Below are 230686 nucleotides of genomic sequence, written 5' to 3' on the forward strand. Positions count from 1 at the left end.
GGGGACGATGCGCTTATCTGGGCGAGACTCGCGCGGCCGCCATCCGGACGCAAGCCTCGAATGCGGCGAGATCGTGCCAGACGTCGGCCGGCATTGTGGCCGGGGTCACCAGCGGCCCCCCACGCAGCTCCACCGCATGGATCATCATGAGGTTGTCCACCAGCCCGAAATCCTCGACCGTGAGTCCCTGTGCGTCGACCAGGCGGCCGTCTGCGGAGGTGACGTCCGCGAAACGCCTGACACGATCGGCATAGACGGCAGGGTCGTTGGAATAAGCGAGACAGAATTTGCCGCGCCCGGCCATGTAACCGAGTTCGTAGACGGTGCCTGGATCGGCGCCGGCCCCGCGAAACGGCGTGAGGTTGGCGATGATGGCCGCGGCCTCGTCCATCATCGCCTCGTTGCTGGCAAAGATCTGCCGCGACGCATCGGGCGCGGTCAGATCGATCTCGTTGTCGAGGGGATAGAGGCCGACGAGCCCGTAGAAAGCACAAATCGCCGCCTTGCGCCGGCCGATCTCAATCGCATCCGGCAGGAACACGTCCGGGCCCGCCAGATAGATTTTCATGAAAGCCAAGGCCGAATTAATCTGGATCGAGGTGCAGGAGCCGCGCCGCTTGCTTCAATCCTTCTCCCGCATGCGGGAGAAGGTCGGGGCGGGAGCCCCTGCAGGCGGCTCTCCCTACGAGGAGAGAGCGTTCATCTGAACAGCGTTCGCGGATCGGACCTCTCCCGTGCGAGCAGGAGAGGTGAGCAGAGCTCAGGCGAGCTTGACCGTCTCGGTCTTGACGTCCTTGCCGAGCGCCTCGAACACCTTTGCGACGATGCCCTTGGCGTCGAGACCGGCGCGGGCGTACATCGCGTTCGGCGTATCGTGGTCCTGGAAGACGTCGGGCAGCACCATCGAGCGGAACTTGACCATGCCGCTGTCGAGCACACCCTGATCGGTCAGGAACTGCGCCACGTGCGAGCCGAAACCGCCGATCGAGCCTTCCTCGACCGTGATCAGGACGTCGTGGTCGCGAGCGAGCTTGAGCACCAGCTCGGTATCGAGCGGCTTCATGAAGCGCGCATCCGCGATCGAGGTAGAGAGGCCGTGTGCCGCAAGCTCGTCGGCTGCCTTCTCGCATTCGGCCAGACGGGTGCCGAAGGAGAGCAGGGCGATCTTGTTGCCCTGGCGGATCATGCGGCCCTTGCCGACCTCGAGGGGAACGCCGACGTCGGGCATCTCGATGCCGCGGCCTTCACCGCGCGGATAACGCAGCGAGCTCGGGCGATCGTTGATCGCGACCTGCGTCGCCACCATGTGCACGAGCTCGGCTTCGTCGGCCGCGGCCATGATCACCATGTTCGGCAGACAGCCGAGATAGGCATTGTCGAACGAGCCGGCGTGGGTCGCGCCGTCGGCGCCGACGAGGCCGGCGCGGTCGATGGCGAAGCGGACGGGCAGATTCTGGATCGCGACGTCGTGCACGATCTGGTCGTAGCCGCGTTGCAGGAAGGTCGAGTAGATCGCGCAGAACGGCTTGTAGCCTTCGGTCGCAAGACCGGCGGCGAAGGTCACCGCGTGCTGCTCGGCGATGCCGACGTCGAAGGTGCGATCCGGGAACGCCTTGTTGAAGATGTCGACGCCGGTACCCGACGGCATCGCCGCGGTGATGGCGACGATCTTGTCGTCCTTCTGCGCTTCCTTGACGAGGCTCTGGCCGAACACGTTCTGGTAGGCCGGTGCGTTCGGCTTGGCCTTGGCCTGGGTGCCGGTCGCGACGTCGAACTTGACGACGGCGTGGTACTTGTCGGCCGAAGCTTCCGCCGGACCGTAGCCCTTGCCCTTTTGCGTCACGACGTGGACCAGGATCGGGCCGGTCTCCATGTCGCGCACGTTCTTCAGCACGGGCAGGAGATGGTCGAGGTTGTGGCCGTCGATCGGGCCGACGTAATAGAAGCCGAGCTCCTCGAACAGCGTGCCGCCGTCCATCATGAAGCCGCGGGAGTATTCCTCGACGCGGTTGGCGCGGTTGGCGATGATCTTGGGCAGGCGCTTGTTGATCTGCTTGGCCGCATCGCGCAGCGTGCGGTAGGTCTTGCCCGAGTAGAGCCGCGACAGATAGGCGCTCATGGCGCCGACCGGAGGCGCGATCGACATGTCGTTGTCGTTGAGGATGACGATCAGGCGGGAGTTCATGGCACCCGCATTGTTCATGGCCTCATAGGCCATGCCCGCCGACATCGCGCCGTCACCGATCACTGCTATGACGTTGTTGGTGCCGCCGGAAAGGTCGCGCGCCACGGCCATGCCGAGACCGGCGGAGATCGAGGTCGAGGAATGCGCGGCGCCGAACGGATCGTAATCGCTCTCGCTGCGCTTGGTGAAGCCGGAGAGGCCGCCACCGGTACGCAGCGTGCGGATGCGGTCACGCCGGCCGGTGAGGATCTTGTGCGGATAGGCCTGGTGGCCGACGTCCCAGATCAGCCGGTCCCGCGGCGTATCGAAGATGTAGTGGATCGCGGTGGTGAGCTCGACCACGCCGAGACCCGCGCCGAAGTGACCGCCGGTCACCGAGACGGCATCAATGGTCTCCTGACGCAGCTCATCGGCGACCTGGCGAACCTGCTCGATCTTGAGCTTGCGCAGGTCGTCCGGAGTCCGGATGGTGTCGAGAAGCGGCGTTTTACTATATGCGTTCACGGCGATTTCCAATTTGTCAGCGCCGGAAGTTCATTCCGGTGCGCGATGGGTTTGCACAATATCGGCGCAGCGCGAGTCCCTAACCGTCGGAGCCACCTGCGCGGGGCAAAGCCCCGTCTTCAAGCTTAGGTGAGCTTAAGTGTGCTCCGGTTCAGTCTCTGTGATCCCTGTCACGTAAGATCGGCTTCGTCCGTCCCAGCCAATTTCATCAGCGATTTGAAGCTCTTGCTATCGGCAATCAATGCCCGGGCAAAGCTTACAAAAAGCCACACTCCGCGCAGCTTTACACCAAAGCTTAGACCAAAGCCAACCCGCCGGACCGATGAGGGGTATGCGGATGCAACCGGCGGGCCGAATTGGTTAACCACGGCCCCGACGAGCAGGTTCCGGCTTCATCTGGTTCCTTGGCAGGTTTTTTGGGAAAGTGAGGCCTTTCTGGGCGGATTTGCCGGATCGGAACCCTTTTGCGGCGCTAATCTGACCCTGCCTCCTGATAGTCACCTGTTCCAGATATGGAACGAGCCTACCCGACCATGAGAAAGTTTCAGACCGCTACTGCCGGAAATGGATGGCCTGACGGCTCCTATTGCACGTCGAGCGGAGCGGTGCCGGCAGCCTGGCCGCTTGCATCGGTGGTGATCTTGTCGACGCGCGCCTCGGCCTGGCGCAGAAGTTCCTCGCAGCGACGCTTCAAGGCCTCGCCGCGCTCGTAGATCGTCACGGACTCCTCGAGCGGGACCTTGCCGTCTTCGAGCCGCTTCACGATCGTCTCGAGCTCCTCGATGGCGCGTTCGAAGGTGAGTCTGGAGACGTCGACTTGGGTATTTTCGGCCATATCCGTTTCCGATTGCCCGATTCGGCTTCCCTGCAGGAAAGCAGAATTTTGCGGGTGTAATGTGGCGTGCCGTTCAGGCACCCATGAGGGCGCCGACATGCGCCGTAACAGATTCTTTCAGTCCTTGCAGGTCATAGCCGCCCTCGAGGACCGAGACAATTCGGCCACCGGCGGTCTTGTCGGCAAGGTCCATCAGCTTGCGCGTCACCCAGGAATAGTCTTCCGCGCGCAGGTTCAGCGAAGCCAGGGGATCGCGATAATGTGCGTCGAAGCCCGCGGAGATGACGATCAACTCGGGGCTGAACGTCGCCAGCTGCGGCAGGATCAGGTTCTCGAACGCGGCACGGAATTCGGGGCCGCCGTCTTCCGAGGCGAGCGGCGCATTGACGATGGTATCGTGGTCTCCGCGCTCGCTACGCGCGCCGGTGCCGGGAAACAGCGGCATCTGATGCGTCGAGCAGTACATCACGGTCGGGTCCGACCAGAAGATATCCTGTGTGCCGTTGCCGTGATGGACGTCGAAATCGACGATCGCCGCGCGTTTGATCCCGTATTTGCGCTGCGCGTGGCGCGCGGCGATCGCGACGTTGTCGAAGAAACAGAAGCCCATCGGCTTGCCGATCTCGGCGTGATGGCCGGGCGGGCGCACCGCCACGAAGGCATTGCGATGCTCGCCTGCCATCACCGCTTCGGTCGCGGCAACCGCGCCGCCGACGCCGCGCATCACCGCTTCCCAAGTGCCCGGCGACATCGAGGTGTCGCTGTCGATATAGATCTGGCCGCTGGTCGGCGCGATGTGGCGCAGCTCGGTGACATAGTGCTCGTTGTGGCAGAGCGTGACGAGATCGAGATCACCCTCCGGCGCCTGGTCGCGCACCAGGTACTGGAAGCGCTCATGCGACAACGCTTCCTCCACCGCACGCAAGCGGTCGGGCCTTTCGGGATGTCCCGGCGGCGTGACGTGGTCGAGGCAGGCCTTGTGGGACAGGAGAAGCGTGCTCATCGGGGCGGGCTCACGGGGGTACGGGCTCTTGACTCGCTTGGCGCATCCGGCGCCAAAACGCAATGTAAGAGTTTGGCGGGCAATGGCAAAGGGTGGTCCCGTTCCGGTCCGTTTGATCCGGATCAATTCACGCGAAGGATGCGGATCGGCGGTAGTGGGCCGATCGGTCCGTGTGCCCTGAAGAATGCAAACAGCGCGTCGGCATCGTAACCGCCATACTGGGGCGATGCGCCCAGTTTCGCGACCGTAAAGCCGTCACCGCCGACGGCGAGATAGTCATTGAGGGCGATGCGGTAGCCGGACGCCGGCTCGATCGGCTTGCCGTTCAGCGTCATCTTGTCTGACATGACGCGCTCGCCGAATGGCTTTGACGCGTCCCAAGTATAGCTGAAACCGATTGAAACCTGCAGGATCCGCGGCCGCTTCGGATCGAGCCATTGTTGCTCGAGCAGATCCTTGAGCTGGCCGCCGGTGAGCGTCATGGTGACGAGACGATTGCGGAACGGCTGGCTCGCGAACAAATCTCCGAAGGACACTGCGCCGTTTTCCTTCGGCACGATATCGGTGCGGATGCCGCCGGGATTGGTCAGCGCGATGACCGCACCGCCGTCCTTGATGTCCTTTGTCGCGGCAAGCTGCGCGTCCGCAATGATGTCGCCGAGCGCGCTCTCGCCGGCCTCATTCGGAATACGGGACAGCGTTTGCGTCGCCGATCCGGCCGGGCGATTGGCGATCGGAGCGGCGAGCTTGTCATAGGCGTCGATCAGCGCGGTCTGCTCGGGATCCTTGGCGAGCGAGGCGTTGGCGACGATGACGTTCTCGGCCTTGGCGCTGACGATGTCGCGGGTCGCCGGATCGAGCTTGAGGTCGATGGCGGTGACCAGCGTGCCGTATTTGTCGCCGCTCGTGACCAGGCGCCCGTCGATGTTGCAGACATAGGCGCGGTGGGTGTGGCCGCTCACGACGACATCGACGGCGCGATCGAACTTTTTCACGATATCGACGATGGGGCCGGTAATACCGGGGCATTCATTGTAGTCGCCGGTCGGCTCGCCGCCCTGGTGGATCAACACCACGATCGCCTCGACGCCGCGCGCTTTCAACTGGGGCACAAGCGCGTTCACCGTCTCGGCTTCGTCGCGGAATTCGAGGCCGGCAATGCCGGCGGGGGAGACGATGCCCGCGGTCTCCTTCAAGGTCAGCCCGATGAAGGCGACGGGGATGCCGTCGAACTCCCTGATCTCATAGGGCGGCAGCACGCTCTTGCCGGTCGCGGTCTCGATGGTGGATGCCGCGAGATAGTGGAATTTGGCACCGGCGAAGGGGTGCGGGCCCTGGCAGCCGTCGACCGGATGGCAGCCGCCGTTCTGCATCCGCAGCAGCTCGGCCTTGCCCTCGTCGAACTCGTGATTGCCGACCGAGGTGATCGCAAGGCCCATCATCGATAGCGATTCGATCGACGGCTCGTCATGGAACATCGCCGACAGAAACGGACTGGCGCCGATCAGATCGCCGGCTGCGACGAAGATCGTATTCTTGTGGCCCTCGCGCAATTGCTTGACGAGCGTCGCCATGTACTCGGCGCCGCCGGCCGCCACCATCACCTTCTTGCTCTTGTCCTCGGGATCGCTGATGCGGATGCCGCCCGGCGGCGGGCGGAGATTGCCGTGAAAATCGTTGATCGCGAGGATACGCAGCTCGACCGGCGCAGCGGTCTGGGCGGAGGCGGGGAGGGCGGAGAGCGCCAATATGAGGGCGGTCAGGCGGAGCAGGTGTCGCATGGAAGAAGATTAGTCGTTCAGCGCGAAGATTTCACGAAGGTTATCGCCGCACCCATCATTCCGGGGGCCATTGGTTGTCCTCCGGGGATGACGGCGATGAATCGCCTTACCGCTTCTTCCTGTTCGCAAAGGCGTCGAACGCGGCGACGGCCTCGTTCGATTTCAGCCGTTCGCCGAACAGATGTCCTTCCTGGTCGATGCGGCGGGTGAGTTCTTCCGGCGGCGGCCGCAGCAATTTGCGTGAGGTCGCGACCGCCTCGGCCGGCAGCCGGCAGATCTCGCGTGCGACCTTGCGGGCCTCGACTTCGGTATGTCCCGGCGAGACGATCGTGTTGACGAACCCGGCCGCCTGAGCCTCCGCGGCGGAGAAGGTTCGCCCCATCGCCAGCATGGCAAACGCGCGCTGGTAGCCCATCGTGTGCGGCATCAGCAGGCTGGACGCCCCGACCGGAACCAGGCCGAGATGGATGTAGGGCGCGGAAAAGGTCGCGGCCGTTGACGCGAGCACGTAGTCGCAATGGAACAGCAGCACGGTGCCCATGCCGATGGACGCGCCATCCACGGCCGCGATCATCGGCTTGACGTTGAGCGCGAGCGAATAGAGAAACTTGGCGCCGTCCGAAAGCGTTTCGGGGCGTGATGTATCGGCTTTCAGGAAGTCGTCGATGTCGTCGCCGGCGGTGAACACCCCGGAGCCGCCCGTGATGATCATGCAGCGGATGTCGGGATTGTTCTGCGCGGTGTCGATCGCGTGGCTCATCTCGCGATACATGTCCTGCGTGATCGCATTCTTCTTGCTTGGACGGCGCAGGGTGATCACGCGCGTTGCGCGCTCCTCCGTCACGATGATATTGCCGTTCGGCATGAACGCCCCCCGCGGCCGCTGCGGCACGTGCCGCAGGCGAGTCTCGCTGGCCTCAGCCTACATGATCCCGTAGGCGTGCCAATCCTGCTGCTCAAGCTTTCGGCAGCGATCCCCGTGAGCCCGGTGCATGACGCCTCCATGGCTGCGTTCGTTTTGTGGAACTGTGCACGCCGGATCGCGAGGGCTCGATGCGATCAAGGGCACTTTCGCGTTGCAACAAATGGCTACAATGTTTCATTTGAAAAACCATGGGTTGTGGGTCACGATCACAGCGTCTTTCCACCTGGCCGATTGTCTGACCGATGATTTCAGCAACGGGCATCGACGAATCCTCGCTGCGCTATCGCGGCTGGCGCGTCGTGCTGGCCTGTTTCCTCATGGCCTTCTTCATGTTCGGCTTCGGCCTCTACGGCCAGGGCGTCTATCTTTCCGAGTTGCAACGCGCCCATGGTTGGCCTGGAACGCTGGTCTCCGCCGCCAGCACCTTTTCGTTTCTCCTGACGTCCGTTCTGGTCATCTTCACCGATGATCTGCTCGTCCGCATCGGATTGAGGCCCTTGATTCTCTGCGGGTTGTCCGCGCTCGTCGCATCGACGCTCCTGCTGGCGCTGATGCAGGCGCGCTGGCAGCTCTATCTTGCCTATGCGCTGATGTCGGTCGGCTGGGCCGGCATGGGCACCGTGGTGATCGCGACCGTGCTGAATGCCTGGTTCGAGCGGCGTTGCGGACTCGCGCTCAGCCTCGCGTTCAATGGCGCGACCTGCGGCGGAATTATCCTCATTCCGACGCTCCTTGCATTGACCAGCAGCATCGGTTTCCGCTCAGCCATGCTGGCAGCCACGATGGCGATGGTGGTGCTGGTACTGCCCGTGGTGGCGATCTTCATCGGCTGGCCCGACGGGGTGGCATCGGGTCGACAGCCGTCCCGGGGGGAGCCGGCGGCGCCGTCCCAATCGCGCAAGGCATTGCTTGCCAACGCAGCGTTCTGGACTATGGTGCTGCCGATCGCGATCGCGCTTCTGGCTCAGATGGGATTCATCATCCACCAGGTGACGTTTCTCGAGCCGTTGATCGGGCGGGCCAGCGCCGGCCTCGCGGTGACCCTCATGGCCGCGATGGCTGTGGTCGGTCGCCTCTCGCTCGGCCTGTTTGTCGACCGCCTCGATCCGCGGCTCGCCTGCGCGGCGTCGATGACCAGTCAAGCCGGAGCATTGTTCGTTCTCGTGCAGGCCACGAGCCCGGCGGTGCTGCTGGCATGCTGTGCCGTCTATGGCTTCTCGATCGGCAACATGATCACGTTCCCTCCCTTGATCATCCAGCGCGAGATCGGCAGCACGGCCTTCGCTGCCGCGATGGGATTGGGCACGTCCATCAGCGGCGTCGTCAGTGCCTTCGGCCCCGGCATCGTCGGCCTCGTGCACAGCCTGACCGGCCACTACACGGCGGCATTTGCACTCTGCGTCGTGCTCGATCTCGTGGCAGCGGGGCTCGTGCTGTGGCGGCCGGGAAGGCGAGCGAAGCTCGCGCCGTCCTAGTCGGCGCTGCGTCGCTTACCCCAGCAACACGGCATCTGCCGCGGCGACCGATTCCGCGCTCTCCGTCACGGTTTGCTCCAGCGCTCCGGCCTGGACCGTGATGTTCTCGGCGAAGAAGCGGGCCAGGGAAACGTAGCGGGCGGCGTCGGGATTGCCGTCGGCCTTTGCGGCAAGCGCCTCGGAAGCCAGCATGCAGCCGCCGAGCGTGGCGCCGAACTGCTCAAGATAGGGCGTGGCGCCGGCAAGGGCCTCGTTGGGCGCGGAAGCGATCCGCTCCAGCAGCCATTTGCTGGTGCGCGTCAGCGCCTCCAGGGCCTCATGCAGCTTTGCGCCGGTGGTGCCGAAGGCGGGATCGTTGGAGGCTGCGACCTGCTTGACGATCGCCGAGAGCTCCGACAGCAGGGCCCAAACCGAAGCGCCGCCGTTCGCCGCAAGCTTGCGCGTGACGAGGTCGATCGCCTGGATGCCGTTGGTGCCTTCGTAGATCGCGGTGATGCGGGCATCGCGATAATGCTGCGCGGCGCCGGTCTCCTCGATGAATCCCATGCCGCCATGCACCTGCACGCCGAGATAGGCGACCTCGTTCCCGATATCGGTGGAATAGGCCTTCGCCATCGGCGTCAGAAGCGCGGCGCGCGCGGCGGCGTCGGCGCGGACCTTGGGATCCTTGGCCCGCATCGAGACGTCGAGCGCCACCGCGGTTGCGTAGCAGATGGTGCGCGCGGCGGCGGTCTGCGCCCGCATCCGCATCAGCATGCGCTTGACGTCGGGGTGGACGAAAATGGCGTCGGAGCCATCGCTCTTGCTGCCGACGGCACGGCCCTGCTTGCGCTCCTGCGCATAGGCAAGCGCCTGCTGATAGGCGCGATCGGCAACGCCGACACCCTCGAGCCCGACGCTGAGGCGGGCCTGATTCATCATCGTGAACATGCAGCGCATGCCCTGGTTCTCTTCGCCGACCAGAAATCCGATCGCGCCGCCATGGTCGCCCATGGTCATGGTGCAGGTCGGGGAGGCGTGCATGCCGAGCTTGTGCTCGACGCCGGAAGCAAAGATGTCGTTGCGCGCGCCGAGCGTGCCGTCGGCATTGACCATGAATTTGGGGACCAGGAAGAGCGAAATTCCCTTGGTCCCGTTCGGCGCGTCCGGCAGGCGCGCAAGCACGAAATGCACGATGTTGTCGGTCATGTCGTGCTCGCCATAGGTGATGAAGATCTTCGTCCCCTTGATGCGATAGGTGCCGTCGGCGTGCCGCTCCGCGCGGGTGCGCAGCGCGCCGACGTCCGAGCCGGCCTGCGGCTCGGTGAGCTGCATCGTGCCGGTCCATTCGCCGGAGACGAGTTTCTCGAGATAGATCTTCTTCAACGCGTCGCTGCCATGCGCGTCCAGTGCCTCGATCGCCGATGCCGTGAGCAGCGGGCAGAGGCCGAAGGCGACGTTCGAGGCGCTCCAGATTTCGGTGCAGGCCGCGTTGATCGCGAGCGGCAAGCCCTGTCCGCCGAAATCTTCGGGGCCGGAGACTGCGTTCCAGCCGCCTTCGGTCCAGCGCTTGTAGGCGTCAGGCCAGCCCGGAGCGGTCGTGACCTTGCCTTCGGCGAGCTTGATGCCGTGCTCGTCGCCGACGCGGTTCAGCGGTGCCAGCACGTCGGTCGCGAACTTGCCGGCTTCCTCCAGCACCGCCGCCACGATATCGGCGTCGAAATCGCCGTAATGGCCGGCTTCCACGGCGGCCTTGAGGCCAGCACCATGGTTGAGCGACAGCAGCATGTCGTTGATCGGGGCGCGGTAGGTCATGGCTCACTCCGGAGGACGGGTCTTGGCGCCGTATTCCCATGAAACGCCGGAGGTCTCAACTGCCGGGAGGGGCCGGACCGCAGGTTTGGCCCGGGAACGGGGCGATCGAAGGTCTTATTAATGGAGTATGGCCTCGACCTGTGGTCGCCCGTGCTATTTTGCCCCTTCAGGCGGTTGAAATGCCGGGCCTCTCCCTATAGACCGGCTCAACCTGAGAGAATCCGGCGGCAGCAAGTTCTTCCGCCGTTCCCGTGACCGCCTGTTGGGGCGTAGCCAAGCGGTAAGGCAGCGGATTTTGATTCCGCCATTCGGAGGTTCGATCCCTCCCGCCCCAGCCACCCAGTCCTGCAATCTGCCACGCCCCACAACTTGCGACGCATAGGCCCGGAAATCCGGGCTTTTCGCTCACTCAAGTTGGTCTCCAGGCTCCCGGCTTCCGCTGATCGGGGCGACAATCGCGGAAAGTCTCCGGCCGTATTCCGAGATATTCCCGTTTCGCGGAGACGATTGGCGGAGACTAGTGCGATCACGACTGCCGCCCGAAGGCGCCATCACCACCGTTATTCTAGGCTGGACGGCGTCGTGCCCCATCCAGACTGTCACTTCGTACGGATGCAGCGCTCGAGCCACCCTCGCGAAAGCGTCGTAGCTCGCATTGGGCGTTTTGATGGGAACATCCGCAAGGGGAAGCTCGTCGCTGATGAGGTCCTCTATCTCATCGCCAAATACGAGTGGAAGACCCACCAAGCAGAGAATCAAAAGAAAGATCGTGCAGCTCAGACTCGACCACTTATGAATCCAAATCCATCGTCGAAGGTTCTTGCTTTTCATGACCGCCAACAAATGAGGGGCCGCAGCCCCCCATTACCCACGTAGCGCTGGTTAGAAATTGAACGTGGTTGAAACCAAATACGTCCTGGGCGTTCCAAGCACCAGACCATAGTTTTCCGACGTTCCAGCCCAATAGTTCTTGCCAGTTATGTTGCGGATGTCGGCTCTTATGACAATCGGCTTACCATTCCACCCTGTGAAGGTGTAACGAGCGCCCAGGTCAAAGGTCACCCACGACGGAAGCTGCTGTGTGTTCGCGAGATCGGCATACTGCGTTGAGGTGTAGACTGTGCGTCCGGTGAGTGTGAGCCCGCGAGCAAAAGGCGTGTCCCATTCCGCACCCATGTTGAGCTGGACATGCGGCACGCCCGGCGCATCCTTGCCCCGCGTCAAGGCCGAGGCAGTATCGACAAGCTTGCCATCAATGAAGGATACTCCGCCGAGGAGACGAACTCCGGCGCTGACTTCACCGAAGGTGTTCAATTCGATGCCTCGATTGCGTTGATTGCCGTAGGCGCCATAGATCAATGTCGTGGGATCGGTAAAGGCGCTCGGCTTCTCGATCTGGAAGGCTGCAACCGTCGCGGTGATGCGGCCGAAATCAACCTTCACGCCGCCTTCAACCTGATTGGTTTTATACGGCGCAAGCACTTGCCCAACGTTCGTCGATCCGACTGGAGCCGTCGAGCCGGGCTGGAGGCCCTCGATGTAGTTGGCGTAGAGCGACACGTTCTCTACGGGCTTCACGACTAGACCGACAGCCGGGCTAAGCGCCTCTTTGTCATATTGCGAAGTGACGACTTGCGTAACCCTATTCCAGTTGGTGACATCGACCCATTGTTGCCGGACGCCGAGCGTCAGAAGCACCCGCTCATTCAGCACCGACATCGTATCAGCGAAAGCTACTCCAGATAGCGTCGTGTTGGAGACTCGATACGTTGCATCGGACGTTGTCGCAAAAGCAGGCTCCGCACCCCAATCGGCTCCGTAAAGATTCGTCGTCTTCGCTGCGGATGCAAGAACGAGGTTGTTGTCGACCCCCTGGTTGTAGGTGCTTCCAATCAGTGACACCGAGTGCCGGATCGGACCCATGTCGAACTTGCCGCGTATGCCGCCTTGCACGGAGTACGAGTTATATTCCGCCGGGAAGAGGTATGCCGTGTTGCTCATCGTGCCCGACAAGCTGTTGATCGACGGCTGATTTGCGAGAACGTTCGCTTTATTGTAGCGGGCCCCGCCACCCGCAAAAACCGTCCAATCGTTATTTATGTCATACTCCGCCCGCGCGGCCCCCCAAAGATTTTCGCTCTTCCACCAGGACCAAGGTGCGAAGACCGACTTCGAGAGATCGGGAGCGGCCGGAACTGACGTGAGAGTCGATGCGAGATACACGGGCTGATTGGGTTGATCGACCTTATTGTCTTGATATCCGACATCTGCCGACGCGCGGAACCTATCACCACGATAGTCAAGCCCCAAGGCGGCCGCACCGAAGTTTTGCGATTGCCCCTCTACCGCGGTTTCTCCACCGCGAGCGGTGCCGTTGAAGCGAACGCCCCATTCCTTCTTATCGCCATAACGTCTGCCAACGTCGATATTGGTGCCGAAGCTGGAGATCGAGTTGTAGAAGAGGGTGGCCTGCGTGATCGGATCATCCGTCGCTCGCTTCGGCACCACGTTGATCTGGCCGCCAACCGAAGAGTTCGGGGAGAGACCGTTTAGCAATGCGGAAGGCCCTAGAAGGACCTCAACGCGCTCGGCGAAGAATGGATTGATGTATTCGCGTGGCAGCACGCCATAGATGCCTCCGAGCGTCGTGTCGTCGGTAAATACCGGAAAGCCGCGAATGTAAAAGAGATCGGTGTAGCTGCCTTGCGGAAAGATACTCCGCACCGACGGATTATTATTGGTGACGGACGAAAGGCTGGTTGCTTGCTGATCCTGAATAGTTTGTGCCGTATACGCCGTGATGTTGAACGGCGCGTTCATCACGTTGGTATTGCCAAGGAGGCCGAGTTGCGCACCGCGCGCGACCTGGCCACCAGCATATGGAGCGGGAGGCGCGGCCAAGGTGCTAGTTGATGGTGGCAGATAGGGCACCGGGGCCGCTGTCTCCTGGGCCTGCCGAGCCGCAGCGGCACGTCGAGTTTGGGCGGGTCGCCCGCCTGTCCTGCCTGCGTTTGGTTTCGCGCGTTGGGCAGATGGCGCATCGACCGTGACCGCCGGAAGATTGGACGACTGCGCGTTGGCAGCCCCCTCGAAGTTGCTCACTGATAGAAGAGCGATACCGCTTGCTGCCCCCAGCCACGCGGCCTTCCTGAAAGTCTTACTGGACATCCGAAATCCCATTCCAACCGACAGCGATTAGTGCTGCCCCTTGGAACTGTTTGCCGCGGCGCGACTGGGATTACATCGGAGGTGCGGCTTGAACGTATCTAAATTAGTGACGGAAAACCAAGGTGTTGCACGTGATCAACAAAATTGGCCCAGTCTCGATAGCTGCGGGCCGGGTCGCGTAAGTCGCTGCCGATGGGCATGCTGCCCCAAGGAAAAAAATGTCGGACGGACTATCAAAATATTTTTCCACGGCCGAGAGACGATCAGAGACCGACACTTTACCGAACGAAGCAGCCTATCGACCGCCGTCTGTGATGTAGTCTTGCTTGCATGCGCACGGGCCGTGTGCAAAGTCGTGCCTTCTTCAAACTAGGACAAACCAACCGCGATGCGTTTCGTCGCCATCGTTGGATCAGTTATTATCTGGATAGGCCGGTGGTTCGAGGAGTTGATATTCGCAGAGTAGACCACACGCGCCGGTCGGTCATTGCATTTGGCGACAAATTTCTGAATGGGTGTGTGATCGAGCCGCATCACCATAGGCGCGGGCAATTGATCTGTGGAGCGACGGGTTTAATCGTGCTTTCGACTTCTGGGGGGACGTGGGTGATGCCCCCGCAGCGAGGCATGTGGATTCCGCCCGGTGTCATTCACCAAGTTCGGATGGTGGGAGACGTCTTTCTGCTCAGCCTTTATATTGAGCCCGATGCAATCGAAGGGATGCCGAACGATTGCCAGGTTGTGACCATCTCTCCCTTTTTGCGCAGCCTCATGAGCGAGGCAATTGAACTGCCTCTCGAATATAATCTTACGGGGCGCTCGGGAGCCTTAATGGAGCTGGTTCAGCATGAGATGCGCCAATGTCCTGCACTGCCGCTGTCGCTGCATTTCCCAGCGGAAGGACGCCTTTCGGTTCTTTGCCGTCAGTTCGTTGAGCGACCAAACATTCACGAGACGGTAGATTCATGGGCTGACGCGCTTGGCATGAGTCGGCGATCTTTCACTCGAATGTTCAGGCGCGAGCTCGGAATGAGCTTTATCGCTTGGCGCCAGCAGGCCTGCTTAATGTGCGCGATGCCACGCTTGGCCGCGGGGCAGCCCGTTTCCACGGTTGCATTTGAGCTTGGTTATGAAAGTCCGGCGGCCTTTACACTAATGTTTCGGCGGGCTTTCGGCAATCCACCGCTCGTTTATTTGGGCCTTCGCTGATCGGCTTGGTTGAGGCACTGGCTTGGCGCATAGGCGCTGATTTGCCCGCGGGCTAATCTCCTCTGCGGACGACGGTCATCGCGACATATTACGCTGTCGCCCGCAGTCGGTCGTTATGCGGGAAAAGCAGACAGTGCTTTACAGGACAATCACCATTGAACGGAAAATAGATGCCGAGAAGCGGCGATGCAGCAGAGCATTGCCGTCTCAAAGGTTGTGCTGAATTGCCGATGATCGCTGCCATCGGACTGGCGTGAATGCTTGCGACGGGGCCCTAAGGAACTGTGGAAATCGCCGCCCGCCCGCCGAGACTTCCAAAGATCACGGGCTTGCCTGCGCTGAGCACAATACCCTGAGCGAAAGCGCTTAGGCCGAAGGCAGAGTTAAAGAGCGAGGTGGCGCTCCCGTCAGTGCCCAGGTTGAGAACGGAGAACTCAAGCAATTCATCACCGGCATCGCCCCATCGCTTGGTTTTTACGCCGGGCGCGCCCGTATTGAGGCGTCGCACGCCAATCGGCCGTTGCCGTTTGACCGTAAATACGGTTTGGTCACCGGATGTTGCCAGTGACTGAACACTCGATGGGAATGCATCGTCATCTTTCCAGAGCGTCGTCGATGTCAGTTCCGGGGTCACGCTGACAAGAAGCCCCTTGCCGCCTTCCTCGCATGGTCCGTGCACTTGACCTGCGATCCTGAGTTGGCTCTCGCCGGCCTCCGCGGCAAAGACTTGCAAATCCGGAAGCGTGGATGTGCTCTTCACATCCAAGGTTGCAGCATCCAGCCGATAGATTGTTGCTTGCTGCGGGCCCTGGCACAATGTCGGCAGACCGAATAAAGCCTCGCTTGAGCCGAAATTGCCAAACTGCCGTGAATTGATGATCAGCGCGAGATTCGGACCGATCTTCGACAAGAGCGCCCATCGGCCGATGATGAACGCAGACTGCCCAACCTTGATGTCCCTGCGCGCCATCTCGTTGCCGTCGCGATCGAAGCGGACGATGTGCGCAATGCGCTCGTCCGTCGACGACTGGCTGGATCCCGACAGCATCACGATGTCGTTGCCGGACGTTACTGAACCGTAGGATGTATTATTCGCTAGATCAGGCCATTCCTTCTTCCAGACCTCCACTCCATCCGGGGTAAATCGTCTGACGATCGGGTAAGGGTGTTCTGACGTCTTGTAGCCAAAGGCATAGACTTGCGATTGATCGATAAGGAGGTTGCCGGCGGCGATTTCATGGGACGTAGGAAAGGACGACGACGACTTCGGTTCCGCCTCCCTGATGACGCTTGCCATCGACTTTCCGTCCCAGTCGCCCATGACTGAGAGCAGCAGCCGACCGGCAAGCGGCTTCGCATCGAAAACCTCACCGACGTCGTCGCCACTTAGGTGCGTATAATCGAAGGTCAGAGCGCTGGGAGGATCACCCTGTTCGGCCAAACTTGCCCCATAGCCGAATACGATGAAGGGCGCCCAGAACCGCGGATGGTGATGAGCTCTATCGGCCTTGGCGAGATAGTGCTCGATGCCCTCAAAAAGCGCTAAGGACGCGCTCTTGTGCTGCTGCGCATTCCAGGACTGAAAGAACTCGAGCATCAGATCATGGGTCGCGTTGGTTTCAACTGTCCAAAGGGAGGCGAGCAAGGTTGGCGTACCCGCCACCGAGAAGGCTGCCGCAAGATCGGTGATGCCGAGATTGGCGGCGGAGGTATCGATGCGCGCTGTATTGCAGGCCGACAGCACAACCAGCCGCGCATCGAGCGGGAGCCGGGTAATTTCGGACGCCGTCAGCAGACCATCGTCGAAACTGTCAGAAACGTCATTCGGCGTCAGAACAAGGGATGGCTCGTTCAGGCCCGGCAGATCATTTCGCAACAATCCGTGGGTCGCAAAATGGATCACGTCGTATTTACCGAGATCCTTGCTGCGGACATCTTCCTCGGACGCACCGGCGCCGAGTAGAACATCCTGTTTCCGCGCCTTCAGCAGCTTCGCGACATTGAGGATCTCATCTTCGGTTTCCGGCAGCGATCCAAGTTCGGTCAGGGCGCCGCGGAGGGAGTTATTCGTGGCGGCACCGCGGGTAAGGCTCGCCTGGGCGGCGACGCTCGCGAGTGAGGGGTTGCCAATCCCCAAATAGGGGAGCGGTGCGTGTTGATTGGTGACGGACGCCCGCATACCGAGGAAGTGACGCGCCGAAATGGTTGTGGCGAAGCGGTATGACTTGCCGAGCCAGCGCGCCGCCGCGAGATCATAGCCATCGCCCATCCGGGGAGGCGCTTCCTCCAGCAACGCCGCAAATGGAATGCCCGCGAGCTCATCAGGAGGTGCGACATTGACCAACGCGCCGGGTCTTATGCAATCCTCAAGGCCCTTGAACATGAGATCCTTCAGCCGTACGGCCGCCTCGACCGGGTATTGACCGTCGAGCACGTCGTCGGCCGCGCGCTCCTGCGTCAAAGCCAGACGCAATAGCTTCGCATCCCGGATCGCTTGCTGCGGGGCGACATCCGATACCGAATAGAGCGCGGTCGATCCGGAGATGCAGAGCCGCCCCATGCCCTTGAGCGTCAGAAAATAGGTCAAGAAGACCTCGTTGGGCTGCAGGACCGACTGAATCTGCGTTACACGTGGATAACCGATTGTCTTAGCGTAATCCTCACCCTTTGCGATTGCGTCACCAAGCTGCGTGACCGTCTCTGTCAGATGTGCGTAGGTCGTGATCAGATACCCGGCCTCTTTCTTGCCGCCGGCCATGAGAAGCTTGATCTGATCGAGCTCCCATTGCCGCTTTTGCTGAAGTAGGATGTAATAGGAACGCACCGCTGCGCGGGCCCGCTCGGTCTTTTGCGCGCCGATCAGCACGGCAAAGTCGCTGGTCCGGTGTCGTAGCGTGCGGGCCAGCATCTCACCCCCCTTCAGCGCTAGATCGGCGGCATCCGCGGGCGGATACTCAGCCAGCGTTGTGAGGGCCGACTGGATCACGAGCAAATCGACGAGGGTCGGGAGCTGAAACCCCTCGTAGCGTTGCTTCAGAAGCGTCTCGAAAATCTCAAGCCGTTCCCGGGCCGCCGTTTGCACGAGCGGCGCCGCTTCGGCCTTGGAGCCTTCGGCAGCAATGAGTCCAAGCGCGAAATGACGGTATGACTCGATGTCTTCTTCAATCAGGCCGGTCAAGCGCCACGCCTCAGGGAGCGAACCAAAGAGAGGCTTCCAGGCCTGCATGCGCCCGCGATCCTTGAAACTATCGATCAGTAGATCTGATAGAGCGAAGTAAAATTCTTGCAGGTTATCAAAGTGACCGCGCGCGATGATGGCGTCTCGCTGCGCTTGCAGCGGGTGACGCGCGTGTATGGCCGCGGCTTCGTCAGGTGTACCCTCAAAGAGGGTCGACAGCGAAGCCAGACTGTTGCTCGTCGATGTCCGGTACAGCTTCACGTTCTCATTAATATCGAGGCGCTCGTTCAGCCGAATCCCTTCCTCGAGAAATCCCGCGACCTGTTTCGAGCGCGTAGTCATGGCGTACAGCTTCGTAACGATTATCATGTAGTTGGCGAAGATCGGCCCTTCATGATTGAGGTTGGCGAACATGTAGGGGTCAATAAGACGTGCAAGCGTTTGTGCGCTCGCAATGTCCTGCTGCGTGACGAGAGATTCGAGCAGCTCAGCGAGTATCTTACAGATGCTGTATTTGTCCTTCGGATCGATCAACAAAAGACTGATGACAGCGCTTGAGTAGGCCTTTTCGACAAGCCGCATATCGTTCGCGCGGAGAAAATAAATGACGGCGGCCAGGTTGGCGGATGCTGCCGGGTAGGGGGTCGCTGCCGGATTGAACGCGACTTTGTTGTCTTTGAAAATGCCTTTCAGGATTTCAGGATTGTTGGCCCAGACCTGCGCGCGCACGAAATAGGCGTAAAGATCTGAAAAGAGCGGATTGAGCGACTTGTCGTCCTTGACGATCTCATAGGCTGCGACTTCGGACTCTAGGGCGCAACCGAGTTCGTAAGCCGTCGAGCAGATCTCCGTCAGATCGCGAAGCAGATAGGCCTTCGCGCGCTTGTCTGTCTCCTGCTTGGCAAGCTCCGCAATTTCCCGCGCCGCCTCGCGCACCTTTCCCTGATGAAATTTCTGGTAGGCCGCTTGTTTTCGACTTTCCAAATCCGGTGCGGACTGTGAAAATGCTCGTGAGACGGGAATAAGCTGGAAAATTGTGCAGAGCAGTATCGCTGCCAGCACCGACATCAGGGCAGGGGGGCCCTTTCGTATGAAGCGCGCCGCATTGTCAGCCATCATTGCCGTCGTTCTCGCGGATTCTGCCTTGGCTCAGGAAAGCCTGATTGGCGCGGCTCTTCCTGCGTCTCCTGACAACGCTAGCATGATCTCGGTCGAGAGCAGCCCCGAACTTTACGATCTGGGCGGCCTCTCAGCCAAGTCCGTCACCAAATATGCGGGGACCAAGCTGGGTGACGCGCCTTACAACGGACGCGGCCGCCATGAGTCCGAGATCTACCGCGCTCTCTCGCCGTCCGTCGTCATCGTTGCTACCAACGACGGCATCGGTTCAGGCTCCTTTATTGGGAGCGGCGACAGTGTGCTGACTAACTGGCACGTTGTGAAAGGCTTCAAAAAGGTTGGTCTGGTTTTTAAGCCTCTAGCCGAAGGCAGCAAGCCGTCCGAGGCCGACATCGAAATCGCCGACGTCATCAAGATCGATCCAGGCCGCGACCTGGCTCTCTTGCGCGTCGTGGCCTTACCGCGCGATGTTAAGCCAATCATGCTGGGGGCGGAGTCCGACATTCAGGTCGGCGCCGATGTGCACGCTATCGGGCATCCAACCGGCGAAGCCTGGACTTACACCAAAGGCTTCATCAGCCAATATCGCAAGGATTACGAATGGCGGGACGAAGAAGGATCCCACAAAGCCAGCGTGATCCAGACCCAGACGCCCATCAACCCTGGAAATTCTGGAGGGCCGCTGCTCTCCGATGAAGGCAAACTCATCGGCGTCAATGCATTCAAAGCGAAAGGCGAGGCGCTCAACTTCGCCATCTCGATTGCCGATGTGCAGGCCTTTCTGGCCAAGGCTGGGCAGCAGATCCCCGCCAAGCCACCCGCGACCTGCAAGTCTGTGAAGCTCTATGAGGGAAGGGACCAGCAGGACACTGCGACACTTGTCCAGTACGACACGAACTGTGACGGCAAACCGGACTATTCCTTTGTCACGCCCGACGACCGGACCAAACCGTTCTCGGCGCATCTCGATACGAATTTTGATGGCAAGACTGATATCTCCGTCGAGGACCGCAACCGCGACCAGAAGTGGGACATCTCTTTTCACGACGTTGACTTCGACGGCAAGATCGATCTCGTCGGCTATCATCCCGACGGCAAGTTGACACCCTCCCGCCTGGAGAAATACGTCCCCGGTACCCGCTATTGAGGATCCGCGTTGCGCGCACAACGAAGCTTCATCCTGGCCGCACTCGTGCTGCTCGCCGTCTATCTGCTGCCGTCCTATGGCGAGACGGTCGACGTCAAATATCGCGGCCCGGTCGATCTAAAGACCTTTGCCTGCAATGATATCAGTCGTAGCAGCTTCATCACACGTATCTGCTACGACCGCGCCAAGCAGTATATGATCATCCGTCTCAATACGACCTACTACCATTATTGCGAATTGCCCCCCGCCACATTCAACGCGTTCCTCGACGCGCCATCGATGGGCAGCTTTTATAATCAGCATCTCAAGGGAACGGGTCGCGATGGCCCCTTCGATTGCCGCACGCACCCGGTGCCCGCATATTGATTTTATCGCGCCGTGCGGACGAAGGAGGGCTGGATGTCCGCCTGGTACTATGTCGATGAGAACCGACAGACCATCGGTCCACTGCCGCGCGACCGCCTGATCGCCCTCTTGCGAGAGATGCCTCGGCCCGGCGATGTCTTCGTTTGGCAGGCCGGGTTTGATACCTGGAAGAAGGTCTCGCAGGTCGAGGAACTGCTCCCGCCGCCTCCTGTCCTACCTTTGCTGCCATGGGAGCTCCAGCTCCGGCCCGTTCTGCCACTGAGTGCCGTCTCCGTGGGGTCAACCAAGTCGATCGGCTGGGTCGCTACAAAGGAAGGGCAATTGGCTGATAAGCTTGGTCGAAAACGGAGTCAGTTCGCCAACTGATAAGGTTTCTAACAGAACGGAGTCAGTTGATGACTGACAAGGAAAAGCGACAAAGCTTATCAGTCTACCGCGAACGCCATTTCACAAACCGTTATCAACGGCCGGCTTGAGACCGCGCATTCTTGTTCGCCGGCGATCCATCAGGACAATCTGCTAGTCATTTCCGGACAGACCGGCTCGCATTCGGTCTCAATAGATGCAAGCCGACGCCCGTCTAATGAAAACCGGGCCATATTCGGATATACCGAAAATTGCATTTGCCCTGTCGGGCAAAACAGTAGTTTATATGGCGCTGGCTCTAACCATCAAGAGGTCAGCGCTATGGCTGACGAACTCGAAATATCTTGTGATCTGTTCAAGATTGCTAAGCTCAATGGTGATTTCCGAAAAAACTACGGACCGCTGCTTGGAGCGTTCCTGTATCTGAGATCCATCAGTGCCGCGCGGGGTCGGACTTGGCTGTGGCCCGGCGTGGCCTCGGTGGCCGGCTCGCTCTTGCTCAGCTGGATCACTAGACATGGACCAGCTTGGTTTCCGCGCTGGTTAGGCTAAATTTGGCTTCGCCAACGGCTGGAGCGTTCCATGGGAAATGCGCTCACTGTTCATCATGCCAAGTTGCCCCGGCCTCGGGATCAAACGCGTCGGGCGGCCCAATACATCCGGATGTCGACGGATCGGCAGGAATACTCGGTGGCAAATCAGAAGGCCCTGATTGCGCACTACGCAGCGCAGCATCGGCTGGAGATTGTGCATACGTATCTCGACGAAGGCATTAGCGGGTTGAGGATAAAGAACCGGCTGGGGCTTATCGATCTGCTCAGCGATATTCAATCGGGAAAGGCTGACTTTGCCAATGTTCTGGTGAGGGATGTGAGTCGCTGGGGACGATTTCAAGACACGGACGAGAGCGCATATTACGAGTTCATCTGCAAGCTGGCTGGCGTGAAAGTCATCTATTGCGCCGAAGTGTTCGAAAACGACGGAAGCCCGATGTCGGGTCTCTGGAAGAATGTCAAACGGCTGATGGCGGCCGAAACCAGCCGCGATCAGTCTGCGAAGGTTTTTGCAGGGCAGAGCCGGATCGCGGGTCTCGGTTTCTGGGTGGGTGGACGGCCAGGTTATGCGCTTCGCCGAGAGCTCGTGGACGCGAAAGGCAATTCGAGAGGGCTGCTCGAAGACGGCGAACAGAAGGTGCTGCAGACCCATCGCGTGTTGCTGCGCGCAGGGCCGTCCGATGAAGTGGCGATCGTGCGATGGATCTTTGAAAGCTTCGTGGGCGGGAGAAGGGAGGCGGCCATCGCTCGCGAACTCAATGCGCGTGGTGTTGCCAATCACCGCGGAGTTCAGTGGAACCTGCAGATGATCGGCCGCATCCTTCGGAACGAGAATTATGTCGGCAATACCGTCTACTTTCGAACATCGAACTATCTGCGCGGGCGTCGTGTCGTCAACGGTCGGGCCAAATGGATTCGAGGCGAGGGCGCCCTCGATCGGATCGTGCCGCAGACCGTCTTCGACGAAGCCCAGCGGATCATCGAGCGGAGATCACGGCAACGCAGGATCTCGTCGGAAGAGTTGCTCAAGCGTTTGAGAGTTCTCCACCTGCGACGCGGCGCACTGTCGCGCGCCGTCATCGACGGCGAGAAGGGAATGCCGAAGGCATATGTCTACGAACGGCGCTTTGGGAGTCTGCGCAAGGCTTATGCCTTGATCGGATACATCCCCGATGCCGACTATAGCTATCTGGAGACACGCTGCAGCCGGATCGACCTCATCAAGGGGCTTGCCGCGGAGATCGGCGCCGCCGTGCCGCGGACAAATCCCAGTCTCCTCGCTGAACGGGCAGGCGGCTATCTGGCTGTCGAAAGCGGGGCCTTCATTTCGCTGCGTGTGGTTCGATGTTGGCAGCATTCCCAGCGGCGCTGCCTGGCCTGGACACTGCGCCGCGGCTCAAAGTTTCGCCCAGGACCCGTTGTCCTGGTCAGGTTGGATGCGGAGAACAGGCAGCCGCTGGATTTCATTCTGACGTCCATGACGAGGCTTCCGGAGCGGCCGCTGATCGTCACTGAGGCGGGTGTGCGGCGTAGATTCCGCTCAAGGTTCAAGTGTCCTGGCGATTTGGTCCGTGCCTTGAAGCGGCGGCTGACGTCATGAGCTGCGCCGATGGCCCGCACGGTGGGGCTCACGGGCGACGTCCGGCGCGCGAGCTACCTAGCGTCGCGGGTCTGGCACACAGGGGCAGCGTTGGGTGCCCACGTTGAGGCGGGAGCGACCGAGGCTCGGATCCGCCGATAAAGTACGGAAGGGATCGTCGAACCGATCGCCGACTCCGGGAAGAAGAGAAAGTCTCGATGTCCGCCCAGCCCGAATTTCGCATGCGGAAGCTGCCAGCCGGCCTGATACGGCTGATATTGGCCATCGAGATACATCGTGCCGAGGTAGCCAAGCTGCTCGAAGAAGTTGAACAGCTTATCAGCGTTTTCGGAAAGGCTCTCGAATTGCACCACGGGACGACATGTCTCGATCAGACGCCGAGCCCCATTAAAGGCGTTCAGCTCGAAGCCTTCGACGTCGCATTTGATGAACTTGACATCCCGCAGTTCGAAGTCATCGAGTTTTGCGAGAGGCACTGAGATGGATTCATCGGTTGCTTTCCCGCGCTCCAAGCACAATGACGCGCTTCCGTCGCCAACGTGTTGGCGGGTCAATTGAGCCGAGCCGCGATGATCGGAAAGCGCAGTTTGAACTGTCTCGACATTGTGCAGAGCGAGGCGGCGCTTTCGCTCGGAGATGTAGCGGATCATTTCAGGTTGAGGTTCAAATGCGAGAACCTTGCCGGACGGACCGACCGCCCGCGCGAGCCAAAAGCAGTAGATGCCCTTGTTGGCGCCGATATCGACAACCGTCGCTCCCTCGAGATCGAGGAGCATCAGTGTCTTCAAAGGAAGTTTCTCGGTACGGTAGCGATAACGCAGACACCGCACGAGAAAATGAGCGTCTTCAAAATTGATCAAATGCAACCCCTCGGGAAAGGATACCCCTCAGGTTTCTGGACAGCAACATTCCAGTTTTAGTTGCACTGCAGCATCTGAAGGCGCGTTCCACCTAGCCCCGGACCGAGAAACGATCGAAGGCTGTTAGGGCCTGCAGGCGCGGTTCCACATCGTGAAGATATATCTCGGTCCTGAGAAACGTAATTTCCGCGTCGAGCTGGCTTTCCGCCACGTCGATGAACCAGGACCGGGGCCGACCGTCATGTCCGTCGCTCCATCGATATCCCCGCCGCTTGAGAGCGTCTTTGAGGTCATAGGGCGATTGCTCGGCCCAGACCCGCATCGTCCTCTTGCGAGCCTGTTCGAGCAGCACAGCCAAGGCAGGTGATCCGGTCGGCAGTTCGAACGCGAGGATTTCAAGCAGGGCGTGGCAGTCATCGACGGCTCTGTGGGCCTGGTGAAAATAGCCGGCGCCGTTCAGCAGGTAGCCCAGCCGCGACCCCTCAAATCCATGCTTGCGCCACTCGACCTCCGTTGCAGAGCAACCCCAGGCCTTGCGCTGAAAGATCGGCCAGTAGCGTTCCGCGAACTTGCGATCGAAGCCGCTGTTGTGTGCGATGACGATGACGGCGCCATCGACGAACGTGGTCACGGCCGCATCTTCGATCCTGTGGCCGGCCACCATGTCATCGGTAATGCCGGTGAGCGCCGTCACTTCCGCAGGAATCGGGACGCTCGGCTGGCTGAACGCGGCGAACGTCTCGCGGACGCCCACAATGCGGCCATCCGGCAAGTAATCGAACTTGACCATGCCGAGTTCGATAATCTCGTCCTTGGCGTGATCGAGGCCGGTCGTCTCGGTGTCCAGCAGGATCCCGACCTTCGTTTCCGTATCAAGAGCCCGAAGGGACGGCTGTCGCGGCACGAGCCGTCGCAACACCCGGAAGTCCGGCGATCGGTCCAGGGCTTCCGCCATGGCGGAGAGGTCCTGCGGCATTTGAAGCATGGAGGCTCGATAAGTTGGATCCGGTTCAGCCGGTGTCGCATAATCCAGCACCGCGAGGTAGCCGGGATTCATACGATTCACGGCGTTTTCGGGGCGATGGTGGTCCGGTTCGAGCGACAGCCGTATCGACGAGCCGTTGTGTTTTCCTCCATGATCTCAACCGGACGCTCGGGCACTTTGCTCGAGTCTGGCTGCGGGAGCAAACGGAGCGGCGATGTTGCGCCAAATTCTCAAATGGTTCTTTCGCAATCGCGAAACAGGCGCCATCACGATCGCTCAGTGGCCAAACCTGATCCTGTGGATCGTGATTGCAGCGGCTATCCTGCGTCGGCTTTGGCCCTCGGCAGGGAAGGCCGGAGTCGTCCTCACCGTAGCTGTTAAAGGTGGGCTTCTCGTCTGGGCCGCAGACGAGACATTCAGAGGCGCGAACCCATGGCGACGCTGTCTCGGCACCGCCGTGGCTGTGTACGTGATCGCGACCCTTCTGCCATAACGACGGAGGATGATCCCGTGGCGATCTGTCCTATGCGATCGATGCTCCGAGAGATGAGTGCGAGTGTGAGCGAAGGAACGTCGGATGACTTGGTCACGCGCTCTTCCGCTCCGATCATCTCGTTGTCTCAGTTGGACCCTCACCATCGCCCGCGGGCAACACAACGACCTTCGCTCCCTTCGGCACGCGTCGATACAGATCGATTACGTCTTGATTCATCATTCTGATGCATCCGGACGACATAGCCTGACCGATGGACCAAGGTTCGTTCGTGCCGTGGATCCGGTAGAGGGTGTCTCTACCGTTCCTGAACAGGTATAGCGCGCGCGCGCCGAGCGGATTCGAGGCGCCGCCATCCATTCCCTTCTGCCACCTCTTGTATTTGCCTGGCTCGCGCGCGATCATGGCGGGCGTCGGCGTCCAGTACGGCCACTCGCGCTTCATCGCGACGTCTGCGGTGCCGGACCAGGCCGCTCCGGCCTTGCCAACGCCAACGCCGTAGCGGAGTGCCTTGCCGCCTTCCTGGACCAAGTAAAGGAAGCGGTTCTTCGGGTCGACCACGACCGTACCCGGCGGCTCGCCGGTCGGGTCGTCAACGAGCTGGCGCATGTATTGCTGCTTGAGATCTCCAGAGGGGACTGCCGGCACCGTGAAGCCGCTATCGGAGACTGCGGCATACCTCGCGTCCGTCGAGCGGGTGTAAGAAGACGCCATCGCGGTCGGCATCATACCGGTATCGGTGACGCAACCGCCGAGCGTGGCCGCCGCGAGCATCGTGGCCGCGAGCAATGGTCCGCGCTTGGCCACGTTCATGACGCGCCCTCCGGCGCCGACTGTCGCCGTGCATTGGCGATCGCGGCGCTAAATCCACCAAAGTCCAGCGTGTTGTAGAGGCGGCGTCCGATCAGATAGCTCGGCGTGCCCTTGAGCTCTAGCTTGCGCGCCTGTGCGTCGTTGCGGGCGAGAAGCGCGTCGATCTCGGCGGCGTGGGCATGAAGATCGTCCAGCAGACGGTCCGAGTCGACGTCTGCGGCCCGGATGGCCGCGAGCATCTGCTCCTGTGGAATTCTTACGCCGGGGACCGACATCAGCGCTTCGTGGACGGCGTCGTAGCGGTCTTGATACCTAGCCGCGAGCGCCAGCCGCGCGCCGTAAAGCGAGGCGTCCGTCAGGATCGGCCAGTCCTTGCGGACGATCCCGACCTTGCCGTCCTCGCGAACAAGCCGCTTCAGATCGCTTTCCGCCGCCTTGCAGAACGGGCAATTGTAATCCGAGAAGGACGCCAGAACGACGTCACGATCGGGCCCTCCCGTGAGCGGCGCGTCCGGATCGCGCAGGATGGCGTCGATGTCGACGTCCTCAGCAATTGCCTCACCGGACTGTCTCGACATCATTTTCGGCAGCACGACCATACCGGCAGCCAGAACAAGAAAGACTCTCCGCTCCATGCGCGGTTGCTCCTTACTTCTTTGCCGCGCGGGCGCGGGCATCGGCGGCGACGCGCTTGAAGCCGTCGTAGTTCAACGCCGAAGTCACCCGGTAATCGCCGACGATGTAGGCCGGCGTGCCCTGCAACCCGAGCGAATCCGCCTGAGCGAGATTACGGCGTAGAAGCTTGGTAATCTCGTCGCCGTGAGCCTGCAGATCGGCGTCGAGACGGTCCATGTCGACGCCGGACTTGGCAATCGCCTCGCGCATACGTTCGGCGGGAATCCTGGGACCCGGTATACCCATCATCGCGAAGTGGGCGTGGTCGTAGCGGTCCTGGTACTTGGCCGCCAGCGCCCACTGCGCGCCCTTGATCGAGTCCGGCGTCAGGATGGGCCAATCCTTGTAAACCAGACGGATCTTGCCGTCGGCCTTGACCAATTTCTCGAGGGCCGGCTCCGACTGCTTGCAGTATGGACAATTGTAGTCAAAGAACACGACGATCGTGAGATCGCCCTTGGGATTGCCGCTCGAAGGTGTCGCGGGATCGCGGAGGATCATCTCCTTGGACACATCCGTCTCGGTCGGACCATCGTCCGCGCGCGACGGTGCGATGACGTACTGGGCGGCGGCCAGGGCAAGCACCTGGGTGACGGAGCGGCGGGTCAATTTCTTGATCATGATGATTTCCTTTGGTTCGATCGAGGTTCAGTCGGCAGATGCGACGATCGATAGCTTGGCGAGGAGCGCGTCGGCATCGACGGCGCCGACGATCTTTGTGACAGGATCCGCGTCCCCTTGGGCGCCGAACAGCAGGATCGTGGGAGGTCCTACGATCTCGAAGCGCTGCATCAGGGCGCGGCTCGCATCGTTGACCGCGGTCACGTCCGCGCGGACCATTCTGAAGTCCTGCAGCCGTTCGCGGACGGCGGGGTTTCGCAGCACCGCGTCCATTGCCCGGCACTCAACGCACCACTCGGCAGAGAAATCGAGCATGACAGGCCTGTTGTCGCGCCGCGCGGCGGCGAGCTCACCCTCGAGCGCCTGGATCGAACGCACTGTCCTGACGTCGCCATCCGTCGTGGATTCTAGCGGTACGAAGCGGGCAAGGATGCGTGTCGCGTTGAGACTATCGTCGCCTGCCGATCCAATCAGGAGCAGCGAACCGACCAGCAGGGCGACGGTCGCAAGGCCCATTGGGACCAACCTCCATCGCGTATGTCCCGTCAGGAACTGGGTGCCGAAGTAGACGGCGACGCCCGTGGCCAGCGCGCCCCAGAGCTGCAGAGCGGTCTGTTGCGACAACACGCGCGAGACGATGGAAATCGAGACGCCAAGCAGGGCGAAGCCGAAGACGTGCCGGACCCGAACGAGCCAGGGGCCAGGCTTCGGGAGAAAGCGTGGTCCGAGCGCGCCGAACACCAGCAGCGGTAGGCCGAGACCTACGCCGAACGAAAACAGAGATGCCATGCCGCGACCCATGTTGCCGGTTCGCGCGACGTAGATGAGCGCGCTCGCGAGAGGCGGTGTCACGCAGGGGCCGGCGATCAGCGCGGACGCAAAGCCGAGAATCGCGGCCGCCGTAAGCGGGCCCCGACCTCCGCTCGATGCCGCCCCGGTCACCCGAGTGACGAAGGCCGTCGGCAACTGGATCTCGAACAGGCCGAACATGGACACCGCGAGCAGGACCAGAACAGCGCTCATGAGCCCAAGCGCGATCGGCGTCTGCAGCAGAATTTGCAGGTTCTCTCCGGAGCCGGACCAGCCGGCGAAGGCGCCGAGTGACGAATAAGCCGATGCGGATGCGACGACGAACACCGCCGCCAGGCCGAGGCCGCGACTGAGCGACATTTGCTGCGAGCCCGCCATCAGGCCGAAGAAGATCGGAACCATCGGCAGCGTGCACGGCGACAGCGAGAGCAACGCGCCGAAGCCGAAGAACGATGCCAGCATGCCGCCCAAGGTCACCCAGTAGGAGAGATCCCAGTGAGCTGCCTCGCCCTTCGAGACGCCGTCCCCGGGGCCGCCGGCGGCGTCCTGAGGAGCATCCATGAACGACGGAGGGGATCCGGAGCGTGCCATCCCGGCATCGTCACGGTCCCGGATCGCCAGGGTTTGCAGGTCGAGCGTCTTGAAGACCGGCGGGTAGCAGATCTGGTACTGTTCCGCGCAGCCTTGGTAAGTCAGCACGATCTCTTGCAGGCCCTTCAAGTCGGCCTCAGTGATCAGGGCCTTCGCGGTCCTGCGGTAGACTTCCTGTGGCCCGAAGTCCGGGTCATCTTTGGGTTCGCCCTGTTCCGTGCGGACCGCAACGGCGGCTCCAGGCGGCAGCGCGTTCTTGGCGCCGATCATCGCCCGGTAGAGATAGCTGCCGCCAACGATAGACCAGACAAGCTGCAGACCCGAGCCGTCGCGGGAGACCTTTAGGCGGAAGGCCTGGTCGACGGAAGGCGGCATGCCTGCGCTCACAGCCGTAAGGGTCGACAACAGAACCAGAAAAGCGATGGGTAGTCGTTGAAAGCCCAGCATTTTGCACGGCGCTCCTGTGTTTTGTGAGCGGATGCCGCGACTTGGATGGGCTACCTTAAGCCAGCCTTAAGGCAGGCGGCCGAGAGGAGCCGTCGGAGGTAAAGATGCGCATTCTCGTGGTCGAAGATGACCCGATCCTGTCCGACGGCCTGCGGGCCGGGCTTTCGCTGTCAGGCGCGACCGTTGATGCGGTCTCGACGTGTGGGGACGCCGACGCTGCGTTGGCGGCATCGCGCTATTCGGCCGTTGTGCTCGACATCATGCTGCCGGACGGGAGCGGTCTAGATGTGCTGCGGAAGCTCCGGTGCCGCAACGATGGGACGCCGGTGCTTCTCCTCACCGCACGCGACAGCGTTGGAGACAAGGTTTCTGGCCTGGATTCTGGCGCGGATGACTATCTCGCTAAGCCGTTCGATCTTGACGAACTCGCCGCGCGCCTGCGCGCTATCGTTCGACGGGAAGGCGGCCGCGCGGCGCCGACGCTGACGTTCGGTACCATCGTGCTATCGCCGGCGGATCTTTCGGCGACTGTCGCCGGCGAGCCCGTTAACCTTTCCCGCCGCGAGTTCGCGATTCTCTCCGCGTTGATGGAGCGTCCGGAGCAGGTCCGCTCGCGCTCCGAGCTTGAGGAACGCTTGTACGGCTGGCAGGAGGATGTCGAAAGCAACGCGGTCGAGGTACACATCCACAATCTCCGCAACAAGATCGGCAAGGACGCGATCCAGACGCTGCGGGGCGTTGGATATCGCATGGGAGCTGCCCGATGAAGTCCCTGAGGCTTAGACTTTTCGCGATCCTCATCGCGGCGACCGGAATCGTCTGGTTGGCGGGGGTGGTTTGGATCTTCGCCGGGAGCCGCGCCGAGGTAGAGCAGGTACTCGACACGCGCCTGCAGGAAGCGGCGCGCATGGTGGCTTCACTCGCATCGGGCTTCGAGAGCCTGCCTGGAAAGTCTGCGCCTGCAGCCATCGCTCAACTAGGCAGCTATGAGCGCCAACTGTCATGTCAGATCTGGTCGCTCGATGGTCGCATGGTCGCGAAGTCGAGCGGAGCGCCAGATCAGCAGCTTTCGTCCACGGCCGACGGATTCTCCGATCGGACGATCGACGGTGAGACTTGGCGCGTCTTCACCGTCGAAGATGCCAGCCACAATCTCCGAGTTATGGTGGGCGACAGGCTGTCGCTGCGCGAACGGCTGGTTGCCGATCTCATCAAGGGTCTGATGTTGCCGGCGCTGTTGATTGCACCGCTGCTCGGTGCCGCGATCTGGGCGAGCGTAGGCCAGGGCCTACGCCCTCTGCGGCGTATGGCGCAGGATCTCGGGGCGCGCGAACCGGACGACATGCGGCACGTCGAGACTGATCGGGAGCCTGTCGAGGTCCGACCTTTGGCTATGGCCCTCAACGGTCTGCTCACTCGCGTTGAGGCCGCCCGCCGGCACGAGCGCGAAGTGACAGCCTTCGCCGCGCATGAACTGCGGACGCCGCTGGCTGGTCTAAAGACTCAAGCCCAAGTGGCGCTTGCCGCCGAAGATCCGAAGGTGGTACGAGGCGCGCTTGAACAGATCGTTGCCGCAGTGGACAGAAGCACTCGGCTTGTTCGCCAACTGCTCACCATAGCGAAGCTCGATGCCGACTTGGCGGATGCGCCGCGCAGCCGCGTGGAAGTGGGGCCACTTCTATCCGAGATCGTTGAGGGAACACCGAAGAATGCGGGGACGATCGTTACGATCGAGGCAAGTGCTCGCGACTTGGTGGTCGACACGAACGCCGACTGTCTCCAGCTGGCATTACGCAATCTTCACGAAAACGCGGTCCAACACACGCGCGAAGGCCACATAGTCTGGACGGCCCATTCTAATCGGCTATTAGTTGAGGACGAGGGGCCGGGGATTGCCCCGGATGAAATCGATAAGCTTGGCAATCGCTTCTTCCGGGGCCGCTCGAGGAGTCCAATTGGCAGCGGTCTGGGACTGGCGATCGTCAAGCTGGCGCTGGCGAAGATCGGCGCGGAATTCACGATCTCGAACCGGACGGGCCGCAGCGGGGCAAAGTCTGAGCTGACGTTTCCAGTCCGTACCTAGTCGTTTTGGACGGGCGCGACCAAGCGCTTTGATCCGCCTCGGGCCGAAAGATTATACATGAAAGTGCAATCGATTCTAACTTGTCCTGTGTGCCGCCATCAGGCGACTGAGACTATGCCGATCGATGCATGTCAGTTTTTCTACGATTTCACGGAGCGCGGCACCCGACTTAAGCCAAAGCCGGGCGACTGCTGTGTGTTCTGCTCTTATGGAAGCGTACCCTGTCCACCGGTCCAAGAAAACAGACCGGGATGCTGCGGCTAAGGGCAGCCAGATATTTACGCCCTACGGTCGTTGTCCACCGAGAATTATTGCGAGGTATCCGACTTCCGAATGTATGCGTGAGGACTGGATCCCATTTCAGTTCGGAAGGCGAAGATGAACGCCGACGCGGAGCCGTATCCGAGTTGCAGGGCCGTCTCGGTTATTCCAGTCCCCCTTCTTAGCAGCTCGATCGAGCGAAGCAGCCGTACCTGCCGCCTCCAAGATCTAAGGCTCAGACCCATCTCCGCTTCGAACTGTCGCGTGAGCGTTCGGGACGACGTGCCAAGCGCCTTGGCCCAATCATCCAATCCGCGTTCGTCGGCGGGATCGACATAGAGGGTCTCGCAAAGACGTAACAGGCGCTCGCTGCGCGGCCACGGCAATCCAGCAGTCAGGGCCGGGGCTCTGGCGAGTTGGTCGAGAATGAGCGTCGTGACGCGGTCCGTGTATCCATCGCTGTCCTTCCGCGCCTCTATGGCGGCAGCCTCGACAATCAATTGTTTCAACAGCGGTGAGACGGCCAGCACCGTCGGAGCCATGGGAAGACCTCGTCCGGAATCGACGGAGATCCACAGGCTGCGGAATTCAGCACCGAGCAGCGAGCCGACCCGGTGGCGGATGCCGCTCGGCAACCAAACCGCTTGTTCAGGCGAGATGACGAAAGACCGGTTCTCGGCGATCGCCATGAGCATTCCGTCGACGGCATAGACGACCTGATGCCAGTCGTGCGCGTGCTCGGGGAATTCGTGCCGCGGTGGAATGGATTGGGCCCGCATCGTGATCGGTCGCGGGGGAAGCGCGTCCGGCGGGGCTGATATCGCAGTCCAGGACATACCGTCTCCGATTGGCGTATATTCTACAGAAATTGGCAAAGCGTCGAAAGACAGCCTCATATCGCTCTGGTAGCGGTCGAAATCAAGAGGCTGCCAGTCGGCGGCCTGACCGCTGCAGGAGGCGAGCATGGCCGAGGTCGACAGTCGCGGCCTTCCGATTTCGACGAACTCGACGCAAGCGGCGGCGGGTTACCGCACGGGCGTTGACCTTCTCCTGTCGGCTTGGCCGGGCGCGGGGGAGGCGCTGCGGCAGGCTATCGATCTGGATCCGGAATTCGCCCTAGCGCACGCCGCTCTCGCGCGTTTGCAGGCGATCCATGGCCAGTCCGCAGATGCCCGTGCGAGTATCGCCAGAGCGCAGGAGATCGTTGTTCGAAGCCGCTCACCGCGAGAGATCAGTCATGTGCAGACCCTCTCGCTTGCTGTCACCGGGCAAGCGGCCAAGGCTTTGGAGAGCGCGCTCGCGCATCTCGACCAATGGCCCCGCGATGTCCTGATCCTCTCGTTGCCGCTGGGCGCCTTCGGTCTATTTGCTTTCTCGGGAATGGCGGATCACGATCAGGCGCGGGTCGATCTGTGCGAGAAGGTCGCGGATCGATACGACGCGGACGATTGGTGGTTCCTGACCTACCGCGGATGGTCCCATGCCGAAAATGGTGCGGTCACGAAGGGCCGGGACCTGGCGCAGCGCGGGCTCGACCGCCGGCGCGCCAACGCCAATGCGGCTCATGCTGTCGCGCACGCCATGTTCGAGCAGGGCGCGGCGCAGGAAGCAGAGACGCTGATCGAAGCCTGGCTGCCGGAATACGACCGGGCGGGCATGCTGCACGGGCACCTGTCTTGGCACGCCGCATTGTCTGCTCTGGAGCGCGACGATCCGCAGCATGCCCTGGCGATCTATTCGAAGCATGTGCGCCCTTCAGTCTCGCTGGGACTCCCAATCAACGTCGTGAGCGATGCTGTTTCACTGCTGTGGCGGCTGCAGGCGTATGGCCATTCAGTCCCGACCAGCCTGTGGGACGAAGCCGAACAGTACGCTGGCTCCAGGTATGCGAACCCCGGGCTTGCGTTCGTCGAGGTCCACATGGGTCTGCTATCAGCCGCAACCGGTCGGCAGGTGGCCGCGATCGATCGCATCGATGCGAACTCGCGTCGCGTTGTGGACGGCGCGCTTCCTGCCGGCCCCGTCGTCGCCGCAGTGGGTTCGGCGGCGCTCGCGTTTGCTAATGCCGACTACGCCGAGTGCACGAGGATTCTAGAACCGATGACGGGAGACTTCGCTCGGGTCGGTGGAAGCGGCGCTCAGCGAGAAATTCTCGAGGACATGCTGCTGCTGGCGCTGATGCGGAGCGGCCAATCACCCAAGGCGCGAGACCTGCTTGATCGCCGTCTGCATCGACGTCCTTCGCAGCGCGACACGCGCTGGAGCCACCAAATCGAGGTCTGAATGTCCCAAGTCGTGATGGAAGATTTGGCGGACGCCGCGCCGACGACACGGTTCGAACGTTCCAACGTGATCAGATTGGCGATCGCACAGGCGCTGGCCGGCGCGAACTCGACCGTCATCTATGCCACCGGCGCGGTGATCGGAGACATGCTGGCGCCGACAAAGGCGCTCGCGACACTTCCGATCTCGATCTTCGTCGTCGGAATGGCCGCTTGTACGTTGCCGGCTGGTGCGATCGCCCAGCGGCACGGTCGCCGGGCGGCCTTCATGATCGGAACCGGCTGCGGCGTCGTGGGCGGTCTGATTGGAACGCTGGCTGTGCTGCAGGCCTCGTTCTGGCTGTTCTGTCTCGCAACGTTCTTCGGCGGCGTCTATGCCGCAGTCGTGCTTTCCTTTCGCTTTGCCGCGGCCGACTGCGCCGTGCCTGAACGGCGACCGCGGGCGCTGTCGGCCGTTATGGCGGGAGGGGTGTTCGCCGGCGTGATCGGGCCGCAGCTCGTCACCTACACGATGGACCTCTGGCAGCCGTACCTGTTCGCCGCGACTTATCTCGGGCAAGCCGCTGTTGCTGCAATCTCCCTGTTCGTTCTTGCCGGCGTGCGCTTGCCGGTGCCGACGGCAGCAGATGCCGGTAAGGGGCGTCCCTTGGCAATCATTGCGCGGCAGCCGCGGTTCATCGGCGCGGTCGTGTGCGGCGTGGTTTCGTACCTTCTGATGAATTTCCTCATGACGGCTGCGCCGCTCGCGATGAAGTTCTGCAACCTACCTCAGCAATCCGCGAACCTCGGCCTGCAGTGGCACGTCATCGCCATGTACGGGCCGAGCTTCTGGACCGGGCGTCTGATCACCCGGTTCGGCGCATCGAAGGTGGTTGCGACAGGGCTGCTGCTGACCGCTGCCTCGTCCGCGGTCGGACTCCTCGGCATCCAGGTCGCACACTTCTGGGCGACGCTGATTCTATTGGGCGTCGGCTGGAATTTCGGCTTCGTTGGTGCTTCCGCGATGGTTCTCGAATGCCACAGGCCGGAAGAGAAGGCTCGAGTCCAGTCGCTCAACGACTTCGTCGTGTTCGGAACGATGACCTTTGGCTCCTTTCTCTCGGGTGGGCTGCTCTCGGCCTACGGCTGGGACACCGTGCTCTGGCTCTCGTTTCCGCCTCTGCTGTTTGCTGTGGCCGCGCTCTTCGTGGCGTCGCCTGTGCGATCCGGAGAAGGCGCGGCGGCCTGACGCCGGGACGTCGATTGGTTTGGATTTTCGCCGGCGGACCATTCTTACGCCTGCGACCCCGAAACAGGCATGGGGCGCGTCGGATCGACGGATCCGCTGCGGCAAGCTTGGCCATCCTGTGAAACATGTTCGCAAGGAGTAAGCATGAAGAGTAGATCGCGCGTCGAGACGACGAAGTCGTCGACGCGAAGACAGTTTCTGGCCGCCGGTTCGCTCGCGGTAGGAGGAGCAGCAGCGCTGGTCGCATCCGGCGAGGCTTTGGCGGCCGAACCGGCTGCCGGCGCAGAAAACCTGCCACCGAACGTCCCGGAATGGATGAAGCAGCCCGGTGCCGACACCGGCAGTGAGCCCTACGGGCAGCCCTCGAAGTTCGAGAAGGGCATCGTCCGCGTGCTGCGCAAGGATATCGAGCAGCAGACCTCGTCGCAGAGCCAGACGCCGCTTCAGGACATCGACGGCATCATCGTCCCCAATGGTCTCTTCTACGAGCGCCACCACGGCGGCATTCCCGAGATCGATCCCGCGCAGCATCGTCTGATGATCCATGGCCTGGTTGAGCGGCCGACCATTTTCACGATGGACGACATCAAGCGGTATCCGTCGGAGAGCCGCATCCACTTCCTGGAATGCTCCGGCAATCCGCCCTACACGAAGATCTCGGCGAAGACCGCAGGTGAGCTGGTGGGATTGGCGAGCTGCTGCGAATGGACCGGCGTTCCGCTGAAGACCGTGCTCGAGGACATCGGGCTGAAGCCTGAGGCCAAATGGGTCATCGCCGAGGGCGCGGACGCTGCCGCGCTCACGCGCAGCATTCCGATCGAGAAGTGCCTTGAGGACGCGATGCTGGTTTACAGCCAGAACGGCGAGCGGTTGCGTCCGGCACAAGGCTATCCGTTGCGCGTGCTGCTCCCGGGCTTCGAGGGCAACATGAACGTCAAATGGCTTCGACGTCTTCATGTGACCAATGAGCCGATCTATTCGCGCGAGGAAACGTCGCGCTACACCGATCTCATGCCGGACGGGACCGCGCGGAAGTTCACGTTCATGATGGAGGCGAAGTCGATCATCACGCGCCCGTCGGGTACCCACAAGATCCAGCCCGGTTTCAACGAAATCACGGGTCTGGCGTGGACGGGGCGGGGCAAGGTCGCGAAAGTCGACGTCTCGACGGACGGCGGCAAGACATGGCAGGCGGCAAGATTGCAGGAACCCGTTCTCACGCGCGCGTTCACGCGCTTCCGACTTGCGTGGACCTGGGATGGCAAGCCGACGACAATCATCAGCCGCGTGACCGACGAGTCCGGCTACGTGCAGCCAAGCTTCGAGCAACTGAGGGACGTTCGTGGCGTAAACGGCCAGTACCACAACAACGCGACCTGGCCGTGGAAGGTCGCCGAGAGCGGGGAGGTCACCAATGCCCATGCCAAGGCTTAGTCTCGTTGGTGCGGCCGTCGTCCTGATTGCCACGACGACGTTCAGTTATGGTCAGTCGAAGTTCGGCTTCGGCAAGAAGGCGACTGACGCGGAAATAGCGGGTTGGAGCATCGACGTCGACAGGGACGGCAAATATCTCCCACCCGGGCACGGCACGGTGAGCCAGGGCCGCGAGCTGTTCGAGAACCAATGCTCCGCTTGTCACGGAGAGAAGGGCGAGGGCGGCATCGGCGACAAGCTGGTCGGCGGAAAGGGCACGCTGGCGACGGCGAAGCCCGTCAAGACCGTCGGCAGCTACTGGCCATACGCTCCGACGCTGTTCGACTACATCCGTCGAGCCATGCCTCTGAATGCGCCGGAGTCGCTCACGAACGACGAGGTGTACGCCTTGTCCGGCTACATCTTGAATATGAACGGCATCGTGCCGGCAGATGCGACGATGGATGCGAAGTCGCTGAGTGCGGTCAAGATGCCGAACCGCGACGGCTTCGTCGATGATCCGAGACCTGACGTGAAATGATCGCGACGACCGAAGCGGGAGGCGGCAGACATGTCTGCGTCACGCTTCGGTCTCGCCCACAAGCGAAGCAATCGCATGAAGTCGCCGGTTCATCTCAATGCGTTGCGGGCCTTCGAGGCAAGCGCACGGCACGGCAGCTTCTCCGGAGCGGCAGAGGAGCTGCACGTCACCGCTGCCGCGGTCGGGCAACTCGTCCGGACCCTCGAAGAGTGGCTCGGTGCCCCCCTCTTCAATCGTGCCATCACCGGGCGCTCCCGCCTGATCGCGACCGAGACGGCGCTGCGGGCGTTGCCAGACATCAAAGCCGGGCTGGATCGCCTCAGTCTTGGTCTGGAGACGCTGAAGGTCGGCGGCATCCGCGCGACCCTGACCGTGACTGTCAGCCCGGCCTTCGCCGCCAAGTGGCTTCTGCCGCGCATCCATCGATTTCAGGCGCGAAGTCCCGACATGGACGTTCGTCTCGATACCAATCTCAAGCTTTCCGACTTCGTTGCGCAAGGCATCGATGTCGGTGTCCGATACGGCGCCGGCGACTGGCCCGGCCTCGCGGCGGAGAAGCTGATGGACGAAGAGGTCTATCCAGTCTGCTCCCCCGACCTGGCAAAAGGCTTCGGTAGCCCGCGGGACCTCCTGGGGGAAACGCTGATCCACGATCTGTCGGTCGATCGGCACGCAGGGTTTATCACGTGGGATCAGTGGCTCGCCAGGGCCGGCGCGGCAGACGTGAGCGCGTCGAAGCGCGGACTCCACATCAACAATTCTGCGGCCGTGTTGCAGGCGGCAATGGAGGGGCAGGGCGTCGCTCTCGCCAGAAGCATCATGGCGCGTGACGACATCGCGTCGGGGCGCCTCGTCCGCCTGTTCCCGGGGAACACGCTGCCATCATCGCTTTCCTATTACGTGGTCTATCGTCCCGAGAGCGCCGCGTTGCCGCGACTGCTCGCGTTTCGCGATTGGCTCTTTGAGGAGGCGTCTGCGAACGTCGTAGACGAGCGAGAAGAGTGATGCAGCCGATCCCGCGCAAGTTTTCCTTCGCCGGATCCCAAGATCTTCGCGTTTGTGAAAGTGCACCGGGCGTCTCAACGTCTTCCCATGACACGCGGTATCGGACCTGCCGCTGCGTCGCTGTCTCGAAACAGGAAGGGAAAAATGATGGCCTATCTGGAAATCACGTTGAAGGTCGAAGAGCACAATCGGGCCAAAGCCGCCGAGGTCTACGGTCGCTTCAAGGATCCATTCCTCAAGAAAGTATCCGGTGCCAGGTCGAAGGAGCTGCTGGTGCGCGACGAGGACGTCCAAGTTCTCCACGGGTTCGACACGGTGGAGAATGCCGTGGCCTATACCAAGAGCCAGTTATTCCAGGACGACGTCGTCGTTGCCTTGAAGCCTTTGCTTGCGGCAGTTCCGGAGATCCGGTTCTACCAGGTCGCGTGACCGCGTGTTCAGGCGTCCGGTCGACGGCCGGGCGCCTGCTCGCTGCCTGGCGAAAGGGGAAGTGGCCCCGACGAACGGTACGTCCGCATGGCGAAGCTCGTCCGGATGTCCCGCAATTCGGGCAGCGACAGCAAACGGTTCAACACCGTCGCTTCGTAGGTCACCATGTCGCGCACGACGACCTCGATGAGGAAATCGATGTCGCCGGAGACCAGATGGCAGGCGATCACTTCGGGCATCGCCAGCAGCAACCTGATGAAGTTCTCCTTGCCTTCGGCCGAATGACGCCCGACGCGAATCCCGGCGAATACAGTCAAGCCAAGCCCGACCGAAGAACGATTCACGATCGTGCGGTAGCCTTCGATCGCGCCCGTCTCTTCCAGCAGTCTGACCCTCCGCGAGCACGGAGAAGGGGAAAGGCCGACCCGCTCGGCGAGCACGTTGTTCGGCAAACGGGCATCGGCCTGCAGCTCTCGGAGAATCTTGAGATCAATTGCATCGAAATTGGCGGTATTGGCAGGAATGGTCATGAGATGCCCGTGTGACGCGATTTCGTGCCAAAATCTCAATCCGACGTGCTTGTCTTTGGCAAGTACGAATCCGCACGGCGAGTATGCTGGCGGCATGAAAAACTTCGAATTGGGTTTCTCCACCCGGGCGATCCATGAAGGGTACGACCCGCTCGACTATCACGGGGCATTGAACCCGCCTGTGTTTCTGACGTCGACCTATGCGTTCGAACGCTCCGAGACGGGCAGCGAGCGGTTCGCCGGCGCAGCGGATGGCTACATCTACGGCCGGGTCGGCAACCCGACCGTCGCCGTTCTGGAGAAGCGAATGGCTTCGCTGGAGGGCGGCGAGGCCGCCTTGGCCACATCGTCCGGTATGGGGGCCCTGACCTCCGTACTCTGGAGCTTGCTGAAGGCCGGTGATGAGATCGTGGCCGACAAGACCCTGTATGGCTGCACATTCTCGCTGCTCCATCATCAACTCGCACGCTTCGGCATCAAGACGAAATTCGTTGATCTGACCGATCCTGCCAATCTATCGGACGCACTCACGTCGCGGTGCCGGATGGTCATCGCGGAGACACCCTCCAATCCGAACATGCGGCTGGTCGATATCGCCGCGCTCGCTGAAGTCTGCAGAAGGAGGAACGTGCTTCTTCTGATCGACAACACGTTCTGTACGCCCTATCTGCAGAAGCCGCTCGCGCTCGGTGCCGACATCGTGGTTCATTCGGCGACCAAGTACCTCGGCGGGCACGGTGATCTGCTTGCTGGCATTGTTGTCTCGCGAAAGGAACTGATCGATCAATTCCGCTACATCGGGATCAAGGAGATGAACGGCGCCTGCATCTCCGCTTTCGATGCGTTTCTCGTCCTCAGAGGGCTGAAGACGCTCAGCATCCGAATGGATCGACATGGCGAGAACGCCTCCAAACTGGCGCATGCGCTTGCAGCGCACCCCGCGGTAGATGTGGTCTATTTCCCTGGGTTGACGTCTCATCCGCAACATCAACTCGCGCTGCGCCAAATGAAGAACATGGGCGGCATGATTGCCCTTGAGCTCAGAGGCGGGCTTGGTGCCGGCCGCGCCTTCATGGACAATGTCGGGCTCGCAACCCGAGCAGTCAGCCTTGGTGACGCCGAGACCCTGATCCAGCATCCGGCAAGCATGACTCACGCGACCTACTCGCCGGAGGAACGAGCCGCGCATGGATTCACCGATGGTCTGATCCGGATTTCGGTCGGCCTCGAGGACTACGACGATCTGCGGGACGATCTTTTGGGATCGCTCGATCGCTTGAAATGACAATGCGCCCGGCGATCGATCGGGCCTGACACGGGAGTGGGACGATGACTGAATTCGTGTCGCCGGAAGCGATGGCCGCGATGATACCGTCGGGCGTCAAACTCGGCCTGGCCCCGGATGGTTCGGGATCCTGTCCCGCGATGATCCGGCTCTTGATCGAGCGCGGCGTCCGCGACCTTCACGTCGTCTGCGCGCCCATCGGTGGCATGCAGATCGACATGCTGATCGGCGCCGGCGCGGTCTCCGTGCTCGAGACCAGCGCGGTAAGCCTGGGCGAAGCAGGCGGGGCGCCATGCTTCACCCGTGCGGTCCGCAACGGCGACATTCGCGTGCTCGATGCCACATGCCCGGCTGTGTTTGCTGGTCTGAGCGCGGCGGAGAAGGGCGTTCCGTTCATGCCCATTCGCGGCATCATCGGCAGTGACGTTCTTGAAAACCATCCGAACTGGAAGGTCACGACCAACCCGTTCGACGAGTCTGAGAAGATCGTGGTGGTCTCGGCCATCCAGCCGGACATCACGCTGATCCATGCGCCTGAGGCTGATCGCTTGGGCAACGTTCGCCTAGGCCGGCGCCGCGAGGTCATGCTTCTCGCGCACGCCTCGAAAAAGACCTTCGTCACCGTCGAGTGCATCTCCGAGACCTCGCTGCTTGACGACGAGAAGCTCGCTGCCGGCGTGCTCCCGGCGATGTACGTGTCCGCTGTCGCCGAATACAAAAATGCGGCCTGGCCGACCGGCCTTTACGCCGAGTACGAACTCGACGCCCGCGAGGTCGAAGCCTACGCCCGCGCGGCGCGCACCCCAGAGGGATTCCAGGCCTACATCACCGGCACCAGGAGCGCGGCGTGAGGACCAAGTGCACAAACCGCGAGCTGTTGATCTACACGATCTCTCGCCTTCTTGACGGGGTGCAGCATGTTGCTGTCGGTATGTCGTCGCCGATGCCGGCAGCCGGTGCGATGCTGTTGCGGGCCCTGAACAGGAAGCAGGGGCTCGGCGATGTGCAGGTGTCTATCCTCGGCTCGGTCAAGCACAACTCCTTCACCAGCGGATCCGAAGAGCTGTTCGATTGCGCGGCTCAGGGCCGCATCGGCGCGTTCTTCCTGGGCGGTGGCCAGATCGACGGCAAAGGCAACGTGAATCTGGTTGGCGCCGGAGGCTATCCGAACTCGCCCGTCAGATGGCCCGGATCTTACGGCTCAGCCTATCTGTATTTCCTGGTTCCGCGGGTGATCCTCTTTCGCGAAGAGCACAGCCCGCGCGTGCTGGTCGATCAGGTCGATTTCATCTCTGCACCAGGGTCAACCGAAGAGGGGATCTATCGGCGAGGCGGCCCGCATGCCCTGCTGACGAATGCTGCACTGTTCAGCTTTCAGCGGGATACCGGTCGCTTCCGGCTCGAGAGCGTGCATCCGGGCCGCGGCGCGGCCGACATCCGCGAGATTACCGGCTTCTCCTTCGACAATGACGCTTGCGAGATCGAGACCCCCGGACCCGACGCCGAGACCCTGGCGCTGATGAGAGGCCAGATCAGGACCGAACTCGCCGAGACCTATCCGCAATTTGCGGCATCTCTGCCCGAGGCCGCCTGAAGGCGTCGGACGTGCGCCAAAGATTTTCTTTGGCGGCCGCCAAGATCATCCCGTTTGAAGGAGCGCCCGAGGGCGAGCATGTTCCACGGGTGACCACTTTTCGAGATTCTGTCGTGTCGAATTCCGATCGTCCAGTCATCATCGTCGGGGGAGGCGTCGCCGGCTTGACCGCGGCGCTGCGGATCCACCGTGCGGGTATCGCTTTCCGACTGCTGGAAGCGCGATCTCGGTTGGGCGGTCGTGTCTGGTCGGTGGACGAGACCGGTAACGCCTCGCACGACGGGTTCGATCTCGGGCCCTCTTGGTTCTGGCCTGAGATGCAGCCGGCATTCGGTAGGCTGATCGACGATTTCGGGCTCACCAGATTTGCGCAGCATGACGAAGGTGACGTCGTCCTTCAGCGCATGCCGAACGGGCCGCCGCAGCGCTACGGCGGATTGACCCAGGCGCCGCCGTCGATGCGGCTCGCGGGCGGCACAGCTTCCGTTGTGTCTGCACTCTCCGATGCGCTTCCGGGAGGCGGTATCGAACTCGGCGCCCGCGCAACGGGCGCAAGGCTTGACGGTGAGGACGTCGAGCTTTCTTTCGTGGACGCCGCGGGCGCAGTTCAGATCTGCCGTGCCGCCCTTGTCGTTTTCGCGCTTCCGCCACGGCTCCTCGAGGCGACCGTCGCATTCTCACCTGCAATCGACCCCGCGTCGGCAAGTCGCTGGCGGGCGACGCCGACATGGATGGCTCCTCATGCGAAGTTTTTCGCAGTCTATGATCGGCCGTTCTGGCGAGAGCAGGGGTTGTCGGGCACGGCGCAGAGCATGGTCGGTCCGCTCGTTGAAATACACGATGCCACGATAGCCAGCGGGAAAGCGGCCCTCTTCGGCTTCCTCGGCATCTCCGCGGAGGATCGCATTGCAGTGGGAGAGTCCGCGATCGTATCGGCGTGTGTCCGGCAACTGGCGAACTTGTTTGGTCCCGAGGCGGCAAAGCCGCGCGCGACGCTCTTCAAGGATTGGGCGGCCGACCCACTGACGGCGACGGGAGGGGACAGGATCGCGACCGGCCATCCGATGTCCGATCGGCGCCCTTGGGTTGGTCAGGAGTGGCGGGATCACGTCGTGCTGGCGGGCAGCGAGACGAGTGTGAGAGACCCCGGTTATCTCGCCGGTGCCGTCGACGCGGCGGAGCGCGCCGCGGCATTCGTGATCTCGCGCTTGCAAAAGCCTGCATAGCGCAATCCGCTGTCGTCGGCAACGAGCGGCTAAAACGAAACTATCGGAGGCAACGGAAATGAGGCGCTCCCATCGCGTCGCGCAGGTCTCGAAGCCCGGCGAACTCGAAATCGCCGAGCGTGAGACTCCGTCACCCGGCCCGGGAGAAGTTCTGATCGCGGTCGAGGCCTGCGGGATCTGCGGTGCCGATGCAGGCGATATCGACCGCGCTGATCCTAAGATGCGCCCCGCTCGCGTGCCCGGGCACGAGGTCGTCGGCAGCATTGTGGCCCTCGGTGCCGGCGTGCCGTCGATCTGGAAGATTGGCCAGAGGGCGGGAATCGGAAGGCTCGGCGGGCACTGCAACGACTGCGCCCAGTGTCGCCGCGGCGAGTTTCAGCTCTGCATGAATCAGGCATTCGTCGGATCGACGTGCGACGGCGGCTACGCCGAAATGATGATCGCCCGTGCTACTGGGCTGGTCTCGATTCCCGGCGAGCTGAAATCGGAGGAGGCGGCCCCTCTTCTCTGCGCAGGCATCGCGACCTTCAATGCGATGAAGAAATGTGGTGCGGAAGCCGGCGACACCGTCGTCGTGCACGGCATCGGCGGACTGGGCCACCTCGCACTTCAGTACGCGAGGCGGATGGGGTTCCGTGTCGTCGCCGTGGGGCGCGGGAGTGATATTGCGGACGATGCTGCGTTGCTGGGCGCCCATGTCTACATCGATTCAAAAAAGGAAGACCCTGTCACGCGGTTGCAAAGCCTCGGTGGTGCCAAGGCCATCATCACAACCATCGGCGACGTCCAAGCTGTTGCCGCGCTGATGGGCGCACTCTCGCCGCAGGGAAGGCTTGTCCTCTTGGGAGCCGGAAAGGATCCTTTGCCGGTCTCCGCAGGACACCTCGTCGTCGGCGAACGCAGCGTCCTTGGATCGATCACCGGCACGCCCTTTGAGAACGAGAAGACGTTGGATTTCTGCGTGCTCGCCGGAGTGCGGCCTCGCATTGAAGTCATGCCGCTCGAAAAGGCGTGCGAGGCGGTTGCGCGGATGAGGTCCGGCCAGGCGAATTTCAGGATGGTGCTCACCATGAAGGAGGGAAGCCATGCGCATCAATGACGATCTGACCATCCCCGTGATCATCCAAGCCTCGGAGCTTCCATGGGTGGCGAGCCCAGCTGCCGGAGTGGACCGACGCATGCTGTTCCGAGTCGGCGACGAGCTCGCGCGCGCCACTTCGATCGTGCGTTACGCACCTCGCAGTGCGTTCCCCCGGCACACCCACGGTGGCGGCGAGGAGATAGTCGTTCTGGAAGGCGTCTTCCAAGACGAGCACGGCGACTATCCCGCCGGTAGCTACTTTCGCAATCCGCCTGGCACATCGCACGTTCCGGCATCTCTTGAGGGCTGCACGATCTTCGTGCGGCTCTGGCAGTTCCGGCAAGGCGACGATCAGCAGATCGTCTGGCGTCCTTCCGGAGCTGAGGCAATATCGGGCACGATTGAACTCTTTGATGACGGGTCGGAAAACGTAAGAATCGAAACCCTCGCTGCAGGCACCGCGACGACGATCGGAAACCGACGCGGACTTGAGGCACTCCTTCTCGACGGTGATTTGACGATCGGTGATCGGATACTAGCGACGCAAGGCTGGATACGCTTGCCGGCTGGTGACGCGTTGCGAGCGGTCGCTGGCCCGCAAGGAGCCAAGCTCTGGCTGAGGGACGGAGCATTAATCCATCCTGACGTCCTCCAGATGCCTTGATCTCGATCAGCTAATTCAGGTCGCTGCCGTTGCGGGATCCTGTTCTTCGGTCTCGATACTGAATGCAATGTCGCTCCGATCGTCACCGTCTTCATACATGGACGATGGTCGGGGCTCCCAATGTTGAGCGAAACTCGCTTGTCGCGCAGTCGATCAGCGATCTTGGTCGTAGTGCGAATTCGGAATTAGCGAGAAAAGGAGCCTGCGCGCTGGGGCATCAAAACTTCAGAGAAGCCAGCTCTGTGTGGTACTTAGGACCGACATTTCAAGAAAAGTAATGTTCCTAGCGGGATGGAAGGTGCTGCCAAACAGGATTGAACTGTGACTGCTGGCGGCCTTCATACTGAAACTATTGAGGATTTTTGCCTCGCCGTTCTCGTTTGTGTATCAGTGCTGAGAGCAGTTGTCACTGCTGATCTGGGGTAGCGCCGAGTGCAAGCCGCCCCCCAATGCTCCGCTCGGGCTTGCTTCGATACCCCGCGGCGGTGCCGAACCCGGACCAAAGGATGATGAGTGGGGCCATTTGCCTTATCGGAACCCTACGATAGAAATGTCAACTTCAAGTCGAGCGATTTGTCCATGCACGCTTCTGTCCTGTTTAGCGGTGGAATTGATTCAACCTCCTGTGTCCATTTCTTCAAGAAGGGAGGACACGAGGTACGCGGCATTTTCGTCGACTTCGGACAGGCGGCGGCGCGGCGCGAGGAGGCGGCTGTTGATGTTCTGAGTGGGAAGCTCTCAATCCCGGTAGTCAAGCTTAGGGCGTCCTCGCCGACCAAGTTTGGCGCGGGAGAGCTTGTCGGTCGCAACCTATTTTTGATCGCAAGTGCGCTTCTGTTGGGGAGGTGTCACGATGGGCTGTTGGCGTTTGGGATTCATTCTGGGACCAACTACTACGACTGCTCTCGCTCCTTTTTGTCTCGTGTTGAAGTGCTGGCACAGGAGTGCTCCGACGGGCGCGTGTCCGTCGTTGCCCCCTTCGTCGATTGGTCGAAGGACGACATCTTTAGTTATTTCAAGGCGGCAGCGTTGCCGCTCAATGATACTTACAGCTGCGAAGCAGGTGCCGTCCCGACGTGCGGTATCTGCGCTTCGTGCAGAGATCGTGTGAGGCTCGATGCTGGCTAGTCGTCGATTTCTTCGAATAGGCAACGCGCCGTCAATAAAGACCCCGCTTTTGCTGCCGTCCTTTTCAAGCAAGGGCTTTCCCAACGTCGCCAAAATTTTGCAGACGATGGAGGAGTATATTTCGGACGAAGTCCTCGTCAGCGCCTACGACATCTACAACAATCACATAAAGCCACCATTTGATTTTGCGTCAGCTATCTTTTTGGATAGCGGTGGCTACGAGGCATCCAAGGAGACTGAGCTATCTGACACCTACGAGAGGGAGTATTCTGGAAAGGAGTGGTCTCTCGACAAGCATCAACAGGTCCTGGCCGAATGGAAGTCCAATTCGCCGACGGTTTGTGTCAGCTATGACCATCCTAATGATCGCGTGCCAACAGCACAGCAAATTGAACGAGCAAAGGCGATGGTATTGCCGCCGGGAAACAGCGCTCGTGCGTTGCTGATAAAGCCCGAGAGTGAGGCTTCAAAGCGTCTGCACTTAGAGAACATACTCCCGACCGTGAAGCAAATGACGGGGTTTGCGGTGGTGGGTGTCACAGAAAAGGAAATTGGTAATTCCACGTTGAATCGAATGATCAATGTCGCAAAGCTTAGGAAGGAATTGGACGCGCATCATCCCGGCCTCCCAATTCACGTCTTCGGCAGTCTCGATACTATTTCGACATTCTTATATTTCTTGGCGGGGGCGGACATTTTCGACGGCCTGACGTGGCTCCGCTATGCCTTTTCCAATGGCGATACCGTGTACCGGCATCACTTTGGAGCGCTCTCGCTGCCAATTACGACCAACTCTGACATCGTCGAAGGTCGGTGCTGGACGAACAACTACCAGTCCATGCAAGAGATGAGGCTCAGCATGATCAAGTTCGCTGCCGATGGCCGCTTCGATCATTTTGGTAAGCATCATGAGAGTTTGAAGAAGGCCTATGACGCAATGATTGCCGAGTTGGGAGGAGCCTAATATGGGGGGTGGTGGAGGTGGTGGCCCATTCTTGAATAGGACGCCCGAGCAGCTTCGTCAGCAGGTGCGCGAAACCGAAGATCAGACTGCCATTAAGGTGTTCGAGACCGAACTCGGCGGTCTTCTCGGCGAGCTTCTTGCGTCGGCAAACAGTAGAGATGTTGAAAAGGTCAGGGATCGTCTCGATGAGATAAAGGACGCTTTGGAAGGGCCGCTCGAAGCAACGGTCGACTCCCTGTTTGGCGGTTCGGTAGCGAAGCATACCTATGTTGACGGACTAAGCGATGTCGATTCCTTGCTCGTCCTGGACGATCCAGACCTACAAAATTCAAGACCGTCGGAAGCGATTAAATCCGTTGCGGATATACTGTCGAGCGAACTCGGAGGCGGCGCAAAGGTGAGTTCGGGTAAGCTTGCCGTTACAGTTGCATATCCGGATGGACAAGAAATTCAGCTGCTACCCGCATTCAAGACGGCCGAGGGCTTGAAGGTCCCTTCCTTTATGAGAGACGGGTGGTCAGGCATATCGCCTGAGAAATTCCAGGCCGCGCTAACGGCCAGAAATGAGCAATGTGCAGGGAAGCTTGTTCCGATGATCAAGTTAGCCAAGGCGGCCATTGGCACCTTGCCGGAGCAACAACGACTGTCCGGCTATCACGTCGAGAGTTTAGCGATTGCTGCCTTCCGGAACTACGAGGGCCCCAAGACGACCGCTGCGATGCTCCCTGTCTTCTTCGAGAAAGCGCGTGAATTGGTGGCATCGCCTATTCGGGATAGTACGGGGCAATCCGTCCATGTGGATGCCTATTTGGGCGATGCCGGCAGCCCCGAGAGGGTCGCCGCAGCGCATGTTTTGGGACGCATCGCAAAGCGCATGCGAAATGCGAGTGCCCATATGTCGCGAGAACAATGGGAGGCACTATTCAGCACCAATGACAATTGAAGCAAATATCGGTTCACGAGAAGAAATCGAACGAATACGGCGGGTTTCAGATCAGCTCTGCACCGCGCATGCTGCGTTGTCCGACAGGTTCAGCGGGCGAGCGCTTCTGCTGGACATTGTTGTTTTGGTTCTGTCGGCTCTGGTGACTGCGCTGGCGTTTGTCGACCCAAAGCTCCTCCACCATGCCATGCCTGAGTCTGTCGATCCCGCAATCGTGGTAGGCATTTTTGGTCTCGTGGTATTTTGTCTTACGTTGGTTCAGTCGAAGACCGATTGGCGCGGGCGCGGAGAGGCCCATAAACGCAGCTTCACGATGTACGCGGAAGTAAAGAGAGAAGCCGGCTATTTGCTTGCATCCGCCGGCGACATTCCTCCTCGTGAATTCCAGCGCCTTGCTGCTCGGTACGATATGGCGAGTGACGTTGGTAGCGGCGTGCCGGAATCCGAGTTTCTTCGTCTAAAGCAAAAGCATCTCACCAAGGTAGAGATCAGCAAATTGCTCGACAAAAAGCCGGGAGCGAGTATTTGGTTAACAAAATTGAAGCTGTTGATTCGCGATAATTGGCCATGGTCAACATAGAAGCCCGACAATCTGAGCTCGTGGACTATTACCTCGAAGCGAAGTGTTGGGTTGAAGGTTCACCGTTTGTACAAGAGGTCGAGAGTCAGAAGCGTGTCGTAAGCGAGCACTCGATCACCGAGACGGCCTTCCTTCGTGAGTACGCTTGGGTAGTCCTGAATTCAGGGTTTCGTGAGGCCGTAGTCAGGAAGCATTTCGACTACATCTCGCTCAGCTTCTGCGACTGGGAGTCGGCGGAAGAGATTGCCGAGAACCGAGACGTTTGCGTCCGATGCGCCTCTTCGGTGTTTGGCCATCGAGGCAAGCTTCAGGCTATCGCCGAGACCGCTAGCTTGATCGCGAAAAATGGTTTCAGGTGGCTTGAGGAATGTCTTGAGGTGGATGCGTTGTCCACCTTAGAGTCGCTGCGGTTCATAGGTGGCGTTACGAAGTGGCATTTGGCGAAGAACATCGGATTGGATGTTGCCAAGCCGGATCGACATTTGGTTCGATTGGCAAGTCGGTTCGGTTACCCCGACGTCCACGTCATGTGCCGAGACATTCACGAGCAGTGCGGCGATTTGGTTTCCGTTGCAGACTTGATTCTTTGGCGCTTCGAGGAACGCACCTCTGCTTTGAAGTCTCGAAAGCAAGATATTCGCAATTGATCCGAGCGTTCTCGGCGGTGTGAGTCCAGGAAGCTCTGCGAGTGAGGGGGATTGGCTTGTTGGGGCATCGCGCCAAGCGAGGCTTTTCCAAAGCAATATGTGGATAGAACTGGTTGTATGGTTGCTTGGCCGCACAACCTATGATGTCTAATACGCGGCTTGCGGACAGATTTTTCTATCATGTTTCGTGATAGTTGAAACCAACGCCGGCAAGACTGCCTCGGCAGATCTCAACGCTCAAGACGATGCTCGACGAGCGCATAAGAGTGTCCGCAAGCCACCATTCTTTGAAACATGGCGCATCTAACAAAGCTAAAGTCGGCTGCCACTCTAAACGATGTGGCCCTGCTTCTCGGCGTACAGCCTGCAAGCCTAGCTTTCATACTTTATAAAATCCCTGAGCATCAAAAGTACACGAAGTTCCCCGTTCCCAAGAAGAGTGGCGGTGAACGAATTATCTCTGCGCCCGATCCGCGTCTGAAAATGGTTCAGAAGCGGCTTGCGAAATTGCTCAAGAATTGCCAGCTCGAAGTTGAGGCGATCCTTAAGGTCAAGTCGCAATGCGTCCTTGCCCACGGGTTTAAGCCCGGCCTTTCAATACAGACCAACGCGGCGAACCATCGCGGGCAGCGCTGGGTGCTGAACGCGGACCTGCAAGACTTCTTTCCCAGCATTAACTTCGGGCGGGTTTATGGGTTCTTTATCAAGAACCATCACTACATGCTGAACAAGAAGGTTGCGACGATTATCAGTCAGATAGCGTGTCATGAGAATACGTTGCCCCAAGGGAGCCCGTGCTCGCCAGTGCTTTCAAACATGATCGCGCACATGTTGGATATCAGGCTCAACGAGCTGGCATCCAGCAATCGCTGCACTTACACCCGCTATGCCGATGACCTCACGTTCTCAACAAGTGAACGGGTGTTTCCATCGAGAATTGCCAAACGCGATCCGTCGAGCCTGCACAAATGGGTGGCCGGAGCTGGCCTATCGAAGCGAGTTGAAAAGGCTGGCTTCGCGATAAACGGTAAGAAGACCAGGCTCCAGTATCGGGATTCCCGCCAAGATGCGACGGGCCTCGTGGTCAACGAAAAGGTCAACGTCAAATCCGAATACTACAAGCTGGCACGGGCTATGTGCTGGCACCTTATGACAAAGGGAAGCGCGCATCTGAAGGTCGGTAGTATTCCAGTGCCCGTTGATGCAAAGAAGGTCAGGGGTATGCTGGCTTTCATCTATCACGTTAAGCGCTGGGATGACGATCGAACCAAAGTGCCTAAGGAGGAGATAGAGAAGCGCGCCTACTATCGCGTTTACGCCGATTTCTTGAACTATATATCGTTCTTCGGCCAGCCGCACATGACCATTGTTTGCGAGGGCAAGACTGACAACGTCTATCTCAGGTGTGCCGTGCGCTCTCTCGCCGCTCTCTATCCAAGCCTGATCCAGGTGAAAGGTAAGAAGAGAAATTTCCTTTTGCAGCTCTTCAAATTCACGAAAACGGCCGATGCTGTGCAGCACTTGTCTGGGGGTGCCAGCCAACTATCCAACTTGCTCAGCGAATATCGTAAGAGGATCAAGAACTGTAAGGGGACGCCGCAACATCCGACGGTTATTGTCGTCGATAATGATTCCGGGCCCGAGAAACTCTTCAAGCATCTTTCGAGCCTCCTAAAGAAAGATGTCGATGGCAGCGATCCATTCTACTTTGTCTACGAGAACCTTTACGTCGTGCCCGTCCCCAAGATCGGTGGGGCATTTACGGCGATGGAGCAGCTGTTCGAATCGCACGTGCTAAAGGAGAAGCTGAATGGGAGGATTCTCGATCTGACGAACAAGGAGCCCGATGGAACGAAGTTCTACTCAAAGAATGAGTTTTCGGTCGAGATCATCCAGAAGAAGCAGGCCTCTATCAAATTCGACGGCTTCAAGCCGCTTCTCAACGCATTGGTCGCCGTCCAAAACGACTATGCTGGCAAGATTTCGGCAAAGAAGGCTGCAATACCTGCACCGGCACCTGCACCTGCGCCCGCCGCTCCGTAGGGCAAAAACACTGATATAGGCGCATGAAAATGAATATGCGCAACGCCGAGTTCTTCAACGAGCCGCTATAGTCGGGCCACCGTTCGGGCCACTTGCACGGCGGACCAATCTGTCGAACCGCGTGGGGTGGGGACGCGTCGCTCCGAAAGCACTCTTGCTATACCGCTGAGTGAGGTTACGCCGCTGGATTGAAGCTCCCGAATGATGTGGGCAAGGTCCGCAGCCCGCTCATTCGCACGGGTCATCTGCGCTTCTCTGCCAGCCTTCCTTGCAGCGCGGGAAAGCCGAGCCCCTCTATCACCGCCCAGCGCGACACCGCGCCTCTTGGCAGCTGCGAGGGCCGCTTTGGTGCGGTCTGAGATCGCTCTGCGTTCTTCGTCGGCGACCATGGCCATGATGCCAACCGTCAGTCGGTTCGCATGCGGCATGTCTGCAGCAACGAAGTCCACTCCAGCCTTCTCCAACCCGAGCAGGAAGTGCGCGTCGCGAGATAACCGGTCGAGTTTGGCGATGACGAGCTTGGCACCATAGACGCGGCACGTCTGCAACGCCTTGGCGAGCTGAGGACGGTCGTCATCCCGCTTGCCACTCTCCACTTCGGTGAACGCATCTGCGAGGGACCATTGACCGCCGTTGAGATAGTTGCGCACGGCTTCCCGCTGGGCGTCCAATCCGAGACCCGATCTCCCTTGTCCCTTCGTTGAGACCCGATAGTACGCGACGAACACACCCTCAGCCATTCCATTACATCCCAATCAACGAACGTTGACTAAGTTGTAATGGGCTCGGTGCGAGTAAATCAAGCGAGGCGAGAGGCATGATCCTGAGTCACGCTGACGCAGAACGCATCAATAATGAGAGTGCTGCCACTGCTGTGATTGCAGTGGAGCGTATGCGCCTCTGAGCAAGGCGAAGACGCGGACGAGGGGACGGAAAGCGCGGCGTGCTGGGCAGGGAAGGTCCCGCCACCGAAACGATTTTGGGGCGAGCCCTACCCCAGGGGGAAGAAGCTGGCCGCTACCCCCTCAAACCCCGCTTCACAAATTTGCGCAGACTATCCGGAACCCGATTATGCGGCGGCGGTGATTTGAGGCTCGGCATTCAGTTCACCTCTGAGTGCCTTGAAGAGCAGCGTTCGGGCCAGCGGGTCGCGTGCCGCCTTGGCTGACACGACGATGATGTTGCCTTTCACGTAACCCAGCTTCGGTTCGATCCGTACGATGGAGGGCGACGCTTCGGCAGCAACGCCATTCGAACGCTCCAGCGGAATGTCAAAGGCCGGACATCGGGCCGGGATCACGATGTCGTCTACTGTGATGTTGATGGAAACGCCAAAGCGGCGGGCCGCTCGCTGAGCATTCTGCAGCATCGCCTTCCGAGGGTTAGTCTGAAGCGTGCGCCAGTAGTGCGCTTTGGTGGCCTTGCGTATGCTCTCACGTCGGCGCTCACGCATTTCCGCCTTTGCGGCGGTGATCGCTAAGGCGATGTGGGAGGCAGCGGGGATGGTGTTCATGGTCTTCCTTACGAGGATGGATTGATGAATGTGTCAGGCAAGAGGTCTGGACCGTGGTCGCTGATGCTGCGCTTCGCCATGGAGCGGACGATGAGCTTGATGTTGCTGCGATGGTAGCCGGGAGGTAACTTCCCGGCTCCCTTCAGCACAGCGTCAACAAGCCAGTCGAGGTGGTCCGCCAGAGGCTCCGGCAGTTGGGGCAGTGGCATCCGCTTCGCTGGCTTACTCATTGCTCTATCAGCCTGGAGTGATCAGGCGTTGCTTCACTGCGGCCGACCACGACATGGCCTTGGGCCAGCCGGGAGCTTTGACGAGGGTGTCCCCGCTCTTGCATCGGGTGATCTGGACGTCATGCCAGTCGGCCGTCATGGCCTCGAACAGAGCCGGGTCATTGGGCAGCTTCGTCAGTCTATCCATGGCCTTATTGCCGAGGTCTCGCAGCTCCCGATCATTGCCCCTGTAGGTGGCAAGACGAGCAGCCCGGAGTTCACTCTCATTGAGCATGTCATTGAGGAGCGATACGGATGCACCGGTCTCGGAGAGCACCGCGTTGGCCTGAGCTTCGAAGCCGACGATCACGGCCGACATCTGCTCAGCGCTGATGCCACGGGGCGGTGCGGTCGGAATGTCTCCCGACACGACGGCGTCTTCAAGCAAAGACGACACAGCGAAATTGCCGATGGCCTCATTGGCTTGTTCAAGTGCAGCGGTCGAGGCATTGATTGCCTTCGCCTGTTCTGCCGTGGCCTTGATCGTGTTGTCGTCGGTGGCCTGAGGCTGCTGCTGGGGCCGCTGTTGCTGTGATTGAACCTGAGGCTGCTGCTGATGGGACTGAGGGGCAGCGGCGACCCCAGCGTTAAAACCCGGCTGGTAGTCCTGTGAGATCAGTCCGGCAGCCTTGGCGGCTTCCACGGTCGTGGTCATGCCGTTGACGGTGACCATGCCCGGACGGGGCGAGGACACGGCAGTGGCACGGTGCGAGCCCCCGGAGACGATGGTGGCCCTGCCCTGCGACATGGTGATGGTGGCGTTGCTTGCCGTGTTGGTCCGCATCAGTGACGACGAGGACGAGCGAGCGGCTTCCTCGGATGCCCGCTTGGCAACGGCTAGGTCCTTCAAGGACTGCTGATGGGCTTCAAGAGCATCGAGCGTGGCCCGTTCACGGGACGCCGGAGTGCCTTGGGAGCCGTTGAAGGTGGAGATGGAGGCTTGGAATTCGGCGCGGTCTTCAGAAATGGACATTGTGGTCTTTGGTCTTTCAGTTGGACTTGGTTGGACTAGGGTCGAGTGGTCACAGCGCTGGCAACAGCGGCAGTGCCGATAGTGTGATGATCAGGATCAACACCGCGAGGTGCTCTGCCATGGCGATCACTCCGGGATAACCTCGGTGATGATCTGCACCTCTCCGTCAGGCTGATCGACGGAGACAAAGCGCTTGGTCGGGATTTCATCGTCGGTGGTGAGTTTGCCGGTGCCATCAGTGACGGCCGGCTCGATGAAGATTGGGGTGATTTGGATTTCGTCAGGGTTCATGGGTCTGCTTTCAAGTTTGGTCGAGGTGGTTCGGAGGGGCCGGGACGTTCGGAACCGGCCGAGCCTTCGCATTGCGAGCGATGTTGATCTGCTTTGCCCGCAGCGTGGTGAACTTAGAGACGAGCTGGGGAGTGACGCCGAGGATGTCCGCGATGTGGCGATGGAGCAGGCGCGGATGGTGATCGCACAGCCAGCACACGGCCTCCTGCGTGGTCATCTCCCGACGGCGGGTCGCACGGAAGGTATCGAGCGCAGCCTTCGCACGATCCATCGTCGGGGCGGCTTCATTATCGAGAGCGGCAACTGTGTCATCCCACGCTTCAGCGATCAGCGCTTGGCACTTGGGAGACAGAACATCGAACGGGTGTCCCGATCTCGGCTTGTCGTGTCGGATGCCAAGGCCAGTATCAACGAACGCTCGGGGCAGTCGATAGCGCCGCCCTTCGGCAGCGAGAACACCCATATGGTGAAGGATCGTGCGGACACGGTGTGGACCAACTCCGTATTTGTCACCAAGTTCAGTGACGGTCATGTATTCGCCGAGGATGTTGGTCGCGAGTAGTCCGGTCTGGCGGTCGAGAGTTTCTTGGACGTAGAGCATCGGTAGGTGTGGTCCTATCTGGTCTTTCGAGAAGTTGAACTCTGAGGTGGCTGGTCTTGGGGCATCGAGGTGCATGTGAAGGGGGGCAGCCTCTGGGGCTCGGCAGCTCCGCGCGGGGTGGACCAAGCATTACCCAAGACCTAAACACCCCAAAAATGAATGGAGGTGGTCTATCTGCAACTTGAAGTGTTGAGTGGTGCCGATCCGGCCAAACCCTTCATGATGGTGATGTGTCTCGGGAAGCATGTCGTTGCCTGCTCTGTGTCCCTCCCGGTGCAATGGGAGTTTCTGGGAACATGCTTGGCGTGCCGCTTGAGGTGTCGTGAAGGGCTTGGCGGGATTGGTAGAGGGAAGGGCGCTCCCACTGAGGATGTCGTCAGCCCGGCAGACCAGTCAGGTCGAGAGCTTTCCTCAGTAGGAGCCGCCACACCGTCACCCTCACGCGGTGATGTCGATCAGCCCGGAGACCACGCCGGGCCGAGAGCTGTCATCTGCTGGAGGGAGGGGCGTTTGGTAGAGGGAGTGGACAACCTATTCGATCAGCGTCGAAGAGGGCGTGTCCTATGTGGAGATGGCCAACCTATCGATCAGCCCCGGAGGCGCGTCTGTATCGCTGACATGCAACCCTACGCCAACAGCCCGAAGAGGGCGTTCCTATGGGCAGTGGGGCAAGCTATTCGATCAGCCCGAAAGCGCGTTCTGTTGCCCGATGGCGCAACCCAATCGACCTGCCCACGAACGACGTTCCTATTGGGTTGGAGGACAACCTATTCGATGGGCGACGATAGCAGCCACCCGTCCTAACAGAGGTCCCTCCTAAACGAGCCGAAGGGCTGCCCTCCAGATGATTCAGGGAGGGCCACTGAGGCGCCTTTGGAGTGCCCGGGTGCTACCCTCAGTTTCTCCAGCGAACGCGCCAGTGACTCTATAATTCAATCCTAGAGCCAATCAGGGGATGGCGTAGAACATCGCGAGACGCCACGCCGGAAAAGCCATGGACTGCCCGCCATCCGACGCTGAGCGATAGGCGATGCCGTTCCTCTGGCACAATTCGTCCAGGCGGCGCTCGTCATCCCGGAACGTGGCCTCCGGGTCGGCCAACATGCAACGGGCTCGTCCATCTCATGCCACCATTCGCGTATGGTCATGAGCCGTGAGGGATCACGCGCGACGCGACCAAGGCATGTCGGGGTGCCGATGAGGTTGGCTGAGGATGTGGTGAAGGTGTTCATGGTGATGCTCCGTGTCGGTGATTGCCATCCGTAGTCAGTCTACGAATGGCAGGGGAGCATTGCCTCGCACGTAGTATCAACACGGTGGGTTGATCGCAACTCCACGACGTAGGTCATTCCGCCGCATGTTCGATTGCCACTGCTTTTGCCGATGGGGCAGTATCGCATAGACACGCTTGTGGACGCCATGCGGGGAAAGCGCTGAGTCAATTGGCACGGCAGACAACGAGACATGCAGCTGGACCGTATCCAGAATAGGCCAAACAAACACACATGACCGCGTTGGGCCCATAAGCCGATCTCGGTGCGGGTGTTAGCTATGTCCCCTGGGGGCCAGGAGCGGACTTCCTCATGATCGGACGTTGCGTTGCCGCTGTGCGTATTCGGCACCCCAGCCAAGCCCAAGCGTGACCGAGATCAGCGAACCGAGTAGCACACCGAACTTTGCGGCATCGAGCAGTTTCTCATCGGTGAACGCGAGCATGGCAATGAAGATGGACATGGTGAAGCCGATCCCGGCCAGAAGTCCGATGAGACAGATGCCGGGCCAGGTCACGCCTTCAGCCAATCGGCATCCGCCCAGCCGCACAGCTATCCATGTCGCCCCGATGACGCCGACTGGCTTTCCCGCGCAAAGAGCAAGTCCAATGCCGAGCGCGACAAACTGCGTTCCGCCATCAAACTCGATGCTCCTCAGATCGACGCCCGCGTTCGCGAACGCGAATAGAGGCATGATGGCATAGGCAACCCAAGGATGCAGAGCTGCCTCGACCCGAACGACCGGCGGCTCTGTCTCTGCACCAGCCGTCCGTGCTGGAGTGATCAGGCCCAGTACCACGCCCGCAAGAGTTGGATGTACACCAGCGACAAGGAATCCAGCCCAGACAATAAGGGCTGGTACAACGTAGATCAGAGCGGTGCGGAAACCCAACCGCTGCAGGCCGAGTGCCGTGATAATTCCGGCAGCAGCGACGATGAAGCCGCTTGGCTGGAGTCCGTCGCTATAGAACAGGGCAATTATCAAGACCGCGATGATGTCGTCGATAATGGCGAGCGCCAGCAGAAAGACCCTCACGTTGGACGGGATTGACCGGCCCAGCAGTGCGAGCACGCCAACAGCAAAGGCGATGTCTGTCGCAGTCGGGACCGCCCAACCATGGCCTCTGCCCGCCGTGTTGTTGAAGCTTAAATAGACCAATGCCGGCACGATGACCCCACCGCACGCCGCCAACACAGGTAAAAGCGCCTGATCGAACCGACTGAGCGCGCCTTCGTGAATTTCGCGGCGTATCTCCATGCCGACGACGAGAAAGAACACGGTCATCAGCGCGTCGTTGATCCAGAAATGCACCGATCTGACGAAGGCGAACTCGCTTAAGCGAAGCGGCAACAGCAGGTTCCAAAGGTCGTGATAGGAATGGGACGCAGGCGAGTTCGCCCAAATCAATGCAACGGCTGCGGCGAATAGCAGCACCACCCCGCTGATGGCCTCGACATGCAGGAACTGCTGGAGGGTTGCGAGCGCCCGCTGAATTGCTGAGTGGCTTGTGTTCGGCCGCTGGTTTTTCAAGGGCGCACGGGCTCCGCGTGGCGGCCCGACCATCGCTTAACCTGTCACTACCCGTTTGCAGTGAGCACCCGTGAGTTTCTTCTACACGACAGGCCCGCGAAGGCAACCGTTGGTCTGCTTCGGGTCACAATCAGAATCGGGAGCACCTCTGAGCTTGGTCTGCTACCATCTCGAAAGCTGCCATCGCTACGTGAGATGATTTGCGAGGGGAAATGACGGCGGGCGCTATGATGCGCCGCTCCGGCTATTCCGCCGCATCTTCCATGGCCACGGCTCCGTTGCCTTTGCCGAGAGCATAGCGAGGAAACTTTCTCATGGCATTCGAACGAGTCTTCAGGGTGACCTTGGTGTACATCTCGCCTTGGGTCTTTGCGGCATGGTTTGAAATGGCGTCTAACGTCAACGCCTCAATCCCCGCCTCCAGCCCGTAGGATTTGAAGGTGTACCGCCAAGCATGGTTCGGTTGGCGCATCTCTCTCGGTACAAGCTCGCGCACCATTTCATAGACGCGTTTGTAGACGCCCTCAGCGGGACCTTCGATGGAGCCGCCCTTGCCGGGATCACAGAACAGATGCCCCGCCTTGGCGCTGTTGACGAAATCGATGAAGCCGGTCGCGATCAAGTGTTCATGCACCGGCACGTCACAGAATTTGTTGTTCTTGATGCTGCCTGCCTCCGGTGTCAGCCGAATGATCCAGCCATGACCCGGGTCCTTACGAACGTCCTGCTTCCGTAGCTGGATCATCTCAGCGACGCGAGCGCCGGAGTATGCACAGAGCCACGGTACCCATCGCTTTGCCGCGGTGGTCTTCGGGTCCTCCCGCTTTGATCCAACAATGGCGGCGGCGTGTTGCAGTATCGCGGCAGCTTCGTCGGGTAGGAAGAATTTCTCCCGCACCTCTGCCTTCTTTCGCTTCGACTTGATCCGTGTTCCGTCCGTGGGGTTTGAGGTCAGCCATTCGCGCTCAACGCCCCAGTTGAACACGTTGCTGAACGAGGCGATGTCGGTGTCGTTGATCGACTTGACTGCGATCTTGTCGGCTAGACGTTTGTCCTTCCAGCGGACGATGTCTTGCTTCGTCACGCGGCTGGCGTCATCGTGCCCAAGGAACTCGATCAACACCTCAAAGCGTCGCTTCGTGCGATCAGCATCGCGCTTTGTAACGCCACGGTCCAGCGCGGCCTTGTGCCACGCCACGGCGAGGGCGTTGAGGGACCGGCCAGTGGCCTTTGACGGTGCACGCTCGAATGGCTGAAAGCGCTTGGCGTAGTCATCGGGTGAGAAGTCGCCATCTGCATTCCGAGAAAGTTTCCGGGCTGCTTCTGACAGATCGCGAGAGGTCCATTCGATCAACTTCCAGCGGCTCTCAAGATCGGTGACGATGCCGCGACGGGTGAGGAAAATGTCGGCCATCTTGCCGAACCGCTCTTCCATGGATGCGCGGCGACGGTCACCCGGGGATCGATGGACGCCCAATCGCGCGACCGCACCATACTCACCCCGGCGAGCTTGCTCATTTAGCTCTGCCACGCGAAGCCATTGCTCAGTGGTGAGGGCGGGACTGTCTTCAAGGCCCTCCGCAAATGCTTTGTACAACTCGCCGGAGAGAGCGCTGATCTGCTTATCGGTGAGCGGTTGGGGACCGACGCGGAGCGCAGCCATCGTGCGCTCAACCTCAGCGGCGATCTCGGGGCACTTGGCCTTCGCAGCCGCTCGGTCGGCTGTCTTCAACGAAATGCTGACGTGGTCCTTGAACCAGTTTGGCGGACGTTGATCCTTCGGCAACTTTGCCAAGATCGTTTGAACATCAGCAGGGATACGCTTGCGGTAGTACCAGTTGTCGGAACCGCGGCGCTTAGTAGGGCAGGCCATTCGCAAAACCATCGTGTAGCACCCGTGTGTATCAGGCGCAGCGCGAAAAGCTCAACGATCTCAGTAAGTCCTTGATGTCGCAGGACAACGAATGGTGCTGCCAGACAGGATTGAACTATCCAAAATTTATCGTCAGTTCCATAACGCGCGATTATCGAGTTCAGTCGAAGAGTTCGCCCTGCCGGCGCCAGGACAAGGGCAGGAGTTTCGCGATTTCCTTTAGTTGAAACGTTGCTCGTTGCTCTAGAACCGCCTTCATCAGCTCCGGCGCCAGAAATGCGAGCCGCAATCCCTGCCGAACGATCTTCGGGTGGATATGCGCTACGGTCGCGAGAGCTTCAACGGATTCGTGGCGACCGCTCGATAGATCGTCAAGCCAAGCATGAGCTCGGATAGCGGATTTTAGAACCCGTTGGTCGGTGGTTGTGTCTGAAGACGTCGTCCAGATCTGCGTGGCTCTTTTCGGCCTTGGACTCCAAGGAATATTTATCAGGCTACCCTTTCCTTTTAGACGCTTTAACGTCAATCGGAGATAACCGGTTGAGACGATAATTTTGTCAACGTAGTCGCGCATTTCATCTTTTGACGCGTGAAATCGTTCACTGAGCGCGGCCTCAACGATTGCTTCGACCTCCGGCGCCGAAATTCGTGCGACCGACCCGGCATCTTTTTTGCGTCCTCGAAGCGCCGTGCTGATGTAGAATCGGTAGCGCACGCCATTCTTGCTGGAAAAGCTTGGGCTCATCCTGTTGCCTTTGTCATCGAAGATCTTTCCCTGGAGCGGAGCGCAATTTGCGGAGAATTTGATCTTGCGTTTGATGGTATTCGACTTCAGGAGGTCCTGCACATGATCGAAAGTCGCGCGGTCCAAGATCGCTTCATGCTCTCCCTTGAACCACTTGCCGCCGTAGTGGATCTCTCCAACGTAGATTCTGTTTTTGAGAAAATAGGCGAGAGGACCGTAAGTGAAAGGGATGCCGCCCTGATACTTCGGCGCTTTGGTCGCGCGACGTTTGGTGACAATCTTGCGCCGATCTAGTTCCGCCACAAGCTTACCAAAGGATCCTAGCTCGAGGTAAAGATCAAAGATCGTTCGAACCGTTTTGGCCTCGGATTCGTTGAGGGCGAGCTTCTTGTCCTTAGCGTCGTAGCCGAGAGGGACGGTGCCGCCGGTCCACTTGCCCTTGCGTCGACTGGCCGCAACTTTGTCCCGCACCCGCTCGGCTGACAGTTCGCGCTCGAATTGGGCAAAGGAAAGCAGGACATTCAAGGTCAGGCGTCCCATCGAGGTGGTCGTATTGAACTGCTGGGTGACAGCGACAAACGAGACGGTTCGAGCATCGAAAGTCTCGACGAGCCTTGCGAAGTCGGCTAGGGAACGGGTCAGGCGGTCGATTTTGTAAACCACGACCACGTCGACCTTGCCACTCTCGATGTCGGCCAGAAGTCTCTTGAGCGCCGGCCGGTCAAGATTTCCGCCGGAGTAGGCAGGGTCGTCGTAATGCTGGGGAAGAGCCTTCCACCCCTGAAATGCCTGGCTTTTGATATAGGCCTCGCAAGCTTCTCGTTGGGCATCCAGTGAGTTGAATTCCTGCTCCAGCCCGTGCTCCGTCGACTTGCGGGTGTAGATCGCGCACCGAGTGGCCTTGGGGTCACTTGCCATCAGTCGCCTCCTGATGCGCCACAGAGCGCAGCCCGAAGAAGCGAGGGCCGTTCCATTTCGTGCCGGTGATGGCGAGAGCGATTTCGGAGAGGTTGGTGTAGGTCTTATGGTTGTGAGTGAAGCCATCAGAGGTCACGGTGACGCGATAGGTCTTGCCATTCCAGGTCCGGACCAACTCAGATCCTGGTTTGATCCGTCGAGGCAACTCCAAAGGCCCGTTGGGTTTGGCTAAAGCGGCCCTTACCAGTTGGTCGAGTAGTCTCTTGGTTGCTGCGGGAAGGCCCCCATAGGCCTTCTCCTGAATTCTGTGGGCAATGCTGCGGCGCAGAAGGTCCGGGCCGAAGGCCTTTGGCGGTTCAGCCCGGAACAGTTGGGAGTAGCGTTTCCGTAGCTTAGCTATGGGCATCGTCGGCAACCGATCCAGCTCGGCCTCGACGGCCGGAGCGGCTTTTGTGGTCATCAACGTTGCCTTCACGACGCGGCACCCGGTTTCGCGATCCGGTATATTCGCGTGCCGTTCACCTTCTCGGACGTAAGGTTCAGCTTTAGCTTCTTCTTGACAACACCGGCGAAGAATCCGCGCACGGAATGCTGTTGCCAGTCCGTCGAGGTCATGATCGCGGCGATAGTGACGCCCTTGGGTTGACGCAACAGGCCGAGTACGATCTCTTGTTTCGTCGAGCCAGCTGGCGTCTCCAAGGTCCGGGCGACGGCCTTCTTGGCCGGCACTGAGATTTTGATGAGTGCCCTCTTCTTAGCGATTGATTGTTTTGCTCGGGACAGTGACGATTGTGATTTGGTCTTTGGTTTGCTGCTTGCCATCTGGCTCTCCATCGCTGCAACGACAGCATCGGGTACTGCCACTGACGTGAGCCCAGCCTTGAGGGCCAGGCGATAGAGCGCCGTTATTGCATCTATCAGTCGCGCGAGAGCCTGCTTAGTAGTGAAGCAGCATCGCGAAGCCTGCCGGCTTCATAGATCAGCTACTCGATGTCCATCGAGATTATGACGGCCTCTAATGCTCCCGGTATCTGCACATGCTTGTGCCGCCTTCGGGGTCCGAGCCGCCTCAGATAGCCTGGCGTGAATTTCGCTAAGGCAGGCGATGACAGCATCGTGGAAAACTGGTCTGCCCATTCATTGTCTCCTATTATCGGGGACAGTGACGCTCCGGTGGCCTCAGAAGTCGAGCAAATTCAGAGCAATCTTATTGCTCGTGCGTAGCCTTCCCGCCCTCCTGAGAGCGGTCTTAGCCCGCGCTACGGGCACGTGTCGGCCTGACCAGCTTACCGGCGGCAAACTCTCTAAACAGCTTGACCGGATCAGCGCCCAAAGCCGAAGCGATCTCGATGAATTCAATGACGTCAATGCGGCGTTCGCCGCCCTCATACTTAGCAACGAAAGACTGGGGCCTGCCAAGCTTCTCAGCTAAGGCCTGTTGGCGAATACCAGCCTCCTTCCGCGCTGCGACAAGAGCCGCTATGAGCCGGGCATAATCTGCTGATTTAAGGGACTTCTGCATGCACCGCCAAGCCAAGGATTCGGCGGCAGGCAATTTGATCCCGAAAAAGGATTATCCCAAAACTGGATATTTCCTGAATTGCGAGCTATCCTGCGAGCCAGTTGGCAGGAGGGGGATTGCGAAATGAACAGTCATAGGAATCGAATAGGAAGTAAGCGCAGTGCGATATGTTTCTCCAACAAAGGAGCTGGTCCGCTGTTGATCTGTTTGGTGCTCGCAATAGCTCTTGCGCCGTCGGCAGGACGATGTAGCGACAACCGGCAAGCCAATCAGCAGGATGCAGCGCAGTCCGAAGGATTTGTGAGATGCGACCGCCAGGCTGAGGCAGAGACGGCCGAAGCCTCCAAGCTTACGCCGGTTGCGCCGACGTCCATACTCAACCCAATTTTGCTGCTGAATGACCTGCACCGGCGCAAACAGGAAGAAGAGAACCAGCCGAGAGCTCTGGAGCAGATCGAACTGAAGAGGCAGCAATGCCGCAGGAATGTAGTTGCTGCCGCGGCGTCCAGAGCGCAGGAAGCTCTCGATCAAGAGACAGATGCCATGCGCGGATATCGACGCACTACATTTGAAACGTTCGCTCTCGACGCCCTAACCCTAGCGGCCTCGCAGGCTCGGATCTCAATGAGAGGAGCTTATCTGCCTGACGGCAATCTTGAATGGCTCTTCCCGAGCCAAGTCGAGGCTATTCAAGCGCGAAGTAATCCGGCCGGCATGCGCAATATCAGCAGGATACCCTTGGCGACCGATCATGCGTCTCGCGAATTCAGAAAGACTCTTTTGAGGTGCAAGTCTACGCCAGGTTCGGACCAGATCGGTTGCCCTGCGGTTATCGTAGGTCACGTGAGCATCTGCACGATATCCACACCTCTTGGGGCAAACAACGACATTCCATGCATCGTGGTCGAAAACGGCCGGGAGATTAGATGATCATGCAGAAGAATTTATTGACCTTAGGGGCAGTGGCGTGGCTCACAACATTTGGTGCGACTTCTCAGGCAGATGATGCGCGTTGTGCCGTACCTCCATACGGGGCGCCGGTTCAGTCATTTCGGGCGTTTGTCAAAAACTTCGGATCGCTCGTCCCGCCCGCAAAGTTCCTGCCGAGCATTTGCCAGATCAAGTATGGTGGTGCCGAGCGAACACCTCTATACAATCTGGGCTTCACCGACAGCGATATCGACGGAAAGCCGCTGGAGGATCTCTGGGTTGAAGTGCTCGATGCGGTGCGGCGACTTGCTATTCAAACAAAATAGTCCAAGTGGGAAACAGCGCCGCTCTGCTAGAATCCTTCACTATTTCCTAGTCCGATCGAAATGCCGTAGCAGAACGTATCTAGCAGGTCGTCCTCTCGGCCGTTGTCCTTGTCGCCGATGCGAAAGCTCTCCACTTGATCAAGCAGATGGTTGCGCGACTTGCGCTTGTAGAGTGAGAGCTTGTTGAATGCGTAGTCGGAGTATTTGACCTCTCCTCGATGAACGTAACCCGATACTGATATGGCACGCTCATCCTTTCCCATAGCTGTCAGCTTTGTATTGATGGACTGTGCCGCCATTCCGCGTCGCTGAGCTTGCTGCAGCAGTATCGTACCAGAGTTCTTATCCTCGATCCATGCGCCCAGATGCCCGTTCCGGGCCCCGCAAATCCTTGCGAGCCCCTCCAGTCGGGCGAAGATCGATGGCAGCCAAGTTTCCAGAGTTGCGCCTTCAATCTGAGCGATATCCCAATCTAGGATTATAAGTGGAGAATTGGGTCCATGCCGGTCAATCGCGAAGTACGTTACCGCTGTTGCATCGTGCTCGGTGCCGGTTTTTGAAGCGGTATCAATGACGGCGTACACCGCGTCGCATCTTCTGGGGTATGCGACGGGCTGGCCGTCATCTAGAAGCTTATCCCTGCTGAAGAAAGCCACGCCTGACCAGTCAACGAACTCGGCCTCATACTCTTGAGCATAGACCAGTGGATCATTATCCCTGACGAGTTCCTGCAGCAAGCGGGCACGTCTTGCGGTCCAAGTAACGACGTCTTCGTTTGCAAGCATCTTGGGTAAGAGTGGATTGTCCGCCGTCCTGGCGTGGTACTCGACGAAGCCGTATTGAGGGTCGGTGCAGATATTGTAGAAGAAGTTGTCGGGATTTTTTCCGGCCGAATTTGAGCATACGAGCGCCTCGCCGTTGAAGTCATAGAGGGTCGGCTTGATTGCTTTTTCGAAGATGCTCATCATTGAGCCATCGACTTTATTGTCGCCGTCTTTTGCAAACGCGGCCTCGTCAATGACTACGCGGTGGTATCGCCTGCCGCGGCCAGCGATCGGGTTCTCCAAACTCCAAAAATCGAGGCGTGCGCCGGTTTTAAAACGAATGACGGCGCTTTGCTTTGAGGCCCTCTCGATGATTGGATCTAGACCGTTCGTTAACTCAGAAAAGACCTCAGCCCAAGTCCGATGCTGGGGTGAGAACCAGGCGCACTCCCAGCCACGAAGGATGCCATCTGTAATCCAGAGCTTGGCAAAATCGGTTTTACCAAAGCGTCGACCGCAACGAAGCGCCTTGAAGCGATGCTCTTGGAGCGCCAAATGTGCGGCTTCTTGTCCGGCGTGGAGCCGGGGGAGTGATAGCCGCGACTTCGATGAAGAGGGGGAGCGTACTTGTGATCTGGACATCTTGGATCGAAGGCTAGCGGGAATCTTTTGGCCGCGCCGGGTCAATAGCCGAGGTGGCGGCCACATCTCTCGTCTTTTGCTCGGCGGTCTGACCTGGATAGTCCTGGAGCCAGCCGTCGATTTCGATGAACTCGCCACGCGAAGGGCCGGCTCGGAGTGCCTCAGCGCGGAGTTTGAGAACTAGATCCGCTGCATCAATGTCTCCCTTGACCGCTCTATCTACGATCACCTTCAGCCTCAGTTCTGAACGAGTTGTCGTTCGCGTGAGTCCATTTTCGCTATATTGGATCGGGGCGTTAAGAGCTGTGTTGATGGCGTCAGACAGAGCAGTCGGCGGGCGCTTTGGCCGCCCTTTGGGATTGCCAGAACGACCAGGTTTGAATTGAAACTGCTTGGGCGGGCGGCCGTACCCGACAGTATCGTCAGTCATGGCCGTTCCCCCCAGTACCGTTGCCCCCAGCGTCGCGGGCATCGTCGCCCGTAAATCTCAGCTCAATGTGCCGGGGCCGATCATCGTGCTCCTTGGCGAGGCGCTGGTACTTCAACAGCGTGCGGGATGCCTTGCAGTTGCCTGAGAGCTCTTTCCGTTGCAGCTGCGAAATAATAGCTGCCAGAGCAGAGACACGTGTTGGCACCCCGTTGAGGCTGATCGTCACATAGGACAGCAGGAGCCGATCAAGTTGCTCAATCTCGCTCTTTGGTTGCCGCAGCTTCTTGCGAGGATTGCCACTTTGGCCCTTTTTCCATCTCGTACGAAGAGGGGGGCGGCCGTATCCGACCTTAGATTTGTCTGACGGACTACTCATTGGTGGGGCGCCGTTTCGCCTTGATGAAATCGTAGGTTTCGCCAAGCGGACTTGCCGCTTTGCGTCCCGTCATTCGCTGCCAGCGCTCGATCGCTGTGTCTACGTAGATGGGATCGAGCTCGATGCCGTAGCAGCGCCGGCCGGTTCGCTCCGCCGCGAGTAGAGTTGTTCCGCTCCCGAAAAATGGATCGAGGACGATCTCATGGCGCTTGGTACAATCCAAGATCGCGTCGGCGACCATCAAAACAGGCTTAACTGTCGGGTGTAGTTCGATGCCACGGCCGAACCCTTTGCGGCCGAATGAATTGGCACCTGCGTAGTTCCAGACGTTTGTGCGGTTTCGGCCGAATCTTCCGAGCTGAACATTATTTTGATGCGATGCCGATCCGTTCTTGAACAAGAACACCAGTTCGTGGCGTGACCGGTAGAGCGAGCCCATGCCACCGTTGGTCTTCACCCAGACACACAGGTTTAGAAGCTCACTGCCCGATGATCGACCGGCATCGAGCATCTCAGTCATGTGACGCCAGTCCATACAGCAATAGATGAGGGCCCCTGCCGCCGTATACCGATTGATCGCCGCCATAGCCGATGTGAGAAAGCTTCGAAATTCGCTGTTCGACATCTCGCCGGTCGCCATCGGGAATTCCCGATGCTGTACGGCTCCTTTGCCGCTCACGTGTCCGTCGATGCGGACATTGTAGGGGGGATCGGTAAAGGCAGCTGCCGCTAACTCACCATGTAGTAGTTTGCTGTAGGCCGCCGAATCTAGAGCGCTGCCGCAGTAAAGTCTGTGCTCGCCGAGCTGCCAGATATCTCCCACGGCCGAGACCGGATCAGGCAAGGCGACCGAAAAGCCGTCGACGTCGTCACCGGGAGTGGGCTCTTCCAGCGACTGGATGCGGAAGTCGATCTCCGGTGGATCGAACCCAATAGCCTCGATTTCGAAGTCGAGGGCCATTTCAGACAAATCTTTAAGTTGAACTGCGAGCTTTTTGTCGTCCCAGTCGGATAGGTCGGTCAACTTATTGTCGGCCAACATATAGGCTCTGGCCTGTTGCTCGGACAGGTGATCCAGAGAGATCACTGGAACTTGCGACAACCCAAGCATCTGGGCGGCCAGCACGCGCCCATGGCCCGCCAAAATATTGTTATCCCTGTCGGCGAGTACGGGCGCATTGAAGCCGAACGTCTTGATGCTCTCCGCGAGCTTTCTGAGCTGACTTAAGCTATGCTTCCGGGCGTTTTGCGGAGCCGGCCGCAGCTCGGATACGCTAACAAGCGCAAATCGATTAGTAGTATTTGGACCGCTGGTGAGGAACTGGACAGGCGAATTCATCGGCTACATCTCCAGCTTTCACCTATCTTCAGTGAAGCTGTTGACAAAGCCTAATGACTTTTGGACGCCAGACCAGTCTGCTTTTTCTTTGTAGTTTTCTTCGTTAAGGCGGACCGCGACGATCGTGGCGTTGTCCGAGCGTCTAGTGCCACACTGGTTATCGTTGCAGCCGTTCCGTTGAGTGCCTCGCCAAATCGCTCTTCAAGCGCGAGCCCTATCAGGGTTTGAACGCCGCGGACTGTCGGGTTGCCGCGATGTCTGTCTACGACAAGTGGATCGCCGTGCTGACGTGCGGTGGTCGCGAGTTGATCGAACCAGTTTGCAACTCTATTTAGGGCGTCGACGTCCGGTCGAGCTATGTCGCGCGATACCGGATCATCAAATCCGAGACTTCCGAACTCTATTGCTAGAGTGATGTCGCGTGCAATCGTCCGAAGCAAGGTAGCATGACTACGCCAATTCAGCTTGGCTGCTTCAATTTCGGAAAGTTTTGACACTGAAATGCGGTCGCTTGCGGCACTGATCGCTAGCTGGATGATTTCTCGAACGGCGGCAATTTGTGCTTCGTCGTCCGACTGATCAGGTCTCGCCCTGGCCGCATTGAGAAAGCGACCTGTCTTTCGGTCGCGTCGAACGAACTCCTGATAGACCGGTCGCATCCGGGAATCATTCAAGAGGCGATCAAAGATAAACCTGTGCCGGCTGACACAAGCTGCGCTCTTTATCTCTTCAAGTACGGGCTTCAGGAGATCTGGAATCCAGGCGGGGAGGGGCATGATTTACTGCCATAAAGTGGAGGTGATCCAGCGCGCAATTGGTTTGAGGCAATTTCTTGACGACCTGGTGCGGTGTTGACCTCATTCACAGCGGACTAACAGCCTTTTTTGCACGTTCGCGGAAAGTCGATTATGGAACGTTGCTCCGACCTGTCTTCCCAGAGGCGGTGCTATTTGTTTCAGGCGGTGATGATGAGGACGTTCGTCGGCGAAAGGCGTAGGAGGGCCCATAGGAGCGAGTGTTGCTCCGTCGAAGTGTGCTAGCTGCAAGTGATGGATCGCGCGATAGTCGGCCGGCGAGTTGGACACGCCTATTCCATCGATAACGCTTTTTCTGCAAGCGTGGCACAGCTTTAGCGGTACGGGACGACGGGGCCGACTGGCTGGTAGAATCGACAATGCCACCGCTATCGAGAGTGAGCCGTCCCATCCCTTCCAATCGCTGTTGGAGCGCCCTTATCAGGATGGCAGAAGTGTCACATCGAAATTCACCGAACGCGCGGTTCCAAATGAGGGTTCTGCCGTCCCTGTCTTCGCCAGGTTAGAGTCGGCATAAGAAGGTAGTCCTCGACCACGGCATTGGCCGCATCCAGCCTGATAATCAACGCGAAATCAATTGAATGGAAGCGCTTCGTGCCGAACGACTGTCAGTTCGGAGCGGCCGAAAGCTTGGAAACAATGGGAATCCATTGTTTAAGATCGTTCTCGATAAAATTGACGAAGCTTGCGCTTCCTGCTCCCGAAATTTCGACGCCTTCTGTCTGGTACTGTTGAAATATGTCGGGGCGTCTGATCGCAGCGATAGCCGCTTTTTCGACCAAGCCCAGTACAGATGGGGGGGTTCCCTTAGGTGCAAAAAGACCCATCCACACATTCATCTCGGCCTGCGGATAACCTGCCTCCGCCATTGTTGGAACGTCGGGCAATAAGGGCGATCGCTGGACCGATGTCATGGCGAGCGGTACTAGACTGCCGTCCTTGACGTATTGTTCGAAGATCCCAACAATTCCAAAGACGATATCTAGCCGTCCGGCCAACAAGTCCGTCGTTGTGTCCGCGACAGACTTATAGGGCACAGAGGTTAGTTCCACCTCGGCTTCGCGACTGAAGAGCTTCGCTGCAAGGTCAGACGACGTGCCGATGCCTCCATTTCCGTAGCTCAGGGGCTGTCCCGCAGTGGCCTTTGATTTCGCAAGTTTGACTAGATCGGCAACACTCTTCACGCCGAGCGAAGGTCGAACCAGCAAAACGTTGGGAAAACTCACAAGATTCACAAGTGGGACAAAGTCATCGGACGCATATCCGAGGTCTTTTCGGAGCAGGGGGTTAATTACCACAATTCCCTGCGAAGCGATGAGGAGCGTGTATCCGTCAGGCTCAGCATTTTTTACCTTCATGGCTCCGAGGATTCCGCCAGCACCTCCGACGTTTTCGACGATGACTGCTGGTGCGGCGAGTTCGCGCTTCAGCCCGTCACCAAGGCGTCGCGCCAAGATGTCGGCTGATGAACCCGGAGAAAACGGAGCGACCAAAGAAATTGTACGTGCAGGAAATAATTGCTGTTGCGCCCTCGAATCCTGCGAGCAAATCCCCATCGACACACAAATGGTAATTGCGGCTAAGCGTTTGGAGGTGTGGTACATCAATTTCACCATGAATCGAGCATAGGAAGTCCAAAACGAATCTTGGTCAGGTCAGCACGACGGGATCGTTCAGTAGTTCGATCTCAACTTCAAGGGCAAGCAGGAGGAAGCTGAAAGACTTGCCATGCGTGTCAAGATTTAGCGAGCTATTCACGCCGCCTTCCAGAGCGTCGTGAAGAACAAAATTGAGACCATGCAACTCGTCTACTGCGTGCCGTTCAACTTTCCCTTGAAATAGACGTGGATAGGCATTCTTCACACGTTCGGCAGTGAGTTGAGCCTTTACGTCGGCGTAATGACGCGGATCGTAGACCCATACGCCGATGCTTGAAATGTTGCCCTTGTCGCCGGCTCGAGCGGAAGCGATCTGGCGCAGCGGTGCTTTTACTTTCATGTAGAGAACACCTCGAAGGTTGGTTTGACCGCGGCGCGACCGACGAATGCGGCGTGAGTGATCACTGACGGCGTTATGGTGCCGCGGTAGCCGCCGCCGCCGGCAGGGCCGTTGTTGAGCAGGGCCTCAACTTCGTAGAGCAGTACCTCCGCAGTTTCGCGGTCGAAGCTGCGGAGCGCTCCTCGCACACGGACATCCTCGAGTTCGCGCGCGGCGGATGCGGTTGCGGAGCCGTGAAGAGAGTTTTGTCCTATCAGGTCAAGCCGAAGTTCTTCCTTTCGGCCGTGTAGGTTCTCCATGCGCTCGCGGATGATCTGAGCCGCGAGTCGTCCGCGGTCGACGGCACCCGGTCCGGCGTAACTGATGCCGACTTCAGCCAAATACCCGCCGTCAAATCCGACAGTGACCTTTAAAGTGTCAGGTCGGGGCTGACCGGTAGCGCCATGGACAGCGACGCGATCTGGGCCCGCAGCACTCACCTTTACAGATGCAAAGTTGGCGACCACATCGGGCGTCTTGTACCCCTTAGGATCGTGTACTTCGTAGAACAGCTGTTCCTTGACGATGTGCGGGATCATAACGCCGCCCGTGTCTGGCAACTTGGTAATAATAGCCGATCCGTCCGGTTCGACCTCAGCCAGCGGGAACCCAATATAGGCCAGATCCGGAACCGATTTGTAACCGGGATCGGCGAAATACCCTCCTGTGACGAGTCCTCCGCATTCGAGCACGTGACCGATGAGCGTTGCCTGCGCCATCTCTTGCCAGTTGTCGAAGCGCCAGCCGAATTCATGCGCTAAGGGGGCCACAACAAGAGACGGATCGGCTACCCTTCCGGTGAGAACGATGGCAGGATCCTCGTCCAGCGCCTGGCCGATGATGTCCGCGCCGAGATAGGCATTGGCTGAGATCATGTGAAGTCCCGTCTCGCCGATGGTCTTGCCGAGTTCGGGAAGCATGGTGTCCTTGCTGATGAGATCGGCGACGTCATCGCCCTTGACCACGGCGACCTTGAAGCCGCCGAGGCCAAGCTTTCTAGCGACATCGAGGGTCACTTGGGCTGCCCGTTCCGGGTTTGCGACGCCCATGTTGGTCACGATGCGCGTTTTGTTGGCGCAGCAATCCGGAAGAACCGCTTCAAGACGCTTTACGAGATAGTTGTTGAATCCCGCATTGGGATTTTGGCGGCGCGCCAGCTGTCCGAGTGCAAGCGTGCGTTCCGCCATGCATTCGAAGATAAGGTAATCCAGTCGTCCGCGGGCTGCGAGATCTTTCGCAGGATCGATACGGTCACCGGCGAAGCCGGCACCGCAGCCAATTCTCACCGTCACGTCAGAATCCTCCGGTCTTGCGGTTCATGTTCACGGTTCATCGCGACGGCGGAAGCGGTTGGGGCGGAACGTCGAGACGGATCACGAAGTCCTTGAGCTCCGGACGGGCAGCGGGATATTTCTTCAGGACGAGAGGATCGTGGCCGGGGACGATATGATCGTCGGAGTCGGCGAGCTGCCGGACCTTCTCGTGGGCGCGCAGCATATCTGACATGTTGTATGCGACGGTGAACGGGATGCTGCGTTCATATTCCTCGTAGTAGTGAAGAGCGTCGGACGCCAGAACGACCCATCCACGTTCGGTCTTCACGCGTATGATCTCTTGCCCGGCGCAATGGCCGCCGACGAGATGCAGCGAGACGCCAGGGGCGATGTCCAGGTCGGGACCATGCAGCGTGACCCGATCCTCATAGAGATAGTTGATGACGCGGCCGATCTCGTCGGCCGAATAGGGGCGCCTGAAGTAGTAGTAGCGCATGTCTGGCCCGGTTGCGAACTCGAGCTCTACTTTCTGAACGTAGAAATGGGCTGCGGGATATTGATCGATATTGCCGATATGGTCGAAATGGAGATGGGACAAGATCACTGTCTGCGCGCTTTCCGGTGCCAGTCCCAAGGCGCGAAGGCCGTCTGCGGGCTCACGCAGGAAGACATGGCCATGCCGCTCCGCCTTTAGCCGGCTCATGCCGGTATCGATGACGATCTGCCGGTCGGGCGCCACCAATACCCAGGAAAAAAAATCCATAGCGTGGGGACTGGTCGGGTTCGGGTCGATAATGAAGTTCTGGTTTCGGATACGTTGTGGCGCACTGGTGGCGTAGCGTATCGCGTAGATTTCGTAAGTGTTGGAACTTGGCATGTTCCCGGGTTTCCCTAGTTGAGCGAGTTTTTTGATTGTATCAGGCAAAACAGTGCCGCTATTCCGCGGTCCATCCTCCGTCGATCACGAGCGAAGCGCCAGTCATCAGAGACGATGCATCGGATGCAAGGAAGAGGAAGCCGCCAGCAAGATCGTCAACCGTTCCCAACCGGCCGAGCTTGATCTTGGATAGTACGCTGGCGCGAAATTGAGAGTCAGCAAAGAAGGGCGCTGTCATCGGGGTTTCGATGAAAGTGGGGCAGATCGTGTTGATCCTGATACGTGCGGATGCAAGCTCGACGGCCAGCGCCTTGGTCAGTCCTTCCAGCGCCCACTTCGAGGCACAATAGATCGTGCGGTTGCTTGCGCCCACGTGTCCCATCTGCGACGAGACGTTTATTATGGATCCACTCATGCCGGACGCGATGAGGCGGCGAGCGACTGCCTGTGTGACGAAATAGCTTGCCCTGACATTCAGCCCCATCACCAGATCGAAGCGGTCAGGACTCACGTCGACGAAAGGCCCTGGGACGTTGGTGCCGGCACTGTTGACGAGGATCTGATACGGCAGGGATCGCGCGACATGATCGGCAACGGCCGCGACGTCCGTAACGTCGAGGCAGAGGCCTTCCGCGATCCCGTCGCTCGTGTTGATGGCTTCGGCTGCGGCAGCCACGTCATCCGCGCGGCGCGCGACGATCGTGACATGGGCGCCGGCCGCCGCCAGCACGCGAGCTGCTCCGAGACCAATTCCCTTGCTGCCTCCGGTCACCAGCGCGCGGCGACCGGAAAGATCGAAATTGGGCAATGCCGATAGGCTCATCGTCACGTCCTGTCGCGTCTACTCCGCCGCAGCGGCGTAAGGAACATTGCGTCCGCCAAACCGGCGGACGCGGATATTCGCCTGCTCCGCATGCCCCGAAAATCCTTCCAGGATGCAGAGCCGCGAGCAAACCTCGCCGATCCGAGCGGAAGCTTCGTCCGTCGTGACGCGCTGGTAGGTGACGTTCTTGAGAAACTTCCCAACCCACAGGCCGCCCGTATAGCGGGCCGCCTTCTTCGTCGGCAGCGTATGGTTCGTTCCGATGACCTTGTCGCCGAAGGCGACGTTGGTTCGCGGGCCGAGGAAGAGTGCGCCGTAATTTGTCATGTTGTTCAGGAAGTATTGAGGGTCTTTGGTCATAACCTGAACGTGTTCGGAGGCGATGCGATTGGCTTCGACGATCATCTCCTCGTAGCTATCGCACACGATCACCTCGCCGTAATCTTGCCAAGCTTGTGCGGCGACCTTGGCCGTCGGCAAGATCGTCAATAGCCTCTCGATCTCGGCCACAGTCTCGCGCGCGAGACGCTCCGAGTTCGTGAGAAGGACGGCCGGCGAGGTCGGTCCGTGTTCCGCTTGCCCGAGCAAATCAGTCGCACACATCTCGGCGTCGACACTCTCGTCGGCGATGACGAGGGTCTCGGTCGGTCCCGCAAAGAGATCGATCCCTACCCGGCCGAACAGCTGACGCTTCGCTTCGGCAACATACGCGTTGCCGGGGCCGACCAGCATGTCAACCGGTTCACATCCCACGCCGAATGCCATTGCACCGACGGCCTGAATGCCGCCGAGACACAGAATCACATCGGCGCCCGCGAGATGCTGCGCCGCGACAATTGCCGGCGCAGGTTTCCCCTTGAAGGGCGGAGCCGAGGTGACGATGTGCGGCACGCCCGCAACCCGCGCTGTCACGACCGACATGTGGGCAGAGGCAAGAAGGGGGTATTCGCCACCCGGCACATAGCATCCGACGCTTTGAATGGGGATATTCTTGTGCCCGAGGAAGACGCCGGGAAGCGTCTCGACCTCGATGTCCTTTATCGAGGCGCGCTGATGCTGCGCGAAGTTACGGATCTGCTCCTGGGCGAACTTGATGTCCTCGATGTCCCGCTTCGAGAGCTGGGCCATGCACTCCTTGATCTCGGCCTCGGTGAGGCGGTAGTCCTTGCGATCCCAGCCGTCGAACTTGATGGACAGCTCCCGGATGGCGTCGTCGCCCCGGGCTTCGATGTCTGCCAAGATCTGTTCAACCGCATGACGCACCTTCTGATCTGCGGAAGAACGTTCCTGTTCGCCAGCACCGCGCTTCAACCACTGCACCACTACAAAGTCTCCTACCAGGCTAAGGCGACACCGAGTCGCGTTTGTATCGAAGTTTCTCATTAGGGGATCGAGCGGCGATGGGATCGCCGCGATATTTCAGAAATTTAACGCGAGGCCGGCGCGTGGCCAGTCGACGGCGATCAGCTTGCCGGTCGTGGATTGCGTCACGAAGGCCGTCTTGAGGTCGTCACCGCCGAAGCAGAGATTGGTCGTGTGCGGATCGGGCAGCTTGACCTGCTCGACGAGCCGGCCTTCGGGCGAGAACACCGAGACGTGCCCGGTGACGAGCGTCGCGACGCAGACGTTGCCCGTCTGCTCTACAGCCATGCTGTCGAACCGTTGGTAGCCGCCCAGGCCGTGGACCAGCGTTCCGCCGTTCGGTGAGGGTGCGCCGAGCTGGTCGAGTACTCCCGGCGCCTTGATAGGATACGACCAGAGCCGGGACGTCTCGGTCTCGGCGACGTAGAGGAGGGTTTGGTCGGGCGACAGGCCGACGCCGTTCGGATTGGCGATCGGATGGATCACTTCACGGATCGTCTTGCCGTCGATGCTCGCGTAGAACACGCTGCCAACATCCCGGACGCGGCCCATGTTCTTGCCGAAATCGGTGAAGTAAAAGCCGCCGTACTTGTCGAAAACAATGTCGTTCGGGCCGCGAAGCTGAACGTCTCCGCAATGCGTGTAAAGCGTTTTCACCGCTCCGCTCGCGAGATCGACGCGCTGGATCGATCCGCCCACATAGTTACTGGGAAGCCCGTGCTGGGCCAGGAGTCTGCCCTCGACGTTACTGAAATTCAGGCCGCCATTGTTACAGACATAGAGAGCGCCGTCCGGGCCGAGTGCGGCCCCGTTTGGACCGCCTCCGAGCTCGGCCACGACGGTGGTGCCGTCGCCGGGCGAGATGCGGCTGATCCGTCCGCCCGCTATCTCGGAAACCAGGATCGAGCCGTCCGGCATTGCCACCGGCCCTTCAGGAAATTGAAGACCTTCTGCGATGACGCGCACGAACTTCCTCTCGCTGTGTTGTGTTATCTCGGCCCGGCTCAGATGGACGTCTCGATCTGCATCGCGAGCAGATGAAACGACAGGGCCTTGCCGTGCATGTCCAGATTCAGGGACTGATTGACGCCGCCGTCGAGGACATCGTCGATGACGAAGTTCATCCCGCCAAGCTTAGGCAGCAGATACCGTTTAACCATGCTGGGATGGCGGAAGGAAAAATGCTTGGTGACGCGCTCCTCCGTGACTTCCCGAACCAACAGTTCGTAGTCGTCCGCCTTGTAGGCGAACAGGGAGATGCTGCTTCGTTCGCCTTTGTCCCCTGTCCGGGCGTGGGCGTAGTCGTAGAGTGTTGCTTGTGCCATGGAGGGTCCTCAGGTCGCGTAGAAGGAACAATGCGCGGGCACCAGATCCCGCGGAATCAGGCAGGAACTCATGCTCAGGCGGGAGCGCTTGAAACCCCGTGCTCCGCCGCCGCCAGCGGGACCGCAGGTCCACAGCGAAACCACTTCGGCGATGAGGTCTTCGATCGGCGCTAGTTCGTCGTCCTTGGCGGCAACCCTCAGACGAACGTCCTTGCTGCCGCTGTCGGGCGTTTTCGCCAGAACGTCGTTATCGTCGCCGTCGAAGAGGCTGGTCACGCCGATCAGGTCGAAGCGCAGCTTGAGCCGGTTTCCGAGCCGCTTGCGCAGGATATCCATCGCCAGTCGGGCGCGCGCTTCCGCGTTGGGGCCGGCATAGGAGATCTCGCCTTCCCCGAGCCAGCCACCCTTGAAGAACGCGTTGACTTTCAGCGTTTCAGGCCGGCCGCGTCCCTTCACGCCGGTGATCAAGACCTTGTCGGGGCCGACTTCCTTGATCTCGACGTCGCTGAGATCGACCCTGACGTCGGGAGTCAGGTAATCGAAGGGATCGTGGACTTCATAGAGCAGTTGCTCTTTGACGGTCATCGCGTTGACGATGCCGCCGGTATCGTCGGCCTTGGTCACGATGCTGTCGCCTTCCGGAGTGATCTCGACGATCGGAAAGCCGACGCGGTCGAGATCGGGCACGTCCTTAGGACCGGGGTCGGCGTAGTATCCGCCCGTGACCTGTGCGCCGCATTCGAGAATGTGCCCCGCCATCGTGCCACCGGCCAGCTTGTCCCAGTCGTCGCGCTTCCATCCGTAGTGTGCGATCGCCGGCCCGAGGGTCAGCGAGGCATCGGCAACGCGGCCGGTCACGACGATCTGCGCGCCGCCGCGGATCCCTTCCGCGATCTCGAACGCCCCCTGATAAACGTTGGCGCAGACGAACCGACTTTCAGAAAAGTCTTTGCCCAGCTGTTCCCTGAGCATCTGCCGGTGAGCGTGGTCTGAGAGATCGTCTCCCCCGATGACGGCGATGCGCGGAGCGGGGAGGCCCGCCTGTTCGGCAAGGTGCGTCAGCATCGCAGCGGCACCCTTGGGGTTGGCCGCGCCGAAATTGCCGACGATCGTGATTCCGTTGGCGAGACACTTTTCTAGGATCGGGCTGATATGCGCCGCCAGCGTTGGCTCATAGCCTCGGTCCGGGTTGTCCAGCCGGTCGAGATGTGCAGCGGCCAGCGTTCGCTCTGCGAGCATCTCGAAAATGATCGCGGCGGGCGCTCTCCTCGCGATGAGCGTGTCCACGACCGGAACGGCCGCTCCGACCCGGTCCTGAGAGAACCCCGCTCCGCAGCCAACCATCAGATTTGTCAAAGGTTGTCCTCCAAACGATCTGTGCGGTCAATTTGAGCGCTGAGGCGCCGCACCTTGTTTTGATGTTGCAATCGTATGCAAAGCGATTTCGGGTGTCAACTCGTGATGGGATCGCGATCGGCTTGGCGGCGCTTGTCGTTTCAATCTGCCGGTGAATCAGGCGCGATCGCTGGGTCTTCTTGCCGAAGAGCCGATGACGAGATCGCCGTCGAGGACGACGTGGCGGCAGACCTTTTTGTCTCCCCGAATCTGCCCGAGCAGCAGTTCGACGGTGGCGTCTGCCATCCCGTCGACGGGCTGTTCGACCGTGGTGAGGTCATAGCTGGGCCACCTCGCGGGGCCGGCATTGTCGTATCCGACGATAGAGATATCGCGCGGAATTCTCAGCCCGAATTCGTGTCGCGCCACGTCCATGACCGCGAAGGCCATGTGATCGTTCGCGCAAAAGATCGCATCCGGGCGCTCCCGCAACATGAGCAGTTCTCGCGCCGCGCGCGCTGCGGAGTCGAGCGAATATTCGCCGTAGGCCACTATCGGCTCGGGCAGGCCGGACGACGCGAGGACGCTGCACAGCCCGGCCAGGCGATCCCGGTTTGTCGACGAGTTGTGGATTCCTGCGATATAGCCGATGCGGCGGTGGCCTCCGGCGATCAGGTATTCGGCAAGCAGTCGTCCTCCCCGCTCGTTGTTGCTCACGACACTGCAGACCGTGTCGCTGGCCGTCGTTCGATTGATCAGCACGACAGGAATTTGCGAACGCGTGCAGATCTCCGCGAGTTCGGACGACAGCGTCGTGGAAGCCAGGATCAGTCCGTCCACTTGATACTGGACAACCTGTTCGGCAACGGGGTCGGTGTCGCGGTTACCGAAGTTGGTGAACAGCAGCACCTGATAATCATGATCGCGCAGGCGCGACACCAGCTTTTCAAGCAGGGCGGGATAGAACTGGTTGTCGAGATACGACATCACGACGCCGACTATTCCCGACTTGTTCGTGATGAGCGAGCGGGCCAGCGCATTCGGCCTATAGCCGAGCTTGGCCGCCGCGCGCATGATCTTGGCCTTGGTCGTCGGCGAGACGCTCGCGCCGGGCGTAAAGGTGCGCGAGACGGCAGACTGCGAGACGCCGGCGATCTTTGCCACCATCCGCGCATTCACGCTCCCTTTCCGGTCTTTCGTCATGTGTCCGGCTACTTCCGAAGGGCGCGTCTTTGCTGAAGAACGCGGCGGGGGACTGAAATGAGAGGCGAAATAGTGACCTGCGACAGAGAACGTGTCGAATTGCCTCAGGTAAATGCCTCCCCAGACTATAGAACGACCCCGCGGGATCAAGTTGCGATGCAACGAAAAGCACAGGACCTTGACGCGGGACAAATTTTGCATACGATTGCAAAGATAACAAGCCGACTTACATCAAAGGAGGATACTGGACGTGAATCGCTTTCGAACCCTTTTTCTGCTGGCTGCCGCTGTATGCGTGGGGTCGTCGCAATCATCTGCGCAAGAGTCCATCAAGGTCGGCTTCAACTGCGATATCTCGGCATCGCCCTCAGCGCTGGTGGGGCAAGCCGGTCTAGCCGGCATCAAGGCGGCCTTCGACGACGTGAATGCCAAGGGCGGGGTTCTCGGGCGCAAGCTCGAATTGGTCGTTCGCGACGATCTCGGGCAGCCCCAGACCGCCATTCAGAACGCGGTCGAACTCGTCGAGAATGAACGCGTTGTGGCGATGCTCGGAGGCGTAAACTCGGGTAACGTCGTCGCCTGGAAGAATATTGTCGACCAGAAAAAGGTGCCGACGATCATCTCGATGGCGACCGGGACGGATGTGACGACCTTCGACGGTCCGGCTGAGGGCAACTACATGTATCGCGTCTCTCTGGTCGATCGGGAGAATGCGCAGGGTATTCTCAAATACGTCGGCGGCAACCCGGAGTCCAAGAAGGTCGGTTTCTTGGTCGAGACTACCGGCTATGGGCTTGGAGCGCTCGCTGACCTGCAGAAGTTCGCGCCGGACTACAAGGTGAAGCCGATCCTGGTCGAGAAGTTCGGTGTTGCCGATACGGATGTGACCTCGCAGCTCAACAAGATGAGGTCGGCCGGTGTCGATACCATCGTGCTATGGACGCAGGCCGGACCCATGGCGCAGGTGTTTCGTAGCATGGAGAAGCTGAACTATTTCCCGTTGACGCTGACGTCCTGGGTCGCCGATCAGGCGCCCTTCGTCAAGGCTGCGGGGCCAAAGCTTGCCGAGAAGCCCATCTTCATGCGCACCCGCGCAGGTGGCCCGATGAACTCCGACATGAGCGCGCTGTTCGAGCGGATTAAGTCGCAGACCACGCTCGGCGAGCCGCCCATCGCGCAGGCGTCCCACTCGTACGACGCCGCGATGCTTCTGGTAAAGGCGATCGAGCAGGCGGGGAAGACCGATGGGGCGGCGATCAAGGCCGCGCTCGAGAATCTCGAAAAGCCCTACAAGGGCTTGATGAAGACCTACGACAAGCCCTATTCGGCGACGAAGCACGAGGGGCTAGGCGCCCAGGATTATCATTGGGTCCGCTGGAAGGGTGATGATGTGCAGCCCTACAACGACAGTGTCATCGAGAAGATCGCAAGCAAGTAACCGGGGAATGCGCCGGTCCACCCGTTCGCGGTGGGCCGGCTCTTTCCGGTTCTCCCAGGGAGTGTCATGTTAATCGTTCTCCTGCAGGCCGTCCTCAGCGGCGCGGCATCCGGCGCGGTATATGCATTGATGGCGCTGGGATTCAGCATCACGTTCACCACGACGCGTACTCTCAACTTTTCCCACGGCGAATTCCTGTCGACCGGGGCGTTCATATACGTCGCGAGCCTAGTCCTGATGTCGGGCGGAACCAATCTCTCCCTTCCGAGCGTCGAGGCGACGGCTTGGCAGGAGATGATCGGAATCGGGCTCGTGATCGTCTTGATGACGGCGATCGGCTTTCTGCTCTATCTCGCCGGCATCCGCCCATTCGTCGGAAAGCCCGGATTAGCGTGGGTTGTCAGCACGCTCGGCTTCGGAATCATCCTGCAGAGCATCATGCTCGCGCTCTGGGGGCCCGGAAGCGTGATAGTGCCGGCGCCCGTCGGAGACGACCTGACGGATATCTTTGGCGCCATGATCCGGCGCCAGGAGCTTTTGGTCCTCGTAGCATCGATTGCGATATTTCTCATCGTCGACGTCGTCATGCGCCGATCGCTGATCGGCAAGGTGATGCGCGCCGTCGCGCTCAACCCGTCGGTCGCGTCGCTGATGGGAATCGGCGTCACCTCGGTGATGATGTGGTCGTTCGCGGTCAGCTCGGCACTGGCGGGCCTCAGCGGTGTCCTGATCGCTCCGATCGCATCTGCCTCGGCTTATCTCGGTCTTGCCTTCGGCATGAAGGGCTTCTCGGCTGCGATCGTCGGAGGGCTCACCAGCCCCCGGGGGTGCATCCTCGGAGGCTTTGCCATCGGAATCCTCGAATCCGTGGTCAATCTTTGGGACGCTTCGTGGAAAGAGGTCGTGATCTTCGCACTCGTGATTATGGTGCTGGTCGTTCGCCCGTCGGGACTTCTCGGCCAAGTGGTGGTTGAAAAGACATGAAGTTTGTTCGTATCCATGGATTGGCGATCCTGGCGGGCGCCGTCGGCATTCTCTTCGTCGAGCTGGCGCCGAACGCCTATTACGTCCGCATCATCTTTATGGCCGGCATCTACTTCCTTTGCGCAGCCGGAATGAACGTATTGGTCGGATATGCCGGGCAGAAATCGCTCGGCCAAGCCGGTCTCTTCGCTGTCGGCGCCTATTCCGTCGCCCTGCTGACGACGAGCTTTGCCTGGAATCCGTGGCTCGCGCTGACGGCCGCGACGGTGCTTTCGGGATGCTTCGGCGTTCTGATCGCGCTGCCGTCACTGCGGGTGAAGGGGCCGTATCTCGCCATGGTCACCCTGGCCTTCGGCCTCGTCATCGAGCGTGTCGTGACCGAGCATACGGAAACATTCGGAGGACCGCAGGGCATCTATGCGATCAAGCCTCTCACATTGTCGTCCGTGCCGCTCACCAAGGTTCAGCTTGCGATCTTCGTGATAGCGTTGTGCGTCGTCACGCACATCCTGCTGAAGAACTTGGTCTCGGGCCGCTTCGGCCGCGCCTTCTACTCGCTGCAGATCGACGAGATCGCTGCAGCGTCGGCCGGAATACGGATCTACCGGTACAAGGTTCTTGCGTTCGTGATCGCCGCCGTGACGTGCGGCCTGGCGGGTGGCCTCGTGGCGCACGAAACGCAGTATATCAACTCCGAGTACTTCTCGTTCAGACTCTCGATCTTCATCCTCCTGCTCGTTTTGTTCGGCGGCCCGGGCCTGACCTATGGCCCGATCCTCGGAGCTGTGATTCTGGTGGCTCTCGATGCCGGCCTGGCAAGATGGCCGTCGCTCCAGCAATTCGTCTATGGCTCGCTTCTGCTCTTCTCGCTCTATCTGATGCCCGGCGGCGTCGGCGGAATGATCCAGACCTTCTTCGAGCGGCATCGAGCCCGCAGAGGGATGCCGAGCGGGAGCTCGCCACCGACGATGAATAGCCTGCCTCGCTTCCGTTCCGATCGATCGGCCGATCAAGAGTTGCTGACGATCCGGAATCTGAGCAAGGCCTATGGCGGCGTCAGGCCGGCGCAGGACGTCAGCTTGAACCTCAAATCCGGCCACATCCACGCGCTGATCGGCCCCAACGGTGCAGGCAAGAGTACGCTGATTAACATGACGACCGGGATCGTACGGTCCGATGTGGGGACGATCTCCTTCCTCGGAGAACGTATCGACGGCGCATCGCCCGCCGAAATCTGCGATCTGGGCATCGCGAGGACATTCCAGAACCTCCGCCTGTTCGCGAACCTCTCCGTCCTGGACAACGTGATGGTCGGTGCCCATTGCCGCATGGGGAACGGCTTCTGGGTTTCGCTGTTCGGGCTACCCAAGGCGAGGCGGGAAGAGGACAAGGCCCGGACCGACGCGGAAAACCTGCTGCGGTCGCTCGGGCTTGCAGATTTCTGCGACAGGCCGGCGACGAGCCTGCCCTACGGGCTCCAGCGGCGCGTCGAACTGGCGCGGAGCCTGGCGTCGCGACCGTCTCTGCTGCTCCTGGACGAGCCGGCGGCCGGACTGAATCCGGCCGAAACGCGCGAGCTGGGCGAACTCCTGGTCGGGATCGCGAGGACAGGCATTACCATCCTGATGGTCGAACATCACATGGACCTCGTGATGAGTGTGTCGGACCATGTGGCCGTTCTCGACTACGGAAAGAAGATCGCCGAGGGCGAACCGCGCCTGATCCAGGCCGATCCGGCGGTCATTGCCGCCTATCTCGGCGTAACCGAGGACGCCAAAGTCGACGAAGAAACTTCAATGGGCGCTGCTTGACATGCTGAAGCTTGAGAACATCTCGATCTTCTACGGGGCCGTCCAGGCCCTGAGAGACGTCAGCCTGAATGTCGCCGAAGGCGAGATCGTCAGCATCATCGGCGCCAACGGAGCGGGCAAGAGCACTCTCCTGAAGGGCATCACCGGACTCGAGCTCCCGAAGACTGGCCGGGTCCTGATAAACGACGCCGACGTCACCTTTATGAAGCCGCATCGCCGCGTCGCACTCAAGGTGGCGATGTCGCCTGAAGGGCGCGGCATCTTCGGCGACCAGACGGTCGCGGACAATCTGGTGCTGGGCGCCTATTCGTGCGGCTATGCGCGCGGCGAACTGCTCGACGCGATGGAGCGGCAGTTCTCGACCTTTCCACGGCTCAAGGAGCGTCGCGATCAATGTGCAGGAACGCTCTCCGGCGGCGAGCAGCAGATGCTGGCGATCGCCCGGGCGCTCATCAGCGGACCCAGGATCCTGCTTCTGGACGAGCCGTCGCTCGGTCTCGCTCCGCTCGTGAGCCGGGAGATATTCAGCCAGTTGAAGGCGTTGAGGAGCAAGGGCCTCACGATCGTGCTGGTCGAGCAGATGGCGAACCAAGCGCTCGCGATCTCCGACCGCGCCTATGTGCTCGAAACGGGGCGGGTCACGATGGAGGGCACGGGACGCGACTTGCTGAAGAATGTCGATATACGCAAGGCCTATCTGGGAATGCACTAGCGCGGTACTGGGCGTGCCATGGCGATACGAAGCGAAAGCGCAACACGAGAGGATATAATGAAAAAGGTGCTGCTCAGGGAGGTCGCGCATTCGCGATCGGGAGAGAAAGGGCGCGACAGCAATGTCTCTGTCATCGCCTACGACATTCGCGACTACGATTTGCTGACGCGGGAAGTGACCGTTGATGCGGTTGGCAAGGTCTTCGGTGCCATTACCAAGGGCAAGATTACTCGCTTCGAGGTGCCGGCGATCGGCGCATTGAACTTCGTCTTCGGTGATATCTTGGAAGGTGGGCGCTCCAGGACGCTGGCCTTCGACGAGTCAGGCAAAGCGTTGTCTTCTCTCATGATGGGCATGTCCATCAACGTACCGGACGGTTATGCTGGGCGTTCCGGAAAGGCGGGTTCGTGATGAAGAAAGTTCGAATTGGTTGTGGATCGTCTTGGTCGCGGGACCGGCTACAGCCGGCGAAGGAATTGGTTCTCAACGGCCAGCTGGACTACATCTGCTTCGATGCGATGTCGGAGGTGACCATGAGCATAGCGCAGGTCGCGCGCGCCAACGACACCCGCATCCCGCCATATGACCCTTACTTGGACGCACGCATGCGTCCGATCCTGAAGGAGTGCGTTGAGCGCGGTGTCCGGATCATCACCAGCGCGGGCTGGATCGATCCGGTCGCAGCCGCGGACAAACTTGTCGAGATCGGCAAGGAACTCGGTATCCCGAAGCTGAAGGTGGCGGCCGTCTCCGGCAGCGTTATCACCGACCGCATCCTTGATCTGGACGTCGATTTCCTCGAGGACGGCAAGCCCGTCAAGGAGTTCCGCGACAGCATCATCTCGGCTGAAGTCTATATGGGTGCGGAAGGCATCGTCAAAGCGATCGCCTCCGGCGCGGATGTGATCGTGACGAGCCGCATCGGCGACGGCTGTCCATATCTAGCGGCACTTGTTCACGAGCTTGGCTGGTCGATGGATGATCACCACGCCGTGGCCAAGGGAATGATCATCGGCCACCTGATGGAGTGCGGTTCGCAGATAACCGGGGGTTGCTTTGCCGATCCGGGATACAAGGACGTCCCGAACATCGCCGATCTCGGTAATCCTATCGTCGAGGTCACCGACGACAAGATCGTTATTTCGATTCTGCCGGACAAGGGCGGAATCGTCTCCCAGGCGACTTGCCAGGAGCAGCTCCTTTACGAGGTTCAGGATCCATCGACCTATATCTGTCCGGACGTCATCGCCGACCTGACGAAAGTTCGCTTCCGCGAGATCGGCGTCAATGAGGTGGAAGTGCTGATTGACGGCGCCGGTCGTCCCCGCACGCCGACCCTGAAGGCTCTGATCGGCCTTCGCGAAGGCTTCGTGGCTGAGGAGATGGTCCTGTTCGCAGGTCCGGGAGCCCTGCAGCGGGCAGAGATGACCAAGGATATCCTCGAGCAACGCCTCAAGATGGCTGGCCTCGATGCCGAAGAGATTAGATGGGACTTCGTTGGCCTCAATGCAGTCCATCGAGAGTCGACTCCGAACATGAAATTCGAACCGAACGAGATCGTTCTTCGTGTGGCGGTCAAAACGAAAACGCGTGACGATGCGCTCAAACTCGGCCTGGAGGTCGATCCGCTGGCAGTGACTGGTGTCTATGGTATCGGCAAGTGGGGAACCCACAGTCCCGGGACCCGCGTAAGGCCCGTCGTGGGTCTCAACTCGGCGCTGGTGGCGCGATCTGAAATCAGCCCAAAAGTCACGATGCGCTAGAGGTCGTTCCGCCACCATGCAGCCAGCCGTCCTCAGTCGTTACGCTGAAGTTCATGCACGTTCGCTCGCTGATCCCGACGGGTTTTGGGCCGAGGCGGCAGGGGAAATCGATTGGATCGAGGCGCCGAAAAAAGTGTTCGATGCCGCGCAGGGCGTCTACGGTCGCTGGTTCACCGGTGGCGTCGTCAACACCTGCTACAACGCGCTCGATCGCCATGTCGAACGCGGCCGCGCCGACCAGGTCGCGCTGATCCATGATTCGCCGCTGACGGGCAGCGTCACCAGATTCACCTATGCCGAATTGCTGAGGGAGGTGCAGGCACTCGCCGCCATCATGCAGGATTTCGGCGTGACCAAGGGTGATCGCGTCATCCTTTACATGCCGATGGTGCCGGAAGCGGTGGTCGCGATGCTGGCCTGCGCGCGCATCGGCGCGGTGCACAGCGTGGTGTTCGGCGGCTTTGCCGCCAAGGAGCTGGCGAGCCGTATCGACGATGCGCAGCCCAAGCTCATTCTCTCCGCGAGCTGCGGCATCGAGCCCGGCCGCATCGTGCAGTACAAGCCCTTGCTCGACGAGGCGATCAGGCTGGCCACCGCGAAGCCGAAGGCCTGCATCGTGCTGCAACGTCCGCAACTAATCTGCGACCTCACGCCGGGCTGTGACCACGATTGGGCGAGCCTGCGCCGCAAGGCGCTGAACGACGGCAAGAGCGCGGCCTGCGTGCCGGTCGCCGCCACCGATCCGCTGTACATTCTCTATACGTCGGGCACGACCGGCATCCCGAAGGGCGTGGTGCGCGACAATGGCGGCCATCTCGTCGCTGTGAAATGGTCGATGTTCAATCTCTACGGCGTCAAGCCGGGAGAGGTCTGGTGGTGCGGCTCCGACATCGGCTGGGTGGTCGGGCACAGCTACATCATCTATGGCCCGCTGCTGCACGGCGCGACCTCGATCATGTACGAGGGCAAGCCGGTCGGCACGCCCGATGCCGGCGCGTTCTGGCGCGTGATCTCCGAGCACAAGGCGGTCGCCTTGTTCACCGCGCCGACCGCGTTCCGCGCGATCCGCAAGGAAGACCCGGACGGCAAGCTGATCCGGCCATACGACCTGTCGAAATTCCGCACGCTGTTCCTCGCCGGCGAGCGCGCTGATCCGCCGACGGTGGAATGGGCGGAGGCGCAGCTGAAGGTGCCGGTGATCGATCATTGGTGGCAGACCGAGACCGGCTGGTGCATCGCAGGCAATCCGGTCGGCCTCGGCATGCTGCCGGTGAAGCACGGTTCGCCGACGGTGCCGATGCCGGGCTATCAGGTCGACGTCGTCGACGAAGCGGCTAAGCCGGTGGGCCCCAACACGATGGGCTCGATCGTCATCAAGCTGCCGATGCCGCCGGGCTGCCTGCCCACGCTGTGGAATCAGGACGCGCGCTTCAAGGAGGCCTATCTCAGCGAATTCCCCGGCTACTACAAGACGTCGGATGCCGGCTACAAGGACGGGGACGGCTACGTCTTCGTCATGGGCCGCACCGACGACATCATCAACGTCGCCGGCCACCGGCTCTCCACCGGGGGCATGGAGGAGATCCTGGCCTCGCATCCGGATGTCGCCGAATGCGCCGTGCTCGGCATCAAGGATGCGATCAAGGGCGAGGTGCCCTGCGGTTTCCTCGTGCTCAAGGCGGGCGTGAAACGCTCGCCCGGCGAGATCGAGAAGGAGATCGTGGCGCTGGTTCGCGACAGGCTCGGTCCCGTCGCCGCCTTCAAGCTCGCCATCACGGTCGGCCGCCTGCCGAAGACACGCTCCGGCAAGATCCTGCGCGGCACCATCAAGAAGATCGCCGACGGCGAGTCCTGGACCATGCCGGCGACCATCGAGGACCCCAAGGTGCTGGACGAGATCGGCGTGGCGCTGCAAGGGAGACTTGAAGGATCTGCGCTGGTTCGCAAGTAAGGGCGAAATCGCCCCGCTCGACAAGGACTAGGCATGATCCCTCAGTTTACTAGGACTCCTTCTTGCCGCGACGGCTGTGCAAGTATCAGACTACCGGGACGGCGTCCTTTCAGATAGTTTCAATTTGAAACCGGAGCGCCATTGCCTGCTCGGCTGAAATGCGACGGCAAAGTTCGAGTGTGGGAACGGTAGTGGCGGCGATCTGGGTCAGCATGTTCTGGTCCAATATCGCCCCATATTCGATCTTTCGAGGCGGCTCTGTTTTTCGCGAATGCTTAGAGTGGACTCATCGCCCGAAAGCCACGGCGCCCCCACCTCCAACGTGGGGATAAGTTCGTTGAAGATGGGCGAAGTTCAAATGGTGGCCAGAGTGCCCGATCCACTTGTTCACCTCGGGATCCAAATCCCGCCTCACCGCCGCGGCCCTTAAACGATAGCGTCAAATAGCGATCACGCGTGTGCACGTTTTGGGGCGCTCGCGGGTGACGGTTCGCTTGCGCGACATTTGCCCCGGCCATATCTTTGTCTGCTTGTACGAACATCATTTATGGACTGACTCGACAAACATTTTTCCCTCTTCGATCTCAAACATTCGCTGTTAGCCGCGCAAAGTTCCCTGTTTTCATCGTAGGAAATTGACGGCGAGCGGCCGTATTGTGCGAGTATTTGGCCAAACCACAGGCTGGAAGATTCGTATTTTCCCTGTAAATTTCCCTGTTTGCAGGGAATTGGCGTGGAGACCAGCGCGATCCGCACTGCATCCCCAGCCACAAATCCGCACCAAAGCCCCGCAACCGCGACTTAGATTTTCGCTCCACGACGCTCCGCCTTTCGCGAACGCAGGAGAGTCTCGTTCGGAGACTCCCCGTACGTCTTGCGATAGATCTCGCTAAACCGACCAAGGTGGTTGAAGCCGACGCCGAAGGCGAGTTCGGTGACTGACGTGGAAGAGCCGCCGGCGATCAATCGGTCTCGGACGCGTTGCAATCGGATCTCCCTTAGATATTTTGAGGGTGTCGTCGATTTCCAGGTCCGAAATGCCGCTTGCAGAGCGCGAACGCTGACGCCCATTTCTGCAGCGATGTCCAAAACCGTGATTGGAGACTCGGCGCTTTCGCGAATGAACTGCTCGGCCTTGCGCAGAATCCGTGGTGAGGGATCGCGAACCTCGCGTTGCAGCTCCGCACTGTAGTTGCTGGGCTGGTGTTGCAGGAGAAACGACAGGAGATATTCGTCCAGCAGTCGGCGCGGGCGCAGCTCGTGGCGATCGGGTGGCGAGCCGGCTGCCAGCATGCCCAGGATATGACTCCAGCCTTGCTCAAGATCGTCGGGGAACGGACGGAAGTCGAAGCGCACCGGCTCGTCGATGGGATGTCCAAGCCAGCGCGAACAGACATTCTCCAGTAGCGTCGTGTCGAGGCGGACCGAGGTCTGGGTGAAGTCCCCAGCAAATTGGATGCGAGTTTCCTTCCCAGCGGAAAACAGCAACGTCTGACCCGCCCTCCATGAGGCCGATTGACCGTCTTGTTGGGCGCATCCGCGTCCCCCGGTCGAGCGGATCGCCAGAAAAAGATCGTCGAACTGGCCGGCATCGACGGTCACCGGCGCCGCATAGGAGAGATGGACGAGGGGCTGAGGCCCGGGCTGGATGATCTCCAGCACCGAGTCGATGCCGGCAGCGCGGCCTGTCACGCTGATCGAGTGTGGGCAATAGACCTTGCTGACGGCCTCGATGGCCTCATCGACATTCCGCGTACGCATTCTCAGTTGTCTCGCAACAGACGCACCCGGCAGGTTTCCGTAAACAGGCTAACAGCTCGGCATCGTTTGTCGAGACGCCGCCGCGCAGATTCTTGCGTGTTCCGGATAATCCTGCGCAAAGCGGATAGACGCTCAGCTGCCGGTCCATATGCTTTGGGCCGCCTGCATTCAGATACTTGAAGCTTAAAATATCAGCGCGCAGCCGAAGGCCGATGGGCGTTCGGTGCCAAGGGGGACGCATGCTCGTGCCAGAGAACGACGAGGCCGGCCGGACCATCGATCGCCTGGAGACCGCATTATGGCGGCGCCAGATCGATCGCCGCAGATTTGTGCAGCTCGCGGTCGCTTCGGGATTGAGCGCGATTGCTGCGGATGCGTTCGCGCAAGATGCATCCGCCATTCAGGAGAATCAACGCAAGCGCGCCGAAAACCTCAAGAGCACCTACGACTATATCGTTTGTGGTGCGGGTTCGAGCGGCAGCGTCGTGGCTCGCCGTCTCGCGCAGGATACCAGCAAACAGATCCTGCTGCTGGAAGCGGGGGGCACCGATGACAGTCCGAGCATCCTGGCTCCGCTGCAATGGTACATGAACATCGGGAGCGAACGCGACTGGGGTTATATGACCGAACCCAGCCCGTCCCTGAACGGCCGCTCGATCGCGATGCCGATGGGCAAGGCGCTCGGCGGCGGCAGCAGCATCAATGCCATGGTCTGGGCCCGCGGTCACAAGAACGACTTCGATGGCTGGGCTGCGGTGGCGAAGGATCCGAAATGGTCCTACGAGCATGTGCTCGGCATCTACCGCAAAATCGAGGACTGGCAGGGAGCGCCCGACGAGAAGCGCAGAGGCAAGGGCGGACCGGTCTGGGTGGCGCCGGCGAAAGATCCAAGCCCGCTGGCGCCGGCGATGGTCAAGGCGGCAGACTCGATCGGCATCACCGCCTATGAGGACCAGAACGGCGCCATGATGGAGGGTGTCGGCGGTTGCGCGGTCGCCAATCTCCGAATCCGCGATGGTCGCCGCGTCAACGTTCCCGCCAGCTATCTTCATCCGGTGATGGCGCAGCCGAACCTGACCGTGCTGACCGGTGCACAGGTGAACCGTGTCGTGCTCAGCGGTAAGAAGGCGACCGGCGTCGAGTTCATCTTGAACGGCACCGTCCGCAAGATCGATGCGAGCCGCGAGGTCATCCTCTCGATGGGCGCGATCCAGACGCCGCACGTGCTGATGCTGTCCGGCATCGGCGATCAGGCCGAGCTCAAACGGGTCGGCATCGACGCGCTCCATCATCTCCCGGGCGTCGGGCAGAATTTTCAGGACCATACGATGATCGGCGGATGCGTGTGGGAGCCCAACGAGGCCCTGCCGGCACGCAACAACTCGGCCGAGGCAACCTTCTTCTGGAAGAGCGATTCGAGCATCCCGACGCCCGATCTTCAGCCTTTCCTGATCGAGATTCCCTACGTCAGTGAGGTGACCGGCCCGCAGTTCAAGCCGCCCGCGTCCTGCTGGTCGATCGCACCCGGGATCGTACGGCCGAAGAGCCGCGGATATCTCAAGCTTCGATCGAACAGGCCCGCCGATAAGATAGCGGTCTTCGCGAATGCCCTGCAGGAGAAGTCCGATGTCGATGTTCTGATCCGCGGCATCGAACTGGTGCGCGAACTCGGCAATTCCGCGGTCATGAAGCCGTTCGTCAAGCGGGAGGTGATCCCCGGACCGATGAAGGGCGCGGACCTCGAGAACTTCGTCCGCGACGGCGCCGTGTCCTATTTTCACGCGACGTGCACCTGCCGGATGGGGCACGACGACATGGCGGTCGTCGACAACAATCTGAAAGTCCACGGCATCGACAACCTGCGCATCGCCGACGGCTCGATCATGCCGGACGTGACGACGGGCAACACGATGGCGCCCTGCGTCATCATCGGCGAGCGGCTCGCCGAAATTCTGGCGACGGCCTGACGAACATCATCACGGAGACAAGATCACATGAACAAGCATGCAGCCGTTCCGTCCACCGGTCTCGAGAGATCCTATGGTGCCTTCATCAACGGGGAATTCCGGAGCGTTGGGAGCAGCACGTTCCCGGCGATCAATCCGGCGACCGGCGAGCATCTGTCCGACATCGCGCGCTGTGGCGCAGCCGAGATAGATCTTGCCGTCAAGGCGGCGCAGGCGGCTTTCAAATCATGGTCGAAGACCACCTACGAACAACGCTCGCAATTGCTGTTCAAGCTTGCCGATGCGGTCGAGGCGGACCTGCCCCGGCTGGCCATGATCGATGCCCTCGACATCGGGCGGACCTTGTTCGAGACGACCCTGGATCATCGCTTCGCCATCGGACAATATCGCTTCTTCGCCGCAGCCATCATCAGCTTCGAGGATTTCGGGAAGCCGATCCCCGGCGGCTATTTCATCGCCCGGCGCCAGCCGATCGGCGTTTGCGGCCAGATCATTCCCTGGAACGTGCCGGCGATCATGGCGGCTTTCAAGCTGGCGCCGGCGCTTGCCGCCGGCAATACGGTCGTCCTGAAGCCGGATGAAAACGCTTCGCTGTCGACGCTGGAGCTCTGCAAGCACATCGCAAAGATATTCCCGCCCGGCGTCGTTAACGTCGTGCCAGGCATGGGCGAGGAGGCCGGCGCATCACTGACCGCGCATCGCGGTGTCGCAAAGCTCGCATTCACTGGCAGCAGCGAGGTGGGCCGCATTGTCTCTGCGGCCGGCGCGCAGCGGCTGGTCCCGGTTTCACTCGAACTCGGTGGCAAGAGTCCCAACATCGTGTTTCCCGATGTCGACAATCTCGATGCTGTTGTGGACAACGCTGCGTTCGCAGGAACCTATTGCAACGGACAATCATGTCTCGCCGGCACCCGGCTCTTCGTGCACGACGACATCTACAACGCCTTCATGGACAAGCTCACCGCGGGCTTCGCGCGCGTGAAGATCGGTTCGCCGATCGAAGACGGTACCAAGCTGAGCTGCCTGATCTCCAAGACCCAAGGGGAGAAGGTGCTCAGCTACATCGATGTCGGCAAGGGCGAAGGCGCCAACCTCGTCACCGGGGGTGGACGTGCGTCAATTCCGGGCAACGAGCACGGCTATTTCATTCAGCCGACCGTGTTTGAGGCGAAGAACAGCATGAGGATCGCCCAGGAAGAAATCTTCGGCCCGGTGATCTCGGTGATCCGTTGGAAGGACTACGACACCATGATCGAGGAGGCCAATGACGTGCGGTATGGCCTCGCCTCCGGCATCTACACGTCCAATCTGAGCAATGCGATGAAGACGGCGGAGCGGCTGGAAGCCGGTTCAGTCTGGATCAACCAGTATTTCAATCTGGTCGATGGTACGCCATTCGGCGGCTACAAGGAGAGTGGTATCGGGCGCGAATATTGCCGCGACACGCTCAACCTGTATTCGCATCTGAAATCCGTCACCATGGCGTACGATCTCCCGCCACAGTGGTATCTTGCCTGAGGAAAGTCGCGCGGCCAGCTAAGCTGTGCTGGTATTGGAGAGTTTGTCGTTCGATGAAAATGGTCCAATGACTGCGAGCTTTTTCGCAGTGTGAAGAGTCGCTGGAAGATTACTTCGAACTCGTGCGATCAAACCCTGCTGGCCGATAGACCGTTTCGACCTGAACGGCGCCGATCGCGCTCGACCCATAGTCGTCATTCTGCTTGGCGGGCGTCACCTGGAGCGATCGCCGCCATAGAAGGCTTGAGGATAGGGAACACCGCCGAGCACGAGGGTCGCTTCCTCGGCCCAGCGTACGACCTCAACGCCGATCGCCGCGAACTTGTCGGCCTTTAATTCGTTCTCGTCCGCGGTGATCGCGATCGAGCCGCAAACCTTGCCCTCATTCCCCCACACGGGGGCCGCGACCGAGTTGACGCCTTTCCGAAAACCGCTTTCGGATGTTGCGTAGCGGCGTTGCCTGAGAGCGGCGATGCGATCGGCAAGATCGGATATGACCAGGCCCTTGAATTCGACGTTGTCGCGGGTTGCCGGCGCGCCGAGCTTTTCAAGATCCTCCGGCGGGAGGAAGGCGACGATCGCCATGCCGGCCGCCGTGGCGGCAATCGGCACGCTCGTGCCGAGCTCCGATGTGTAGGTCAATCCCTTCGGCCCTTCGACCTTGTCGAAGTACGTCACGAACGGCGCGTTGTTCAGAATAAAGTACGCGGTGTAGCCGGTCGAATGTGCGGCGTGCCGCAAAATGGGATGGACCGCGCGCCGATAGACGTTATCGCGCAGAACCTGCGCGCCCATCTCCCACATCATCAGGGTTGCGCGATATTTGCGGGATTTGACGATCTGTTCAGCGTAGCCGAGCTTGACCAATGCCCCCAGCAATCGCTGCACTGCGCTCAGATTCATATCGATGCTGCGCGACAACTCAGTGATGCCGATCGGCTCACGCGCAACGCAGAGGGCTTCCAGAAGCCTTAGCCCTTTCGTCAGCGTTGTGCTCATCCGATCCTCCTGACGAATATCATATATCGACAATCCTATAAAATGATTCTGGTTGCAATCTCATATTTTGACGTATTAATATCCTATATCGAACATAACATGTCGTTATTCGATATATAAGATCGGAACGAGTTGATGGACAAGGACGCCGCTGGCGCTTGGGAGCTGCCCGGACACTTCGTCATGCTGCGCGACACCATTCGCCGGTTCATGAACGACGAGGTTCGCCCGGTTGAGGAGCGCCAGCCGCACGACTGCTACGCTCTTCCCGCCGCCGAACTGGAGGCGTTGCGTACCAAGGCGCGAGCGGCCGGTCTCTGGTGCATGGCCTCGCCCGAGCAGTATGGCGGCGGGGGGCTCGGTCTTCTCGGTCAAGTCATCGTCGCCGAAGAGGCCGCCAAATGCCGGATGGGCGCGTATGTGCCCGCGTGCGGGGCCTTCGGCATCGATCCACCTTCGGTCATCTGGCTGGGAAGTGATGCGCAGCGCGAAAAATACGGCGTCGCGGGCATTCAGGGCGGCAAGAAGAATTTCGTTGCGATCTCCGAAGCGTCGGGCGGATCGGATCCGGCCCGCACGATCCAGACGCGGGCTCAGCGGCGTGGCGACCGTTACGTCGTCAACGGGACCAAGCTGTGGATCACCGGCGCCGACAAGGCGGATTGGGGTATCGTGTTCGCGCGCACAGAAGCGGCGAAGGGTGACGGCATCACCGCATTCATCGTCGATCGCGACACGCCGGGCATCACCTGCCGTGAGATCGGGGTTATCCGATCCTATGCGCCGTACGAAGTGACGTTCGAAGACGTCGAGGTCCCCGAGGCCAATCGTCTGGGCGACGAAGGCCAGGGCTTTGCGATCTGTCAGAAGTGGCTGGTCCATGCGCGCGTGCCCTACGCCGCGGGCGTGATCGGGATCGCGCAAGCGGCGCTGGACATTGCGATCGATTGGGCGCGTCAGCGCAACGTCCACAAGTCGTATCTTTCCGACAAGCAGGCCATTCAGTGGATGGTCGCGGACAGCGAGATGGAGCTACGTGCGGCGCGTTTGTTGACCTGGCAGGCTGCCTGGCACGGCGATCTTGGTCGCGACATCAAGACCGACGCCTCTATCGCCAAGGTGGTCGCGACCGAGACGGCCGGACGCGTCATCGATCGCTGCGTTCAGATCCTTGGCGCCATGGGCGTTGCCCGCGAGATGCCGCTGGAGCGCTGGTATCGCGAACTTCGCATCAAGCGTATCGGCGAGGGGCCCTCCGAGGTTCACCGCATGGTGCTGGCGCGCCAGCTTCTCAAGAGGTGATCCGTGTCGATCGACTTCGAGCTCAACGAGGGCGTGGCACTCATCACGATCAACCGGCCGGAGCGCGCCAATGCGCTCGATGCCGAGCATTACGCGGCTCTGTCCGCGGCGTGGACCCGCGTCCGTGACGATGACGCCGTGCGTGCGGCTGTCATCACCGGGGCCGGCGAAAAGGTGTTCAGCGCGGGGGCGGACCTGAAGTCGTGGATCGGACGCAAGCGAAAGCTGTCCGATCACTGGCTGACCCAGAAGGACGCGCTGTTGAATCGCGGCCTCGAAATCTGGAAGCCGGTCATTGCCGCGATCAACGGCGCTTGCGTCGGCGGCGGCATGACCTTGATGCTCGCGACCGATCTGCGCGTCGCGGTGAAGGGCGCGCGGTTCGGCTTGGCGGAAGTCAAGCGCGGCATCATCGCCGCCAATGGCGGCACGCAGCGGATCGTCAAGCAGCTTCCCTACGCGGTGGCGATGGAGATGCTGCTGCTCGGCGAGGAGATCGATGCCGAGACCGCGCAACGCTGGGGCCTCGTCAATCGCGTGGTGGAGCGGGACGCCCTGATTCCGACCGCCATGGAGTTTGCCGCCCGCATCAGCCGCAATGCGCCGCTCGCCGTGCAGGCGGCCAAGGAACTCGCGGTCCGGTCCTACGAATTGCCTTTGTCGGACGGGTTGCGGCTTGAGCAATACGTCAATCTCGTGCTCCAGGGCTCCGAAGATACCCAGCGCGCCAAGGATGCGTTTGCCGCCAAGCGCCAGCCTGCTTTCGAGGGAAATTGATCGTGCCTGCCGTACCCGGTCTTGCGCCTCTGCCGTTGAGCGGTCTCCGCGTTCTCGATCTCACCCAGATCTACAACGGACCGTACGCGACCTTCCTCATGGCCATGGCAGGCGCGGAGGTCATCAAGATCGAGCCGATTGGGGGCGAATATCTGCGCCGTCGCGATGGACGGGCCGGCGCCTTCATGCCGTTCGCCATGCTCAACGGCTGCAAGAAATCGATCTCGCTCAATCTGAAATCCGACAGGGGCCGGGAAATCTTCCTCTCGCTCGTGGAGGGCGCAGACGTGGTTGCCGAGAACTATTCGCCGGGCGTGATGGATCGTCTCGGCATCGGCTATGACGTCCTGCGTCAGCGTAATCCGCGGATCGTGCTCGCCTCCGGGTCCGGCTACGGCCAGGACGGCGGCTATCGCAACCTGATGGCGATGGATCTGACCGTGCAGGCGATGTCGGGCGTGATGAGCGTGACCGGCTATCCCGACGGGCCGCCGACCAAGGCCGGTGCGGCCCTGTGCGATTTCTTCGGCGGCGTGCACCTCTACGGTGCCATCGTCACCGCCTTGTATCGGCGGTCGCAGACGGGCGAAGGCGGCCGGGTCGATGTCGCAATGCTCGATGCGGTCTACCCGGCGATGGCCTCCAATATCGGCATGCTCTACGGCGAGCGTGACGATATTCCCCCACGGACCGGCAACCGCCACGGCGGGCTGTCGCTGTGTCCTTACAATGTCTACCCAGCCGCTGACGGCTACATCGCCATCATCTGCAACAACGACAAGCATTGGCAGGGCCTTCTGGCCGCGATGGGACGCAGCGACTTCGCGCAGGATCCGCGGGTGCGAACCATGGCCGATCGCGTCGCCAACATGGATTTCGTCGACGCCATGGTCGCGGACTTCACCCGCACCCTGGCCAAGGCGGAATTGTCACCGGTGCTCCTGAACAACAAGGTGCCGTTCGCCCCGGTGCGCGATCTGCCGGAAGTCATGCAGGATCCGGTGCTCCATGAGCGCGGCACTCTGTTTGACGTCGATCATCCGACCTATGGCCGTCTCACGCTGCACGGTTCGGCACTTCGCTTTTCCGACACCGAGACGCAACCCTATAGCTGCTCTCCCGATTATGGCCGCGACAATGCCGAGATCTACGGCGCGCTTGGCCTCGACGCCGCGGACGTCGCACGGCTGCGCGACGAAGGGACGATCTGATGCAGGGCAAGGTCGCCATCGCCGGCGTCGGCAACACGTCCTACGGCAAGCATCCGGGGCGCGACAAGGTCGACCTGATCGTCGAAGCCGCACGCGAGGCGATCGGCGACGCAGGGATCGCCAAGGACGAAATCGATGGCGTGTTCGTCAAGATCGCCAATGCGGCGCCGACCGTCCTCTACGGGCAGAAGGTGTCCGAGGCACTTGGGTTGCAGCCGACCATCGGCTGTGCCCTCGACCAGGGCGGCGCGGCGAATGTCGGCCTCATCACCTACGCGGCACTGGCGATCGAAGCCGGCATCATTCGAAATGCGCTGATCTGCTATGGCGACACCGCCCGCACCGGCAGTCACGCGGTCTACCACCGTCCGCGCGGCGACGATGCCATCATGGGATGGTATTCCACTGCGGCCGGCTACGCGATGATCCACCAGGCCTATCGTCAGCGCTACGCGACGCGCGATGAATATTTCGGCGCGGTGGCGGTCGCTGCACGCGATCACGGCGCCCGCAACCCGAAGGCGCAACTGCGCAAGCCGCTCACGATGGATGAGTACCTTGCGGGCTCCTATGTTGTCGAACCGATGCGGCGCGATGACATGTGCCTGCTGTCGGACGGCGGCGCGGCGATCCTTCTGACCAGCGCGGGCGAGGCGAAGCGACGCCGCAACGTGCGGGCGGTGCCGATCCTGGGCGTCGGCCAGGCGCAGGAAAGCTGGGAGGTGCATTTGCGCCCCGATCTGCTCAGCACGCGCGCCGCCGACAGCGCCGAGATGGCGTTCAGGCGGGCGGGCGTTCGCCGCGACGAGATCAGTTTTGCGCAGCTCTATGACTGCTTCACGGTGACGGTTTTGCAGACGATCGAGGACTATGGCTTGACCCCGCGCGGCCAGGCCGGCGCCAGGGCGCTTGACGAGGGGCTCGGCGTCGACGGCTGGCTGCCGTTCAACACCTCCGGTGGATTGCTGTCGGAGAGCGGAACGCCCGGGCTGCAGCTGATCATCGAGGCCGCCCGGCAGTTGCGCGGCGAGGCTCATGTCCAGGTGAAGGCGCGGCGCTACGGGCTCGTCTCCAATCAGGGGGGATCGATGCACACCCATGCGACGCTGATACTGGGAGCTGCAGGATGAGCGTTCCCGAAATCATCGAGACCACAGTCACGGCGCCCTACTGGCAGGCACTGTCGGCCGGCCGGCTCGACTTTCAGCATTGTCGCGCCTGCGGCCACGGCTGGCTGCCGGCCCGCGCGCACTGCCCCGCATGCCTGAGCGACGACTGCGAATGGCGCCCTGCGTCCGGCAAGGGGCGGATCGTCTCCTGGGTCGTGTATCACATGGCCTATGCGCCGCATCTGGCGGAGCGCGTGCCCTACAACGTCACGATCGTCGAACTCGCGGAAGGGCCGCGGCTGATGACGAACATCATCGATCATCCGGACGGGCGAGGCCTCAGCGTCGAGGCGCCGGTCGAATTGGTGATCGAGACCGATTTCGGACGCGCGCTGCCGCGCTTCCGGCTGACGAACGCCTGAGCTTTTCGGGGGAACGCTCCCGATCGAATCTGCCGGGCAGCGGATCATCGCCGCCCGGCAACATGACGAAACGCACTGTCCGGGGCCGCTGGCCCGGCGCATGGTAGGAAGGACCAAGCTCCATGTCCCAATCGAACGAGAAGAACGGCGCCGAGATCATCCTGGATCACCTGATCGGGCAGAAGGTGCCATACATGATCGGTGTGTGCGGTCATGGCGACGTCGGGCTGATGGACGCGGCCCTGGATCGCAAGGAGCGCTTCGGAACCATCTCGGTCCATAACGAGCAGACCGCTGGCTTCATGGCCGACGCCTATTACCGCGTGAGCCGCCAGCCGCTCGCGACCTTCACGTCGGTCGGGCCCGGTTCGATCTCCATCCAGGTGGCAATCGCCAATGCGATGTTCGACAGCTCTGCCGTGTTTGCCATCACCGGTAACATTCCGACCCAGCAGTTCAACCGCATGCCATTTCAGGAGATCGGGACGCACTATCAGGCGGATTTTCCGTCGGCGATGCGGCCGTATGTGAAGCGCTCGTTCCAGGCCACGCGCGCGGACATGCTGCCATCGATGATGCGCCACGCCTATTCTGCCATGATGTCGGGAAAGATCGGCCCGGTTCATCTCGATGTGCCTCTCAACGTGTTCAACGAGACGACCTCCGAAACTCCGGAGTTCTCGGAAGAGTGGCGCGAGAACGTCAGCCAGAAACCCGCGGCCGATCCGGCCTCGCTGGCGCGCGCGATCGAGATGCTGCTGAAGGCGGAGCGGCCGGTCATCATCGCAGGCAACGGTGCGCTCGGCGAGCGTATCGAGGACGATCTCATCAAGCTCGCCCGCATGCTGCATATCCCGGTCGCTTCGACCGCGCAGGGCAAGGGTGTCATCGACGAGACCGATCCGCTCTGTCTCGGGCCGCTGGGTCGTGACGGCGTCTATCCGTCCAATCGCGCGACCCGCGGCTGCGATGTCGTCCTTGCGCTCGGGACCCGTTTCGGGGATCGCTCCTCATCATCGTGGCGGCCTGGCGCGACACACAACATCCCGCCGCAGAAGCTGATCCACGTCGACATCGACCCGAACCAGTTCGGCCGCAACTATCCGCCGGCGCTCGGCATCGTCGCCTCGGCCAGGACCTTCGTGCAGCAATTGCTGGCGGCGCTTGCCGACCGGCAGAACGACGTCGCCCGCTCGATCGAATCGCGCAAGAGCTGGAGTGAGGGCTGGCAGGGCTGGAAGCGGCAGTGGGACCTCGATGTCTATGCAGGCGCCAACCGCGGCGACGTGCCGATTCATCCCGACCGAATCCTCGGTGAGCTCACCAAGGCGCTGCCGCATGACGCGATCATCGCCGCTGACATCGGCATGAACCACACCTGGATCGTGCAGCAGTGGCGCGTGCGCAGCGGCGGCGTGCTGGTACAATCCGGCGGCCTCGCATCGATGGGCATGGGCGTTTGCGGCGCGCTCGGCGCCAAACTTGCGGCACCCGACAAGGTCGTGGTGTCGTTCTCCGGCGATGGCGGGTTCATGATGCACGCCAATGCGGTGGCGACCGCCGTCGAGTACGGCCTCCCGGTGATCTGGGTGGTCATGAACAATTGCGGCTACGTGTCGATCCGCGATCTGCAACGTGGATTCTACGGCCGGGAGTATGCGACCCGCTTCCGCATCGAGAAGACCGGTGAGCTGCACTCGACCGACTACGCGATGATGGCCCGCTCCATGGGGGCCGATGGGGTCCGTGTTGATCATCCGGATCAGCTGGGCGCCGCCTTGCAGGCGGCCATCGCCAGCGGCCGTCCGACCGTGCTTGACGTTCGCACCGAACCCGACGTGAAGCGGCTCACCACCGCGGTGCTCGACTTCCCCCCGTTGCTCGGCTCCGCGCCGAACTACGATCCCGATCCGGTGCGCTGACGGAGAGGGTGATGGGGATTCGCAAGCTCGATCTCTATATCGGCGGCGCGTGGGTTCCTGCGTCGAGTGGAGAGACGCTCGACCTGGTCAACCCGGCGACGGGCGAGATCATCGCCCACGTGCCGCTGGCGACGCCGGCCGATCTGGATGCCTCGGCGGCCTCGGCTGCGGAAGGCTTTGCAACATGGCGTCGCACGGCACCGGCGGCGCGCTGCGCCATCATCCTGCGTGCCGCGGCGTTGCTGCGCGAGCGGCTGGAGGCGATCGCCGCAGTGATGTCGTCGGAGCAGGGGAAGCCCCTGGCGGAGGCCCGCGCGGAAACGTTACGGGCGGCCGAACTGATCGAATGGGCAGCGGAAGAAGGACGCCGCACTTACGGTCAGACGATTCCCGCGCCGGATGGCACGCGCTATCTGACCTTCTGGGAGCCGGTCGGTCCGGTGCTCGCGTTGACGCCGTGGAATTTCCCACTCGTTGCGCCCGCGCGCAAGGTCGGCAGTTCGCTGGCCGCCGGATGCAGCTGCATTCTCAAGCCATCCGAGATCACGCCACTATCGGCGATCGAGCTCGTGCGTGCTTTCGCTGATGCGGGGCTGCCTGCCGGTGTCCTCAATCTCGTGCTCGGCAACCCGGCCCCCATCTCCCGGCATCTGCTCGAGCACGACGCGGTGCGTGCCGTGACATTCACGGGCTCGGTGCCGGTCGGTAAATCGCTCAGCGAACAGGCGGGACGGTTGATGAAGCCCGCTCTGATGGAGCTTGGAGGACATTCGCCGGTCATCGTGTTCAATGACGTCGATGTCGCGAAAATCGCCAAGGCTGCGGTCACGGCGAAGTTCCGCAATGCCGGACAGGTGTGCACCTCGCCGACACGCTTCTACGTGCAGACCAGGATCTACGACGCCTTTGTCGAAGCGTTCGGTCGCCATGCCGCCGCGCTGAGTCTGGAAGCGCAGGGCGAAAGTGCCGGCGCAATGGGACCCGTGGTCAGCGAACGGCGCCGCACTGCACTGACCGATTTGATCGAGGATGCGAGGGCCAAGGGCGCGCGCGTCGTCACCGGCGGAAAGGCGCGCCCCGGGGCCGGCTTCTTCCTGGAGCCGACTGTGCTCGCCGACGTGCCTGCCGCGGCACGAATCATGAGTGAAGAGCCGTTCGGTCCGGTGGCCGTACTCAATCGTTTCGCGACTGCTGAGGAGGTTCTGTCCGCGGCGAACGCGCTGCCGTTCGGTCTCGCAGCCTACCTGTTCACGGCCGACATCGCCGCGGCGCGAAAGGTTTCGCACGGGCTCGATTGCGGCATCGTCGGCGTCAACAGCTTCTCGGGCTCGAACCCGGAAACGCCGTTCGGCGGCAACAAGGACAGCGGTCATGGTCGTGAAGGCGGCACTGAAGGCGTCCGTGAATACATGACGCTCAAATTCATCGTGGAGGGCACGCTGTGAGCAACGAGAAGCGCCAGGCTCTGATCGTCGGAGCCTCGGGCATGGTGGGCAGCAATCTCTATGCTCGCCTCTGCAAAGAGCCGGGCTGGGACATCGTGACCATGTCCCGTCGTCCCGTTCCGCAAGGAAGTTCGCACCCGCATCTGGCCACCAATCTGCTCGATGCGGCCGCCTGTCGCGATGCGGCGGGCTCACTCAAGGACGTCACGCACATCTTCTTCTGCGCGCGCGCGGTAGAGACCAATTATGTGATCAAGCTCGATGAGAACCGGCTGATCGTCGAAAACCTGCTCGATGCACTCGCACCCGTCAGCAAACGCCTGCAGCACGTCCAGATCGTTCACGGCATGAAATGGTACGGCTCCAACCTCGGCGCCTATCGCACGCCAGCGAAAGAAAGCCATCCGCGGCTTCCGGGCGCCAACTTTTATTACGAACAGCTCGACGCGTTGATCGCGCGCGCGAACCAGCGGGGCTGGACCTGGTCGACATTGCGGCCTCATTTCATTTGCGGAACCGCCATCGGAAGTCCGTCAAACCCGGTGTCCACGATCGGCGCCTACGCCGCGATCCTGCGCGAGCTGAACGAGCCGCTTCATTTCCCGGCCAACGACGCCGTCTGGACCGCCGCAATGAATGTCACCGACGTCGGCTTGCTCTCGAAGGCGATGATTTGGGCCGCCACCGAGCCGCGCTGCGCCGGCGAAGCCTTCAACATCGTCAACGGCGACACTTTCTGCTGGCGCGATGTCTGGCCGCTCATCGCCGAACAGTTCGGCATGGCGGCGGGTGGCCCGAAGCCGTTCAGCCTTCGTGAGTTCATGTCGGACAAGGCTTCGTTGTGGGAGACCATTGCCGCACGTGAAGGCCTTCGCAACAGCAACGTGAACGACGTCGCAGATTGGGCGTTCGCCGACGTGCTGTTCGCCGGCGGCTGGGACCAGACCGCGTCAGTGGTCAAGGCGCACCAGTACGGCTTCAACGGCATGGTCGACAGCGAAGAGATGTTCGGCCGCCTGTTCGCCGAGTACCGCGCCCTCAAACTTCTTCCGTAACGGAGCTATCCATGATCGCTAGCAAGCTGAGTTGCACCACCGTCTCCTTCGGTTGTCCGGTCGATCAGGCCGTGTACGCCATGAAACAGGCCGGCTTCACCTCGACCGAATTGTGGCCGCGCGATTACTATTTCAGCAACGACGGTCCGGACGCGGTTATCAACCTGCTGCGCAGCACCGGAATGACTGTCTCCTGCTACCAGAACCTGCGCAACTACGAAGGTATGCCCGAGGCGCAGCGCCCGACCAAGCAGCGCATCGCCGAGCAGCTCTTCTCGCAGATGCAGCTCATCGGCGCCGAAACCCTCGTGCTGTGCTCGAACATAGCGCCCGACAGCGTCGGCGACGAGGGCCGCATGATTGCGGACCTGCGCGAATTGGGGGACATCGCCGCGCGTTACGGCCGTCGAGTCGCCTATGAGCCGATCTGCTGGGGGCGCTGGGTACGCGACTATCGTCATGCCTGGGAGATCGTCAAGAAGGTCGACCATCCGGCCATCGGCATCGTCCTGGATTGCTTCCACATCTTCACGCTCGATCTGCCGCTCGACGGCATCGCGGCCATCGACAAGAGCAAGATCTTCATCGTCGAGGTCGCCGATTTTCCGCGCGGACATTTCGACCTCATCGAGTTGAGCCGTGCTTACCGGCTGTTTCCAGGCGAAGGCTATTCGCCAGTCGGAGATTTCATGCGCGAGGTCCGCAAGACCGGCTATGACGGGATTCTCTCGGTGGAGGTGTTCAACACCTATTACCGGACTTTGGCGCCCGACGTCGTGGCCAAGCGAGCCCGAGAGTCGCTCGAGCCGCTGCTGTGACCCCCGAGGCGACCGAGCCGAAGGCCGTGCGGGAGTGCGATGTCCTGGTCATCGGGGCAGGGGCGGCAGGCTTCGCTGCGGCGGTGACCGCGGCCCGCAAGGGGCTCAAGGTCATCATCGCCGAGAAGGCTTCTTACTTCGGTGGCACGTCGGCCGTCTCCGGGGGCTGGGTGTGGGTGCCCTGTAGTGCGCAGGCCCGCGCGGCCGGCGTCGACGACGATCTGGACAAGGCCCGCACTTACCTGCGCGGCGAGATGGGACAGCGCTACAGCGCGGCTCATGTCGACGCCTATCTCGAGACCGCGCCGCAAGCGCTCGAATTCTTCGCCCGTGAGAGCGATCTGGAGTTCGAGCTTGGTCCGCTCTACGCTGACTATCATCCCGAGGCCCCCGGCGGCGTGGCCGGCGGGCGCGCGTTGGTGGCGCTGCCCTATGACGGCCGTCGGCTCGGTCGCGAGATCCGTCGCCTGAAGCCGCCGGTGCCGGAGACCACGTTTCTCGGCATGGCCGTCGGGTCCGGCAAGGAGCTGAAGCATTTCTTCAATGTGAGGCGTTCCGCCGTTTCCGCGGCCTATGTCGCGATGCTGCTTGCGCGTTTTCTCTGCGATAAGCTGTTCTATGGCCGCGGCATGCGCCTCACCAACGGGAATGCGCTGGTGGCGCGGCTCGCCAGGACTGCGTTCGCATCCGGTGTCGAATTGCGCACTGAAGCGCCGGTACGCCGTCTCCTCGGCGACCGCTCCGGCGTGACGGGAGCTCTTCTCGCGGAAAGTAGCGGCGACGTCGAAATCCAAGCGCGCCATGGCGTCATCCTGGCGGCCGGCGGTTTTGCCCACGACACCGAGATGCGCAAGCGCCTCTATCCGCATGTGAAGGCGGGCAGTTCCCACAGTTCTGCTGTCGATCCGCACGTGACCGGAGACACGTTCCGCCTGGTGCGAGACATCGGCGGCGAGATCATCGATGACTACGCGAATGCGGCGGCCTGGGTGCCGCTGTCGCTCGTGCCGCGCAGCGGCGGGGGGAGCGGACCTTTTCCCCACTTCATCGATCGCGCCAAACCGGGCGTGATCGCGGTTACGCGTGCCGGCAATCGTTTCGTCAATGAGGCCGTGAGTTATCACGACTTTGTTCAGGCCCTTCAGGCAGCGACACCCAAAGGAGGCGAAGCCAGTTGCTGGCTGATCGCCGATCATCCGACCATCCGCAAATATGGGCTTGGTCATGTCAAGCCGTTCCCCGTGCCGCTGAGGTCGGCCCTGCGCTCCGGTTACCTCAAGCGCGGTGCGACCCTCGCCGAGCTCGCGACGACTTGCGACATCGAACCGGTGGCGTTGGAAGCGGCTGTGCGACGATATAACGCGACCGCGGAGAAGGGCGATGATCCCGAATTCGGCCGCGGATCCACGGCCTACAACCGCTTCCTCGGCGATGCCACGCGCACGCCGAACCCTTGCGTCGGGCCGATCCAGCAGGGGCCGTTCTACGCGGTCCGACTCGTCGCGGGCGATCTCGGAACGTTCGCAGGTATTCGCACGGATGAAGCTGCGCGCGTGCTGACCTCTACAGGCGAAGCGATTCCAGGCCTTTATGCCGCCGGCAACGATGCCGCCAGCATCATGGCCGGCACTTATCCAGGCGCGGGCATCACGCTGGGGCCAGCGATCACGTTCGGGTACATCGCGGCCCTTCGAGCAGCCGAAGCGAAGTCGGCAGTCGCCTCATGACGGATGAGCTTCGGCACCCAAACAACGCCACAAGAACCAAAATGATATCGATATACGATATTAAAAGTCGGATAAAAATATATACTTTCAAATTTGGCCTAGCGATGTAGTATTGCTCGATATCAAAGATCAAACAGCGCCCGCGCGCATCTGCGTAGCTGGCGCTCCTTGTCAGGGAGAAGAGACGGATGTTGACGAGAAGAGTGGCCGGTCTGTGCGGGGCCGTTGCGATCGGAGCTCTCGCGCTGTCGGCGATCGCACCAGCGTGCGCGCAGGACGTCATCAAGATCGGAGACGTCAACAGCTACACCAATTTCCCGGAGCATCTTGGCCATTACAAGAACGGCATGGACATGGCGCTCGATGAAATCAACACGGCGGGTGGAATCAACGGCAAGCGTCTCGTGGTCGTGACGCGCGATGACAAGGGGACTGCGGGTGACGGCATTCGAGCCGCCGAAGAATTGATCTCGCGCGAGCATGTCAACGCCATCTCGGGGACCTTCCTGTCCAGCGTCGCGCTGGCGCTGAACGATTTCGCGCGCCAGAACAAGACGCTGTTTCTCGCGACGATGTCGTTGTCGGATCGCATGATCTGGCAGGAAGGCAATCGTTACGGTTTCCGCCTGCGCGCCGGCACCTACACCCAGTCCGCGATCCTCGCCGAGAAGGCGGCCAAGCTCGGCAAGAAGCGTTGGGCGCTGGTCTATCCGAACTACGAGTTCGGCCAGATGGCTGCTGCGAACTTCAAGCGCATGCTGAAGGAAGTGCAGCCGGACGTGACTTTCGTGGCCGATCAGGCGGTGCCGCTTGGCAAGATCGAGGCGAGCGCGGTCGTTCAGTCGCTGATCGACGCCAAGCCGGACGGAATCTTCTCGGTGCTGTTCGGCGCCGATCTTCTGAAGTTCGTTCGCGCCGGCGGCACGCAGGGACTCTTCGAAGGACGTGAGGTGCTGGCCCTGACCACTGGCGAGCCCGAAAACCTCGAACCGCTCAAGGAAGACGCGCCCAAGGGGTGGTGGGTGACCGGCTACCCGTGGAACGACATCAAGACGCCCGAGCACGAAACCTTCCTGAAGGCCTACGAGAAGCGTTTCGGCAAGCACCCGGGAATCTCGTCGATCATGGGATACACCACGATCAAGACGCTCGCTGCAGCGTTCAAGAAGGCCGGCAGCACTGATACCGAGAAGGTCGTCGACGCCATGATCGGCCTCGAGGTCGATATGCCTTGGGGCAAGATCCAGTATCGCCCGCAAGATCACCAATCGACCATCGGATCCTTCCTCGGTCAGATCGCGCAGGGCGATACCGGCCCCGTGGTGGTCAACAGTGCCTACAAGCAGGGCGATCAGTATCAGCCGACCGACGCGATGGTGAAGGAATGGCGCAAGCCGGCCAATTGATCGGTTCATAACTCTGAAAAATCGCAACTGGGGGCGGGGCCCGTCGCCGCCGCCCCCAGTCGCAAGACTTACTTCAACAGGCGACTTCCATGCAGTTCTCGGGTCTCGTTGTCCAAATCCTGAACGGCTTTGCCGAGGCGTCGTCCCTGTTCATGGTCGCCGCCGGCATGTCGATCATCTTCGGCGTGACTCGCATTGTGAACTTCGCGCATGGCTCGTTCTTCATGCTCGGTGCCTACATTGCATCCACGTTGATCACGACGATGGGCGGCGCGGTGTGGTTCTGGCCCTCGCTGCTGCTGTCGGGCATCGCCGTGGCCCTGATCGGTCTTCTCGTCGAAGTGACCCTGCTGCGGCGGATCTACCACGCCGCCGAACTGACCCAGTTGCTTGCGACCTACGCGATCATGCTGATCGTGCAGGATGTCGTGCTCTATCTCTGGGGCCCCGTGCCACTGATGGGGCCCCGCGCCCCGGGCCTGACCGGCGCGATCGACATTCTCGGACGCAAGTTTCCGACCTACAGCCTCTTCCTGATCGTGGTTGGTCCGCTCGCGCTCGCGGCGCTTTGGGCTGTCGTTACGCGTACCCGTTGGGGCCGCCTGGTTCGCGCCGCGACCCAAGACCGCGACATGGTTGCGGCCCTCGGAATCAATCAGGCGTGGCTGTTCACCTCCGTATTCGTGCTCGGCACGTTCGTGGCCGGGCTTGGCGGAGCGCTGCAACTGCCGCGCGAGCCGGCGAGCCTGGACATGGACATCCAGGCCATCGCCTCGGCATTCGTCGTGGTCGTCGTCGGCGGTCTGGGATCGCTGCCCGGCGCCTTCCTCGCGGCCATCATCGTCGCGCAAACCAAAGCTGTCTGTGTCTGGCTCGGCGTGATCGACATCGCCGGTGTCCAGATTTCGATGTCGAAGCTCACCATCGTGGTGGAGTTCATCGTGATGGCCATCGTTCTCGTGCTGCGGCCCTATGGTCTGCTCGGGCGTGCGCCCAATCTCACGCGACAAAATCGCCTCGTGACGAGTTCGACGGTCCTCAGGCCACTGTCCTCCCGCGGCCTGTTGATCGCGGCGCTCGTGGTGGTCGCGCTGGTCGTCGTGCCGCAATTGCGTGGCCAGTTCCCCTACATGCCGGTCCTGGTCCTGGAGATCATGATCGTCGTGATCTTTGCTGCGAGCCTCCAATTGCTGATGGGGGCAGGGGGCATGCACTCGTTCGGTCACGCGGCCTATTTCGGGCTCGGCGCCTACGCTGCGGCGATGGCGGCAAAGTATATGGGATTGCCCGTGGAAGCGGCGCTGTTCGGCGGGATCGGTCTGGCCGTGCTCGGTGGCGTCATCATAGGCTGGTTCTCGGTGCGTCTGACCAGCACGTATTTCGCGATGCTGACGCTCGCCTTCGCACAGATCGTCTGGGCGATATTCTATCAGTTCGAAGGACTGGCGGGCGGAGAGAACGGGATCACGGGCGTGTGGCCCTCGGGGCTGTTTCAGTCCAAGACGGCCTTCTTCTATCTGGTGCTTGGCTGTCTCGTGATCGCGTCGCTGTTTCTCTACCGCGTGCTGTTTTCGCCCTTCGGGTATGCGCTGCGCGCGGCGCGCGATTCCGCGATCCGTTCAGAATCCATTGGAATGAATGTACGGCGGCTCCAGTGGCTCGGGTTCGTGCTGGCCGGAGGCGTGGCGGGCCTCGCCGGCGCGCTGTTTGTCTATTCCAAGGGGAGCGTTTCGCCCGAAATTCTCACGGCCTCGCGATCCGTGGACGGCCTCGTGATGGTCGTGCTCGGTGGTGAGCATGCCATCGCTGGCGCGATGCTTGGCGCCAGTATTTTCGTTTGGCTGCGCGATACCATCGGCCTGAACGCCGAATATTGGCGGGCCGTGCTTGGCCTCATTACGCTCGCTCTGCTCCTGTTGATGCCGCAGGGGCTCGCGCATCTGGTGTTCCGCAAGGGAGCCAAATCGTGACCTTGCTGTCTGTCAGGAATGTCGGGAAATCCTTCGGTGGCGTGCGGGCCAACGATTCCGTCTCGTTCGACCTCGCCGAAGGCGAGCTGTTGGCGCTGATCGGACCGAACGGCGCAGGCAAATCGACCCTCTTCAACATGATCAACGGCCAGCTCTGCGCCGACGCCGGCTCCATCCTGTTTCAGGGCAAGGAGTTGATCGGGCTGAAGCCACGCGAGATTTGGGCGCTTGGTGTCGGACGTACGTTTCAGGTCGCCCATCCCTTCAACTCGATGACCGCGATCCAGAATGTGCAGGTCGCGCTGATGTCCCGGGACCGGACCATCTTCAACTTCTGGCGCCTGGGCACTCACTATGGTCGCGAAGAGGCCATGGAGCTTCTGCGTCAGGTTTCCCTGGAAGACCAGTGGGACAAGCCCTGCAGCACCATGGCTTATGGCGACGTGAAGCGCTTGGAGCTCGCGGTCGCGCTCGTGCACAAGCCGCGGCTGCTCCTCATGGACGAACCGACTGCGGGCATGGCGCCACACGAGCGGAACGAGCTGATGGCGCTGACGAAGCAATTGGTCGTCGAGAAAAAGCTCGCCGTGCTTTTCACTGAACACAGCATGGATGTGATCTTCGCCTATTCGGACCGCGTCGTGGTGCTGGCTCGCGGCCGTCTGATCGCCGAGGGAACGCCGACCCAGATGCGCGTCGACCCGAAGGTGCAGGAGGTCTATCTCGGCGCCGGAAATACCTTCGCCGAGCACGTCGGGTGATTGGGATGGATGCGATGAGTTCACAGTCCGCGTTCCCGCACGCTGCGCCGGGCCAAACGCTGCTCGAGGTTGAGAAGCTTTCCGCATGGTACGGTGGCGCGCGCATCCTGTTTGATCTCGATTTCAATTTGCGACAAGGCGAGGTCGTCGCCCTTATGGGGCGAAACGGCGCGGGTAAGTCGACGACCTTTCTCTCGCTCATGGGGATGCTGGACCGAAGGTCGGGCGCCATTCGCTTCATGGGAGCCGACATTTCGCAAAGCGCGAGCTATCGCGTCGCCCAGATGGGTCTTGGCTTCGTGCCGGAAGACCGGCGTATTTTCACCGACCTCACGGTAGCCGAAAATCTCGATATCGGTCGCCAGTCGCAGCGGCGCTGGCCGGACGGTACGCCGCTCCACACCTGGACGCCGGACGAACTCTACGAAATCTTTCCGAATCTCGCCGAGATGAAGAACCGGGGTGCCGGCCGGATGAGCGGTGGTGAGCAGCAGATGCTCACCATTGCCCGGACGCTCATGGGTAATCCCTATCTGCTGTTGCTCGATGAGCCATCCGAGGGCGTGGCGCCGGTGATCGTCGAGCAGATGGCCGAAATGATCTTTCGGCTGAAGAAGGCCGGAGTTTCCATTCTACTCTCGGAGCAGAATATTCACTTCGCCCGCTACGTCTCGGATCGCGCCTACATGCTCGAAAAGGGGCATGTCACGTGGTCGGGGTCGATGCAGGAGCTGACGCGCTGTCCCGAGATCTCGCTCAAATATCTGTCGATTTGAGAGACCTGAATGGACATCGATCCGAACACCCGAACTCTCGACGAGACTTACAAGCTCATCACCGGCATGATCGTCCCACGTCCTGTCGCGTGGATCACGTCGCTTTCTTCGAATGGAGCGGTCAACCTTGCACCGTTTTCCGCTTACGGTCTTGTGACCCACAGCCCGCCGATGCTGATGGTCACCATCGGAAAGCGCGACGGAGAGCGCAAGGACACCGGCAAGAACATCCTGGAACGCGGCGAATTCGTGGTGAACGTCGCAAGATACGACGACGCCACGATGCTTCACGGCTCGTCGGCCGATTTTGCCTATGGTGAGAGCGAGATCAGCCACCTTGGACTAGAGACGGTGCCGTCCGCGGTGGTCTCCGTGCCACGTCTGGCAACGTCGGTGGCGGCGATGGAGTGCCGCTTGCGGGAGAAACTCGAATATCCCGACGTTGACAGCATCATTCTGCTGGGGCAGGTCGTCTCCTTTCACGTCCGCGACGATCTCATGCATGGCGGCAAGATCGACACCCGGGAGCTCGATCCTTTGGGGCGAATCGGCGGGCCTAATTATGCGGGTCTCGACAGGTTCATTGGCTTGGCTCCGCCGTCTCGCCAAGCTGCCACCAGCGTGCGCGAGCCAAAATAGACTATTCGGAGAAGCGATCGGCCCGCGAGGCTGATCGGGCGACACCCAACGTAGAGGGATGAGATGAAGAATCTGGCGATCGTCGGTCTAGGCTATTGGGGGCAAAACCTTGTCGGTGCGGTGCAGGGAGCGAGCGAAGTTGCGCGGTTCTCGCTCGGCGTCGCTCGCCGTCCAGAGCCGCTGAAGGCGTTTGCGGACCGGCGAGGACTGAAGATTGTCGAATCCTACGCCGATGCGCTGGCCGCCCCCGACATTGACGGTATAGTCTTGACCACCCCCGATCGTCTGCATCCTCAGCAGGTGATCGATGCGGTGACGGCCGGCAAGCCGGTTCTGGTTGAAAAGCCCTTCGCGTTGGATCGCAAAAGCGCCGACGCAGCGATCGCCGAAGCGGTCAAGCGCAACGTTTTGGTCGCATTCGCGCACAATCGCCGTTTTCTGCCGGCTGTGGCGGCGATGCGCGAGTTGATCGCCAACGACAAGATCGGTCGCATCCTGCACATAGAAGGGAATTTCTCGTCGAATTACGGGTTGCGGTTCAAGCCCGGCATGTGGCGGGCGGAGCGATCAGACACCGTCGCTGGCGGGATGACCGGAATGGGTATTCACCAGATCGATCTCATGCTGCTTTTCGCTGGCGAGTTCGAGCGAATACACGCTTGGGGACGTCGGCAAGTGGTTGACGTGCCGGTCGACGACAATGTGACCTTCGTGGGCGAGTTCAAGAGCGGAGCTACATGCGCTTTCGCCACCCTGATCACGACGTCTCCCATGTGGCGCCTGCGAATTCTGGGATCCAAAGGCTGGATCGAGATGATTGGGGAAAACCGGCTGCTGAGCTGCATAGGTAATTCGCCGGTTCAAGATACGACCTTTCCGATTGTCAGTACCGAAAAGATGGAAATTGAGGCCTTCGCAAACGCAATCGGGGGAAGTGCAGCATTCCCGGTCACGGCTGAGGAGGCGCTGCATGGAGTTTCTGTCTTGGAGGCCGTATCGCTTTCCATGAAGGAAGGTACATCCGTCAAAATCCCGGAAACATGACCGCAAGTCAGAAGGTAGGCGTGCGCCGGCCCGGTGTGTCGCGGCCTACGCTGCGGGGAATCCGGCTCTATCTTTCGCCACGAAAGGAGCCCGCCAAAGGCGGGCTTTTTTTCTTCGCAGATCTGTGGAGACTGCCTGGCGATCGATAAGACCGAAAACCCGGGTCAGCCCCGGCTCAAGGCGTTGGCCTGCGAAAAAAATCCTTCCGCCTGCCGGAGCCGCTGCTGCTGAGGCGAGTAGAGCCGGCCGCCCAAGATGCCTCCGTCAACGATGAGATCGATGCCGGTGACAAAGCTGCTGCTGTCGGAAGCGAGGTAGAGTGCACACTGAGCGATGTCCTCTGGAACGCCCGCACGGGGAATAGGTTGCTCCTTGGCGAGGCTATCCCTCATTGCCTCGGCATATTTGTCCGCTTCCGACGCTTCGACACCCAGCGCTTTGGCCAGGATGCCGGTAGCGATGCCGCCCGGCGAAATGCAATTCGCGCGAACATAATGTTCGCCCAATTCCATCGCCGCACACCGCGTCAGCTGCACGACGGCGGCTTTGGCGGCGCTATAGACCATCGAACTCGAAAAGCCCGCCTGTGATGCGGCGATGGAGGCGTTGTTGATGATGCTCCCGCTTCGCTGAGCCATCATGATGGGTGACACATGTTTCATGCCCAGCATGACCGAGCGAACCAGGAGCGCCATCGCGGCGTCGAAGCCATCGACCGGAATCGACGTGATGCTGCCGCGCGGGGCCGGGCCGCCTGCATTGTTGAACAGACAGTCGATCCGGCCGAATCGCGACATCGTCGCGTTGACGAGCTTAATCCAATCCTCTTCGACAGACGCGTCGGCACGGACGAACGTCGTCTGTTTGCCGAGCCGAGCGGCGAGTTGCTCGCCTTCGGCGACACGCCGGCCGGTGAAGATGACCTCCGCACCCTCTCTCGCGAAGGCCTCAACCGTGGTTGCGCCTATTCCGCTCGTTCCCCCGGTGATGATGACGACTTTACGGTCGACGAGTCCCATTGAATGCTCCGCGTGAAAATGGACGAACACAGTTGTCTAGCAACCGCGAATGAACGGAAATGTCGTCTAGTTTACGTTCTGTGGCCCTTCGGACGAATATCAAGCTGGATACGTCCCCGAGTGGGCCCGCGACCGGGCATCGCGTCACAGGAACGCGACATCTTGTCCCGCGCGCCGGGCGCTCAAGGCGGCGATCCGGCGGATACCGTTCAAGTCGGTGATCTCGATGCTCCGATAGCCGAGCGTAACCACGCCTTCTTCCTGGAGGCGTTTGAGGGTCTTGCTGATCGTTTGTCGGGTGACGCCGACCATCGCGGCGAGCTCGTCCTGGGTAATCGCGGGAGCCGTGTTGCTGGCACGCGCGGCGGTCTTGCGGACGTCCAGCAAGGCTCGCGCGAGGCGGACTGGCGCCGGGCACGTGATCAGCGATTCGACGAAGTCGAACATCACGCGGATGCGACCTGCGGCCAGCAGCGCAAAATACTCCCAATATTGCGGGTTCTCGTTCACGATCAGCCGGAAGGCTTTGTGCGAGAGATGAAGGAGCTTCACGTTACCGACGGCCACCGCATTTTGCATGCGGCGTCCGCCGTCGCACTCGGCCATCTCGCCGAACCAGCTCGGGGGCTGTTTCAAATAGTACCCAGCGCAACTTCCCTTTTGCGTGAGATGCACCATCTTCACGGATCCTGAAACGACGCCAAAGAACCCGTTCGAGAAGTCGCCCGCGGCGTAGATGAGTTGTCCATCCGAGAATACGACGGACTTTCCGGACGCGACGATCTGTTGCTGCAGCCCTGCAGGAAGCGACTTGTACCAAGGCTCCTTCTTGAAATGAGATATCAGGTCCATCACGTCGTCCTCCCGAGCGCGAAGTCGATCGCTCCGCTGCTTTCGCGAATATTGGTTTATCGTCGGGACATTGTAAACAAGTAGACATTATTCGTTTGGGAAAGGTGACATCGTCCTGCCAGGCAACTCGATTGGCGAGCCGTATCGGTCTTCGGACCTGCCCCGGAAGGATGATTCGGTTGGACCCGTTTACAAGAACAATTCCCGATATCCGATCTCAGGTCAGTCCCGAAGAATGGGACGTCCGCGTCCAATTGGCGGCCTGCTACAGACTTGTGGCCCACTATGGTTGGGACGACCTGATCTATACCCATCTCTCAGCGAAGGTGCCGGGTGGCGAGGACCACTTCCTGATCAATCCGTTCGGGCAGATGTTCCACGAAGTCACCGCGTCGAGCCTCGTCAAGATCGACAAGCATGGTGACATCGTTCTCGATACCGGCTTCGAGATCAACAAGGCTGGCTTCGTGATTCATGGCGCCGTTCACGATGCCAGGTCGGACGCCAAGGCGGTGCTTCACACGCACACCACGGCCGGCGTTGGGGTGTCTGCACAGAAATGGGGGCTGCTACCGATCAGCCAGATCGCGATGGCATTCTCGCATGACATTGCCTACCACGAATATGAAGGGATTGCGCTCGAGCTGGACGAGCGCGAGCGTCTGGTTGCCGATCTCGGGCCGAAGAACAACATGATCCTGCGCAACCACGGCCTCCTGACCGTCGGCCGGACCGTCGCCGAGGCGTTCGTGCGGATGTTCTTTCTGGAGAAGGCGTGCGCGGCCCAGGTCTCTGCGCTTTCGGCCGGCTACGACAACATCCATTTTCCGCAGGAGGCGGCCATGGACACGGTCGCGCGACAGACCGCGACGAGCAATCAGCCGATCGGCGCGCTCGAATGGAGCGCGCTGATCCGTGGGCTTGATTTGCGTGATCCGTCCTACCGAAACTAGCCCGGATATCGGCAAGGTCATCAACAAGCATTTTCAGGGGGAGATATGCCGAGCAGAATAAGTCGAATTGCGTCCGCTGCGATCTGGCTGGGCGTCGGCGCGTATGTCGGTCTATGTCGCCCGGCGCTGGCGGACGAGCCGAAGGAAGCAAAGCCGGATATCAAGATCGGAAACACAGCGCCCTACAGCGGCGCGGGATCTGCCTACAGCTTGATCGCTCGTACGTATGCCGCGTACGTGAAGAAGATCAATGACGGCGGCGGCATCAATGGACGAAAGATCAATTTCATCAGCTACGATGATGCTTACAGCCCGCCAAAAGCCGTCGAGCAAGTCAGGCGCCTAGTCGAAAGCGACGAAGTTCTTTTCATCTTCGGGCAAGTCGCGACGGCTGGCGCGGCGGCGACCCAGAAATACCTGAACGCAAAGCATGTGCCGCAGCTGTTCGTCGGATCTCCGTCGGCGCGCTTCGGAAATCCTGACGCCTTTCCATGGACGACCGGATTCCAGCCAAGCATACGGACGGAGGCGCGGATCTACGTCGCTCATCTGCTTCAGCAAAAGCCGGATGCGCGCATCGCAATTCTCTATCAGAACGACGATTTCGGAAAGGACTACCGGAGCGCGTTGATCGAGGCGCTGGGCGAAAAGGCGAAAAGCATGGTGGTCGGCGAGTCATCATATGACGTGACCGAGCCAACCATAGACGCGCACGTGGTGAAGTTGAAGGCGACGGGCGCCGACACGTTCTTCGACGTTGCGACGCCGAAGTTCACTGCGCAAGCCATAAAGCGGTCCGCGGAACTGGACTGGAAGCCTTTACACTTCGTCTTCAGTGGGTCTTCGTCGATCGTGCACGTCCTCGAACCGGCGGGTCTCAAGAATAGCGAAGGGCTCATATCGGCGGTTTATCTCAAGGACCTCAGCGATCAACGTTGGAAGGAGGACGTCGGCGTAACCAGGTATCGCAAGTTCATGAAGGACTACATGCCGAACGAGAACGACAAGGATTTGATGTTCGCTTACGGCTACACGCAGTTCCAGATCCTCGAGGCAGTGTTGCAGAAGGCCGGGGACGATCCGAGCCGGGAGGCCATCATGGGGCTGATGAAGAGCCTCGACAAGGTGAAGGGCGATCTCCTCATCGACGGGATTACGGCCAGCACCAGCGAGAAAAATCTCTTCCCCCTGAGCCAACTTCAAATCGTCAAGTTCGACGGTACTACGTGGCAGCCGCTCGGCGCGGTGATGTCCGAGGCACCTTGAGGGACCTGGGATGCTGATTCCCCTGGGCGACGTGCCAAGCTGGCATGCCGATCGTAACCACGAGAATGCTGTTGCCATTATCCATCAGGACGTCGTGCTTTCGTGGCGCGACCTTGAATCCCGGGCAAACCGGCGGGCTCGTGCGATGCGGCAGGCAGGCGTCCGGCCGGGCGACTTCGTGGCCATCATTCTTCCGAACGGCAATGAGTTCTTCGAGTTCACGTTTGCCACTTGGAAGGCGGGTGCGACTCCCTGTCCATTGTCGCACCGACTGCCGCGCAACGAAGCCGTTGCGATCCTGGACCTGCTGAAGCCGTCACTGATCGTTGGCGGCAATCCCGATTGGGGGTTGCAAGGCAGCGTCTCAGCGTCTTTCGGCGCGGACGGCTATTCCGACGAGGCCCTGCATCTCCCAACGGCTCGCTATTGGAAGGCGATCGCGTCAGGAGGCTCGACGGGACGTCCGAAGATCGTGGTCGATCACATGCCGGCAGCCGTTGAACCCAAAGCTCAGCCGCTTTTCATGCACGAGCTTGTGCGGACGTTGAATCCAGGACCACTTTACCACAACGCCCCATTCACCTTCAGCCACAACACGTTGGTCGCCGGCGGTCTACTGGTCGGTATGCCCAAGTTCGACGGTCTCGAGGCCATGAGGCTGATACGAGATCACCGCATCGAATGGGTGAATTTCGTTCCGACGATGATGAGCCGCATCCTATCGCTGCCCAGGCAGCAGCGCGAGGCGATCGATATGTCGAGTTTGCAGGTGGTCTTTCATATGGCGGCACCGATGCCGCCGTGGCTGAAAGAAGCGTGGATCGAATGGCTTGGGCCCGATCGGATTTTCGAGCTCTATGGCGGAACCGAGCGGCAGGCCGCGACGGTGATCTCCGGAGTCGAGTGGTTGACGCACAAGGGGTCGGTCGGGCGTATGGAAGTCGGCGACGTCAAGGTCCTGAATGATAGCGGAGAACCTCTGAGGGCGGGTGAGATCGGCGAGTTATATCTGAGATCGGCCGAAGGCCCGGGCACCACATATCATTACATCGGCGCGGAGCCAAAGTCCGCACCCGGAGGGTGGGAGTCGCTCGGCGACATCGGTTATGTCGACGCTGACGGCTATGTTTGGCTCACCGACCGCCGAACGGACATGATCCTGCGCGGCGGTGCCAACATCTATCCGGCGGAAGTCGAGGCGGCTTTGCTGGCCTATCCCAGCATCCGGTCCTGTGCCGTGATCGGTTTGCCCGATCCCGACCTTGGCAACCGGATTCATGCGGTCCTGGAGCTGACCCCAGACGCGCTCGCGGAGAGCCTTGCTCACGAGTTGCCCGAATTTCTCCTGCAACACATCAGCAGGCCCAAGCATCCTCAGAGCTATGAAATCGTCGAGAATGCCGTGCGAGACGATGCTGGAAAGGTTCGGAGAACCGCGCTTCGCGACGAAAGAATTGGGTGGCGAAAGGAAGGTCGAAGCTTTGAAATTCCGCTAATATTGAATGCTACCTGACCTGTGCGGCTAGAGTTCGAGACTGAAGACGATTGGTGGTGTACGAAGCAGCCACACCGATTGATCTCGACGCCCACACGCTTCCATTGCGAACCTCCGCCGTCATCCTCCGCGTCTTGCCTGCGGGTGCCCTTGCGCGCAAATGGCAACGCTGTCCGCTATCGCTATCAATTCTCTAAGCTGCTTTGGAATCCAAGCGAGACACCAGCGGCTCGTGTTGCGGCCTTCGGCGCCCGCGAGCACGAACAGATTTCTTCAACAGATCGGCCAAGAGCGCCGGGCGCAGAAGGCGTGCGACATAAACGCGCGTGACGATGTAAGTCACTTTCAGGGCTGCCTTTTTCGGCGGCGGAATGAATTCGGAAACGTTGTTTGGAGTCAATCTAGATCATTGATGTTGCACGTATTTTCCGCGTACCCTAACAAAGCGTCCATGTTGCGTTTGCTTATGCATCGCGTGTCGAGCGTAAATTGCATGTGTATGCCATGTCCGCGTTACTGAATAACGTCTTCTCTCTACAACGGCCGTCCTTGATGGGAACGGCGTTTCGCATTGTTCGCGATCGCCAGACGGCTGAGGATGTCACCCAGGAAGCTTACCTGCGGACGCGCCGGGCCATCGACCTCGGCCCAATCGATCACATCGAAGCGTTCCTGCACCAGACCGTTCGAAATCTTTCGCTCGATCATTTGCGCCGTCGCAAGACGCGCGCTGAAATCGAGACGGCCGCTCCGGTGGAATCCGAGGTGGAGAACGTCGCCGCCGATGTTCCGTCGCTCGAGCATGCGATGATCGAACGCGAACGTTTCCGGAAATTTCAGGCAGCACTTGCGGGCCTGCCCCAACGGGCCCAGACGGTGGTCCGACTGAGCCGCGTGGAAGAATGGTCGAACGCGCGCATCGCCAAGCATCTCGGCATCGCCGAACGGACCGTTTTCAACGACCTGAAGCTTGCCATGTCGCACTGCCGCGACGCGATGCTTCGCTTCGACCGGCCCTAGCCGGGCATCTCCCGTCGATTTCATCACCTGCGGGCCTGCGACAAATCCTGTCGCGGGTTGCTGTCATGCGATAACAAGGCACTGCACTGGCGGATGATTCGTTCCGACCGTGTTGGATTCTGATTGTTGTCCAGCTTTTTTTGCCGGGTTCTGGAGCCTCAAACGTCAAGGCTACAAGAACTTTGCGCGATGAATTTCGGGTGGCTTGAGTGGGACTCAATGAGGCAGACGGGGAAAATCCCGAGGACGGATTTACCCACCAGGACCCCGTCGTCGACGAGGCGCTGGAATGGTTCGGCCGTCTGCGCGACGCAACACCCGATGCGGCGACGCTGGCAGCGTTCGACTCGTGGCTCGCGCGTAGTCCGCGCCATGCCGCCGAGTTCCGCAATCTCGAGGAGATCTGGGGCGGGTCGTCCTTTTACAAGGCGGCCGAACGGCTACCCGCGGGCCATCATGCCGTCGCAAATGATGGCACGCGGCGGCATGCGGTGGCATCCCCTTCGCGGCGAGGGAGCATGCGGATGGCAATGGCCGCCTCTGTGGCGCTTGCCGTCATCGGCGCATGGCAGGCTCCGTCGCTGATCCTGCGTTGGCAGGCAGACTACCAGACATCCGCGGGAATGCAGTCGACCATCACGCTTCCCGACGGTTCGACCATGATGCTCAACACGGCGTCGGCGGTCGCGATCGATTTCGCAAACGGCCGCCGCAACGTGCGGCTCCTGGAAGGCGAGGCCTATTTCGATGTGCGGCGCGATCCCGATCACCTGTTCCGGGTCGCCGGGCATTTCGGAGACGTCGAGGTCAAAGGCACAGCGTTTTCCGTACGCGCCGACGACAAGGAAGATCGGGTCGTTCTCGAGCGCGGCCGCGTCGACGTACAGGCGAAGTCGGGTCGATCGGACGAGGTCGTCCTGAAACCAGGACAGATGGCCGTCGCAACGGCGATGTCGCTGTCGACCGAGCAGGTCGATCCCGCGGCGGTTCTCGCTTGGCGTGGCGGACGTGTCGTGTTCGAGAACCAGCCGTTCTCCAAAGTCCTGCGCGAGTTGCGCCGTTACTATTCCGGCCCGGTTGTCGTGATGACGGATCGCGTCAACGACCTGCCGGTCACCGGCAATTACCGTATCGACAATGTCGAAGGCGCATTCAAGACGCTCGCCGACGCCGCCGGCGTCACGATGAATCGTCTGCCCGGTGGAATCATTCTTCTGCGATAGATAAAAATGTTTTGCCGGATTGAACCCTCTCGAACGTCAGGTCGAAAGAGGGGAAGTAATCGGGCGCCGTGCCTTAAGCCCTCTCGCGCGTTGAGGGGACTGTCAGCATGGAGAGCCGGGGTGCGGCCGAGGATGGGCATCGTGACGTAACGTCCGACGGTCGGCGGCGTCTGTTGTCGTTGTGGCTGGCGACGACGATCCTGTCATGCGGCGCCTGCACGCTCGCGCTTTCTCCCAGCTTTGCGCAGCAAGCCGTCCGTTCCGCATCCGCCGATCAGGCGATCAATTTCTCGATCCCAGCGCAGTCGCTGCCGTCCGCGATCAACAGCTTCATCAGCGCAACCGGCTGGCAGATCAGCTATTCATCGGCGCTCGCCCGCGGCAAGACGTCGACGGCCGTGAGTGGCGTGATGAATCCGGCGCAGGCGCTCTATCAGCTCGTCGCCGGCACCGGCGTGCAGGTCATGATCGGGGCCGCGGGCTCCGCCGCACTCGTCGACTCCACGAATGTGAGCATGAACCAGGCGCCGCCGTCCGATGGCTCGCTGTTGCTCGATACCATCGAAGTCAAAGGCTCCGGCGGCGAGAGCTCTGTTTACACGCCGTACGAGACGCCCGGCGCCACCAGCCATATTTCCAGCGACGACATCGACCACTACAGGGGCTCCAGCCCGTCCGACATCTTCCGCGGCACACCCGGCGTGATGTCGGGAGATTCCCGTAACAGCGGCGGCGCGATCGACGTCAATATCCGCGGCCTGCAAGGGCAGGGGCGCGTCAAGGTTTCGGTCGACGACGCGGAGAATGCCGTCACCGTTTATCACGGCTACCAGGGACAATCGAACCGCACCTATATCGATCCCGACCTGATCGCGGGCATCGACATCAACAAGGGCCTCGACGTCGCCTCGCGCGGTGCGGCGGGCTCGGTCAACATGCGCACGATCGGCGCGAACGACATCGTCAAGCCCGGCGACACCTGGGGCATCAGGGTCAAGGGAGGCTTCGGTACCAATACGACGGCGCCGACGCCGGGAGCGAGCGGCGGCTATCTATGGCCGACGACCAGCAGGCCGGGCCTGACGGAATCCGCAACCGGATTAGATCGTCCGGGCTTTCTGAATCCGACCTCGGGTTCGGGCAGCTTCGCCGGAGCGGTGAAGCAGGACAATTGGGATTTCATGACCGCCTATGCCTGGCGCAAGCAGGGCAACTATTTCGCCGGCAAGAACGGCGGTGAAGGCGTCTATGCAAACCCGGTGCTCAACAGCAGCGGAACTTATGTCAACGGCGGCTTCACCAACTACCGTCGCGGCGAAGAGGTGCTGAACACCCAGCTCGAAACCCAGAGCTTCCTGGCCAAGGCGAACTTCCGCTTCGACGACGGTCAGAGCCTCCAGGTCAGCTACAACAATTATCGCGGCGAAGGCGGCTACTGGGCGCCCTATGCGGGCGCGATGGTCGATATGTCGCAGACCAAATACGGCGCGACCACCGGGACCAAGATCGACACCGGCACAGCGCGCTACCGCTGGAAGCCGGACAATAACGACCTTGTCGACCTCAAGGCCACCGCGTGGCTGACCTATTTCCAGCTTCTGAATGACGGGCGTCTCACGACCAATCCGAATTCATCGACCAGCTTCACGAAACCGTGGCCCGCGGAAATCGGCCTGGCCGAAGATTATCGCACCGGCACCAACACGCTGATGTGGGGGAATGACCTCTCCAATCAATCCAAATTCTCGTTCGATCGCTTCGGCGACCTCGACCTGACCTATGGCCTGTCTTGGCTCAGCCAGCAGGTCGGCCTCAATCGCTATGCTGAATACTATTCCTACATCTTGCCGTCGGCCGGCACGCGCGATGAGGCAGGGACGTTCGCCAAGGCGGCTTACAAGCCGGTGCAGTGGCTAACGCTCAATGGCGGCCTGCGCTGGGCGAAGTTTTCGGCCGACGGTGCCACGCAGAGGCTCTTCGGCGCGACCGAGACCGCGACACCGATCGAAAGCGGCCCGCCGCGCGGCGCCGAGGGATACAGCCCTTCTGCGGGCATTGTCGTCGAACCGGTCAAGGGAACCCAGTTCTACGTCAACTATTCGAGCGCACTGCGCCTGCCGAGCCTGATGGAGACCATCGGCACTTTCACGATTGTGGAGAAGGGCCTGAAGCCCGAACGGCTGAACAGCTGGGATGCCGGCGTCAACGTCAATCGCGAAAGCCTGCTTGCAAAGGGCGACAGTGCACGGCTCAAGCTCGGCTGGTTCGACTGGCATGTGAAGGACTACATCTCCCGCGCCACACAGGAAGTCCAGCAGGGCACTGCGCTGCGCATTCACAACATCTTCGGCGCCAGCTTCAACGGCTACGAGCTGTCGACCCGCTACGAGATTGCGGGCTTCGCGGCGGATTTCGCCGCGAACTACTACACGAAGGTCGAATACTGCGTCACCGAGGACACCTGCGGAAACATGTCGCTTTACGGCGACTATGCTACGAACCATGTTCCGCCGAAATATACGCTCGATCTCAAGCTGTCGCAGAAGCTGTTCGACGACAAATTGACGGTCGGGGGACGGGCGTATCACGTCGGGCCGCGGGCCGCCGCACACGGCGACGTCACCGCGCAGGGCTATTCCGCGTTCATCACCCAGATTCAGTGGAAGCCCTACACGCTGGTGGACGTGTTCGCGGACTACAAGATCGACGACAATTACACCGCGTCGGTCCGTGTCGAGAACCTGACCGACCAGTTCTATATCGATCCGCTCGGCCTGCTGCCGCAGCCGGGACCGGGACGCACGTTCTATGCGAGCCTCACCGGCAGGTTCGGTGGTGACCAGGCGCTGCCGCGATGGTCTCCGCCATCGCGCGCGTCATCGGGGGCAAGGAACCCTTCGACCGACTGGAGTGGTTTCTACGCCGGCGTGCACACCGGTTTCGGAAAGGCACACACGCAGGGCTCGAGCAGCGTGCTCAACCCCAATGCGGACAATTTCGGCGGTCTCGCAGACGGCATCGCGGCAAGCGAAGCGGCCAACCTGAAGTTCTCCGGCGGTCAGCTGGGCCTGCAGGCCGGTTACAACTGGCAGTTCGCCAATCGCTTCGTGCTCGGCATCGAAGCCGATATCGGCAAGGCGTGGATCGCGGGACATCAGGACAACAGCGCGCAGGACGATGCTCTTCTGGCCGCGGCCGGCTGGATCCAATCGCGCACGCATCACGATATCGACTGGACGGCGTCGGTTCGCGGCAAGCTCGGCTACGCCTTCAACAACGGGTTGATGCTCTACGGCACGGCCGGCGTAGCTCTGCTGCGGGAGAACGTCGCGCGCGATCAATACTGGGTCTATTCGCGAGGCTATGACCAGGTCGCGGGCGCCGACAATTTCGTCCATTACGTCGATCAGGTCGCAGCGACGCGCATCGGCGCCACCATGGGTGTCGGCGGCGAATACGCGCTCAACGATCATTGGTCGGTGAAGAGCGACTACACCTACAGCCGCTTCGGCAGCAAGGACTACGCGTTCGAACACGCTACGGCGGGTGCGGGGCCTGATTATCTGACGCGCGAGCGCACGGGCACAAATCCCCTGGGACAGCCGATCTACAAATACACCGACCACACCGGCGGCAACACGATCGTCAATGGTCGTCGTGCGTCGAACACGTTCGGCCTGCATTCGATGAAGGTCGGCCTCAACTACAGATTTTGATTCAACTCCGCTTCCGGAGCGCGGCTTCGGGAGCAATTCAACTTCGGGATTGCATCCCGCCACAGGAAGACGAGCAGAGGACAGAGGCCATGCAGCAATTCGATCAAGTGAGCTCTTGCAGGGACCAGGCGGCGGATGCCCGCAGGCCGATCGCTCGCGACAGCCGCGTCGTAAATCTGCGCAACGTCTTTCTTGCCGGCACGGCGCTCACGATCTTCGGCATGTCGCCGGCCCATTCACAGAGCGCGTATTACAACTGGAACAACGTCGCGGGAGACGGTTCTCTATTCAATTCGCAGAACTGGACTCCAAGTGTTCCCGGAACAGGATTCACCTATTCCACGGCCGCCCTCGCCAGCGGCAATGCGGTTGTCGGCAGTGCCGGTGGTCAGATCGGCGCAGCGCTCAGCGTGGGTACGACGACGAGTTCGGCGACGTTGACCGTCAAGGAAGGCGGTACGCTGAATCTCGTGGGCGGCTTGATCATCCGCGACTCGAGTTCCGTTCTCGTCACCGGCGCCAATTCCAAGATCAGTCTCGGCGGCGAGCCCCTCTACGGACTGCTGGGCGTCTATGGCGGCACCCTCACGATCGAAAACGGGGCAAAGCTGATCGCAACGACCACGACCACGAACCCTCATGGGATATCGTCAGGCGATGTCGTCGTGACCGGGAGCGGTTCGCTGCTGGACCTGACGGGACGGTTCGGTATCGCCACCAGTGGCAGCGCCGACCACGCGACCCTCACGATTTCGAACGGAGGATCCGTCAGCGTCAGCGGAGAGTTCGGGCTTGGGAGCACACCCGGCGGAGGCTCCGGCAAGGGCACGCTGATCATCGGCGCGGCGGCGGGCCAGGCCGCCGCGGCCGCGGGCACGCTCACGGCCGCGAGCGGCATATCGTTCGGCTACTCCGAGGGCGCGACGCTCGTTCTCAACCATACCGCGACGGAGTCGTCTCCCTTTGTGCTTTCGCCGACGTTGTCGGGGGGAGGCGATTACCAGGTGACGTCGTACACGACGACGCAGAACTACCAGAAGCTGGTCGGCGGTGGCGTGATCAATCAGATTGCCGGCGTTACCTATGTGACCGGCACTAGTCTCGGTTTTGGAGGTACGACCAACGTGACCGGAGGCTCGTTGGTGCTCGCGACGGCCGATTCTGCGCTCGGCGGCTACTTCAACGTCTCTGGTACGGGGGTCCTCGGTGGCATCGGTACGATCGGCACGCCGGCGTGGTCTGATACTGCTGACAATTTCACCCGCAACTACCTCGCGACGACAACGACAATCGGCTCCGGCGGTACGCTGGCGCCCGGATTGACCGGAACGATCGGGACGCTGAACGTCCGCGGCGATCTCGTGTTCGACGCCGGCTCGACCTATGCGGTGAAGATCTCCGGCGACAAGACGTCTGACCTGACCCTGGTGACCGGCAACGTGACCATCGCCACCGGCGCGCTGGTGAAGGTGACCACGCTCGGCGGACAGGGTGACTACGGCGTCGACTACTCCGGTTCGGGATATACCTACACCATCATCAGCGCGACCGGCACGCTGACCGGAAAATTCACCGAAGTGCAGGACTCCGCGTTCCTGACCTACACGTCGACCTCGGATGCCAACCACGCCTATTTGACCGTGGCGCTCAAGGAGGCCGGAACCTACTGGACCGGCAACACCGGCTCGTGGAGCACGGCAGCCAATTGGGATCCCGCAAGCGTCCCCGTCACGACCGGAGGCGGCGCTGGCGGCAAGATCTTCGTGACCGCGGGCGAGGCGACCGTGAGCGGCCCGCTTGCCGTCGGCACCACCGCCGGAGACAACACGACGCTGACGATTTCGGGAACCGGCAAGCTGACGCTGAAGAACACTACGGATCCCACGACGTATGGCTCCCTCACCATCGGCGGCGCAGGCGTGGGCGCGGTCAAGGTGAGCGGAAGCGGCGCATCCGTGGCTGCGGACAGCAGCATCGTCTTGAGCAACGGTACGCTGACGGTGGAGAACGGCGGAAAGGCTGAAGGACAGCTGATTGCCATCAGCGCCGCCAACGGCGCGACGGCCGACGCCGTCGTCACCGGCAGCGGCTCGTCCTTGACGTCTCGAAACGCCATCCGGATCGGGTCCAGCACAGGTCAGGGCACGCTGACCATCGCCAATGGCGGCGCGGTCGTCGCGACCACGACAGGGCAGAATGGCGTGGTGATCGCATCGAGCACCGCTAGCACGGGTACGCTGAACATCGGCGCGGCCGAGGGCAAGACGGCGGTCGCGGCCGGCATCTTGAGCGCGCCGACCCTGTTCTTCGGCTCCGGCAACGCCACGCTCGTGTTCAACCATACTGGCACCGATTACGAGTTCGCGCCGCAGATCCAGGTGCAGGCGACGCAAGTGGGCGATCGGATCATCAAGCAGCTCGCCGGCGTGACGCGTCTGACGGCCGACAGTTCGGCCTTCAATGGCACCACCAATGTCAGTGGCGGTTCATTGCTGGTGGACAGCGCCGGCAAGCTCGGCGGCGAATTCAACGTGACCGGCACCGGCATCCTCGGTGGCATCGGAACGCTCGGAACTGAAGGCAAGACGATCAACGTGACATCGGGCACGCTGTCGCCGGGGCTTTCCAGCACCATCGGAACGCTGAGCGTCGCGGGCGACCTCGTGTTCGGTGCAAGCTCGACCTACGCGGTGAAGATCGACGGCAACAAGAACAGCGATCTCACGCAGGTGGCCGGCACGGTGACGATTACCGACGGCGCCAAGGTGAAGGTCACGGCGCTCGGCGGCCAGGGCGACTACGGCGTCGACTATTCCGGCGACGGCTACAAGTACACCATCCTGACCTCGACCGGCACGTTGACCGGCAAGTTCACGGACGTGCAGAATTCGGCCTTTCTCACCTATACGTCGTCGTCGGACGAGCACAACGCCTATGTAACGGCGGCGCTCAAGTCGACCGTAGATCCGACCGATCCCACGGACCCGACCGATCCGACGGATCCGACCGATCCGGGCACCCCGGAGAATCCGTCCAATCCCGGCGTGTTCAAGCCCGTAGCGATCACGGCGAACCAGAAGGCGACGGCAGGCGCGCTCGATTCGATGTCGCAGGGCAGTGCGCTATGGTGGGCGGTTGCCAACGTGGCGACCTATGATGCCGCACGGCAGGCTTTCGACCAGCTCTCCGGCTCGTCGCAGGCCTCCATCAAGACCGCGCTGGTGCAGGACAGTCACTTCGTGCGCGACGCGATCAACGATCGTATCCGCGGCGCCTTCGACGGCGTCGCAGCGCCGAACATGAACGTGATGTCCTTCGCGGATGAGCGGAACGCCTATGCTTATGCCGGCCCGTTCAACAAGGCGCCGCCGAAGCCGGCCGCGCGGGAAGAGCTGTTCGCTGTCTGGGGCAGCGCGTTCGGATCGTGGGGCAAGGTCAACGCGGACGGCAATGCCGACAAGCTCAATCGTCGGACCGGCGGCTTCCTCGCCGGTGTCGATCGCCGGATCCTCGACGGCTCCTGGCGGGTCGGCCTGCTCGGCGGCTACAGCTACTCGTCCTTCGATACGTCCAATACCAACGGCGAAAGCGAGAACTATCATGTCGGTGGTTACGCCGGAACCACGCTCGGGTCGCTGTCGATCCGCTCCGGTCTCGCCTATACGTGGCATGACGTGAAGTCCAAGCGCATCGTCGCGTTCCTCGGACAGAAGCTGGACGGTCGTTACGATGCGGACACGTTCCAGGCGTTCGGCGAACTCGGTTATCGGATCAACGCCGGCGCGGCGGCTTTCGAGCCCTTCGCAAATGTCGCCTATGTGCGGCTGAAGACCGATGCCTTCACCGAGAACGGCGGCTTCGCGGCGTTGTCGGTGCAGCAACAGACCAACAGCACCACCTTCACAACGCTCGGCACCCGTGCGTCCTCGAGGTTCGATTTCGCCGGCTTCGAGACCACGGCCCGCGGCGCGCTCGGTTGGCGGCACGGCTTCGGGGACATCAACCCCGTTTCCACCGCGGCCTTCGCCGGCAGCAATGCCTTCACGGTCACGGGCCTGCCGATCGACAAGGACGTGGCGGTCGTCGAGGCCGGACTGGACTGGCGGATGTCGCCATCCGGCACGATCGGCCTATCCTATGTCGGTCAATACGGCTCGCGTGCCAGCGAAAACGGCGTCAACGCACGCCTGCGCGTGGAGTTCTGATGATGACGAGGTCCTCGACTTTCGCCATGGCGGTCGCTGCCATGCTGACGATGGCCGCGTCCGCGTCGGCGCAAACGGCTGAGGGCGGCAAGCCCTCCGCCTCCTTGCCAGGTGGCTCGTCGTCCCTGCAGGAGACCTTCGATGGCTGGACATTGCAGTGTACGGCCACCGAAAAGGGGCGCCTATGCAACATTCAGCAGCAACAGCGGCATCGTGAGACCAAGCAACTCGTGCTCGCGGCCGAACTGGAGGCGGTGCCGAACGGCGCTGCGAACGGCAGTCTGGTGCTTCCGTTTGGTCTTCGCCTGTCGTCCGGGGTGACACTGCAGATCGACGATCAGCCATCGCCGCAGCCGCTTGCGTTCTCGACCTGCCTGCCGGTCGGCTGCGTCGTCCCGCTCAGCCTCGATAAGGCGGCGGTCGGCCGTCTGCGTGGCGGTGCGACGCTCAAGGTCGGAGCCATCGCCAGCGAGGACGGCAAGCCGATTGCAATGTCCATTCAGCTCAAGGGATTGGCGCCCGCGCTCGACCGCCTGGCAACGCTCGTACAACCCGGCTCCGTGCCCAAGGACAAGAAGCAGTAGAACCCATGACCATCGATGTACTGCAGGCAATCGCATCTCCGGAATCACCCAGCCGTGCCAAACGGCTGAAGGAGGCGACGAACACGACGCATGACCGATTGGACCATGCGATCATGGATACTGGCCCGTTCGCGAACCGCGAGCGATACGGGCTGTTCGTCACGGTCCAGCACCAGTTTCATCGCGAGATCGACGCGCTGTACGACAATGCGAAGCTGGATAAGCTGCTGCCGGATCTCCACGGTCGCCGTCGCCTTGGTTTGATCGCGCAGGATTTGCGCGATCTCGGCATCGCGGTGCCGGTCGCGGCCGCCGCGCCGGCCTTCGCCGCGGGCCACGAGCACGATCTGCCGGCCGCGCTCGGCTGGTTGTACGTCGCCGAAGGCTCGAATCTCGGCGCGGCGTTTCTGCTGAAGGAGGCCGTGAAGCTTGGTCTCTCCGAAAATTTCGGCGCGCGTCATCTTGCTGCGGCTCCCGAAGGTCGCGGCCTGCACTGGAAGACGTTCACCGCCGCACTCGACGGCGTCGATCTGAACGATGCGGAAGAACAGCGCGTGGTTGAAAGCGCGAAGGCCGCTTTCGCGTGCGTGCAGGGACTGGTCAATGAGGTTCTTTCCGGCTGAGAGCCGGCAAGAGTCCCGGATCGCCCGCAAGCCACCCTGAAGGCAGCCAGCGGGTGATCCGGCGAACAAGCGCAGATCACGCGATGCACTGATCCAGGCGCCGAAGAATTCCTCTTGGTCAGCCGCGTAGGCGACCGAGGCGAGCGAAGAGAAATGACGATGCAGCAGACGAAAACGAGAATCGGAATGCGGGTGGGCCTCGTCGTCGCGCTGGCGATGTTGTTTGCTGCGGCAGCAAGTCCCTCAGCCGGAGTGGCGCAACCTGCGGCCTCAGTCTCGTCAAATGTGGAGGCGGCGGGGCCTCGCCAGGATGTCCTGCCGGGGCCAACGGATAAATCCGCCGCCACCTCGGGGCGCCGGACCGATCTGCCGCAGGATCTCTCCCCTTGGGGCATGTTCAACGCCGCCGACAACGTCGTGAAGGCAGTGATGATCGGTCTTGCCCTCGCGTCGCTTGCGACCTGGACGGTCTTTCTTGCCAAATCGGTCGAGATTGCCTGCGCGCGGGCCAGGGCGAAGCGCGCCTATGAGGTGATCTCGACCTCGAACGGCCTTGGTGAAGCGGATCTGACGTTGGCCAATCGTGGCGGACCTGCCGCCTTCATGGTGCACTCGGCCGGCGAAGAACTGCGGAGGTCGGTCGCCGCGCTGGACTTTGCCGGCGACGGTGGCGTTAAGGAGCGGGTCGTCTCGCGTCTGGTGCGGATCGAGGCGCAGGCGGGGAGAAGGCTTACGCGGGGAACGGGGCTTCTGGCCACGATCGGGGCGATCGCGCCCTTTGTTGGTCTGTTCGGGACGGTGTGGGGCATCATGAATGCCTTCATCGGCATCTCGCAGAGTCAGACCACCAATCTCGCGGTTGTCGCGCCCGGCATCGCCGAAGCGCTGTTGACGACTGCGTTCGGGCTGGTCGCAGCCATCCCGGCCGTCGTCATCTACAACATGTTTGCCCGCGCCATTGCCGGTTACCGGCAACTCCTCGCCGACGCTGCGGCCGGTGTCGAGAGGCTCGTGAGCCTCGACCTCGACTTCCGCACGGTCCCGGCCGGCATGAAAGCGGCTGCCTTCGCAGCGGCGGAGTAATGCGTCATGGCGGGAGGTATACGCGAGCGCTTCGACGACAATCTCGAAGTCAATCACGAAATCAACGTGACACCCTTCATCGACGTGATGCTGGTGCTGCTGATCATCTTCATGGTGGCCGCGCCGCTATCCACCGTCGATATTCATGTCGATCTGCCGGCCTCGACCGCTCAGCCGGTGCCGCGGCCCGACAAGCCGCTTTACCTCACGCTGAAGGACGACCTCAGCCTCAATCTCGGCAACGATCCCGTGACGCGGGACGGGTTGCAGGCGGCCATGGATGTTCTCGCCAAGGGCGACAAGGAGACGCGGATTTTCCTGCGAGCTGACAAGACCGTCGATTACCAGCACCTGATGGAGGTGATGAATCTCCTGCGCGCGGCGGGCTATCTGAAGATCGCGCTGGTCGGGCTTGAAGCGATGCCTGTGGGAGCCGTCGGCAAAGGTGCTCAGTGAGCGACGTCAGCGGTTTCGTCACGCGCGACGTCAGGATTGCCGAAACCGCGCTGTGGGCGGGCGCGGTGTTGCTGACGATCGGAGCATATGCGGGCGTGGCCGCGTGGATGCTCCGGTCCGATCCTGTCGTCGCGGCGGACAATGCGCCGCCTGCCGCGATCATGATCGAGATCGCCGATGCGCCGCAAGCGACGCTGGTGGAGATGAACGAGATCACACCGGATCTCGCGACCTCCAACGAAAGCCTTGCTCAGAACGAGCAGAAGAGGGAACCAACTCAGCCACGCGAGACGCCCGCCGACAAGCCGTTGAAGGTGGAAGAGGCGAGGCCGGTCGAAGATGAGGTGACCGAGGAGAAGCCTGCGCCCGTGGAAAGGGTCGAGGTGCCGCTGCCGGCCGTTCAGCCCAAAAGGGAGATGCCGAAGGAAAAGCCCAAAGACAAGCCGAAGGACAAGCCGAAGCCGCAGCAGGCTGCCGCGCAGTCGAAGGCCGCGCTTCAGGCACAAGTGCAGGTCCAGCAATCGGAGCATACGGCCGCAGCGCAGACGGCGTCCGGCGTGTCATCGCAGTCGCCGGCCAATTGGCAATCGCAGGTCATGGCCCATCTGGAACGGCGTAAACGATACCCGGCAGAAGTCCGGGCGCGTGGCGCGCGCGGCACCGTCTACGTGCGCTTCACCATCGATGGTTCGGGGAACGTGTTGTCGGCGAGTCTCGTGCAATCCTCGGGGTTTCCGGAACTCGATCAGGAGACCCTTGCTCTGGTGCGGCGCGCGTCACCCATTCCGACTCCCCCGCCAGGCGCCAATCGCTCGATCACCGCCCCCGTTCGTTTCAGTCCAAACTAGTGGACCAGGATGTCTAGTTCTGGCGGCGAACCGGAGGTGATTTGTCACCGGAGCACGCGGAAGAGCCGGCCATCTCGCCATGGCTGAATGGATCGGTCTGTAGCCTCAGGAAATCGCGTGGCGTGAAGCCAACCGTCTGCCGGAACACCTTCGTGAAGGCACTTGGGCTTCTATATCCCAATTCCCTGGCAAGGTCGGAGATCCTGGCTCCCTCGTTCAGCCCGCAGAGCGCTTTCGCGACGCTGAGTGCTGTTCGCCAGTGATTGAATGCGATCCCCGTTTCCCTCCTGAAGAGACGTGTGAGGGTGCGGGGACTCACCGCGCTGACCTTGGCGATCGAGGCAAGGTTGTTGGGAAGCAAGGGTCTTTGAAGCAGTGTTCGGCAGGCAATGAGGAGCCGCACGTCGTGTGGCCACCTGATCTTGAGCGGTATTTCTCGCGCGGAATGGAGTTCGTTCAAGATGAGCTGCGTCAAGGTCTCTGCGCGTTCGTCCTGCGTGTCACCCGAGCGCTGGCCTGCGTGAGCGAGAATGAGCTCTCGCAACAGCGGGCTGACGATCACCAGCCGGCAGTCGTCGTCGGGGCCGGCGTCTTCACCGGAATCGACATAGATGGTTCGCATCCTGACGTAGCCCTGCATCGTCACTTCGTGGCGCGTGCCGGGGGGAATCCAGAGGCCGATCCGCGGCGGGACCAGCCACATATGATCAGCCGTACGAACATACATCGTGCCTTCATTGGCGAAGAGCAACTGGCCTCTTCGATGGCAGTGCATGACGATGCCGTCATCGAGCCTGTAGTTGCGAGACAGGCTGATGATCGGCGCCGCCGCGGCCTGCAGGTCTATGGCCTTTGAACTGAGGGAATAGATCGCCATTCGCTGTGGTTGAAACTCGATCTGATGACTAGAGAGGCAGAAATCCGAGAATGAGAGCAAGCTGGAGCTGCAGACCGGCGTCCAGTTGCGCAATGGCAACGGCTCCGATCACCGCTGCGACACCAACGGGGCCGATCAGTAGCCAGAACTGATGCAGCACGCGCTGCTGCTGTCGAACGTGAGACATCTCGAATCCTTTCGAAATTGCCGGCACCTCGTTCGATCTAAGCAAGCGGTGTGCCAGCGGCACCCTTGAGCGCTCCGGCGTCATGCGACAAAGTGAGCGCTGCGGGGCGACCGCGGAATCCAGCGCTGGCGGAGACCAGCTTGCGTGTGTAGTCCGATTGAACACGGCCCGAGGCCAAGTCGGCGGAGCCTACCTCTTCGATTGCCTGCCCTCCGTTGAGCACCAGCAGGCGGTCGCACATGTGGGTAATGACCGCGAGATCATGGCTCACCATGATGTAGGACAACTCGCGGTCCCGGCGGATCCGGTCGAGCAGATTGAGAACCTCGGCCTGCACCGACACGTCGAGCGCGGACGTCGGCTCGTCCAGCAGCAGGATCGACGGCTCCAGGATGAGGGCTCGGGCGATCGCCACCCGCTGGCGCTGGCCGCCCGACAGCTGATGCGGATAGCGATAGCGGAAGCTCAATCCCAGGCCCACCTCGTCGAGAGCTCTGCGAATCCGCCCTTCCGTGTTGTCCAGCCCGTGAATGCGAAGCGGCTCGAGCAGCGCGCGATCAACCGTCTGGCGTGGATGCAGGGACCCGAACGGGTCCTGAAAGACCATCTGGATCGATCGGTAGAATTCCGGATCGCGCTTGCTGTCGAGATAATGGTTTTCGAGCAGGATGTAGCCTGCCTCGATCGGCGCAAGTCCGGTGATCGCGCGCAGGATTGTGGACTTGCCGGAGCCGGATTCGCCGACCAGTCCGAAGGAATCGCCTTTGGCCAGGCGAAACGAGATGCCGTCGAGCACGACGAACCCGTCGAAGCTGACGCGGAGATCGCGAACCTCGATGATGCTTTTCATAGCGCCCATCCGGCATCGCGATCGAGCACGGGCAGCGGGCGGGACTGCTCGCCGATTCTTGGCATGCAGCTCAACAATCCCCGCGTATAGGGATGGGTTGCCTGGTGCAAGGCGCCCGCAGCGAGCTCCTCCACGATACGTCCGCGATACATCACGATCACCCGGTCGCAGAAAGATGAGACGAGGCGGAGGTCATGCGAGATGAAGATCAGTCCCATGCCGTGATCGCGCACCAGCTGGTCCAGCACTTCCAGAACTTCGAGCTGCACCGTGACGTCGAGCGCGGAGGTCGGCTCGTCGGCGATCAGGAGGTCCGGCTTGCAGATCAGCATCATCGCGATCATGACGCGCTGTCCCATGCCTCCCGAGATTTCGTGAGGGTAGAGTTTAAGCACTCTCTCCGGATTGCGGATCTGGACGGCGGAGAGCATGTCCAGCGCGAGCGCTCGCGCGGCCGTCCGCCCGGTTCCGCGGGACCTCAATGTTTCGACCATCTGAGCGCCGACGGTCATGACCGGATTGAGCGAATATTTCGGATCCTGGAGGATCATCGCGAGGCGGTTTCCGCGCAACTCGCGGCGCTGCCGGGGCGATATGGCGAGAAGGTCGATTCCGTCGAACTGGAGTTTCCCGGCACTGATCCTGGCGTGGGGTGGCGTCAACCCAAGGATTGCACGTCCGGTCTGCGACTTGCCGGATCCGCTCTCGCCGACGATACCCAGGCGCTCGCGCCCGACGGAGAACGACACGCCACGCACGGCTTCGATGAGGGCGCCGCCGTCGCCGCGAAATGCCACACGCAGGTCATCGACGGTCAAGAGTGGATTCATCGGCCGGCCTCGCGGGGATCGAGGGCATCACGCAGGCCGTCTCCGACCAGATTGAAGCCCAGGCTGACGATAAGAATGGCGAAGCCGGGAATTGCGGAAACCCACCATTGTTCGAGGATGAAGCGCCGACCGGAAGCGATCATCGCGCCCCATTCGGGCAAGGGCGGTTGAGCACCCAGCCCGAGAAATCCGAGGCCGGCGGCAGTCAAGATGATTCCGGACATGTCCAGGCTGACCCTGACGATCAAGGAGGAAAGGCACATCGGCATGATGTGACGAAAGACGATCCGCGAAGGAGAGGCGCCCATGAGCCGGACGGCCGACACATAGTCGGAATTGCGTATCGTCAGGGTCTCGGCGCGCGCGATCCGCGCATAGGGCGGCCAGGACGTGATCGCGATGGCCATGATCGCGTTCTCGATACCCGGTCCGAGCACGGCCACGAGAGCCAAGGCGAGCACGAGCTTGGGAAATGCCAGGAAGATATCCGTGACGCGCATGAGGAGCACATCCAGCCATCCGCCTGCATATCCGGCGATAGTCCCGACCAGAAGGCCAAGCGGCGCGGCCGTGATCGCCACCAGCACGACGACCGCCAGCGTGATGCGGGAGCCGTGGATGAGGCGGGACAGGATATCGCGGCCGAGGTCGTCCGTGCCGAGCCAGTGCGCGCGATCGGGGGCCAGCAATCGCGCGGACAGATCCCCCGAAAACGGCGAATAGGGGGACAGCACGTCCGAGAAGACCGCAACGAAGATCAGGGCTGCGATGATGACGAAGCCTGCGACTGACAGCGGATTGTCGCAAAAGCGCCGCCAGCTCGCACTCGCGCGCGAGAGACTCGATTGAAGACGCGACGTCGGAAGCTCGCCTGAGAGCCAGCTTTGCCAGGCCTTGCGGGTGTTGTCGATGATTTCGCTCATTCTCGGGTCCGGGGGTCGAGCGTTCGATAAAGCAGGTCGGAGAGAAGGTTCAGCCCCACGAACACGGCGCCGACGACCAGTGTGCCGCCCAGCACTGCATTCATGTCGGCGGTCTGAAGCGAATTGGTGATGTAAAGACCGAGTCCCGGCCACGAGAACACGGTCTCTGTCAGGACCGCGCCCTCGAGCAGGACGGCGTAGGAGAGGGCGATCACCGTCACGAGCGGAACCAGCGCGCAGCGCAGGGCATGTCCCCAGACCACGCGCAGTTCCGACAGGCCTTTCGCGCGGGCCGCGGTGATGTACTCCTGCTGCAACTCGGCGAGCATGAAGCTCCGCGTCATCCGGCAGATATAGGCCATCGAGTAGTAGCCGAGCAGAAGGGCCGGCAGCACGATGTGGGCAAAGCAGCTTCGCAGCGCGGCCCAGTCCTGCTGCATCACCGCGTCCAGCAGATAGAATCCCGTTATCGGCGTGAAAGTGTATTCGAAGGCGACATCGATCCGTCCGGGGCCGGCGACCCAGCCGAGGCGGGCATAGAAGACGAGAAGGCCGAGCAGGCCGAGCCAGAAGACCGGTACGGAATGTCCGACCATCGCGAAGGTCCGTACCAACCTGTCGCCCCATTGGCCGTTACGGACCGCGGCATAGACGCCGAGGGGTATTCCGACCAAAGCGCCGAACAGCGTGGCGAGCGTTGCCAGCTCGATCGTGGCGGGAAACGCGCGCTTGATATCGTCCAGCACGGGATTCGTGGTGAGAATGGATCGCCCGAAATCACCCTGCATGGCTTTCGTCACGTAGATGACGAACTGTCTTGCCAAGGGCTTGTTGAGGCCCATCTCCTCGCGAACCCGCTCGATGGTCTCGGTGGGCGCATGATCGCCCACCAGGATCGCGACGGGATCGACCGGGATCACCCGGCCGATGAAGAACGTGACGGCCAGCAAACCGAGAAAGGTCGTCATGACGACGGTCGTTCCCTTGAGTATCTGCAGGCCGTTGGACCACAACCGCTTGCGTCTAGCGCGCAGGGCTGGTCCGGGATCGGCGGTCATCGTCATCTGACTTGTCCTGATCCGCGATCAGCCCTTGGTCGCCGTGTAGACGAAGTTGGTGTACGGGACGGGGCCGAGCGAGAAGCCCTTCACGTTGTTCGCGACGGCGGCGGTCTCTTTCATCTGATAGACCACCATGATGGGGCTCTTGGCGCGGAAATCCGCCAGCATCTTGTGATACATCTCGATGCGCTTGGATTGATCCCGCTCGAGCATCGCGGCCTCGACCAGGGCGTTCATCTCCGGATCGAAGAAGCCATTGCGCCATGCCAGCGTCTTGAACTTTGCGTCCTCGCCGGGATCCGGGCTGTAGACGAACGCGTCGGCATTGGCATGCGGATCCCAGTACTTCAGGCTCCATTCGCCGATATAGATGTCGTGCTTGTGGACGCGGTATTTCGACAGGGTCTGCTTGCCGTCGCCCGGGATGATGTCGATCTTGATGCCGGCTTGCGCCGCCGTCTGCTGGAACGACTCGGCGATGCCGGTGACGGGTTGGGTATTGCGGACGTCGAAGGTGACGTTGAAGCCTTCTGGATATCCGGCCTTCGCCAGCAGCTCCTTGGCCTTTTCGACGTTCAGCTTGTAGGGCTTCTCTCCGGTCGCTCCGGGCAGGCCGACGGGGAGGAAGTCCTGGTGGATTTCACCGATGCCCTTGATGAGGGTCTTCCCGACCGAATCGTAGTCGAGGAGATATTTGAACGCCTGGATGACTTCGGGCTTGGCGAGCTTCGGATTGTGCATGTTGAACGAGATCGAATAGAGCGTTCCGTTCAACTCGCTCTGCAGCTTGACCTTCGGACTCTTGGCGATCGCGTCGAGATCGCCCGGCTCGAGGTTACGGGCGATGTCGACGTCACCGGTTTCGATCATGAGGCGTTGCGTCGAGCTTTCCTTCACGTGACGATAGATCACGCGGGCAAGCTTGGACTTCTGTCCGTAGTATTTCTCGTTGCGCTCCAGAACGACGACCTCGTTGGCGCGCCAGTCGCGCAATTTCATCGGACCCGAGCCGGCATAATGCGTCTGGACCCAGCCGTTGCCGAAGTCACCGTCCTTCTCGTTCTGCATGGCGAGCTTCTTGTCGACCACGGCTGCCGCGTTGACGGACAGGCAGTTGAGCACGAAGCCCGACGCATAGGGTTTGTCGACCGTCAGTGAGAACGTGCCGTCGGGCATCGCCTTGGCGAGCTGGTCGACGTTGGTCTTGTTGAGGCCGAGCTGCAGCAGCTGGAAGGCCGGGCTCTTGGCCAGAACGACGGTTCGCTTGATCGAAAAGGCCACGTCCTCAGCGGTCAGCGGATTTCCGGAGGCGAAGACCAGTCCGGGCTTCAGCTTGAACGTATAGGTCTTGCCGTCGTCGGAGATCTTCCAGCTTTCGGCGATGTCCGGATCGAGCTTGGAAGGATCCTGCTTGTTCAGCCGGACCAGGCGATCATAGGTATTGCCCAGGATCTCGCCCGACGTGACCTCGAGCGCGCTGCCGGGGTCGAGGCTTATGATGTCGTCAATGGCTGCCGCGATGACGAGGGTGTCCGGCGGCGTTGCGGCCTTCGTGGCCGTCTGCACGCCGATCGAAGTGACCACCAGGGTCGCCGCCAGGAGCCCCGTGCGCTTTGCGCTGGACCAGGATCTCATTCTTTATCTCCTAAGTTGCCGTCTCCCGGTCTGCTTGCGGACCGGAGCGTCTGAACAGGTCGGGTGCTGGTGATCACGCCGTTGCGCGGCCATACGCCTCGGAGATCATCACTCCCGAGAGCAGCGTGTAGGCTTCGATCCAGGCGTCACGGGTTTCCCCATCGAGCGCATCGCCGAGCGCTTCCTGCAGCGTCCACACGAGAGCTTCGCCGACCGGCTTGTAGTGGTCGGGCTGGACTCCATATCCGACATGCTTGACGGCGAGGGACTTCGCCGCCGGCAGGATTGCTTCGAGATTGGTCAAGCCGTTGACCACGACCGCGAGCGTGGACATCAGCTTCCTGCCCTGCTCGGAGATGTCACCGTGAAACAGCGGCTTCACCTGAGGGGCGATGACGAACAGGCGGTCGTAGAACATGCGCGCCGCCAGCTCGGCATGAGGCGCAACCTTCTTGAAGGACTCTTGGACCCGATGAATTTGGGCTGGCGTCATTGATGCTCTCCATTCAGCTCCGCCGAAAGCAAAGTCGCTGACGGAGTCATTCGGCCCTTCGGTGCCGGGCCTTCGTCAGTGGAAAAGCAGAATGCGTGCCATGAGAGAATCGAGTGAATTTGTAGATTTTTTCTCTGGAGTGTCAGTATGAAGTAAAATTCTACAATCGCGATCGCCCCCGGTCTGCTCATCGAATGAGCGAAATGCCGGATTAGCTGAATAATTCTTGATCTTTATGATGCTACGAGGGCATGCAATCTACGAAAGTCTATCCTCTGGAAAGCAATTGGCTGCGACATAAAATCTGCAATTCTCTACATTCCTCCATTTTTGCACTTGCATAATCTACAAAATTATAGATTTAATAAGGTGCCGTTTATAACTTCCGGCGCTTGGGGTGCGAAGTGGAGCAATTGCGAGAATGGGCGCGCAGCGCCGATGAAGCTGGTTTCCCGACTGGGCTGCCAGACGGAAAGCCGCGGAATCCAGTTGAAGCTGTCGCGGCTCCACCACGCGTTCCTGCGGAGAAATCAGAGCGCGAATGGTTCAGGGCGGCCTGCATCACCAACATTTTCAAGGAAACCAGCGACAGCGTGTCGTTCGAATTCGAGATGCGCGACGGAGAGGCTTTCCATGCGCAGCCGGGCCAATTCGTCGCGATCCGGTTCGAGATCGAGGGGCACACTCACGAGCGCTGTTATGCAGTCTCGAGCCTCGTCTCGCGCGGCGAAGTGCCGCGCTTCACCGTCAAGCGTGTCTCTTCGGGGTGTGTATCGAACTGGTGCCATGATCATCTTCGCTGCGGTGCCTGGATTCGCGTCAGCCCGCCGACCGGGCAGTTTCGCCTCCATCCGCTGAATACGGAACGCGCTGTCTTCATGGCGGCCGGAATCGGCATGGCGCCGATCTTTCCGATGATCAAGGAGGCGCTGCTCTTCAGCGAACGTGCCGTCAGGGTCATGATCTTCGACCGCGACGAAGAAAGTGCGCCTTTTCTCGCGCCACTGCGCGCATTTGCCGAGCGATACCGGGACAGGCTCGATCTCACCGAAATCTACGTGGGGAAGGCGGGAGAGGTCACGCAAGACGCCATCGCCGATCATCTGGCCGGCACTTGTGATGCGAGCATCTATATGTGCGGCCCGCCGGAGTTCATGCGTCGTGCCGAAGCCGCGGCCATTTCAGTGGGGCTTTGCGAGGACCGCATCTTCGTCAACGCGAATGCGGCGATTCCGGCGCTTCAAATGTCGCCGAATGAGCGTGCCCAATGAGTGGATCCTTTCCTGAGCACGGTCTCCTCGCGGTCGCGCGCGTCATATCGGAAACGATCGATGCGACGACGATCGAAATCGACGTGCCGGCCGATCGGCAGGCCGTCTATGCCGGGCGGGCAGGGCAGTTCGTCCGAATTCTCATTCCCGGCGATCCGGAGCAGCATTCGCGCAGCTATTCCCTGTCCAGTACGCCGGAACTGGAGGAGCCGCTGCGGTTCACGGTGAAGCGCGTGGTCGGCGGCGCGGTATCGGAACGCCTGACCAGGACGCTCTCCCAGGGAGATTATCTGCGGGTCGATCCCCCGGCCGGCGCGTTCACGCTCAGGGATAGCAGCGATCCGCTCGTCCTGATTGCCGGAGGAAGCGGCATCACTCCGCTTTTTTCCCTGCTGAAGGCCGCGCTGAAGCTGACCGATCGTCCGGTCACGCTGTTGTGCGCTCATCGAAATCAGGATGCCGCGATCTTCGCCGGACTGATCGCGGAATATCAGCGCAGCCATCCCGAGCGCCTGTCGGTCCGGCATCATCATAGCGACGAATCGGGCTTCCTGACCGAGAGCGACGTCATCGACCTCCTGACGTCGCATCAGCGCGCCCAGATCTATCTTTGCGGCCCTGCGCCGCTGATGGACCTGGTCGAGAAGGTCTTCGATGCGCACTGTCCGGCGGACAGATACGAGCTGTTCTGCGAACGGTTTCTATCCCCCACGCTCGTCTCGAACGGCGAGGCGAGAGATGCTCCGGAGACTGTCGCCTGCAATGTCGTCGTCCGGATCTCCGGCGAGGATTTCAGCTTTCCCTGGTCGGGCCCCGGCAGTCTGCTCGACGATGCACTGACAGCCGGCGTTCCCATGCCGCATTCCTGCCGGGACGGGCATTGCGGCGCGTGCAAGGCGCGTCTGGTCGAAGGCGACGTCGAGCAGGACGGTGCACTCGCGCTGAGCAAGCGTGATCATCAGAAGAAAAACATCCTGGCGTGTTGCTCGAGGCCGCGATCGCCGTCGCTGGTGCTCGACTACGATTGAGCTTGGTAACATGAAGGCAGAATAGCGATGCTGAAGGTCGGCTCGGTAAAATCGATCGTCCGCTATCCGGTCAAGAGCATGGCCGGCGAGGAGATCAACGAAGGGTTCATCGGCTTTGCCGGCCTGTTCGGCGACCGCGCGTTCGCATTCACCTATCAGGGCGGCAAGCCGGGTTTTCCGTGGTTCACCATCCGGCAATTGGAGGACCTCGTTCGCTTCAAGGCAACCTTCAAGTGGCCGGACAAGGTTCGGGCGCCCGTCGATCTCCAGGCCTCACTCGCGCTTGGGCCGGGCGTGGCTCCGCTGTTTCCCCAAGGCGACGCCTTCGATGTCGAGGTCGCAGCACCTTCGGGTGAGGTGTTCTCCATTCGCGACGATGGCTTGAGGGAGATGCTGGAGGGCGAGACGGGTGAGCAACTCTCCCTGCGCTTCAGCGAACGCAGCCTTTCCGACTGCCGTCCGGTGTCGCTCTTCGCGGGCAACAGCCTGCGCGCGCTCGAAGCGGAGATCGGGGTCAGGCTGGATGCCCGCAGGTTTCGAGCAAATCTGTACGTCGATTGGGACGACGCGGCGCCATTCTACGAGAACGACCTGATGGGACGCGTGCTGCAGATCGGTAGCCGAGCCAGGATCATGGTGACCGAACGGGACCCGCGCTGCAAGATCGTGACGATCGATCCGGATACCGCGGACGAAACTCCCAAAATCCTGAGGCACATCACGTCGGCGCATGGCGGATCCGCCGGCGTTTACGGCGCCGTTCTCTTCGAAGGCGCCGTTCGCAATGGCGATCCGATTTGTGTCGTTTGAGATGTAAGGAGAACTCATGAACGCAAAGCTGGACGACGACGTTCTCGCCTATGCCGCAGAAGTGTTCCAGCTGGCGCGGAACGGCGACGCGGAGGTACTCGACCGGCTGCTCGGGCAGGGATTGCCGTGCGATCTCCGCAACGACAAGGGCGACTCGCTGCTCATGCTCGCCGGGTACAACGGCAACGAGCCGGCGGTGGAGGTTCTGCTGAGGCATGGTGCGGACGCCAACCTGGCGAATGACCGGGTCCAGACGCCGCTCTCGGCAGTGGCCTTCGCAGGGCACATGGGAATCGCGAGGCGGCTCATCGCTGCCGGCGCGTTGACAAGCGCGGCGGCGGCAGGTGGAAAGTCCGCGCTGATGATCGCGGCGATGTTCGATCGTGTCGAGATGGCCGAACTGCTGATCGCGAATGCCGCCGACCCCGCCGAACGCGACGCCAACAACATGACCGCGCTCGACCTGGCGCGCATCAGCGGCGCGAAGCGCGTCGCGGCAATCCTGGAGGCGCTCGGTCAGGGCCCGACAGACACAATCGAATCGTCCTCAACGTAACTCAAGGGAAGCAGTATGACTCAGTTGAAGGGAAAAGTTGCCGTCGTGACGGGGGCGTCGCGCGGTATCGGTGAGGCCATCGTTCGCAAGCTGGCAAGTCAGGGGGCGCATGTCGCTCTGACCTACAAGCTGCAGAAGGACAAGGCCGACGCGGTCGTGGAGAGCATCAAGCAGGATGGCGGATCCGCGATCGCATTGCGGGCCGATGCCGTCGACAAGCGGGCCATCCAGGAAGCCATGGACGAAGCGGGGGCGTATTTCGGCAAGATCGACATTCTGGTCAACAATGCCGGTATGCTGCGGGTTTGTGCGCTCGAGGAGATCGACTTCGCGTTCTACGCGGAGCAGTTCAACGTCCATGTCTGGGGCACCATCGCGGCGACCCAGGCCGCGCTGAAGCACTTCCCGAAGGAGGGCGGCACCGTGATCAACCTGTCATCCTTGCGCGTCTACCAACCGGCGGCGCGGAGCTCGATCTACTCGGCCTCGAAGGCGGCGGTGTCGACGCTGACGCAGGCGCTTGCGGTCGAGCTTGGCCCGCGTGGAATCACGGTGAATGCGGTGGCACCGGGAATCACGCGCACCGACATGACCGCCGCGATGCCCGATGAGCGGCGCAGGATGATCGCCGACGTGACGCCGTTGCGGCGTCTCGGCGAGCCCGGAGACATTGCCTCGGCGGTCGCGCTGCTGGCATCGGACGACGCACGGTGGATCACCGGCAGAACGCTGCTGGCGGACGGCGGGTTCATCGGCACCTGAGGCTGTTGAGAACCGGATGACCGCGGCGCGGGCCACGGTCATCCGGTTCGCGTTTGCCGGCACGAGCGGCCTGCGCCGAACGAGTTCCAGAACCGAAGCCCCAAAAGAATAAGGCGCGCCACTTCCCAGTGGCGCGCCTTTCGCTTGTGGGGCTTGAGCCTATTCCGCAGCCAGGGCGAGCGCGGAAATATCGAACTTGAGCCCGCTGGCGACGCGCTCGCCAAGCTCGGCATCCATCTTGAAGAAGTGCTGGATCATGCGGCTCTTGAGGTCGTCGCGGACATGCGCGAGGAACGTCGTGAGATTGAGCACCAGATCGTCCTGGTAGGACTTTTCGAGCGAGCGATAGAACTCGCCGCCCTGGGTGTGATCGTCCGTACGGCGGATGCACTTCTGCTGAACCCGCCCGTGAACCATCGGTTCGTGCGGCGATCCCGTGGCGGGACCCTCGCGGAGCGCCTGGCCGGTGCTCGGTTCGTAGTTGATGTTCGCATTGACCGAGGCGTCGCCGGAATCGACACGATAGGCCATCTGGCCGGCGCCGTAGTTGGTCGCGACACGCGACTTCGGCGTGTTGATCGGTAGCTGCAGGTAGTTGGTGCCGATGCGATAACGCTGTGCATCCGAATAGGCGAACGTGCGCCCAAGAAGCAGGCGATCGTTAGAAGCCTCGATTCCATCGACCATCACGCCCGGGCTGAACGCTGCCTGCTCGACCTCGGTGAAATAGTCGAGGGGGTTCTTGTTGAGCACCATCTTGCCGACCGCGAGAAGCGGGAATTGGTCGGCCGGCCAGATCTTGGTGGCGTCGAGCGGATCGAACGAAAGTTCCGGATGTTCGTCGTCCGACATGATCTGCGCGAACAGCTCCCACTCCGGGAATTCGCCGCGATCGATCGCCTCGTACAGGTCTTCCGTGGCGTGATACAGGTTGGTCGACTGCGTCTGGCAGGCCTCCGCATGCGTCAGGCCGACGAGGCCCTGCTTGCTGAGCCAGGTGAAACGCACGAGCACGCCTTCGCCGGCGTCATTGACGAACTTGAAGGCATGGACGCCGTAGCCGTCCATGAACCGATAGCCCTTTGGTACGCCGCGATAGCTCGATGTCATCAACGTGACCAGCAGAGCCTCGGGGCTCTGGCTGACGAAATCGAACCTTCGATTGGGATCGTAGCGATTGGTCAGCGGGCTCGGGCGCGAAGAGTGGATGAGGTCGGGGAATTTGATCGGATCACGGATGAAGAAGACGGGGTGGTTGTTGCCGACGAGATCCCAGTTGCCCTCGTCCGTGTAGAACTTGGTGGCGAAGCCGCGCGGATCGCGCGTGGTTTCCGGCGAATGGCCGCCGCCGACGACGGTCGAGAAGCGCACGAAGACGGGCGTGCGTTTGCCCTGTTCCTGAAGCAGTTTCGCGCGGGTGTACTTGCTTGCCGGTTCGTCGCCGATCGTGCCGTAGGCTTCGAAATAGCCGTGAGCGCCGGCCCCACGTGCATGCACGATCCGCTCGGGAACGCGCTCCCGATTGAAATGGGCGATCTTCTCGATGTAGTTGTAATTGTCCAGGAGCAGCGGGCCGCTGTCACCGACGACGCGGCTGTTCTGGTTGTCCGTGACGACCCGGCCCTGCCTGTTGGTGAGGGTCCTGGTCCCGGGCGTACTGCTCTCGCCAAATTCGATCATCATTCTGTTCCAAGGGCTGTTGCGCTTGAGGGCGTCCGACAGTGCATCTGACGACGTCGGCGCATCTCATGGCGCAAAAGTAGCCTTGTCATTCACGGCGAGGAATGACAAAAATGTTCGAGAAAGTGACAATCGCCATATGGCCATCGTAGCGCGCAGCAAATTCGCCAAGGACGTCGAACGGGCATCCCCGTTCGTCGTCGCTCTTGCGCGCGACGACGAGCAGGGCTTCGTCATCGAGCCTCAGAAACACACACGCGCTCAGCTTCTTTATGCGGTCGAAGGCGTGATGCGGGTCAGAACGCCGGAGGGGATGTGGATCATCCCTCCGCGCCGCGCGCTGTGGATTCCCGTCGACGTCGAGCATTCCGTGACGATGCTGAGCCCGGTCAGCATGCGTACCATCTATATCGATGCCAAGAGGGCCAAGTCGTTCGGCGAGGCTTGCCGGCTGATCGAGGTCAGCAGCCTCTTGCGCGAACTCATCCTGTCGCTTCTGGAGGAGCCGCTCGAATATGCGCTCGACGGGCGCGGCGGTCACGTCGCGGAGCTCATTCTCATCGAGATCACGCGTGCCCCGCAAATCCCGATCGTCATTCCCTGGCCGCGCGACAAGCGGATCGTCACGATCTGTTCGACGCTGATGGAGAACCCGGGCGACCAGAGAAGCCTGGAAGACTGGGCCGAGGTGGCGGGCGCGAGCACCCGCACGCTCATTCGACTGTTCCAGAAGGAGACGGGGCTGCATTTCCGCCACTGGCTGCAGCAGGTGCATCTTGCCGAAGCCCTGTCGCGTCTGACGCATGGTGACAGCATCGGAGAGATCGCTCGCCGGCTCGGCTATGCGAGCCCCAGCGCCTTCACGACGATGTTCCGGCGCACGCTCGGGGTATCACCGAGCCAGTATCTTCAGCATCGCCTGCGCTGAGCGTCAGAAACTATCGCCGACGCCGATCCAGATCAGCTCCGCGGTCTCCTGCCCCGGATTGCGCCAGGAATGGAAGAGATGGCTGCGGAAGTACAGGGAGTCTCCCTTCGTCAGGCGGTGAATGCGGGCATTGTCGATCGTCACCTCGAACTCACCGGAGATGACGACGAGGAATTCCTCGCCTTCGTGCCGATAGGAGCCGTTGCTGTGAATCCCCGGTTCGACCTTCCAGCGCTTGCACGCCATGATTCCGTGGCCCGAGCACAGGCGTTCCATTTGAACGCCCAGACCGAGGCGCGGCAGCAGCACGCCATGGTCCCGCATCACGACTTCGTCGTTCGAATTGCCGGCGGTCACGTCGACGCCCATCAGGCGATTGAGCGTGGCGCCGTAGAAGCTCGCAAGCCGCTTCAACAGCGGCATGTTGATGCCCAGCGACGTGCGTTCGATCGAGGCGAGCAGGGAGGGATCGACGCCGACGATTTCGGCGACCTTCTTGATCGTCAGGCGGCGCGCGAGGCGCAGCTTCCGCAGATTGGCGCCGACTTCGGAGGGGATCTCGCGCTCGCCGGCTTCCGTTTCAGCGCCCGCCGGAGACGCACTCTGCGCGGACAGCGCGGCCTTGATCTCGGAGATCTTCATGCCGTGCAGGCTGCGCATGCGCTTGATGGCGATGGCGGTCTCGACATCCGACTGCCGATAGGTGCGGCGGCCGGTCTGCGTGTAGGTCGGCGTCAGGAGTTCCTGTTCCTCCCAGACCCGGATCGTCGAGACGGATACGCCGGCATGGCGGGAGACATCGGATATTCGTAAGGTCGTTTTCTCGCGCGTGTCGAGCATGGTCTTGTCCCGGCAGAGCCTCTGCTAATTTCCTCCATCAATAGCACAAAAAACCTCCAGAATTGAAGGATTTGTTTGGCGATTCCTTGCCTGAGGGGCCGAATTTGGAGGAAATGCCGCTCTCACGTTCCGGCTATCCGCGAGCACGGGCCAGCGAGCCCCCGTCCGGACGCAAGCGTTGGGCCACGCCAAACTCGAGATATTGCCGCGGCGTCCGGCCGGTGACACGGCGGAACGTGGCGATGAACGCGCTTGGGCTCTCATAGCCGACCTCTTCGGCAACCTGAGCAACGGGTTCTCCCGACATCAGGCGCCGCACGGCTTCGAGAATCCGCGCGGTCTGCTGCCAGTCGCGGAAGTTCATCCCGGTCTCGATCGGGAAGAGACGCGACAAGGTTCGCTCGCTGATGCCGACCTCGCGACACCAGTCGCGCATCGATTTCCGGCTCGCCGTGTTCTCGAGAAACGTCAGGCTGATCCGCAACAGCCGGCGATCGGTCGGCATCGGAAGATAGAGCGGCGCGACCGGAGCGTTTTCGAGTTGATCGAGCAGGACGCGCATCATGCGGTCTTCCGGGCCGCCGATCGGATAGAGCCGCGGAATGTCGGCTGCATGCAATATCAGTTCGCGCAGCAGCGGCGTGATGCTGACCATGCAGACGTCGCGCAACTGAATCTGCGTCGGGTCCACGAAAATGCTGCGAAGCCTGATCTCGCTGTGAGCTTCGACGGCGTGTTCCACGCCGGCGGGAACCCATAGCGCACGCTGCGGCGGCACCGCCCATACGCCCCTCGCGGCATGCACCGTCATGGTCCCGACCGCGGCGAATATCAGTTGCGAGCGGCTGTGGATGTGCGGCTGCGTGCGAAATCCCGTGTCGTAGTCATGGCCCCGGACGACGATCGGTCTGGGCACGTCTTCAATCTCATTCTCGAACGCGAGGCGCGAACGCCACTCTGCCGGAAGGATTACCTGGCTCATCAAGCCACCTCGAACGCCATTCACTGGCTTGCGAATACGAAGCAAGAGCTGTGCCGCGCGATGATGCCGTCGTAACGACGCTTCGAGGCGGTGGTCAAATCTGCGGCATTGCCTGGCAGCGAACGGCACGGTCCAGCGCCGTCAGATTGGCGAGTCGCCTACAGAATTTGGCGCATCTCGTAATTGTCGGCCTCTCGTCGCCGCGATCTACTCCGCGATGTCTTCAACAACTGGCGGAGAGATGCGTGGAGCGACGCAAGCTCAGACTCGAAATCGACTACCAGCGTTGTCAGGGCCACGCCCGCTGTATCGCCCTCGCGCCCGAACTCTTCGATGTCGATGACTACGGCAACGGCAAGGTTCGCTTCGAGGGCGCGCTGGCTCCGCAGCAACTCGAGAGAGCTCGCGACGTGCAGCGGAATTGTCCCGAATACGCGATCAGGATCAACGACATGGAGACCGACAATGACGGTTAGCCGTCCACCTGTGTCGGATTGGAAAACCGACTTCGACCATCTTGATCCGCATTGGCTGGAAGACCCTTATCCGATCTGGGACGATCTCCGCCAGATGTGCCCGATCGCGCATACCGAGCGCTACACCGGGGCTTATCTCCCGACCAAATACGACGACATCCGCACCATCGCCTACGATACCGAGAACTTCACCTCCGCGCGCGTCAGTCTGCGGGTCGAGCGTGCCGTTCCGGCGGTGCCCAATCCGCCGTTGACGCTCGATCCGCCCCATCATCGTCCCTCGCGCATGATGATCCTGCCGCTGTTCACGCCGCAGGCGATCAAGGCCTACGAACCTCAGATCACCGAGCTCTGCGATCGGCTGATCGACCGGTTCATCGACCGCGGCCATTGCGACGGTGCGGTCGAGTATGCCCAGGAGATCACCGCGCGCATGATGGCGCGCTTCTTCGGTGTGCCGGAGGACATGGGGCCGCAGTTTCGCACATGGATCTACGAGAACCTCGAGCTCGGTCTCGTGGAGCCCGATGTGTACGCGCGATCCACCAGGGAGATCGACGACTATTTCCTGGTCGAGATCGCGAAGCGGCGTCGTGAACCGACCGACGATCTGATCGCCTACCTGATGAGGGCGGAGTTCAATGGCGCGCTGATGAGCGATGCCGAGATCGCGGCGGCGCTGAGATTGCTGATGACGGCGGGGATCGGGACGACGTGGAGCACCATCGGCGCCTCGATCTGGCACCTGGCGACCCATCCCGAAGATCTCGCTCGCTTGGTCGCCGAACCGGAACTGATGCCGACGGCCGTCGAGGAATTTCTCCGGGCTTATGCTCCGGCGAGCCTCGCGCGTGAGGTCCTGCGAGATGTCGAGGTGGGCGGCTGCAAGCTGAAGGCCGGCCAGATGGTGTTCATGGCATTCCCCGCGGGAAATCGTGACCCGGCCGTATTCCCCGATGCGGACAAGGTGATCCTCGACCGCAAGGACAACAAGCATATGGCGTTCGGCATCGGTATCCACCGCTGCCTCGGCTCGAACCTCGCGCGCATCGAAATCCGCATCGGCCTGGAAAGGCTGATCGCGAGAATCCCGCGCTTCACGCTGGATCGCGAGAAGGACGTGGTGTGGTCGGAAAGTCATATCCGCGGCGTCCGCAAGGTTCCCATAGTTTTCGGACAACAGTGAAAGATCGTCACATGCCTCATCAATTCACGAGACGCGGGCTCATCAAGGCGGGCGGCGCCGCCATGCTCGGCTCTGTCGCATCGCCCGCTCTCCTGACGTCGGCGCTGGCTGGAACTGTGCCCGACATCACGATTTACGGCACGTGGGAAATGACGGCTCCCGGCATCGCCAGCACCGCTGCCCTTTGTGACCGCGGGTCGCGCGTCGCGGTCGAAAACGTCGCCAGGAAACTGAATCTCAATTGCCGATACGAAACGATCGACACCGAGGGCGATCCCGGCAAGGGCGTGCGTAAGATCGACGAGCAGATGAGCAAGAGCGGCGCGAAGTTCTTCGTCGGTGGCGCCTCGTCATCGGTTGCTCTTGCGGTGAGCAAGGCCGTCAACGCGGCGGGTGGCGTTTACGTGACGACCGGCGGTGCCGACGAACTCACGGGGGCCGACTGCGCGAAATCAACCTTCCGTTGGCCGGTTGCGACCTACGGCGCCGTCGAGACCACGGTGCGTCCTTTGCGGCAGAAACTGCCGCAAGCAAAGCGCTGGTACACGTTGACGCCGAAATATGTCTTCGGCGATGCATTGTTGCGGAATACCCAGCGGGTGCTGGCCGGAACCGGCGCTGAGCACGTCGGAAACGCCTACCACACGCTCGCCGAACGTGAATTCTCCGGATATCTGACGGACGCTCTTGCCGCGAAGCCGGATGTGCTCTGTCTGCACTCGTTCAGCGGTCAGACTACCGACATTCTCAGGCAGGCGGCCGAATTCGGCCTCAAGAACAAGCTCGCGGTGCTGATCGTATGGTCCGCGGGGCTCGATCAGTTCAAGGCGATGGGCCCCGATCTCCTGGAAGGTGTCTATCTCGGCGCGCAATACTGGCACTCCATCGCCGAGCCGGCCAACGTCGAAACAGTGAAGCTGTTCGAGAAGACGTTCTCATCGCCGCCATCCTATTCCGAGGCGTCCGGCTACACGCTCGCCCGGCTCATCCTGGAGGGCGTTGCGAAGGCGGGGACGGCAGAGCCGGCCAAAGTCGTCGCGGCCATGGAAGGACTGCGCTACGACGGCCTGACCGGCCCCGAGGAAGTGCGGGCTGCGGATCACCAGTGCCTCAAGAACTACTACCTCGCGATCGGAAAATCGTCGTCGAAGATGAAGGATCCGAATGACTTCATCGAAATCCTCTCCGGCGGCCGCGCGTTTCTCGATCCGGCCAAGACGGGCTGCGTAGCGATCTGATGCAGCTCCTCGTATCTCAGCTCGTGAACGGCATCGGCCTGGGGATGATCTACTTTCTGGTCGCGATCGGATTGTCTCTGATCTTTGGCCTCATGGGGTTCGTCAATTTTTCCCATGGCGCCTTCTATCTGCTCGGCGCCTACGTCACCTTTGCCGTTCGCGACCATGGATGGGACTTCTTCGTCGCGCTCGGGACCGCTGTCGTGCTGGTGGCGATCTTCGCGATCGTTATCGAACGGCTGATCCTGACGAGAATCTATTCGCTGCCGCCATACTTCCACATTCTGACGACCTTCGGCCTGACGCTCATGATCGAGGAGGGCGTCCGCATGATCTGGTCTGCGGCGCCGCAACGCGTGGCGACGCCGGAGATCTTCCGCGGCCTCACATTCGTGGGACCGTTCTTCTATCCCAACTACCGGATTTTCGTCGTTGCGGTCACCATCGTCTGCGCGATCGGTATCTGGTATGCGCTGGAGCGGACGCGCTATGGCGCGATGGTGCGCGCCGGCGCCGAGAACCGCGAGGTGGTGATGCTGCTCGGGCTCAATATCGGCGCGCTCTTCACCTGCAATTTCGCGCTCGGTGCCGCACTCGCCGCGCTGGCTGGCGGACTGGTCTCGCCGATCCGCGGGGTCGATCCCTATATGGGGCTCGAGGCGCTCGGAATGGCCTTCGTCGTCTGCGTCGTCGGCGGGCTCGGGAGTTTCCGGGGCGCACTGATCGCGGCGCTTCTGATCGGAATCATGCAGAGCTTCGCGACGAGCATCGCGGGAACCGGTGCGGGGATCGTCGCCTATCTCGCCATGGCGATCGTCCTGATCGTGAGGCCGCGCGGCCTCGTCGGCGTGGCGCAGGGCTACGTCAGATGAGGCAGTTCGCTGCGCCGCGTGCGAAGCGGGATCTCCGCTCCAGCTGCGTCTATCTCCTGTCGCTGCCCCTTCTTCCCTTCGTGCTTCCGTCGCTTCCGCTCGCGACCGAAATTGTCATCATGACGATCGCTTCGCTGAGCTGCTATCTGGTCCTGGCGTACGGCCCGCTGCTCTCGTTCGGCCAGGGCGCGTTCTTTGGAATTGGAGCCTATGTCGGTGCGGGCTATGCGCTCCGCGCCAAGGGAACGGTGGCGGGAGACGTCGTCTTCGCCTTGCCGATCAGTGCGATGGCCGCAGCAGTGGCGGCCCTTTGCGTCGGCTCCGTCGCCCTGCGCCGCGTCGCCGGTGGAGATGGCAGCGGGGCAGGCGGCTTGCGCTTCCTGATGTTGACATTCGCGGTCGCGCAGGTCGCCTATTTTTGCGCTTACAATCTGCCGCAACTGACGGGGGGCGAGAACGGACTTCTCGACGTGCCGCGGCTTCCGGCTTTCGCGATCCGCTGGTTCACGACGCCGGGGGGATTCTACGTGGTCTGTGCGGCCGTGCTGGCTGTCCTGGTGGTTGGGATGGAGATTGCCGCGAACTCGGTCATTGGTCTCGGTTTCAAGGCCGTCACCGAAAGCGAGCATCGTGCGGCTGCGGTCGGATACAGGGTCTTCTGGATGCGGCTCGCCCTGTTCACGACGGCAGGTGCCATCGCCGGAATTGCGGGATGCCTCTATGCATCCTTCCTGGGTCTCGTTCCGCTCAGCGCGATCGACGTCAGGCAGAGCGAAAGCATCGTCGTCGCAACCATCCTGGGCGGGGTAGGGGCGCCGCTTGGGCCATTGCTGGGGACGATCTGCCTTACGCTCGGCGGCGACCTCTTCTCCAAGGTGTGGCCGCATTGGCCGTTTGCCGTTGGCGCCATCATCGTCCTCGTGGTGTTCTTCGCCAGAGGTGGCTTGTGGGGGCTGATCGAACGCGCGACGGCCATCCGGATCATCCGCGCAGGACACAAGGCAACGGCACCATGAGCGGGACCGGCCTGTCCGCGCGTGGCATCGGCATGCGGTTCGGGGGCTTCGCGGCGGTGGACGATGTGTCCCTCGGCGTGCAGATGCAGCAGATCAGGGCGGTCATCGGGCCGAACGGGGCGGGGAAGAGCACGCTGTTCTCCTGCCTGGCGGGAACATTGGTGCCTACGGCAGGCCGGATCCATCTCGACGACACCGACATCACGACATTGCCGGTCGCCGGCCGAGCCCGGTTGGGGCTCGTGAAGTCATTCCAGACCACGACGGTCTTTCCGCGCATGACGGTCGGAGAGAATGTCGCGGCCGCGGCGATCGCCGTCGTAGGCTGGAGCTTGGCCGACATTGTGCGCCTGCCGGGCAGCCGCTCCGATGTTGCGCAGCGCGTCACCGAAACGCTCGTCGAAGTGAACCTGATCGACAGGCAGGACGTGGCGGCCGAACAGCTCTCCCATGGTCAGCAGAGACGGCTCGAGCTCGGCATTGCGCTCGCCTCGGGCGCGAAGTTTCTCCTTCTGGACGAGCCGACGGCGGGCATGGGGATCGACGACATCAAGGACTTCAAGGCGTTGATCCTCAGGCTGCGCGAGCGCTGCGGCATACTCCTCGTCGAGCATAACATGGACGTGGTGCTTGGCTTGAGCGACCGCATCACGGTGATGGCGCAAGGGAGAATGATTTTCGAGGGAACGCCGGACGAGGTCCGGCGCGATCCTGACGTCAGGAACGCCTATCTCGGGCGACAACATTCATGCTGACTGTTCGGCATCTCGACGCGCATTACGGCAAGAGCCGTGCCCTCTCGGATATCTCCCTGGATTTGGCCGAGGGTGAAATCGTTGGGCTGCTCGGCAGGAATGGCGCGGGAAAAACCACGCTGCTGCGATCCCTGGTCGGCCTGGTCCAGCGGCAGGTCGGATCTCTGACGCTCGATGGCGTCGACATTTCGGGATGGTCCGTCGACCGGCTGTCCCGCGCGGGGATCGTCCTGGTGCCGGACTATCGCGGCGTGATCGGGGCGCTGACGGTCGAGCAGAACCTGCAGATTGCGGAACGCCGGGGCTCCTCGTTCAGCCTTCACGATGCCTATGTGCTCTTTCCCCGATTGAAGCAGCGCAGGGCAAGTTCGGGTGCGGCCCTCTCGGGCGGAGAGCAGCAGATGCTTGCGATTGCGCGCGGCATGATGTGCGGGCCGCGTGTTCTTCTCCTCGACGAGCCGACGGAAGGGCTGGCGCCGGTCATCATCCAGGAAATCGTGGATGCGTTGACGAAGCTGCAGATGGAAGGGCATCGGCTCTCGATCGTGATCGTGGATCAGAATATCGATGTGTGCCTGAACCTCGCCGGCCGCCAGTATATCCTGGAACTCGGCCGCATCGTCTATGAGGGCACATCGGCAGAGCTGGCGGCCGATCACGACATCCAGCAGCGCTTTCTGGGTGTCGACCACGGCTCGGGGCATTGAACGGTGCTTCCCCCTGCGGATCGCCGGAGCCAAGCCGTTGCGTCGCGCCCGAGTGAGGCGCCGATTCTGCGGTCCTGATGGCCGGACACGGTTGATAACGAGCGATCTGTTGCTAGATTGAGCCGTTTCAACGGGTTTGGGCACGACGATTCGATGTCTAGGGGTGACAGCAAGGCGGTCTTGGACAATCCGATCCGCGCCGTCGAGCGGGAAACGCTGAATGATCGCGTATACCGCGAACTCCGCACGATGATCATGTCGGGTGGCTTCGTTCCCGGCTCGGAAATGAAGCTGCGCGCGCTGGCGCAGGGCCTTCAGGTCAGCCTCATGCCCGTTCGCGATGCCATCGGCAGGCTGGTGGTCGAACGCGCCCTCAAGATGCTGCCCAATCACCGCGTCATCGTCCCCGAAATTACGATCGACGAGTTTCTCGAGATCCGCAGGGTGCGCATCCTGCTGGAGGGAGAGGCCGCGGCGCTGGCCTGCCAGCACATCAACGCGGACGGCATCTCCTCCCTCAAGCGCATTCACGAGAAAATCAAATCGCTCGCCTCGAACAAGCAGCGACAGTTCTGGACCCTGAACCAGGAGTTCCACTTCACCATTTACGAAGCAGCGAAGAGCCCCTTGCTGATTTCGATGATCGAGTCGCTGTGGCTGCAGATCGGCCCGGTGTTCAATCACATTCCGATCAATCTGACCTCGGAAGGCGCGCGTGGCCATCAGCGGATTATCGCTGCGCTCGCCGCTGGGGATGCCAAGGTCGCGCGTGCGGCCCTCACCGAGGATCTGACGAAGGGTGGCGACCGCATCATCGCGACCCTGATCCGCGACAAGCAGCCGGCCAAGTAGCCAACGCCTGCGGACGTGCGGCCTCGGGCCCGTCCGTGGCCCAAAACGCAATCTCAGGACGAAATCGGGCTTCCGCGACCGCGGAGGGTGCTTGTCGTGGTAAATATGATTTGTTATCACAAATCACAAATGGCGCCGACCAACGGATCGCCTTCGGGAGGACGAGGAACTCGATGAGGCTGCTGAAAGTATTGTTCGCGGGCGCATTGCTGGGGGCGGCGACATGCGCCCGCGCGGACGACGCACCGATCAAGATCGGCGTGATGAACGACATGTCGTCGGTCTATGCGGTCGCGGGCGGCCGCGAGACGGTCGAAGCAGTGCGAATGGCCATCGAGGATGCCGGCCCCGTGCTGGGCAAGAAGGCAGAGCTGGTTTTTGCCGATCACCAGAACAAGCCGGATGTCGGCTCCGCCATCGCGCGGCGCTGGTACGACGTCGAAGGCGTCGATGCCGTGGTCGATGTTCCCAATTCTGCCGTGGCCTTCGCGGTGCAGTCTCTCGCCAAGGAAAAGAAGAAGATCTCCCTCTTCATCGGCGCGTTGAGCTCCGACGTGACCGGTCCGAAATGCGACGTCTACACGACGCAATGGGCGGTCGACACCTACTCGCTGGCGCACGTCATGGGCACGGCCGTCATCAAGCGCGGTGGGGATCGATGGTTCTTCCTGGGCGCCGACTACGTGTTCGGCCGTGCCCTCGTGCGGGACACCGGCGCCGTGGTCGAAGCCAATGGCGGCAAGGTTCTGGGCGCGGTCTACGCTCCGCTGAACACATCCGATTTCTCATCCTTCCTGCTGCAGGCTCAGCCGACCAATCCGAACGTGATCGCCCTGGCGAACTCGTCGGACGACACCGTCAATTCGATCAAGCAGGCCGTCGAGTTCGGCTTGACGTCGAAGGGGGCGACGTTCGCGGCCTACGTGCTGTTTCTCGAACACGTCCAGAGCATCACCTTGAAGGCGGCGCACGGGCTCCTCCTGGCGAATCCGTTTTACTGGGATTTGAACGACGAGACGCGCGCCTGGTCCAAGCGGTTCGAGGAGAAGATCGGGCATCCGCCCGATTGGGATCCGGCGATGTCGTACAGCGCCGTATTTCATTATCTGAAGGCGGTGAATGCTGCCGGCACCCGTGATGCCGACGCCGTTGCGGCCAAGATGCGCGAGCTGCCGATCAACGACTTCACCACCAAGGACGGGAAAGTGCGTATCGACGGACGCGTGCTGCGCAACCTCTATCTGCTGCAGGTCAAGAAGCCAGAGGAATCCAAGGGCAAATGGGACCTCTACAACGTCGTCGCCACGGTGCCAGGCGATCAGGCGTTCCGCCCGCTCGAAGAGGGTGGCTGCCCGCTGGTGAAGGCCGGTTCGGCAAAGCCCTAGCGCCGCATCCCGTGCTCCATCTTCGAGACCTCGGCTGCCGGCCGACCATGACAACAACTGGAACGAAGCAATGACGATGATGAGTGGCGGCCAGGCCGTCGTGGACGTTCTCAAGGCCGAAGGCGTCAAGTTCGTCTTCGGAATGCCGGGTGGCCATACGATCGGCATCTACGACGCGCTCTACGGCCAGCAGCAGATCTCCCATATCCTGGTGCGTCACGAGCAGCATGCCGCCAGCATGGCCGCCGGCTATGCCCAACTCACCGGCCAGCCGGGCGTGTGTTGCGTGACGGCCGGGCCGGGCGCGACCAATCTCGTCACCAGCGTCGCCGAAGCCTATGTCGGCGCGCTTCCCATGGTCATCATCGCAGGTCGCGGCGCCACCAGGAATGCGCATCGCGGGGCGAGCCAGGAAATCGATCAGGTCAGGATCTTCGCTGCCATCACCAAATGGGGCATTCGCGTCGATCGTCCCGATCTGATCGTCGAGAGCCTTCGGCAGGCCTTCACCATCGCGCGATCCGGCAAGCCCGGACCCGTCCTGATCGATATTCCGCAGGATGTGCTCGCCCAGCAGGTCGATCTCGGAGACTATCGGCCGGTCGGAAAACCCGCCGCTGTCCGGGGTGACAGCGAGCGCATCAAGGCTGCTGCCGCGGCCCTTCTCGCGGCGAAGCGGCCATTGATCCTTGCGGGCGGCGGCGCCGTCGCGGCGGATGCTTCGGCCGAGGTGCGCCGGCTTGCCGAGGCGCTCGGAAGCCCCGTGCTCACCACTCTGGCGGGACGCGGCATTCTGCCGGACGATCACGAACTGGTGGCCGGCGGCATAGGCCACCACCGCCAGGACGTGACGAAGTTCCTGCTGCCGAATGCGGATGTCGTGATCGGCATCGGTGCGCGTTTCGAGCAACAGGAGACCAACTGGAAGCCGGATTATCTTCCGGCGCCGACGGCGACCTACATCCAGATCGACATCGATCCCAACGAGATCGGCCGTTCGGTGGTCGCAGGGATCGGCATTACCGGCGATGCGCGTCTCGTCCTTCGCGATTTGAACGCGGAGATCGAAGGCCAGTCCAACGGGCAACGAGCCGCGTCGAAGGAATGGCTCGACGAACTCGCACGCCGGCGTGCTCAACTGGAAGCCGAGCGCGAAGCCATGGCGAACTCGGATGCCAAGCCGATTCATCCGGTTCGCATTTTCGATCGCATTCGCCGGGTATTCCCGCGCAACACCACCGTGGCGATCGATGTCGGTGTGCTGGCCCAGGGCATGGGCGGCGCCTATCCCTATTTCAAGATCTACGAGCCGCGCGCCACGATCGTGCCGTCGAGCTTCTACGGCATGGGCTTCTCGGCCTCGGCCTTCCCGGTTGCCAAGCTGGTCTATCCCGATCGGCCCGCGGTCTGCTTCGTCGGCGACGGTTCATTCCAGATGGTGATGAACATCCTCCCGGTTGCGGCCGAACTCAAGCTCGGCGTGACCTGGTGCATCTTCAACGACCACGCCCTCGGCTCGATCCGCGACATTCAGGTGCAGGCCTTCAACGAGCGCTTCATCGCCACGGACTTCGTGCTGGACCTCGACTACGCCGGCCTCGCCGTAGCTTCCGGCTGCCACGGTGAGCGCGTGTCGGATCCGCAGCAGATCGAAGCTGCGCTGGAACGGGCGGTCGCTGCCAATGCCGCAGGCAAGCCCGCCGTCATCGATTTCGTGGTCGCCAAGGAGCGGCTGAAGGGCAGCATGGAGTTCTTTGCGCGATGAAACAGCTCACCTTTGGCCAGCCCGTCGGCGGCATCGTTCAGGCCGCCTATACGGTCGACGACATCGAGAGTGCGATGAAGCGTTATGTCGATGCGCTCGGGATCGGGCCGTGGTTCGTCAGCGGGCCGTTCGTCCCGGCGAAAGGCTTCTATCGTGGCGAGCCGACGGACATGAGCCTCACGCTCGCCGTCGCTTTCACCGGCCACATGATGATCGAGCTGATCGAGCAGCATGATTCCAAGCCGTCGGTCTATCAGGAGACTATCAAGGTCAAGGGACACGGCTTCCATCATTGGGCGATCTGCTCCAAGGATTTTGACGCCGACGTCGCCCGCTACGAGGCCGCCGGTTATCCGGTCGTGTTCTCGGACGTGTCGCCGCGGGGCGTGCGCATCGTCTATGTCGACACCAGTCGCGACCTGCCGGGCATGCTCGAGATCATCGAGACGACCGACGCGCTTGAGAGCATCTACCACAGCTACTTCGCCGCGGCACAGGATTGGGACGGCAAGGATCCGATCCGGCGCTGGTCGTTGAAGACGGGGGTGACGACGTGAAGACGCAGGAGCTCTTCGACGTCGCCGGCCTGTCGGTCGTCATCACCGGCGGCGCCAAGGGCCTCGGGCGCGCGTTCGCCGAGGCCATGCTCGACAATGGCGCGAAGGTCGCGTTGCTGGATCGTGATGCCGCCATCCTCGACGCAACGGTGTCCGAGCTGAGCCCGCGCGGCGAAGTCGCGGGCATCGCGGTCGACGTCACCGATCGCAAGGCGGTGAAGTCGGCGGTCGATCAGGTCGTCGCGCGAACCGGACGCCTCGACGTCGTGTTCGCGAATGCTGGGATCGACGCCGGACCCGGGTTCCTCTCGATCTCCGGCGAGCGCGATCCGGAAGGCGCGATTGAATCCATTCCCGATGGGCTTTGGGACAAGGTCATCGACACCAATCTGACATCCGTGTTCGCGACCCTTCGCGCCTCCGTGCCGCACATGAAGCGCCAGAGGAGCGGGCGCATCATCCTGACGGCTTCGATTGCGGGCGTGCGTCCCGGCGCCATCGTCGGCATGCCCTACCAGATCTCGAAGGCGGGCGTTGCGCATCTCGCCAAGCAGTCAGCGCTTGAGCTTGCGAAGTACAACATCCTCGTCAACGCCATCCTGCCCGGTCCATTCCTGACCCAGCTGACGACACCCGATCTCAAGAAGCGGTTCGAGGCCGGAAGTCCGATCCACAGGGTCGGACAGCCGGAGGAGATCCAGGGACTCGCCCTGTTCCTCGCTTCGCCGGCGTCCAGCTACATCACGGGCACCCACATCGTCATCGACGGCGGCGCGTTGCTCGGTCGTGCCGACTAGCAAGCCGGCCGTGCTGACAGACAGGAATTTATGATGAAGGCAGCAGAGCTGTTCGATCTTTCTGACCGGGTCGTCGTCGTCACCGGCGCGGCCTCGGGGCTCGGCCTTGCGATCTCCGAGGTGGTTGCGGCGAACGGAGCCCGTGTCGTCATGCTCGACATCGACGAGGCGGCGCTCGGCAAGGCCGCGGCGACGATCGCGCGCGCGGGTGCGCCGGCGGACGTTTTCGTGGCCGACGTGGGGGAGCCCGGAAAGGTCAAGGCGATCATCGATGCCTGTGTCGGAAAATATGGCCGGCTGGATTGCGTGTTCGCCAACGCAGGTGCCAGCGGCGGTCCGGGGTACGGCAAGCCCGAAGGCGCGGCCGAAGCCGCGTCGATGGAGCTTTGGGAAAGCTGCCTGCGCGTCAACCTGGACGGCGCGTTCCTGACCATTCGGGCCGCGGCCAAACACATGAAGGCGCAGCGGCAGGGATCGATCGTGGTGACGTCATCGGTCGCCGCCCTGCGCGCCTCCGCTCTGCCGAGCTATGCGTATCATGCCGCCAAGGCCGGCATTGCGCAGGTCGTTCGCGTCGCTGCACTCGAACTGGGACCGCACAATGTGCGCGTCAACGGCATCGCGCCCGGACCGTTCAAAACCAACATCGGCAACGGTCGCATGCACACCGCGGAAGGCGCGGCGATGTTCGCCGCGACCGTTCCGCTCGGGCGACTGGCGGAGCTCGACGAGATCAAGGGACTAGCCCTGCTGCTGGCCTCGCCGGCCTCGAGCTACATGACGGGTGCCATCATTCCGATCGACGGGGGAACGCAGGCCTGAAGCGGCCGCGCAATCGAAACAACAAAAGGGAGGACATCATGACGAAGACATTGAAGACAGTTGCCTGCGTGGCCGCGCTGACCGCGCTTTCCATTGCCGCCGCACGTGCGGAGGATGCATTCCGGCTGGCCGTGATCGACCCGTTGTCGGGGCCGGCGGCGACGACCGGCGAAGTCGGGCTCAAGACCTGGCAGTTCCTGGCCGGAGAGGTCAACGCGGCCGGCGGCATCAACGGCGTCAAGATCGATGTCACGGGATATGACAACAAGCTCAACGCCCAGGAGACCTCGATCCAGGCCCAGAAGGCAATCGACTCCGGCGCTCGTTTGCTGGTGCGCGCCAATGGCGGTGCACCTGGTGTCGCGCTCAACGAGTTTCTGAACAAGTTCAACGAGCGCAACCCGACCCAGCAGACGATCTATTTCGATTACGCCGGGACCGACCCGACGGCGACGAACGAAAAATGCAGCTACTGGCAGATCCGCTGGGCCTCCAACACCGACATGAAGGTGCTGGCGCTGTCGAAATTCCTCAAGGAGCAGAAGGACCTCAAGAAGGTCTATCTGTTCAACGGCGATTATTCGACCGGTCAGGGCATCCAGAAGGGAATGCGCGCCAACCTCGCCTCGATGCGGCCTGATGTCTCCATCGTCGGCGATGAACTCGTGCCTCTGATGAAGATCAACGATTTCGCGCCCTACGTCGAGAAGATCAAGGCATCGGGTGCCGATGCCGTGGTGACCGGAGAGTGGGGTCAGGATCTGGCGCTTCTGCTCAAGGCGGGAGGCGAAGCGGGCCTCAAGGTCAAATGGTACACGTTCTTCGCCCAGGGCATCGGCAGTCCGACCGCGGTCCGTCAGAGCGGCCTTCCGGCCCATTCCGTCTACCAGATCTACGAGGCGCACGCGAACGTCCCGTTCCCTGCCTATCAGGAGGAAGAAAAGCGCTTCCGTGGCGTGGTCGGCTCGGGGCAGACCATGATGTATCCGGCCTCCGTCAACGCGATGGATGTGTTCACCTCGGTCGCCAGGGAATTGAAGACGCTCGATGTGACGAAGATCATCGCCAAGATGGAGGGCATGAAGTTCAAGCCGCGCTCGGGCGCCGAGGCCTGGATCCGGGCGGAGGACCATCAGGTGTTCCAGCCTCTCTACGTCGCGACACTGGGCCCGATCGAGAAGGGCGAGGGGTTCGACGAGGAAAACACCGGCTGGGGCTGGCGCCATATCGGCGAGATCAAGGCGGAAGAGACCGTCGTCCCGACGACGTGTCAGATGAAGCGCCCGCAGTGATCGGCCCGGGCGACCGCCCCGATATCCCGACAAGCCTCGGAGAAGCGAGCCTGTGCTCCAACTGATTACCTTTTCTGTCCTCAACGGCCTGCTTTACGGCATGTTGCTGTTTCTGCTGGCCAGCGGTCTGACGTTGATATTCAGCATGATGGGCGTGCTGAATATCGCGCATGCGAGCTTCTACATGCTGGGGGCCTATTTCGGCTTCCAGATCAGCCGCAGTCTTGGATTCTGGCCCGCCCTGTTCATTGCGCCGCTTGCCGTCGGTGTGATCGGCGCCCTGATCGAGCGTTACGGGTTGCGGCGGGTCCATGCCTACGGACACGTCGCCGAGCTGCTCTTCACCTTCGGTCTCGCCTTCATCATCGAGGAACTCGTCCAGATGATCTGGGGCCGGACGCCTGCCGACTATCGCATCCCGGCTGCCATGAACACGACGGCCTTCGAGCTGTTCAACACCAGTTACCCGACCTTCCGGGTCTTCATCCTCCTCGTCGCCGTGCTGGTGTTCGGACTGCTGCTGCTGTTGCTGACGAAAACACGCCTTGGCCTGATCGTCCGCGCCGCGCTGACCCAGCCGCGCATGGTCGGCATGCTCGGGCACAACGTGCCGCTGATCTTCATGTTCGTGTTCGGCCTCGGCAGTGGCCTCGCCGGGCTTGCCGGCGTGATCGCGGGTCCGGTCTTCGTGACCCAGCCTTCCATGGCAGGCGTATTTGGCCCGATCCTCTTTGTCATCATCGTCGTGGGCGGGTTGGGATCGCTGGGCGGCGCGCTCATCGCATCGCTTCTGATCGCCCTCGTGCAGACGTTCGCGGTCGCGCTCAACATCTCCATCGGGAATGTGATGGCGAAAATCGGCATCGTGCACGCGCCATGGATCCTCGACGAGTTGTGGCACGTCACCATCGCGCAGATCGCTCCGGTCGTGCCCTATTTGCTGATGGTCCTGTTGCTGATCTTCAAGCCGACCGGCCTGCTCGGGAGGAGGATGTGACGATGCTCGCCGATCTCGCCCCTCATCCCGGTTCCGGAGCGCTTGCGTCGCGTTCTTCGTCGGAGCGTCTTCAGCTCTGGGGCGGCTGGCTGGGCGCAGCCGCCGCCTGCCTGGCCCTGCCGCTCTTGCTCTCGAGCGATTCCGCCGTCGGCGTTCTCTGCATCATCGGCGTGTGGGTGGCCTTCGCCCTGTCGTACAACATCCTCCTCGGGCAGACCGGCCTGCTTTCGTTCGGGCATGCCATCTTCTTCGGGCTCGGCGGCTTCTGCGCGATCCACGTCATGAATGTGGTCGCCGACGCGAAGCTGCCGATCCCGCTCCCGCTCATTCCCCTGGTGGGTGGCCTCGGCGGGCTCGTCTTCGGAGTCCTGTTCGGCTCGCTGGCAAGCAAGCGCGGCGGCACCATCTTTGCCATGATCTCGTTCGGTCTCGGCGAGTTGGTCTCCTCGATCGCACCCATCCTCAATCGCTTCTTCGGAGGCGAGACCGGGATCACGACCGACCGGTCGACCCTCTATCCGCTCTGGGGGATCACCTTCGGCCCGCAGATCCAGGTCTATTATCTGATCGTCGCGTGGTGCTTCATCACCGCCGGCGCGATCTTCTTCATCGCGCGGACGCCATTCGGGCAGATCATGCGCGCGGTGCGCGAGAACCCGGAACGCATCGAGTTCATCGGCTGCAGCACGCGGAAGGTGCGGTTTCTGGCGTTCTGTCTCGCCGCGTTCTTCGCCGGCGTTGCGGGCGCGCTTGCCGCCATCAACTTCGAGATCATGACGACCAGCAACGTCGGGGGCAACCAGTCCGCGATGGTCGTGCTGATGACCTATATCGGCGGGACCGGTTACTTCGTCGGGCCGATCATCGGGGCGATCCTCATCAGCCTGATGCAGCTCCTGTTGTCGGACGTCACGGCAGGCTGGCAGATGTATCTCGGCCTCATCTTCGTGATCGTCGTCATGTATGTGCCCGGCGGTGTGGCCTCGCTCTTCGATCCGCACGCGGCGAGCGCCCGTGCGCTGCGGTCGCCGCGCAGCCTGTTGCTCGTGATTCCGCTTCTGCTCGCCGTCGCCGGCGCGGTCCTGCTGGTCGAACTCGGATATCAGATCGGCCTGAAGAGCTCGGAAGGGCCGGATCGAACGATCTTCGGGGTTACCTTCAATTCGCTCTCGCTCGGGCCCTGGCTTGCTGGTGTTGCCTGTCTCGCAATTGGTCTTTTCGGCCTGCGCTATGGTTCTCTCAAGCCCGCGAGCAGGGCGGGCGCCGCGACCGCGGGAGCGCAGCATGCTTGATGTTCCAACCCAGGCCGCCTTGCGCCTCGACGACGTGTACAAGAGCTTTGGACCCACTGAAATCATTCGCGGGGTCAATCTCGATGTGAGGCGCGGTGAGCGTCACGCAATCATCGGCCCGAATGGTGCGGGAAAATCGACGCTGTTTAATCTGATCAGCGGGCGGATGATGCCGACGCGCGGGACGATCGAACTCGACGGGAAGGCGATCGAGGGGCTTCGGCCCTACGAGGTCAACGGCCTCGGCCTGTCCCGCAGTTTCCAGATCACGAACGTGTTCCCGAAGCTGACGGTGTTCGAGAACATCCGTTGCGCGGTGCTTACCGCGCAGGGGAAGGCCTTCTCGCTATGGTCGCGGTTGAAGGCGATGCGTGCGATCAACGAGCGTTGCGGCGAGGTGCTGGACAATATCGGCCTTGCCGAGCGGGCCGAGACTCTTGCGGAGTCGCTGACCTACGCGGAAATGCGTGCGCTGGAACTCGGCATCACCATCGCAGGCGATTCCGGGGTGATCCTGCTCGACGAGCCCATGGCAGGCATGAGCCACAGCGAAGGCGAGCGGGCGCTGGCCTTGATCAAGAAGGTGTCGGTGGGCCGGACGTTGCTGATGGTCGAGCATGACATGGCCATCGTCTTCGAGATCGCCGACCGGATTTCGGTGCTGGTCTACGGCAAGATCATCGCCACAGGCACGCCCCAGGAGATACGCGCCAACCCCGAGGTGCAGGAAGCCTATCTCGGCAAGGCCGTGACGCAGGAACAACACCAATGAGCGCTGCGCCGGATCTGAATACGGCCGCGTTGCTGAGCACGCGTGCCCTGCATGCCTTCTATGGCAAGAGCCACATCCTGCAGGGTGTCGACATCGACATTCACCAGGGCGAGATCGTCAGCGTGCTCGGCCGCAACGGCGGTGGCCGTTCGACGATGCTCAAGGCGATCATGGGCGATATCGACCGGCAAGGCTCGGTTCTGTTCCAGGGCCAGGAGCTGGTCGGGCTGCAGCCCTACCAGATCGCGCGCAAGGGTCTCGGCTACGTGCCCGAGAACCGCGACGTCTTCGGCGATCTTTCCGTGCGCGAGAACCTGCTGATGGGTGAAAAGCGCGGAGCCGGGAATCCCTGGACGATCCCGGAAATGTTCGAGCTGTTTCCACGCCTCGGCGAGCGCGCCGACGCGCCGGCCGGTGTCCTGTCGGGTGGCGAGCAGCAGATGCTGACGATCTGCCGCACGCTCATGGGCAATCCGGCGCTGATCATGATCGACGAGCCCACCGAGGGACTGGCGCCGATGATGGTCGAACTCGTCGGCATGCTGATCCGCAAGATCGCCGAGCGAGGCACCGCCGTGCTGCTGGTCGAGCAGAAACTGACCATCGCCCTCGACGTGAGCCGCAGGCTCTACGTGATGGGCCATGGCCGCATCGTATTCGAAGGGTCACCTGAGGACCTCAGGGCCAACAGCGCCATGCGGCGCGAATGGCTCGAGGTCTGACAGCAGGGAAGCAATGGGAGTGACGCAATGGATATTGGATTGATCGTCGACGGCGCCGCCGTCTCGGCCGAAGGCGGGGCGATGTTCGAGCGCAAGGATCCGATGACCGGCAAGGTCGCGACGCGTGCGCCGGCCGCGACCCTGGAGGATGCTAGGAAAGTGGTGGCGGCCGCGGCCAAGGCTTTCGAGACCTGGTCCGAGACCGGTCCGTCGGTGCGCCGTGCGCTGCTGCTCAAGGCCGCCGACCTGATGGAGAGCCGGACCAACGACTTCATCAAGCTGATGCTCGAGGAAACCGGCGCGACAGCGCCGTGGGCGGGCTTCAACGTCCATCTCGCCGCGGGCATCCTGCGTGAGGCCGCGGCCCTGACCACGCAGATCACCGGCGAAGTGATTCCGTCGGACAAGCCGGGCATCTGGTCGATGGCGGTCCGGCAGCCCGCGGGCGTCGTGCTCGGCATGGCGCCCTGGAATGCGCCCGTCATTCTCGGCACGCGCGCGATTGCGGCGCCGCTCGCCTGCGGCAACACGGTCATCCTGCGGTCCTCGGAGACCTGTCCGGGCACGCATCACCTGATCGGCCAGGTGCTGAACGACGCCGGTTTCCCCAAGGGAGTCGTCAACGTCCTGTCGAACGCGCCGCAGGATGCGCCGAAGATCGTGGAAGCGCTGATCGCGGATCCCGCCGTTCGGCGCATCAATTTCACCGGCTCCACCAAGGTCGGCCGCGTCATCGCCAGGCTCGCCGCCGACCATCTGAAGCCGGTGCTGCTTGAGCTCGGCGGCAAGGCGCCGCTCATCGTGCTCGACGACGCCGATCTCGATCAGGCCGTCGATGCGGCCGCCTTCGGTGCCTTCATGAACCAGGGCCAGATCTGCATGTCGACCGAACGCATCATCGTCGATGCCAAGGTCGCCGATGCGTTCGTCGAGAAGTTCGCGGCGAAGGCGTCGAAATTGCCGGCGGGCGATCCGCGCGGGCACGTCGTGCTGGGTTCGCTGGTCGATCTCGCGCCGGCGGAGCGGATGGACGAGCTGATCAAGGATGCGGTCGCAAAGGGCGCGAAGATTGTCGCCGGCGGCAAGCGCAACGGCACGGTCGTGGAGGCGACACTGCTCGATCACGTGTCGCCCGCGATGAAGATCTACAGCGAGGAGTCGTTCGGGCCGGTGAAGTCGATCATCCGGGTTGCCGGCGTCGACGAAGCGGTGCGCGTCGCGAACGACACCGAATACGGCTTGTCGGCGGCAATCTTCGGCCGCGACGTGACGCGGGCACTGACCGTCTCCAGGCGCATCCAGACCGGCATCTGCCACATCAACGGTCCGACCGTCGCCGACGAGGCGCAGATGCCGTTCGGCGGCACCAAGGCGAGCGGCTATGGCAGGTTCGGCGGCAAGGCCGTGATCAACGAGTTCACGGAACTGCGCTGGATCACGATCGAAGGCCCGCAGCACTATCCGTTCTGACGCCAGCAGGAGTTCGGGCATGTCCGTCGGCAAGGCTCTCGACAATATACGGGTGCTCGATCTCACGCGCGTGCGCGCCGGTCCTTCGGCGGTCCGGCAATTGGCGGACTGGGGCGCCGAGGTCATCAAGGTCGAACTGCCCGAGGATATCGGCACCGATGGTCCGCGTCACAGCTCCGATTTCCAGAACCTGCATCGCAACAAGCGCAGCGTGGCGCTCAACCTCAAGAGCGATGGCGGCCGAGCGATCTTCTACAAGCTCGCCGCGCGCGCCGACGTGGTGGTCGAGAACTTCCGGCCCAATGTGAAGGAACGCCTCGGCATCGACTATGAGAGCCTGCGCGCCGTCAATCCGCGTCTCGTCTATGCCAGCATTTCCGGCTACGGTCAGGATGGACCCTATGCAAGCCGTCCCGGCCTCGATCAGATCGCCCAGGGCATGGCCGGGCTGATGTCGATCACGGGATTGCCAGGGCAGGGGCCGGTTCGCGCCGGCATCGCCGTTGCCGACATGGGCGCCGGCATGTACTGCGCGAACGGCATCCTGATCGCGCTGCTCGAGCGCGAACGTTCCGGCGAGGGTCAGTGGATCCAGACCTCGCTGTTGCAGGCGCAGATCGCCTTGCTCGACTTCCAGGGCGCGCGTTGGCTGGTCGAGAAGGAGGTCGCCGGGCAAGCCGGCAACGATCATCCGACCATGGCGCCGATGGGCATGTTCCCCACGGCGGACGGGCACATCAACATCGCGCCCTTCGGCGAGGTGATGTGGCGTCGTCTGTGCGGCATCCTCGATATTCCCGAGGCGGCATCGGACGAGCGTTTCACCGACGCGAAGAAACGGATCGCGCACCGCGCCGAGCTGAACGACATCCTGTCCGAAGCAACCCGCCGGCAACCGTCAGCCGCCTGGATCGAACGGCTCAACCGCGAGGGCATTCCCTGCGGCCCGATCTACGCGATCGATCAGGTGTTCGCGGATCCGCAAGTCAGGCATCTGGCGATGACAGGCACCGTCAATCACCGGCTGCTGGGTGAGATGGAGCTGATCGGTCAGCCGATCCAGATGTCGCGCAGCAGCAGCCGGTTCGAGACCGCCGCGCCCGAACGGGGCGAGCATACCGACGAGATACTGCAAGAGCTTGGGCTGGACGCGGCTGCGATCGAGGCAGCCAGGGCGTCCGGAGCGATCTGACCGTTGAACGGGAGCGGCCGCGACAGGCCGGGAGTGAAGACATGGCACATATCGATGCGTCCGGCGTTAGGCTCTATGTCGAGGAAACCGGAAGCGGCTACCCGATCGTCTTCGTTCACGAGTTCGGATCGGACTTCCGGGAATGGGAAGCGCAGGTTCGCTACTTCTCGCGCGGCTATCGCTGCGTGACCTATAACGCGCGGGGCTATCCGCCGAGCGATGTTCCTGATGATCCCGCTCAATATGGCTGGGAATTCGCGGTGAGCGACCTCCTGGCTGTCATGGACGCGCTCAAGATCGAGCGCGCTCATGTCGTCGGGCTCAGCATGGGCGGCTATGCGGCGCTTCAGTTCGGGTTGAAGCACGGCACGCGCGCCAGCGCGATCGTCGCGGCCGGTGCGGGGTCCGGGTCGGCGCCTTCGCAGCGGGAGGCCTTTCTCAAGGAAGCACCCGCGCTCGCGCAGTCGTTCCGCGACAAGGGCATGGCGGCGATGGCGCTGGAGATGGGCCATCACCTGACGCGAATCCAGCTCAAGTACAAGGATCCCAGGGGCTGGCAGGATTTCGTCAATCATCTGGGCGACCACTCGGCCAAGGGAATGTCGACCACGATGGCCCGCTATCAGGCGCTGCGTCCCTCGCTGCACGACTTCAAGGAACAGTTCTCGCGAATGACGGTGCCGGTGCTGCTCGCCGTCGGCGACGAGGATACGCACTGCCTGGAGACGAACCTGATGCTGAAGGCGACGATTCCCGGTGCCGGCCTCTGGATCGCGCCGAACACGGGGCACGCCATCAACCTCGAGGAGCCCGCGGACTTCAACCGGGAGGTCGACGGCTTCCTGTCCCAGGTCGAGCGCGGGAGCTGGCGCAAGGGATGGCGCAATGGCTGATCGAGATCGGAAACGTCTCCCATGACCTCGCGTGAAGAGTTTCCCTGTCCGTTTGAACGATACGAGACCGATATCCTGCCGGAATGGATCGACATCAACGGGCATATGAACATGGCCTATTACGGCGTGGTGTTCGATCGCGGGAATTATGCGGCCGGCGATGCGCTCGGGCTCGGCGCCGACTATGTCGAGGGCTCGTCCCACGGGATCTTCGCCGCCGAAACCCATACCCTGTATTTCCGCGAACTCCATCTCGGGGACAGGTTGCGGGTGCGCACGCAGATCGTCTCGGCGGACACCAAGCGGCTGCATTTCGCGCACGAGATCTACCACATTGCGAGCGGGGAGCGCGCCGCGGCACAGGAAGTGATGTACCTGCACGTCAACCTCACCTCGCGCCGCGTGACGCCGTTCCTCGACAGCGTTCAGCCGCGCATCGAGGCCGCGCGCGAGATCCATGCAAGCCTGCCCATCCCCGACTGGTGCGGTCGCAGGCTCGAAGCGAAGCGATAGTCGCGGCGCGTTGTCACGGAGAATTCCGATGTCCGAAGGCAGGATCGAGGTCGCGCGGGACGGCGCGATCGGCTGGGTCACGTTCAGCAATCCCAAAAAATACAACGCCGTCAGCTTCGAGATGTGGCAATCGCTGCCGATGCTGATGGCGCGTCTGGTCGATGATCCCGAGGTGCGTGTCATCGTGTTGCGCGGCGCCGGCGAAAAGGCATTCATATCGGGCGCGGATATCTCGCAGTTCGAGAGCAGGCGCAGCGCGACGGCGGATCTGGCTGCCTATGACGATGCGGCGAAGTCGGCCAATCAGGCCATCCTGTCGTGCCCGAAGCCGACCGTGGCGATGATTCAGGGATACTGCCTCGGCGGCGGGGTGGGCGTCGCGTTGTGCTGCGACCTGCGCTACGCCGCGGTCAATGCCCGCTTCTCCGTTCCTGCGGCGAGGCTCGGCCTGGGCTATGCCTATGACGGCATCAAGCAGCTTGTTGCACTCGTCGGCCCGTCTTTCGCAAAGGAGATCTTCTTCTCCGCGCGGCAGTTCACGGCGGAGGAAGCCTGTTCGATGGGGCTGGTCAACCGCATCTTTCCGAGCGACGAGCTTTCGTCCAGCGTGACGGAGCTTGCGCTTGAAATGGCCGGCAACGCGCCGATGACGATTCATGCGGCCAAGCTCGCGGTCGATCTTGCGGTCACGGAAGTGGGTGACATCGAGACGGTCGATCGCGCGGTCGCGGCCTGCTTCGCGAGCGATGACTACAGGGAGGGCAGGCGAGCGTTCGTGGAAAAGCGCCTTCCTCGCTTCGAGGGCAAATAGCTCTCGGCTGTCGCCGGATGGAAGGTGGTATCCGTCGACAGCCCGTCTGTAGGCAATTTGACCGCGCGCTTGCCGAAACCTCCCGCCTGCACGACGGGCGCGCTGTTGCACGCGCCGTCTACCCGAGATTGACGTATCGATAGGTAGTGTTGACATAATGTCAGGACTGGCTATCGTAATGATAATGTCAATCGGGGGGTACGGCGTTGCGCGAAGCTCGGGCGTCAGCGGAGGGTGGTTTCGATATCGGTGCGTTGATCGAGCCGAAGTCGATTGCGGTCGTTGGCGTATCGCCCGCTGCTCCCAACTCCTGGGGGTACCGCACCATGCGCGTGCTCGCCGAGGGCGGCTATGGCGGCACTCTTTATGCCGTGCATCCGACCAAGGACGTTCCTGGTTTCGAGACCGTGCGTTCGCTCGGCGACAAGCCGGCGCCTGATCTGGTCGCGATCTGCGTGCGTGCCGAGCAAAGCGTCGACGTCGTTCGCCAGGCGCGCGAGATCGGCGCAAAGGCGGCCATCGTGTTCGCCTCGAATTTCGCCGAGATCGGCGAGAAGGGCGAGCAACTCCAGCGCGAGCTTGTCGAGGCCGCGGGCGACATGCCGTTCCTCGGACCGAATTGTCTCGGATTCTCCAACCGCACCGCTTCGGTGAAGATGTCTGTCGCGCCGTTCCTCAATCGCCCGCTGCTGCCGCCGGGGCCGGTCGCGCTGATCGCGCAATCCGGCGCTCTGGGTCTCGTGCTGGCGCAATGCGTGGAAGAGAGCGGGGTCGGCTATTCCCATTTCATCAGCGTCGGCAACGAATCCGTCGTTACGGCTGCCATGCTCGCGCGGCAATTGATCGAGCGCGACGATGTCGGCATCGCTTTCGTCTATCTTGAAACGCTGCGCGATCCCCAGGTGCTGGCCGAAGCGGCCGCGCGCGCGCACGCGCTCGGCAAGCGCATCATCGTCCTGAAGGCCGGCAGTTCCGACGCCGGACGGCGCGCGGCGCTGTCGCACACCGCGGCCATTGCCGGCAATGAAACGCTGTTCGAGGCGCTCACGCGCGACATGGGCATCGTTCGCATCCGCGACGACGAAGGCGTGCAGCCCGTGCTCGCGGCACTTCGGCGCGGCTGGAAAATGCCGGAGCGGCCGCGGGTCGCAATCCTCAGCAATTCCGGCGGCGCGGGCGCGCTGCTCGCCGACCGGCTGGTGGCCGAAGGCGCTCGCGTCGAGGCCTTCTCCGAGCCGCTGCGGCAGGCGATCCGCAAGACCGGCCTCGTCGAGGCGGGCGACCAGAACCCGCTCGATATCGGCGGCGGCTGGGAAGCGCTGCTGGATCGGGTCGAGCCGTGCCTCAAGGTGCTGGACGGCGCCGAGGAGGTCGATGCCGTCGTGGTGTATTACGCGTTCGGCGATATCATCGGCGAGAGGGTCGCTCCGATCGCGAGCTATTGCGGCGCGATGTCGAAGCCCGCGGTTTTCGTCTGGCAGGCCGCGCCTGCAGAGTTTTACGCGTCCGTGACCGAGCGGGACGTCCTGACGTCGACCATTGGTGGTGGTGTGCGTGCGGTCGCCGCCCAGATGACGGCGGCTTCGACCGGCAACGCCGAATGGCGGCGCCGCGATGTCGCTCCGGTTCGATTGCCCGATCTGCGTGCAGGGCAGGCGACCATCGCGGAGCGCGAGGCGGGAGCGGTGCTGCGCGAACTCGGCGTCGATGTGGTCGATGCGGTCGCCGTGGTTTCCGGACAGGCCGCGGCTGCGATCGAGAAGGTTACCGCCAAGGGATGGGCGCGCTGCGTCATCAAGGGCAATGCCGCCGACGTTCTGCATCGCAACCGCGTCGGTCTCGTCGAAGTGGGCGTGTCCGTCGACCGGCTTGGGGCGGTGATCGAGCGTTTGTCCCGTCGTCTCGACGAGGTGTCGGCCGATCCGCACCGCTGCCTGCTGATCCAGCCGATGGTTCCGTTCGAGAGCGAGATCGGAGTCGGTGGCCTGGTCGATCCGGCCTACGGTCCGGCGATCCTGATCGGACCGGGCGGCATCAACATCGAAGCAGCCCATGGTGAGCGTCACGTCCTGCTGCTGAGTGCGTCCTATGCCGCACGGGCAGCGTTCTCCGCCCGGGTCGAGAAGGCCTACGATCTTTCGCGCGGGACCGTCGCCGGGCTCGTCGACGGAATCGAGCGTCTGCTCGCGGCGCCCGAGGTCCGGGAAGTCGATATCAATCCGATGGTGCGCACGGCCCATGGTGGCCTGATCGCCCTCGATGCCCTCATCGTCGTCGAACAGCATCACGCGACGGCCGTAGCCTGAACAGAAAAGTTGATGCAATCAAGGGGAGGAAGACCAAGTGTATCGTAAGTTCGTATCGGGCGTCGCGGCCCTCGCGTTGATCGGAACCGTGTCCGCTCTCGCGCAGCAGCCGGCGTCCATCACCATCGTCAATCCCGGCGGCCCGTATCTCGAAGCCACGCTCGAAGCCTGGGGCAAGAGCTTCACGGAGAAGACCGGCATCAAGGTCAAGGGCGACTCGCCGCAGAGCCTGCCGAAGATCCAGCAGATGGTCGGTGCGAAGAACGTCACCTGGGACGTTGTCGAGGTCCCGCCGGTCTTCACCCTGCGCTACTGCGACACCCTGTTCGAAAAGCTCACGCCGGGCCTCGTCGATCCGAACCGCGTCAACGCCGGCTTCGGCAACGAATGCGGCGTGCCTGATGCCGGCTATGCCAACATCATGCTCTACAACAAGACCAAGTTTCCGAACGGCGGGCCGCAGAACTGGGCCGACTTCTTCGATTTCAAGAAGTTTCCCGGCAAGCGCGGCCTCTGGGACGGTGCGGAAGGCGTGAACCTCGAGATCGCGCTGCTCGCCGATGGCGTTGCTCCGGAGAATCTCTATCCGCTCGACCTCGATCGGGCCTTCAAGAAGCTCAGCGAACTGCGTCCGCACATCGTGTTCTGGCGCACCGGCGCCCAGTCGACCCAGATGATGGAGAGCGGCGAGGTCGACATGATCATGGCATGGTCGTCACGCGCCTATCCGGCCCTGAAGAACGGCGCGCCGTTCGAGCCGGTGTGGAACCAGCACATCATCTACAACAACGTTCTCGCGATTCCGAAGGGGGCGCCGAACAAGCAGGCCAGCGAGGCCTACATTCGTAATGCCCTCGAGGACAAGCAGCAGGCGCGCCTCACCGAGCTCTATCCGGTCACGCCTGCGCTGATCGGCGCGAACCCGAAGCTCGACGAAGCCGGCATGAAGGTGTTCGCGGGTACGCCCGAGCGCGCCAAGTCCGCGATCCGCCTCAACCTGAAATGGGTGGCGGACCATGCCGAAGAGATCCAGAAGCGCTGGGTCGAGTGGCTGAACTCCTGATGTTGGTGGGCGAGCAGCGCTGCTGCTCGCCCCTCAATCCCTGCAAGACATTCGATACGTCACGGCATAGGCGAACATGAACTCCGCGCGATCAAGGAAAGGCTCTTCCGTCGTGGCCGGCATGCAGATGCTGCCCACGGCTGTCTTTCTGTCGCTGTTCTTCGTCTGGCCCACGCTTCTCATCGTCTCGCAGAGCGTGCTCGGCGACGGCGGCTGGCTGGCGCAATATACGGCGTTCCTGTCCAGCGCGGTCTATGTCCGCATCCTGCTGCGCACGCTCGTGACGGCGGCACTCGTCAGCACGCTGTGCCTGCTCATCGCCTATCCCTATGCCTACCTGATGAGCCGGGTGCGCGGTCACATGCTCACGGTCCTGACGGGCGTGGTGCTGATCTCGTTCTTCACCAGCGTGATGGTGCGGTCGTTCGCCTGGATCGTGGTCATGCAGCGCAACGGCATCGTGGATCGCTTCGTGCAGTCGCTCGGCTTCGACTCGCTCGTTCTGCGCGGCTCGACCCTGGGCGTCACCATCGCCATGGTGCAGATCATGCTGCCGTTCATGATCTTTCCGCTCTACAGCACCATGATTGGAATCGACCGTCGCCTGCTCACCGCCAGCCAGTCGCTCGGCGCCAACGGCTGGACGACGTTCCGGAGCGTCTATTGGCCGCTGTCGCTGCCCGGCGTGGTGAGCGGCTGGGTCATCGTCTTCATCACCTCGCTCGGCTTCTACGTCATCCCCGGCCTTGTCGGCTCTCCGCAGGAACAGCTGCTCTCTCAGCTCATCTATACGCTCATCAACACGGTCCTGAACGTGCCGCTCGCATCCGCCGCCTCCATGCTGCTGTTGCTGATGGCGCTCGTGGTCGTGCTGCCGGCCATGACGCGGTTCGACGTGACCGGGGCGGTCACGGCGCGTGCGGGACAAACGGGCGGCGAAGCCGTGTCTCATGCGGCATGGCTGTATCTCTGGGCCGCCGCGGTCGGCATCGTCTTGCTGGCGCCGAGCCTCGTGGTGATTCCGCTGAGTTTTCCTGGCAATACTAGCTTCGCCTTCCCTCCGACTTCCTGGTCGACGCGGTGGTACGCGCGGTTCTTCGGCAACGAGGATTGGTACGGCTCGCTCATTGCCTCGTTGCAGGTTGCCTGCCTCACCATGGTGCTGTCGATCATCCTGTCGGTCAGCGCCGCGCTTGCCATGCGCCGGACCTCGGCCTCGCTGCGGAACCTGCTGCGCTCCTTCGTGATGGCTCCGCGCATCGTGCCGGGTATCATCATCGCGCTCGCGATCTATGGCGTATTCCTGACGTGGGGACTGAACGCCACCTATACCGGCTTCGTCATCGCCCACACAGTCCTGGCGTTGCCGTTCTCGTTCATCCCGGTCATGACCGCGCTGGAGCAGTTCGATACGAGGCTTGAACAGGCCTCCGCGAGCCTCGGCGGCGACCGCATCGTGACCCTCTTTCGGGTGGTGTTGCCCTTGATCGCGCCCGGATTGGTGACCGGCGGATTGTTCGCTTTCGTGATCTCCTTCGACGAGGTCGTGGTCTCGCTGTTCATCAGCGGGACGGACCTGCGGACCCTGCCGGTCCAGATGTACCGCTCCGTCGCCACCGATATCGACCCGACCATCGCCGCCGCATCCACCATGCTGTTGCTGCTGACGGTTCTGCTGGTGCTTGGAAGCTCCATGCTCTCGAGAAAGTTTCAACGTCCGACATGACCAACACTTCCGCCAACGGCGCCTCGCTCGTCCTGAGCAGCCTCGCAAAGACGTATGGTTCGCTGACCGTGGTCCGCGATGTGTCGCTGGACGTTGCCCCCGGCGAGTTCGTCACGTTCCTGGGACCGAGCGGTTCCGGCAAGACCACGACCCTGAATCTCATCGCGGGGTTCACCGAGGCGAGCGCGGGTCGCATCACCCTGGATGGGCGCGACCTCGGCAACGTCCCGGCGCACCAGCGCGGCATCGGCGTCGTGTTCCAGAGCTACGCGCTGTTTCCGCACATGACGGTTCGCCAGAACATCGCCTATCCGCTGGAGCAGCGCCGTCCGCGCCTCGGCCGCGAGTCGATCGAGGGGCAGGTTCGCCGCGTTCTCGAACTCGTCGAGATGGCGGGATATTCCGACCGCCGACCGGACCAATTGTCGGGCGGGCAGCAACAGCGGGTCGCCCTGGCGCGCGCCGTGGTGTTCCAGCCCAAGCTGCTGCTGCTGGACGAGCCGCTCGGCGCGCTCGACAAGCGGCTGCGCGAGAGCCTGCAACTCGAACTGCGCCGGATCCATCGTGAGCTCGGGGTGACCATCATCTTCGTGACGCACGACCAGGATGAAGCGATGACGCTGTCGGACCGCGTCGTCGTGTTCAACGAGGGACGTATCGAACAGGTCGGCGCGCCGCAGGGGCTCTACGACAGGCCGGCGACCGAGTTCGTCGCGCGTTTCCTGGGCGACTCGAACATTTTCCGCGGCACGTCCGATGGCCAACATCTCGATTGCGGCGCGCGCAAGCTGCGGCTGCCGGGTCCGGTCTCAGCGGGTCCGCTGGCAGCGATGGTGCGCCCGGAGAAAGTGCGGGTGGGCCGGAGCGGTCCCGGCGCCGGCGAGGATGGATTTGCGGCCTCGCTCACGGACGTGACCTTCTCCGGAGCGACCTGGCGGGTGGAAGCGCGCGCGGCCGACGGTCAGACGGTGTTGGCCCGCGTCGCCGATGGTTCCTCCCTTGGCATCGGCGACACCGTGAATTTCGTCTGGTCGCTGGCTGACGTCCGCGTCGTTTCGAGCGGGGCTGCGCCATGAACGTCCCCCGGCTTCAGGAGATCAGGCAGCTTGCGGCGGGCGAACCGCTCGCCGATCGCGCCGGGCATCTGGCCCGGCTCGCCGATCGCACCCTGGACGTCCTGGTGATCGGCGGCGGTGCGACCGGCGCCGGCGTCGCGCTGGATGCGGTGACGCGCGGATTTTCGGTGGGACTGATCGAGAAGGCCGATTTCGCTTCGGGCACCTCGTCGCGCTCGTCGAAGATGATCCATGGCGGCTTTCGCTATCTGCAGACCGGCGACGTCGCCCTGGTCCGCGAATCCCTGCGCGAGCGGACACTGCTGCAGTCGAACGCGCCGCATCTGGTGTCGATCCTGCCATTCATGATTCCGCTCTTCCTCAAGGGCGGCCTGATCAATCCGAAAGTGTCGCGCGCGCTCGGCGCCGCGCTGTGGAGCTATCAGTTCGCGGGATCGTGGCGGATCGGCCGCCGTCACCGCCGGCTCAAGGCGCCGGAAGTGCTGGCGCATATGCCGGCCCTCGATCCCGCCAAGGTCGGCGAAGGCTATCTGTTTCACGATCTGCGCACGGACGATGCGCGGTTGACGCTCGCCGTCGCGGCGACCGCGGCGTCGCACGGCGCGGCCGTGGTCAATCACGCCGAATGCGTCGGCATTTCCGAGCCGGCGGGCGGATTGCGCCGCGTCTCCGTGAGGACGCGTGAAGGCGAATTCGACATTGCGGCGCGAATGGTGGTGAACGCCACCGGCATCTGGGCGGGCAATCTCCTGGAACGCGCCAATCTCAAGCCGGCGCAGGGCCTCGTCGCGGCGAAGGGCACCCATCTCGTGTTTCCGCGACGCCTGTTCGGAAACGACGTTGCCGTCAGCCTTCCGACCTCCGATAGGCGCACGATGTCCGTCGTCGATGCCGGCGAGTTCAGCTATGTCGGATCGACCGATACGGCCGCGGACTGCGCCATCGACGCGCCGGGCATCACCGAACGGGATGTCGAGTACGTTCTGGCCGGCATCAACCGCAACATCCGCGTGCCCGTCACGCTGGCGGACGTCACGGGCGGCTGGAGCGGCTTCCGGCCGCTGCTCGCCGACCAGAGCAAGGCCCGGACGGCCGACCTCTCGCGCAAGCATCGCATCACGATGGACGCGGAAGGCTTCGTGTCCGTGACCGGCGGAAAGCTGACCACCTACCGTGCGATGGCCGAAGAGGCTGTCGACGTGGTCGCGCGAGCCCTGAACCACGAACGTCCATGCCGCACGCGCAAGCTGCGCCTTCATGGCGCGAGCGCTGACTTCAAGTTTTCCGCGCCCGTCGAAGGATTGAACCGGTACGGCGTCCAGGCTGCGAAGGTGCAGGCGCTCGCGGCACGAGATCAAGCGTTGTCGGCGACAATCGCCGGACAATCGGACAGCCTGATCGCCGAGGCGGTCTGGGGGCTTCACGCCGAGATGGCGGGAAGTCTGGAAGATGTGCTGATGCGGCGCACGCGGGTCGGCCTGTTCGACGGACGCGCCGTCCTCGGCAATCTCGATTCGATCGCCGGCCGGATCATGGACTGGACGGATTGGTCCGATGAACGACGACACCGCGAGATAGCGAATGTGCGCGGCACCCTCCGCCGCGAGCTTGGCCCATTGGCGGCCGCCTGAATTGAAAAGGACATAGAATGGCAAATCCGCTTTCGATCCCATCGCGTCAGCCGCCGAATCCGCCGGGAGGTCCGGTCGGACGCGCGCAGTTCCACGGCGAGACCCTGAGCGGCCGCGCCGTCGCGGTGCCGGACAGCGTGGTCCGGAAGCTCGAAGCCATCTGCACCACGCGTGTGGATGACGAGAGCCTGTTCACCTTCGCGCGCGACTGGTGGCCGCTGGGCCTCGTCTGGGCGACGGGCAATCGCGTGGCGCGTCTGCCGTCGGCGGTGGTGACGCCGTTGTCGGTGGAGGAGATCGCGGCGGTGCTGCGCCTCTGCAATGAGGCGCGCATCCCGGTGGTGGCGGCCGGTGGCCGTTCGGGCGTGCTCGGAAATTCGCTGCCGGTGTTCGGAGGTGTCGTGCTCGACACCACGCGATTGTCCGGAATTGTCGATCTGCGGGAGGAGGATCTCGTCGTCGACGTTCAAGCCGGGACATTCGGTGACGATTTCGAGGCGAAATTGCAGCAGGCAGGGTACACCGCCGGCCACTGGCCGCAATCCATCGCGCTGTCGACGGTGGGCGGATGGATCGCCTGCCGTGGCGCGGGCCAGATGTCGAGCCGCTACGGCACGATCGCCGACATGACGATCGGCGTCACCGCCGTACTCGCGGATGGCAGCGTCATCGACACCAGCGACTATTCCCATTCGGCGACCGGGCCGGATCTCACCCAGCTGTTCGTCGGTTCGGAAGGCACGCTCGGTGTCATCACCTCCGCACGTCTGCACGTCTGGCCGAAGGTGGATCACGCCTGCAACGCCGCGGTGGCGTTTCCCAGCTTTGCGGCCGGCGTCGCCGCAATCCGCCGCTTCGTGCAGCGTGGCGCGGCTCCGGCGATCGTGAGACTCTATGACGAGGTCGAATCGCGCCGTAATTTCGGTACGGAGAACCAGGCCGTCCTGGTGCTGCGCGACGAGGGCGATGCGGCCGTGATCGACGGACCCTGGCAGGTCGTGCTCAACGAATGCGACGGAGTTGCGCTCGGCGAAGGTCCGGTGGAGCAATGGATGTCTCACCGTAACAATGTCGAAACGATGGGCGGCCTGATAACCGATCGCGCGCCGGATACGATGGAGGTCACGGCGCCTTGGTCGCGCGTGGTCGAGATCTACGAGAAGACCACCGCGGCGATATCGGCGGTGGCGGGTACGCGCACCGCGACGGCCCACATTTCTCACGTCTATCCGGATCGTGTCGGGCTCTACTTCATGTTCGGCGGACGGCCCGACCTGGACCAGCGTCCGGGATGGTATCGTCAGGTCTGGAATGCCGCGGCGACCACCGTGCTGGAGAACGGCGGAAACCTGAGCCACCACCATGGGGTTGGGCTCGGCCGCGGCCGCTTCATGCGGAGCGCGCTCGGTAGCAGCTTCGACGTGCTCGACCGCTTGAAATCCGCGCTCGATCCGAACCGCATTCTCAATCCCGGAAAGATGGGCCTCGACAGTCCGTTCGGCGCGCCGCCGGTGTGGTCGGACGACGTCACGGCCGCACCCAAGAGCGAGGCGCCGTGATCCGCCCCGTCCTGGTCATCGACTTCGGCACGACAAGCCTGCGCTTCTCGATCGTCTCCGCGACCGGAGACATCCTGGAAGCGCGGCGGGTCGTGCTGCCCAACCTTGCGGGCAAGGCAGGGGAGGTGGCCTGGGACGGCGATCTGATCGCGACGACGCTGCTTGCCGAGACGAAGCGGCTGGCGGAGGAATGGAATCCGCTCGGCATTGCCATTGCCAACCAGCGCGTGAGCTGCCTGCTTTGGGACAGGACGAGCGGCCGGGTGATGGGACCGGTGCTGTCCTGGTCCGACTTGCGCACGGCCGCGTTCGACCGCGCGCTGCGAAAATCGGGCAGCGGTCATATCCCCAATCTCACCGGCAGCAAGCTCCGCTGGCTGCTCGACCAGGTCGATCCGGATCGCAAGGCCGTCGCCGCCGGGACGTTGCGTGCGGGAACGCTGGACAGCTTCATCATCTCGGTCCTGTCGGGTGGCCAGACCCACGTCACCGACTTCACCAACGCGGCGCAGTCCGGCCTCCTGCGGCACGACACGCTGTGTTGGGACGAGGCTCTGGCAAACGTCCTCGGTGTCCCCTTGTCGATTCTGCCGGAGCCCGTTCCGTCGGTCGGACCGCATGGCGTCGCCAGCGCGATCGACGCGGGGCTGCCTGTCCTCGGCATGATCGGCGACCAGCAGGGATCCCTGCTCGGCCAGGGCTGCACCGAGCCACGACAAGCCAAGCTGACGTTCGGCACCGTGGGTGTCCTGAACGTCGTCGTCGGCCGTGAACCGATCGCCGTCAGCAGCCGCGCGGCATTCTCCAACATCGCTTACAGCGACAAGAGCGGCGTGACCTACGGCACGGAGACTTCGATCCAGTCGGCGGGCTCGGCCATCGAATGGCTCGTCAGGATCGGCATTCTGCCCAGCCCCGCAGCAATCGACGACCTTGTCGATCCATCGATCCTGTCCGAGCGAATCGTTTTCGTGCAGGCCTTGCACGGGCTTGGCGCCCCGCATTGGAAGCCCGGCGCGCGCGGCGCCTTTCTCGGATTGTCGGCCGCCGACGGCCGGGAGGCCATGGTGCGTGCAGTGCTCGACAGCATCGTCTGCGCGACCGCCGATGCGCTGGATTGCCTGGAAGGCGAACTCGGTGTGCGGCTCGACCGGATCAGCGTTGATGGCGGCCTGGCGGCGAGCAGCGCATTCCGCTCGATCCTCTCCGCGACGCTTCGACGGGATCTCGTGCAGTCGGCGAATCTCGAAGCCACCACGCTTGGTGCTGCGCGGCTAGGCTTCACCGCGCTCGGTGAGGCAGATGCGTTCAGGACCGCTCCGCCGCAGCCGATCGTGTCCTTGCCCGGGACCATTCCGGCCGACCGCGACCGCGCGCGCAGGGCCACTGAACTGGTGATGATGGAGCTGTCGCAAGGCTCCGGAGAGCGGCGGTCATGATCCGCCCTGATGAGATCGAAAATCGCGCCGATGTCGGCGCCAAGAGGTGATGATGAGCAGCGACCTTGTCCTTTTGTCCCATCCGGCTTCCGGCGTTGCGCAGGTCACGCTGAACCGCCCGGACGCCATGAACACGATGACGCCCGAGTTTCTCGTGGCCGCGCTTGAGACTCTCGAGGCCGTGGCCGACGATACTTCGGTGCGCGTCGTCATCCTGACGGGGGCGGGCCGGGCATTCTGCGCCGGCGGAGATCTGAAGCGCGGGCCCGGCGGCGACGTCTCTGGCGAGCCGCCGCTCGCGTCGCAAACGCGCCGCTTGCGGACCTACATGTGCACCTCGCAGCTCTTGCGCGAGATGCCGAAGATCACCATCGCCGCGATCAACGGTGCATGCGCGGGCGCGGGTCTGTCATGGGCTTGCGCGACCGATCTCCGCTACGCCTCGTCGAACGTCCGCTTTGCGACTGCGTTCCGGAATGCGGCGTTGTCCGGTGATTTCGGCGGGACATGGTTGCTGCCGCGGATCATCGGCGCCGGGCGCGCCCGCGATTTCTATCTCAACTCCAAGCCGTTCGATGCGCAGCGTGCGCTCGAGATCGGCTTCGTCTCCGCCGTGACCGAGCCGGACACGCTCATGACCACCGTGCTCGATGTTGCTGTCGACCTCGCGGCCGCTGCTCCCGAGGCGCTTCGTGCCATCAAGCGCAACCTGAATGACGCCGACGAGATCAGTTTCGCGGATGCGCTGGATCGGGAAGCGCAGCGTCACAGCGCGTTGGCGGCATCGCCCGATGCCACGGAAGCGGCTGCCGCGTTCACGCAGAAGCGTCCGCCGCTGTGGAGCACGACATGACGGTCGAATCCATCGTCAAGCGCGACGGTGCAGTCGTCGAGATCGTGATCGACCGGCCGCGGGTTCACAATGCTCTCGACGCCGCGACGCTCGATGCCTTGCAGGCGGCCTTCGATGGCGCGCAGCGGTCAGGCGCCCGTGTGATCGTCCTCAAGGGCATGGGCCGATCCTTCAGCTCCGGCGCGGACCGCCGCGCTTATCCCGGCTATTCCGGCGAAAGCCGGGGGCAAGGGGCCACCCAGGCCGACATCACCATCGGCAACCGCGTGTGCCGGGCGATCGCGCAGTGCAATGCAATCACCATCGCGCGCTTGCAGGGGCACGTCCTCGGAGGTGGGCTCGCATTGGCGCTCGCCTGCGACATCCGGCTTGCGGCGAACGATGCGGTGATGGGATTGCCCGAAGTCGAGCTCTCCGTTCCGCTTGGGTGGGGCGCGCTTTATCGTCTGGCGGCCATTGTCGGACGTACGCAGGCCATGGAGTTGCTGTTGACGCCGAAGCGGCTGTCAGGCGCGGAGGCCGCAGGGACCGGTCTAGCCAATGCAGCGGTCGAGAGCGAGCAACTCGACGCCTGCATCGACGAACGCGTCTCGTATCTGACGGGTCTGGATCCGAACGCGCTCCTGCTCACAAAACTTCAGTTTCGCGCTCTGGCGGCCGCCTCGACTATCGGGGATATTGAGGCGTTCGACGGTCAGCTCCTCCTCTCGGCGTTGCGATCTGGAGCATATGATCGCTTCGCAGCGAACCGGTGATTGGACCAGACATGCCGAAGGCCAATGACAAGTCGCCTCGCCAGACCGACGAGCCCGCAACCGAGCAGGAGGCAACGGCGGCCGAAAAGGTCGAGGAAGCCGCGTTGTCCATGATGGAGAAGGAAGGCGTCTTGGCGGGCTTGAACCTCAACGAGGTGGCCAAGCATGCTGGTGTGACGCGCGGCCTCGTCTATCATTACTTCGGCTCCCGGCGCGGACTGCTTCGCGCGGCCATCAGGCGCCGCATGTCGCGCGAGCGCGATTCGTCGAGAACGCCGAGCGATACGATGAAGCTCGGCGACCGGGTGGCGCACGCGGTCCAGGCTACGATCAAGAACAGGGACGTGTTGTCGCTCACCACGCTGCTGCACCTGGATGGCTCGACGGCTCCACGCCTCATGCCGAATGCGGAGCTGACGCTTCTGCTGCTGCAGAGAGATCAGGCACTGGGGCTGGTTCCGAAGGAAAGCGATCTGCCTGCATTGCACGCGGCCTACGCTGCCGCGACCTACGGTTACGGCTTGTTTCGCGAAGTTCTCGCACGTGATCTCGCCATTCCGATCGAGGAGCTGGACGGGCGGGTCATCGAAGTCCTGCGCCGGCTGTTCAATGGCGCCGGTACATCCGATTCCGAGACTGCGGATTGAATTGAATCACGTCCGGCCGGCGCATGGATGACGCCGGCCCATAGCTGCACGTCACGGTCAAGCTTGCAGCTTGGCTCTTGTGCGTCCGTCGCGCAGTTGCAGCATTCCCCGCGGACGCGAACGGTTCACAATGCGCGCGCGCCTGGAACGCGGAACCGAACGCGTGAGCTGCGTTGCTTTGAAGGCAACGATTTGATCCGCATATTGATCTTGTGAGCCCAGACCTCGCGGCACATGGTGCTGGACGCCATCGAGCACGAGGTCCTGGCAAAGCGCTGCGCACCTTGGCTCGCCGGGAGACCTGGGGGGACTTTCCGTGTTGAGGTACATCTCGCGGCGCGTGCTCTATGTTGCGCCCATCGCTCTCAGCGTGGCGCTCGTCTGCTTCCTGCTCGTGCACATCACGCCGGGGGATCCGCTCGTCGCCGTGTTGCCGGCCGATGCGTCGCAGGAACTGGCCCAGCAGCTCAGAAGCGCCTACGGCTTCGACAGGCCGCTGCCCGTCCAGTTCGGGATGTGGATGTGGCGCGCGCTGCATGGCGATCTCGGCTCGTCCATTGCGACGGGACGTCCCGTCTTGCAGGAAGTCATGAACGCTGTCAGGAACACGATCATGCTGGCGGCATTCGCGGCCGCGCTCGGGTTCGCGCTCGGGCTCTTCTTCGGGCTGATCGCCGGATATTATCGCGACACCTGGATCGACAAGGCGGCAACCTCCGTTGCGATTGCCGGGGTGTCCGTGCCGCATTACTGGCTCGGCATGGTTCTCGTGATCATCTTTTCGGTCCTGCTCAATTGGCTGCCGGCGGTGGGCGCCGGACCGGGCGGTTCGGCGGTGTGGTCGTGGGACTGGGACCATCTGAAGTACCTGGTCCTTCCGGCCATAACGATGTCCGTCATTCCCATGGGGATCGTGACGCGGACGATCCGTGCGCTCACCGGAGACATCTTGTCGCAGGATTTCGTCGAGGCCCTGCGCGCGAAAGGGCTGCGGGAGACGAAGGTGTTCCGGCACGTCCTCAAGAACGCCGCGCCGACGGCTCTGGCGGTCATGGGACTTCAGCTGGGCTACATGCTGGGCGGCTCGATCCTGATCGAGACGGTGTTCTCTTGGCCCGGCTCCGGCATGCTGCTGAATGCGGCGATCTTCCAGCGGGATCTGCCGCTATTGCAGGGGACGATCCTCGTGCTGTCCTTGTTCTTCGTCCTGCTCAACCTTCTCGTCGATATCGCGCAGGCCGGGATCGATCCGCGCATCAAGCGAAGCTGACAGGCATGAGTGTGCTGGCTGACCATATGGTTGTTCCCGTCTCACCGAAGAAACAGGCGCGCGGTTACTGGGCGACGGTTGGTCGCCGGATCCTGCGCGACAAGGTCTCGATGACGTGCGCGGCCGTTCTGCTGCTGATCATCCTCGCCGCGATTCTGGCGCCCTACCTGCACCTCTCCGATCCCTATCAGGGCTCGATGATCCGGCGCCTGCGCGCGATCGGCACCCCCGGCTATCCGCTCGGCACGGACGAACTCGGGCGCGACATGCTCGCCCGGCTGATCTATGGCGGGCGCCTGTCTCTCGTGATCGGCATCCTGCCGGTCTTCTTCGCCTTCGTCATCGGAACCTCGCTTGGCCTCGTCGCGGGGTACGGCGGAGGCAAGCTCAATACCGCCATCATGCGCACGGTCGACGTCTTTTACGCGTTTCCCTCGGTGTTGCTGGCGATCGCGATATCCGGTGCGCTCGGCGCGGGGATAGGAAACTCGATCGTCTCGCTGACCATCGTGCTGGTGCCCCAGATCACCCGTGTCGCGGAGAGCGTTACGACGGGTGTACGCAGCATGGACTATGTCGAGGCCGCTCGCGCGTCGGGGGCCGGCCCGCTGACGATCATGCGCGTGCACATCCTGGGCAACGTCCTCGGGAGCATCTTCGTCTATGCGACCGGCCTGATCTCGGTTTCGATGATCCTTGCCGCCGGCCTTTCGTTCCTCGGCCTCGGCACCAAGCCGCCGGAGCCGGAATGGGGGCTCATGCTGAACACGCTTCGCACCGCGATCTATGCCAATCCCGGTGTGGCCGCGCTGCCGGGCGCGATGATCTTCGCCGTGTCGATCTGCTTCAACTTGCTGAGCGACGGGCTTCGCAGCGCGATGGACATCCGGAATTGACGCAATGATCGCTTTTCCCGGGACTGCTGACAGGCTGGAGCCATTGGAGGATGTCGGGGGCCAGGCGCAGCCCCTGCTCGACGTGCGAGGTCTCACCAAGCACTTTCCGGTCCGCGGAGGATTGTTCGAGCCGAACAGGACCGTGCGGGCGGTGGACGACGTCAGCTTCGTGGTGGGCAAGGGCGAGACCGTCGGCGTCGTCGGCGAATCCGGCTGCGGAAAGTCGACCACGGCGCGGCTCCTGATGCATTTGATGCCGCACAGTTCCGGCGAGATCATCTTCGACGGCCGTACGGTCGGCCGCGATCTGACGCTGCGTGAATTGCGGCGCGGCATGCAGATGGTGTTCCAGGACAGCTACGCTTCGCTCAATCCCCGTTTGACGATCGAGGAATCCGTTGCATTCGGACCCAAGGTGAACGGCATGTCCAATCGCGCCGCCCGGTCGCTGGCGCGCGAGTTGCTGGAGAAGGTCGGGTTGCGGCCCGAGACCTTCGCCGATCGCTACCCGCACGAGGTGTCCGGAGGCCAGCGCCAGCGCGTCAATATCGCTCGCGCGCTTGCGCTGTCGCCGCGCCTGCTCATTCTCGACGAGGCCGTTTCGGCGCTCGACAAATCGGTCGAAGCCCAGGTGCTCAATCTTCTGGCCGATCTCAAGCGTGAGTTCGGCCTGACCTATCTCTTCATCAGCCACGACCTGAATGTCGTCCGCTATATCTCGGATCGCGTGCTCGTCATGTATCTGGGAGAGACGGTCGAGGTCGGGCCGGTCGATGACATCTGGGAAAACCCCTCGCACCCCTACACCCGCGCGCTGCTGGCCGCGATGCCATCGACCGATCCCGACAATCGGACGGCGTCGCCTCCGCTCGCCGGCGATCCGCCGAACCCGATCGATCCGCCGCCCGGCTGCCGTTTTCACACGCGCTGTCCGTTCACCGAACCGATTTGCGCCGAACGCAAACCGGATCTCAGCGAGGTTGCGGCGAGCGGTCATCGTGCCGCGTGTTTCATGGTGATCCCGAACTCGGGGCACAGCAGGGCGCCCGCTGCTCCCACCTCTTCCTAGCGATCGAAGGGGTGGGGACGGTGCGTCTTCGCCCGATGTACCACTCACCGGAGTTCCCATGAGCAATCTCATCGACGTTCGGAACCTGAAGGTGAGGTTCGAGGGTGAGCGGACCGTTCACGCCGTCAACGGCGTCAGCCTGTCGCTGGGAGAGGGCGAGGTGCTGGGCCTGCTCGGCGAGTCCGGTTCGGGAAAGAGCGTGACGCTACGCGCGTTGATGCGGCTTCTGCCGATGAAGCGCACGCACATCACCGGGACGATCGATGTTCTCGGCAGGAACGTCCTCGGCATGAACGAGGCGGAACTATCCGCATTCCGGGGGCGATCGGTTTCGATGATCTTCCAGGAGCCGGGGCTCGCCCTCGATCCGGTCTACACGATCGGCCGGCAGATTGCCGAAGCGGTGATGAGGCACGAGGGAGCGACGCGCTCCGCTGCGACGAAGCGGGCGCTCGACATGCTCGACATGGTTCGCATCCCGTCGGCCCGCCGCCGCCTGGATGCATATCCCCACGAGATGTCCGGCGGAATGAGGCAGCGCGCCATGATCGCCCTGGCCCTTGCTTGCAGGCCGAAAATTCTCCTGGCCGACGAGCCGACGACCGCGCTCGATGCAACCGTGCAGATTCAGATCCTCCTGCTGTTGCGCGAACTTCAGCGCGAGATCGGCATGTCCGTGATTTTCGTGACGCACGACATCGGGGTCGCCGTGGAAATCTGCGATCGCGTGGCCGTCATGTACGCCGGTGGAATCGTCGAGCAGGGCACCCTTCGTCAGATCGTGCGTGAGCCGGCGCACCCTTACCCGCGAGCGCTCCTGTCGTCGACGGTTCACGGCGCGAGCCGGGGAGCCCGGCTCGAAGCCATCCCGGGCACGCCGCCCTCCCTCGACAAGGCTCCCGAGACCTGCGCCTTCGTGCCCCGATGCCGGTTTGCGGAGCGGCGCTGCACAGAAAGTGAGCCGCCGAATGTCCATATCGAGGGCGATCATTTCGCGCGCTGTGTCCTGGCCACAGCGAAGGGCAGTCAACCGGGCGAAGCTGGTCCTGGACGGCTTCTCGGTGCCTAAGCCGCTCACTAAGGACCAGGCGGGAAGCTGTTGCTCAAATGGCAACGACAAGGTGCAAAGAATGATCTTGTTAGACCTCGCCGGCCTCTTCACTGTCGCAGGCAACGTGAACGTCTTGCGGTCTTGCTGATGAAGCAAAACTCAAACCGGTGAGAAGAAAATGACAGAGCTAGGTTCTTTCGGCGCGGGTGCTTATGAGTTCATTCCGGGAGTCTATCAGTATTCCGCGGGCGTGAAGGCCAACGACGGATTCGAGATCGTCCGCGTCCGCTTCCATCGGCCGTTGACCCTGTCGGATGGGTTCTCCGCGGCCGCCGATCATCTCAAGCTCGTCGATCGCGGTGTCGAGGCCTTCTGCGCCTGTGAGCTCAGGTCGCCGGCGCCGTTCACGGAGCAGGGCTTCACGGACTTCAACAAGGAATATGTCGGCTGGCTGGACAAGTGGGGTCTGACCAAGGACGGCAAGAACCCCGTCGCGCGCACCAATGTTTGCCCCGAGGTCGATCCCCCCAAGAAGGTGAGCATGTACGCGTTCTCCTACACGCGTCCGGCCAAGTCGCGGAAAGGTGGCAGCTTCGTCGTCGCCGGCAGCGGTGAGGCGCCGGAAGGCAAGGGGAGCTACAAAGACTTCGCGATCAGGCCCGGCGATCAGTCGACCGAAGGCATGCTCGAGAAGTGCCGTTGGGTGCTCGGGGAAATGGAGCGGCGCATGAGCGCGCTGGGTGCAGGCTGGGCGACCGCGACCGGTGCGCATGTTTACACCGCCTATGAACTTCATGCATTAATGAAAGGCGAGATCGCTCCTCGTGGCGCGGCCGCGAGCGGCCTCAGCTGGCACTTCTCGCGGCCGCCGGTGCAGGGTCTCGACTATGAAATGGATGTTCGCGGCGTGTCCGCGGAGCTCGTGATCTGATCGATCACAATCAGGAAGGGTGCGCGGCGATGTCTCGTGAGGTCATCTACACCGATCAACTCATGCGTCCGATCGCGCACTTTTCCCATGCTTCGCGGATCGAGAACGTGATCCATGTAGGAGCTTCGGCCGGTGTCTACCCGGATCTGCGTTTGGCGGGTGATGAGCGGGGGAGGGTGGACATGGAGGCGCAAACCCGCCGCATGTTCGCCAATCTTAGAACAACATTGGCCCTGCTCGGCGGCGACATCTCGGATGTCGTCCGCCTGAAGGCCTACGTTGCCGACGTGCGGGACATCCCGAAATATCTCGCCGTTTATGCGGACGAGTTTCGCGATGCCCGGCCGGCGCACAGCGTGGTGGGCTCGTGGGACTTCCCGCTGCCTCAGGCGGCCGTGGAAATCGACACGACGGCGATCGTCGGCGGCCAGCCGTCGGTGACGCCGAACGCGGGACTGAGCGCGCTGGCCGGCGCAACGGCAGGCGCGGTCGTTGCCGGCGAATGGCATCACGCTTCGGCGTTGCCGATCGGCAAGGACGGCCAGCTCGCCGAGCGCGGCACCGAGGGGCAGATCTCTGCGGTGCTGCAGAACCTCGAAACGCTGCTCGGCGATGCGGGCTTCGGCATTGCCGATCTTTGCAATCTTCACGTCACGATCTCCGACATTCGCGATCACGATCTCGTCGTGCGTGCGTTCGCGCAGTTCTTCGGCGATCGTTTCCCGACATGGACGGTGGTGGGCGCGCCCCTCGAGCGGCCGGAATTCCGCATCGGCGTCGAATCCGTGGCCGTCAGGGGAGGCGGCCAGCCGATTTCGAGCGCACTCTCTCCACGCGTACCGGGACAGGCTGCGCCCGCCATCCTCGCCGGCGATACGCTCTTCCTGAGCGGCCAGGGGACACCGGACGATGCGGATACGAGCGTGGAGCTCCAGGCCAGATCGGCCTGGAAGCGACTTCATGCGCTGGTGGAAGCAGCCGGCTTCCCGCAGGACTCCCTGCTGCGGACCAATAATGTCCTGACGGACTGGCGCGACTTCCAAGGGTTCAATCGGGGCTACGGTCCCAACGTGGCCGAGCCCTATGTTCCGCGGGCGACCGTGCTCGGCAATCTGCCCGATCGGCGCGCCAGGGTGCAGACCGAGGGGATCGCCCATCGTCACGGGCACAAGTCGAGAATCGTCCAGGTCGCGCCGCTGGTCAAACAGACCGGCGCTTGAGGCTCGCAACAGGAAGACAGCCATGGAACGTTTTCGGGGAAAGGTCGTCCTGGTCACAGGCGGCACGCGCGGCATAGGCGCGGGGCTGGTCGGTTCGTTCCTGAAGGAAGGCGCGATGGTCGGCTTCTCCGGCACGAGCGCGGCCGGCGTCGCCGACGCCGTGTCGGGATTCGGCGCTTCGCAGATGATCCACGGGATCGTCGCCGACCTCGCGCAGCCGGATGCGGGTGCCGATCTCGTGCAGGCCGTGCTCGACCGCTTCGGAAAGATCGACGTCGTCGTCAACAACGCCGGAATCGGCAGCACCCTGAACGAGTGGGACGTGACGCCGGCCGAATGGGACCGCGTTCACGACGTCAATCTGCGTGCGACGTTCTTCGTCGCGCAGCAGGCGGCGCGATCGATGCGAACCAGCGGCGGCGGCAGCATTCTCAACGTGTCCTCGATCGCGGGCCAGCATGGCGGTGTGGCCGGCAGCCCGGCATATGCATCGTCCAAAGCCGCCGTGATCGGCCTGACCAAGTCGCTGGCCCGGCGCTTTGCGCCCCATGGCATCCGCGTCAATTGCCTGGCGCCCGCCGATATCGAGACCGACATGACCGCGACATGGCCGGCCGAGCTGCGTGACAAGCTGAACGCCATGACGCCGCTCGGGCGTTTCGGAACGACCGACGAGGTCAATGGCGCGGCGCTCTTCCTGGCTTCGAGCGAGGCGAGCTTCATCACGGGGCAGACGCTGTCGATCAACGGCGGCGCCTACATGTGACTAGCGCGCGTTGTCGGGCGCGGAGGCCCGATCGGCCTCGTCCTTCAGCAGGTCCACGAAAGCACTCACCGCCAGGGGAAGGCGCCGGCCGGCCAGGACGCATACGTCGTGCGAGGCGTGCCGGAACGTGTCCTCCAGGATCGGGATGCTGACGAGCGAGCAGTTCTCGATCTCCTGCAGGGTCGGAAGCGTCGGCAGGAACGTCACTCCGCCGCCATATCGGGCAAACCCCTTCAAGGCCGCGATCGAGTTGGTTTCCAGCGTGGCCGACATGTGCAGTTTCCTGGCGCCGATGGCGGCGTCGATCAGCCGGCGTATCCCGAACGTCTTCTCCGGTACCGCAAGACTGTGCCGCAGGACTTCCGACATCTCCAGCGAGCTCGCACGGGCAAGTGGATGGCTTGGCGCGACCACCGCACAGAGCGGATCGTGGATATGCGCCGCGAAGCTGAGCAGCTCGTCGGCTTCAGCGTTGAAGACCAGTCCGATATCGCCGGTGCCGTCGTGCAGACTGCGCGTGATCGCCGACGTGCCGGCGACGTCGAGTTCGTAGGTGATGCCGGGAAACTTCCTGTGGAACGAGGCGATGGTCCGGGTCAGCAGGTAGTCGACGAGCCCCTCGTTCGCCTTGATGCGAATGTGGCCGCGTTGCAGGCCGCGCAGCGAGTCGATCTCTCCGCGTAGCCGCTCGATATCGAGGAGGAAGTTTCGGGAGAAACGCGCGAGCGTGTCGGCCGCCTCGGTTGGCGCGACGCCGCGCGGCAATCTCTCGAACAGCGGTACGCCGACCATCTGCTCGAGCCTCGAGATCTGCCGGCTCACCGCGGAGGGGGCGACGTTGAGGGACGACGATGCGTGCCGTATCGACCTCAGCCGGTACACCTCCCGGAAGTAGCGTATCAGCGTGGACTCAAGCTGCATGAGAGTTGCTCCCTGGGAAACATTATCAACAAAGATCGATAATCCGGGCAACTCAAAAATGGGGTTGGATCGGCCTACGTCATTGAAAACCGAACAGTTGCAGTGATTTCGGGCGGTTGGGGAGCGTTTGGGGCACCTTTTGCCCATCGGATAAGCGTTGCAAAATGGGCAACAATGCATTCGTAAGATTGATCTTGTGAGTACGGTTCATTGCGAGACACTGGCTCCACGAGCAGAGAGAATCTGACGATCGTTCGAGGAGTTGGAGACCGGAATGCCAAAGCTACTGTTCAGTTTTGCCCGTGGGGGCAGCTTCACGGCGAACGTGATGGCCGACAAGGCGCCCAAGACGTGGGAAGCTCTTCGGGCCCACATGCCGGTGACCATCAAGGCCTACAATGCCCGGTGGACCGGCCGGGAAACCCACATCAAGCTCGACCTGCCGAGCAAGCCGCCGCGCGAGAACCAGATCCTCAACGCCGGGCTCGGCGACGTCATCTATGCCTGCGAATGGTCCGATCGCGATGTCACCGGCTTCGAGGCAATCGGCTGGTTCTACGGAACGGAAACGGTTCGCGACTGGCGCGGTGAATCCCGCGTGAATCTCTTTGCCCGCGTCGATCAAAGCCAGTGGCCGTTCCTCGAAGAGGTCGGCCTGAGGACATGGCGCGAAGGCGGCGAAGACTGCACGGTCACCGTCGTCGAAGATTAGCTGTCGGGAATCCGGCCGGCGGCGCCATGCGCCGCGGGCGGATGATCCCGCGAACTTTCAATCCTGATACGGAGTAGGTCGTATGATTGGTCGTCGGACAATTTCTGTCCTTGCTGCTGTGACGTTCGCGCTGGGGCTATCGACGTCGGCATTTGCGCAGAACAAGGTCCTCCGCATCGGCATGACGGCCAGTGACATTCCCAAGACGCACGGCCAGCCTGATCAGGCGTTCGAGGGAAATCGCCTGACCGGCCTGACGATGTACGACGCGCTGACGGCCTGGGATTACAAGACCGGCACTAGGATCATGCCGGTTCTCGCCACCGAATGGGCCGTGAGCGCGGACGACAAGACGAAGTGGGTCTTCAAGCTCCGGTCCGGTGTGACGTTCAAGGACGGCTCGCCCTTCAATGCCGATGCCGTCGTGTGGAACGTGCAAAAGGTCCTGGACAAGACCGCGCCCCAGTTCGACCCCAGCCAGGTGGGCTGGACCGTGCCGCGCATGCCGACATTGCGTTCGGCGCGCAAGATCGACGACATGACGGTCGAGTTCACGACGTCGGAGCCCGATTCGTTCCTGCCGCTGAACCTCGTCAATCTGTTCATGGCATCGCCGGCGCACTGGCGTGCGAAGCTGGCTGCGGTGCCGGCTGACGTCACCGACCCGGCGCAGCGCGGCGCCAAGGCCTGGGAGGAGTTTGCAAAGGATCCGTCCGGCACCGGCGCCTTCACGTTGGCGCGCTTCGTGCCGCGCGAGCGGCTCGAACTCGTCCGCAACGACAATTACTGGGACAAGAGCCGGGTGCCGAAGATCGACCGCATCGTCATGATCCCGCTTCCGGACGTGAATTCGCGCACGGCGGCGCTTCTTGCCGGCCAGGTCGATTTCGTGGAAGCACCCGCGCCGGACGCGGTCGCCTCGATCCGCGCGCGCGGCTTCACCATTGCAACCAGCCAGAGCGCGCATGTGTGGCCGTGGCAGCCGTCGCTCCTTCCGGGTTCGCCCTGGCAGGACAAGCGGGTTCGGCAGGCGGCCAATCTCTGCGTCGACCGGAACGACCTCGTCGAGCTGAACGGCGGCATCGCCGAGCCTGCGGTCGGCATGGTGCGTGCCAACCATCCCTGGTTCGGCAAGCCGACGTTCAAGCTCCGCTTCGACGGGGACGAAGGGCGCCGTCTCATGAAGGAGGCCGGCTATTCCGACAGCAAGCTGGCGACCGTGAAGGTCATCACGGCGATCGCCGGTTCGGGAATGATGCAGCCGCTTCCGATGAACGAGCTGATCCAGGAAGCGCTCCGCAAGTGCTATTTCGACGTCAAGATCGAGGTTCTGGAATGGGGCACGCTGTTCACGAACTGGCGGGAAGGACCGCAGGCGGCCTCGGCGCGCGGTGCCAACACGACCAACGTGTCGATCGCGACCATCGACCCGTTCTTCGCCCTGGCGCGCTTCGCGGATTCCCGCATGGCGCCCCCATTGTCCAACAATTGGGGCTTCATCAACGATCCCGAGCTCGACAAGCTGACGGCGACGGCAAGGACGACCTTTGATCCCGACGCCCGCGATCTGGCCCTGTCGAAGGTCCATGAACGGCTTGTCGACGAAGCGATGTTCGTCTTCTTCCTGCACGAGGTCGCGCCACGGGCCTTGTCGCCCCGCATCACCGGCTTCTCGGCTCCGAACGGCTACTACATCGACTGGTCGGCGCTCGACATGAAGCCGGCGCAGTAGCCGAACCTTCTCGGTCCGGCGCGGCAGCACTCCCGCGCTCTCGGTTCGAGGCGGACGCAAGCTCCACGAAAAAAAGTCCGCGACGCCAGCCGTCGCGGACTTTTCCATGTCGAGGGAGATGCGTGATTGTCGCTGCTCAACCCTGGCGGCGCAGGAAGCCCTTGATCGTAACCGTTTCCCAGATGCCGGCCGCGGCGAAGGGATCGGCGCGGTTGAAGGCCTCGACTTCCGCGCGGCCGGGTGCCTCGATCAGGAACAGGCTCCCGATCATGGTCGCGCCGTCATCGGCGACGAGCGGTCCGGACATCACGATCTTGACGCCGAACCGCGAGGTATCGCTCAGGAAGGATTTGTGGGCGTCATAATGGGCGAGCCGCGTCGGGAGCGCGTCGGAGCGGTCGAGGGCGTGAATGGCGAACAGCATGATGTCTCCGTTGTCTCGGGACGGCCATAGCGGCGGCCGTCCCGGCTTGTTGTTGTGACCGGTTGGCTTATTTGATGCCCAGCGTGCCGGCTTCCTCGAAGGTCGGGCAGGTCCGTTGCTCCAGCGGCACGTCGAACGGCTGGTAATTGTCCTTGGTGATGACCGTCGGCTTCAGCACGATCTCGCTGATGATCGGCTGGTTGCGCAAGGACCGGATCGCCATCATGGTACCGAGGCAGCCCTGCGCAAATCCGTTGTAATCGCCGCTCGCGAGCAGCTTGCCGGACTTGATCGCGTCGATCGCTTCCTTGGTGCCGTTGATGCCGATCACCTGTGCCTTGCGGTTCGCGCCGTCGAGCGCCTCGATCGCGCCGACCGCCATCGCGTCATTGGCGGCGAGCACGCCGTCGATCTGCGCGTTCGACTGCATCAGGTTCTCCATCACCTGGAGCGCCTGCAGACGCTGGTAGTTGCCGGGCTGCGAAGCCAGGAGCTTGGCGCCCGGACTCTCCTTCAGCGCGTCGTTGAAGCCGCGGACCCGGTCGACGTTGGTCAGCGAGCCCTTGACGCCCTCGATGATGACGAGGTTGCCCTTGCCGCCAAGCGTCTTGAGCAGGAAGCGCGCGGTCTCGAGGCCGAGGCTGTAGTCGTCGGCGCCGATGAAGGACAGGAACTTGCCGCCGGCGGAACGGTCGGTGATGTTGACGACGGGGATCTTGGCCTCGTTGATCTTTTCGACGCCCGGGACCATCGCCTTGTAGTCGACGGGCGTGAAGACGATGGCGCTCGGCTTCTTCACGACCACGTCCTCGATCTGGCTGAGCTGCTCCGGGATCGAATCCGGCTTGGTCGGGATGTACTGCAGCGTCTTGGCGTTCAACGCCTTCGCCATGTTGTCGGCGCCGACCCGCACCGTCTGGAAGAACGGGTTGGTCTGGTTCTTGGTGAAGACGGCGATGGTCTCGCCGTCGGCACGGGCCTGCGTGCTGAACGCGGCCGCCATCAGCAGCGGCAGCGCCAGGCAAGACGTCAGGTAGCCCAGCTTGTGTTGTCTCATGTCGTCTCCATCCCTCATTTGCTTGTTGGAACTTCAGGAACTCATTGCGCGCGGCGGCGGGTCTTCATGTCGAGCCAGACCGCGAGAATGACGATGATGCCGGTGACGAGCGGCTGCCAGTTGGCGCTGACCGACAGCAGGTTCATGCCGTTCAGCACCAGCGTCAGGATCAGCGCGCCGATGAAGGTGCCGAACACGGTGCCGACGCCGCCGAACAGCGAGGTGCCGCCGATCAGCACGGCCGCGATCGCGGGCAGCGTCAGGCTTTCGCCGATGTCGGCTTCAGCCGAGTTGAGGCGCGACAGGAAGATGATCGAGGCGAGTCCAGCCATGGTGCCGGAAACGGCGTAGACCAGCAAAAGGCGGCGGGCGACGGGGATGCCGGAGAGGCGCGCCGCGACGGGATTGGCGCCGATCGCATAGATCTCCTGGCCCCAGATCGTCCGCTGGGCAAACAGCGTCCCGATTCCGAGGAAGACGAGCAGCAGATAGACCGGGATGGGCAGGCCGAACAGGTAGCCGCTGCCGATCTGGCGGAAGCCGGCGGGGAAGCCGTGAAGCGTCTCGCCCGCCATGTACCAGTAGGTGAGGCCGTTCAGCACCCAGAGCATGCCGTAAGTGGCGATGAAGGAGGGGATCCGCAGCGCGGTGACCATGATGCCGTTGAGCAGTCCGACGAGGCCGCCGCAGGCAAGTCCCGTGAGGATGCCGAGTGCCGGCGATCCGGTCGTGTGGATCACGGTCCCGGCGATGCAGGCCGACAGCGCGACATTGGCGCCGACGGACAGGTCGAGGCCCGCGGTCAGCACCACCAGCGTCAGGCCGGACGCGATGAAGAAGGTCAGGCTCGCCTGCCGCAGCACGTTGAGGATGTTGCCGAGGCTCAGGAAGGAGTCGCTGAGCACGGCCAGCACCGCGCAGATCAGCAGCGCCGCGAGCAGGCGATAGAACAACTGGACCGCATCCTGGGACAGGAACGAGCGGGGCGGCGCGATGGCCTCTTTGGTGATGTCGGTCATGCGCGGCTCCGAAGGCCGTCGAGGAAGAGCGCAACGATGACGAGAACGCCAACGCTTGCGACCTGCACCGAGGACGGCAGCGAGATCAGGTTCAGTCCGTTGCGCAGCACGCCGACGGCGATCACGCCGAGCACGGTGCCGAGCAGCCAGCCATTGCCGCGCTCGAAGGACGTGCCGCCCACCGCGACGGCGGCGATCGCATCGAATTCGAGACCGAGGCCGGCGGTGGGGTGGCCGGAATTCATGCGCGCGGTCATCAGCAGGCCCGCGATGCCGGCCATCGCGCCGCCAAGGGCGTAGACCGCGATCAGGAGCCGGTTCGGCGAGAGGCCGGCATAGCGCAGCGCCTCGCGATTGCCGCCGAGCGCGAAAATGTAGGTGCCGAAGCGGGTGTGATAGAGCAGGCTGTGGAACGCCGCATAGGTGACGAGCGCCATGACGATCGGCACCGGCACGCCCACGAGCGTCGACGAGTAGATGTCGCGCACGCTGTGGGGGATGCCGACCACGCTCTGGCCGTCGCTGACGATCAGCGACAGGCCCTGCGCCATGCCGAGCGTGCCGAGCGTCGCGACGAAGGGCGGGATGCCGAGGATCGCGACCAGCCAGCCATTGACGGTGCCGAAGGCCGCCCCGACCAGCAGGCCGGCGCCGAGGCCCAGCACCATCGACTTGGTGGCGAGCGACACGATCGCGACGCAGAGCGAGGTCAGCGTCAGCACCGCGCCCATCGACAGGTCCAGCCCCTCGGTCATGATGATCAGCGTCATCGGCAGCGCCAGCATCATCAGGATCGTCGACTGCACCAGCACGTTGGAGATGTTGGCGACCGAGAGGAAGCCGGGCGCGATCGCGCCGAACAGGGCGATCAGGAGCACCAGCACCATCGCAACGCCGGGAATGCGTTGCAGCGGATTGGGTTGTGAAACGACCGCGGCTTCACGCATGATGCATCCCCAGTCGCACGATATTCTCCTCGGTCAGTTCGTTGCGGGTCAGGTGCCCGGCGATGCGCCCCTCGCGCATCACGTAGGCGCGGTCGCAGACATGGCAGATCTCGACCTGCTCGGACGAGATCATCAGGGCGGCCGCGCCTTCGGCCACCAGGCGGTCGATCAGCGCGAAAATCTCGGACTTGGCGCCGATATCGATGCCCCGGGTCGGCTCGTCGAAGATGAAGAGCTTCGAGCCGGCCGCGAGCCACTTGCCGATGACGACCTTCTGCTGGTTGCCGCCCGAGAGCAGCCCGACCGTCTGCCGCGCGCTCGGCGTTGCGATGCGCAACTGCCGGATCAGTCCGTCAGAAGTGCGTTGCGCGCCGCGCTGGTCGAACAGGCCGCTCGGAAACAGCTTTCGCAGCGCCGACACCACGAGGTTGTCGCTGACCGATCGCAACAAGGCGAGGCCCTCGCTCTTGCGGCTCTCGGGGATCAGCGCGATGCCGCGCCGGGCGGCGAGGTCGGGTTCGCCGGACATGGCCTTGCCGTCGAAGATGATCTGGCCGGCGCTGACGGGATCGGCGCCGAAGATGGCGCGCGCGACCTCGCTACGGCCGGAACCGACCAGGCCGCACAGGCCGACGATCTCGCCCCTGCGCACCTCGATATTGATGTCGGAGATGCCGGTCGGCGCGGTCAGGCCCTTGACTTCGAGCAGGACTTCGCCGGGCTTGTCGGCGAAGCTGCGCGGATAGGTCATGTCGACGGTGCGGCCGACCATCATGCGCACGAGCTGGTCCGGAGTGACGTCGGCGGGACGGACGCCGTCGATACGGCGGCCGTCGCGCAGGACCGTGATGCGATCGCCGAGCGCGAACACCTCGGCCATGCGGTGGGAGATGTAGACGATGGAGACGCCGTCGGCCTTCAGCCGCGCGATCAGCGCGAACAACAGCTCGGTCTCGCGGTCCGACAGCGCTGCGGTCGGCTCGTCCATGACGAGGATGCGGGCGTTCTGGCTGATCGCCTTCGCGATCTCGACCATCTGCTGCTGCGCCACGCCCAGCTTGTCGACCGTGGTCGAGGGATCGATGTCGAAGCCGATCATGTCGAGCACGCGCCTGGCATCGGCCAGGATCCGGCGGCGGTCGATCGTGCCGGGGATGCGGCCCTTCGGTTCGCGGCCGAGGAAGATGTTCTGGGCGATGTCGAGATAGGGGACCAGCGAGAATTCCTGGAAGATCACGGCGATGCCGAGCTTCTGCGCATCCGCCGTCGAATTGATCGCGACCTTTTCGCCCTTGTGGAAGAACTCGCCTGCGTCGGCGCGATAGGCGCCGCACAGCACCTTCATCAGGCTCGACTTGCCCGCGCCGTTCTCGCCGAGCAGCATGTGGACTTCGCCGGGGTAGACGGCAAAGGAGACGTCATCCAACGCCTTGACGCCGGGGAATTCCTTGCTGATGCCGCGCAGCTCCAGCAGCGGCGCGGGCGAGGGCGATCCGATGGTCGATGCGGCCGTGCTCATGCGTGCGCTCCGCCCGCGAAGATCTTTCCGGGGTTCATCAGGCCGTTCGGATCGAGCGCGGTCTTGATCGACCGCATCACGTCGACGGCATCGCCGAGCTCATCGGCGAGATAGTCGATCTTGCCGAGCCCGATGCCGTGCTCGCCGGTGCAGGTGCCGTCCATGGCGATGGCGCGCGCGACCATGCGGGCCTGCAGGGCCTTGGCGCCTTCGGTCTCCTCGGGCTTCGCCGGGTCGATCAGGATCAGCATGTGGAAATTGCCGTCCCCGACATGGCCGACGATCGGCGCGGTGAAGCCGTGCTCGTCCGCGTCACGCCGCGTCTCGGTCAGGCATTCGGCGAGCCGCGAGATCGGCACGCAGACATCGGTGATCACGGCGCGCGCGCCCGGCCGCAGGCCCAGGCCCGCATAGAGCGTGTTGTCGCGCGCATGCCAGAGCCGGCTGCGGTCCTCCGGCGCCTTCGCCCAGGCAAAGCCGTGACCGCCATGGTCGGCGGCGATCGCCTGCGCCGCCTCGGCCTGCTCGGCGACCGACGTCTCCGAGCCGTGGAATTCGAAGAACAGGGTCGGGGCCTCACGATAGCCGAGCTTGGCGTAGGCGTTGATGCCGCGCATCATGACGTCGTCGAGCAACTCGATGCGCGCGACGGGGATCGCCGACTGGATCACGGAGATCGCGGTGTCCACGGCATCATGCAAAGTGTCGAAGCTGCAGACCGCGGCCGAGATCGCCTGCGGCACGGGGTGCACCTTCAGCGTGATTTCGGTGATCACGCCGAGCGTACCTTCCGCCCCGACGAACATGCGCGTCAGGTCGTAGCCGGCGGCGGACTTCCGCGCGCGCTTGGCGGTCCGGATCACGCGACCGTCGGCCAGCACCACCTCCAGCGCCATGACGTTGTCCTTCATGGTGCCGTAGCGCACTGCCATGGTGCCGGACGCGCGCGTGGACGTCATGCCGCCGATCGAGGCGTCGGCGCCGGGGTCGATCGGGAAGAACAGGCCGGTGCCGCGCAGCTCGGCATTGAGCTGCTTGCGCGTGATGCCGGGCTGCACGACGACATCCATGTCGCTGTCGTGCACCGTCAGCACCTTGTTCATGCGCGCGAAATCGAAGCAGACGCCACCGGCGACGGAAGCGGCATTGCCTTCGAGCGAGGTGCCGGCCCCGAATGGGACGATCGGCATGCCCGCGCCGGCGCAGAGCTTCACGATCTCGGCGACTTCCTGCGTCGTCTCGGGAAAGACGACGATGTCGGGCGGCAGGTTGCGATAATGCGACTCGCTCTGCCCGTGCTGATCGAGCACGCCGCGCGCGACGCTCGCGCGCGGTCCGATCATGCCGGCGAGGCGATCGGCCAATGTGCTTGTGCTGACCCGCGGTCCCATTCTTGCTCCCCGTGCGCTCCCTGTTGTCCGGCTCTTGCTGGCCGCCGTCGTCCAGCTTAGGCGGCTCTCGCGTTGCTCGCGAGCTGCTTCAGGCCGAAATCGTAGTTGAGATGAAAATAATCGCTCTCGACCATGCGACCATCCGGCGCACGGCCGGCGGGATGGCGGATGAACTCGCGGATCAGGCTGTCCTTGACGCCGAACACCACGTCGCTGTCGAGATATTTGTCGCCCGCGACGAACACATGCGTCACCAGCTGTTCGAAGCCCGGCGCCGAGATCATGAAATGCACGTGCGCGGGACGCCAGGGATGGCGGCCCTGCGCCTCCAGCATCTCCCCGACGGGACCGTCATGCGGGATCGGATAGGCGGCGGGCTTGATCGACCAGAAGCGGAAGCGGCCCTCGGCATCGGCGTGGAAGCGCGCGCGCATCGCCAGATCGCCGATGTCGTCGAGCTGCTGCACGTCGTAATAGCCGTCATCGTCGGAGTGCCAGACGTCCACGATGGCGCCCGCCAGCGGCGTTCCGTCGACGGTCGACACCGAGCCGGTGACCAGCATCGGATCGCCTTCCATCGGACCCGAGATGTCGTCGCCGTTGTCCTTCTCCGGCGCGGCCTGGACGAAGAACGGCCCGAGCACGGTGGTCTCCGTGGCGCCCTCCGGCACCGGATGGTTGATGGCGTCGACCAGCATCGAGACGCCAAGCGCGTCCGACAGCAGGATGAACTCCTGGCGCTTGTCGTCGCACATGTGACCGGTGCGGGTCAGGAAGTCGATGCCGTATTCCCATTCCTTCTGGGTCGGCCGCACCTCGCGAACGAACGCGTGGAGATGGCGCACCAGGGCTTCGCTGACCTGTTTGATGCGCGGATCGGTCGCGTCCTTGATCCGCTCCAGCACCGCGTCCGTGATCGTGGTCTCGTTGAAGTTACGCATGGGTGCCTCCGTTGATCAGAGCTTCGGCTCGCCGAGGCCGGACAGCCGCTCGAGATGCTTGACGGTCGCGATGAAGTCGGTCTCGCCGTCACCCTGCGCGACCAGCGAGCCGTAGGTCTCGCGCACCTGCGCGGCGAGCTGCAGCGGGACGCCGACGGCGTGGCCGGCGCCCAGGATCAGGTCGAGATCCTTGGCCATCTGCTTGCAGGAGAAGGTGGACTCAAAATCCCGGCTCCGCAGCGGCGCGGTCTTGTACTTCACCATCGGCGAGGCGACGGCGCTGTCGTCGAGCACTTTCAGGATGTCCTGCCAGGCGATGCCGCCCTTGCGCGCGAGCGCGAGGCTTTCCGCCATCATCGCCGCCGACACCGCGATCATCAGGTTGACCGAGAGCTTGGCGTAGCGGGCCTCTTCCGCAGGCCCGAGATAAGTCTGGGCGCGGGTGAAGGCGGCGAACACCGGTCTTGCGGTCTCGAACGCGTCCTTCGGTCCCGAGACGAAGCATGTCAGCGCGCCGGTGTGGACGATGCTGGCATTGCCGGAGACCGGAGAGCGTAGATAGGCGATGCCGCGGGCCTGCGCCGCGGCATCGACCTCGCCGGAGGCCTCGACGCTGACGGTGCTGGTCTCGATCAGGACGGCGCCCGGGGCCATCGCTGCGATGAGGCCGGCGGGTCCGAGCAGGACGGCGCGCAAGGCCGCGTCATCGGGCAGAGAGGTGATGATCGTGGCCTTGCCGCTCACGGCATCGGCCGGCGATGCGGCAATCGCGATGCCATGTGCGCGTGCCTCGCTGGTCCGCGCCGCGCTCTGGTCGAACGCGGTGACGGCGTAGCCGGCCTTGGCGAGCAGCACCGACATCGGCAGGCCCATCTTGCCGATCCCGATGAAAGCGACATTCCTTGAAGCGTCGGTCATGGTTCTTGTCCGTTGGCGCCTTCAGGCGGCGCGTCCCTGTCGTTCGATGTCCTGCACCAGCCGCCGGCCCGATTGCGCCAGCAGCTCCTTCTTCGTTTCCAGGCCGTCGGCGAGAAGCCGGCCGTCCCGCTTCTTCCAGACGCCGCCGATCATGACGGCCTCGATGTTGGCAAGGCTCGTCTGCATCACGACGGTCGCGACGGGATCGTGCACCGGGAAGAGATTGAGGTCGGACGCGTTGATGACGACGAGATCGGCGAGCTTGCCCGCCGTCAGCGAGCCGAGCTGGTTCTCGCGGCCGAGCATGCGGGCGCCTTCCGTCGTGACCCAGCGCAGCGCTTCGCGGACGGGGATCGTGGTCGTCGGCGGAATGGTGCCCTCGGTCTTGCGCGCCTCGGCATTGTCGAGCGCACGCTGTGTCGACAAGGCGACGCGCGCGACGGTCAGGAGATCGCCGGCGAGCACGGATTCCAGATCGATACCGATCGTCGGGCGCACGCCACGCTTGAGGAGGCGTCCCGTGATCGGGAAGCCGTGCCCCTGGATCATCTCGTTCTCGGGCGTCACCGAGAACGACACGCCGAGATCGACCATCCGGTCCAGCAGATCGTCCGGCAGGTCGTTGCCGTGGACGATGTTGACGCCGGCGCCGACGAGGCCTGCCTCGATCAGTTTCTCCCAGCCGCCGGGTGTCTTGGCGGGGCCGCCGCCCTGATGCATCGATGCGATCAGGTTCAGCTCCCGCGCCAGGCGGAAATCGTGCATGGCGACGTCGAGCGTCGAGTAATGCGGGCCCAGGATGGCAAGCCCGAGCGTGACGAGGCCGTCGCGGTCGGCGAGGGGGCCTGCCAGCAGGCGCTCGACCTCGCGGCGCGGGTGCGGGATCTCCGAGAAGTGCGGCTCGCCGGGCTTCGGCTCCGGCTTCGGCGAGCCGTGGAAGAAGGCGGCGCGGATGCCGCTCTCGATCAGGCCGCGCACGGCGGCATCGGTGTGATCGGGGGTCGGATTGTTGTGGCACCAGTCGACCAGCGTGGTGGTGCCGTGATTGATCTGGTTCAGCGCACCGACGAGCGTTGCGATGTGGATGTCGTCCGGCCGGAACACGGTCGCGAGGCCGGCATGCATCCTGCGGAAATATTCCAGCAGCGTCCAGTTGGCGGCATAGCCGCGCAGCGCCGTCTGCCAGGTGTGCATATGCGCGTTGATGAGGCCGGGGATGACGATGCGCCCCGTGCCGTCGACGATTTCGGTGTCGGAAGCGCCGCTGCCGAGATCGATCGACGGACGCACATCGACGATACGATTCCCCTCGACCAGCACATCGCCGGTCGCGAGGTCGCCGATCGCGTCATCCATGCTGATGACGGTGGCGGATTTGATCAGCGTGCGCCGCATCACGTCACGCCGCCGCTTTGGCGGCGCCGGGCGCCTCGCCGGCCCAGGCGCGCGCGATCAGGTCGCGGATGGCATTGCGCTCGAGCGGTCGCGGATTCCAGTAGGCGTTGGTAACGGCGAGATCAGCCGCCTTGTCGATGCCGCTCTGGGGCATGCCGAGGTCACGCAGCGCCACCTTCGCGCCCAGCCGCTTCGCCAGTTCGAAAAGTCCCTGCGACGCGTCGGCCGCGCCGATCGCGCGCGAGATGCGCGCCATCGCATCAGGGACGGCCGGCGCGTTATAGGCCAGCGCGTGCGGCAGCACGATGGTGTGGGTCTCGGCATGCGGCAGATCGAACGTGCCGCCGAGCGTGTGGCAGAGCTTGTGATGCAGCGCCATGCCGACGGTGCCGAGGCAGACGCCGCACAGCCACGCGCCGTAGAGCGCTTCGGTGCGGGCCTCGCGGTCGTCGCTCTTCGCGGCGATGGCGGGGAGGGCGCGTGCCAGCGCACGGATGCCTTCTTCGGCCATCAGCGAGGTCACGGGATTGGTGTCGCGCGCATAGAGCGCCTCGACCGCATGGGCGATCGCGTTGATGCCGGACGTCGCGGCGAGGCTCGCGGGCAGCGTCAAGGTGAGATCGACGTCGTAGATCACGGTCTCCGGCAGCACCGCCGCGTCGCGCACCGTGGTCTTCAGCCCGTTTTCGGTCTGGCCCACGATCGGGGTCATTTCCGAGCCGGCATAGGTGGTGGGAATGCAGAGCTGGTTGACGCCGGTGCGCAAGGCCAGCGCCTTGCCGAGGCCTGTGGTCGATCCACCGCCGAGCGAAACCACGCAATCGGCTTCGCAATCTTTCATCGCCGCGAGCGCGCGCTCCGTGACGTCGACCGGCGTATGCATGGTCGCGCCCGGGAACAGTCCGGCATAGAGCGGGCCGAGCGCGGCGCCGAGGCTCTTGCCCTGCGCCTCCTGCTGCGGCGTCGTCAGCACCAGCGCGCGCTTGCCGCCGAGCCGCTCGATCTCGGCCCTGGCTGCAGCCAGCGTTCCGCTGCCGAACACGACCCGGCAGGGCAGGTTTTCAAAGGTGAACGAACCGATCATGCGCCGGTCTCTTTGATGGGATAATCGACCTGGAAGCGTCCGATCCGCAAGTCGCCAAGCGCCTCGCGCACGCGCAAATGTTCCGGGTGGGTGGCGTAGGCCGCCAGCGCGGCGTGGTCGGTGAATTCGGAGAACAGAACGACGTCGCAGGCGTAGTCGACATCGCTGACGTCGAGGCCGACTTCGATATGGGTGAGGCCGTCGATCCGGCCGCGCAGACCCTCGAACAGGGTTTTGACCTTGGTCCGGGCGGCGGAGCGCTCCTCGGGGGTCTCCCCGCGCAGCCGCCACATCACGATGTGCCTGATCGCGCCCGACATTTCCCTGTTTCCTCGCCTGCCGTCTTGCTTCTGTCCGGGCATTTTGGCTTGCGGAATACGGAAATAAAGGCCAATAATTGCAAGTCTCTTTTCCTTAAAGTGGAAAAATGGATCGCTTGCTGCAGCTGGAGGTGTTCTCCAAGACGGCCGAGCTCGGCAGCCTGTCCAAGGCCGCCGAGGCCCTGCGCATGTCGAACGCCGCCGCCAGCCGCTATCTGAGCGCGCTGGAGGAGCGCCTTGCCGTTCGGCTGATCGAACGCAACACGCGACGGCTGTGGTTGACCGAGGCCGGCCAGGAACTGCTTGAGCGTTCGAGCCGGGTGCTGAGCGAGCTCGCGGAGGCCGAGGACATTGTCAGCGATCGCGCTCTGTCGCCTCAGGGCACGTTGCGCGTCACGAGTTCGCTGTCCTTTGCGGTGATCTATCTGGCGCCGATGCTGCCGGCCTTCCGCGCGCGCTATCCGAAGCTCAACATGCAGATCACGACCGCCAACCGGTATCCCGATTTCATCGAGGCCGGCATCGACGTCGCGATCCGGACGCGCGAGCAGGAGCCGGATTCGAACATCGTCGTGCGACGCATCGGCCAGATGCGCCGCGTGCTGGCGGCAGCGCCTTCCTATCTCGCCAGCAGCGGCAGGCCGGAACAGCCGGCGGATCTCGCGCGCCACAACATGCTCGTCTACAATCTTGCAAACGATCCGTATTCCCTGCGCCTGCGCAAGGGCCATGGTGCGCAGACCGTCCGCATCACGCCGACGCTCGACAGCAATGACGGCCAGGTCATCCGTGGCGCGGCGCTGGCGGGGCTCGGCATTCTCATCCAGCCGCTCTACATCGTTCAAAGCGACATCGCGGCGGGCAAGCTCGTGCCGGTGCTGATGGATTGGGAGCTGCCCTTGCTCACCATGAACGTCGCCTACCAGAACCGCGCCGGGCTCCCCGCCAAGATCAGGGCGTTCTCCGATTTCCTGGTCACCTACATCCGCGAGCAATCGGCGGCAGGGATCTGGATGGACGCCAAGTGAGCCGAGAGCGGAATATTCCGGAGCCGTTCTTGCGAAGCTAGATTCCGAACAGCTTCCTGGCGTTGTCGCCTTCGATTGCGGAAAGGATGTCGGAGGCGCATGCGGATCGCCTCAGGCTCTCCAGCGCCTTGTCGATGATGACGGCTCCCGCATGAGGAAAGTCGCTGCCGAACAGCACCTTGTCCGGCGCGGCCAGGCGCAGCAGACCGGGCAGCGCGTAGTCATCGGCGGACAGGGCAGTGTCGAAGTAGAAACCCTTCAGTGCGGCGATGACGCCTTCGGGCACCGCTTCGCGGAAGCGGCTTTGCGATTCGAGCCTCGCCAGTCTCGCGGCGAGCAACGGAACGACGCCTCCGGCATGCGAGAAGATGAAGCGAAGCCGCCGGTAGCGCAGGAGGACGCCGCTGAACATCAGGCTGGCGATGGTCCGCGTGGTATCGAAGGGAAATTCAAGGCTCGCGGCGGGCAGGCCGATCGACGGCGGTTCGGGTTCGGGCATCGTCGGGTGAACGAAGATCACCGCGTCGCGGCGGTCGAGTTCAGCGAGCAGGGGCGCAAGAACGGGATCGCCGAGATACCGGCCTCCGTAGTTCGTCATGAGGCAGACGCCGCTCGATCCGAGCGCGTGGAAACAATGCTCGACCTCCCGCAGGCTGGCATCGATGTCGACGAGGGGAAGGGTGGCGAAGAAACCGAACCTGCCCGGGTAGTCGCGCACGAGGTTCGCCGCATATTCGTTGCAGTGGCGCGCGACGGCGGGACGCCGCTCCGGGGGCAGGCTTTCGAGGGCCGGCGAGGACAAGGACAGCACGGCAAGACCGACGCCACTGCGATCCATGGCCTCGATCGAGGCCGTGGGACTCCAGTCGGGGACCCGGCCCGAAACGAGCGGCCGGGCGATGGGGTCCGCTCCCACCTCGTCCACATAGTCGGGCGGAAGAAAGTGGTGGTGCGTGTCGATCACGTTCATTGTGCGGTGTCGAACATGGCGATGCAGTCGATCTCGACATTGACGCCGTCGCGGTGAGGCGTGCCGCCGACGCAGGTCCGGGTCACCTTCTCGCCGCCGATCTCCTGGCGGAAGACCTCGTTGAATGCCTTGAAGTCGCGAACGTCCCGCAGGATCACCCGCATGTTGACGACGTTCGAGAAGTCGGCCCCGGCGGCATCGAGGACGCCGCGCAGGTTGGACAAGGTGCGTCTGGTCTGCACCTCGATATCCCCGGCCTCGACCTGTTTGGTCACGGGGTCGAGTGGCCCCTGTCCTGACACGAACAGGAAATTGCCGAACCGGATCGCCTGAGCGATCGGAGACGGGGTCGCGTGATCGGTGAAGCCGGTGACCGGAGCGCGGCTCGAGGTGACGATTTCTTTCGGCATCGATGGTCCCTCGTCGGGTTCAGGATTGGTGTTTCAGTGCAGCACGAGGATCTTGCGCCTTCCGCGCGTTCAACCTCGTCCCATCCAGGGAATCAGTCTCCTCTCCGCGAACAGGAAAGCGCGATTGAGCAGATATCCGGTCGCGGCCAAGCACAGGATCGCGGCATACATTGCATCCGGCCGCAGCGCATATTGCATCTGGACGATGTAGTATCCGATGCCGGCGGAGCCCGCGATCATCTCCGCGATCACGGCCACGACGAGCGCGAGGCCGAGCGCCACGCGCAATCCCGACGCGATGGCCGGCAGGGTCGACGGCAAAATGACCCGCAGAAGCGTGCGGCTCCACGATGTCCGGAAGGTCCGCGCGGTCTGAAGCAGGACGTCGTCAACTCCGGTGACACCGGCGAGTGTGTTGATGAAGGCCGCGAAAAAGCAGGCGAGCGCGACGACGAAGATCTTCAGGGCGTCGTCGACACCGAAGAAGAGGATCAGCGGCGGCACGATGGCGGGAATCGGTATCGGCCTCACGACCTCGATGATCGGCTGGATCATCCATCGCAGCCAGGTCACGGTGCCGAGCAGGAGACCCAGGCAGACGCCGACGCCGCAGCCGATCAGATATCCCGTCAGCATGCGCCGCAGCGTCGACAGCAGCGTGGTGGCGAGCTCTCCGTCGGCAAGGCCGCGCAGGCAGGCGACGACCACTGCGGAGAACGGCGGCCAGCTCTGGCTGTGCACCCATCCGAATCTCACCGAGCATTCCCACAATGCGAGCAAGCCCGCGATCAGAACGAAGCCGGACAGGCGCGTTCGCAGGATCGATCGCATGCTCCAACTGCGCGCGGACGCCGCCGGCGGCCGGCCGGGCGCATTCCAGCCCGGGACGGCCGCCGAGAGCATGACGAGATATCTCGTCATTGCAGAGCGGCCGGCGCAATCAGCGGTTTGACGTCGAGCGGGCTTCGCAACAGCTTGTTCTCGACCATCAGGTTCATGGTCTTCTCGAGTTGCGGCGGATCGACCCGCAGCGGAAACGACTTGAGCGGCGTGTCCTTCAGGACGGCGACGTCGAGCCGCGTAAATCCCGCCATGATCGGTAGGACCTCCGGATTGGAGAGGTTGGCATTGCACCATTCCACGCTGCGCCGCAGCGCCTTCGTGAATTTGTCGACGGTTGCCGCGTTGCTCTTCAGGAATGTCGCGGTCGCCAAATATTCGCCGACATCCAGGCCAGGCTGCACAACGCTGTATGGCTTGGCGATGGCCTCGACCTCACCCTTGGCCGTTGCGACGCCGATGAAGGGCGGCACCATGAAGCCGGCATCGACCTGCTTGCGGGTGATGGCGTCCTCCATCTGGGGGTGCGGCACCTCCTTGTAGGTCACGCGATCGGGATCGCCGCCGGTCGCCTTGATCCAGGCGCGGGCATAGAGCCAGATGACGTTGTTGCGCGTGTTGACGGCGACGCTCTTGCCTTCGAGATCCTTGCCGCTTCGGATGCCGCTGTCCTTGCGGACGACGATGCCGGTGAAGTCGTCTTCCTCCTTCACGGTCTTGACGCCGGCTGCGATGACGCGGACGTCGATCCCTTGCGATGCGGCCAGCAACATCGAAACGACGTTGCTGAAGGCGATGTCATAGCTGCCGGCGACGAGGCCCGGGATTCCCGTGGCGCCGCCGGAGGACGGGCTGGTGTCGATCTCCAGGCCCTCGTCCCGGAAAAATCCGCGGTGCATGCCGACGAATAGCGGCGTGAGGTCGGTGATCGGAATGATGCTGACTCGGACGCGCTGCAGATCCGCGGCGCGTACGGTTGTCGCGAGCATTGCGCTGCCGAGTGCAGCCAACGCGGTTCGTCTGGTGATCGTCAAAGCCATCTTCTCCCCCTCCAATCAGGCCCGCCCCCTCCAAGGGATCAGCCGTTTATCGATGATGTCGAAAACTATCGTCAGCGCGCCGCCGAGCGCGGCCAGGATCGCAACCCATGCGTACATGTCGCGAATCTGGAAGGCGCGCTGCAGATCCAGGATCAGGAAGCCGATGCCGCTCTCTCCGGCGAGCATCTCGGCGAGGACGACCAGGACCAGTCCGAGCCCGAGGCCGACACGCATGCCTGCGAAGATCATGGGCATCGCGGCCGGCAGGACGATCCGCGTGATGGTTCGCCATTGCGAGGTGTGGAACGTTCGGGCGGTCTCGAGCAGCACGGGATCCAGATTGCGCACGCCCTGGAGCGTGTTGATCAGCACGGGAAACACCGCGGCGAGCACGACGACGGTGACCATCGTGGCCGGCCCGATGCCGAGAAACAGGAACAGTGCCGGGACCAGCGCCGACTTCGGCAGCGGCCGGATCAATTCGACCAGCGGCTCGAACAGGCCGTAGACCTCGTCGCTGTAGCCCATCAGCAATCCGAGGGTCACGCCGATGAAGCTCGCCAGCCCATATCCGATGCCGAACAGCAGCAGCGTGCGGCCCAGCGGCGCGATGAATTCGCCGCTGCTGATGATCTGCCACAATGTCTGCCCGATCAGGGACGGGCGGGGCACCAGGACGGGATTGAGATAGCCGGCATATCCCGCGAACTCCCACGCCGCGAGGACGGCGATGACGGAGCACAGCCCGACGGCGATCGGTGCGATGCCGCTACGCATGGGCACGTGTCCGCGCGTGGTCGCCCAACAGCGACGACATGAGATGATGCCTGAGCGACAGGAACGCCGGATCTTCGCGCGTCACGATGTGATCGCGGGGGCGCGGCAAGCCGACCTCGATCTCCTCCGCCAGCGTCGTCGGCCGATGGCTGAGCACTGCGATCTTGTCGGCGAGAAAGACGGCTTCCTCGACGTCGTGCGTCACCAGAACCGCGGTGAAGCGGTTTTCACGCCATAGATCGAGCACGAGGCTCTGCAGCTCCATGCGCGTGAGCGCATCGACGGCACTGAAGGGTTCGTCGAGCAGGAGAACGCGCGGATTGGCGGCGAGGGCACGCGCGATCGCCACGCGCTGCTGCATGCCGCCGGAGATCTGCCAGGGATATTTGTTTTCAAAGCCGGCGAGCCCGACTTGGCGGATGTAGCCGATGCAGCGCTCGCGCAGCCGCGCGCGTTCCGAGCGCGGCGCGGATTCGAGTGGAAACATCACGTTGTCCAGCACGGTGCGCCATGCGAACAGGGACTTCGAATATTGCTGGAAGAGATAGACGACGCCTTCCGGCGGACCATCGACCGCGCGTCCGTCGAGCAAGACGTCTCCGGACGTCTGCGGCATCAGGCCCGCGATGATGCGCAGCAGGGTGGACTTGCCGCAGCCCGAGGGACCTACGATCGCGACGAATTCCGAAGGCGCGACCGTGAGCGAGACGGCATCGAAGGCGAGATAGGCATCGGGACTACCCGGCTTGCCGTAGACCTTGGACACGTTCTTCAACTGGATCTGTGAACTCATGCCGTCCCCTCAGCAGCAAAAATGCAAGTATCGAGCCATGTGCGCGCCGCTCATCCGCTCGGAGTACGAGAGCGGGCCTGGCCCGGATGCAATCACGATGCCCGGTAGACTGTGCGTCCGCCCACGATGGTCCTGAGTGCGCGGATGTTCTTGAGTGCCTCGTCCGGGACGGTGAGAATGTCGTCCGAGAGAATGACGAGATCGGCGAGCTTGCCGGGCTCGATCGTCCCGGTCAGCTTCTCGGCGAACGTGTAGCGGGAGGCGGCACTCGTGTAGAGGCGGATGGCCTCCTCACGCGTGATGGCTTCCTCGGCTCCGTAGATCTCGCCCTTGATGTCACGGCGCGTGGTCATGACGTACATGTTGATGAAGGGGCTCGCGGGATTGATGGGGTAGTCGGTGCCCTGTGCGAGCAGATCCAGGCCCATGATGTCGATCATGGACCGCATGGGAATGGCGCGCTCGGCGGTCCGGCGGCCCAGATGCTGGGTGACGGCGCCGCCCTTGTCCCAGAGGAAGGCGCTTTGGGCATCGACGCGCACATCGAGATCGCGCGCCCGCTGCATCTGGTCGCGGCGCATCAGGCTGCCGTGGAGAAGGATGAAGCGCCGGCCCTTGATCGATTTTTCGCGGTGCGCGCCTTCGTAGGCGTCGAGCACGCTGTCGATGGCGGCATCGCCGATGGCGTGGATGCCGACGCGCCAGTCATGGCGGTTCGCGATCGCGACGAAGCCGTTCAGCCTGTCCTGCGGGATCACGATCGTGCCGTGATAGTTCGGATCGTGGGGATAGCCCTCTCGGGTCGCGGCCGTGCCCAGCGTCATGCCGCCGTCGACCTGAAGCTTGACGCCGGACAGGCTGACCCATTCGTCGCCGAAATCCGATGCCACGCCGATCCGCGAAAACAGCGTCTCCCACTCCTCGAGAGAGAGGCTCGGGTTGAGGCTGCCGGTCGGCGCGAACATGAGGCTCACGCGCAAGGTGGCCTCATCGGCGCGCCGGATGGCGTGATGGACGCGAACGTCGCAGGGAGACACTGCTCCGCTGATCGCGCTCGTGATGCCGAACGAGTTGAAATAGGCCATCGCCTGCTTCATCTGCGAGACGAGCTGATCGAACGACGGTTCCGGCAGCAGGCGATTCACGAGGCCCTCGGCGGCTTCCTCGAGCACGCCGTTGGGTTCGCCCTTCTCGTCGCGATGGATGATGCCGCCGTCCGGATCGGGCGTGTCGCGCGTGACGCCGGCCAGCGCGAGCGCCCGGCTGTTGACCAGCGAGAAGTGGCCGATCGGCAGAATGACCGGATGATCGGGCGCCGCTTCGTCGAGGTCGTGGCGCGTGAGGAAGCGTTTTTCCTTGAGCTGGGCGATCGGGTGCCAGATGCGGCCGCGGATCCAGGCGCCCTGCGGCGTCTTCCTGGCCATGTCGCGCACCTGGGCCTGCGCTTCGGCGACGGTCGAGACGTCGTCGAAGCCGACGGTCACGTTCAACAGGCCCGCGCGCTCAACGTGAGCGTGCGTGTCGATGAGGCCCGGCAGCACGCACTTGCCCTGGAGATCGACGACGTCGGTGTGGGGGCCGGCCAGACGCGAAACATCCTTGCTCGTTCCGACCGCGAGGATGTGCTTGCCCCGAATGGCAACAGATTCCGCAACAGCGAACGCCGGATCGACGGTAAGCACCTTGCCATTGATAAAAATCTGGTCGGCATAGCCTAGCGCTGCGCAAACGTCTGATTCCACGAGCCGTCCTCTCCTTGTGCGGCGCAAAAGTTCTGTCTTTTGCCGCATGGATGAAATATCTTGCTTAGGCTATCGCAGTGAAACGGCACTGTCGCATCGCTTCCTTGCGGTCAGCTATAAGGGCCGGGCATAGCAAGTCAGCTTGGAATCATGTCGCGACAGTTGCTTCAGAGACTTAAACTTCGAATGCTCCGGGCTGTCGACTCGGTCGAGCGGCACAAGAGCGTTCTCAAGGCGGCCGTGGAGCTCGGCATCACTCAGCCGGCGCTGACGCGGACGCTGCACGAGGTTGAGGAAATTTTCGGCGGTCGCATATTCGAGAGGCATTCGCGCGGCATGACCGTGACGCCGTTCGGCGAAGTCGTATGCGCCTCCGTTCGCCGCGTCCTGTCCCAGATCAGCCGGATCGACCAGGATCTCGACCGCTTTTCCGCGGGCGACACCCGGATCATTCGCGTGGGCGCCTTGATGCCGGCGGCGGTCGGGATCGTGCCGGATTTGCTGATCGAAATGCGGGCACAGTCACCGGAATTGCATGTGCAGGTGATCCAGGGCTCGATGGAAGAGCTGATGCCGATGCTGACGGAGGGCCTCGTCGACGTCATCGTCGGCCGGCTGTTTCCTCCGAGCGAGCCGGACGATTTCGTGCGCGAGGTGCTCTATTTCGAGCCCATCTACTTCATCGCAAGGACGGACCACCCGCTTCTCGCCAATCCCCAGCCGACACCGCAGGATATCGCAGCCTATCGCATCGTCATGCCGCACATGAGCAGGCCGGTGGAGAAGGAGGTCAATGTCGCGCTGTCGGTGCTGGGACTGTCCGGACGCGTCGAGATGCGTGATGCGCCGCTGCCCTTTCTCCGCGAGATCCTGCATACGTCCGACCATCTCCTGATCTCGCCGTCGATGTCGATCGCCGGCGACATCAAGCGTGGCACGCTGCGCTGCCTGGACTTCAGGGTGCCGGGTCCGCCCCGCTCGGCGGGCGTCCTGTTCCGCAATGATGCGCTGCCGTCCATGGCCACCCAGATGTTCATCGGCGCGCTCCGCGTCTTCCTGAAGAAGCGGTTTCAGGCGCCGGCTCCGGGGCCCAACGAGTTTGGAATTCGCCCTGTGCAGATGACCGGCCATCAGGTCCCGTCATAACGGCGGCACGACAAAGCATAAGACACCCCCGGCGCCGTTCTGTACGAGCCTTCTCCTGGACATCACCAGTCACCGGAAGGCGCCATGTTTCAGTTGCCGAACGTCGATCTCGAAAAGATCATGGAAGAGCTGAAGGCGAGCGGACGGCGCACGCATCAGCTCTGGCTCAACGACGAATCGCTGGCCTTCGTGGCGCGCGGCCGGGAGTATCGCAACGAATTCCACGTCAACCCCAGCTACGAGATTCAGTACTCGCTCAAGGGCGAGCTGCGCCTGCATTATCGCGAGGCCGACGGCAAGGAGAAGGTCGCCGTCGTCCCGGAGGGATCGTGCCTGTTCCAGCCGCCGTTGGTGCCGCACTCTCCGCGCTTTTCGCCGGACTCGTTCCAGCTCGTCATCGAGCGCGCCCGGGTCCCCGGTGAGATCGACAAGTTCAACTGGTACTGCGAGAGCTGCGACAATCTCATTCACGTCGAGACCTACACGGTCGACGACTACAAGGCGGATCCCGTGTCGCGCGCCTACGAGCGGCTGAACAGTTGCGAGGACTTCCGCACCTGCAAGCGATGCGGCCACGTGATGCCGCAGATCCAGCTCACCCGCAAATGATACGGACGCTCGGCAGCCTGGACGAGCAGACCGACCCCCGTCACGCGGCATTGCTGGTCGTCGACCTGCAGAACGATTTCTGCGCAGAGGGCGGTTACCTCAACAAGGCGCGGAACTACGATGTCGGTTTCGCCGAGGCCGTCGTCGCCAGGATCGAGCGGGTGGTGAAGGCCGCGCGGGCGGCCGGCGCTCCCGTGGTCTGGATCCGGTCGCTCTACGATTTCAAGTATCTCTCGGCGCCCCATATCGCCAAGCGGCGCGAGGAAGGCTGCTGTCTCGAAGGCACGTGGGGCGCGGAGTTCTACAGGCTGAAGCCCGAACCGGACGATCTGATCGTCACCAAGCACGCCTTCAGCGGCTTCAGGGGCACGCCGCTCGACGATCTGCTTCGCGCCCACGGCATCAAGACGCTGATCCTCACCGGCGTCGCGACGAATGTCTGCGTGGACTCGACGCTGCGCGACGGTTTCTTCCACGGCTACTACATCGTCGTGCTGGAAGACTGCGTCGGCAGCAACAACAAGGTCGGGCACGAGGGGACGCTGGCCACGGTTCGCACCAACATCGGCTCGGTCATCCCCAGCGAGCAGCTCATCTCGCGTCTGTCGTCGAAATAACGGCCGGACAGGCCGCATGCCGCGCCGACTTGTGACCGGTCCGATGGGTGAGGGCGTTCAGGACGCCGTCAGGCGGGGATCGCATCAAGGCAGTGCCGGGTCGACCCGACGGAAGCTGCTGATTGCCGCGCGCCACGAATTCTCCGGCAAGGGACTCGCCGGCGGTCGCGTGGACGAGATCGCGGCGCAAGCCGGCGTCAACAAGCAACTCGTCTACGAATATTTCGGCGACAAGAAGGGACTCTATCTCGCGGTCGTCGCGCAGATCTGCGACGAGATCGCCTGCCACGAACATGGGCCTGACATCGAGGGGCTGCCTCCGGAGCAGGCGCTCGCGACACTGGTCGGGGCTTTGTTCGACTATTTCGAGAAGAATGTCGGCATCCTCGCGCTCCTGAACGGCGGCGACTGCGACGACGGCATGGCGTTCAAGCTGATGCTCTCGTCACCCGCAAGGCTGACGTCCAGCATTCTCCGTGACGGGCAGCGCGCAGGCATTTTCCGCAAAGGGATCGATCCCGCGCAGCTCTTCATCTCGCTGGCAGGCATCAGCCACTTCTTCTTCTCCAACACGCCGACGTTGTCCGCTTTCTTCGGCAAGGATTTTTCCAGTCGGCCCGAAAGACTGGCGCGCCGCGAGCACGTCATCGAGCTCGTTCTGTACGCGCTGCGGCCTTAGCGACCCTTCATCGCGTCCGGACAGTCGCCGCGCGGCCCGCGCATGCCAGAAGCGACTGCCCGGCGGCATCGGGATCAATCCTGTCTGCGGCCGCCTCTCCGCGACCTCTCAGGTTTCGAGCGGGTCGGCCGGCGGGAGGACGCGCGCCTCCGACGGCAGGCGCGCAGCGAACCGGGCGAGCAGCATGCCGGCACCCATCGCGGCGACGAAGATGAAGGCGGCGGCCGAGCCGAATCCGAGCGCGGTCAGCGCCGGTCCGGGACAGAAGCCCGCCAGGCCCCAGCCGATGCCGAAGATCGCGGGACCTACGATGATCTTCGAATCGATGTCGCGTCGCGTCGGAACGTGGAATCGGTCGGCGAAGAAGGGATGCGCGCGCTTCAGGACACGCCTGAAGCCGATGAAGGTCACGGCCACCGCGCCGGCCATCACGAAAGCGAGGCTCGGATCCCAGGTTCCCGCGGCAATGCCGCCGACGTCGAGGAAGTTCAGCACCTTCGCCGGATTCGACATGCCCGACAGCATGAGCCCGAGGCCGAAGACCAGACCGATCAGGAATTGGATCAGGATAGCCATCGCGCTCAGCTCCAGTGCCGCATCACGAAGACCGTGGCCACGCCCGTCGCCATGAAGACGGCGGTCGCGACCAGAGAGCGCACCGAGAGCCGCGACAGGCCGCAAACGCCGTGGCCGGACGTGCAGCCGTTGCCCCACACCGCGCCGAAGCCCGTGAGCAATCCCGCGACGATCAGCAACGGCGTACCCGCCGCGATCGTCTGCGCCGGCAGGCTTCCGGTGGCGAGCCGCACCAGCACGGGCGCTGCGACCAGGCCGGCCACGAAGGCGATCCGACCGGCGAATTCCCGGTCCTCGTACGGCGGAAACAGCCGTGCCGCGATGCCGCTGACGCCGGCGATCCGCCCCGTCGCCCACATCAGCAGCACGGCCGAGAGCCCGATCAGCGCTCCGCCTAGGAGCGAAGCCATCGGCGTGAAAGGCGTGACGGTCATTCCGTTCCTCCGGATCGCGTGTGTCCGCAAGCGTAGGCCATTGATGCGCCTGTTCCAATGATTGCGTCGTCTCGAACATATCCATGTATCCCGCAGGGATACCGCGCAAGCCCCCGAAATCGGGCGCTGGTCGGCCGTCGAACGCGGCGATCTCGCTGCATCAGGTCCGCCGATCGGCCGCGATCCTTGCGTCAGTCGTCGGCAATCGCGCGGATGACGCGCGCGGGGTTTCCTCCGGCGAGGGTGTTCGCGGGAACGTCCTTGGTGACGACCGCCCCGGCCGCCACGACCGAGTTCTCGCCGACGGTCACGCCGCCGATGATGGTCGCGCCGGCCGCGATCCAGACGTTTCTCTCGATCACGATGGGCTTTCCGATCGTCACCGAACGGCGCTGCGACGGCTGAAGGGGATGGCCGGTCGTGATGATGCTCACGTTCGGCCCGATCATCACGTCGTCGCCGATGTCGAGGCCGCCGAGGTCATAGAAGGTGCAGTTCTGGTTGACGAAGACGTTGCGCCCGACGCGGATTTCGTTGCCGCCGGCGGTGTAGAACGGCGGGATCAGCAGGAAGCCGTCGTCGACCGCTCGGCCGGTGAGTTCGCTGAACAAGGCGCGCACTTCGGCTGCGTCGTCGTAGGTCAGGCGGTTGAGCTTGGCGGTGATCGCCATCGCGCGCCTGACGTTCGCCGTCATGGCTGCCGATTCCGACGTTCGCCTGTGGATGATCCTGGTGCCGTCCGCGTCCGCCATCCGCTGCTTTTCCCCGGCCGCCAGCCGAGAGCGCCCCGGCTGCAGCCTTTCACATCCTCGTGCCGTCATCGCCTCCGGCCGAACCGGCACGGCGGCGCCGGAGAGAGAAGTCTCGCGGCTCCGATTTGCGCGCTTGTTCCGCTAGTGGCGAAGTTGCCGGGAAAATAGCCGTTCGTCGCCAGATCGCAATCGTCGCCCCTGCCGTCATAGAGGGTTGCCGCCGGATATCCGGCACGGAGACCTCGACTGCTTGCTCCCCAGTCGCCTTTCCAGCCCTCGAGACGTCCGCGATGGAATTGCAGGTAAAGCCCGTCGCGGCGGCTCGATAGGACGCTTTCCCGGACGTTGGACAGCGCGAGATAGAGTTCGTTTCCGGGGCGGCCCCTGACGTAGTTGAGGGGAACGCCGAGCGCGTGCGCGGCCGCGTCCGCGCTCATGCCGAAGGTCAGCGGCAGATTGTCGGGGTTGGTCGATTGTGCCCGCGATCCTGCCGGGGCAATGGCGAGGACAGCCATGAGCGCGAATACCAGACGCACGGGCGGGCGATAAGCCGTCGCCGGCTTGCGAACTCTCATTGCAGCACCGCCAGTGTTCCGGCCGGTGTCCAGCCGCCGCCGAGCGCCTGAAACAGGCTGCTGGCCGCCTGCAGCTTCAACAGGCGGACCTGAACCAGCGTATTCTCTGCGGTGAACAGAGTCTGCTGGGTCTGCAGGACGGTAATGAGGTTGACGGTGCCGCCGCGAAGCTGCGTTTCGGCGACTTCGAAGGCCTTGCGCGAACTGGTGACGACGTCGACCTGCAGCCGTTCCTGCAGGGTGTACTTCTGCAGTGCGATCAGCGCCTTCTCGACATCGGCGAAAGCGGACAAGACCGCCTTGCGATAGGCCTGGAGATATTGAAGCTGAAGGCCCTTGGCGAGCTTCAGCTGGCTCTCCAGCAGGAACCCGTCGAAGATCGGCTGCGTCAGTCCGGCCGCGAGCGTGTAGTACCAGGCGCCGGGCCCGAACAGGGAGGCGAGCGCGACGCTCTGGAAGCCCGTCGTTCCCGTCAACTGGATCTGCGGAAAGAACGCCGCGCGCGCCGCTTCCACGCTGAAGTTGGAGGAGGCGAGTTGCGCCTCGGCCTGGCGAACATCCGGTCGCTGATAGAGCAATTCGGACGGCAGGCCGGGCGTCACCCGGGGCACGACGATCTGCGTCGTGCTGCCGCCACGCACGCGGAAATCCGCCGGCGCCTTCGCCACCAGGAGCGCGAGCGCCGCCGTGTTCTGTCCGAGCGTCACCTCCAGCGGCGGTATGGCCGCGCGCTGCGTCGCGACCAGTGCTTCCTGTTGCGACAGATCGAGCTGCGAAGCCGTCCCGCCCTTGAACTGGTCTCTGATCAAGGTAAGGATGCGTTCGGCGGCGGCGAGATCGCGTCGCGTGACGCGGATCTGGTCCTGCGCCGCGAGGATCTGGAAATAGGTGTTGGCGACCGTGACGACGGTGGTCAGCGTCACCACATCGCGATTATAGCGGGAGACCGAGGCGCTCTCTTCGGCCGCCTGAAGCGTCGCGCGGTTCTTGCCCCAGAAGTCGAGCATGTAGCTCGCGGTCAGCCCGACGGTGTATTGCGAGAAGGTCGTTCCTCCGGCCCCGGTGGAGACGCCGCTGCTGCTCGCGCTCTGAGATCCCAGATGCTCGCGCTCGGCGCTCGCCGTGCCGGAAATGCTCGGCAGCAGGGCCGCGCCGGAGACGCCGACCTGTGCGTCCGCCTGCACGATCTGGGCGATCGCGGCTGCGATGTCGAGATTGTAGAGCTGCGCCGACTCCATCAGCGTCGTGAGTTCCTCCGAGCGGAAGCCGCGCCACCAGGCTACGACCGGAACCGCGGCATCGACATTGCCCTTCGCGGCGGCCCGATAGCTTGCCGGAATGGTGAGGCCCAGTTCAGGATGCTCGGAGCCGGTGATGCTGCAGCCGGACAGCGCCATGCCCGCACCCGCGACGAGGATTGCCGCGGCTGACCGCAAGCACTTGGGCATTCTACGATTCCCCATGAAGGCAAGCCCCGGCATCTATTCACTCGGCTGAAGAGAGGCGTCGGATCTCCGTGGCCGCCGTCCACGCCGCACCCACGAGCTGAACCGGCCGAGATAGAGATAAATCACTGGCGTGGAGTAGAGTGTCAGAACCTGGCTGAGGATCAAGCCCCCGACGATGGCAATCCCAAGCGGTTGTCGCAGCTCGCCGCCGTCGCCGGCGCCGATGGCGAGCGGCACCGCGCCCAGCATCGCGGCCATCGTGGTCATCATGATCGGACGAAAGCGCAGAAGGCAGGCTTCGCGGATCGCCTCGAGCGGTTCGAGATTTCGCCTGCGCTCGGCATCGAGGGCGAAGTCGATCATCATGATCGCGTTCTTCTTGACGATGCCGATCAACAGGATGATGCCGATCAGCGCCATGATGCTGAACTCGGTCTTGAAGGCGATCAGCGCGAGCAGGGCTCCCACGCCCGCCGACGGCAAGGTCGACAGGATCGTCAAGGGATGGATGTAACTCTCGTAGAGAACGCCCAGGACGATGTAGATCGTGACCAGGGCCGCGAGGATCAGATAAGGCTGGCTCGCGAGCGAGTCCTGGAACACCTTCGCGTTGCCCTGGAACGTGCCGCGGATCGTGGCCGGCACGCCGATGCGGTTCATGGTGGCGTCGATCGTGCTGACCACGGTGCTGAGCGACACATTGGGCGGCAGATTGAACGAGATCGTGTTGGCCACCAGCAGGCCTTGATGGTTGACGGCGAGGGGTGTGGCGCCCTGTGCGAAATGTGCCACCGCCGAGAGTGGAATCATCGTCTCGCTGCTGGTGGCGACGGCTGAGCCGGTCGAGGCGGAGGCCTGTCCGGTCGATCCGATCGAATTGGTCGCGAGGTTGCGGGCGGCCTGCGTGTTGGCCGTGCTGGCCGCGGTGGACGTGCTCGTCGCGACCACCGTCCCGGCGACGGCGTTGGTCGCCTGCGAGCCGCCGACCGAGGCGCCGGACGTGCTGATGAAGACATCCTTCAATGTCTCGGGGTTCTGCCAGTATTGCGGGGCGACCTCCATGATCACGTGATACTGGTTGCGCGCGACGTAGATGGTCGAGACCTGCCGCTGCCCGAATGCGTCATAGAGCGTGTTGTCGATCTGGCTGACGGTGATGCCGAGCCGCGCCGCGGCGTCGCGGTCGATCACGAGGTCGGTCTCGAGCCCTTTGTTCTGCTGATCGCTATTGACGTCGGCGAGATTGGGATCGCGTTGCAGGGCGGCCAGGATCTTCGGCGTCCATTCGTTGAGCTCCTCCAGCGTGGAACCCTGCAGCGTGTATTGGTACTGCGCGTTTGAAGCCCTGCCGCCGACGCGAATGTCTTGCACGGCCTGCAGGAACAGCGTGGCGCCGGGAATGACGGACATTTCGCGACGGAGCCGCGCGATGACGCCGTCTGCGCCGATCTTGCGCTGGGCGAGGGGATAGAGCGAGACGAAGACGAAGCCGGAATTGGTCTGGCCGCCGCCGGTGAACCCGACGGCGGTCTCGACCGCGGGGTCGCGCTTGATGATGCTGACGAACTGCGTGAGTTTCTGCTGCATGAGCTGGAACGAGATGCTCTGGTCCGCCTGGATCGAGCCGACCAGCCGCCCGGTGTCCTGCTGCGGGAAAAAGCCCTTCGGGATCACGCCGTACAGATAGAAATTGAGGCCGATGACCACGGCGAGGACGAGCATGACGGAGGCCGGATGCTGCAGGGCCGTGGTGAGGGTGCGCCGGTAGAAATCCAGCATGGACTCGAACAGCCGTTCGCTGGCCCAATAGAGGCGGCCACGCTCACGGTCGGGATTGCCGCGCAGCAGCACGGCGCACATCATCGGCGTCGTCGCCAGCGAAACCGCGAGCGAGATCAGGATCGATATCGAGATCGTCATGGCGAATTCGCGGAACAGCCGGCCGACGATGCCGCCCATCAGCAGGATCGGGATGAAGACCGCGATCAGCGAGACGCTCATCGAGAGCACGGTGAACCCGACCTCGTTCGCGCCCTTGAGGGCGGCCGCGAGCGGTGTCATCCCCTCCTCGATGTAACGCGTGATGTTTTCGAGCACCACGATCGCGTCGTCGACGACGAAGCCGGTCGCGACCGTCAGCGCCATCATGGAGAGATTGTCGAGGCTGTAGCCCATCAGGTACATCGCGCCGAAAGTCGCCACCAGCGAGACCGAGACGGCGACCACCGGGATGAAAGTCGCACGCAGGTTCCTCAGGAAGGCGAAGACGACGATGATCACGAGGAACACTGCGAGCACCAGCGTTCGCTCGACGTCGTGCAGCGACGTGCGGATGGTCGTCGACCGGTCCACCGCGAGCCCGATGTCGATCGCCGGGGATACGGAAGCCTGCAGCGTCGGGATCAGTTCCTTGACGAGATCGACGGTGCTGATGATGTTGGCGCCGGGCTGCCGGTAGAGAATGATGAGGACGGCGGGCTTTCCGTTGGCAAGACCCGCGTTGCGGAGGTTCTCGACGGAATCGGAGATGTCGCCGATGTCGGTCAGGCGCACCGCCGCGCCGTTGCGGTAAGCGACGACCAGCGGCTTGTAGTCGTCCGCCTTGTTGGCCTGGTCGTTGGCGTAGATCTGGTAGCGCTGGTCGCCGACGTCGATGCCGCCCTTCGGGCTGTGGGCATTGGCATTGGAGAGGGCCGCGCGAATGTCCTCGAGCCCGATGCCGTATTTGAACAGCGCCTGCGGGTTGAGGTCGACCCGCACGGCCGGGAGCGAGCTTCCCCCGACCACGACTTCGCCGATGCCCGCGACCTGCGAGAGCTTCTGCGCGAGCACGGTGGAGGCGGCGTCGTAGAGATCGCCTCGCGTCAGGGTGTCGGAGGTCAGCGTCAGGATCAGGATCGGCGCGTCGGCCGGGTTGACCTTGCGGTAGGTCGGGTTGCTGCGCAGGCTGGTCGGAAGGTCCGCGCGTGCCGCGTTGATCGCCGCCTGCACATCCCGCGCCGCGCCGTCGATGTCGCGCGAGAGGCCGAACTGGAGCGTGATGCGGGTGGTTCCGACCGTGCTGGACGAGGTCATCTCGGTCACGTCGGCGATCTGGCCGAGATGCCGTTCGAGCGGGCTCGCCACCGTGGTCGCCACGTCCTGGGGGCTCGCGCCCGGCAGGGTCGCCTGCACCGAAATGGTCGGGAAATCGACCTGCGGCAGCGGCGACACCGGGAGCTTGAAGAAGGCGACCGCGCCCGCCGCGGCAAGCCCGAAGGTCAGGAGCGTGGTGGCGACCGGCCGGCGGATGAAGGTGGTCGACGGATCCATGGCTCAACCCGAACGGCTCGATGGCTGAGCATTGACCGGCCGGCCGGCGAAGCGGAGCGACAGCCGATCGAACCAGAGATAGATCACGGGCGTCGTGAACAGCGTCAGGAGCTGGCTCACCAGGAGGCCGCCGACGATGGAGATGCCGAGCGGATGCCGCAGCTCCGAGCCGGCGCCGGTGCCCACCATCAGGGGCAGGGCGCCGAGCACCGCGGCCATTGTCGTCATCAGGATCGGACGGAAGCGCAGCAGACACGCCTGGTAGATCGCCTCGCGCGGCGATTTTCCCTCGTTGCGCTCGGCGTCGAGTGCGAAGTCGATCATCATGATCGCATTCTTCTTCACGATCCCGATCAGCAGGATGATGCCGATGATGGCGACGATGGTCAGGTCCTGACCCGCGAGCATGAGCGCGAGCAGCGCGCCGATGCCGGCCGACGGAAGCGTCGAGAGAATGGTGATCGGGTGGATGAAGCTCTCATAGAGCACGCCCAGCACGATGTAGACCGTGACGATCGCCGCCAGGATCAGGAACAGCTGATTGGAGAGCGACGACTGGAAGGCCAGCGCCGCGCCCTGGAAATTGGTGATGACGCCGAGCGGCTGGCCGATGCGGATCTGGGCCTGCCTGATGGCCTCGACCGCGTCACCGAGCGCGGCGCCCGGTGCGAGGTTGAACGAGACCGTGGCGGACGGGAACTGGCCGAGATGCGACACCTGGAGCGGCGCCGTCTGCTCGCGCATCTTGGCCGTCACCGAGAGGGGTACGGGGGCGCCGCCGACGGAGGAGGGAAGGTAGATCGAGGAGAGGGATTGCAGGGAATTCTGCAGCGCCGGATCGGCCTCGAGGATCACGCGGTACTGGTTCGAGTTCGTGAAGATGGTCGAGACGATCCGCTGGCCGTAGGAGTCGTAGAGTGCATTGTCGATCGTCGCGGGCGTGATGCCGAAACGCGCGGCCTGGTCGCGGTCGACATCGACGAAGACCGCCAGCCCCTGCGCGGAGATGTCCGTCGTGACGTCGCTGAACTCCGGCAGCTTGTGCAATTCGTCGACCAGCTTCGGCGTCCATTCCGCGAGCTGGACCGGGTCGGCGTCCTGGAGAATGAACTGGTACTGGGTCCGGCTGACGGTGCCTTCGATCGTGAGATCCTGCACCGGCTGCATGTAGAGCGATACGCCGGCGAGAGGTGCGGTTGCCGCCTTGATCCGCTGCATGACCGTCGTGACATCGGACTTGCGCTCCTCGTGCGGCTTGAGATTGATCAGGATCCGGCCGCTGTTGAGCGTGGTGTTGGTGCCGTCGACGCCGATGAAGGAGGATAGGCTCTCGACGTCGGGATCCCTGAGAATAATGCTCGCCAGCTGCTGCTGGCGTTCGGCCATGGCGGCATAGGAGACCGATTGAGGCGCCTCGGATATCGCCTGGATCACGCCGGTGTCCTGCAGCGGAAAGAAGCCCTTGGGAATGACGACGTAGAGCAGGGCAGTGAGCCCGAACGTGGCGACCGCCACCAGCAACACCAGTGTCTGGCGGTCCAGCACCCAGTCGAGCATCCGGCCATAGACCGCGATGATGCGGTCGAAACCCACGCGGCTCCAGCGCTGGAACCTGTTCTCGCGGGCCATGCTGTCGGATTTGAGCAACTTGGCGCAGGCCATCGGCACGAGTGTCAGCGATACCACGGCCGAGATCAGGATCGTGACCGCCAGCGTGATCGCGAATTCGCGGAACAGGCGGCCGACGACGTCGCCCATGAACAGCAGCGGGATCAGCACGGCGATGAGCGAGACCGTCAGCGAGATGATGGTGAAGCCGATCTGCTCGGATCCCCTCAGCGCGGCCTCGAGCGGAGGCTCGCCCTCTTCGATGTAGCGGGAGATGTTCTCGATGACGACGATCGCGTCGTCGACCACGAAGCCCGTCGCGATGGTCAGGGCCATCAAGGAGAGGTTGTTCAGGCTGAAGCCGAACAGGTACATGGCCCCGAGCGTGCCGACCAGCGACAGCGGCACGGAGAGGCTTGGAATCAGCGTGGCACGGGGGCTGCGCAGGAACACGAAGATGACCAGTACGACCAGGATGACGGCGAGCGACAGCTCGTATTCGACGTCGCTGACCGAGGCGCGAATGGTCACGGTGCGATCCGTCAGGATGTTCAGGTCGATCGCCGACGGCAATGTCGCCTGCAACTGTGGCAGCAGCGACTTGATCCCTTCGACCACCGAGATGACGTTGGCGCCGGGCTGACGCTGGACGTTCAGGATGATGGCCGGCGTCTCGTTCATCCAGGCGCCGAGCTTGTCGTTCTGCGCGCCGTCGATGACGTCGCCGACGTCGCTGAGGCGGACCGCAGCGCCGTTCTTGTAGGCGACGATCAGGGATTTGTAGTCGTTGGCGTTGCGGATCTGGTCGTTGGCGTTGATCGTGTACGACCGCATCGCGCCGTCGAAATTGCCCTTGGGCGTGTTGACGTTGGCGTTGCCGAGCGTGGTCCGGAGGTCGTCGATGTTGAGGCCGTAGGCCGCCAGCTTGCGGTTGTCCGCGCGGATGCGGACCGCGGGCCGCTGTCCGCCGCTGATGCTGACGAGACCGACGCCGGGAAGCTGGGAGATCTTCTGCGCAAGCCGGGTGTCGACGAAATCCTCGACCTGGGTCAGCGGCATGGTCTTCGAGGTCAGGCCGAATGTCAGGATCGGCGCGTCGGCCGGATTGACCTTGGCGTAGATCGGCGGCGCCGGCAGATCGGAGGGCAACAGGTTCCCGGCGGCGTTGATCGCGGCCTGCACTTCCTGCTCGGCGACGTCGAGGGAGATGCTGAGGCCGAACTGCAGCGTGATCACGGATGCGCCGGCGGAGCTGACCGAACTCATCTGGTTCAGGTTCGGCATCTGCCCGAACTGCACCTCCAAGGGTGCGGTCACCGAGGACGTCATCACGTCGGGACTGGCGCCGGGATAGAACGTCTGGACCTGGATGGTGGGATAGTCGACCTCGGGCAGGGCGGCCACCGGCAGGAACCTGAAGGCCAGAAGTCCCGACAGCATGATCGCGGTCATGAGCAGGGTCGTCGCGACCGGCCGCAGGATGAATGGCCGGGACGGGTTCATTTCTGCGCGCCGTCCGAGCGGTGCTTCTGACCGCCCGCCTTGCTTGGATCGGTCGTCCCCTTGGCCGCGCTCGCGCCAGCGTCGGTGCCTGTCGCGGGACGCGCCACGATCTTCGCGCCCTCACGCAGCTTGTCGGCGCCGTCGATGACGATCTTCTGGTTCGGGTCGAGGCCGGACTGCACCTCGACGCGGTCGCCGTCGGTGATGCCGAGCTGGACCTTGCGCACCGATACGGTGCCGTCGTCGTTCGCGAGATAGACGAACGTCCCGGGGACGCCGCGCTGGACGCCTGCCGTCGGGATGGTCGTCACGCCCTTGTGCGTGTCCAGAAGCAGCTTCACGTTGACGAACTGGTTCGGATAGAGCGTCCGCGCCTCGTTCGGGAATTGCGCGCGCAGCTTGATCGTCCCTGTGGTCTGGTCGATCTGGCTGTCGAAGGTGCCGAGCGTGCCCTCGGCCAGCTTGGTCGTGCCGCTGCGATCGTAGGCCGTCACCGGAAGCGTTGCGCCGTCGTGCAGCCGCTTGGCGACCGCCTGCAGATTGTCCTCGGGCAGCGTGAAGAGCACGCTGATCGGCTGCAGTTGCGTGATGACGACGATGCCGCTGGCGTCGCCCGGCGTCACGTAGTTGCCCTGGTCGACCTGGCGCAGGCCGACGCGTCCGTCGAGCGGCGATACGATGTGGCAATATTGCAGGTTCACCTCGGCCGATTGCACGGCCGCCTTGTCGGCTTCGACCGTTCCCTGGTCCTGCGCCACGAGCGCGACCTGCGTATCGAGTTGCTGGTGCGGCACTGCGTTCTGCGCCGCGAGATTCTGGTAACGCGTCAGGTCGACCTGCGCGCCCTTCAGCAGGGCCTCGTCGCGGGCAAGCTGCCCCTTGGCCTGCGCGAGCGTCGCTTCGTAGGGCCGGGAGTCGATCTCGGCGATGAGATCGCCCTTCTTCACTTCGTCGCCTTCCTTGAAGACGATGCGATTGAGGTATCCGCTGATCTGGCTCTTGATGGTGACGGTGCCGAGCGACGTTACGGAGCCGAGCGCGCTGAGATTGATTCCGATGTCGCCTTTCCCGACGGTCCCGAGGACCACGGAGACCGGTGCTCCGCCGGCCCGGCCATTGCCCTGCTGCGGCGCGCTTTCATGCTTGGTCCACCAGACGATCGCGGCGACCACGAGGAGGGACAGAACAGCGACCAGCGAGGTCCGCAGGCCCGAACCGCGCGTGGCAGGCGGCGCGGGCGTCGTCGCGGGTCTTTCGCTGGTCGTCCCGACCTTTTGATCCATAGGCTTCTCGCGAGAAGGCACGGAACCGATCCCGGAACACGGACGACGGCTCCTAGCTTCCTTAGCATTTCCGGGAACGCATTATCGGACGTTTGCAGCGCAAAACCCCATTAATAATCGGACATGAATTTCTGTTTGTGTCCGCGGTTCGGCCTCGGCGCCGTTCGCTCGAATGTGATCCCGCCGCCGATGGGATCGGTTAGGCTGGCAGCCGGGCGGACGGATGTGTTTGCGATGCCGAAGCGGTTGATTGCGATCGAGGAGCTGACGGACGTCGTTCTCGGAAAGCTCGCGCATCTGCTTCACGCCGATACGTCTCTCGAAATCAGCGTTTACGAGATCGAGAACATCAGCCTGGGACGAAACTGGGACGTGACGATCGTGCTGCCCGATCAATACGGCAGGGCCGAAGCATGCCGGGCTGCTCTCGCCGTGATCGACCAGCTCGCGCCGAGCGTCGATCTGTCGCCCGAACCCTGCGATGTCGACGGCTGACATGGGGCGCCGGTCCGGCATGCTGAACCGGCCGCATCAGCCCCGCGTGGCGCGGGGCGGCATGACGACGTCAGAGCGCCGGCGCGCTCATCGCGAAGCCTGCTCCTGCGCGATCGCCTGATCGAGCGAGTTGAGCAGGTTCTGGATGTCGGCGATGTCCTGGGCGCGGCCGAGGAACACGACGGGATAGGTCATCGCGTCCTGGGCGAGGTAGCGGCGCTTGTCGACCAGCATCTGACGCAGCTTCTGCAAATTCTCGAGCGGATCCCCGGCGACCGCCTCGCCGAAATCGTCGGTCGGCCGTGCATAGCCGGATGTGTCTGCCAGGGTATCGTATTGCTCGGGGGCCGGCGGCTTCTGGAACATCGTCGCGCTTCCTTCGGTTTGGGCGTCGTTAGACGGCATTGGAGAACGATGGGTTCAGCGCCGCGAAATCGGGCATGTCGAACCGCATGTTCGGAATGTCGGCGCTGAGCAGGGGGCGGAGCGCCGGGTCGCTGAAGAAGATGTCGTTCTTGGGATCGAGCCGGCCTTCGGTGATCCCTTCGGCGAACTTCTGCGTGAAGTGGACGAGGGGCCGGATCTTGTCCTCCCAGGCCGTCAGCGCATCCGACAGCGAGCCGGTGGTGAGGTCGGAGGCGCCGAGCGAATAGGCCGTCATCATCGCCGAATTCGCGCCCTGTCCGAGCGCCGGCGTCATGCCGTGCGCGGCGTCGCCGATCAGCGCGCATTTGCCGAAATGCCAGGTCGGCGGAAAGATCGAATGGTACTCGTCGTAGTGACCGGCCGTGCCGACCCGGTCGATGAAACGCCCGAGCGTCGGGAAGGTCGCCTTCCAGACGTCAGGATCGATCGGCATCTTCAGCGCTTCGGAATCGGAGAGCAGCGCGACCAGGATCATGTACATGGTGCGCGACGAGCACGGCAGGAGCCCGATGCGCCGTCCGCCCTCGTCGTTGTATTCCGCCGCCACGCGATCGTTCCCGTCGGGAAAGTCGCCGTCGTGGATGGGGATCAAGAGGCGGATCGCGCCCTTGCGGTGCTTGCCGAGCGGCAGCGTTCCCGCGACCGATCGCCTGACGATGGAGTTGATGCCGTCGGCGCCGACGACGAGGTCGGCGTCGATCCGTCGCCCGCCTTCGAGGTGGAGCACGCCTTCGCGCTCGGCGCGAACGACCTTGGCGCCGAGCTCGATCCTTACGCCGGCCTTCACCGCGGCCTCCGCCAGCGGATCGACGAGGGCCTGCCGCTGGAACATCACGATGCGGCCGCCGGTTGCGGCGAACGGCTCGTATTCCTTCGTGGTCTGGCCCGAGCTCAGGCGGATGATCCACTTGTTGAGCTGATGTCCGCGCGTCCGTATCGCCTCGTCGAGACCCAGGGCCGAGAGGATCCGCAGCCCGTTCTCGAAGATGGGAAGCCCGTTGCCGCCCGCGCGCAATTCATCGCTGCGCTCGTGCAGCCGCACCGACCATCCGTGACGTGCGAGCTGGATACTGGCGACGAGACCCGCGATCCCGCCGCCGACAATCTCCGCGGCGGGCATCAGTGCCGTCCTCCCAGCGCATCGTGCCAGATCTGCGGCAGCGGACCCGCGGCGCCCTGCAGCGGATCGAGGGCGGGAATGGCAACCCGCTGCGAACGATCGACCATGCGGGCGTATTCCTCGACATAGCCCAGCCTGAAATCGTGGATGGCGTGGCCGATCGGGAACGCGCCGGTCAGCCGCAGGTCCGCGGTGATGGACTCGCCGAAATGCCCGACGCCCGCGGGGATCACCACGAAGTCGCCCTTCGTCATCGTGACGCTCACGCCTTCTGGGCCGCCGAAGCGTCCGACCAGCGTGCCTCTTGTCACCGCGATCAGTTCGTGGGTGTCGCTGTGGAAGTGGTGGCGCGGATACATGCCGAACGAGCTGTGCCAGTCCGTCGGCCACTCGTTGTCACGGAACAGGTCCTCCATCTCGGGCGGCGGCATGTCGAAGACCTGCCGATATATCAGGACCGGCAGGCGGGAATTCGGGATGCGCCCGTTCCCCTTCAGCACATGGGTTTCGATGTTCATTGAGCCGATCCTCCAACAGTGTTCGCGCCTCGCCCGGCGGAGGCACGATTCACCCGATTCAAATTCAGTTCTGGTGCCGCATGCGGCTCGACGATCTCCGCATCGCGTGCTTCAGCCACGGTCGCGCATGGTGAGGCCGTCGAGGAAGATGTCGATGCCATCGGCGTAAACCTGCTCGATCGTGCGCTCGTAGAACGCCGTGCGCCCGGCGACGGCGAGATAGGCGTTGCCCATCCACTGTCCCCACAGCGAGAGCGTTGCCGCGCGGGCGTCGATCGGACGCGCCTCTCCGCGGGAAATGCCGAGCTTGATCGCCTCCTCGATGGACAGGATTCCGTCGTTGAGCCGTGCGCTGATCTTTGCGGCGGCGTCCGGCGGCAGCGTTTCCGTGCGGCCGGGCATGAAGAAGAACGACAATGTCGTGAAATATTCCGGATGGATCCGGAAGAAGTTCATATACGACGTCGCCATGCGGAAGAGGTTGTTGCGGACGGTGTCGTTCCGGTCCAGCGAACCCGTGAGCATCGTGATCATCGCGTCGAGGTCGCGGAACAGAAGCTCCGTGTACATCTCCTGCTTGCTCTTGAAGTACAGGTAGATGGTCGCGCGCGAGATGCCGGCGGCATCGGCGATGTCGTCGATCGTGACCGATGCATAATCTCCCGCGAGGAAGATCTGCTTGGCGGCATCGAGAATTTCGGCGCGACGGCGCTCGATCCGCTTGGTGCGGCGCCGTTCCTTGACCGCGGCCGGGTCGCGTTTCTGGTCAGATTCCGAGATAGGCACGTCTCAATCCATCATCTTGCAGGAGGGTGGCGCCCAGTCCATGCATGGCGCCCCGTCCGCTTTCCAGCACATAGGCATAATCGGCCGTCTCCAGCACGTGTACGACCTGTTGTTCCACGATCAGGATGGGAACACCTTGCTCGCGGATCGCCTTCACCAGCCTGAAGACCTCCTCGACGAGCATCGGCGCCAGGCCGAGCGTGGGCTCGTCCAGCATCAACAGGCGCGGGCACGACATCAGTCCGCGCCCGATGGCGCACATCTGCTGCTCGCCCCCCGAGAGGGTTCCGGCCAATTGCTCGCGCCGCTCCGCCAGCCGCGGCAGCAGGTCGAAGATGAATTCGAGCTGCTGCTTGCGTCTGCCGCGCGCGGCCTTTCCATACGCTCCTATCTCCAGATTCTCCAACACGCTCATGAACGGAAACAGCCGGCGTCCTTCCGGCACGTGGATCAGGCCGTGCTCGACGATCTGGTGCGGCGCCAGCCGCGTGATGTCCTTGCCGTCGAGTTCGATGCTGCCGCTGCGATTCCTCACCAGCGCGGAGATGGCCGACAGCGTCGTGGTCTTGCCTGCGCCGTTGCTGCCGACGAGGCCGACGATCTGGTTCGCGCCCACGTCGAACGAGAGCTGCTCGACGGCCAGCACGTCTCCGAAGCGAACGCCGAGATCACGTACACGTAGCATCGCTAGCCCCCCGTCGCCGCGAAATTGGTGCCGAGATAGGCCGACAGCACGATCGGATCGCGCGTGACCTCGGCAGGAGCTCCGGTCGCGATCGGCTCGCCGTTCTGCAGGACGAGGATGTGGTCGGAGAGCTGCATCACCGCGCTCATGTGATGCTCGATCACGACGACGGCCAGCCCTCGCTCCCGGAGACGTTGGATGAAGCCGATCATTCGCTTGACCTCGACCGGGATCAGTCCGCCCATCACCTCGTCCAGCAACAAAGCGCGGGGCGAGGTGGCGAGGACCTTCGCCATCTCCAGCCGCTTGCGGTCGCCGATCGGCAATTGTCCGGCCGGCACGTCGCACAGGGCG

General features: G+C 62.5%; 215 protein-coding genes and 1 tRNA gene (1 of these 216 only partly in view). 122 read left to right on the forward strand and 94 right to left on the reverse strand.

Annotated elements, in window-relative coordinates; genetic code table 11:
* Nucleotides 1-13: 13 nt before the first annotated feature.
* Nucleotides 14-568, reverse strand: a complete 555-nt coding sequence (locus QM712_RS04275) for a nucleoside 2-deoxyribosyltransferase (protein ID WP_415021801.1) — start codon at nt 566-568, stop codon at nt 14-16.
* Here QM712_RS04275 and QM712_RS04280 point away from each other — a divergent pair.
* On the forward strand, nt 567-707 hold the full coding sequence (locus tag QM712_RS04280) for a hypothetical protein (RefSeq protein ID WP_415021802.1): 141 nt from the start codon (nt 567-569) through the stop codon (nt 705-707). The two genes, QM712_RS04275 and QM712_RS04280, sit on opposite strands and share 2 nt — an antisense overlap.
* 53 nt (nt 708-760) lie before the next feature.
* On the opposite strand, the gene dxs is transcribed toward QM712_RS04280, so the two are convergent.
* From dxs to QM712_RS04305, 5 genes are all read right to left on the reverse strand, one after another.
* Nucleotides 761-2689: a 1-deoxy-D-xylulose-5-phosphate synthase gene (gene dxs, locus QM712_RS04285; RefSeq protein ID WP_415021803.1), complete on the reverse strand. Its 1929-nt coding sequence runs from the start codon at nt 2687-2689 to the stop codon at nt 761-763.
* Between the two features lie 583 nt (nt 2690-3272).
* On the reverse strand, nt 3273-3524 hold the full coding sequence (locus tag QM712_RS04290; RefSeq protein ID WP_014497196.1) for an exodeoxyribonuclease VII small subunit: 252 nt from the start codon (nt 3522-3524) through the stop codon (nt 3273-3275).
* Between the two features lie 73 nt (nt 3525-3597).
* Nucleotides 3598-4527: a histone deacetylase family protein gene (locus QM712_RS04295; protein WP_415021804.1), complete on the reverse strand. Its 930-nt coding sequence runs from the start codon at nt 4525-4527 to the stop codon at nt 3598-3600.
* A gap of 122 nt (nt 4528-4649) precedes the next feature.
* Nucleotides 4650-6308 carry a bifunctional metallophosphatase/5'-nucleotidase gene (locus tag QM712_RS04300; protein WP_415021805.1) on the reverse strand — a complete coding sequence of 553 codons (1659 nt, stop codon included), beginning with the start codon at nt 6306-6308 and terminating at the stop codon, nt 4650-4652.
* Between the two features lie 106 nt (nt 6309-6414).
* Nucleotides 6415-7173: an enoyl-CoA hydratase-related protein gene (locus QM712_RS04305; protein ID WP_415021806.1), complete on the reverse strand. Its 759-nt coding sequence runs from the start codon at nt 7171-7173 to the stop codon at nt 6415-6417.
* 302 nt (nt 7174-7475) lie between these two features.
* On the opposite strand from QM712_RS04305, the gene QM712_RS04310 reads away from it, so the two are divergent.
* A complete protein-coding gene (locus tag QM712_RS04310) occupies nt 7476-8708 on the forward strand; it encodes an MFS transporter (protein ID WP_415021807.1) in 1233 nt (410 codons plus the stop codon).
* A gap of 15 nt (nt 8709-8723) precedes the next feature.
* On the opposite strand, the gene QM712_RS04315 is transcribed toward QM712_RS04310, so the two are convergent.
* Nucleotides 8724-10502 carry an acyl-CoA dehydrogenase gene (locus QM712_RS04315; protein ID WP_415021808.1) on the reverse strand — a complete coding sequence of 593 codons (1779 nt, stop codon included), beginning with the start codon at nt 10500-10502 and terminating at the stop codon, nt 8724-8726.
* Between the two features lie 263 nt (nt 10503-10765).
* Here QM712_RS04315 and QM712_RS04320 point away from each other — a divergent pair.
* Nucleotides 10766-10840, forward strand: a tRNA-Gln gene (locus tag QM712_RS04320).
* Between the two features lie 67 nt (nt 10841-10907).
* On the opposite strand, the gene QM712_RS04325 is transcribed toward QM712_RS04320, so the two are convergent.
* On the reverse strand, nt 10908-11333 hold the full coding sequence (locus QM712_RS04325) for a PepSY domain-containing protein (RefSeq protein WP_415021809.1): 426 nt from the start codon (nt 11331-11333) through the stop codon (nt 10908-10910).
* A 51-nt stretch (nt 11334-11384) separates the two neighbouring features.
* Nucleotides 11385-13670, reverse strand: coding sequence for a TonB-dependent receptor (locus tag QM712_RS04330; protein WP_415021810.1), 2286 nt, complete (start codon nt 13668-13670; stop codon nt 11385-11387).
* Between the two features lie 330 nt (nt 13671-14000).
* Between QM712_RS04330 and QM712_RS04335 the strand changes: the two genes are divergently transcribed.
* Complete coding sequence (locus tag QM712_RS04335; RefSeq protein ID WP_415021811.1) at nt 14001-14879, forward strand: helix-turn-helix domain-containing protein; 879 nt, start codon at nt 14001-14003, stop codon at nt 14877-14879.
* A gap of 274 nt (nt 14880-15153) precedes the next feature.
* Here QM712_RS04335 and QM712_RS04340 read toward each other — a convergent pair whose 3' ends face one another.
* Nucleotides 15154-19173, reverse strand: coding sequence for a CHAT domain-containing protein (locus QM712_RS04340; protein WP_415021812.1), 4020 nt, complete (start codon nt 19171-19173; stop codon nt 15154-15156).
* On the opposite strand from QM712_RS04340, the gene QM712_RS04345 reads away from it, so the two are divergent.
* From QM712_RS04345 to QM712_RS04360, 4 genes are all read left to right on the forward strand, one after another.
* Nucleotides 19148-20323, forward strand: coding sequence for a S1C family serine protease (locus QM712_RS04345; protein ID WP_415021813.1), 1176 nt, complete (start codon nt 19148-19150; stop codon nt 20321-20323). The two genes, QM712_RS04340 and QM712_RS04345, sit on opposite strands and share 26 nt — an antisense overlap.
* A 9-nt stretch (nt 20324-20332) precedes the next feature.
* Entirely contained in the window at nt 20333-20689 is a 357-nt protein-coding gene (locus QM712_RS04350) for a KTSC domain-containing protein (RefSeq protein WP_415021814.1), read from the forward strand.
* 33 nt (nt 20690-20722) lie between these two features.
* Complete coding sequence (locus QM712_RS04355) at nt 20723-21055, forward strand: DUF4339 domain-containing protein (protein ID WP_415021815.1); 333 nt, start codon at nt 20723-20725, stop codon at nt 21053-21055.
* A 582-nt stretch (nt 21056-21637) separates the two neighbouring features.
* Complete coding sequence (locus tag QM712_RS04360; protein ID WP_415021816.1) at nt 21638-23209, forward strand: recombinase family protein; 1572 nt, start codon at nt 21638-21640, stop codon at nt 23207-23209.
* Nucleotides 23210-23262: 53 nt separating this feature from the next.
* On the opposite strand, the gene QM712_RS04365 is transcribed toward QM712_RS04360, so the two are convergent.
* The 6 genes from QM712_RS04365 to dsbD form a co-directional block, all read right to left on the reverse strand.
* Complete coding sequence (locus QM712_RS04365; RefSeq protein ID WP_415021817.1) at nt 23263-24069, reverse strand: FkbM family methyltransferase; 807 nt, start codon at nt 24067-24069, stop codon at nt 23263-23265.
* 91 nt (nt 24070-24160) lie between these two features.
* Nucleotides 24161-25054 carry a 3'-5' exonuclease gene (locus QM712_RS04370; RefSeq protein ID WP_415022041.1) on the reverse strand — a complete coding sequence of 298 codons (894 nt, stop codon included), beginning with the start codon at nt 25052-25054 and terminating at the stop codon, nt 24161-24163.
* Nucleotides 25055-25661: 607 nt separating this feature from the next.
* Nucleotides 25662-26360 carry a L,D-transpeptidase gene (locus QM712_RS04375; RefSeq protein ID WP_415021818.1) on the reverse strand — a complete coding sequence of 233 codons (699 nt, stop codon included), beginning with the start codon at nt 26358-26360 and terminating at the stop codon, nt 25662-25664.
* On the reverse strand, nt 26357-27037 hold the full coding sequence (locus tag QM712_RS04380; RefSeq protein WP_415021819.1) for a thioredoxin domain-containing protein: 681 nt from the start codon (nt 27035-27037) through the stop codon (nt 26357-26359). The genes QM712_RS04375 and QM712_RS04380 overlap by 4 nt, the downstream gene beginning before the upstream one ends.
* A complete protein-coding gene (locus QM712_RS04385) occupies nt 27009-27644 on the reverse strand; it encodes a DsbA family protein (RefSeq protein ID WP_415022042.1) in 636 nt (211 codons plus the stop codon). The genes QM712_RS04380 and QM712_RS04385 overlap by 29 nt, the downstream gene beginning before the upstream one ends.
* A 39-nt stretch (nt 27645-27683) precedes the next feature.
* On the reverse strand, nt 27684-29504 hold the full coding sequence (dsbD, locus tag QM712_RS04390; RefSeq protein ID WP_415021820.1) for a protein-disulfide reductase DsbD: 1821 nt from the start codon (nt 29502-29504) through the stop codon (nt 27684-27686).
* 104 nt (nt 29505-29608) lie between these two features.
* Here dsbD and QM712_RS04395 point away from each other — a divergent pair, with 104 nt between their 5' ends.
* Genes QM712_RS04395 through QM712_RS04405 form a run of 3 tightly spaced genes read left to right on the forward strand, consistent with a single transcriptional unit; the run spans nt 29609 to nt 31851 of the window.
* The gene (locus QM712_RS04395; RefSeq protein WP_415021821.1) at nt 29609-30271 is read left to right on the forward strand and encodes a response regulator; all 663 of its coding nucleotides are present in this window, start codon (nt 29609-29611) and stop codon (nt 30269-30271) included.
* Entirely contained in the window at nt 30268-31587 is a 1320-nt protein-coding gene (locus QM712_RS04400; RefSeq protein ID WP_415021822.1) for an ATP-binding protein, read from the forward strand. The genes QM712_RS04395 and QM712_RS04400 overlap by 4 nt, the downstream gene beginning before the upstream one ends.
* A 57-nt stretch (nt 31588-31644) precedes the next feature.
* Nucleotides 31645-31851: a GDCCVxC domain-containing (seleno)protein gene (locus QM712_RS04405; RefSeq protein ID WP_415021823.1), complete on the forward strand. Its 207-nt coding sequence runs from the start codon at nt 31645-31647 to the stop codon at nt 31849-31851.
* A gap of 44 nt (nt 31852-31895) precedes the next feature.
* Here the strand turns inward: QM712_RS04405 and QM712_RS04410 are convergent, their stop codons facing one another.
* Complete coding sequence (locus QM712_RS04410; protein WP_415021824.1) at nt 31896-32813, reverse strand: AraC family transcriptional regulator; 918 nt, start codon at nt 32811-32813, stop codon at nt 31896-31898.
* On the opposite strand from QM712_RS04410, the gene QM712_RS04415 reads away from it, so the two are divergent.
* The 6 genes from QM712_RS04415 (at nt 32812) to QM712_RS04440 (ending at nt 38746) form a co-directional block, all read left to right on the forward strand.
* Nucleotides 32812-34131, forward strand: a complete 1320-nt coding sequence (locus QM712_RS04415; protein ID WP_415021825.1) for a tetratricopeptide repeat protein — start codon at nt 32812-32814, stop codon at nt 34129-34131. The genes QM712_RS04410 and QM712_RS04415 overlap by 2 nt on opposite strands.
* A 15-nt stretch (nt 34132-34146) precedes the next feature.
* Nucleotides 34147-35358, forward strand: coding sequence for an MFS transporter (locus QM712_RS04420; protein ID WP_415022043.1), 1212 nt, complete (start codon nt 34147-34149; stop codon nt 35356-35358).
* A gap of 144 nt (nt 35359-35502) precedes the next feature.
* Nucleotides 35503-36792, forward strand: coding sequence for a sulfite dehydrogenase (gene soxC, locus QM712_RS04425; protein WP_415021826.1), 1290 nt, complete (start codon nt 35503-35505; stop codon nt 36790-36792).
* Nucleotides 36773-37312: a c-type cytochrome gene (locus QM712_RS04430; RefSeq protein WP_415021827.1), complete on the forward strand. Its 540-nt coding sequence runs from the start codon at nt 36773-36775 to the stop codon at nt 37310-37312. The genes soxC and QM712_RS04430 overlap by 20 nt, the downstream gene beginning before the upstream one ends.
* Nucleotides 37313-37387: 75 nt before the next feature.
* The gene (gene gcvA, locus QM712_RS04435) at nt 37388-38317 is read left to right on the forward strand and encodes a transcriptional regulator GcvA (RefSeq protein ID WP_415021828.1); all 930 of its coding nucleotides are present in this window, start codon (nt 37388-37390) and stop codon (nt 38315-38317) included.
* A gap of 144 nt (nt 38318-38461) precedes the next feature.
* Nucleotides 38462-38746: a hypothetical protein gene (locus tag QM712_RS04440; protein WP_415021829.1), complete on the forward strand. Its 285-nt coding sequence runs from the start codon at nt 38462-38464 to the stop codon at nt 38744-38746.
* Nucleotides 38747-38754: 8 nt separating this feature from the next.
* Here QM712_RS04440 and QM712_RS04445 read toward each other — a convergent pair whose 3' ends face one another.
* On the reverse strand, nt 38755-39276 hold the full coding sequence (locus tag QM712_RS04445) for an Lrp/AsnC family transcriptional regulator (RefSeq protein ID WP_415021830.1): 522 nt from the start codon (nt 39274-39276) through the stop codon (nt 38755-38757).
* 94 nt (nt 39277-39370) lie between these two features.
* Here QM712_RS04445 and megL point away from each other — a divergent pair, with 94 nt between their 5' ends.
* From megL to QM712_RS04505, 12 genes are all read left to right on the forward strand, one after another.
* Nucleotides 39371-40561, forward strand: coding sequence for a methionine gamma-lyase (megL, locus tag QM712_RS04450; protein ID WP_415021831.1), 1191 nt, complete (start codon nt 39371-39373; stop codon nt 40559-40561).
* Between the two features lie 56 nt (nt 40562-40617).
* The gene (locus QM712_RS04455) at nt 40618-41412 is read left to right on the forward strand and encodes a CoA transferase subunit A (RefSeq protein WP_415021832.1); all 795 of its coding nucleotides are present in this window, start codon (nt 40618-40620) and stop codon (nt 41410-41412) included.
* Nucleotides 41409-42155: a CoA-transferase gene (locus QM712_RS04460; protein ID WP_415021833.1), complete on the forward strand. Its 747-nt coding sequence runs from the start codon at nt 41409-41411 to the stop codon at nt 42153-42155. The genes QM712_RS04455 and QM712_RS04460 overlap by 4 nt, the downstream gene beginning before the upstream one ends.
* A 113-nt stretch (nt 42156-42268) precedes the next feature.
* The gene (locus QM712_RS04465; RefSeq protein ID WP_415022044.1) at nt 42269-43381 is read left to right on the forward strand and encodes a flavin monoamine oxidase family protein; all 1113 of its coding nucleotides are present in this window, start codon (nt 42269-42271) and stop codon (nt 43379-43381) included.
* Nucleotides 43382-43439: 58 nt separating this feature from the next.
* Nucleotides 43440-44480 (forward strand): zinc-binding dehydrogenase, encoded by a 1041-nt coding sequence (locus tag QM712_RS04470; protein WP_415021834.1) that lies wholly within the window; start codon nt 43440-43442, stop codon nt 44478-44480.
* Entirely contained in the window at nt 44467-45126 is a 660-nt protein-coding gene (locus tag QM712_RS04475) for a cupin domain-containing protein (protein WP_415021835.1), read from the forward strand. Before QM712_RS04470 ends, QM712_RS04475 begins: the two co-directional genes overlap by 14 nt.
* 579 nt (nt 45127-45705) lie before the next feature.
* On the forward strand, nt 45706-46254 hold the full coding sequence (locus QM712_RS04480; RefSeq protein WP_415021836.1) for a 7-cyano-7-deazaguanine synthase: 549 nt from the start codon (nt 45706-45708) through the stop codon (nt 46252-46254).
* Nucleotides 46244-47218: a hypothetical protein gene (locus tag QM712_RS04485; protein ID WP_415021837.1), complete on the forward strand. Its 975-nt coding sequence runs from the start codon at nt 46244-46246 to the stop codon at nt 47216-47218. The genes QM712_RS04480 and QM712_RS04485 overlap by 11 nt, the downstream gene beginning before the upstream one ends.
* A gap of 31 nt (nt 47219-47249) precedes the next feature.
* Complete coding sequence (locus tag QM712_RS04490; RefSeq protein WP_415021838.1) at nt 47250-48161, forward strand: CBASS oligonucleotide cyclase; 912 nt, start codon at nt 47250-47252, stop codon at nt 48159-48161.
* On the forward strand, nt 48151-48741 hold the full coding sequence (locus QM712_RS04495; RefSeq protein ID WP_415021839.1) for a hypothetical protein: 591 nt from the start codon (nt 48151-48153) through the stop codon (nt 48739-48741). Before QM712_RS04490 ends, QM712_RS04495 begins: the two co-directional genes overlap by 11 nt.
* The gene (locus tag QM712_RS04500; RefSeq protein ID WP_415021840.1) at nt 48729-49388 is read left to right on the forward strand and encodes a hypothetical protein; all 660 of its coding nucleotides are present in this window, start codon (nt 48729-48731) and stop codon (nt 49386-49388) included. The genes QM712_RS04495 and QM712_RS04500 overlap by 13 nt, the downstream gene beginning before the upstream one ends.
* A gap of 294 nt (nt 49389-49682) precedes the next feature.
* Nucleotides 49683-51431, forward strand: a complete 1749-nt coding sequence (locus QM712_RS04505; RefSeq protein ID WP_415021841.1) for a retron Ec67 family RNA-directed DNA polymerase/endonuclease — start codon at nt 49683-49685, stop codon at nt 51429-51431.
* Nucleotides 51432-51496: 65 nt separating this feature from the next.
* Here QM712_RS04505 and QM712_RS04510 read toward each other — a convergent pair whose 3' ends face one another.
* From QM712_RS04510 to QM712_RS04570, 13 genes are all read right to left on the reverse strand, one after another.
* Nucleotides 51497-52171 carry a recombinase family protein gene (locus tag QM712_RS04510; protein ID WP_415021842.1) on the reverse strand — a complete coding sequence of 225 codons (675 nt, stop codon included), beginning with the start codon at nt 52169-52171 and terminating at the stop codon, nt 51497-51499.
* Between the two features lie 329 nt (nt 52172-52500).
* Nucleotides 52501-52944 (reverse strand): hypothetical protein, encoded by a 444-nt coding sequence (locus QM712_RS04515; RefSeq protein WP_415021843.1) that lies wholly within the window; start codon nt 52942-52944, stop codon nt 52501-52503.
* A gap of 8 nt (nt 52945-52952) precedes the next feature.
* Nucleotides 52953-53174, reverse strand: coding sequence for a hypothetical protein (locus QM712_RS04520; protein ID WP_415021844.1), 222 nt, complete (start codon nt 53172-53174; stop codon nt 52953-52955).
* Between the two features lie 7 nt (nt 53175-53181).
* Nucleotides 53182-54186, reverse strand: a complete 1005-nt coding sequence (locus QM712_RS04525; RefSeq protein WP_415021845.1) for a hypothetical protein — start codon at nt 54184-54186, stop codon at nt 53182-53184.
* Between the two features lie 126 nt (nt 54187-54312).
* A complete protein-coding gene (locus QM712_RS04530) occupies nt 54313-54477 on the reverse strand; it encodes a hypothetical protein (protein ID WP_415021846.1) in 165 nt (54 codons plus the stop codon).
* 10 nt (nt 54478-54487) lie between these two features.
* On the reverse strand, nt 54488-55078 hold the full coding sequence (locus tag QM712_RS04535) for a hypothetical protein (protein ID WP_415021847.1): 591 nt from the start codon (nt 55076-55078) through the stop codon (nt 54488-54490).
* A gap of 948 nt (nt 55079-56026) precedes the next feature.
* Nucleotides 56027-56182, reverse strand: coding sequence for a hypothetical protein (locus tag QM712_RS04540; protein WP_415021848.1), 156 nt, complete (start codon nt 56180-56182; stop codon nt 56027-56029).
* Between the two features lie 477 nt (nt 56183-56659).
* Nucleotides 56660-57913, reverse strand: a complete 1254-nt coding sequence (gene nhaA, locus QM712_RS04545; RefSeq protein ID WP_415021849.1) for a Na+/H+ antiporter NhaA — start codon at nt 57911-57913, stop codon at nt 56660-56662.
* Nucleotides 57914-58124: 211 nt separating this feature from the next.
* Complete coding sequence (locus QM712_RS04550; protein ID WP_415021850.1) at nt 58125-59753, reverse strand: DUF6538 domain-containing protein; 1629 nt, start codon at nt 59751-59753, stop codon at nt 58125-58127.
* Between the two features lie 160 nt (nt 59754-59913).
* Complete coding sequence (locus QM712_RS04555; protein ID WP_415021851.1) at nt 59914-61416, reverse strand: recombinase family protein; 1503 nt, start codon at nt 61414-61416, stop codon at nt 59914-59916.
* The gene (locus QM712_RS04560; RefSeq protein ID WP_415021852.1) at nt 61406-61876 is read right to left on the reverse strand and encodes a DUF2924 domain-containing protein; all 471 of its coding nucleotides are present in this window, start codon (nt 61874-61876) and stop codon (nt 61406-61408) included. The genes QM712_RS04555 and QM712_RS04560 overlap by 11 nt, the downstream gene beginning before the upstream one ends.
* Nucleotides 61877-61887: 11 nt before the next feature.
* Nucleotides 61888-62238 carry a DUF3489 domain-containing protein gene (locus tag QM712_RS04565; protein WP_415021853.1) on the reverse strand — a complete coding sequence of 117 codons (351 nt, stop codon included), beginning with the start codon at nt 62236-62238 and terminating at the stop codon, nt 61888-61890.
* A 427-nt stretch (nt 62239-62665) separates the two neighbouring features.
* Complete coding sequence (locus tag QM712_RS04570) at nt 62666-62938, reverse strand: helix-turn-helix domain-containing protein (protein ID WP_415021854.1); 273 nt, start codon at nt 62936-62938, stop codon at nt 62666-62668.
* A gap of 198 nt (nt 62939-63136) precedes the next feature.
* On the opposite strand from QM712_RS04570, the gene QM712_RS04575 reads away from it, so the two are divergent.
* Nucleotides 63137-63868, forward strand: a complete 732-nt coding sequence (locus QM712_RS04575; RefSeq protein ID WP_415021855.1) for a hypothetical protein — start codon at nt 63137-63139, stop codon at nt 63866-63868.
* Nucleotides 63865-64194 (forward strand): hypothetical protein, encoded by a 330-nt coding sequence (locus tag QM712_RS04580; RefSeq protein WP_415021856.1) that lies wholly within the window; start codon nt 63865-63867, stop codon nt 64192-64194. Before QM712_RS04575 ends, QM712_RS04580 begins: the two co-directional genes overlap by 4 nt.
* Before the next feature lie 26 nt (nt 64195-64220).
* Here the strand turns inward: QM712_RS04580 and QM712_RS04585 are convergent, their stop codons facing one another.
* The 15 genes from QM712_RS04585 to QM712_RS04655 all read right to left on the reverse strand — a co-directional run bounded on the left by QM712_RS04585 (nt 64221) and on the right by QM712_RS04655 (nt 78796).
* Nucleotides 64221-65513 carry a hypothetical protein gene (locus tag QM712_RS04585; RefSeq protein WP_415021857.1) on the reverse strand — a complete coding sequence of 431 codons (1293 nt, stop codon included), beginning with the start codon at nt 65511-65513 and terminating at the stop codon, nt 64221-64223.
* 100 nt (nt 65514-65613) lie between these two features.
* Nucleotides 65614-66030: a DUF5681 domain-containing protein gene (locus tag QM712_RS04590; protein WP_415021858.1), complete on the reverse strand. Its 417-nt coding sequence runs from the start codon at nt 66028-66030 to the stop codon at nt 65614-65616.
* Nucleotides 66023-66406 carry a DUF5681 domain-containing protein gene (locus QM712_RS04595; RefSeq protein ID WP_415021859.1) on the reverse strand — a complete coding sequence of 128 codons (384 nt, stop codon included), beginning with the start codon at nt 66404-66406 and terminating at the stop codon, nt 66023-66025. Before QM712_RS04595 ends, QM712_RS04590 begins: the two co-directional genes overlap by 8 nt.
* Nucleotides 66399-67745 (reverse strand): site-specific DNA-methyltransferase, encoded by a 1347-nt coding sequence (locus tag QM712_RS04600; RefSeq protein ID WP_415021860.1) that lies wholly within the window; start codon nt 67743-67745, stop codon nt 66399-66401. Before QM712_RS04600 ends, QM712_RS04595 begins: the two co-directional genes overlap by 8 nt.
* 50 nt (nt 67746-67795) lie before the next feature.
* Nucleotides 67796-68521: a hypothetical protein gene (locus QM712_RS04605; protein ID WP_415021861.1), complete on the reverse strand. Its 726-nt coding sequence runs from the start codon at nt 68519-68521 to the stop codon at nt 67796-67798.
* Between the two features lie 647 nt (nt 68522-69168).
* The gene (locus tag QM712_RS04610; protein ID WP_415021862.1) at nt 69169-70164 is read right to left on the reverse strand and encodes a Bug family tripartite tricarboxylate transporter substrate binding protein; all 996 of its coding nucleotides are present in this window, start codon (nt 70162-70164) and stop codon (nt 69169-69171) included.
* Between the two features lie 46 nt (nt 70165-70210).
* The gene (locus QM712_RS04615; protein ID WP_415021863.1) at nt 70211-70558 is read right to left on the reverse strand and encodes a hypothetical protein; all 348 of its coding nucleotides are present in this window, start codon (nt 70556-70558) and stop codon (nt 70211-70213) included.
* Nucleotides 70555-71889: an acyclic terpene utilization AtuA family protein gene (locus QM712_RS04620; RefSeq protein ID WP_415021864.1), complete on the reverse strand. Its 1335-nt coding sequence runs from the start codon at nt 71887-71889 to the stop codon at nt 70555-70557. The genes QM712_RS04615 and QM712_RS04620 overlap by 4 nt, the downstream gene beginning before the upstream one ends.
* 37 nt (nt 71890-71926) lie before the next feature.
* Nucleotides 71927-72748 (reverse strand): N-acyl homoserine lactonase family protein, encoded by an 822-nt coding sequence (locus QM712_RS04625; protein WP_415021865.1) that lies wholly within the window; start codon nt 72746-72748, stop codon nt 71927-71929.
* Nucleotides 72749-72806: 58 nt separating this feature from the next.
* Nucleotides 72807-73556 carry an SDR family NAD(P)-dependent oxidoreductase gene (locus QM712_RS04630; protein ID WP_415021866.1) on the reverse strand — a complete coding sequence of 250 codons (750 nt, stop codon included), beginning with the start codon at nt 73554-73556 and terminating at the stop codon, nt 72807-72809.
* 33 nt (nt 73557-73589) lie between these two features.
* Nucleotides 73590-74894 carry a histidinol dehydrogenase gene (hisD, locus tag QM712_RS04635; protein WP_415021867.1) on the reverse strand — a complete coding sequence of 435 codons (1305 nt, stop codon included), beginning with the start codon at nt 74892-74894 and terminating at the stop codon, nt 73590-73592.
* A gap of 96 nt (nt 74895-74990) precedes the next feature.
* Nucleotides 74991-75899, reverse strand: a complete 909-nt coding sequence (locus tag QM712_RS04640; RefSeq protein WP_415021868.1) for an SMP-30/gluconolactonase/LRE family protein — start codon at nt 75897-75899, stop codon at nt 74991-74993.
* Between the two features lie 38 nt (nt 75900-75937).
* On the reverse strand, nt 75938-76258 hold the full coding sequence (locus tag QM712_RS04645) for a hypothetical protein (protein WP_415021869.1): 321 nt from the start codon (nt 76256-76258) through the stop codon (nt 75938-75940).
* A gap of 9 nt (nt 76259-76267) precedes the next feature.
* The gene (locus QM712_RS04650; RefSeq protein ID WP_415022045.1) at nt 76268-77602 is read right to left on the reverse strand and encodes an acyclic terpene utilization AtuA family protein; all 1335 of its coding nucleotides are present in this window, start codon (nt 77600-77602) and stop codon (nt 76268-76270) included.
* Nucleotides 77603-77770: 168 nt separating this feature from the next.
* A complete protein-coding gene (locus QM712_RS04655) occupies nt 77771-78796 on the reverse strand; it encodes a LacI family DNA-binding transcriptional regulator (RefSeq protein WP_415021870.1) in 1026 nt (341 codons plus the stop codon).
* A gap of 250 nt (nt 78797-79046) precedes the next feature.
* Here QM712_RS04655 and QM712_RS04660 point away from each other — a divergent pair, with 250 nt between their 5' ends.
* The 7 genes from QM712_RS04660 to QM712_RS04690 all read left to right on the forward strand — a co-directional run bounded on the left by QM712_RS04660 (nt 79047) and on the right by QM712_RS04690 (nt 87455).
* On the forward strand, nt 79047-80234 hold the full coding sequence (locus QM712_RS04660) for an ABC transporter substrate-binding protein (RefSeq protein WP_415021871.1): 1188 nt from the start codon (nt 79047-79049) through the stop codon (nt 80232-80234).
* 66 nt (nt 80235-80300) lie between these two features.
* Nucleotides 80301-81218 carry a branched-chain amino acid ABC transporter permease gene (locus QM712_RS04665; RefSeq protein ID WP_415021872.1) on the forward strand — a complete coding sequence of 306 codons (918 nt, stop codon included), beginning with the start codon at nt 80301-80303 and terminating at the stop codon, nt 81216-81218.
* Nucleotides 81215-83029, forward strand: coding sequence for an ABC transporter permease subunit (locus QM712_RS04670; RefSeq protein ID WP_415021873.1), 1815 nt, complete (start codon nt 81215-81217; stop codon nt 83027-83029). The genes QM712_RS04665 and QM712_RS04670 overlap by 4 nt, the downstream gene beginning before the upstream one ends.
* 1 nt (nt 83030) lies before the next feature.
* On the forward strand, nt 83031-83741 hold the full coding sequence (locus QM712_RS04675) for an ABC transporter ATP-binding protein (RefSeq protein WP_415021874.1): 711 nt from the start codon (nt 83031-83033) through the stop codon (nt 83739-83741).
* Nucleotides 83742-83798: 57 nt separating this feature from the next.
* The gene (locus QM712_RS04680; RefSeq protein ID WP_415021875.1) at nt 83799-84152 is read left to right on the forward strand and encodes a hypothetical protein; all 354 of its coding nucleotides are present in this window, start codon (nt 83799-83801) and stop codon (nt 84150-84152) included.
* On the forward strand, nt 84152-85504 hold the full coding sequence (locus QM712_RS04685) for an acyclic terpene utilization AtuA family protein (protein ID WP_415022046.1): 1353 nt from the start codon (nt 84152-84154) through the stop codon (nt 85502-85504). The genes QM712_RS04680 and QM712_RS04685 overlap by 1 nt, the downstream gene beginning before the upstream one ends.
* 16 nt (nt 85505-85520) lie before the next feature.
* Nucleotides 85521-87455 carry a propionyl-CoA synthetase gene (locus QM712_RS04690; protein WP_415021876.1) on the forward strand — a complete coding sequence of 645 codons (1935 nt, stop codon included), beginning with the start codon at nt 85521-85523 and terminating at the stop codon, nt 87453-87455.
* Nucleotides 87456-88256: 801 nt separating this feature from the next.
* On the opposite strand, the gene QM712_RS04695 is transcribed toward QM712_RS04690, so the two are convergent.
* A complete protein-coding gene (locus QM712_RS04695; protein WP_415021877.1) occupies nt 88257-89216 on the reverse strand; it encodes an AraC family transcriptional regulator in 960 nt (319 codons plus the stop codon).
* A 239-nt stretch (nt 89217-89455) separates the two neighbouring features.
* Between QM712_RS04695 and QM712_RS04700 the strand changes: the two genes are divergently transcribed.
* The gene (locus tag QM712_RS04700; protein WP_415021878.1) at nt 89456-91183 is read left to right on the forward strand and encodes a GMC family oxidoreductase; all 1728 of its coding nucleotides are present in this window, start codon (nt 89456-89458) and stop codon (nt 91181-91183) included.
* Nucleotides 91184-91210: 27 nt separating this feature from the next.
* Nucleotides 91211-92701: an aldehyde dehydrogenase family protein gene (locus QM712_RS04705; protein WP_415021879.1), complete on the forward strand. Its 1491-nt coding sequence runs from the start codon at nt 91211-91213 to the stop codon at nt 92699-92701.
* Between the two features lie 213 nt (nt 92702-92914).
* Here the strand turns inward: QM712_RS04705 and QM712_RS04710 are convergent, their stop codons facing one another.
* Complete coding sequence (locus QM712_RS04710; protein ID WP_415021880.1) at nt 92915-93700, reverse strand: IclR family transcriptional regulator; 786 nt, start codon at nt 93698-93700, stop codon at nt 92915-92917.
* 135 nt (nt 93701-93835) lie between these two features.
* Here QM712_RS04710 and QM712_RS04715 point away from each other — a divergent pair, with 135 nt between their 5' ends.
* The 16 genes from QM712_RS04715 (at nt 93836) to QM712_RS04790 (ending at nt 112084) form a co-directional block, all read left to right on the forward strand.
* A complete protein-coding gene (locus QM712_RS04715) occupies nt 93836-95002 on the forward strand; it encodes an acyl-CoA dehydrogenase family protein (protein WP_415021881.1) in 1167 nt (388 codons plus the stop codon).
* 3 nt (nt 95003-95005) lie between these two features.
* Nucleotides 95006-95779, forward strand: a complete 774-nt coding sequence (locus QM712_RS04720; RefSeq protein WP_415021882.1) for an enoyl-CoA hydratase/isomerase family protein — start codon at nt 95006-95008, stop codon at nt 95777-95779.
* A 2-nt stretch (nt 95780-95781) separates the two neighbouring features.
* Complete coding sequence (locus QM712_RS04725; protein WP_415021883.1) at nt 95782-96990, forward strand: CaiB/BaiF CoA transferase family protein; 1209 nt, start codon at nt 95782-95784, stop codon at nt 96988-96990.
* A complete protein-coding gene (locus QM712_RS04730; protein WP_415021884.1) occupies nt 96990-98120 on the forward strand; it encodes a thiolase family protein in 1131 nt (376 codons plus the stop codon). The genes QM712_RS04725 and QM712_RS04730 overlap by 1 nt, the downstream gene beginning before the upstream one ends.
* A complete protein-coding gene (locus QM712_RS04735; protein WP_415021885.1) occupies nt 98117-98521 on the forward strand; it encodes a Zn-ribbon domain-containing OB-fold protein in 405 nt (134 codons plus the stop codon). Before QM712_RS04730 ends, QM712_RS04735 begins: the two co-directional genes overlap by 4 nt.
* A 122-nt stretch (nt 98522-98643) precedes the next feature.
* The gene (locus QM712_RS04740; protein WP_415021886.1) at nt 98644-100443 is read left to right on the forward strand and encodes a thiamine pyrophosphate-binding protein; all 1800 of its coding nucleotides are present in this window, start codon (nt 98644-98646) and stop codon (nt 100441-100443) included.
* An 11-nt stretch (nt 100444-100454) separates the two neighbouring features.
* The gene (locus QM712_RS04745) at nt 100455-101888 is read left to right on the forward strand and encodes an NAD-dependent succinate-semialdehyde dehydrogenase (RefSeq protein WP_415021887.1); all 1434 of its coding nucleotides are present in this window, start codon (nt 100455-100457) and stop codon (nt 101886-101888) included.
* On the forward strand, nt 101885-102943 hold the full coding sequence (locus QM712_RS04750) for an SDR family oxidoreductase (protein ID WP_415021888.1): 1059 nt from the start codon (nt 101885-101887) through the stop codon (nt 102941-102943). Before QM712_RS04745 ends, QM712_RS04750 begins: the two co-directional genes overlap by 4 nt.
* 11 nt (nt 102944-102954) lie before the next feature.
* Complete coding sequence (locus QM712_RS04755; RefSeq protein WP_415021889.1) at nt 102955-103761, forward strand: sugar phosphate isomerase/epimerase family protein; 807 nt, start codon at nt 102955-102957, stop codon at nt 103759-103761.
* Nucleotides 103758-105488: an FAD-dependent oxidoreductase gene (locus QM712_RS04760; RefSeq protein WP_415021890.1), complete on the forward strand. Its 1731-nt coding sequence runs from the start codon at nt 103758-103760 to the stop codon at nt 105486-105488. Before QM712_RS04755 ends, QM712_RS04760 begins: the two co-directional genes overlap by 4 nt.
* A 188-nt stretch (nt 105489-105676) precedes the next feature.
* On the forward strand, nt 105677-106894 hold the full coding sequence (locus QM712_RS04765) for an ABC transporter substrate-binding protein (protein WP_415021891.1): 1218 nt from the start codon (nt 105677-105679) through the stop codon (nt 106892-106894).
* Between the two features lie 89 nt (nt 106895-106983).
* Nucleotides 106984-108864: an ABC transporter permease gene (locus QM712_RS04770; protein ID WP_415021892.1), complete on the forward strand. Its 1881-nt coding sequence runs from the start codon at nt 106984-106986 to the stop codon at nt 108862-108864.
* On the forward strand, nt 108858-109625 hold the full coding sequence (locus QM712_RS04775) for an ABC transporter ATP-binding protein (protein WP_415022047.1): 768 nt from the start codon (nt 108858-108860) through the stop codon (nt 109623-109625). Before QM712_RS04770 ends, QM712_RS04775 begins: the two co-directional genes overlap by 7 nt.
* A gap of 5 nt (nt 109626-109630) precedes the next feature.
* Nucleotides 109631-110401: an ABC transporter ATP-binding protein gene (locus QM712_RS04780; protein ID WP_415021893.1), complete on the forward strand. Its 771-nt coding sequence runs from the start codon at nt 109631-109633 to the stop codon at nt 110399-110401.
* Nucleotides 110402-110410: 9 nt separating this feature from the next.
* Nucleotides 110411-111040, forward strand: coding sequence for a flavin reductase family protein (locus QM712_RS04785; protein WP_415021894.1), 630 nt, complete (start codon nt 110411-110413; stop codon nt 111038-111040).
* A gap of 63 nt (nt 111041-111103) precedes the next feature.
* A complete protein-coding gene (locus tag QM712_RS04790; RefSeq protein ID WP_415021895.1) occupies nt 111104-112084 on the forward strand; it encodes a Gfo/Idh/MocA family protein in 981 nt (326 codons plus the stop codon).
* Between the two features lie 164 nt (nt 112085-112248).
* Here QM712_RS04790 and QM712_RS04795 read toward each other — a convergent pair whose 3' ends face one another.
* Entirely contained in the window at nt 112249-113103 is an 855-nt protein-coding gene (locus QM712_RS04795) for an SDR family NAD(P)-dependent oxidoreductase (protein WP_415021896.1), read from the reverse strand.
* A gap of 144 nt (nt 113104-113247) precedes the next feature.
* Nucleotides 113248-113955: a Crp/Fnr family transcriptional regulator gene (locus tag QM712_RS04800; protein WP_415022048.1), complete on the reverse strand. Its 708-nt coding sequence runs from the start codon at nt 113953-113955 to the stop codon at nt 113248-113250.
* A 179-nt stretch (nt 113956-114134) separates the two neighbouring features.
* On the opposite strand from QM712_RS04800, the gene QM712_RS04805 reads away from it, so the two are divergent.
* The 12 genes from QM712_RS04805 to QM712_RS04860 all read left to right on the forward strand — a co-directional run bounded on the left by QM712_RS04805 (nt 114135) and on the right by QM712_RS04860 (nt 131427).
* Entirely contained in the window at nt 114135-114908 is a 774-nt protein-coding gene (locus tag QM712_RS04805) for a class II aldolase/adducin family protein (RefSeq protein ID WP_415021897.1), read from the forward strand.
* A 45-nt stretch (nt 114909-114953) separates the two neighbouring features.
* A complete protein-coding gene (locus QM712_RS04810; RefSeq protein WP_415021898.1) occupies nt 114954-116174 on the forward strand; it encodes an ABC transporter substrate-binding protein in 1221 nt (406 codons plus the stop codon).
* Between the two features lie 10 nt (nt 116175-116184).
* A complete protein-coding gene (locus QM712_RS04815; protein WP_415021899.1) occupies nt 116185-117687 on the forward strand; it encodes an AMP-binding protein in 1503 nt (500 codons plus the stop codon).
* Between the two features lie 486 nt (nt 117688-118173).
* Nucleotides 118174-118689, forward strand: a complete 516-nt coding sequence (locus tag QM712_RS04820) for an RNA polymerase sigma factor (protein ID WP_415021900.1) — start codon at nt 118174-118176, stop codon at nt 118687-118689.
* Nucleotides 118690-118898: 209 nt separating this feature from the next.
* The gene (locus QM712_RS04825) at nt 118899-119912 is read left to right on the forward strand and encodes a FecR family protein (RefSeq protein WP_415021901.1); all 1014 of its coding nucleotides are present in this window, start codon (nt 118899-118901) and stop codon (nt 119910-119912) included.
* Nucleotides 119913-120019: 107 nt separating this feature from the next.
* The gene (locus QM712_RS04830; protein WP_415021902.1) at nt 120020-123628 is read left to right on the forward strand and encodes a TonB-dependent receptor domain-containing protein; all 3609 of its coding nucleotides are present in this window, start codon (nt 120020-120022) and stop codon (nt 123626-123628) included.
* 89 nt (nt 123629-123717) lie between these two features.
* Nucleotides 123718-127833 (forward strand): autotransporter domain-containing protein, encoded by a 4116-nt coding sequence (locus tag QM712_RS04835; RefSeq protein ID WP_415021903.1) that lies wholly within the window; start codon nt 123718-123720, stop codon nt 127831-127833.
* Nucleotides 127834-127859: 26 nt separating this feature from the next.
* Nucleotides 127860-128417: an invasion associated locus B family protein gene (locus tag QM712_RS04840; protein WP_415021904.1), complete on the forward strand. Its 558-nt coding sequence runs from the start codon at nt 127860-127862 to the stop codon at nt 128415-128417.
* A 5-nt stretch (nt 128418-128422) separates the two neighbouring features.
* On the forward strand, nt 128423-129040 hold the full coding sequence (locus tag QM712_RS04845; protein WP_415021905.1) for a biliverdin-producing heme oxygenase: 618 nt from the start codon (nt 128423-128425) through the stop codon (nt 129038-129040).
* A 186-nt stretch (nt 129041-129226) separates the two neighbouring features.
* Nucleotides 129227-130123, forward strand: coding sequence for a tonB-system energizer ExbB (gene exbB / locus QM712_RS04850; protein WP_415022049.1), 897 nt, complete (start codon nt 129227-129229; stop codon nt 130121-130123).
* Nucleotides 130124-130129: 6 nt separating this feature from the next.
* Nucleotides 130130-130579: a TonB system transport protein ExbD gene (gene exbD, locus QM712_RS04855; RefSeq protein WP_415021906.1), complete on the forward strand. Its 450-nt coding sequence runs from the start codon at nt 130130-130132 to the stop codon at nt 130577-130579.
* A complete protein-coding gene (locus tag QM712_RS04860) occupies nt 130576-131427 on the forward strand; it encodes an energy transducer TonB family protein (RefSeq protein WP_415021907.1) in 852 nt (283 codons plus the stop codon). The genes exbD and QM712_RS04860 overlap by 4 nt, the downstream gene beginning before the upstream one ends.
* 13 nt (nt 131428-131440) lie before the next feature.
* Here the strand turns inward: QM712_RS04860 and QM712_RS04865 are convergent, their stop codons facing one another.
* From QM712_RS04865 to QM712_RS04900, 8 genes are all read right to left on the reverse strand, one after another.
* Nucleotides 131441-132304 (reverse strand): AraC family transcriptional regulator, encoded by an 864-nt coding sequence (locus QM712_RS04865; RefSeq protein WP_415021908.1) that lies wholly within the window; start codon nt 132302-132304, stop codon nt 131441-131443.
* Between the two features lie 28 nt (nt 132305-132332).
* Complete coding sequence (locus tag QM712_RS04870; RefSeq protein WP_415021909.1) at nt 132333-132491, reverse strand: hypothetical protein; 159 nt, start codon at nt 132489-132491, stop codon at nt 132333-132335.
* 37 nt (nt 132492-132528) lie between these two features.
* Nucleotides 132529-133341, reverse strand: a complete 813-nt coding sequence (locus QM712_RS04875; protein WP_415021910.1) for an ABC transporter ATP-binding protein — start codon at nt 133339-133341, stop codon at nt 132529-132531.
* Nucleotides 133338-134171, reverse strand: coding sequence for an ABC transporter ATP-binding protein (locus tag QM712_RS04880; RefSeq protein WP_415021911.1), 834 nt, complete (start codon nt 134169-134171; stop codon nt 133338-133340). The genes QM712_RS04875 and QM712_RS04880 overlap by 4 nt, the downstream gene beginning before the upstream one ends.
* Nucleotides 134168-135094 carry a nickel transporter permease gene (gene nikC / locus QM712_RS04885; protein ID WP_415021912.1) on the reverse strand — a complete coding sequence of 309 codons (927 nt, stop codon included), beginning with the start codon at nt 135092-135094 and terminating at the stop codon, nt 134168-134170. Before nikC ends, QM712_RS04880 begins: the two co-directional genes overlap by 4 nt.
* Nucleotides 135091-136152 carry an ABC transporter permease gene (locus tag QM712_RS04890; protein WP_415022050.1) on the reverse strand — a complete coding sequence of 354 codons (1062 nt, stop codon included), beginning with the start codon at nt 136150-136152 and terminating at the stop codon, nt 135091-135093. Before QM712_RS04890 ends, nikC begins: the two co-directional genes overlap by 4 nt.
* A 27-nt stretch (nt 136153-136179) precedes the next feature.
* Nucleotides 136180-137790 carry an ABC transporter substrate-binding protein gene (locus QM712_RS04895; protein ID WP_415021913.1) on the reverse strand — a complete coding sequence of 537 codons (1611 nt, stop codon included), beginning with the start codon at nt 137788-137790 and terminating at the stop codon, nt 136180-136182.
* A gap of 73 nt (nt 137791-137863) precedes the next feature.
* Nucleotides 137864-138283, reverse strand: coding sequence for a globin family protein (locus QM712_RS04900; RefSeq protein WP_415021914.1), 420 nt, complete (start codon nt 138281-138283; stop codon nt 137864-137866).
* A 404-nt stretch (nt 138284-138687) separates the two neighbouring features.
* On the opposite strand from QM712_RS04900, the gene QM712_RS04905 reads away from it, so the two are divergent.
* Genes QM712_RS04905 through QM712_RS04925 form a run of 5 tightly spaced genes read left to right on the forward strand, consistent with a single transcriptional unit; the run spans nt 138688 to nt 142710 of the window.
* The gene (locus QM712_RS04905) at nt 138688-139554 is read left to right on the forward strand and encodes a ferredoxin--NADP reductase (protein ID WP_415021915.1); all 867 of its coding nucleotides are present in this window, start codon (nt 138688-138690) and stop codon (nt 139552-139554) included.
* On the forward strand, nt 139551-140582 hold the full coding sequence (locus QM712_RS04910) for a flavin reductase family protein (RefSeq protein WP_415021916.1): 1032 nt from the start codon (nt 139551-139553) through the stop codon (nt 140580-140582). Before QM712_RS04905 ends, QM712_RS04910 begins: the two co-directional genes overlap by 4 nt.
* A gap of 27 nt (nt 140583-140609) precedes the next feature.
* Entirely contained in the window at nt 140610-141392 is a 783-nt protein-coding gene (locus tag QM712_RS04915; protein ID WP_415021917.1) for an MOSC domain-containing protein, read from the forward strand.
* A 16-nt stretch (nt 141393-141408) separates the two neighbouring features.
* Nucleotides 141409-141948, forward strand: a complete 540-nt coding sequence (locus QM712_RS04920) for an ankyrin repeat domain-containing protein (RefSeq protein ID WP_415021918.1) — start codon at nt 141409-141411, stop codon at nt 141946-141948.
* A gap of 15 nt (nt 141949-141963) precedes the next feature.
* Entirely contained in the window at nt 141964-142710 is a 747-nt protein-coding gene (locus QM712_RS04925) for an SDR family NAD(P)-dependent oxidoreductase (protein WP_415021919.1), read from the forward strand.
* Nucleotides 142711-142869: 159 nt separating this feature from the next.
* Here the strand turns inward: QM712_RS04925 and QM712_RS04930 are convergent, their stop codons facing one another.
* Nucleotides 142870-144390, reverse strand: a complete 1521-nt coding sequence (locus QM712_RS04930) for a catalase (RefSeq protein ID WP_415021920.1) — start codon at nt 144388-144390, stop codon at nt 142870-142872.
* On the opposite strand from QM712_RS04930, the gene QM712_RS04935 reads away from it, so the two are divergent.
* Complete coding sequence (locus QM712_RS04935) at nt 144320-145318, forward strand: AraC family transcriptional regulator (protein WP_415022051.1); 999 nt, start codon at nt 144320-144322, stop codon at nt 145316-145318. The genes QM712_RS04930 and QM712_RS04935 overlap by 71 nt on opposite strands.
* A gap of 3 nt (nt 145319-145321) precedes the next feature.
* On the opposite strand, the gene QM712_RS04940 is transcribed toward QM712_RS04935, so the two are convergent.
* On the reverse strand, nt 145322-146158 hold the full coding sequence (locus tag QM712_RS04940) for a MerR family transcriptional regulator (RefSeq protein ID WP_415021921.1): 837 nt from the start codon (nt 146156-146158) through the stop codon (nt 145322-145324).
* A 133-nt stretch (nt 146159-146291) separates the two neighbouring features.
* Complete coding sequence (locus QM712_RS04945) at nt 146292-147269, reverse strand: AraC family transcriptional regulator (RefSeq protein ID WP_415021922.1); 978 nt, start codon at nt 147267-147269, stop codon at nt 146292-146294.
* Between the two features lie 116 nt (nt 147270-147385).
* On the opposite strand from QM712_RS04945, the gene QM712_RS04950 reads away from it, so the two are divergent.
* The 40 genes from QM712_RS04950 to QM712_RS05145 all read left to right on the forward strand — a co-directional run bounded on the left by QM712_RS04950 (nt 147386) and on the right by QM712_RS05145 (nt 189780).
* Nucleotides 147386-147616 (forward strand): ferredoxin, encoded by a 231-nt coding sequence (locus tag QM712_RS04950; protein WP_415021923.1) that lies wholly within the window; start codon nt 147386-147388, stop codon nt 147614-147616.
* Nucleotides 147606-148802 carry a cytochrome P450 gene (locus QM712_RS04955; RefSeq protein WP_415021924.1) on the forward strand — a complete coding sequence of 399 codons (1197 nt, stop codon included), beginning with the start codon at nt 147606-147608 and terminating at the stop codon, nt 148800-148802. The genes QM712_RS04950 and QM712_RS04955 overlap by 11 nt, the downstream gene beginning before the upstream one ends.
* Nucleotides 148803-148813: 11 nt before the next feature.
* The gene (locus QM712_RS04960) at nt 148814-150040 is read left to right on the forward strand and encodes an ABC transporter substrate-binding protein (RefSeq protein ID WP_415021925.1); all 1227 of its coding nucleotides are present in this window, start codon (nt 148814-148816) and stop codon (nt 150038-150040) included.
* Nucleotides 150040-150912, forward strand: coding sequence for a branched-chain amino acid ABC transporter permease (locus QM712_RS04965; protein ID WP_415021926.1), 873 nt, complete (start codon nt 150040-150042; stop codon nt 150910-150912). The genes QM712_RS04960 and QM712_RS04965 overlap by 1 nt, the downstream gene beginning before the upstream one ends.
* Nucleotides 150909-151928, forward strand: a complete 1020-nt coding sequence (locus tag QM712_RS04970; protein WP_415021927.1) for a branched-chain amino acid ABC transporter permease — start codon at nt 150909-150911, stop codon at nt 151926-151928. The genes QM712_RS04965 and QM712_RS04970 overlap by 4 nt, the downstream gene beginning before the upstream one ends.
* 32 nt (nt 151929-151960) lie before the next feature.
* Nucleotides 151961-152683 carry an ABC transporter ATP-binding protein gene (locus QM712_RS04975; RefSeq protein ID WP_415021928.1) on the forward strand — a complete coding sequence of 241 codons (723 nt, stop codon included), beginning with the start codon at nt 151961-151963 and terminating at the stop codon, nt 152681-152683.
* On the forward strand, nt 152677-153390 hold the full coding sequence (locus tag QM712_RS04980; RefSeq protein ID WP_415021929.1) for an ABC transporter ATP-binding protein: 714 nt from the start codon (nt 152677-152679) through the stop codon (nt 153388-153390). Before QM712_RS04975 ends, QM712_RS04980 begins: the two co-directional genes overlap by 7 nt.
* Nucleotides 153391-153543: 153 nt before the next feature.
* Nucleotides 153544-154242, forward strand: a complete 699-nt coding sequence (locus tag QM712_RS04985; protein WP_415021930.1) for a GntR family transcriptional regulator — start codon at nt 153544-153546, stop codon at nt 154240-154242.
* Between the two features lie 173 nt (nt 154243-154415).
* Nucleotides 154416-155627, forward strand: a complete 1212-nt coding sequence (locus QM712_RS04990) for an ABC transporter substrate-binding protein (RefSeq protein ID WP_415021931.1) — start codon at nt 154416-154418, stop codon at nt 155625-155627.
* Nucleotides 155628-155697: 70 nt separating this feature from the next.
* Nucleotides 155698-157392, forward strand: coding sequence for a thiamine pyrophosphate-binding protein (locus QM712_RS04995; RefSeq protein WP_415021932.1), 1695 nt, complete (start codon nt 155698-155700; stop codon nt 157390-157392).
* Entirely contained in the window at nt 157389-157949 is a 561-nt protein-coding gene (locus tag QM712_RS05000) for a VOC family protein (RefSeq protein WP_415021933.1), read from the forward strand. Before QM712_RS04995 ends, QM712_RS05000 begins: the two co-directional genes overlap by 4 nt.
* A complete protein-coding gene (locus tag QM712_RS05005) occupies nt 157946-158746 on the forward strand; it encodes an SDR family NAD(P)-dependent oxidoreductase (protein ID WP_415021934.1) in 801 nt (266 codons plus the stop codon). The genes QM712_RS05000 and QM712_RS05005 overlap by 4 nt, the downstream gene beginning before the upstream one ends.
* A gap of 33 nt (nt 158747-158779) precedes the next feature.
* Complete coding sequence (locus QM712_RS05010; protein ID WP_415021935.1) at nt 158780-159568, forward strand: SDR family NAD(P)-dependent oxidoreductase; 789 nt, start codon at nt 158780-158782, stop codon at nt 159566-159568.
* A gap of 38 nt (nt 159569-159606) precedes the next feature.
* A complete protein-coding gene (locus QM712_RS05015) occupies nt 159607-160860 on the forward strand; it encodes an ABC transporter substrate-binding protein (protein WP_415021936.1) in 1254 nt (417 codons plus the stop codon).
* A gap of 52 nt (nt 160861-160912) precedes the next feature.
* Nucleotides 160913-161857 carry a branched-chain amino acid ABC transporter permease gene (locus tag QM712_RS05020; RefSeq protein WP_415021937.1) on the forward strand — a complete coding sequence of 315 codons (945 nt, stop codon included), beginning with the start codon at nt 160913-160915 and terminating at the stop codon, nt 161855-161857.
* A gap of 2 nt (nt 161858-161859) precedes the next feature.
* The gene (locus QM712_RS05025) at nt 161860-163149 is read left to right on the forward strand and encodes a branched-chain amino acid ABC transporter permease (RefSeq protein WP_415022052.1); all 1290 of its coding nucleotides are present in this window, start codon (nt 161860-161862) and stop codon (nt 163147-163149) included.
* Entirely contained in the window at nt 163142-163921 is a 780-nt protein-coding gene (locus tag QM712_RS05030) for an ABC transporter ATP-binding protein (protein WP_415021938.1), read from the forward strand. The genes QM712_RS05025 and QM712_RS05030 overlap by 8 nt, the downstream gene beginning before the upstream one ends.
* Nucleotides 163922-163950: 29 nt before the next feature.
* A complete protein-coding gene (locus QM712_RS05035) occupies nt 163951-164643 on the forward strand; it encodes an ABC transporter ATP-binding protein (RefSeq protein ID WP_415022053.1) in 693 nt (230 codons plus the stop codon).
* 27 nt (nt 164644-164670) lie between these two features.
* Nucleotides 164671-166113 carry an aldehyde dehydrogenase gene (locus QM712_RS05040; protein ID WP_415021939.1) on the forward strand — a complete coding sequence of 481 codons (1443 nt, stop codon included), beginning with the start codon at nt 164671-164673 and terminating at the stop codon, nt 166111-166113.
* 19 nt (nt 166114-166132) lie between these two features.
* Entirely contained in the window at nt 166133-167305 is a 1173-nt protein-coding gene (locus QM712_RS05045; protein WP_415021940.1) for a CaiB/BaiF CoA transferase family protein, read from the forward strand.
* A gap of 41 nt (nt 167306-167346) precedes the next feature.
* Nucleotides 167347-168198, forward strand: a complete 852-nt coding sequence (locus QM712_RS05050; RefSeq protein ID WP_415021941.1) for an alpha/beta fold hydrolase — start codon at nt 167347-167349, stop codon at nt 168196-168198.
* A gap of 21 nt (nt 168199-168219) precedes the next feature.
* A complete protein-coding gene (locus tag QM712_RS05055) occupies nt 168220-168711 on the forward strand; it encodes a thioesterase family protein (protein ID WP_415021942.1) in 492 nt (163 codons plus the stop codon).
* A 28-nt stretch (nt 168712-168739) separates the two neighbouring features.
* Entirely contained in the window at nt 168740-169522 is a 783-nt protein-coding gene (locus QM712_RS05060; protein ID WP_415021943.1) for an enoyl-CoA hydratase, read from the forward strand.
* Between the two features lie 206 nt (nt 169523-169728).
* Complete coding sequence (locus QM712_RS05065) at nt 169729-171828, forward strand: acetate--CoA ligase family protein (protein ID WP_415021944.1); 2100 nt, start codon at nt 169729-169731, stop codon at nt 171826-171828.
* 37 nt (nt 171829-171865) lie between these two features.
* Nucleotides 171866-172891 carry an ABC transporter substrate-binding protein gene (locus QM712_RS05070; RefSeq protein ID WP_415021945.1) on the forward strand — a complete coding sequence of 342 codons (1026 nt, stop codon included), beginning with the start codon at nt 171866-171868 and terminating at the stop codon, nt 172889-172891.
* Nucleotides 172892-173012: 121 nt separating this feature from the next.
* On the forward strand, nt 173013-174617 hold the full coding sequence (locus QM712_RS05075) for an ABC transporter permease subunit (protein ID WP_415021946.1): 1605 nt from the start codon (nt 173013-173015) through the stop codon (nt 174615-174617).
* Nucleotides 174614-175693 carry an ABC transporter ATP-binding protein gene (locus QM712_RS05080; protein ID WP_415021947.1) on the forward strand — a complete coding sequence of 360 codons (1080 nt, stop codon included), beginning with the start codon at nt 174614-174616 and terminating at the stop codon, nt 175691-175693. Before QM712_RS05075 ends, QM712_RS05080 begins: the two co-directional genes overlap by 4 nt.
* A complete protein-coding gene (locus tag QM712_RS05085; RefSeq protein WP_415021948.1) occupies nt 175690-177324 on the forward strand; it encodes a glycerol-3-phosphate dehydrogenase/oxidase in 1635 nt (544 codons plus the stop codon). Before QM712_RS05080 ends, QM712_RS05085 begins: the two co-directional genes overlap by 4 nt.
* A 17-nt stretch (nt 177325-177341) precedes the next feature.
* A complete protein-coding gene (locus QM712_RS05090) occupies nt 177342-178883 on the forward strand; it encodes an FAD-binding oxidoreductase (RefSeq protein WP_415021949.1) in 1542 nt (513 codons plus the stop codon).
* Nucleotides 178880-180322, forward strand: coding sequence for an FGGY family carbohydrate kinase (locus tag QM712_RS05095; protein WP_415021950.1), 1443 nt, complete (start codon nt 178880-178882; stop codon nt 180320-180322). Before QM712_RS05090 ends, QM712_RS05095 begins: the two co-directional genes overlap by 4 nt.
* Nucleotides 180323-180374: 52 nt before the next feature.
* Nucleotides 180375-181175: an enoyl-CoA hydratase-related protein gene (locus QM712_RS05100; protein WP_415021951.1), complete on the forward strand. Its 801-nt coding sequence runs from the start codon at nt 180375-180377 to the stop codon at nt 181173-181175.
* Entirely contained in the window at nt 181172-181930 is a 759-nt protein-coding gene (locus tag QM712_RS05105) for an enoyl-CoA hydratase/isomerase family protein (protein ID WP_415021952.1), read from the forward strand. Before QM712_RS05100 ends, QM712_RS05105 begins: the two co-directional genes overlap by 4 nt.
* 11 nt (nt 181931-181941) lie before the next feature.
* Nucleotides 181942-182577, forward strand: coding sequence for a TetR/AcrR family transcriptional regulator (locus QM712_RS05110; RefSeq protein ID WP_415021953.1), 636 nt, complete (start codon nt 181942-181944; stop codon nt 182575-182577).
* 316 nt (nt 182578-182893) lie between these two features.
* Nucleotides 182894-183847: an ABC transporter permease gene (locus QM712_RS05115; protein WP_415021954.1), complete on the forward strand. Its 954-nt coding sequence runs from the start codon at nt 182894-182896 to the stop codon at nt 183845-183847.
* A gap of 5 nt (nt 183848-183852) precedes the next feature.
* Nucleotides 183853-184743 carry an ABC transporter permease gene (locus QM712_RS05120; protein WP_415021955.1) on the forward strand — a complete coding sequence of 297 codons (891 nt, stop codon included), beginning with the start codon at nt 183853-183855 and terminating at the stop codon, nt 184741-184743.
* Between the two features lie 4 nt (nt 184744-184747).
* Nucleotides 184748-185812, forward strand: a complete 1065-nt coding sequence (locus tag QM712_RS05125) for an ABC transporter ATP-binding protein (RefSeq protein ID WP_415021956.1) — start codon at nt 184748-184750, stop codon at nt 185810-185812.
* A gap of 58 nt (nt 185813-185870) precedes the next feature.
* A complete protein-coding gene (locus tag QM712_RS05130) occupies nt 185871-186881 on the forward strand; it encodes an ABC transporter ATP-binding protein (protein ID WP_415021957.1) in 1011 nt (336 codons plus the stop codon).
* Between the two features lie 160 nt (nt 186882-187041).
* Nucleotides 187042-187794, forward strand: a complete 753-nt coding sequence (locus QM712_RS05135; RefSeq protein ID WP_415021958.1) for a hypothetical protein — start codon at nt 187042-187044, stop codon at nt 187792-187794.
* A gap of 62 nt (nt 187795-187856) precedes the next feature.
* Nucleotides 187857-189014: a Rid family hydrolase gene (locus tag QM712_RS05140; protein ID WP_415022054.1), complete on the forward strand. Its 1158-nt coding sequence runs from the start codon at nt 187857-187859 to the stop codon at nt 189012-189014.
* Nucleotides 189015-189036: 22 nt separating this feature from the next.
* A complete protein-coding gene (locus tag QM712_RS05145) occupies nt 189037-189780 on the forward strand; it encodes an SDR family NAD(P)-dependent oxidoreductase (protein ID WP_415021959.1) in 744 nt (247 codons plus the stop codon).
* Here QM712_RS05145 and QM712_RS05150 read toward each other — a convergent pair whose 3' ends face one another.
* Complete coding sequence (locus QM712_RS05150; RefSeq protein ID WP_415021960.1) at nt 189781-190701, reverse strand: LysR family transcriptional regulator; 921 nt, start codon at nt 190699-190701, stop codon at nt 189781-189783.
* A 274-nt stretch (nt 190702-190975) separates the two neighbouring features.
* Here QM712_RS05150 and QM712_RS05155 point away from each other — a divergent pair, with 274 nt between their 5' ends.
* Together QM712_RS05155 and QM712_RS05160 are read left to right on the forward strand one after the other, a co-directional pair.
* Nucleotides 190976-191413, forward strand: a complete 438-nt coding sequence (locus QM712_RS05155; RefSeq protein WP_415021961.1) for a DUF3830 family protein — start codon at nt 190976-190978, stop codon at nt 191411-191413.
* A gap of 82 nt (nt 191414-191495) precedes the next feature.
* Nucleotides 191496-193145, forward strand: coding sequence for an ABC transporter substrate-binding protein (locus QM712_RS05160; RefSeq protein WP_415021962.1), 1650 nt, complete (start codon nt 191496-191498; stop codon nt 193143-193145).
* A gap of 136 nt (nt 193146-193281) precedes the next feature.
* Here the strand turns inward: QM712_RS05160 and QM712_RS05165 are convergent, their stop codons facing one another.
* The 11 genes from QM712_RS05165 to QM712_RS05215 form a co-directional block, all read right to left on the reverse strand.
* A complete protein-coding gene (locus QM712_RS05165; RefSeq protein WP_415021963.1) occupies nt 193282-193569 on the reverse strand; it encodes a YciI family protein in 288 nt (95 codons plus the stop codon).
* Between the two features lie 67 nt (nt 193570-193636).
* Complete coding sequence (locus QM712_RS05170) at nt 193637-194626, reverse strand: sugar ABC transporter substrate-binding protein (protein WP_415021964.1); 990 nt, start codon at nt 194624-194626, stop codon at nt 193637-193639.
* 41 nt (nt 194627-194667) lie between these two features.
* Nucleotides 194668-195645 carry an ABC transporter permease gene (locus tag QM712_RS05175; protein WP_415021965.1) on the reverse strand — a complete coding sequence of 326 codons (978 nt, stop codon included), beginning with the start codon at nt 195643-195645 and terminating at the stop codon, nt 194668-194670.
* Complete coding sequence (locus QM712_RS05180; protein ID WP_415021966.1) at nt 195642-196592, reverse strand: ABC transporter permease; 951 nt, start codon at nt 196590-196592, stop codon at nt 195642-195644. Before QM712_RS05180 ends, QM712_RS05175 begins: the two co-directional genes overlap by 4 nt.
* A complete protein-coding gene (locus tag QM712_RS05185; RefSeq protein WP_415021967.1) occupies nt 196585-198111 on the reverse strand; it encodes a sugar ABC transporter ATP-binding protein in 1527 nt (508 codons plus the stop codon). Before QM712_RS05185 ends, QM712_RS05180 begins: the two co-directional genes overlap by 8 nt.
* Nucleotides 198108-199502 (reverse strand): FAD-linked oxidase C-terminal domain-containing protein, encoded by a 1395-nt coding sequence (locus QM712_RS05190; RefSeq protein ID WP_415021968.1) that lies wholly within the window; start codon nt 199500-199502, stop codon nt 198108-198110. Before QM712_RS05190 ends, QM712_RS05185 begins: the two co-directional genes overlap by 4 nt.
* Before the next feature lie 56 nt (nt 199503-199558).
* Nucleotides 199559-200443, reverse strand: a complete 885-nt coding sequence (locus QM712_RS05195) for an intradiol ring-cleavage dioxygenase (protein WP_415021969.1) — start codon at nt 200441-200443, stop codon at nt 199559-199561.
* Between the two features lie 15 nt (nt 200444-200458).
* Nucleotides 200459-201361 (reverse strand): NAD(P)-dependent oxidoreductase, encoded by a 903-nt coding sequence (locus tag QM712_RS05200; protein WP_415021970.1) that lies wholly within the window; start codon nt 201359-201361, stop codon nt 200459-200461.
* Nucleotides 201362-201382: 21 nt separating this feature from the next.
* Complete coding sequence (locus QM712_RS05205; RefSeq protein ID WP_415021971.1) at nt 201383-202756, reverse strand: amidohydrolase family protein; 1374 nt, start codon at nt 202754-202756, stop codon at nt 201383-201385.
* 4 nt (nt 202757-202760) lie between these two features.
* The gene (locus QM712_RS05210; protein WP_415021972.1) at nt 202761-203840 is read right to left on the reverse strand and encodes a maleylacetate reductase; all 1080 of its coding nucleotides are present in this window, start codon (nt 203838-203840) and stop codon (nt 202761-202763) included.
* Nucleotides 203837-204160 carry a Dabb family protein gene (locus QM712_RS05215; RefSeq protein ID WP_415021973.1) on the reverse strand — a complete coding sequence of 108 codons (324 nt, stop codon included), beginning with the start codon at nt 204158-204160 and terminating at the stop codon, nt 203837-203839. Before QM712_RS05215 ends, QM712_RS05210 begins: the two co-directional genes overlap by 4 nt.
* 107 nt (nt 204161-204267) lie before the next feature.
* Here QM712_RS05215 and QM712_RS05220 point away from each other — a divergent pair, with 107 nt between their 5' ends.
* A complete protein-coding gene (locus tag QM712_RS05220; protein ID WP_415021974.1) occupies nt 204268-205188 on the forward strand; it encodes a LysR substrate-binding domain-containing protein in 921 nt (306 codons plus the stop codon).
* 37 nt (nt 205189-205225) lie between these two features.
* Here the strand turns inward: QM712_RS05220 and QM712_RS05225 are convergent, their stop codons facing one another.
* The 7 genes from QM712_RS05225 to QM712_RS05255 all read right to left on the reverse strand — a co-directional run bounded on the left by QM712_RS05225 (nt 205226) and on the right by QM712_RS05255 (nt 211760).
* The gene (locus tag QM712_RS05225; protein WP_415021975.1) at nt 205226-206158 is read right to left on the reverse strand and encodes an amidohydrolase family protein; all 933 of its coding nucleotides are present in this window, start codon (nt 206156-206158) and stop codon (nt 205226-205228) included.
* A complete protein-coding gene (locus tag QM712_RS05230) occupies nt 206155-206568 on the reverse strand; it encodes a RidA family protein (protein WP_415021976.1) in 414 nt (137 codons plus the stop codon). Before QM712_RS05230 ends, QM712_RS05225 begins: the two co-directional genes overlap by 4 nt.
* 69 nt (nt 206569-206637) lie before the next feature.
* On the reverse strand, nt 206638-207489 hold the full coding sequence (locus QM712_RS05235; RefSeq protein ID WP_415021977.1) for an ABC transporter permease: 852 nt from the start codon (nt 207487-207489) through the stop codon (nt 206638-206640).
* Nucleotides 207486-208448, reverse strand: a complete 963-nt coding sequence (locus QM712_RS05240) for an ABC transporter substrate-binding protein (protein ID WP_415021978.1) — start codon at nt 208446-208448, stop codon at nt 207486-207488. The genes QM712_RS05235 and QM712_RS05240 overlap by 4 nt, the downstream gene beginning before the upstream one ends.
* Nucleotides 208449-208463: 15 nt before the next feature.
* A complete protein-coding gene (locus QM712_RS05245) occupies nt 208464-209225 on the reverse strand; it encodes an ABC transporter permease (protein ID WP_415021979.1) in 762 nt (253 codons plus the stop codon).
* The gene (locus QM712_RS05250; protein ID WP_415021980.1) at nt 209218-210018 is read right to left on the reverse strand and encodes an ABC transporter ATP-binding protein; all 801 of its coding nucleotides are present in this window, start codon (nt 210016-210018) and stop codon (nt 209218-209220) included. Before QM712_RS05250 ends, QM712_RS05245 begins: the two co-directional genes overlap by 8 nt.
* A gap of 92 nt (nt 210019-210110) precedes the next feature.
* The gene (locus QM712_RS05255; protein WP_415021981.1) at nt 210111-211760 is read right to left on the reverse strand and encodes an amidohydrolase; all 1650 of its coding nucleotides are present in this window, start codon (nt 211758-211760) and stop codon (nt 210111-210113) included.
* Between the two features lie 186 nt (nt 211761-211946).
* Between QM712_RS05255 and QM712_RS05260 the strand changes: the two genes are divergently transcribed.
* The 4 genes from QM712_RS05260 to QM712_RS05275 all read left to right on the forward strand — a co-directional run bounded on the left by QM712_RS05260 (nt 211947) and on the right by QM712_RS05275 (nt 214811).
* The gene (locus QM712_RS05260) at nt 211947-212906 is read left to right on the forward strand and encodes a LysR substrate-binding domain-containing protein (protein WP_415021982.1); all 960 of its coding nucleotides are present in this window, start codon (nt 211947-211949) and stop codon (nt 212904-212906) included.
* An 84-nt stretch (nt 212907-212990) separates the two neighbouring features.
* The gene (locus tag QM712_RS05265; protein ID WP_415021983.1) at nt 212991-213515 is read left to right on the forward strand and encodes a 3-hydroxyanthranilate 3,4-dioxygenase; all 525 of its coding nucleotides are present in this window, start codon (nt 212991-212993) and stop codon (nt 213513-213515) included.
* Nucleotides 213512-214132, forward strand: coding sequence for a cysteine hydrolase family protein (locus tag QM712_RS05270; protein ID WP_415021984.1), 621 nt, complete (start codon nt 213512-213514; stop codon nt 214130-214132). The genes QM712_RS05265 and QM712_RS05270 overlap by 4 nt, the downstream gene beginning before the upstream one ends.
* Nucleotides 214133-214148: 16 nt before the next feature.
* Nucleotides 214149-214811 (forward strand): TetR/AcrR family transcriptional regulator, encoded by a 663-nt coding sequence (locus tag QM712_RS05275; protein WP_415021985.1) that lies wholly within the window; start codon nt 214149-214151, stop codon nt 214809-214811.
* A gap of 108 nt (nt 214812-214919) precedes the next feature.
* On the opposite strand, the gene QM712_RS05280 is transcribed toward QM712_RS05275, so the two are convergent.
* From QM712_RS05280 to QM712_RS05315, 8 genes are all read right to left on the reverse strand, one after another.
* Nucleotides 214920-215387, reverse strand: a complete 468-nt coding sequence (locus tag QM712_RS05280) for a DUF6691 family protein (RefSeq protein WP_415021986.1) — start codon at nt 215385-215387, stop codon at nt 214920-214922.
* A gap of 5 nt (nt 215388-215392) precedes the next feature.
* Nucleotides 215393-215821, reverse strand: a complete 429-nt coding sequence (locus QM712_RS05285; RefSeq protein WP_415021987.1) for a YeeE/YedE family protein — start codon at nt 215819-215821, stop codon at nt 215393-215395.
* 191 nt (nt 215822-216012) lie between these two features.
* A complete protein-coding gene (locus QM712_RS05290; protein ID WP_415021988.1) occupies nt 216013-216573 on the reverse strand; it encodes a sugar O-acetyltransferase in 561 nt (186 codons plus the stop codon).
* A gap of 65 nt (nt 216574-216638) precedes the next feature.
* Complete coding sequence (locus QM712_RS05295) at nt 216639-217148, reverse strand: hypothetical protein (protein ID WP_415021989.1); 510 nt, start codon at nt 217146-217148, stop codon at nt 216639-216641.
* A complete protein-coding gene (locus QM712_RS05300; protein WP_415021990.1) occupies nt 217145-218596 on the reverse strand; it encodes an efflux transporter outer membrane subunit in 1452 nt (483 codons plus the stop codon). The genes QM712_RS05295 and QM712_RS05300 overlap by 4 nt, the downstream gene beginning before the upstream one ends.
* 33 nt (nt 218597-218629) lie before the next feature.
* Nucleotides 218630-221908, reverse strand: a complete 3279-nt coding sequence (locus QM712_RS05305; protein WP_415021991.1) for an efflux RND transporter permease subunit — start codon at nt 221906-221908, stop codon at nt 218630-218632.
* A 3-nt stretch (nt 221909-221911) separates the two neighbouring features.
* Nucleotides 221912-225019 (reverse strand): MdtB/MuxB family multidrug efflux RND transporter permease subunit, encoded by a 3108-nt coding sequence (locus QM712_RS05310; protein ID WP_415021992.1) that lies wholly within the window; start codon nt 225017-225019, stop codon nt 221912-221914.
* Nucleotides 225016-226302 (reverse strand): efflux RND transporter periplasmic adaptor subunit, encoded by a 1287-nt coding sequence (locus QM712_RS05315; RefSeq protein WP_415021993.1) that lies wholly within the window; start codon nt 226300-226302, stop codon nt 225016-225018. Before QM712_RS05315 ends, QM712_RS05310 begins: the two co-directional genes overlap by 4 nt.
* A 234-nt stretch (nt 226303-226536) precedes the next feature.
* Between QM712_RS05315 and QM712_RS05320 the strand changes: the two genes are divergently transcribed.
* Nucleotides 226537-226797, forward strand: a complete 261-nt coding sequence (locus QM712_RS05320) for a hypothetical protein (RefSeq protein WP_415021994.1) — start codon at nt 226537-226539, stop codon at nt 226795-226797.
* Nucleotides 226798-226884: 87 nt separating this feature from the next.
* On the opposite strand, the gene QM712_RS05325 is transcribed toward QM712_RS05320, so the two are convergent.
* The 6 genes from QM712_RS05325 to QM712_RS05350 form a co-directional block, all read right to left on the reverse strand.
* Nucleotides 226885-227163 carry a hypothetical protein gene (locus QM712_RS05325; protein WP_415021995.1) on the reverse strand — a complete coding sequence of 93 codons (279 nt, stop codon included), beginning with the start codon at nt 227161-227163 and terminating at the stop codon, nt 226885-226887.
* Nucleotides 227164-227191: 28 nt separating this feature from the next.
* The gene (locus tag QM712_RS05330; RefSeq protein WP_415021996.1) at nt 227192-228343 is read right to left on the reverse strand and encodes an FAD-dependent oxidoreductase; all 1152 of its coding nucleotides are present in this window, start codon (nt 228341-228343) and stop codon (nt 227192-227194) included.
* On the reverse strand, nt 228343-228861 hold the full coding sequence (locus QM712_RS05335; protein WP_415021997.1) for a cupin domain-containing protein: 519 nt from the start codon (nt 228859-228861) through the stop codon (nt 228343-228345). Before QM712_RS05335 ends, QM712_RS05330 begins: the two co-directional genes overlap by 1 nt.
* Before the next feature lie 111 nt (nt 228862-228972).
* On the reverse strand, nt 228973-229647 hold the full coding sequence (locus QM712_RS05340; RefSeq protein WP_415021998.1) for a TetR/AcrR family transcriptional regulator: 675 nt from the start codon (nt 229645-229647) through the stop codon (nt 228973-228975).
* The gene (locus QM712_RS05345; protein WP_415021999.1) at nt 229628-230332 is read right to left on the reverse strand and encodes an ABC transporter ATP-binding protein; all 705 of its coding nucleotides are present in this window, start codon (nt 230330-230332) and stop codon (nt 229628-229630) included. The genes QM712_RS05340 and QM712_RS05345 overlap by 20 nt, the downstream gene beginning before the upstream one ends.
* Before the next feature lie 2 nt (nt 230333-230334).
* On the reverse strand, nt 230335-230686 hold the 3' end of the coding sequence (locus QM712_RS05350) for an ABC transporter ATP-binding protein (protein ID WP_415022000.1). Its footprint extends 380 nt past the window's final position; the window shows 352 of its 732 coding nt (coding positions 381-732); its start codon lies off the right edge, out of view — the gene reads right to left on this strand; it ends in the stop codon at nt 230335-230337.

The organism is Bradyrhizobium sp. (genome assembly GCF_047605465.1).
GTDB lineage: Bacteria > Pseudomonadota > Alphaproteobacteria > Rhizobiales > Xanthobacteraceae > Bradyrhizobium.

Coding starts and splice junctions, on each gene's coding strand:
- QM712_RS04280 (WP_415021802.1), top strand. CDS start 567: ATGAAAGCCAAGGCCGAATTAATCTGGATCGAGGTGCAGGAGCCGCGC.
- QM712_RS04275 (WP_415021801.1), bottom strand. CDS start 568: ATGAAAATCTATCTGGCGGGCCCGGACGTGTTCCTGCCGGATGCGATT.
- QM712_RS04290 (WP_014497196.1), bottom strand. CDS start 3,524: ATGGCCGAAAATACCCAAGTCGACGTCTCCAGACTCACCTTCGAACGC.
- QM712_RS04295 (WP_415021804.1), bottom strand. CDS start 4,527: ATGAGCACGCTTCTCCTGTCCCACAAGGCCTGCCTCGACCACGTCACG.
- QM712_RS04300 (WP_415021805.1), bottom strand. CDS start 6,308: ATGCGACACCTGCTCCGCCTGACCGCCCTCATATTGGCGCTCTCCGCC.
- QM712_RS04305 (WP_415021806.1), bottom strand. CDS start 7,173: ATGCCGAACGGCAATATCATCGTGACGGAGGAGCGCGCAACGCGCGTG.
- QM712_RS04310 (WP_415021807.1), top strand. CDS start 7,476: ATGATTTCAGCAACGGGCATCGACGAATCCTCGCTGCGCTATCGCGGC.
- QM712_RS04315 (WP_415021808.1), bottom strand. CDS start 10,502: ATGACCTACCGCGCCCCGATCAACGACATGCTGCTGTCGCTCAACCAT.
- QM712_RS04325 (WP_415021809.1), bottom strand. CDS start 11,333: ATGAAAAGCAAGAACCTTCGACGATGGATTTGGATTCATAAGTGGTCG.
- QM712_RS04330 (WP_415021810.1), bottom strand. CDS start 13,670: ATGTCCAGTAAGACTTTCAGGAAGGCCGCGTGGCTGGGGGCAGCAAGC.
- QM712_RS04335 (WP_415021811.1), top strand. CDS start 14,001: ATGCGCACGGGCCGTGTGCAAAGTCGTGCCTTCTTCAAACTAGGACAA.
- QM712_RS04345 (WP_415021813.1), top strand. CDS start 19,148: ATGAAGCGCGCCGCATTGTCAGCCATCATTGCCGTCGTTCTCGCGGAT.
- QM712_RS04340 (WP_415021812.1), bottom strand. CDS start 19,173: ATGGCTGACAATGCGGCGCGCTTCATACGAAAGGGCCCCCCTGCCCTG.
- QM712_RS04355 (WP_415021815.1), top strand. CDS start 20,723: ATGTCCGCCTGGTACTATGTCGATGAGAACCGACAGACCATCGGTCCA.
- QM712_RS04360 (WP_415021816.1), top strand. CDS start 21,638: ATGGGAAATGCGCTCACTGTTCATCATGCCAAGTTGCCCCGGCCTCGG.
- QM712_RS04370 (WP_415022041.1), bottom strand. CDS start 25,054: ATGCTTCAAATGCCGCAGGACCTCTCCGCCATGGCGGAAGCCCTGGAC.
- QM712_RS04375 (WP_415021818.1), bottom strand. CDS start 26,360: ATGAACGTGGCCAAGCGCGGACCATTGCTCGCGGCCACGATGCTCGCG.
- QM712_RS04380 (WP_415021819.1), bottom strand. CDS start 27,037: ATGCCCGCGCCCGCGCGGCAAAGAAGTAAGGAGCAACCGCGCATGGAG.
- dsbD (WP_415021820.1), bottom strand. CDS start 29,504: ATGCTGGGCTTTCAACGACTACCCATCGCTTTTCTGGTTCTGTTGTCG.
- QM712_RS04395 (WP_415021821.1), top strand. CDS start 29,609: ATGCGCATTCTCGTGGTCGAAGATGACCCGATCCTGTCCGACGGCCTG.
- QM712_RS04400 (WP_415021822.1), top strand. CDS start 30,268: ATGAAGTCCCTGAGGCTTAGACTTTTCGCGATCCTCATCGCGGCGACC.
- QM712_RS04405 (WP_415021823.1), top strand. CDS start 31,645: ATGAAAGTGCAATCGATTCTAACTTGTCCTGTGTGCCGCCATCAGGCG.
- QM712_RS04415 (WP_415021825.1), top strand. CDS start 32,812: ATGGCCGAGGTCGACAGTCGCGGCCTTCCGATTTCGACGAACTCGACG.
- QM712_RS04410 (WP_415021824.1), bottom strand. CDS start 32,813: ATGCTCGCCTCCTGCAGCGGTCAGGCCGCCGACTGGCAGCCTCTTGAT.
- QM712_RS04420 (WP_415022043.1), top strand. CDS start 34,147: ATGGAAGATTTGGCGGACGCCGCGCCGACGACACGGTTCGAACGTTCC.
- soxC (WP_415021826.1), top strand. CDS start 35,503: ATGAAGAGTAGATCGCGCGTCGAGACGACGAAGTCGTCGACGCGAAGA.
- QM712_RS04430 (WP_415021827.1), top strand. CDS start 36,773: ATGCCCATGCCAAGGCTTAGTCTCGTTGGTGCGGCCGTCGTCCTGATT.
- gcvA (WP_415021828.1), top strand. CDS start 37,388: ATGAAGTCGCCGGTTCATCTCAATGCGTTGCGGGCCTTCGAGGCAAGC.
- QM712_RS04440 (WP_415021829.1), top strand. CDS start 38,462: ATGATGGCCTATCTGGAAATCACGTTGAAGGTCGAAGAGCACAATCGG.
- QM712_RS04445 (WP_415021830.1), bottom strand. CDS start 39,276: ATGACCATTCCTGCCAATACCGCCAATTTCGATGCAATTGATCTCAAG.
- megL (WP_415021831.1), top strand. CDS start 39,371: ATGAAAAACTTCGAATTGGGTTTCTCCACCCGGGCGATCCATGAAGGG.
- QM712_RS04470 (WP_415021834.1), top strand. CDS start 43,440: ATGAGGCGCTCCCATCGCGTCGCGCAGGTCTCGAAGCCCGGCGAACTC.
- QM712_RS04475 (WP_415021835.1), top strand. CDS start 44,467: ATGCGCATCAATGACGATCTGACCATCCCCGTGATCATCCAAGCCTCG.
- QM712_RS04480 (WP_415021836.1), top strand. CDS start 45,706: ATGCACGCTTCTGTCCTGTTTAGCGGTGGAATTGATTCAACCTCCTGT.
- QM712_RS04485 (WP_415021837.1), top strand. CDS start 46,244: ATGCTGGCTAGTCGTCGATTTCTTCGAATAGGCAACGCGCCGTCAATA.
- QM712_RS04495 (WP_415021839.1), top strand. CDS start 48,151: ATGACAATTGAAGCAAATATCGGTTCACGAGAAGAAATCGAACGAATA.
- QM712_RS04500 (WP_415021840.1), top strand. CDS start 48,729: ATGGTCAACATAGAAGCCCGACAATCTGAGCTCGTGGACTATTACCTC.
- QM712_RS04505 (WP_415021841.1), top strand. CDS start 49,683: ATGGCGCATCTAACAAAGCTAAAGTCGGCTGCCACTCTAAACGATGTG.
- QM712_RS04510 (WP_415021842.1), bottom strand. CDS start 52,171: ATGGCTGAGGGTGTGTTCGTCGCGTACTATCGGGTCTCAACGAAGGGA.
- QM712_RS04515 (WP_415021843.1), bottom strand. CDS start 52,944: ATGAACACCATCCCCGCTGCCTCCCACATCGCCTTAGCGATCACCGCC.
- QM712_RS04520 (WP_415021844.1), bottom strand. CDS start 53,174: ATGAGTAAGCCAGCGAAGCGGATGCCACTGCCCCAACTGCCGGAGCCT.
- QM712_RS04525 (WP_415021845.1), bottom strand. CDS start 54,186: ATGTCCATTTCTGAAGACCGCGCCGAATTCCAAGCCTCCATCTCCACC.
- QM712_RS04530 (WP_415021846.1), bottom strand. CDS start 54,477: ATGAACCCTGACGAAATCCAAATCACCCCAATCTTCATCGAGCCGGCC.
- QM712_RS04535 (WP_415021847.1), bottom strand. CDS start 55,078: ATGCTCTACGTCCAAGAAACTCTCGACCGCCAGACCGGACTACTCGCG.
- QM712_RS04540 (WP_415021848.1), bottom strand. CDS start 56,182: ATGTTGGCCGACCCGGAGGCCACGTTCCGGGATGACGAGCGCCGCCTG.
- nhaA (WP_415021849.1), bottom strand. CDS start 57,913: ATGGTCGGGCCGCCACGCGGAGCCCGTGCGCCCTTGAAAAACCAGCGG.
- QM712_RS04550 (WP_415021850.1), bottom strand. CDS start 59,753: ATGGCCTGCCCTACTAAGCGCCGCGGTTCCGACAACTGGTACTACCGC.
- QM712_RS04555 (WP_415021851.1), bottom strand. CDS start 61,416: ATGGCAAGTGACCCCAAGGCCACTCGGTGCGCGATCTACACCCGCAAG.
- QM712_RS04560 (WP_415021852.1), bottom strand. CDS start 61,876: ATGACCACAAAAGCCGCTCCGGCCGTCGAGGCCGAGCTGGATCGGTTG.
- QM712_RS04565 (WP_415021853.1), bottom strand. CDS start 62,238: ATGGCAAGCAGCAAACCAAAGACCAAATCACAATCGTCACTGTCCCGA.
- QM712_RS04570 (WP_415021854.1), bottom strand. CDS start 62,938: ATGCAGAAGTCCCTTAAATCAGCAGATTATGCCCGGCTCATAGCGGCT.
- QM712_RS04580 (WP_415021856.1), top strand. CDS start 63,865: ATGATCATGCAGAAGAATTTATTGACCTTAGGGGCAGTGGCGTGGCTC.
- QM712_RS04590 (WP_415021858.1), bottom strand. CDS start 66,030: ATGACTGACGATACTGTCGGGTACGGCCGCCCGCCCAAGCAGTTTCAA.
- QM712_RS04595 (WP_415021859.1), bottom strand. CDS start 66,406: ATGAGTAGTCCGTCAGACAAATCTAAGGTCGGATACGGCCGCCCCCCT.
- QM712_RS04600 (WP_415021860.1), bottom strand. CDS start 67,745: ATGAATTCGCCTGTCCAGTTCCTCACCAGCGGTCCAAATACTACTAAT.
- QM712_RS04605 (WP_415021861.1), bottom strand. CDS start 68,521: ATGCCCCTCCCCGCCTGGATTCCAGATCTCCTGAAGCCCGTACTTGAA.
- QM712_RS04610 (WP_415021862.1), bottom strand. CDS start 70,164: ATGTACCACACCTCCAAACGCTTAGCCGCAATTACCATTTGTGTGTCG.
- QM712_RS04615 (WP_415021863.1), bottom strand. CDS start 70,558: ATGAAAGTAAAAGCACCGCTGCGCCAGATCGCTTCCGCTCGAGCCGGC.
- QM712_RS04625 (WP_415021865.1), bottom strand. CDS start 72,748: ATGCCAAGTTCCAACACTTACGAAATCTACGCGATACGCTACGCCACC.
- QM712_RS04645 (WP_415021869.1), bottom strand. CDS start 76,258: ATGGCACAAGCAACACTCTACGACTACGCCCACGCCCGGACAGGGGAC.
- QM712_RS04650 (WP_415022045.1), bottom strand. CDS start 77,602: ATGGTTGGCTGCGGAGCGGGGTTCTCTCAGGACCGGGTCGGAGCGGCC.
- QM712_RS04655 (WP_415021870.1), bottom strand. CDS start 78,796: ATGACGAAAGACCGGAAAGGGAGCGTGAATGCGCGGATGGTGGCAAAG.
- QM712_RS04665 (WP_415021872.1), top strand. CDS start 80,301: ATGTTAATCGTTCTCCTGCAGGCCGTCCTCAGCGGCGCGGCATCCGGC.
- QM712_RS04670 (WP_415021873.1), top strand. CDS start 81,215: ATGAAGTTTGTTCGTATCCATGGATTGGCGATCCTGGCGGGCGCCGTC.
- QM712_RS04675 (WP_415021874.1), top strand. CDS start 83,031: ATGCTGAAGCTTGAGAACATCTCGATCTTCTACGGGGCCGTCCAGGCC.
- QM712_RS04680 (WP_415021875.1), top strand. CDS start 83,799: ATGAAAAAGGTGCTGCTCAGGGAGGTCGCGCATTCGCGATCGGGAGAG.
- QM712_RS04685 (WP_415022046.1), top strand. CDS start 84,152: ATGAAGAAAGTTCGAATTGGTTGTGGATCGTCTTGGTCGCGGGACCGG.
- QM712_RS04690 (WP_415021876.1), top strand. CDS start 85,521: ATGCAGCCAGCCGTCCTCAGTCGTTACGCTGAAGTTCATGCACGTTCG.
- QM712_RS04695 (WP_415021877.1), bottom strand. CDS start 89,216: ATGCGTACGCGGAATGTCGATGAGGCCATCGAGGCCGTCAGCAAGGTC.
- QM712_RS04700 (WP_415021878.1), top strand. CDS start 89,456: ATGCTCGTGCCAGAGAACGACGAGGCCGGCCGGACCATCGATCGCCTG.
- QM712_RS04705 (WP_415021879.1), top strand. CDS start 91,211: ATGAACAAGCATGCAGCCGTTCCGTCCACCGGTCTCGAGAGATCCTAT.
- QM712_RS04710 (WP_415021880.1), bottom strand. CDS start 93,700: ATGAGCACAACGCTGACGAAAGGGCTAAGGCTTCTGGAAGCCCTCTGC.
- QM712_RS04715 (WP_415021881.1), top strand. CDS start 93,836: ATGGACAAGGACGCCGCTGGCGCTTGGGAGCTGCCCGGACACTTCGTC.
- QM712_RS04730 (WP_415021884.1), top strand. CDS start 96,990: ATGCAGGGCAAGGTCGCCATCGCCGGCGTCGGCAACACGTCCTACGGC.
- QM712_RS04735 (WP_415021885.1), top strand. CDS start 98,117: ATGAGCGTTCCCGAAATCATCGAGACCACAGTCACGGCGCCCTACTGG.
- QM712_RS04740 (WP_415021886.1), top strand. CDS start 98,644: ATGTCCCAATCGAACGAGAAGAACGGCGCCGAGATCATCCTGGATCAC.
- QM712_RS04745 (WP_415021887.1), top strand. CDS start 100,455: ATGGGGATTCGCAAGCTCGATCTCTATATCGGCGGCGCGTGGGTTCCT.
- QM712_RS04755 (WP_415021889.1), top strand. CDS start 102,955: ATGATCGCTAGCAAGCTGAGTTGCACCACCGTCTCCTTCGGTTGTCCG.
- QM712_RS04765 (WP_415021891.1), top strand. CDS start 105,677: ATGTTGACGAGAAGAGTGGCCGGTCTGTGCGGGGCCGTTGCGATCGGA.
- QM712_RS04770 (WP_415021892.1), top strand. CDS start 106,984: ATGCAGTTCTCGGGTCTCGTTGTCCAAATCCTGAACGGCTTTGCCGAG.
- QM712_RS04780 (WP_415021893.1), top strand. CDS start 109,631: ATGGATGCGATGAGTTCACAGTCCGCGTTCCCGCACGCTGCGCCGGGC.
- QM712_RS04785 (WP_415021894.1), top strand. CDS start 110,411: ATGGACATCGATCCGAACACCCGAACTCTCGACGAGACTTACAAGCTC.
- QM712_RS04790 (WP_415021895.1), top strand. CDS start 111,104: ATGAAGAATCTGGCGATCGTCGGTCTAGGCTATTGGGGGCAAAACCTT.
- QM712_RS04795 (WP_415021896.1), bottom strand. CDS start 113,103: ATGGGACTCGTCGACCGTAAAGTCGTCATCATCACCGGGGGAACGAGC.
- QM712_RS04800 (WP_415022048.1), bottom strand. CDS start 113,955: ATGGACCTGATATCTCATTTCAAGAAGGAGCCTTGGTACAAGTCGCTT.
- QM712_RS04810 (WP_415021898.1), top strand. CDS start 114,954: ATGCCGAGCAGAATAAGTCGAATTGCGTCCGCTGCGATCTGGCTGGGC.
- QM712_RS04815 (WP_415021899.1), top strand. CDS start 116,185: ATGCTGATTCCCCTGGGCGACGTGCCAAGCTGGCATGCCGATCGTAAC.
- QM712_RS04820 (WP_415021900.1), top strand. CDS start 118,174: ATGTCCGCGTTACTGAATAACGTCTTCTCTCTACAACGGCCGTCCTTG.
- QM712_RS04830 (WP_415021902.1), top strand. CDS start 120,020: ATGGAGAGCCGGGGTGCGGCCGAGGATGGGCATCGTGACGTAACGTCC.
- QM712_RS04835 (WP_415021903.1), top strand. CDS start 123,718: ATGCAGCAATTCGATCAAGTGAGCTCTTGCAGGGACCAGGCGGCGGAT.
- QM712_RS04840 (WP_415021904.1), top strand. CDS start 127,860: ATGGCGGTCGCTGCCATGCTGACGATGGCCGCGTCCGCGTCGGCGCAA.
- QM712_RS04845 (WP_415021905.1), top strand. CDS start 128,423: ATGACCATCGATGTACTGCAGGCAATCGCATCTCCGGAATCACCCAGC.
- exbB (WP_415022049.1), top strand. CDS start 129,227: ATGCGGGTGGGCCTCGTCGTCGCGCTGGCGATGTTGTTTGCTGCGGCA.
- exbD (WP_415021906.1), top strand. CDS start 130,130: ATGGCGGGAGGTATACGCGAGCGCTTCGACGACAATCTCGAAGTCAAT.
- QM712_RS04865 (WP_415021908.1), bottom strand. CDS start 132,304: ATGGCGATCTATTCCCTCAGTTCAAAGGCCATAGACCTGCAGGCCGCG.
- QM712_RS04870 (WP_415021909.1), bottom strand. CDS start 132,491: ATGTCTCACGTTCGACAGCAGCAGCGCGTGCTGCATCAGTTCTGGCTA.
- QM712_RS04875 (WP_415021910.1), bottom strand. CDS start 133,341: ATGAAAAGCATCATCGAGGTTCGCGATCTCCGCGTCAGCTTCGACGGG.
- QM712_RS04880 (WP_415021911.1), bottom strand. CDS start 134,171: ATGAATCCACTCTTGACCGTCGATGACCTGCGTGTGGCATTTCGCGGC.
- nikC (WP_415021912.1), bottom strand. CDS start 135,094: ATGAGCGAAATCATCGACAACACCCGCAAGGCCTGGCAAAGCTGGCTC.
- QM712_RS04890 (WP_415022050.1), bottom strand. CDS start 136,152: ATGACCGCCGATCCCGGACCAGCCCTGCGCGCTAGACGCAAGCGGTTG.
- QM712_RS04895 (WP_415021913.1), bottom strand. CDS start 137,790: ATGAGATCCTGGTCCAGCGCAAAGCGCACGGGGCTCCTGGCGGCGACC.
- QM712_RS04900 (WP_415021914.1), bottom strand. CDS start 138,283: ATGACGCCAGCCCAAATTCATCGGGTCCAAGAGTCCTTCAAGAAGGTT.
- QM712_RS04910 (WP_415021916.1), top strand. CDS start 139,551: ATGAGTGGATCCTTTCCTGAGCACGGTCTCCTCGCGGTCGCGCGCGTC.
- QM712_RS04915 (WP_415021917.1), top strand. CDS start 140,610: ATGCTGAAGGTCGGCTCGGTAAAATCGATCGTCCGCTATCCGGTCAAG.
- QM712_RS04920 (WP_415021918.1), top strand. CDS start 141,409: ATGAACGCAAAGCTGGACGACGACGTTCTCGCCTATGCCGCAGAAGTG.
- QM712_RS04925 (WP_415021919.1), top strand. CDS start 141,964: ATGACTCAGTTGAAGGGAAAAGTTGCCGTCGTGACGGGGGCGTCGCGC.
- QM712_RS04930 (WP_415021920.1), bottom strand. CDS start 144,390: ATGATCGAATTTGGCGAGAGCAGTACGCCCGGGACCAGGACCCTCACC.
- QM712_RS04940 (WP_415021921.1), bottom strand. CDS start 146,158: ATGCTCGACACGCGCGAGAAAACGACCTTACGAATATCCGATGTCTCC.
- QM712_RS04955 (WP_415021924.1), top strand. CDS start 147,606: ATGACGGTTAGCCGTCCACCTGTGTCGGATTGGAAAACCGACTTCGAC.
- QM712_RS04960 (WP_415021925.1), top strand. CDS start 148,814: ATGCCTCATCAATTCACGAGACGCGGGCTCATCAAGGCGGGCGGCGCC.
- QM712_RS04965 (WP_415021926.1), top strand. CDS start 150,040: ATGCAGCTCCTCGTATCTCAGCTCGTGAACGGCATCGGCCTGGGGATG.
- QM712_RS04970 (WP_415021927.1), top strand. CDS start 150,909: ATGAGGCAGTTCGCTGCGCCGCGTGCGAAGCGGGATCTCCGCTCCAGC.
- QM712_RS04975 (WP_415021928.1), top strand. CDS start 151,961: ATGCGGTTCGGGGGCTTCGCGGCGGTGGACGATGTGTCCCTCGGCGTG.
- QM712_RS04980 (WP_415021929.1), top strand. CDS start 152,677: ATGCTGACTGTTCGGCATCTCGACGCGCATTACGGCAAGAGCCGTGCC.
- QM712_RS04985 (WP_415021930.1), top strand. CDS start 153,544: ATGTCTAGGGGTGACAGCAAGGCGGTCTTGGACAATCCGATCCGCGCC.
- QM712_RS04990 (WP_415021931.1), top strand. CDS start 154,416: ATGAGGCTGCTGAAAGTATTGTTCGCGGGCGCATTGCTGGGGGCGGCG.
- QM712_RS04995 (WP_415021932.1), top strand. CDS start 155,698: ATGACGATGATGAGTGGCGGCCAGGCCGTCGTGGACGTTCTCAAGGCC.
- QM712_RS05000 (WP_415021933.1), top strand. CDS start 157,389: ATGAAACAGCTCACCTTTGGCCAGCCCGTCGGCGGCATCGTTCAGGCC.
- QM712_RS05010 (WP_415021935.1), top strand. CDS start 158,780: ATGAAGGCAGCAGAGCTGTTCGATCTTTCTGACCGGGTCGTCGTCGTC.
- QM712_RS05015 (WP_415021936.1), top strand. CDS start 159,607: ATGACGAAGACATTGAAGACAGTTGCCTGCGTGGCCGCGCTGACCGCG.
- QM712_RS05025 (WP_415022052.1), top strand. CDS start 161,860: ATGCTCGCCGATCTCGCCCCTCATCCCGGTTCCGGAGCGCTTGCGTCG.
- QM712_RS05030 (WP_415021938.1), top strand. CDS start 163,142: ATGCTTGATGTTCCAACCCAGGCCGCCTTGCGCCTCGACGACGTGTAC.
- QM712_RS05040 (WP_415021939.1), top strand. CDS start 164,671: ATGGATATTGGATTGATCGTCGACGGCGCCGCCGTCTCGGCCGAAGGC.
- QM712_RS05045 (WP_415021940.1), top strand. CDS start 166,133: ATGTCCGTCGGCAAGGCTCTCGACAATATACGGGTGCTCGATCTCACG.
- QM712_RS05050 (WP_415021941.1), top strand. CDS start 167,347: ATGGCACATATCGATGCGTCCGGCGTTAGGCTCTATGTCGAGGAAACC.
- QM712_RS05055 (WP_415021942.1), top strand. CDS start 168,220: ATGACCTCGCGTGAAGAGTTTCCCTGTCCGTTTGAACGATACGAGACC.
- QM712_RS05060 (WP_415021943.1), top strand. CDS start 168,740: ATGTCCGAAGGCAGGATCGAGGTCGCGCGGGACGGCGCGATCGGCTGG.
- QM712_RS05075 (WP_415021946.1), top strand. CDS start 173,013: ATGCAGATGCTGCCCACGGCTGTCTTTCTGTCGCTGTTCTTCGTCTGG.
- QM712_RS05080 (WP_415021947.1), top strand. CDS start 174,614: ATGACCAACACTTCCGCCAACGGCGCCTCGCTCGTCCTGAGCAGCCTC.
- QM712_RS05085 (WP_415021948.1), top strand. CDS start 175,690: ATGAACGTCCCCCGGCTTCAGGAGATCAGGCAGCTTGCGGCGGGCGAA.
- QM712_RS05090 (WP_415021949.1), top strand. CDS start 177,342: ATGGCAAATCCGCTTTCGATCCCATCGCGTCAGCCGCCGAATCCGCCG.
- QM712_RS05100 (WP_415021951.1), top strand. CDS start 180,375: ATGAGCAGCGACCTTGTCCTTTTGTCCCATCCGGCTTCCGGCGTTGCG.
- QM712_RS05105 (WP_415021952.1), top strand. CDS start 181,172: ATGACGGTCGAATCCATCGTCAAGCGCGACGGTGCAGTCGTCGAGATC.
- QM712_RS05110 (WP_415021953.1), top strand. CDS start 181,942: ATGCCGAAGGCCAATGACAAGTCGCCTCGCCAGACCGACGAGCCCGCA.
- QM712_RS05120 (WP_415021955.1), top strand. CDS start 183,853: ATGAGTGTGCTGGCTGACCATATGGTTGTTCCCGTCTCACCGAAGAAA.
- QM712_RS05125 (WP_415021956.1), top strand. CDS start 184,748: ATGATCGCTTTTCCCGGGACTGCTGACAGGCTGGAGCCATTGGAGGAT.
- QM712_RS05130 (WP_415021957.1), top strand. CDS start 185,871: ATGAGCAATCTCATCGACGTTCGGAACCTGAAGGTGAGGTTCGAGGGT.
- QM712_RS05135 (WP_415021958.1), top strand. CDS start 187,042: ATGACAGAGCTAGGTTCTTTCGGCGCGGGTGCTTATGAGTTCATTCCG.
- QM712_RS05140 (WP_415022054.1), top strand. CDS start 187,857: ATGCGTCCGATCGCGCACTTTTCCCATGCTTCGCGGATCGAGAACGTG.
- QM712_RS05145 (WP_415021959.1), top strand. CDS start 189,037: ATGGAACGTTTTCGGGGAAAGGTCGTCCTGGTCACAGGCGGCACGCGC.
- QM712_RS05150 (WP_415021960.1), bottom strand. CDS start 190,701: ATGCAGCTTGAGTCCACGCTGATACGCTACTTCCGGGAGGTGTACCGG.
- QM712_RS05155 (WP_415021961.1), top strand. CDS start 190,976: ATGCCAAAGCTACTGTTCAGTTTTGCCCGTGGGGGCAGCTTCACGGCG.
- QM712_RS05160 (WP_415021962.1), top strand. CDS start 191,496: ATGATTGGTCGTCGGACAATTTCTGTCCTTGCTGCTGTGACGTTCGCG.
- QM712_RS05165 (WP_415021963.1), bottom strand. CDS start 193,569: ATGCTGTTCGCCATTCACGCCCTCGACCGCTCCGACGCGCTCCCGACG.
- QM712_RS05170 (WP_415021964.1), bottom strand. CDS start 194,626: ATGAGACAACACAAGCTGGGCTACCTGACGTCTTGCCTGGCGCTGCCG.
- QM712_RS05175 (WP_415021965.1), bottom strand. CDS start 195,645: ATGACCGACATCACCAAAGAGGCCATCGCGCCGCCCCGCTCGTTCCTG.
- QM712_RS05180 (WP_415021966.1), bottom strand. CDS start 196,592: ATGCGTGAAGCCGCGGTCGTTTCACAACCCAATCCGCTGCAACGCATT.
- QM712_RS05185 (WP_415021967.1), bottom strand. CDS start 198,111: ATGAGCACGGCCGCATCGACCATCGGATCGCCCTCGCCCGCGCCGCTG.
- QM712_RS05190 (WP_415021968.1), bottom strand. CDS start 199,502: ATGGGACCGCGGGTCAGCACAAGCACATTGGCCGATCGCCTCGCCGGC.
- QM712_RS05195 (WP_415021969.1), bottom strand. CDS start 200,443: ATGCGTAACTTCAACGAGACCACGATCACGGACGCGGTGCTGGAGCGG.
- QM712_RS05200 (WP_415021970.1), bottom strand. CDS start 201,361: ATGACCGACGCTTCAAGGAATGTCGCTTTCATCGGGATCGGCAAGATG.
- QM712_RS05205 (WP_415021971.1), bottom strand. CDS start 202,756: ATGCGGCGCACGCTGATCAAATCCGCCACCGTCATCAGCATGGATGAC.
- QM712_RS05210 (WP_415021972.1), bottom strand. CDS start 203,840: ATGATCGGTTCGTTCACCTTTGAAAACCTGCCCTGCCGGGTCGTGTTC.
- QM712_RS05215 (WP_415021973.1), bottom strand. CDS start 204,160: ATGTCGGGCGCGATCAGGCACATCGTGATGTGGCGGCTGCGCGGGGAG.
- QM712_RS05220 (WP_415021974.1), top strand. CDS start 204,268: ATGGATCGCTTGCTGCAGCTGGAGGTGTTCTCCAAGACGGCCGAGCTC.
- QM712_RS05225 (WP_415021975.1), bottom strand. CDS start 206,158: ATGAACGTGATCGACACGCACCACCACTTTCTTCCGCCCGACTATGTG.
- QM712_RS05230 (WP_415021976.1), bottom strand. CDS start 206,568: ATGCCGAAAGAAATCGTCACCTCGAGCCGCGCTCCGGTCACCGGCTTC.
- QM712_RS05235 (WP_415021977.1), bottom strand. CDS start 207,489: ATGACGAGATATCTCGTCATGCTCTCGGCGGCCGTCCCGGGCTGGAAT.
- QM712_RS05240 (WP_415021978.1), bottom strand. CDS start 208,448: ATGGCTTTGACGATCACCAGACGAACCGCGTTGGCTGCACTCGGCAGC.
- QM712_RS05245 (WP_415021979.1), bottom strand. CDS start 209,225: ATGCGTAGCGGCATCGCACCGATCGCCGTCGGGCTGTGCTCCGTCATC.
- QM712_RS05250 (WP_415021980.1), bottom strand. CDS start 210,018: ATGAGTTCACAGATCCAGTTGAAGAACGTGTCCAAGGTCTACGGCAAG.
- QM712_RS05260 (WP_415021982.1), top strand. CDS start 211,947: ATGCTCCGGGCTGTCGACTCGGTCGAGCGGCACAAGAGCGTTCTCAAG.
- QM712_RS05265 (WP_415021983.1), top strand. CDS start 212,991: ATGTTTCAGTTGCCGAACGTCGATCTCGAAAAGATCATGGAAGAGCTG.
- QM712_RS05270 (WP_415021984.1), top strand. CDS start 213,512: ATGATACGGACGCTCGGCAGCCTGGACGAGCAGACCGACCCCCGTCAC.
- QM712_RS05275 (WP_415021985.1), top strand. CDS start 214,149: ATGCCGCGCCGACTTGTGACCGGTCCGATGGGTGAGGGCGTTCAGGAC.
- QM712_RS05280 (WP_415021986.1), bottom strand. CDS start 215,387: ATGGCTATCCTGATCCAATTCCTGATCGGTCTGGTCTTCGGCCTCGGG.
- QM712_RS05285 (WP_415021987.1), bottom strand. CDS start 215,821: ATGACCGTCACGCCTTTCACGCCGATGGCTTCGCTCCTAGGCGGAGCG.
- QM712_RS05290 (WP_415021988.1), bottom strand. CDS start 216,573: ATGGCGGACGCGGACGGCACCAGGATCATCCACAGGCGAACGTCGGAA.
- QM712_RS05295 (WP_415021989.1), bottom strand. CDS start 217,148: ATGAGAGTTCGCAAGCCGGCGACGGCTTATCGCCCGCCCGTGCGTCTG.
- QM712_RS05300 (WP_415021990.1), bottom strand. CDS start 218,596: ATGCCCAAGTGCTTGCGGTCAGCCGCGGCAATCCTCGTCGCGGGTGCG.
- QM712_RS05305 (WP_415021991.1), bottom strand. CDS start 221,908: ATGGATCCGTCGACCACCTTCATCCGCCGGCCGGTCGCCACCACGCTC.
- QM712_RS05310 (WP_415021992.1), bottom strand. CDS start 225,019: ATGAACCCGTCCCGGCCATTCATCCTGCGGCCGGTCGCGACGACCCTG.
- QM712_RS05315 (WP_415021993.1), bottom strand. CDS start 226,302: ATGGATCAAAAGGTCGGGACGACCAGCGAAAGACCCGCGACGACGCCC.
- QM712_RS05320 (WP_415021994.1), top strand. CDS start 226,537: ATGCCGAAGCGGTTGATTGCGATCGAGGAGCTGACGGACGTCGTTCTC.
- QM712_RS05325 (WP_415021995.1), bottom strand. CDS start 227,163: ATGTTCCAGAAGCCGCCGGCCCCCGAGCAATACGATACCCTGGCAGAC.
- QM712_RS05330 (WP_415021996.1), bottom strand. CDS start 228,343: ATGCCCGCCGCGGAGATTGTCGGCGGCGGGATCGCGGGTCTCGTCGCC.
- QM712_RS05335 (WP_415021997.1), bottom strand. CDS start 228,861: ATGAACATCGAAACCCATGTGCTGAAGGGGAACGGGCGCATCCCGAAT.
- QM712_RS05345 (WP_415021999.1), bottom strand. CDS start 230,332: ATGCTACGTGTACGTGATCTCGGCGTTCGCTTCGGAGACGTGCTGGCC.